Source organism: Chitinophaga pollutisoli, assembly GCF_038396755.1.
Taxonomy (GTDB): Bacteria; Bacteroidota; Bacteroidia; order Chitinophagales; family Chitinophagaceae; genus Chitinophaga; species Chitinophaga pollutisoli.
In genome coordinates this window covers 4347633-4578318 of sequence record NZ_CP149822.1, presented here as the reverse complement: position 1 = coordinate 4578318, position 230686 = coordinate 4347633, and the positions used below count along the sequence as shown (strand labels likewise).

Here is a 230686-nt window from a genome sequence, read left to right as displayed (position 1 = left end):
ATCTGGAACCCCCACACCGGGAAAATCCCCATAAAAACGCCGAACCCCACTGACACTGCCTTCCTCGCGTTGCTCTCCCCCGCCGCCAGCAGCTGCTCGCGCCAGAGATACCGCAATCCGTCTTTCGAAAATATAAACCGCAACAGGTTGCGCGGATGGATATACAGAAACGCGATCGTTACCAGCACAGTATTCAGCACGCTGATCCGCGAAAAATCCCGGAATGGCCGGAAGTGCGACACCCTTTCCTCCGCCGGCGGATAATATACACCCACCGGCTCCCAGCCGATACGGATGCCTTTCCAGCTGCTGCGTACCAGCACTTCGATCTCGAATTCGTATTTGGTGCACATGAACCGCATCCTCTTCATGGCAAACAGCGGGTACAGCCGGTAACCGGATTGCGTATCCGGCCCTTTCAGCCCCGTTTCCACATAAAACCAGAAGTTGGAGAACTTGTTGGCGAAAGTATTTTTGCCGGGCATGTTCTCCTGATGCAGGTTGCGTGCGCCGATCAGAATAGCGGGATCATTGCGGTCGGCTTTGTCCAGGAACGCAATCAGGTCACTGGCATAGTGCTGCCCGTCGGCATCCATCGTGATCGCGAAATCGTAGCCCTGCTCCACCGCAAATGTAAAACCCCTGCGCAGGGCGATGCCTTTGCCGCGGTTGGGCTGGTACGACAATACATTCACCTGCGGAAACCGCTCCAACACGGCCTTCGTATCGTCGGTGGACCCGTCATTTACCACGATCACATGCCGCGTATAGCCCATTACCTGTTCCAACACGGCCCCGAGGGTGCCGGCGTTGTTATAGGTCGGGATCAGCACGCAAACCTTGCGCGCGCCAAACTGCGCATCGTATGTGCCCTGTTGCTCCATAGTTACTTGAAACGACCCTGGAACTTCAGGAACGTGGTGGCTTCATGTTTGATGACGGCATTCGTTTTATAACCTCCTTCCTCTTCCGTAAAACCGATCTCCACGGTCACCTGCGGGCTCACGCGGGGGTCGATCATATTGAGGAACTTCATGTTGGAAGCTTTTTCCACCAACAGCTTTTTACCCACGGCGGCCGACACCAGCTCCTGGATCGTCTGCATCATGCAAACGCCGGGCACTACGGGCTGACCGGGAAAGTGCCCTTCGAAAATCGGGTGCGCGCCGTTCCAGTCGATCGTGTAGTGGATCGAATTTTCAGCCGGTTGCTGTCGGGAAACGATGGTATAGAATTTTCCTGCTAACATTATTTTTCTACGCGTTGTAATGAAATATTGAATTTGACGGCATGATGCCTGATGTCGATACTGTCCGGAACGCCATTGCGGTATGCGCGGAGCGTGGCTTCCACCACGGGTTTGCGGCGTGAGCCGTTTTCCACCCGAACAAGCTCCGTACAAGCCGGATCGGTGATATAGTAAATCTTCCCTTTTGGAAGACGGAACGAAATGTAATGGAGCCCGGCCATGGAAAATGTTTCCGCAGAAGAAGGATCGCGCCGCATAAGCACCATGTCAAAATCCTTGCGAAGCGTTTTCACCACGGCTTTCCTATCCATTTTCGGCAGCATGTAATGTTTGATGAAATCCCCGTCTTTCGTAAACTCGAAATCGAAAAACTTCATCCCCACTTCACTCAAAAACAAAACCCTCATGCTGCCGTTGTCCATCGGCCGGAAATACAGCAGTCCGGATAAATGATGCTGAAGTATGTCCACCTGCGTACTGTACAGCGCCGGCGAATCGATGCGCGGCCTGAAGTTTTGCAGGCAGGCAGCCGCGTCGTATTCCGTGCGTTGCAGACCTTTGTAGGCCGATCCGCAGGAAGCGAGCAACAGCAGCAATACGCTATTTAAGAGCAAACATCTCATCTGGAATGGCAGCGTTGAGTTCCTTTTTCGTGAAAATCATTTCGGTGCGGTCGCCCGAAGCTTCGTGCATCACGATCTTCGTCACGCCCAAATCCTTTTTATCCACCAACAGCTCAATAGACGAGAAGAAATCCTTCATTCCCTTCGCCACCGGCGCCAGCTGTAAAAGGTATTGCTGTGCGTTTTCCTGCACTTTGGCGGAGAAATCTTTGTTGTTCAGCACATTTCCCTGCACGCAATCGGCCGTGATGCGGCTGATCTGTTCGAACAGTTTATTGCCGCCGGTGGAAATATTTTTATCACTCCGGGCATCTTTGATGCGCACGTTCTTGCCGTTGATAATCATGAGGTAGAACGTGGGCGATGCATACTCCATCCGCACCCGGTTTTCTTTCTTGAACCAGAATTTGCCTTTGGAGGTGATTTTATCCGACAGCATGCTGAGGTATTTCTCCTGCACAAAGTCGCTTTTGATCGATTGCGTTTTTTGCGCCGCTGCGGCAAATTCCCTTTTGAACTGATCGAGGTTGGCGACGGGCTTAAACCCGCTCTGGGCGGCAACCTGCAACGCCATACAGCAAACTGCCATCAGCATGATCCATCTACGCATAAGCCGGTATGTTTAATAGTTCATCCAATCTTTTGATGGCGAAACCATCCCTTTTGAGTTGTTTGATGAGCGCGGGCAGTATTTTGACCGTGGCCGCGGCCGTATCGTGAAAGAGGAAGACGTCTCCCGCTTCGATTTTCTTTGTTACACGCTCGAACAGTTTGTCTTCGTCTTTGATGACGGTGTCGAACGAGCGGATGCTCCATCCCACGGCGATGAACCGGCATTTGCGGATCGCGCGGGCAAGCATGGGATTGGTGACGCCGTAAGGCGGGCGGAATAATTTGGGTTGATGGCCAATGGCGGATTGGATGACCGCGTTGGCCTTCACCAGGTCGTCGCGCATGGCGGAAGACGATTGCAGGTCGAACATCGGACTGTGTGAAAAGCTGTGGTTACCCACAATATGCCCTTCCGCCGCAATCCTTTTCATGAGCGCCGGCTCCTGCTCCACGCGGTGACCGATGCAGAAGAACGCGGCTTTCACGTCGAATTGCGCGAGGATGTCGAGTATCTGCGGGGTGAATTCCACGGCCGGACCGTCATCGAACGACAACGACACGGATTTGTCGGAAGATTTGCCTTTGCTGCGGGTGCGCACGAAGTAATTGGACCGTACGTTTACCGAGCCCCAGGCCGCAAAACCCGCGGCGATGCCAACGGGAATCAGCAACTTCCAGAGTGGAGTTGCCGTCCAGCTTCCATGCCAGGCGATCAACACGCCCACGGATACGGCCGCGGCTGCTATGACCCAGATCCTCAGCATTTCTCCAGTAAGATAAATGAGTGATATTTCCCCTGATGGTGATTCCAAATAAGGATGCGCTCTGGTTGGGCCGGCGCTGCGCCTTTCACCATCGCTTCCTGCGGAACGGCCCCCCTATTCAGGCATCCCGCCGCCATCCACACAGCAAACGCCGATGCGGTGGGATATTCCCCGCAGAATTGCTTGAATGCCGCGATGGGCGTATCCTGGAAAAGCGATGATTCCAACGTTTCATAATATTTGTCGTTGTCTTCATCGCCGTTGCGGCCCGTGAGCACAAGGTTCAGTCCGCCCGGCTGCACCCCGCTCCTGGCGAGGAATGCGGCCAGTTGATCCGCCGTTTCCTTTTCCGAAGCGGGCCGGTACAACATTTCCACGGCGGTCAGCTGCGCGAGGGATGTATCTTTTTTCTCAGCCGACAACACGAAAAATGCCGCGCCTTCCCCGGCCGCTACCGCATGCCTGTACAGCCCGAAACGGCGAAGGATGGTGTGGGAATATCCGGTGATCTCGTCGGTGGCGCCGGCGAGTATTTGGCGCGAAGGGTTTTCCGCCAGCAACAACAGGCCGTCCTGCAGGGCGTTCTCAAACGAAAAAGCACCGTGCACGAAAGTATTGTTATATGCATGGCAGCCCAGCAGCAGGGCGATCTGCCCGGCCACGGTATTGTGCGTGCTTTGGATAAACGCCGTGGGCGTGAGCATGTCTTCATGCTGGCTCACGAGTTTCTGCAGGAACACGCCGGTATCGGCGAGGCATCCGTACGCCGTGCCCATGACGATGGCGTCGGGATTCTTGATTCCCGCGGTTTCGAGGCTCATGTGCGACGCGGCTACGCCCATTTTGATGGCACGGCCCATCCGGCGGATCTGTTTGATGTCGATCCACTGTTTGTAATCCGGGTCGGCCACGGGCAGGCGGTCGCCTTCGTATTGCCGGATCTCCCCGGGAAATACGCTGCTGTCTTGTGCAGACACGCATCCTGCTCCTTGTATGAATGCTCTCATATATTAATCCTTTGAAAAGACCAGGCTGGAACAATTGCCACCGAACCCGAAGGAATTCGACATCACGTTCCGCAGGTCGTTGCCCCGTGAAAAAGCCGTCACCGGCGAAAAAGCCAGTTCCTTCATTTGCACGGAGAAGTTGGCGTTGGGATAAATGATCCCTTCGCGAAGCGCCCACGCGGAAAAAACCGCTTCGATACCACCGCTGGCGCCCAGCGTATGCCCCGTGAAGCTCTTGGTGGAGCTGGCGGGCGGTACGCCTTTTTCGAACAGCCGGGTGATGGCGAGTCCTTCCGAACTGTCGTTGTTTTGGGTGCCGGTGCCGTGCAGGTTAATGTACCCTACGTCTTCCGGCTGCAGCCCGCACATTTCCAGCGCGCCTTTCATAGCCAGGAAGTTGCCGGTACCATCGGGCGAAGAGGCCGTCTGGTGATAGGCGTCGTTGGCGTTGGCGAAACCTGCCAGGCGGCACCAGGGCCGGATTTTCTCCGCCACGGCGTCGGACACGAGCACGACGTACCCCGCGCCCTCGCCCAGGTTGAGGCCGGTGCGGGTATCGTCGAAGGGACGGCAGTTTTGCTGGTCGAGGATCATCAGCGTGTTGAAACCGTTGAGCGTAAAGCGCGTCAGCGCATCGGTGCCACCGGCGATCACCACGTCGAGCATGCCCGCGCGGATCATGCGGGCCCCGTACATGAGCGCGTTGGCGCCGGACGAACAGGCCGTGCTGATAGTGGACACATGGTGGCGGATGCCCATAGCGTCGGCCACCAGGTCGGTTACCGCGCCGCATTCGTGGTGTACTACCTGCCGGAGTTTCCCTTTCGAGGGATCGGCGAGGAACGCCTCCATGAATTCTTCCGTCTTATCCATCCCGCCAACCGTATTGGCCGACACGAAGCCTGCCCGGTAATCTGCGATGTTGCCTAGTCCTGAGCGGTTCCAGGCTTCCTGCGCGGCGATGCGGCTCAGCAGGGCCGTACGGCTCCAGTGGGCGGGCATGCCCGCGAGGGCGGCCAGTTCTTCGTTCGGGGCTTTCACTTCCACCACCGGGAAAGTGCCGGCATGCGCGGAATGCAGGTGCTGCATGTACGCCATGCCCGGGCGCATCGCTTCAAACGAAGCCATGCATTCGTCCAGGTTCCGGCCGATGCCGGAAATGACGCCGCCTCCCGCTATCCACACGCTTCCCTTCATCATGCCTGCTTCGCTTTCTCCGCGGTGATATATTCTGCCATGGATCGAACGGAATAGAAAATATTCGGTCCGTCTTCCGGCTTGGCGAGGCGGATTTTATGATGCTGCTGCAGCAACACGATCAGCTCCAGTGCATCGATGCTGTCGAGCCCGAGCCCTTCCTTGAAAAGCGGCTGGTCGTCACCGATGTCTTCAGGTTTCACTTCCTGCAAATTCAACTGTTGAATGATCTGCTCTTTCAGATCCTGCATCAACTTTTCCATATTATCTGTACAATTTTTCCGCTGTTTCCGCGCTGTAAGGCAAAGCCAGGCCGCGCGGGGTTGTTTCCAACAGGTAAAAAGCCGCTTCGTGCCCGGCGTGGTATTGCTCCACCCAACCGCACACCACGGCTTCGACCGCGCCGCTTTCCAGCAGTTGCGCCGCGTAACCCGTTATAAAAGGTATGTCAAATTTCTCCGACACAAAAAAAGCGTTTTCGCCTTTGAACTTGTGCCGGATACTGATCTCCCCGATCACGATGTTGGGGAGGGTGTACACGAACAGGGCCGGACTGGCGATCTCGTGCACGGTGTCGAAATATTTCTCGTCCGTATCCAGGCTGCTGCTCGCATTGGCGAGAATCACGCCGGTATCTTCGGGGGCATATTGATCCATCGGCACATCCTGCAGGAGGATTTCCGTGGCGGCCCATCCCAGCTTCGACAGCAGGTCCATTTTGTGGAACTTGGGATATTGACCGTTGAAGCGGTCGTACAGCCCGCGGAGGAAATCCGGCAGGTCTGTATGCGGCGCTTCGTAAACGGGCTGTCCGTTTTTTTCCGCCGTGTGCCGGCGGATCTTGCAGGTGGCGTTGATATATATACCCTGTTTTTCCATTAATTACTTCCCGCGTTTAACTTTTCTGTCAGTTCGATCTTGCGCGCGAGCCGTTTCAGCTCGGTGGCATGCAACTGCACATAGGGATTGGATTGATCCCACACATATCCTGCCAAAACGGAGCATATCTGCGCTTTAACGAGCGGATCGGGATTGTTGGAGAAGAAGATGGTATCGAGCGTTCCCTCGTACCAGGCCATCACGTAGGAGCGGAAAACGTTCACGCCCTGCATGGTCGGCTCCATGTATTCTTTCTCCCAGTCGATATTTTCCCCCTGCAACTTGCGGATCACCAGTTTGGCCGCGGTTTGCGCGGAAACGGTGGCCAGCGTTACGCCGGAGGAGAATATAGGGTCGAGGAACTCGGTCACGTTGCCGGTGAGCACGAACCCTTCGCCGTAGAATTTATCGGTGGTGGCGCTCCAGGCTTCCAGCTTGCGCGGCTCGAAAACCAGCTCCACGTCTTTGAAGCGCTCTGCGGTATACGGCTCGGAAGCCAGCATGGCGCGGAACATTTCCTCCTGGCTGCCGGTGAATTTGTCGTGGAAGGTGTGGTCGCCCACGAACCCTACTGACGTGACGCCCGTCGAGAATGGGATGATCCAGATCCATACGCCTTTATCGTGCACCACCGCGGTGATGCGGTTGGGTTCGTCGGCCATGGAACGGCGCACATCGTTGGTATGCGCGAATAATGCTTTGCGGGGTTGTAATACGGATTCTTTTTCGAGGTTGAATAGTTTGGGGATCACGCGGCCGTATCCGCTGCCGTCAACGATAAAGCGGGCCTCGATCTGTTTCCTGTTGCCGTGAATGTCTTCTACCGTGGTAGTGGAATCGGAGCCGTTGAAGACGATGTTGGTGACGGTGGTTTCATATTCCACCGGAACACCCATCTGCTCTACCGTGTCTGCCAGGGTTTTGTCGAAATCGGCGCGGGTTACCTGCCAGGTCCATTGCCAGCCGGGGGTAAACTGCTCGGCAAAGGTGAAGTCGCAGATTTTTCCCTGCTTGACGAATTTTGCGCCGGATTTCTGCTGAAAGCCTTTCGCGGAGATGGCATCTACGAATCCAGCCTCGGTCAGTGCGTCCATGCATCGGGGTAACAGACTTTCGCCGATTACGAAGCGGGGGAACTTCAGTTTTTCGACGATTTTCACTGAATAGCCGGCCTTGTTGATTATGGATGCGGCTACCGTACCGGAGGGGCCGGCGCCAATCACTAATACATCCACCTTTTCAGTTTGCATATGGAAGGGTTTTTGTTTTTTATTGCTTCACGCAACGCAGCAGCGTATAACTCAGCCCGACGTTGTTGTTCTCCATCACAACTTCCAGCCCGGCCGCACGGATGCAGTTGTAAAACTCATCCGTATGGTACATTTGGCTGTTGCCGTTGGCGATGGCGGTAAAGTACAGCGAGGTCTGCTGCAGGCAGAACGCTGCGGATTTGAATTGTTGCTTGTCCCAGAATGGTTCCAGGATATACACGCTGCCACCGTCGTTGAGCGCTTCGCGGCAACGGCGGAGAATACTGATGATCTGTTCTTCGGAGAAGCAGTCCAGGAACTGGCTCATCCAAATGACGTCGAAGCCCTGCGCGAACGGCAGGCTTTCGTCGAGGATATTGGTTTCGAAGAAGGAAACGCGTTCCTGCAAACCGGCGGCTTCGATATTCTGGCGCGCCACATTGATCTGCACGGGCAGGTCCATGATAGTTACATGTACTTCGGGGTCGTAACCGGCGCAGGCCATGGACCACTTCCCGGTGTTGCCGCCGATGTCGAGGAGCTTCTTGGGCTTGTGTTCGAACACGATGGGCAATACGCCGGGGAAGGCCAGGTCGGAATAATAGTGATCGAAGTTAAACCAGCTGGTGCGGGCGGGTTCGGGAAGGATGGAAAGCCCCTGGTAGATGGTTTCCCACGGTCCCAGTTCCTGCAACCCTGCCGGGCGGCCTTCTGCAAGGCTGTCCTGCAAATGGTACATCGCCTTGTAGCACACGTCGTGCGAAAAGTCCATATTGATGCGGGTCAGCGGATCGTTCAGGATAAAGAAACCGGTTTTGGTGAGCGTGTAGCGTTTCTCGTTCACCAGCAGCATATCCATGCCCAGGCCCGCTTCCAGCAATACGCGCAGCGAGTACCGGGAGAGGTTCACTTTCGGCAGGAGCTCTTCGATGGTGATCCCCTGCATACCCGCGTCGGATACGGCTTTGAGGACGCCCATATCCCTCAAAGCCTTGGAGGCCTGGAAGGCGATGGGAGCAAAAGCCAGCCAGAGTGCCTGTTCTTTCGCCTGTAATGCGGTTTTCGTTTCCTTCGTAAAAAAGTTCATACGTTGATCTGCGTTTTTTTAATTTTTTACAATGCAACCCTGCTGAACACCATCGCCGCATTGCACCCCCGAAACCGGATGTGGTCTTGAGGAAATGACGGATGTCGCGCTGTTCGGGTTTACTGCTCACCAACAACGGTTGGCTGATTCCGGATGATTCAAAACCGGCCGTGGGCAATACAACGCCGTGTTTCATCGCATATATCCCCGCCACCGTCTCGATCAGCCCCGCCGCACCAAGGGTATGGCCATAGTTGCCTTTGAGACTGTTGACCGGAACATCCTGCAATCCCGCGAGATGGAATGCTTTGGCTTCCATTTCGTCGTTGTACAGCGTGGCGGTGCCGTGTGCCGATACGAAGCCGATGTCTTCCGGCTCCAGTTGGCTCCGGCGCATCGCGGCCGTAAGCGCCGAGGCCAGCTCGGCGCCCGTCCTCGACGGACCGGAAATATGATTCGCATCGTTGCTGGAAGCGCCTTCGCCAAGGAGGACGGCCTCGCCGGCCGGCAACAATGTTGTGTCCTTTGTTAAAACGACCGTAGCCGCGCCTTCCCCCAGCGTCACGCCTTTCCTGGCTGCGTCGAATGGGCGGCAGGGCTCGTCGGAAACGGCCTGGAACGACTGGAAACCGGAAAGTACGAAGCGCGTCAGTTCGTCGGCGCCGCAAACCACGGCATGGTCGTATCGCCCGGCGCGGATGAGGCGCTGTGCGATAAGGATGGCGAGGAGGCCTGAAATACAGGCGTTGCTCACCACAATTGGCTGCGCGGCCGCTCCCACGATCCCGGCTACACGGGCGGCGGTGGCGGGCAGCAGCAGGGAGGCGTCTGTTGTACCGGCCTTTCCTTGCTCCAGCAGGGCGATATTGCCTTTAGTGGTAGACAGGATGAAGGCGGTGCGCGGATCGCCGATGGGCACTTTCGTGCGGGAAAGGGCGTCGCGGATGCTGAGGGCCAACAGCTGCTCGAAACGGGTGTTCGATGCCAGCCCCCCGCTTGTACGGCAGGTTGCAGGAGTTCATCGGGCACGGCGGAAGCGAAGAATCCGCCGGGCTGGCGGCGGATGCCGCTTTCTCCGGTGAGGAGACGCTCAAAGTTGGCCGGTGCCGTGAGCCCCAGGGGCGACACGATGTTTTCCGCAGCTACATAAACCTTCGTCATGACACCCCCCACTGTTTTTTCCATTCCGCGAAAAACGCCGGAACGGTGAGTTGCAGGATGTCGGCTTCCTTGTCGAGGAATACCTGCACGGAGGCGCCCGTGCAAACCACTTCACGCGTGGCGGCGTTGTACAATGTGTACTCGAAACGGATCTTGGCGGCCTCGGTAGGGATGTACCGGGTTTCCACCAGTACGCGGTCGCCATACCGCAACGGCCGTTTGTAATTGCACTCTACATTCACAATGGGCACGGTGTACCCTTCCGCGAAAATGTCGAGATAACGCAACCTGTATTTCGCGCCGAAAGCTTCCCTCCCGTCTTCGAAATACCGGATATAATTGCCGTGCCACACGATGCCCAGCGGATCTGCTTCATTAAACCGGACCAGGACTTCCGCTTCTTCGCTCAATACAGGTTGCATGAATAAGTTGATTCTGTTATTTATAAATTATCCGCCGTAGGTGGATTTCCATTCTTTGTACTTGTCTTTTTCGATATCGTCCAGGATGGATTTCACACCGGACAGGTACATATTTGCATACCCGAAAGCCACGCCGAATTTACCGCCCATTTTGCCTACCATACGCTCGGTGAACAGCACTTTTTTGGCTTTCATGTCTACCAGCGTCACGTATGCGGAGATTTCCTTTTTGGTTTTGTTGATGCCTTCCACGAACCAAACGATTCCGATGCCGGTTTTGCCGTTGAAATCGAAGCCTTTCACGAGTGTGGTGATGTCTTCCGGCTTGAGGTGCTGGTAATCGTCAGAGTTGTCGGACAGGAGCTGGTCGGGATCGATCTTCGCGGTTCTTTTGTTAACCGGGCCGATGTCAGTGCTCACTTCACTGCGGCGGAAAGCTTTGGCCACGTCGAATTTCTTGTATTCGTTCACCACTTTCTGGTTCACTTCCACGAAGTTTTTGTCTACGATCTGGTCTGCTTTGGCGGCGGCGTCGCCGATGATGTGGGTTTTGGTCCAGTCGAGGCCGATCCAGGTCAGTTTCACGTCGGTGTCGAATACGTCTTTGCTGCTTTGTGCGTTTGCGGCGGATGCGCTCAGGGCGATTGCGATCAGGGGCAGAACGAGATTTTTCAGTTTCATGGTGACTCTTGTTTTATTTTTCTTTGGCGATGAAAATTTTCATGTCACATTGTGCCTGGATGCGGCCTTCATGGGAAACGGCCCCTTTCACCACAGTGGCGTTGAACAGCTCGTGGGTGATGATGATTTCCGTTTGAAGGGTGGCACCTGCGGGCGGGAGCTCCAGGATTTCGAGGTTTTGGATGGCGCCGATGAAGCCGAGGGGAACGGGTACGTTGTCTCTTTTGGCGAGGAACCCGACCCTGGCCGCGGCGGTTTGCGCGATGTTTTCCACGAGCCCCGGGGCCATGAGCTTTCCTTCTTCCACAAACACGTTATCCGCCGCTACGTCGAGCTCGGTGCGGATGGTTTTATCGTCTGCTTCCACCAGCCGGCTGATCATAACGATCGGCGGGCGCTGCGGGATAAACTCGGTAATATCGTCTTGATGCATAAGCGTATTGTCAGTCTTTAGACCAGAAATCATAATAATTGAACCATTGCAGCGGGTATTTCCGCACTTTCTCTTCCATCACACCCACAAAATCTTCCATCGACTGATCCAGCCCCCCTGTTTTGCGCCGGGGTATACTTTGGGATCGGTGGCATATAGATGATAATGCGTGGCGGTTTCCTTGAAGGCGAACACAAACGAAACAGGCACCCTGAAAGTGGATGCCAGGAGAAACGGCCCCACGGGAAAGCGCGCCGGCGTTCCCAGGAACATCTTCTCCGAAGTTTTATTGCCGGGCAGGAAACGGTCGGCGTGCATGCATACCAGTTCCTGTTTGGCCAGCGCATCGTTGATGGCGTAAATATGCGAAAGGTCATCCTTCAATACAATGACATGCACATTCCTCCCTCCCGTTACGCCTTCGAGGTAACTTTTAATTCTTTCATGCTCCCCATCGAACATCACAATATTGATTTTCGTGTTGAGCCGGGTAAACAAATGCCCCGCCACTTCCCAGTTGCCCAGGTGCGCGCTGAGCATGATACCGCCCTTCCCGCTATGAACCATCGCGTGAAGCCGTTCTTCTCCATCGAAATCGAAGCTGAAACGATTGGGGATCCCGGCCATCACCACCACTTTGTCGATCAACGTCTGGCCGAAAATATAAATATTCCGGTAAACGGACGTCATGGAACGCCACCGGCTGTAATCCATCTTATAACGAAAAAACCGGTACATCGACCGGGCAGTGCTATAGGAGAACAGGCAATAATAGATAGAAACGAATACCAGCAGGAAATAAGCCGGGCGAACGCCTCCATATCGCAATACACCAATGAAGATCCGGTATCCGAGCTTATTTCCCTTGGACTTACCCTGCCAGGATGGCATTATACCAGTTCTTTTTGTTTAACACGTTCGATAACATAATCATAAAAATCCTGGAACGTAACGATGCCCTGGAAATCCTCCGGTTTCACTTTGAATCCGAAATTGTTCTCAATGGCTACTACGAGGTCGATATAGTCCAAGCTGTCCAGTTCCAGCGTGGCTTTCAGATCGGCCTCGGGGGTAATGCTCTCGGGGGAAACTTCGAATTCTTCCGCCAGAAAAGCATTGGTTTTTTGAATGATCTCCTTGATTTCCATAAACTTAAGTGTTCCAGATATAGGTTAGACAGTTTTCACTTTGCATCCTGTAGGTTCGCAGCAGGGCGCAGGACAAAATTAACAAAAACCCGTCCAACACGGCCCATATGTCTGAATTATTCCCATTTCCGAACGATGAGGGAGCTATTAGTGCCCCCAAAGCCAAAGGAATTAGACAAAAATATATTAAAATTTTTATTAAGTGTATTCGTAACGATGTTCAGTTTCGCTGAATCGTCGTCGGGGTTTTCGAAATTGATATTGGGGGCCATAAAGCCGTTTTGCATCATAATCATGGAGTACACGATTTCGCTCGCCCCGGCCATCCAGCATTCGTGCCCTGTCATCCCCTTGGTGGAGCTGACAGGTGTGTTGCATTCGCCGAACACGGAATAGATGGCTTTGGCCTCGCTGGCGTCGCCGGCGGGGGTGGAAGTGGCGTGGGCGTTGATGTAACCGATGTCTTTCGGTTGGAGGTTCGCGTCCCGCAGGGCCATTTCCAGGCTGCGGGTGGGGCCTTCCACGCTGGGGTTGCTGATATGCGCCCCGTTGCTGGAAAAACCGTATCCCAGCACTTCGCCCAGGATCGTGGCGCCACGGCGCTGTGCCGATTCGAGGCTTTCGAGGATAACGGTGGCCGCGCCGCCGGAAGGCACCAGGCCGTCACGGTCGCGGTCGAAAGGCCGGGAAGCCCGGGCGGGATCGCTTTCGCGCACCGAAAAAGCGGCGATGGCATCGAAGTTGCCCATGGCGTACAGGTTGATCTCCTGGGCGCCGCCGCAGATCACCGCGTCCTGCATGCCCGAACGGATAAACATATACCCCAGCCCGATGGCATGGGAACCGCTGGCACAGGCCGCGCTCACGCTGAAATTCACGCCCTTGATGCGGAAAATGGTGGCCAGGTTCATATTGACCGTGGAGTTCATGGTCTGGAAAACTGACCCCGAGCCCACGAGCATCGTATCTTTCTTTTCGCGTATAATATCAGTGGCTTCCACTACCGGTTTGGCGGAGCTGTCGTTGCCGAACAGGAGCCCTACTTCCCGGGAGTCCAGGTAATCCTGGTCCATTTTAGCCATGGCCAGCGCCTCACGCGTACTCATATAGGCATATTCCGCCTGCTCGGGCATCATCAGCCGCGCGCGCCGGTCCAGCAAACCCTTCAGCTCCGGACGGTCCACCATGCCGGTGAGCCCCGAACGGTAGCCAAACGCCTTGCGCTCGGGATCCAACACGATGCCGGAACGCCCCTGGAAAAGGGAATCCTTCACCGCCTCCAGGTTTTTACCGAGACAGGAATAAATGCCTATGCCTGTGATCACTACTCTGTTCATGCGCTATGTTGAGTTATCATCGCGGAGCCCCGGGGCCCCTGGTTCGTTTTGTTTTACTATGCTGCCTGCTGCCGCGGAATCAGGAATAGAGCCCGCCGTTGATGTTGAGGACCTCCCCCGTGATGTAGGAAGCGCCTTTAGACGACAAAAACGCCACTGCCTCCGCTACTTCCTCGGCCGTACCGAAGCGTTGCATGGGCACCATGGCGGAAAGCTCCTTTTCGGGCAGGCCCTCGGTCATGTCAGTCCGGATGAAACCGGGCGCCACGGCGTTGACGGTTACGTTGCGCTTGGCGACTTCCTGCGCGAGGGCTTTAGTTGCGCCGATGAGGCCGGCCTTGGCGGCGCTGTAGTTCACCTGGCCGGGGGTTCCCTTCAAACCGGAAAGCGACACCATGTTCACGATGCGGCCGTAGCGCTTCATGAGCATACCGGTCAGCACCAGCTTGGTTACATAGAAAAAGCCGTCGAGGCTCGCGTCGAGGACGCTCTTCCATTTCTCGGTCGACATCTGGAACAGCAGCATGTCTTCCCGGATGCCGGCGTTGTTCACCAGCACTTCGATCTGTTTGTCTTTATTGGCGTCTATCCAGGCGCCGAGCACTTCGTTCACTTCGGTTTCGTTGCCGACGTCGAATTTGAGCAAAGTGCCGTCTGTACCCTGCTGGCGTACGGCTTCGAGGGTTTCTTCCGCCGCGGCCGTATTGCCTTTATAATTGATCAGGATATGATATCCCTGCTCCGCCAGCCTGACGCAAACCGCCCTGCCGATGCCGCGGGAACCTCCTGTTATCAATGCGCATTTCATCCGTGTAATTGTTTCTTATGCTGTTGTTTCTTAATAATATTGCTACTGCACGGAAGATTTCTTCCGCTTCCCTACGGTTTGCTCGGCCACTACGGGCTCGTGCCGCATGAGGTAAGCCTTGATGCGCTGCACGTCTGCATAACGGGGCGCGTCGTCGATAAATTTAGGGAAAATAGCCCTGATGTCCTGATAGATCTTGAAAGTGAAGGCGCCCAGGCGGTCCTGGCAATTCAGGTAATCCACTGCCTGGAGGAGCGTCATCACCTGCACCGTCAGCACTTCGAAGGTATTCTCAATCACTTTATACGTCAGCTGCGCCGCGTTGCAGCCCATGCTCACGATATCCTGGTTGTCGTTGTTGTTCGGGATGCTGTGCAGATACATCGGGTAGCTGAGGGTCTGGTTCTCGGCCACGGTAGAGGTAGCGGTGAACTGCACGCCCTGCATGCCGAAGTTGAAGCCCAGCTTGCCGAGGTTCATAAACGGCGGGAACTTGTGGTTCAGCTTGTCGTTCATGAGATAATTGAGCTGGCGCTCGCTGAGCATGGACAGTTTTGTCATGGCGATTTTCAATTTATCCATTTCGAGCGAAATGTAATCGCCGTGGAAATTGCCGCCATGGAACACGTTTTCCTGCTTATGGTCCACCACCGGGTTGTCGCTCACGGAGTTGAGCTCGCCCACAATGATGGTTTCGGCCTGCATGAGGATGTCGTAAATGGGGCCGAGTATCTGCGGAACGCAGCGCAGGGAGTAATATTCCTGTACTTTGTCTTTAAAAATTTCTTCTTCCAGTTCTTTATAGAAGTGATCGGGCCGGTGGCGGATCATTTTGGATCCTTCGAGCATGCCGCGCATCATTTCCGCGACTTTGTTCTGACCGGTATGGCGCTTTACGATGTTGAGCTCGTAGCTGAGGTGATCGTCGAACGCCTCTACCACTTCGTTGATCATGGCACTGAGGGAGCAGCTCCAGAGCAGCAGTTTGCGGGCTTCGATGAGGTTGACCAGCGCGATGCCCGTCATGGCCGAAGTGCCGTTGATGAGGGCGAGCCCTTCGCGGATGTGCACCGTGAGCGGTTTGAGCCCCAGCTGTTCGAAAACTTCCGCTGCCGGGCGGATCTCGTCTTCGTATAAAACATTCCCCTCCCCGATGAGCGCATGCGCCAGGTGGGCCAGCTGCACGAGGTCGCCGCTCGCGCCCACGCCGCCGTGCTCGTAAATGCAGGGGTAAATATTATGGTTGATCAGGTCGCGGAGGAGGTACACCAGGTCGGTATGCACCCCGGAATAGCCCTGCATGAAGCTGCTCAGCCGGGCGATCATCAGGGCTTTGGTGTGGATGGGCGCCAGGCATTTGCCCGCTCCCGAACTGTGGCTGCGGATGAGGTTATATTGCAGTTCGAGCGTGTCTTTCTCCGGTATGCGGTATTGCGCCATAGGGCCAAAACCCGTATTGATCCCGTAAATGAGCTTCTTGGCGGAAAATACCTTCAGGAAACTGAAGTTGTCATTCACATGCTGTACGGCTGTTGCATCGAGTACCAACTCTTCCCCTTCAAACAAAACTCTATGTACTTCTTCCAAAGAAAGCACCTTACTTCCTAGTACAACCATTATATTAAATTAAATTATTTGTTTATGTAAAAAAGCGCTCAAAATTAAGATAAAGATGTTTTTTTCCTAATATCCAGTCTCCAATTTTTCGCGGACGGGCAGGGGCTATCATACTCCTTTGGCATTCAACTAGTTAGATCTTTCAATGTTAGGTGGAGGTCTCCTGTCTCGTTCGGTTCCGGTCTGGCAATACATTCCCGAAATGCCTTTTGAGGTGCATTTCGGGATGTAAATTTATTACTCTTCTTCAATATTCGCAGGCGGAGTCACCAGAATTTTGTCGATCCGGTGTGCGTCCATGTCGATGATTTCGAAGGTAAACTTGCGCCATTCCAGCTTTTCACCGGTTTGGGGGATGTGTTCGAGGTGGTGTAGAATGAATCCGGCGAGGGTGTCGAACTCCTGTTCGAACTCCGCCATCTGGTCTTCCATATCGAATTCGGAGAGAAAATCGTAGAAAGGTATCTGAGCGTCAACGAGATAGCTTCCATCCTCCCGTTTAACCATGTTGTAATCGTCCTGGCCGGTCTCCGGCATATCACCTACGATGGCTTCCAGGATATCGTTCAGGGTGATCATCCCGAGGAAAGTACCGTATTCATCCACGATAAACGCGGCATGGATCTGGGTTTCCTTGAATTTTTCCAGCACCTGGTAGGCGGAATTGTTTTCCGGGATGAAGAGGGGTTTCTTCATGATATCCTTCAGCACGGCCACGTTGCCCGCGGTGTACAGGTCCTTGATCGTGAGGATGCCGCGGATATTGTCGATCTGCCCCTCGCACACGGGGTAAACGGAGTGCGGGGCCTGTTTGATCTTGCGTTTGTAGGATTCCATTTCCTCGTTGACGTCGAGCCAAACGATGTCGGTCCGGTGCGTCATGAGGGAAGTGATATTACGGTCGCCCAGGTGGAACACCCGTTCGATGATTTCCTGCTCGGTTTCCTCGATGGCGCCGGAAGAGGTACCCTCGGAAATGATGGCCTTGATTTCTTCCTCCGTCACGTTGTTGTCCGACGAGCGCTTCAGCCCGAAGAGGCTTACGAGGGCCGCGGTGGAGCGGCTCAGCAGCCAGACGAACGGGAAGGTAACGCGGGAAATGAAGGTCATGGGCTTGGCTACGTTCTTGGCGATCAACTCGGGGTTCGCCAGGCCGATGCGCTTAGGCAGCAATTCGCCCAGCACGAGGGTAAAATACGTAACGCAGATGACGATGATGGCCGTGGCAATCGCGTTGCTGTAGGCGACAAGTGCCGGCCATTGCATTACGAAGCCTTTTACATCTTCCTTCAGTTGTTCGCCGGAATACAAACCGGTCAAAATACCGATCAGCGTAATGCCGATCTGGACGGTGGACAAAAACGTGTCCGGGGAATTGGACAGCTTCAGCGCTGCCTTGGCTTTGTCGTCCCCCTGCTTGGCTGCGCTTTCGAGGCGCGCTTTCCTTGCGGAAACCAGGGCAATCTCCGCCATTGAGAAGATGCCGTTTAGCAATATGAGGACGAGGATAATGACGACTTCCATAATATTAAGCCTAAAAATAATTAATTATTCAAATATCAGGGTAACAAATGCCAGCGCGAGGCCGATGGCGATAGCCAAAATCTTTTTACCGCTGAGTTCGTGGTGTTTGGTACCGCTTTCGTAAAAGATCGTTGTGGAGATATGCAGGAAGGCCCCGATCACCAGCGCCACGATGTAAATCAGCGAATGGGTGACGGTTTCCGACTTCTCTCCCATCCATCCCGCCAGCAGGGCCGAAAAAGGCGTGACAAGCGAGAAAATGATGAGTATGCGCCAGAGTTTCCCGCGGGATTGCCCTGCATGGATCATCACGGTGATGAGCGTGAGGGATTCGGGAATTTTATGGGTCATCACGCCCAGCATGAGTGAAGGCAGGGCCGATTTGTCTTCAAAATGGAACCCCAGCGGGATGCCTTCCATGAAAGCGTGGATGGAAAGCCCCACCAGCAGCGGCGTCACCGCGATAGGATGGTGCCCCTGCGCCTGCGGCAGATGGGTATGCCCGTGCTCCATGCCATGGCTCAGCTGCTGGAGGAACACCTGCAAAAAGAAGCCGAGCACGATATAAATCCCCGCGGAATGCCCCAGCTCGTGGTACACTTCGGGCAGCAGGTGCATGATCGTTACCCCGAACAGGAAAGCGCCTGTAAACGCCAGCAGGTAAATCGGCAGGCCGGGACTGATCCGCTTGAAAATCATGGGGATCATGCCGCCAGCGATGGTGGCGGCCAGGATGAGTATGAGATAAGCTATGTTCATGTTGTACGTTCAGGTAATGGATCCAGCCCGATCCTGCGGTTGAAGAACCCTCCGCCCAGGGTGCCCGCCAGGCAGCCCAGCAGCGCCCCGCCCAGGATGTCTGTCGGGTAGTGAACCCCCACATATACCTGCGCGTAGCAAATCACCGCCGCCCACACGAAAAACAGCCAGGCCCAGCGGCGTAAATAGGAACGGAGTGTTAAAAAACAAAACATGGCCAGCCCGAAATGGTTGGCTGCATGTGAAGAGGTGAAACTCCCGCTTTGGGGGTAATATCCAACCATAATACGCACATACGGCGCGATATTCGGATCATTCGCAGGCCGCAAACGGCCTACGAGGCCCTTCAGGAAACTGCTGCCCTGGTCGCACATGGCGAAAGTCAGGATGAAGAATACGATCCACCAAAAGCCTTTCCAGCCCCAGTTATATAACACCAGCACAAGCAGGAACAGGTACAGGGGGGCCCATAAATAGGGCTCCCGCATCCAGGGCAGCCAGCTGTCCAGGAAAGGGCTCGTCCATTTACTGTTGATGTTGAAAAACAGGACCAGGTCCCAGGTGAGCAAGGTTCCCATCAGGAAGTTGGTTTTTGGGCGACGAGGATCAGCCGCGGAGAATGCGCCTCATCGAAGGTGTTAAAATGATAATCCCCGAAAACATCCGTGATCTCGAGCTTCTGCAGCGCGAACATCTCCCGGAAATCCGCCAGGGTAAACGCCGAAACGCGCTCGGCGAACGTTGTCCTGAACAGCTTCCTCCGGTCGAGGATACGGATCTCCTTCAGGAACTTCCCGCCCGCCACCTCGCGGTGGATATCAAACACCACATCTTCCTTCTCCCGGATCTCCGCCGGCACCAGGTGCGCGGCCACAAACGAGCTGTTCAGGTAATCCAGCACCAGCCTTCCGCCCGGTTTCAGGCTGTTGGCCAGCGTCCGCAGGGCGTTATCGTTCTCATGCCGGGTTTCGAAATACCCGAAACTGGTGAAGAAATTGAATACGATGTCAAAATAATTGATCCGGAACGGCAGCCGCATGTCGTGCTGGAAAAAGCTCAGGTGCCCGTTTTCCAGCTTCCGCGCCGCGGCGATGCTTTCTTCCGACAGGTCGATGCCGGTAACGTTGAATCCTTTGTCCGCCAGGTATTTGGCATGCCGCCCGCGGCCGCAGGCCACGTCCAGCATGAGCGCGCCGGGCGAAGGGCGCAGGTAATCCACCAGCTTGTCTATGAATGCAGATGCTTCCCGCTCATCCCTGTTGCTGTACAGCAGGTGATAATACGGTGAATTGAACCAGTCTTTGAACCATTGTTTCGGCACTTCCATGTCGTGTCGGTCGTATTATTTCGGTTTCTTGTTGTTAAACATCAAATATCGGGAGGATTCGTAAAACCCGCGGGTTAATTTATCCAGTTTTTCCGCGATTTCCGGTTGCTGCTGGCTTATATCCGCCATGGGGTTGCTTTCCAGGTCGTACAACCGCATCTTTCCCGTTTCCATCCCTATTTCACAAAAGTATTTATTCCCCATCAGCCCGTAAAACGTCTCGCCCCGGTTATACACCACGAAAGCGTAACGCTCCCCGGCGAAGGTGGTATCGAGCATATCCACGCCCATCGTGTAATTGGTAAAATCCACCCCGGCCATTTTCGCCACAGTCGGGTACACGTCGAGCAGGCTGGTCATCCGGCTGATTTTCCGCGGCTGCACCATTTTCGGCGCCCAGATGATGCAGGGCACGTGGTCCACGAAGGTGCCCATCTCGTATTCCGGCAGCGGCATATGTTTGAAAGGGTTTAGCCGGGCCGAATGGTCGCCGAAAAACACGAAGATCGTATTGTCGAGGTAACCGGATTTTTCCGCCAGCTCCATCAGGTAGCCCACGTTGTAATCGAGGTAGCGCATGGCGTTGAACTGGTCCACCGACAGCCAGCCGGCCGCCTTGAAAGCCGCGGCGTCCACTTCTTTTCCCGTCAGTTTCCGGAAATCGCCTTTGCCGGCGGTGGTGGTGTAGGGCTCGTGGTTGTCGGCCGTTTGCAGGAATGCCACAAAAGGCTTCCCCGCCTCGTGGGCTTTCCGGAAGATTTCGTCGGATTCGGTGATCAGGTCGAAGTCGGAAACGCCCCAAACATCGGCCTTGGGCGCCTTGAAATACCCTTCTTCGAAGATCTGGATGCCATCCACGTTATTGGTGAAAACCGCCCGGATATTGGCCCAGTTGGTGTTGCCGCCGAGCAGGTAATATTTTTCGTAGCCATCGAACTGGTCCATGATCACCCGCTGGTCCACAATCCCCGGGTGGCGGGAAGCGGTTTTGAACTTGCAGACATCCGGGAGCCCGGTGGTGACGCCGAAGACGGTCCGCGCGGTGCTCATAGCCGGCACGTAGAAATTATCGAAAAACAGGCCTTCGTCTGCCAGTTTTTGCAGGTTGGGCGTGGCTTTGGTGGGGTTATTGAACATGGAAGTCATAGCCGCGCCGCCAGATTCAAGCATCACGATCACCACATTGGGGCGTTTGCCGGGGGAGTCGCCCTTCACGGTCCGGGCGTAATGCAGCGCTACGGAATCAGGATGATCGACCTGGAGGTATTCCGCGATCGGGTTATAATATTTTTTCGTCAGGTTGATGTCGTAGGTATCGTCTTTCACCGAGAAGTTGGACACGAAATACAGCACCGGGTTGAGGGCGAGTGACGTAATGCCGTTATCGCGGGTGAACATGGCCTGGCTCCAGCGCAGGGGGAAATAGGCGACGTTAGCGTAAATCCCCGCGGCGAACAGCAGGATGATGCCTACCACCCAGGCCGCGAAGGCTTTGGGGCGTACGGGCACGCCCTCCTGGTTGGCGTAGTGGCGGAAGATGGAGCGGTACGACCAGATAACGAAAGCCAGCAATAGCAGTATGCCGATGGCGCCTTTGATGACCGGGTAGCTTTCCCAGAGCATCCGGGCGTTGGTGGCGCGCTCGCCCTGGGCGAGGAAGCGGGTGACGGAGGGCTCGATACGGATGCCGAGGTAACTGTAGTGCCCCAGGTCGGTCACGTAAAAGAAAGTAAGGAATACGTACAATATGCCGAGATAGCCGAAATGCAGCCTGCGGAGCCACCCTGGGCCGAAAAGGCGGTCGCGCGAGATAAAAGCCAGCAGGGCGATGGGTGCCATGCAGATCAGGGCCAGCCGCATGTCGAACTTGAGGCCGAGATGCCAGGCCTTGCCGATGGCGCCACTTTCGCGGATGGTGGTGGTGAAGAAGAAAAAGTAAAAGATCAGGCGCCACGCCACGAGGAAACCGAACAGGTACAAGGTCTGGGTAAAAATATACCGGATGTATCTGGGTATCCGCGACCAAAGCTGCATCATCTTAGTTATCTTATTATTTCGCTTAAGTTATATTCCCGTAAAATTTTATACGTAGCGGCAAATATACACTAATTGCCGCAACATCCCGGGAGGCTTTGGGGACCTGACAAATTAGCGGGGCCGATAAACCCGGAATCGATTATCTTTGCCATCCTAAAAAAATCCAATAAAGTGGCACTGATTAAATCAATTTCGGGAATTCGCGGCACCATCGGCGGCAAGCCCGGCGAAGGACTTTCCCCTGTCGACGTGGTAAAGTTCACCGCGGCTTACGGTACATGGCTGCTGAAGCAGAACGCGGAGAACAGGAAAGTGGTGATCGGAAGAGACGGCCGGATTTCCGGGGAAATGGTCAAGCAACTGGTTGTTTCCACCCTTAACGGCCTGGGCATTGACGTAGTGGACCTGGACCTCAGCACCACGCCCACCGTGGAAATTGCCGTTCCCCTCGAACAGGCTGCAGGCGGCATCATCCTGACCGCCAGCCACAACCCCCGCGAATGGAACGCCCTGAAACTCCTCAACGCGAAAGGCGAGTTTATTTCCGGCGCAGACGGCGCGGAACTGCTCGATATCGCCGCCCGGGAAGATTTCACTTTCGCAGACGTGAACAAACTCGGATCGTACCGTAAAGACGATTCCTACCTCCAGAAACACATCGACCTGGTGGTGAATTACCCGCTGGTAGACAAGGCTGCCATCGAAGCAGCCGGTTTCAAAGTGGTGGTAGACGCAGTCAACTCCACCGGCGCTATTTTCGTGCCCGCCCTCCTGAAGGCCCTCGGCGTGAAGGAAGTGACGACGCTGTTCGACGATGTGTCCGGCAAATTCGCCCACAACCCGGAGCCTCTGCCCGAAAATCTCACCGCGCTCAGCAATGAGGTGGATAAAAGCAACGCAGATTTCGGTATCGCCGTTGACCCCGATGTGGACCGTCTCTGCTTTGTTTGCGAAGACGGCAGCATGTTTGGCGAGGAATACACCCTGGTGGCAGTGGCGGATTACGTGCTAAAGCACCGCAAGGGCAATACCGTATCCAACATGAGCTCCACCCAGGCGCTGAAAGATATCACCCTTAAAAACGGCGGTGAATACCATCCTTCGGCGGTTGGCGAGGTGAATGTTGTAAATAAAATGAAAGCCGTGAACGCGGTGATCGGCGGCGAAGGCAACGGCGGCATCATCGTTCCGGACCTGCATTATGGCCGCGACGCCCTCATCGGCATCGGGCTGTTCCTGAGCCACCTGGCGCAAAGCAAGAAAACGATGAAAGCCCTCCGCAATTCGTACCCGGATTATTTCATCAGCAAAAATAAGATCGAGCTGGACAAAGGGATCGACGTGAAGGAGATCTTCGAAAAGATCAAAGGCAAGTACAAAAACCAGCCTTTGAACACGGAAGACGGGCTGAAAATCGAGTTTGACAAAGATTGGGTGCACCTGCGCACGTCCAACACCGAGCCGATTATCCGCATTTACGCCGAAAGCCAGAACGAGACCACGGCCGACAATATCGCCCGTAAGATCATGCAGGATATCAAGGAATTTATATAATTCCTATAGACTAACATATGGATGACGGATGGCTGAAATAACGGCCATCCGTTTTTCTTTGTTGGCAATTCCGTAATTTTGTGGCACTTTTTTAATCAAAAACCACCAAACCCGCACGACCTTGGAAAGAATTTACTTCGACAATGCCGCCACCACGGCACTCGACCCGGCCGTTTTGGACACCATGCTGCCGTATATGACAGAAAAGTTCGGCAATCCGTCCTCTATTTATTCATATGGCCGTGAATCGCGGCTGGGTGTGGAAAATGCCCGCAAATCCGTTGCAAAGATCCTGAATGCCAATCCGGGAGAGATTTTCTTCACTTCCGGCGGAACCGAAAGCACCAATACGGCGATCAACGCGGCGATCCGCGACCTGGGCTGCCGCCACATCATCAGCTCCCCTATCGAGCACCACGCTACTTTGCATACCGTTGAACATGTTTATTGCCGCGACGAAATCCGGCTTTCCTGGGTGAAACTGCTGCCCGACGGGCATGTGGACATGGAAGACCTGCGTCGCCTCCTGGCAGAAAGCAAGGAGCGCACGCTGGTGACCCTCATGCATGCCAATAACGAGATCGGCAACCTGCTCGATATCCACGCGGTGGGCAACCTCTGCAAGGAGTTCGACGCCATCTTCCATTCCGATACCGTGCAGACGGTGGGCCATTATCCCTTCGACCTGCGCAACACCCCGGTTCATTTCATCAATGGCGCCGGGCACAAATTCCATGGCCCCAAAGGCGTGGGCATTCTTTATATCAACGAAAACGTGAAGATCCATCCTTACCTGATGGGTGGTTCGCAGGAGCGGAATATGCGCGCCGGCACCGAGAATCTCTACGGCATCGTAGGGTTTGCCAAAGCGCTGGAAATGGCGACGGAAAACCACGAACAACATAGCACCTACATCAATGACCTCCGGATGTATATGGCGGAGCAGCTGGAGCAGCACATCCCCGGCGTAGGGTTCAACGGCGACCTCAAAGGCCGCAGCCTTTACACCGTGCTGAGCGTTTCCTTCCCAAAAACGGAGAAAAGCGAAATGCTGCTCTTCAACCTCGACATCAACGGCATCTGTGCTTCCGGCGGCAGCGCCTGCACTTCCGGCGCCGACGCTGGCTCCCACGTGATCCGCGCCCTCAGCAGCGACCCTAACCGCATCGCGGTGCGCTTCTCCTTCTCGCATACCAACACGAAAGCAGAAGTAGACACAGTAGTGACGAAGCTGAAAGAGTTGATCTAAATTGTATATCGATAGTAAAAACCGGCAGGAGTTTCCTGCCGGTTTTTTTATGCAGTATAATGCAGTTTTATTCCTTCAATTCCCATGTTGACTCTTTAATTATGTAAAAAATGCAGGGATAAAATCAATGCGGAAATGTATTCACTTTATTCATTTTTTGACGCGGTATATATACCTTATGAATGCCTTGTGATCACGTCGTAGAACTTGTCTCGGTAGCCTTCGCTGATGGGAATGGATTGATTGGCGATCATCACCGTATTGCGTTCCACGGAATTTATTTTGTTCATCGCCACAAGGTAGGAACGATGCACGCGCATGAACTTGTCTTTCGGCAGGCGCGTTTCAAACGACTTGAGGCTTTTCAGCGTGAGGATCGGCTGATTGGCTGTGTAGATCTTGATATAATCCTTCAGCGCCTCGATGTAGAGGATGTCTTCGAGGTTGATTTTTATAATGCGGTATTCGGTTTTGACGAAAATATAATCCGTCTCCGGTTGGCGCGGCGCCGAAATGGAACGGTACTCTTCTGCTTTGGTAACAGCTTTGATGAAACGTTCGAAGGGAATGGGCTTGAGGAGGTAATCCACTACATCGAGGTTGTACCCGTCGAGCGCGTATTCCTCATAGGCGGTGGTAAAGATCACCATCGGCGGTCGTTTCAGCGATTTGATAAACTGGATCCCTGTGATATCGGGCATCTTTATGTCCAGGAAAATCAAATCCACCGGCTCCTGCTGCAAAAAACCCAGCGCCCGGGAGGCATTCGTAAACGTTGTAAGCTCCATCCGGAAAGGGGCCTTGGCGGCAAAATCAGCGATAATTTCCAGCGCCAGCGGCTCGTCATCCAACGCAATGCACTTCATCATGTTTCAAAGCAATTATTAAGTCAGCAATAAATTCGTTTCCTTGCTCTCTGATCGTGATCTCATGTGCATCTTTGTACATCAGCTCTAACCGCTTCAGGGTATTCCCCAATCCCACGCCCCCTTTTCCGACACGCGCCGCTCCAGCAACCGGTTCCGCACCCGCAACCGCAACCGCCCGCCGCCCGATATCTCCACCCCAATGTGGATCCACGACGGCTCTTCATAACTCACGCCATGCTTGAACGCATTCTCCACGAAAGGAATCAGCAGCATCGGCGCGATCCGCAGTCCCGCCGGGTCGCCGGCTATCTCCACTTCCACCGGCACCTGGCTCGACAAGCGAAGCCGTTGCATGTCGATAAAATCCTGCAGGTAGCGGATTTCATTGGCCAGCAACACCTTGTCTTCATTGCTCTGGTAAATCATATAACGTAATATATTCGACAACTTCACCAAAGCATGCTCCGTTTCGGGGCTCTGCCGGTGCGCCAGGGAATATACCGTATTCAAACTATTGAAAAGAAAATGCGGATTGATCTGCGACCGCAGGAAACGTAACTCTGCGTTGAGGTTCGCTACTTTAAGCGCTTCCTTTTGCTGCTCGCTCCTGAACCATTCCGCCGCCACTTTGATGAACCCGCCGATCACCAGCACCAGTAACGCAAATGTGACGGACTTCCGGAAAATATCCGGGAACAGGAACATCCCGAAAATATTCCGCTCCCGCATCCCGCCATGCCGCAACATCGGCGCTGGCATCAACGTATCCGGTAAAACCTGCGCCGCGCTGACTTGCATCCCCATGGTATCCGCATTGATGAAATGGGCATGTCGTACCGGCTGCACGTCTGCGCCCCAGGCCGCTGTTGCGGTGCTCGTCCGCATGGCGAACATCGCTCCGCCGCCCATGCGCCCGGCTATCATGAAGGGCCGCTCTCCACGCATGTGCAGGTATTTCATGAAGACAACCTCCACCTGCGCCTGCTGCAACCCGATCCCCGCCAGCGCCAGCAGCACCACGCCAATGTAGATGCCGATACGCCTGCGCGTGAAGAAGCGCGGAATCAGGACGTAATAATTCAAATAAAACAACCCGGTGATGAACAGCATGTTCACCCCTTCCTTCCAGTAAAACAAGTGATTGTCTACCCGTATGCGATACGCGAAAAAAGGAAAGAGAAACAGCAACACCCAAACTGAAATATGCAAACAAATTACGACGATCCGGTTACTTAGTATTTTCCTCCAACTGACCATAGGTGTGATGCGGCTCAAACTTACGGCACATTCCTCTTAACCAAGTGTTAAAACAGGTTTCCGGGTTCTTAAGCAAGTGTTAAAAATTACCGCGCCAGTTGCAGGCTGTCGATCTCCTGTTCGCTCAGCGAAGGGATAACACCACTTTCCAGTTTCTGCAGAACGAGCGCCCCGGTCCGGTGCGCATCAATTTGTGTACGGAACGGGTGAAAGCCCGGAATGGCCGGAATATGCTCCTGGTAAATCAGCGGCTTGCCGCGGTACGTAATGCGGTAAGCCCAGCCCTGCTGCACGGGCATTGTCGCCAGCCGGTATGGCCGCTCCCTGCACGAGGGCAGGGAGCCAACCGCGGCCAGCGTTAGCAGTAACGATGCGATGGACTGCCTAATCATTTTCGTTGTAGGTCGCATTCGGTTCGAAATGATACACGTCATCGAGCGGAAGGCTGCCCGTGCGGCCTGCCGCCACATGTCCCCTACCTCCCAACACAAACGCCACGGCACTGTAGCGCGCGGCGCCTTCGAAGTCGCGGACCTTCGTCCAGCGGTCAGTTACGCCATCGTACTCCCAGGTGGCTTTGCTGATACCGTTACCGGTGCCGGTTACGACGTACGCTTTGTTGTTCACGGCAAATGCCACCGCCTGGCTGGTTACGATGTTGTATTCATCGTCAAAAGACTCATCGGATACATTGGCGATCTTGTTTTTCTGGGTCCAGTTATCCGCGGCGGCGTCGTACACCCACATGTCGTTTTTCAGTTCGCTGTTGTTGGTACCGGTAACAATGTAAGCGCTCTGTCCCAGCACGAAAGCCACGGCTTCGGTGCGTTTGCTCCCGCCGAAACTCTGGCGGGCGAGCCACTGGTCGGCCGTGGGATCATACATCCATACGTCTTTGGTGCCGCTGCCGTCGTTGCCCGTGGCCACGTACCCTTTCCCGTTGATGGCGAAGCTGACTGCATCGCGGCGGGCCAGACTGATGGAGGGATCGGGGCCTACGAGCGGCGCTTTCTTTTCCCAGTTGCCCGTTTCGGGGCTATAACACCAGAAATCGTTGAGCCTTACTTTTCCGTCGAAGCCCGTTCCCACATATGCTTTCTTATCTATGACGAAGGCGGTGGCGCTGCTGCGCGCGGCGGCTTCGGCGGGCAGGTTGGCGGACTGGCTCCAGCCGTTGGCGGGATTATATTTCCAGAAGTCGCGCAATTGTTTGTCGCCGTCGAATCCCGTGCCGATGTACGCCGTATCGCCGATCACGAACGCCACGGCTTCTGAGCGCGGAGAAGCCGACATTTCGGGCAGCTCTTTCCAGTTGCCGTTGTTCTCGTCTTCCGTGTCGTCGTTTTTAGAACATGCCGACAACACTACCGCCGCCAGCATCCATCCGAATAATTTTCCTTTCTGCATAGAAATTGTTTTTTAACCCGGTCAAAATTATCCGGCGAACTGTTACAGGTACTTTAAAATAGACGGAACAGCCGCGTATCCTGACCAATCCCCCGATTTCATCTGCCAGTCAGCGGCTTTTACCGTTTGGCCCCGGAGCGCCCTTTTCCGGCTCGTTTCCGGCACTGAACGGTGAATTTGGGGAAATGATCGACAAAATAGCCCCGGCCGCATAATCCCTATCCGCAGGTGCGCTGCCGTCTTTTATCATTGCGGCGATATGAAATGGAAACTTCTGGCGATGGCCGCGATTACCGGCTTCGCGGCTTGTGACAAAAGCGGTTTTTTTATGAAGACGTAGCCCCCGGCGGCAACGTCCGTTACTCGCTTATCGATACAGTCGGCATCGACATGCGTACCCTGCAGCTCGATTCCGTTCCCGCGTCGGCCACCGGCTACCTCCTGGCCGGCGGGTACACCGATCCCGAAACGGGCCGGATCGATGTGGCGGCCAACTTCCGCATCACACGGCCGGCATCTTTTCCGGAGCTGACTGAAAACGCGGTGTACGATTCCATCGAGATCATCTTCCAACCAGACAGCTATTCCTACGGCGATACCCTGCCCGGCCAGGAATGGTCCGTATACCAGCTTTCCCGCACGCTGGAGCTGGACGACGACCAAACGATGTTTTATACGCATCATGTCTTCCCGCGCGCATCCACGCCGCTGGCCCGGGAATTCGTTTCGGTGCTTCCGCGCAGCGGCAACAGCATCAGCCTCCGCCTGCGCGACGAATTCGGGCGCGAGCTGATGGAAAAGATCCGTTCGAAATCCGAAGACGTATCCTCCGACCTGCTGTTCCTAGATTATATGAAAGGCCTGCAACTGAGGGCTACCCGCGGATCGGCCATGTTCCGCATTCCGGCGTCGGACAGTACGGTGTTGATGCGGCTGCATTATCATATTTCCACTGCTGAAATCGAGGAATACATGATTGATTTTCCGATGGGCAATCCTGAATTACAATACAACGAAGTGCATGTTGACAGGAGCGGTACCCCGCTGGCCGGATTGGCTCCCGGCCCTGCGGGCCTCCTGAGCAGCGACGCGGGCAACCGCGCCTGGCTGCAATCCGCCACGGGCATGGTGATCCGGCTGGATTTTCCTTCGCTCGCAAACCTGCCCATGCTGTCCAAATACGGCCGTGTGATGGAAGCGCAGCTGATCCTCACACCCGTGAACCCGACATATGCACAATACGCTTTGCCGCCGCGGATTACCCTGTGCCCGGCGGATAAAAACCAGTTGGTGAGCGATACGCTCGCCACGGTGGCAGGCTTCCAGTACGGCGACCTCGTCACCGATTTGCTGTACCCGGAAAAAACGCGCTACACATACGACGTCACCACTTATTGCACTGCCATGGCAACCGGCAACAACGCCAATTACATGGGGCTGCTGGTTTTACCCGCGGCGGGCGAATACTATTCCCAGCTGAACCGCCTGGTGCTGGGAGATGCCAGGCACGAAGGCTACCGGGCGCATCTGAAGATTTATTACCTGTTATACCAATGACGCGCATTTATACCACCGTTTGTTTTTTACTGCTGATCTCCGGCCGCGTGGCGGCGCAGAAAGGCGTCAACTCGCTGTATTCCGCATTCGGCATCGGCGACCTGGAAGAGCGCGACTACAGCCGTAACTTCGGCGTGGGCAGCGCCGGGATCGCCCGGCAGTCGGGGCAGTTCCTGAACGAACAGAACCCTGCATCATACACGGCTTTGCCGATGCAGATGTTCTATTTTGAAGCGGGCATGTCCGGCAAAACCGTGCAATACAACACGGCCAGCAACTCCCAATCCGCCGGCGACATCGCGTTCAGGCGGTTCGCTGTGGGGTTCAAGGCGCATGAGCGCTGGGGGATCAGCATCGGTCTCATGCCTTACAGCCGCGTGGATTACAAAATGCTCAACACTACGCCCATCGAGGGCGTTGCGGAAAATGTGCGCAATGCAATTGAGGGAAGCGGCGGGCTGAACCGGCTTTACATCAGCAACGGTGTGCGGATCACAAAGAACCTCAGCGCCGGAGTTTCCTCTGCCATCATCTTCGGCCCTATCAACACGATCGACAGCCTGGCCAGCGACGCCGTCCATACTTCCCGCGACCTTTACTACCGCAATCTGAACTTCACCGCCGGCTTGCAATACCTGGGCAAAATCGGGGATTGGACCCTCGGCGCCGGCGCCAACTATCGCCTCGCCACTACCCTGCGCGGCAGCGGGGATTTCAGCATCCGGTCGTCCGACGGAACCGTGCTTTACCAGGAAAAAACCACGTCGGCCGAATACAAGATTCCGTCACAGCTGGGCCTCGGGCTCAGCGCAGGCACTGGCAACCTTACCTGGCTGGCGGATTACAAGCAACAGGATTGGAGAAACGCCAATAAAAGCGGCGCATCGTACCAGTATATGAAAGCGGAACGGTATGCCGGCGGGATGGAATTTAATTTCAGGCGGCTGGATTTCTACGGCCGCGAGGCCGAAGGTATGGTTCTCCAGCTGGGCGCGGCGTTCCAGAAGAATTACATCCAGGTGAAAGAACAGCCGCTGGAAGATTTCAGCGTTTCGGCGGGCGTGTCGTTACCCAGCCGCACTGGCCACCTGCGGTATTATCTTGGCGTGGAAGGCGGCCAACGCGGCGTTACCACGAAGGGGCTTGTACAGGAAAATTACTTCAATGTCGTGCTGCATCTTTCCCTACGCGACAATTGGTTCTATAAACGAAGGGAATTGTAAATCGCTCCGGCGGGTAATCAGTTAAACCATTCTTAAACCTTTATACGGCAACCCCAAAAACCGGTTTGCTATTGCCCGCCGGGGATTTTCGCTTTCCCTTCCAGCCAGTCCCCGAACCACTTCCCGGACGATTTCACTGTCCGGTGCTGCGTTTCAAAATCCACATGTACAAGCCCGAAGCGCGCATTGTACCCCTCGGCCCATTCAAAGTTATCGGTGAGCGTCCAGGCGAAATATCCGGTGAGCGGAACGCCGGATTGTTTGGCCAGCAGCGCCGCGCGAAGGTATTCTTCGTACCAGGCGATGCGGCCGGGGTCATGAATAAGGCCGTTGTCGTGCACGTCGTTGAACGCCGCGCCGCCTTCGGTGATCATAATTTCCTTCACACCGGGATAGGCCGCGAATTGTTGCAGGATGCTGAACAGGCCGTTCCCGCTGATTTCCCAACCTAGTGCGGTGGTGGGCACTTTCCGGCTCCGGGCTTTGACTTCGGAAGCGTTGATATAGGGCATGAAGGGATTATAGCGCACAACGAGCGGGAAGTAATTTTGAATGCCGATAAAATCGAAGTCGAACGGAAGGAGATCCCAGTCGCGCCAAAGCGCGTACCGGCGCGCAATGCGTGCCAGGAGCGGGAATTCGCCATCAGGATATCCCATACCCAGGGCGGGCTCTATGAAGAGGCGGTTGAACAGGGCGTCGATACGGGCGGCGGCGGCGCGGTCGTTTTCGTTGTCGGTGAAGGGGATGATTTTGGAGCAGGAGTAAGCTACGCCGATGCGGGCGCGGGGAACTTCCGCGCGGAGGGCCCTCCCTCCCGCCGCCTGGGCCAGCGCTACGTGGTGAACGGCCGGCAAAAAGTACGACAGCCCGAATTTCCCCGGCGCATGCACGCCCAGCATATATCCCAGCGAAGTAAAGCCGAAGGGCTCGTTGAGCACGATCCAGTTTTTCACCTTCCCACCGTATTCCTTTCCGCAGAACGCCGCGTAATTTTCAAATGCATGCACGGTGCCCCGGTGGCACCATCCCCCTTTCTTTTCCAGCGCCAGCGGGAGGTCCCAATGGTACAGCGTAACGTAGGGCTCCATCCCGGCTTTCGCCACGGCGTCGATTACGCGGTGGTAGAAAGCGATGCCCGCGGGATTGGGCGCGCCGGTACCGTTGGGGAAAATGCGGGGCCAGGACAGGGAAAAACGGAATACTCCGAATCCCAGGCTGCGGGCCAGGAGGATATCGTCGAGGTAACGGGTGTAGAAGTCGGTGGCGGTCCGGGCATGGGTGCCGTCTTTGATCTTGCCGCGGCGTTCCGTGAAAGCATCCCAGATGCTGGGGCCTTTGCCGTCGGCGTCATGCGCGCCTTCGTTCTGGAAAGCGGAGATCACGACGCCCCAGCGGAAGTCCGGCCCGAAATCAGCGCGGTAGATAGACATAGGTACAATTTACGGCAAAACGGCCAGCGGAAAGGTTTGGGAAGGAATTTAACAATTTCACAATGCAGATGCCTAATTTTGCAATCATTATGATCCGGAATCAGATATCAGCCATTATCCTCGGCTTCGCCTTGCTGGCCTCCTGCCAGGGCCCCGTTGCCAAACAACCGAAACGGCCCAACGTTCCCCCTGCCATTGAAGCGCTCAATCCCATGGTGCTCATCCCCGGCGGAACGTTCAGTATGGGCGCCGAAGACGAGACCGGCATGCCGGACGAATATCCGGTGCATACCGTTCATCTGGATTCTTTCTACCTCGACTCCCATGAAGTCACCAATGCCGAATTCGCTGCATTCGTGACCGCCACCGGATATGTAACCACGGCCGAGCGCCCGATTTCGAAGGAAGAGCTCATGGCTTCGCTGCCCCCCGGCGCCGAGGAGCCGGACAGTTCCATGCTGATTCCCGGTTCCCTTGTGTTTGTGCCTACCAGCGGACCGGTCGACCTCCGGGATGTGCGCCAGTGGTGGAGCTTTGAGCTGTATGCCGACTGGAAGCGGCCCAAAGGTCCCGAAAGCGATATCAAAGGTCTCGACAACCATCCTGTGGTGCACGTTTCCTGGGAAGATGCGCAGGCTTACGCCAAATGGGCCGGCAAGCGCCTCCCTACCGAAGCGGAATGGGAATACGCCGCGCGCGGTGGCAGAAAAGGGGAACCTTATCCCTGGGGAACCGAAGATCCCCAGGCCGGAAAGCCCAAAGCCAACATCTGGAACGGCCGTTTCCCATATGAAAACACGGAAACCGATGGTTTCTACGCAACTGCTCCGGTCAAGTCTTTCCCGGCAAATGGCTACCAGCTGTTCGATATGTCGGGCAACGTCTGGGAATGGACGGCCGACTGGTACGATGCGCGTTCCTATGCCGCGGAACCCGCGGAAGCACACAATCCTTCGGGCTCCAACACCCCAAACGACCCGGACGATCCCGCCAATCCCAAACGGGTAATCCGCGGAGGCTCCTTCATGTGCAGTGACGAGTATTGCCGCGGCTACCGCGTTACCGCCCGGATGAAAACTACACCTTCTTCCGGCCTTTCAAACCTCGGCTTCCGTTGTGCGCGGAGCATACAGAAATAAAAAAGAGGCTGTCTCAAATGTAATTTGATGGGTTTGAGAAATCGCTTACACGAAAATCTTTCCATCAGGCACCCCGGATAGAAGGGTGAAAATTACATTAGAGTCAGCCTCTTCAAATATCGGGCAGGCTTCCGTTTTACGCGGAGGCCTGCCTTTTTTTATTGTTTCACGATACGGGATGTCATTGTGGAACGATCGTGAGTCAGGTTAATGATGTAGGTGCCTGCCGGTTGATTCGACAGGTTGATCTGCTCTTTCTGGCTGCCGCTCAATCCGTTGATGGATTTATGCCAGATCACCTTCCCATTCATATCGGTCACGCGGATGGCGCCTTTGCCCGGCCTGCTGAGGCTGTAGGCGAAATTCACCTGTCCGTCCGTCGGGTTGGGATAATGTTCTGTTTGGATACTCTGGCCGATCGTCTGGCCGGTTTTTGAATAACCTCTCATGACCATCACGCTGTCGCGCCGTGTCATTTCCGCCATTTTCTGTTCAAATACCTGGGCATATTCCTCGGGCGTATAGAGAGACCTCGCCTGGTTTCTATTTACGGCAGCCCGGTGTTGGCCCAACGCCGTTTCCAGCTCACTGGCCTTTTCGTACATTTTTCTTAAACGCTCCGTAGTATCGGAAACTACGGTTACCGTGTGGTATTGTGCCGGTGTGCTGCGATAACCGGTTACGGTGACCGCCCGCAGAGAATCCGGTTTATGAATGAGCCTTCCTTCGACCGTCCTGGCGCCGCGTTTCCAGGTAGCTTTCCCGGTTTTGGTGGTAATGAGGATCACACCGTTTTTAGCTGCTTCGCCGTAAATGGCGGAAGCACTCTGGTCTTTCAGCACGGTAACGGACTCAATATCATTGGGATTCAGATCCGACAGGATGTTGCCCGACCGGGGCATTACTTCGCCGTCTACTACGATTAACGGCGGGTTATCCGTCACCGGCTTTCCGATGATGATATTGGGCGTGTTGCTTCTTTGCCTTTCGCCCACTACCACGCCGGCTACTGAACCGGAAGTTTTAACAGGATCCTTTTGTGCAATCAGGACATCGTAGACAGGGTTAGCCGTACGGTCCGATCTTCTGAATGTATCGGCCTCACCGAATTGCCCTTTAACGATCCTGAAAGTATCTTTCCGGGGAGCCACCCTTTCCACAACAACCGCCGCTTTTTCGGCGGGAAGGGTATCCCGCTTTTCCGGCCTTTCGGGTACCAGGACGGTTCTCACTTCCAGGATCGCGTCATTTACGACGGCGCCGGCCTTAGTGTAGTTGAGCGTGAGCAGGAGCCCGCAGACGATGCTGCACAAGACGCCGTAACGGTATAGCTGGAGGCCGGAGGTACGGGATTTGTTCATCATAAAAATGCGGTTTTTGATGTGGGATAAATTGAAGCTGTTGGTGATGCCCGCCGCATACTGCGCCGCGTTCACCTGGATGAGGCTGTACTGGTATTCTTTCCGGTTGATGCCGCTGCGGAGAATGGCCCTGTCGGCCAGGAATTCCAGGTTCTCGCGAATCGCGCCCTTCATAAGCCATGCGCCTGGGTTGAACCAGTAGAACACATTATTCACCTCGCCCATCATGATATCGGCGGTATGCCATTCCTTGACATGCACTTGTTCGTGGCGGACGATGGACAATAATTCAGTTTCAGAATGCAGTTCCGGATTGATATAAATCTTGCGGAAGAAGGAAAACGGCGTCAGCGAGCCCTTCATCCTTCGCACCTCCTGACCATACAGGCGGTCCGGCACCGTGCGCAGGTGCAGCACCAGCAACGACACCAGCTGCACCAGCAACCGGATGGCCATCACGGCCACGCCGGCCCAGAACGTCCATTCCACGAGGGTCCACACCGTAAAGGATTGCACCTGCTGCAGGGTGGTCCAGTCCGGAACGTAAGTGACCACCTGCTTGGCGAGCTTTTCATTCCGTGAAAAGAAATCGTTGACATCCACCAGCGGAAACATGGATGAAAAAGCGATCCCTCCCAACAGGAAGAAACGGTTCAAGGTGTAAAACGTCATCCTGCGGAGCCCCAGCCGGTAAGCGAGGTAAAACAGGCAAAGCGCAATATTGGCTTTCAGCAGATAAATGAATAGTGCTGACATAATAGCTGTTTATAGATACTGCAATTACTTTTCTTCAATCATGCGGATGATTTCCTTGAGATCATCCGGGCTGATTTTTTTGTCCTTCGCAAAAAACGTTACGAGGTCTTTATAAGAATTCTCGAAATAATCTTTCACGAAACTGTTCATAAACTTCTTCGCATATTCATCTTCCGCGATGGTCGGCGAATACTCATATACATTCCCGATCTTCTTCGCATCTACGAAACCTTTCTTTTCCAGGTTCTTGATGGTAGATGCCAGTGTCGTATATGGCGGAATCGGTTCCGCATGCGATTCCAGGAAATCCTTGACGAATCCCTTCCCCGCCTTCCAGATAGCCTGCATTGCGGCTTCTTCCTGTTTGGTCAATTTTTCCATACATTTTCCATTTATTGCGACGATATACGCCACGAAAAGCGACGTCGCAGTGTTCTGTTCAACTGTCGTTTGCTGTTGATTGCTCTTTTTATCCTTCGTGATACCCGTTACTTGTAACTATTGATGTTCTAATAAATTCTCCGTCGCTTTTTTCTTTCGTCACTATATTGATGCTCTGCGTTTTTCTTTTGTTATGCGTTACTGTAATTGATCTACCTATATTCTCTGTCGTTTTGCTTTGGCGTCATAGCCGGTAATCCAGCGGCAACATAACGGCCAGCTTTTCCCAGCCCCAGTAATTCTCAAAGATCACGTCCATCGGCGCTTCCAGGTTGCCGTTGCGGTCGACCCGCACTTCCGGCTCCAGGAGCCGCATGATCGACGTCTGCGGACCCGCCCTTTCGTTTGACCGCAGGTATTTCTGGATATACAGCTGCTCCTCTTTTTCCTTGCTGTACACCACGTAAAGCAAATCCGGGTACTGAAGCACATAACCATCTCCCCGCTTGTGCAACACACTGTCTGCCGGCCACTCCTGCCGCGACAGGAAACTCACGTTCCGCGAAAACATCGGGCTTTTAATAATCTGCATCACCGAATCCGGCGGCGCATCCACTACTACACCTTTTTCCTTCTCCACCCGCTTCAGCCTGCGCATCGTATAACCATCTTCCCGCTGCGTTCCCGCAATCAGGCTGCGGAAAAACTGGAGCGACGAACCCCGGTATGCTTCCCTCCGGTTCTGCTCCCACCGCTTACGCTGCACGTTATTGCGCGGCTGCATCGGCAAAAACAATGGATTCCCGTAATACATCGAGTAACCGGACCGCGGGTTATACTCAAAGTGCTGCAACAAAAACCGGATGTTATATCCCAACGCATCATTCCGAATCTCCAGGAAATCTCCCGCTCTCGCCCGTAATATCTCCCGCGCAATATCCGGCTCAAACTCCACAATATCCGGGTTCAACAACTTACACTCCTTCGCAAAAGCCCCCTCGCCAATAAACACCCGCTTGAACATCGCCAGGTAAAACTCCCGGTCCTTATCCGGCCGCACCACCTGCTCCTTTAACATCCCCGGCTTCTCCTTCAATACGAATGACAACGCTTTTCCCTCATCCAATTGCACAGGGTGCACCTGAGACTCATAGCCCAGATAAGACACAATCACCTCATACCAACCCGGCGGTATATCCCGGATTACATACCCGCCCGATTCATCCGATCGCGATCCCATCGTCGTCTGGTTCAAAAAAACACTCGCAAATGGCAACGCCTTCCCATTCCCATCCTTCACCGTCCCCTGCAGGACGATCCCCGTTTGCGCAAAAACATAGCCGGCCAGACAATTTAGTATAGCGAATAAGAGAATTCTCTTCATAATTACGACACTATCGTAAACCTACGAAAGATTCGTAGAATAACCAAATAATTTTGAAAATCGCACCCCGTAAAAAACAAAAAGCGGCCTGGAATTACATCCGGCCGCCCTTCTAAAATATTATCTCCATATCATGCTAAGGTAGCAACTCCTCCAGTTTCCTGCCCAACTCCTCCGCGCGGAGGTTCTTCGCAATAATCCTGCCCTCCGGATCGATCAGCAGGTTCTGCGGGATCGCACGGATCCCATACAACTTCCCCACCTCGTTCTTCCAACCCTTCAGGTCCGAAACATGCGTCCAGGTAAGTTTATCCTGCCGGATCGCCTGCTTCCAACGATCCTGCTTTTCGTCAAACGATACCCCCAGAATGGTAAAACCCTTGTCCTTATACATCTCGAAAGCCTTCACCACATTGGGGTTCTCCGCCCGGCACGGGCCGCACCAGCTCGCCCAGAAGTCCACCAGCACATACTTGCCGCGGAACGATGCCAACGTAATGGGCGCACCGGTCGTATCGTTCTGCGAAAATTCGAGCGCGGGGTTCCCTAACGCCAGCTTCTTCGCCAAATCAATCCGGTATTCAAATTCCTTTGCAGACGGATACCGGCGCACGGTCTTGGACAACGACCGGAACAGCGGCTCCGCCGTTTCCGGGTCCAGCTCATATCCCGCCACCTGATTTAGTACGAACATCCCGATAGGCGATGAAGGATTGTCTTTCAAGTATTTCTGCATGATAGCCGTCCGCGATGCGTCGATCTGCTCCAGGCGCGTTTCCGCCTTGCGCACCTTCGCATCGTTCTTGGCTTCCCGCGCTTTGCGGTATTCGTTGTAAGCGTTTTCCTGGTCTTTTTCCACCGCGCGCAACAACACGTTCAGGTCGTTGAAAGCATCCTGCTCGGGCGTACCGTCGGCGGAAGCCTTCTGGTCCGCCGCGGGAACATGCACTTTGGTGGTGCCTTTCCCGATAAAAAGCAGCGCTACTTCCTTACGCCCGCCCGGATGTTCCTTCGAAACCGGGAGAACGGAAAAAAGCTGTGCCTGCTGCGGCTCGGGAATCCGGCCCTTAAAGGTGAATCTGCCATCATCGGCCACGGCGCTATCGATCACAAACTGACCGGAAATGCGCATCCTGAGGTAGAATTTGGTCGGAGAAGACTGTTCTCCCACTGTGCCTGAAACGGTAAACGGGTAGGTCTTAATCTTTTCGTCGGGCTTATCCTGTGCAAACAACATTGCAGCCGGGCTGAAAAGCATGGCTGCAAGTATCCATTTCTTCATGATATTGACTGTTTAGATCTACCGCAAATTTCTCCAATCCGGGCCCCAAAAGCAAGCCCTAATTGATAAGCGGTCACTTCAGGATCTCCTCGAGCTTCCGTTCCAGGGCCTCCCCGCGCAAATTGGCGGCGATTATGTTGCCCTCGGGGTCAAGGAGGAAGTTCTGCGGAATCCCGCGCACGCCGTACATCGCTGCAGCTTCGTTGCCCCAGCCCTTCAGGTCGGACACCTGCGGCCAGGTCAGCTTATCTTGTTTGATAGCCTGCAGCCAGCGGGATTTATCTTCGTCGAGGCTGACGCCAAAAATAGTGAAGTTCTTGTCTTTGAACCGGTTATAGGCCGCCACCACGTTGGGGTTCTCCATCCGGCAGGGGCCGCACCAGCTGGCCCAGAAATCAATAAGCACGTATTTGCCGCGGAACGAAGACAGGCTGATCATCTTCCCTTGCGGGTCCGCCTGCGAAAAATCAGGCGCCGCCACCGGTTTGCTGTTGCCGGTCGTTTCCTGGGCGATGGTCATGGCCACCGATTTGCCGAACGGCGTGCTTCTTACGCTCTGGTCGAGCCCGTTGAACAGGTTGGCGAACTCATGCTTGGAGAGCCGCTTCTGCATGTCGCCGAAGAGGAGGAACAGGCTCGCCATGGCTTTTGGATGGGCTTTAATGAAGTTTTTCCCTTCGGACTGAAGCTTCGCGTCGAACGCTGCCGCCTTTTGGCGAAAAGCTTCCTGTTTGGCCGTTTCTTCCTGCCCGATCTGCTGGGCTTCGGCGTTCAGCGCCTGTACCTCCTGCTGGAGCGGCCGCATCACCTTATGATAATCCTGCATCCAGCGGGTTTGCTGGCCGGATTTCAGGCTTTTGGCCACGGGAAAATCCTTTGCTTCCAGGTCGATCGTTACTTCCGGCTGGTCGCTTACCATCAGCGAAGGCAGTCCCACGCCTTCCAGGAAAAGGGCGTACATCGCTTCGGGAGCGGGTTTGCCCGGGGGAGCAAATGCAAATTTTCCTCCTGCGGCCAGCACGGTGGAATCGGTATACTTACCGTCTTCACTCAGGAAATACAACTTCCGGCCTTCCGCGCCCGTAAGCGTACCATTCACTTTCAATTGCGCCTGGACCGCCGTTGCGGCCGTCATCGCCAGCAGGAAAAAAATTCGTTTCATTTTTTATGTCTTTCTTTCAAAATCGAAGTTACGTCTTCGAGGGTGAATCCCTTGGCCTGCAACAGGATCAGGTAATGGAACAGCAGATCGGCCGCTTCACCCAGGAACAGGTCCCGGTTGTCGTCTTTCGCTTCTATCACCAGCTCCACCGCTTCTTCCCCTACCTTCTGCGCCACTTTGTTGATACCTTTGGCGAACAGGGAAGCCGTGTAGGACTTTTCCGTGGGATTGTCTTTCCGCTGACGGATCACGCCTTCCAGCCGGTTGAGGAATCCGCCGTCGTCTTCATTCACCTCGTTCCAGCAGGTATCCGCGCCGGTATGGCAAACAGGACCTACAGGATTGGCTTTCAACAGGATCGTATCCTGGTCGCAATCTATCGCCGCGCTCACCAGGTGCAGGAAATTCCCGCTCTCTTCTCCTTTCGTCCACAACCGGTTTTTCGACCGGCTGAAAAAGGTCACTTTCTTGTCGGCCAGCGTTTTATCCAGCGCTTCCCGGTTCATATACCCGAGCATCAGCACCTTCCGGGTGATGGCATCCTGCACGATGGCCGGCACCAGCCCGTCGGGGGATTTCGAAAAATTCACCTCCATGGGTAAATCATATTTAAAGATAACTAAATATTATAATATTAAAACCGGATCTGGATGCCCCGTTGATACAGGTAGTTCTTCAGATCGGGGATTTCCATTTCTTTATAATGGAAGATGCTCGCCGCCAGGGCCGCATCGGCGCCAGCTTTCTCGAACACGTCGGCGAAATGCTCCATCGTTCCCGCACCGCCGGAAGCGATCACGGGCACGTTGAGGTTGCGCGACAGCCGGCCGGTAATATCCAGCGCAAAGCCCTGTTTGGTACCGTCGTTGTTCATGGAAGTGAGCAGGATCTCTCCCGCCCCGCGCTCCACCGCTTCGCGGGCCCAGTCTTCCGTGCGGGTATCGGTTTTGACGCGGCCGCCGTTAAGGTACACGAACCAATCGCCGTCCTCGAAGCGCGTATCAATCGCCAGCACTACGCATTGCGACCCGAATTCTTTCGCCAGGTCGTTCAGCAGCTGCGGATTGCGGTACGCCGCTGTATTAACGGACACTTTATCCGCCCCCGCACCCAGCAATACGCTCACATCGTCGACCGCCGCGATGCCGCCGCCAACCGTAAACGGGATATTGATATGCCGGGCGATGTCGGTCACCAGGGCATGCAACGTCTTACGGCGCTCATTGGTGGCGGTGATGTCGAGGAACACCAATTCATCGGCGCCCTGCGCGGCGTACAGCGCGCCCAGTTCCACGGGGTTGCCGGCGTCGCGGATGTTTTCGAAGTTAACCCCCTTTACGGTGCGCCCGTCTTTAATGTCCAGGCAGGGTATGATTCTTTTTGTGAGCATAGCTACAGCAGTTTCTTCAGTTCAGACATTTGAATACGGCCTTCGTAAATGGCTTTGCCGATGATGACGCCGGCAAGCCCCGCATCGCGGAGCGCTTCCACGTCGGCCATTTCGCTTACACCGCCGCTGGCCGTCAGGCGGATGCCCGGCAGCTCAGCGATGATCTTTTTATATAATTCGGTGCTGGGGCCTTGCAACAGCCCGTCTTTCGCGATATCGGTGCAGAAAATCTCCTTCACACCCTTCTCCATGTTGCCACGGAGAAAATCGAATACGCTGACACCGGTTGTTTCCAGCCATCCGCCTACAGCAATCATTTCATCCTTCACATCCGCGCCGAGAAATATTTTCTCCGCGCCATATTTTTCCACCCAGCTGAAAAACAATTCCGGTTGTTTCACGGCCACGCTCCCAATGGTAGCCAGCTTCGCGCCGGCTTCAAACACCACGCGAATATCGTCGTCCCGCTTGATGCCACCGCCAAAATCCACGATCATGCCCGTTTTTCCGGCTACCGCTTCCAGTACTTTCCAATTCACGACCTGGCCTTTCTTCGCGCCGTCGAGATCTACGAGGTGCAGGCGTTTCACACCGGCATCTTCGAATTCCTTCGCTACTTCCAGCGGGTTTTCGTTGTAGATTTTCTTTTGTTCATAATCGCCCTGCGTCAGTCGCACGCACTTCCCGTCGATGATATCGATAGCGGGAATGATAGTGAATGTATTGACGGATGGAGGATTGAGATTGAGTTCCATTGTATAGAATGCGATATTGTCTTTGTAAAACAGTCCGCTGGTGATATGATATCCCAGCGCTTCATAAAATCCCGTTGCCGTGGCGCGGGCGTTGCACCAGAGCCGGGTCACGCCTTTTTCGCGGCAGACCTTTTCCAAATGCGCCATCATGATCTTCCCGAACCCTTTCCCCTGCTGGTCCGTTGCCGTCGCCAGCTTGCGAAACTGCGCACGGGCGCCGTCGATAAACAGGGATACGACGGTCACCTGCCGGCCGCCGTCGTATAAACCGAAATGCAATGCGTCCGCATCATGCGGCAGCGTCACCTGGTCGAGCGACCATTCGGGATACATCACGTCGCGCCGCAGCTGCAGCGTGTCTTGTGTGGTGATATGCCGGATCGTCACGCTCACAGTTTCAGGAAGCTTTCGATGAGGCTTTGCCCCGCGTCGGCCGATTTCTCCGGGTGAAACTGCACGGCGTAGAAATTATCTTTCTGCAGCGCCGCGCTGTAATTGATCACGTAATTGGCGATGGCGGTGGTTTCCGGTCCCAGCTCCACGAAGTAGCTATGTACGAAATACATGTACGCGTTTTGCGGAACATGCTCGAACACGACGGAATGAAGCCCGGTAATATTGTTCCAGCCGATCTGCGGGATTTTCAGCAAATTCCCCGCCGGCGATTCGAATTTCTTCACTTCCAGGTCGAACACTCCGATGCAGGGCGTATCGTTTTCTTCCGAATGGCGGCAAAGCAGCTGCATCCCCAGGCAGATGCCCAACACGGGCTGCTGCAGGTCTTTCAGCACCTGGTCCAGCTTGCGGTCGCGCAGGTATTTCATGGCGGTGCTGGCCTCGCCCACACCGGGAAAAATCACCTTGTCGGCCGAGCGGAGCTCCTCCGGATCGTCGGTCACCACAGCCTCCGCGCCCAGCCTTTCGAGGGCGAAGAGCACAGACTGCGTATTGCCGGCATTGTATTTCAGGATGGCAGTTTTCATGGCTATTGTTTGATGTTGCGAACAAACGCAGGAACGGTATCCTGCAAGTTAGCACTGTTTTCGATGGCTTTCACAAACGCGCTCCCGATAATCGCGCCGTTGCTGTACCGGCAAGCCTGTTGGAAGGTTGCCTTGTCGCGGATGCCGAAGCCCACCAGTACGGGGTTCTTCAGCTGCATCGCCTGCAACTTCTCGAAATAGGACGCCTGCAGCTGCATATCCTTGTCTTTCCCGGTTGTCGACGACGAAGAAACCGCGTACACGAATCCCCGGCTCAGCGAATCGATCTTGCGGATACGGGCTTCGCTGGTTTCGGGGGTTACGAGGAATATGAGGTGCTGACCGTATTTTTCAAAGAGCGGTTTGTATTCCGTTTCGTATTCTTCCATAGGCAGATCGGGCAAAATCAGCCCGTCAACACCAACTTCCTGGCAGCTGCGGAGGAAATTTTCCACGCCGTACTGGAGCACGGGGTTAATGTATCCCATGAGCACGACGGGAATATGGATCTGGTCCCGGAATCCCCTCAGTTGTTCAAAAAGAACGGCGAGCTTCATCCCGTTTTTGATGGCGCGGGTGCTGCTGTCCTGGATCACGGGCCCGTCGGCCAGCGGGTCGGAGAAGGGCATGCCGATCTCCGCCATGTCGGCCCCGCCGGCTTGCAGCGCCTGCAAAACGGTGAGGGTATCGCCGAGTTGGGGGAACCCGGCGGTGAAATATATGTTGAGCACTTCTTTCGGCTTGGTGCTGAAAAGCTGGTCGATGCGGTTCATATGCCGTTATTTCAGGTGTTTGATATAGGTTTCCAGGTCCTTGTCGCCGCGGCCGCTAAGGCACACCACGGTTACGTCTTCGGGCTTCAGCTGCAGATCTTTCAGCTTGGCCAGCGCGTGCGCCGATTCGAGCGCGGGGATGATGCCTTCGAGCAGGCTGAGCTCGTAAGCGGCCGCCAGGGCTTCATCGTCGGTGGCGTTGAGGAATTTCCCGCGGCCGGAGGCGTATAAGTGCGCATGCAGGGGGCCAACGCCGGGGTAGTCGAGGCCGGCGGAAATGGAATGCGGCTCCACGATCTGGCCGTCGTCGGTTTGCATGAGCAGGGTTTTGCTGGCGTGGATCACACCGGGCTTGCCCAGCTGGGAAGTGGCGGCGGAATACCCGCTGTCGACGCCCTTGCCCGCCGCTTCCACGGCTACGAGCTGCACGCTTTCGTCGTCGGTGAAATGGAAGAAAGCCCCCGCCGCGTTGGAGCCTCCGCCTACGCAGGCGATCACGTAATCCGGTAGTGCTTTCCCGGTTTTGTCCGTCAGCTGCTTTTTGATTTCTTCACTGATCACCGACTGGAAGCGCGCCACCATATCCGGGTACGGGTGCGGCCCTACCACGGAACCGATGATATAATGCGTGTCCACCGGATTGTTGATCCAGTCGCGGATGGCTTCGTTGGTCGCGTCTTTCAGGGTCTGCGAACCGCTGGTGGCGGGCACCACGGTAGCGCCGAGCATTTTCATGCGGGCTACGTTGGGCGCCTGGCGCTGGATATCTACGCTACCCATGTACACGATGCATTCCAGCCCCATCAGCGCGCACACCGTGGCGGTGGCTACGCCGTGCTGGCCGGCGCCGGTCTCGGCGATGATGCGCTTCTTGCCGAGGCGCTTGGCCAGCAAAATCTGACCGATGGTATTATTGACCTTGTGGGCGCCCGTGTGGTTCAGGTCTTCCCGCTTCAGGTAAATCTTCGTATTGTATTTTTCAGAAAGACGGCTGGCGAAATACAACGGCGACGGCCTTCCCACGTAATCGCGGAGCAGGCTCTCGAACTCCTGCTGGAAAGCGGGGTCGCGCATGATGTTCAGATAATTCTCCCGCAGCTCCTCCACGTTGGGATAAAGCATTTCAGGAATATATGCGCCTCCGAAGTCGCCATAGTAGCCCTTTTCGTTGACATGATACCTGGATTGCGATGTATTGATGGCAATATCCATGTTACTGTTATTTTTTGATTTGTTTGATGAATGCCTCCACGAGGCGCATATCCTTCACTCCGGGAGCGGTTTCAAATTTACTGTTCACATCCGCAGCAAACAAGTGCGGCTCCCGCCATCGCAGCAATTCCTCCGCATCTTCCGGCCCGATTCCTCCCGCCAAAAAGTACGGCTGGCCGCCGGCGTACCCTTTGAAAAGGTTCCAGTCGAATTTCCGGCCAGTGCCGCCATGGCCTTTGCCCGCGGTATCGAACAGCAGGTAATCGTATTCGCCGGAAGGGATCTCCAGCGCCGATGCGTTTTCCGGAATGGATACGGCTTTCATCACCTTTACTTTCAATTTCACTGCTTCCACGAATGCCGCCTCAAAATCTCCGTACAACTGCACCATGTCCAACCCGTAATCCGCGATGGTCCTTTGCAGCGTATTCATATCGGGCTGTACGAAAACACCCGTCTTCAGCAGTTTTCCATTCCCCGTTTCCCGCACCGTTCTGCCGGAAAGTTTGTCGCCGGCGAAACGCGGGGATTTGGGATAGAAGATGAACCCCGCGTAATCGGCCCCCAGTTCCGCCAGGGCGCCCAGGTCTTCGGCGCGCGTGATCCCGCAGACTTTTATTTTCATAGCTCCGCGAGTTGACGGGTAAACGAAGCGAACGCCTGCGCGGGGTCTTCCGATTTCATGAAATGCTCCCCGATGAGGAAGCCGCTGAAACCCGCGTTGCGCAGCTGCACGATGGTTTTCGGATCGTCCATCCCGCTTTCGGCTACTTTCGGATAGCTGTCGGGGATCTGCTTCAGCAATTCCATCGAGCGGTAAATATCCACCTGGAACGTTTTCAAATCGCGGTTGTTGATGCCCACGAGATGGGTATGCGGGGTGATTTTATCGAGCTGGCCGGCGGTATGCACTTCCAGCAGCACTTCCAGCCCCAGGTTGTGCGCGAACTGCGCGAGGTGCTTCACTTCATCTTTCGTTAAACACTCCGCAATCAGCAAAATCACATCGGCGCCTATCGCTTTGGCTTCCACGATCTGGTATTCCCCGATCACGAAATCCTTCCGGAGCAACGGAATGTTGTTGGCCGCACGGGCTTGTTGCAAATCGTCCATCGAACCGCCGAAGAACTCGGTGTCGGTCAGCACGCTCAGCCCCGAAGCCCCGTTGCGGGCGTACGCCGTGGTTACGTCGGTTACCGTGGCGGTGGCGTTAATGACGCCTTTGGAAGGCGACTGCCGCTTGAATTCCGCAATAATCCCGTTCCTGCCGGGCATCGTGAGGAAACTTTTCAGCGAGAGCGCTTCCCGGCCGAACATGGGCGTCCGTTCGAGGTCCGGCACGCTTCTGCGCTTTTCCCGCTCCGCCACTTCTCCGTGCTTGTGCGCTACGATCTTGTCGAGGATATTTTTCATTGGATGGAAATCAGTTTTTGGAAAGATTGATACGCCGCACCCGATTCCAGCGAGGCTACCGCCGCCTGGAAGCACTCGTCGTAAGTGGGGTATTTTTCAAGACAATACAATCCCATGGCGGCATTGGCCATCACCACGGAATGCTGCGCCCAGCTGCCTTCGCCTTTCAGGATCTTCACGAACAGCTTCGCCGCCTCTTCAGTGGAATTACCGCCGTAAATATCGCTCGCGGCTACCTTGCGTTTACCGAGCGCTTCCGGCGTCCAGTCCTGTTCGCCTTTGTTGGTGATGATCCGCGTGTCGCCAGTGAGGGAAATCTCATCGTAACCGTCCAGGCTGTGCAGGATGGCGAACTTTTTATCCGTCTGCTGGAACAGGTAATTGTACACCCGCGCCATTTCCAGGGAATACACCCCGATCAGCTGGTGCTGCGCGAAGGCGGGGTTTACGAGCGGACCGAGCATATTGAAGAAAGTCCGTACGCCCAGTTGTCGTCTTACACCCGCCACATTCTTCAATGCCGGGTGGAACAGGGGCGCGTGCAGGAAACAGATCCCGGCTTCAGCTACCTCCTGTTTCAGTTTGGATGCGTCGCTTTTGAATTTGTAACCGAGGTTTTCCATGACGTTGGAAGCACCGCTGATCGACGATACGCCGTAGTTCCCGTGTTTGGCCACCTTGCCGCCCGCGCCCGCCACGATGAAGCAGCTGAGCGTGGAGATATTGAAGGTGTTTTTGCCATCGCCGCCGGTGCCTACGATATCGAGCACGTCGTGTTCCAGCTGAACGGGCACGCACATGTCGAGCAGTGCGTCGCGGAAGCCGAGGAGCTCGTCGATGGTGATGCTGCGCATGAGGAACACCGTCATGAAGGCTGCCAGCTCGCTTTCGTTGTATACGCCTTTGGAGATGCTGGTCAGGATTTCGCGGGCGCCTTCGCGGCTAAAGGTTTTATGTTCGAATAAGTAGTTGAGTATCTTTTTCATCGGGATGATTTTTTAAAACATTGGCAATTCCGTTCCTCAAAGCCCCAGCCAGTTGCGCAGGATCTGCTCGCCCTGCGGCGTCAGCACGCTTTCCGGGTGGAACTGCACGCCGCACACATCGTATTGTTTGTGCTGCAGCGCCATGATATAACCATGCTCGTCGCGGGCGGTCACTTCCAGCTCCGCCGGCAACGTTTTTTCATCCACTACCCACGAATGGTAACGCCCTACTTCCAATTCTTCCGGGAGATGACTGAAGAGGCGCCCGCTGCGGGAAATCACGTTCACCGGCGTAGCCACGCCGTGGTACACTTCGGATAAATTGGTGAGCTTCGCGCCGAAAGCCTCGCCGATGGCCTGCTGACCGAGGCAAACCCCAAAGATGGATTTGGTGGCCGCATACCGGCGTATGAGCGGCAGCAAAAGACCGGCCTCTTCGGGGATACCCGGCCCGGGCGACAGGATAATCCGGTCGAATGCGTCCACTTTCTCCAGTTCGATCTCATCGTTGCGGACAACGGTCACTTTGCCGCCGATGATCTTTTCCACCAGGTGGACCAGGTTATACGTGAATGAGTCGTAGTTATCAAAAACCAGGATGTTCATGATCAGATATTTTGCGCCTTGATGATGGCCTGTTTTAATGCGTTGAGTTTATTGTTCACTTCCTGCAGTTCGGAGCTGGCGACAGATTTGGCCACTACGCCCGCGCCGGCCTGGTAATACAGTGTATTGTTGCGGCTGAGCATGGAGCGGATCATGATGGCGTGGTTGAAGTCGCCGTTGAAGCCCACAAAGCCGACGCAGCCGCCGTAGAATCCACGCGCGGTGGGTTCGTAGTTATCGATCAGTTCCATCGCCTTGTATTTCGGCGCGCCCGACAGGGTGCCCGCCGGGAATGTGGCGGCCAGAATGTCGAAAGGTGACGATTTCTCCGGCAGCTTGCCCGTCACTTCGCTCACGAGGTGGATGACGTGGGAGTAATACTTGATCTGGCGGTAGGTTTCCACTTCCACATCGGCGGCGTGGCGGCTGAGATCGTTGCGGGCGAGGTCTACCAGCATTACGTGCTCGGCGTTTTCCTTGGGGTCTTCGAGCAGCTCGGCAGCCAGTTTGGCGTCCTGCTCGTCGTTGCCCGTGCGGCGGAAAGTGCCGGCGATGGGGTGGATCACCGCTTTGCGGTCTTTGATGATGAGCTGCGCTTCGGGAGAAGAACCCATCAGTTTATAATCGCCGTAATCGAAGTAAAAGAGATAGGGGGAAGGATTGATGGAACGGAGGGCGCGGTAAACGTTGAACTCGTCGCCAGTAAAGCTCCGCTGGAAAGCGCGGGACAGCACAATCTGGAAGACGTCGCCCCGGAAGCAGTGCTGGCGGCCTTTTTCGACCATTTCCATATACTGCTCGTCTGTCTGGTTCGACGATTCATCCCCTTTCGCCGCAAACCCGTATGTGGGCACGTCTTTGTTGCGGATGATGGATTCCACGAAATCGATCTCGGAATCCTGCCCTTCTACCCCGTTTTCGATCAGCGTCATTTCGTCTTTGAAATGGTTGATGGCGATTACGTACTGGTAGAAGCGATACCGCATGAGGGGGATGGTGTTACCTGCGGCGGGGCGTTTTTTGAAAGCGATCTTTTCGAAGAACTGCACGGAGTCGTAGGTGCTGTATCCATAAAGACCTTTGTTAAACGGAAGGCCGTTCGCTTCATCCGAAAACTCGAAGCTTTTCAGGAAAGCATCCATTTCGCGGAGCACCTCGCTGCGGCCGTTGAGCTTTTTCCGCTCTACGGGCTGACCGGGGTATTTGAACTCGAAAACGTCCGTGGAAGTGACCTCAATACCCGCAATGGGCTTGATGCCGATGAAGGAGTAGCTGTTGTCGCCGGCATTGGAGTCTGTACTCTCCAGGAGGATGGAGCCGGGGAACTTGTCGCGGATGCGGAGGTAGATGCTGACCGGCGTGAATACGTCCGCCAACATTTGCCTGGATTGTGTTTTTACCTGAATTTTTTTCATTCGAGTTTATTTAATCGGATGCGGCCAAAAACGAAGAAGGCCCGCTGTGTACAGCGAGCCTTCTTTTCAGTATCTTAAATACAAACATGGCACTGCTACACAGCGGAGATATCCATTGCGTGCCACCAAAGTTTGTATGTGTTGTTCATTTGCATGATGAAGGCAAAGATGAAGTGTTTTCCGGAAAAATGCAAATTTTATTTTGACCATTTTTAAAGGACGCCTTTGGTGCTGGGCAGCTGCATATTATCGGGGTTCCGTTTCACCGCCATCTTGATGGCTTTGGCGAACGCTTTGAAAATCGCTTCGATCTTGTGGTGCTCATTCTCGCCTTCCGCCTTGATATTCAGATTGCTGCGCGAGCCGTCGGTGAAGGATTTGAAGAAGTGGAAAAACATCTCCGTTGGCATCTCCCCGATCTTCTCCCGCTTGAATTGCGCGTCCCAAACGATCCAGTTGCGCCCACCGAAGTCAATGGCGGCCTGCGCCAGGCAGTCGTCCATCGGCAGGCAGAAGCCGTAGCGTTCCATTCCTTTCTTATCGGCCAGGGCCATGGCAAAAGCTTCGCCCAGCGCGATCCCGGTGTCTTCTATGGTGTGGTGCTCGTCGATATGCAGGTCGCCTTTCGCGCGCACCACCATGTCGATGCTGCCGTGCCGGGCGATCTGGTCGAGCATATGGTCGAAGAAGCCCAGGCCGGTGTGGATGTCCGCCTTGCCGGTGCCGTCGAGGTTCAGCTCGATGTGAATGTCGGTTTCCTTGGTGGTACGCGTATGGCTTACCGTGCGGAGGCCGATTTTCAGGAATTCGTAGATCTTCGCCCAATCAGTGGTTTCGAGGGCCACTACATCCTTCAGGTCACTTCCCTCCCCTACTACTTCCGCCGCGCCCAAAGTCGCGTCCTGGTTCAGCCAGATGGCTTTGGCGCCGAGGTTCTGGGCCAGTTTCACGTCGGTAATCCGGTCGCCGATCACAAACGAGTTGGCCAGGTCGTATTCCGCGGTGAAATACTGCTGCAACATCCCGATACCCGGCTTGCGGGAAGGAAGGTTATCGGCGGGGAAGCTCTTGTCGATGTGCTCCCGCACAAACGTGATGCCTTCGCCGGCGAAGGTTTTAATGATGTGGTTGTGCGCGGGATGGAAAGTTGCTTCGGGGAAGCTGTCCGTCCCCATACCGTCCTGGTTCGATACGAGCACCAGTTCGTAATCCAGCTCTGCGGCGATTTTGCCGAGATATTTGAATACCTGGGGATAAAACACCACCTTCTCCAGGCTGTCGATCTGATAGGTAGGCGGCTGTTCCAGAATCATGGTGCCGTCGCGGTCGATGAAAAGTACGCGTTTCATTTATTGGGCGATATTTTGAAGGGCCTGTAATAAGGTGACGTTTTCTTCGGGCGTGCCGATGGTGATGCGGAGGCTCCCGGCGCAAAGCTCCACTTTGGAACGGTCGCGCACGATGATGCCCTGACTGGTGAGGATGTTGTAAATCCCCCGGGCGTCGGTTGTTTTCACCAGCACAAAATTCGCATCGCTGGGGTACACTTTCTCCACGATCGGCAGTTTCACCAATGCTTCCACCAGCTTCTCCCTTTCCGCCACCGTTTCCTTAATCCAGCCATTCACCTGCTCCACATTGTTCAACGCTTCCAGCGCCAGTTCCTGCGACGCCTGGTTGATGTTGTACGGCGGCTTGATCTTGTTGAAGATATTGATGATATCCTCGCTGGCAAACGCCATCCCCATGCGCAACGCGGCCAGGCCCCAGGCCTTCGACAACGTCTGCAGGATCACCAGGTTCGGGTATTCGGTCAGCTCCTGGATGAAGGATTTATGACGGCTGAAATTGATGTAGGCTTCATCCACCACCACAATCCCGTCGAAATTATTCAGCACCATCTCGATCGCTTCCTTGTCGATCGCATTGGCCGTGGGATTGTTCGGGGAACATATAAAGATCAGCTTCGTGTTTTCGTCGATGGCCGATTCGATGGCTTCGAGATCCAGCTGGAAATCTTCGGTGAGGGATGCTTTGCGGATGGTGATGTCGTTGATGTTGGCGGAAACTTCGTACATGCCGTATGTCGGCGGACAAAGAATCACGTTATCAATCCCCGGCCGGCAGAACGCGCGGTAAAGAATATCGATCGCCTCGTCGGACCCGTTGCCGAGGAAAATATTCTGCGGCGGCACGCCCTTGATCTCTGCCAGGCGGTATTTCACCTTCCATTGCAGCGGATCGGGATAGCGATGATAGTTCACGGGAAGTGGGGAACCGAAACTATTCTCGTTGGCGTCGAGGAACACGGAGGCTTCGCCTTTGAATTCGTCGCGGGCGGAGGAATACGGTGTGAGCCGTTTGATATTGTCTCTTAAAAGTGAGTTCAGATCGAACATGATGTATTACTTGAAAGATGAATCGTTTTGAATATACCGGACGCGGATGGAAACGGCCTGTTTATGCGCATCGAGCCCTTCCGCTTCCGCCATGGCCTCGATGGCCGGGGCGATGGCCTGCAATCCCTCGCGGGACAGGCGCTGGAAAGTGATTTTCTTCACAAAGCTGTCGACGCTCACACCGCTGTACGCCGTGGCATAGCCGTTGGTGGGCAGGGTGTGATTGGTGCCGGAGGCATAATCGCCCGCGCTTTCCGGGGAGTAATTGCCCAGGAACACGGAACCGGCGTTTACGACCCTCGTGGCGAGGGCTTCATCGTTTTCGCAGGCCATGATCAGGTGCTCGGGTGCGTAGTCGTTGAGCATATCCATGGCTTCGTCGCGGTCGCGGACGAGCACCAGTTTGCTGTTCTCCAGCGCTTTGGCGGCAAACTCCCTTCGGGGCAATTTCTCCAGCTGCGCCCGCACTTCCGCTTCCACTGCGGTAATTACGGTTTCGGAGGTGGTCACGAGCAGCACCTGGCTGTCGGCCCCGTGCTCGGCTTGCGACAGCAGGTCGGCCGCCACGAAGGCGGGCACGCAGGCCTCGTCTGCAAACACGGCTACTTCCGAAGGCCCGGCGGGCATGTCGATGGCGGTGCCGGCGGCATTAACGAGCTGCTTGGCGCAGGTCACGTATTGGTTGCCCGGACCGAAGATTTTATACACTTTCGGCACGGACTCCGTTCCGTAGGCCATGGCTCCGATGGCCTGCACACCGCCGATAGAAAACACCTGGCTAATGCCGGTGAATCTCGCGGCCCAGAGCACGGCGGGGTGGATGTTACCGTCCTTCCCGGGAGGCGTGCACAGCACGATTTCGCTGCAACCCGCCAGCCTTGCGGGGATGGCGAGCATGAGGATGGTGGAAAACAGGGGCGCGGTGCCGCCGGGTATATATAAACCTACCTTCTCGATGCCTACCGGCTTGCGCCAGCATTGCACGCCTGGCATGGTTTCGATGACGGTTACGTCTTCTACCTGCGCACGGTGGAAGGCTTCGATATTGGCGGCGGCGGTGCGGATGGCGTTTTTGAGGTCGTCGCCCAGAAGCCTGTCTGCGACTTCGAAAGCTTCCGCGGGCACGGGGATGCTGGTGAGGGGTACTTTATCGAACTGGAGGGTATAGCGGCGAAGGGCTTCGTCTCCATACTTTTTCACGTCCGCCAGCACGGCCGAAACGGTTGCTTCCAGCTGGGAGTTGTCCAGCACGGGCCTTTGCAGCAGTGTGTTCCAGGTATTTTTTTCCGGGTATCGGATGATTTGCATGGCGGAGGTTTTAGATGACCATTTTTTCGATGGGAACAACGAGGATACCTTGTGCGCCGGCGGCTTTGAGGCTTTCGATGATATCCCAGAAATCGTTTTCGTTCAGTACGGAGTGAACGGAGCTCCAGCCGGCTTCCGCGAGGGGCAGAACGGTGGGGCTCTTCATGCCCGGGAGCAGCCCGATGATCTCGGGGAGCTTGTCGTTGGGCGCGTTCAGCAGTACATATTTGGTATTCTTGGCCTTCTTCACCGCCTGGATGCGGAACACGAGCTTGCGGAGGAGTTGCTTCTGTTCTTCGGTGAGCTTGCTGTTGGCCACCAGCACGGCTTCGGAGCGGAGCACGTTTTCCACTTCCTTGAGACCGTTCATGAACAGGGTGGAACCGCTGCTCACGAGGTCGCAGATGGCTTCCGCCAAACCGATGCCCGGCGCGATTTCCACGGAGCCGCTGATCTCGTGGATCTCCGCTTCGATATTCACTTTTTTCAGAAAATCTTTCACGATCACCGGGTAGCTGGTGGCGATGCGCTTGCCATGCAGGTCCTGCACGGAATTATAAGCCATGGATTTGGGTACGGCGATGGCCAGGCGGCATTTTCCGAAGCCCAGTTTTTCCACGGTTTCGAGGGGGTACCCTTTTTCCAGCACTACATTCTCACCCACGATCCCCAGGTCGGCCACGCCGTCTTCCACGTACTGCGGAATATCGTCGTCGCGCAGGAAGAACACTTCCAGCGGGAAATTCGTAGCCTCGGTCTTGAGTTTGTTCACGCCGTTGTTGATGTCTATCCCGCATTCCTTCAGCAGTTTGATAGAGTCTTCGTGCAGGCGCCCTGATTTCTGAATGGCAATTCGCAGTTTCATGTTTGATTCCGGTTTGAAACAAAAAAGGCTTACCGCATCCGGTAAGCCTTTCGATGGTGAATATCTGTCAGTACAACTACAGCATTCCCTGCTTACCGGTTTGGCAAGTATGGTGATGATGTGTATGTACGGTAATGTTCATGTGTTTGAAGTCGGTGCAAAGGTAGGAACTAATTTCAGATTTCAAACCATTCCGCCATTTTTTCGAAAAATTCTAAAAACGGCTAGGTCAGGTCTACATTATACAGCGCTACCAGCTGGCGGCGGAACACCGCCTGCGGGGTAAGCCGGAAGAGCATATTCCGCAACGCCCTCAGCACCGGGTGTTGCCATTGCGCCATTTGCCCCATCATGCGGGAACGCCTTACCACCATGCGCGTCCGCTCCAGCCGCCGGTTCGTGAACCGCCGGAAAGCCTCCGCCGGATCGTTGCGGTGGCGGCCAATTTCAGCCGCAAGGATCACCGCATCTTCGATGGCCTGGCAGGCGCCCTGTCCCATGTTGGGCGTGGTGGCATGGGCGGCGTCGCCGATGAGGACGATATTCCCGTGATCATAACGGTGCCCTGCCGGCAGGTCGGTAATGTCTCCCCAGATGAGCGGCTGCCCTTCGCTGGCTTTCAGCAAATCCAGCACCCTGGCGGGGTACGCGGCAAAGATATGTGCCAGTGCCGCCGCATCGGCGTTTTGCATCCCGGGATCGCGCCGGGGCGCGTTCACACAGGCGAACCAGTACGTGCGGTTGCCCGCGAGGGGCACGATCCCGAAGCGGCCCGCCGGGCCCAGGATCTCCTCCACTCCCTGCAGCCCCTTCGGCTGGGCGCCCGGCACCACACAGCGCCAACAGGTATACCCGGCGTAACGGGGCTGCACATCCGGCAGCACCACATGGCGAACGGCGGAATGGATGCCGTCGGCCCCTATCAGATAATCCGTCAGATGCTCGCTGCCGTCGCGGAACCGCAGCCGCAGCCGCCCGCCGTCGTGCACTACCGATTCCAGGGCCTTGCCGGTGAATATGCGGGAGCGGTCGAGGTGATGCAGAAGCGCTTCGTGCAGGTCGCCCCGGTGGATGCAGAAGTTATCCTGCCCTGCGCGTTGGGTGATGGTTGCGGTATCCATGCGGATGAGCAGCGCGTCTTTATCCGTCCTGAACGCCATGCCTTCCAGGAAGCGCCCTTTGGCAAGGATCTCCTTTTCGACGCCCAGCAGCGCCAAAGCCCTAATGGCATTGGCTGCGAGCCCCAGGCCCGCCCCAACGGGATGCAGTTCCGGCGCAGCTTCGAACACCAGCGGGTCGATGCCCTGCCGGCGCAAGGCGATGGCGGCCGTAAGCCCGGCGATGCCGCCGCCAATGATGGTAAAAGTTGCTTCCATGTTGAGCATAAAGATAAGACCGGGAAGGGATAGCCCGCGGCTGATATTCGTCAGGAACCGGGTAAAAAAACAGGGCCGGCGCAGCCGCTTCGTCAGCAGCCGGGCCGGCCCGTTTGGAGTTGCGATCAACAAACAAATAGTCAGGTTTACATGGCGGAGTTATATAACGGTGCAAAGGTGCGCCGAAGCCGGGAAACCCGCAAGCGCCGATTGATCAACGCGCCGCGGGAAATGACGAATGCAAGACATCAGATAACGGGTGCGGAATACGGATGGTTCGTATTAAATTGCCGCCTGTATGACATTCAGAAACTTTTTCCAGAACGGGCTGGTGGTCAACCTGCTGTTCCTCATCGTACTGATGGTGGTGAACACGCTGGTAAATATGCAGAATCCTGGGAATAACATGCAGCTGTTCATTTATCAGAACGTTTCCCTCGCATTCATCTACGTCATGTGCGTGGTGCACAACAAGTATATGCTGCGGTTACTGATCCATAAAAGCCAGTATTGGCAATACATCTGGACCGTCGTGGCCTGGCTGGCCCTGGTCACCGCCGTCACCTACACCCTGCGCGTGTACGTGTTCCAAACGGATATTGAGATATTCTGGCTGGGCGACCTGGTGTTCGCCGCCTCCTGCCTGCTCATCGGGGTGGGCATGTGGTTCCTGTACCGGGGAGCTACATTCCAGACTTCAGAACTGCGCAACTCCTTGCTGCTCAAGGAAAAAGAATTGCAGTACCTGCAAAGCCAGCTCAACCCCCACTTCTTCTTCAACACCCTTAACAACCTCTACGGCGTCAGCCTCCGGTATCCGAATAAAACGCCGGAACTGATCCTGAGCATCAGCGAACTGATGCGCTACCAGCTGGAAAGCTCCCGCAAACAGCTGGTGCCGCTGGAAGACGAGCTCCAGTTCATCCGCAACTACGTTCACCTCGAGCGCGCCCGCGTGCGGCAGCGCTGCCAGGTAACGTTCAAAAAGAAAGGCCATGAAAAGGATCTGCTCATCACCCCGCTCATCCTCATCGCTTTCGTGGAAAACGCCTTTAAATACGCGCCCTCCAGCATGTCGGCCTCGTATATCAAAGTGGAGCTGGAAATCAAAGGGGAAACGCTGCTGCTGAAAATCCGCAACACCGTTCCTTCCAATAAACAATCCGTATCTTCGACCGGCGTTGGGCTGAACAACGTGCGGCAACGGCTGGCCCTGGCCTACGCCAAGCGCCACACCCTGATTTCGTATGAAGAAAACAATATTTATTATACAGAATTGCAACTAACTCTCGACCGCCATGCAAACACTCCGTTGCCTGATCGTAGATGACGAACCCGGAGCGCACTACGTACTGGAAGCGCATATCGAAAAAGTACAGGCCCTGCAGGTGGTGGGCCATTGCTACAATGCCATGGAAACCGCCAATTTCCTCCATCGCGAAAAGGTGGACGTTGTTTTCCTGGACATCAACATGCCCGAACTGAGCGGGCTCGACCTGCTCAAAACCCTCGGCCCCACACGCCCCAAAATCATCCTCACCACCGCCTACAGCGAGTTCGCCCTCGAAAGCTACGAGTATGACGTGGTGGATTACATCCTCAAACCCATCTCCTTCCCCCGCTTCCTGAAGGCTGTCAATAAAATCCTCCAGCAGGAAGCGCCCGTGGAAAAGCCCGCCGTGGAGCCGCTGGTACTCAAAACCGGCAGCACCCAAACCACCGTGGACCCCGCCGAGATCTACTACGTCCAAAGCATGGGCAACTACGTAAAGGTGTATCTCGAAAACAAATGCCTGATCGTAAACGCCACCACAGTCGAAATGGAGAAACTCCTTCCCCCCAGCTGCTTCGTCCGCATCCATAAATCCTACATCATCGCTACCGATAAAGTGGAAGAATGGGGCCCCCGACATGTGGTGATCCTCGACGAAAGCCTGCCTGTGGGCCAGACTTTCAAAATCAATCTCAACAAGCTGAAAGAACGCTGATCCGCACCCTTTCCCCATAAAAAAATCCAGGCACCTTGCGGCGCCTGGATCTTTAGTTATGTCGTAACCGGTTATTTCCCTTTAGGCACAATGATCTCCTGGGCGTTCATCTTTTTCCCGGAATTGACCTGTTGCAGGAACTGGTCGATTTTCGGTACCTCCCGGTTCATGTAACCGCTCACTTCATGCCCGCGGCCCACGTAGGTGTACAACAAGCCGGGCTGCTGCATGCGCTTGCCTTTTTCGTAAATCGATTTGTCGCCGAACATGATCATCCAACCCGGCTGGTCCGCGCGGCAGAAGCGGTGCGCAGCCGTGCCGTATGGCACCAGCTCATCGGTTGTGCCGTGCATGAAGAGCGTCGGCACCCAGGTGTGCTTATCCACCGGGTTGATGTCCACCAGCCCGCCGGCGAATACCAGCGCGCCTTTGAACCTTTGTTTTTTGAAATAATCGTACCGCTGACGGTCCGATGCCGCGAAGGGATTATACAGCAGGTGCAGGATGGCCTCGGCACCAGCACTGCTGCCGGAGAGATATAGTTTGGAAGTATCCACCTGCAGCGCTTTCCCATTTTCGAGCAGGAACCTTGCCGCGTCGGCTACATCTTCCACCGCGGTGGCGATGGCTTTCAGTTTGACGGGCGTAGCCGTTCCGCAGCCGAAATCGCTGCCTTTGAGAAAGAGTCGGTAAGAAATGGAAAACACGTTATATCCCCTCGCCTGCAGCCCTTCCGCAAAAGCACGGTCGCCATCCGGAGAACCACCCGAGAAGCCGCCTCCATGGACGTGCATCACGGTCATCCCGTTAGGCGTTCCCTGCGGCGCGAAATGCAGCATGTATAAGGTGTCCTGGTCTTTCACCGCGTAGTCGATGCGGCTTTGGGCGCTGCCGCCAATGCTGCAAAGCAGCAGCAGACAAAGTAATCTCATCTTTCAAATGTAAGGATTGTGCGCGTTTTCCGCAATCCGTCACAACGCTTTCTTTTCCTGCAGCCATTTTATCCAAGCGGCGTAAGCAATGGGGGTAAGATGGATGCCGTCGCCCGTGTATTCCGCTTTCAGCTGGCCGTTTGCATCGGCAGCCCATTCGTGGAGGTTGAGGAAGGGCAGGTTGAATTCCTTTGCCAGCGCGGCGATCCCGGTATTGAGGGACGCCACCTTCCCTGCTTTGTTTTGCAGGTATGCGGGCAGTTTGCTTTCATGCATCGGCAACACGCTTTCCACGTAGATTTTTGTTTTCGGCAGCGAGGCCGTCAATCTTTCCAGGATACGGCGGTAATTGGCCAGGATGACGTTTTCCGGCAGGCCACGGCCGAGATCGTTAATGCCGATGAGGAGGAATATTTTCGAAGGGCGCATGGCGATGACGCCATCGAGGCGGGCCAGCACGCCAAAGGTATTGTCGCCGCCGATGCCACGGTTGGCGATCTTTTTACCCGGCAGCAGCTCAGGCCACGCCGCGCGCTCCGTGATACTGTTGCCCAGCATTACGATAGCGCCCCGCTGCTCGGGGAAGGTGGCGAAAAGGGCCATGCGGCCGTTGTAATAATCGTTGGCATAGGTACTGTCGATCTGCTGCGCCCGGGCGGTGGTTACGGCCAGGATGGCGGCGGCAAGGAGGAGTCTTTGCATCATGTATCGGTTTGCTTACTGTTGAAAGTTTCCGTTCAGGTCTACTTTATATTGGAAGGGCCGCAGGAAATGATCCGTCAGCACGGCTGCACTGCCGCGATTGAGCACGGTTCCCGGCGCGGGCGTCCCCGGCAGCGCGAGCCCGCTCCAGTTGCCGGACACCTCCGCCATGGTAACGGAAACGCCTGCTTTGCTGAAGATTTCCAGCATAGCCGCCACCGTGAGCGGATCGCCGGTAGCGCCCCAATGCCTGCGCAGCGCCGGGAAAAACGGGCGCAAACCTTCCACCAGCTCGTAGCCCGACACTTCGCGCGCCGGGTAGAACCAGGTTTGGTTCGCCCATTGGTACGGCACCCCGCTGCCGCGGAGCACCCCTGCCGCGCCAATGCGCTGTATGGCGGCGAAGTGCGGACTGCCGGCCGGCACGTCGATGAAGGGCATGATGTAAGCTTTGTGGTCGAGCAGCGCCTGCTGCACGGCGCGCACATCCGTAGCTTCCGGTTCCGTACCGTTGCGAAGCGCCACGGCGGCGAGGGCGCCCGCTGCCTGGCCAATCCCCATCACAACCGGCTGCAGCCGCGTGGCGCCGTTCACGATATTGGTGACGCCGATGCTTTTTTCCGCTACGATCAGCCCGCCCACGCCTTCGGGAATGAGCGCGCCCAGCGGAACATTATAGGAAGGCACCCGCATCTTCACGAAATCGATTTTGGGCGCATCCGGGTTTTTATCATGGTGATGGTCGATGGTATAGTCGCCCACGGCAACGCCCGTACGGTATAACAGTTGCGCCTGGTTATAGGGATCCAGAACATGGTTAGCTGTAAAAAGAGCCTTCCCTTTCACCCGGCGCGATTCGCGGTGGTAAGGGATCATGGGCAGCTTGTCGGCCGTCGGGAATTCGTCGTCGGCGATGCCGAGGTGCTTGTAGCCCAGTTCCGTTTGCAGGTAATACACAAAGCGCAGGGTGTGGAGCTTCGCGGCTTTGAGGGCTTCGGCGCGTTCCGCCGGTGTTTTTTCGATGATATTGAGGTAATAATCGTTGCCGTGTTTGGGCCAGTTGATCATGTATTTATTGTTCGGCAGGCGGCCGTACTGCATCATCATGTTGCAGTTGTTTTTCGGCGAATCGAACGACGCGGGATCAGCGATATCGCAGCACTGGCGGAAGGGCGCGGGATCGTAGCCCGCTGGCCGCGGAATGGTTTTATCGGCGCCCTTGCCGTAATCCTTCAGCACTACCACGTAAGTGAGGTCTTGAACAATATCGTTGGCGGCCGGCGGCGCGAGGGCTTCGCCGGTAACGGCGCGGTCATCCATCCCGATACTGTACTTCGCACCGGCGGCGGCGATTACATCGCCCAGTTCGGTGGCGTCGATGACAAGGCGGGCGGTGATGTTCCGGGATTTTTTCCTTCCCGGACGGTGACGGTCCACCCGCCGCCGTTCCTGCGAATGGCTGTGAAGGCGGTGTTGAACCGGATCTGCAGGTTCGGTTCCGCGGCGGCCATCTGGCGGAGCAGCGTATTACCGGTACTGGGCTCGAAAAGTGTATTGCTGACCCAGCCGGTGGATACTTTACCCGGGCCACCGTAATAATCATAGATTTTCTGCCTGAATTCGCCCCAGAGCCCCGAGGGCATGCGGTGGTTGCCGTCGATAGCGGCTACGCCCGCGCTGGTGAGCATGCCGCCCAGCCACGGCGTTTCTTCGACGATGAGGGTTTTAACGCCCATGCGGGCCGCCTGGATGCCGGCCATGGTGCCGCTGGCGCCGCCGCCTACAATCAGGAGATCGGTTTGCTGTTGTGCCTGCCCGAAAAAAGGAACGAGCAGCAGGAATAGTAACAGGTGGAATTTATGCATCATATCGTGATAAGGCGACTAAATAACAATATTTTTCTCCCAACCACAATACCTTTTTAATTTTTTTATAATGATGCCTTTAAAATCGTGAATATTCTGCTGCTTTACGCGTCGATCCTCCGTTCATCCTTCGTTCATCCTCCGTTCATCCTTCGTTCAAACACCCTCAAACCCGTACCACGAGAGAACACCTTCGAAGGATGAACGAAGGATGTCAGTAGGATGTCAGGAGTTTTGCAAAACGGCTGTTTCGGGAATTTTACCGGCAATACGTTCATCCTCAGATAGTAACGTCCGCGATGATAAGATTTTGCCATTTCCTTAACTGGTTGCTGAAGCAGGAGGGTTTGCGGGAAGCTGCGCGTTCCATTTTATTTTTTTAAAAACGATTGGTTTGTATCTTGACGGCCTATTTACTGAGGTCCACTTAAAACTACCCACAACGATATGGGTCACCCTACTTTTTTCGATGAACTGAACAGGGCGGACCTGGGCGGGGTCGCGTATAAGAATTTGCATTTGAAGAAGAAGATCCTGGCCTGGTTCACCCAACACGACAATTCCACGATTGCGGACCTGTCGCGCGAGCTGAATGCATCCACGCCGAAGGTTACCCACTTGCTAAGTGATCTGCTGCGCGAGGGCCTGGTGAGCGATTACGGCAAGATCGACAGCACCGGCGGCCGCAAGCCAAACATTTACGGTATCGCGCCCGACGCCGGTTTTTTCGTGGGGGTGGAAGTGAAGAAATTCCACGTCAACATCGGCCTGCTCGATTTCAAGCGCAACCTGGTAAAGATCACGGAAAGGATCCCTTACCAGTTGGAGAATACACCCGCTTCGCTCGACATGCTTTGCGAGATCATCGGCCGCTTTCTCGACGCGCTGCCCGTGCCCCGCGAAAAAGTCATGGGTATGGGCGTGAACATCTCCGGCCGCATACAGTATGCCACCGGCTACAGCCACAATTTCTTCAACTTCAGCGAAGCGCCTCTCAGCCAGGTGTTTGAAAGCAGGACCGGCATCCGCACCTTCCTGGAAAATGATTCCCGCGCCATGGCTTTCGGCGAATTCAGCAGCGGCGCTCTCCGCCAGGAAAAGAACGCGCTATTCATCAACCTCGACCACGGCATCGGCCTCGGCATCCTCGTAAACGGACAGCTCTACCACGGCAAATCCGGGTTTGCGGGCGAGTTCGGCCACATGCCTGTTTTCAACAATGAGCGGATGTGCCATTGCGGTAAAAAAGGCTGCCTGGAAACGGAAGCCTCCGGCCAGGCGCTCATCCGGCATTTCATGGAGAAGCTGGGCGAAGGGGTTACCACCATCGTGCAACCCGACCCGCAAACCGGCCAGGTACTGCTCGACGATATCATCGCCGCCGCCGCAAAAGGCGACATTCTTGCCATTGAGCTCATCGGCGCTATCGGCGAAAAACTCGGCAAAGGCATCGCCATGCTCATCAATCTGTTCAATCCCGAGCTGGTGATCCTCGGCGGCAGCATGAGCGCCACAGGCGATATCATCCGCCTGCCCATCAAATCCGCCATCAACAAATATTCCCTCCCGCTCGTCAACAACGATATGCAGCTGGTGCTTTCCACCCTCGGTGAAAAGGCCGGTGTTACCGGGGCCTGCCTGTTGGTACGCAACAAGTTATTATCGCTCGCGTGAATTGTTTTTTCCGCGGGCAATACATAAAACGTTGTACATTTATCGGCCAATTGTAAGATAGAATCCTTAGTGAGAATGCTATGAAATCCGAACAGAACACCATGCCCTATTATGTTCTCGATGTTTTTACCAACGAACGTTTTAAAGGCAATCCCTTACCCGTGGTCGTAACCGGCAAACCGCTGGAGACCTCGCTTTACCAACAGATTTCCCGTGAATTCGGTTATGTCGAAACTTCTTTCATGCATTATTCGAAAGAAGATAAAGCGCTCCGCGTCCGCTCCTTTACGCGCCAGGGCCGCGAGATCAGCGGCGCCGGCCATAACCTGCTCGGGGCCGTATGCCTGGCGGTACTGAAAGACATGAACGTTTTCCGCGTTCAGGAGGGCGGTCCGTCGGTGATCATGAAAGACAAGCGCGTTCAGCTCAACATTGAAACCAACAGCAACGACCTCCCGTTCATCGGCATGTTGCAACAGCCGGCGCGCACCGGCAATACGGTTCCGGCGGAAGACATCGCCGCAGCCCTTCACCTGCTGCCCGAAGATGTGAAGCTGTACGACTGGCAGCCTACGGTTGTTACCACCGAAGTATCGCACCTGATGGTGCCCCTCCGCAATATCGACGCGCTCAACCGTGCCGCCCAGGCCGGCGGCGCCCTACAGAACATCGCCACAGGCTACGGCTTCCAGGGTTGTTATTGCTTTACGATGACCGATAAGGACACGCCCCAGATCGCACAGGCGCGCTTCTTCCACCCCGGTGGCGGAGAAGACGCCGCTACGGGATCGGCAGCGGGCCCGCTGGGCGCGTATCTCTTCCAGAAGGGGTATATCCATAAGGAGAAAGAATATGCCGTGCTGCAGGGCGTGAAGATCCAGCAACCATCCATACTGCGGTTCCGCGTCACCGGCGCGGGGATTTGGGTAAGCGGGGCCTCCACCATCGTAATGGAAGGTATTTTGCACGTCTAGCTTTCTGTGTATCTTGCTGGTACATGAGCATCCCACCTATTAAGGACACGGAACTGTCAACCAAGATCGCACAATTAGAGCTGGTCAGCGAAGACCTCCCGGCTGTCGTCATCATACATAACATCCTCACGCAATCCGTGGAGTATATGTCACCATGGGGCCAACGCCTGTTGCGTACGGATCTCCAGGCGCTGAAAGATATGGGCATCGCTTATTTCCACCGTTTTTTCAACCCGGCGGAAATGGACGATTACGTGCCCCGCATCATGCAGCTGATACAAGGGAACCGCGAGCGGGAGTTCGTGTCGTTTTTCCACCAGGTACGGCCAACCCCGGAGGATCCCTGGCAGTGGTACCTCGGCGCCACGCGCATCTTCTTCCGCAACGCCGAAGGCGTTCCCACGCATTGCATCACCTTCGCGCTGCCGGTGGAGCAGGCGCATTACATCAATGCGAAAGTAAACCGGCTGCTGAAGGAAAACACTTTCCTGCGCGCCAACAAGCACATCTTCGCTGAGCTGACACAGCGCGAGCGCGAAGTACTGACGCTGATGGGCCTCGGCCGCAACTCCGCGGAAATGGCCATTGAGTTGAATATCTCCGAGAAAACGGTGACCACGCATCGCCGCAACATCAAAAACAAGCTGAAAGCGCATTCCAGCTACGACATCACGCAATTCGCGCAGGCATTCGATCTGATTTAAGGAGTACAAGGGAGCGGAGAATGTTTATATTGTGATATGACTGCTTCCTTCATCCAGGTACTGCTGTCGCTGGCGGCAGGTATCGGCCTGATCGTATTGCTGACGGTAAAATTCCGCGTTCATGCGTTTTTCGCGTTATTCCTCGCCTGCTTTGCCGTAGGGCTCGGGGTGGAACTACCTTTCCCGAAAATCATCGCCGTGATGAAAGAAGGCTTCGGGCATATCATGCAGAGCCTGGGTTTCATCATCGTGTTGGGCACCATGCTCGGCGTGATCCTCGAACATACCGGCGCCACGCGCGTGATGGCCGCCGCCATCCTGAAGCTGGTGGGCGAGAAAAGGGCCGCCACGGCCATGGGGATCACGGGGTTCATTGTGGGGCTGCCCATTTTCTGCGACAGCGGTTATATCGTATTGAGCGGGCTGAACCGTTCCGTTGCCGGCAGAAGCGGGAAACCATTGCTGGTAATGTCCGTATCGCTGGCTTCGGGGCTCTACGCCGTGCATTGCCTCATCCCTCCCCACCCCGGCGCTACCGCCGCGGCGGGCACGATCGGGGCGGACATCGGGCGGCTCATCCTGATCGGGACCGCCGTGGCCATCCCGGCGGCGATCGCCGGATGCTGGTGGGCTTCCTGGATGGGAAAACGTGTAACCGGTCCCGTACAGCACGATGCACATGAAGACGAAGCCCTGCCCGTCACACCCGCCTGGAAAGCATTCCTGCCCATCATCGTGCCCATCGCGCTCATCGCGCTGGGCGCGTTCACCAAAATGCAGCATGGCTCCGGTATCCTGCAAATCCTCGGCGATCCCGTGGTGGCGTTATCGGCTGGCGTGTTGCTGGCATTATACACCGGCACGGGATGGAAGAAAGCGGAAGTAAGCCGCCTCATGCTGGAAGCTTCCGAGAAAGCGGGTGGCATCCTCGTCATCATAGGCGCCGGTGGCGCTTTCGGGGCTATACTCGCCACTACCGACCTGGGCACCCATTTATCGGAAGCCTTGCCCCTCGCGCAGCTGGGCCTGTTTTTTCCCTTCCTGCTCGCCGTTCTGCTGAAAACCGCCCAGGGCTCCTCCACCGTAGCCATCATCACCGCCGCCGCGATCGTGGGGCAGCTGATGCCCAGGCTGGGGCTCGACAGCGAGGAAGGCCGCCTGCTCTGCCTGCTGGCCCTCGGCGCGGGCAGCATGGCCATCTCCCATGCCAACGACGCCTATTTCTGGGTGATCAGCAAATTCTCCGGCCTCGAAATGCAACCCATGCTCAAAGTCTATTCCGTGGCAACGCTGCTGATGGGCATTACCGCTTTCCTCGCCGTGCTGGCGCTTTCCGCGGTGATGATGTAACAGGGAAATCCTAACTTTGCACCCAATATGACGAATATCACTACGATCGCATTCGACGCCGACGATACCCTGTGGGTCAACGAGCCCTACTTCCAGGAAACCGAACAGAAATGCTGCGCCCTCCTCGAAGATTACCTCCCCCACCACACCGTTTCCCAGGAACTGTTCCGCACCGAAATGCAGAACCTTCCCCTCTATGGTTACGGCGTGAAAGCCTTCATGCTCTGCATGATCGAAACCATCCTCCGCGTTTCCAACAATACCGCCAACCCGGAAATCCTCCATAAAGCCCTGGAATACGGCAAAGAACTGCTCGCCAAACCCGTGGAACTCCTCGAAGGCGTGGAAGACGTGCTCCAGGCGCTGAAAGGGCATTACCGCCTCGTGGTAGCCACCAAAGGCGACCTCCTAGACCAGGAGCGCAAACTCCTCAAATCGGGCCTTAACCACCATTTCCACCACATCGAAATCATGAGCGATAAAGGCGAAAAGGATTATAACAAACTCCTCCGCCACCTCGACTGCCAGCCCGAAAACTTCCTCATGGTCGGCAACTCCCTTAAATCGGATGTGCTGCCTGTGCTCGCCATCGGCGGCCACGCCATCCACATCCCCTACCACACCACCTGGGCGTACGAAAAAATCGACCACAACGTGGAACACGACAACTTCCGGTCTGTGATTGCCATCCCGGAAATCTTGCCATTGCTGTTAGCTTAAATATTAATACATAAAGAGAACGCCTGTCTGATCAGACAGGCGTTCTCTTTTTCACATAAGCATAATTCACACTTTGCCGAATATTTTTTCGTTGACGATGTTGATTTCATCGCCGGAAATCGTGTGGCCCATATTGGGATAGATTTTGATGTGAATATCTGCATGTAGGTCGGCGTACACCGTTTCCGTTTCGCGCACGCGCTTGACGGGCACGTGCATGTCGGGATCGCTGCTGCCGATGAAAACGGGCGTTTGCGCAAAATCTCCCGTGTAATTCGAGCGGTGCACATGATCGCCGATCAGCCCGCCGGTGAAAGCCGCGATGCCACCGTAGCGCACGGCATGCCGCGCCGCGAATTCCAGCGTGAGGCAGGCGCCCTGCGAGAAGCCGGTGAAGTAGATCCGGTCATGGGTAATCCCCGCATCCACGATTTCCTGCACGGTAGAGGCCAGTACTTCGATAGCGGCGGAGAGCCAGGGTTCATTATCTTCCTGCGGCATGAGGAACGAATGCGGGTACCAGGTGTTCCCCGTAGCCTGAGGCGCCAACAGTGCATAATCGCCCACGGCCAGCATGGGCGCCAGCGTCAGGATATCTTCCGCGGACCCGCCGCGCCCGTGAACCATAATCAGCGCCCGTGAAGCCTGTTTCAGCGGTGTGCCGGAGTAGATGATCTTCTTTGTATGCATACCAGAAAGTTACAAAACAGTTTAACGGAAATTATCAAGCTGAACGGAGACCTTCGGCAGCGATTCCAGCAGTTCGGCACGCATGGGCTCGTACTGCTGCGGCAGTTTCAGTGCTTCACCCAGATGGTCCGCCGCTTCGTCGACGGCGAAGCCCGGGCCTAACGTAGCGATTTCGAAAAGCACGCCGCCCGGCTCGCGGAAATAGATAGAAGTGAAATAGTTGCGATCAAGGATGGGCGTGGGATTGAAGGATTTTTCCATCAGTTTGCCCCGCACTTCGGTTTGCGCCTGGCGGTCGGGCGTGGCGAAGGCGATATGATGCACGGTGCCGCCGCCGCTCAGGCCGCGAAGGCTATCGGGTGAGCAAAGGATATCGATGTAATTGCCGGGTTTGTCGGCGGCGGCGAAGCGGAAGCGGTTATCGTGCTGGCCAATGAGTTTGTGGTCGAGCAGGCTGGTCAGCAGATCGGCCGTTTTCTCATATCCTTCTTCCCAGATTTCTGCGGAAAAGAAGCCCTTGATGGAATGTTCAAGGGGAATATGCCCGTAAGAGAACGGCGGGCGGGGATCATTGTCGTTGAACACCAGTTCGAGGCCCAGGCCGTCGGGGTCTTCGAAGTAAAGGTAATTTTCGGTGCCGAAGCGTTCCTGCGGCGGTTTGGCGTTGACGTTGAAGCGCTGCAGCCGTTGCCGCCAGTAATCCAGCGAAGCATGAGGCACGGAAAAGGCCGTGGTATTGAGCATGCCTTTGCCCCTTCTGCCTTTCATGATGCCTTCAAAGGGGAAGAAAGTGAGTATGGATCCAGGAGAGCCGGCTTCGTCACCATAATAAAAATGGTAAACGTCGGGGGCGTCGAAGTTGACGGTTTTTTTCACGAGGCGGAGGCCGAGGATGCCGCAATAGAAATCGATATTGCGCTGGGAGCCGTCGCACATGGCGGTGATGTGGTGGATGCCGGTGACGAGTTGTTGCATGACTTTGAATTTGGACCTCAAAAGTACGGTTGCCACCGCCGCCCGGGGTGTATGGATCTTGGGAGGTGATGGCTCCCGGGCGGCGTGTTCATGATAAACACGGGAACGGGGGATTTGTTTTGCAAAAAACGGTGATTTGCACTAGTTTTATACCCCGAAATCATGCCCTGTACCTTTTCCCAGAATTATGATTACACTGCTCAGCCTGTACGGTCAAACCAGCAACAACTTCGTACAACACATCCACCTCGATGCCTTTTGCCGCGCCAACGGGAAAAGATTCTTTACGCCCCGCATGCGCCGGTATTACGGCACATATCCGAATCTTGCCAAAGCGGGATACGGCACTGGGAAACTATATATGAAGATGCTGCACAAGCTCTCCTTCAAACCGGTCATCCGGTTCGATGATGAGGCGCAGCAAGCCAGCTATAAACGCCGGCTTCTCGAAAGCGGCAATCATTTCGTGGAGGGCTGGTGGTTCAGAATGCCGGATGAAGTGATCGCCCGATACGCCCCCCTTTACCGGGAACACTTCCGGCCAGGTTTTAACACGCATTGGCTGGATAAAGACTTCCTGCAGCGCCCGAACGGCGAAGCGCTTATCGCAGTGCACGTCCGCCGCGGCGATTTCAAAACCTGGGCAGGCGGAATTTACTACTACAGCGACGAGGTATACATCGATAAAATCCACCAGCTGACGCGGCAACTCGACCGTCCCGCCAAGATCATCCTGTTCACCAACGACCCGGACATCGACCTGCCCCTTTACCGCAAAGCATGCAAGAACGTATTGTTGTCTGGCAATGGCGTGGCGGAGGATCATTACCTCATGTCGCAATGCGATTATATCATCGGGCCATTCAGTACTTTCTCGCTCTGGGCCAGTTTCATAGGGGACACGAAGTTCCAGCATATCCACAGCGAGGAGGAAACGATCGCGCTGGAAAAGTTCCGGGTGTTCGGGGGCAATTGGTAGGTACTTCCGGATTTTCAAGCGGAGCGGGTGATCAACTCCATGCATGAGTTACTATCTTTACCGGATGGAAGCGGTTCACAATATCCGGCGAAACGGTGATGGCGCACTGCTCGCCGGCATGCGTACCATCGACGGAACATCCGAATGGCACCGGGCGCCACTATATGCGGTGGTGCACCTGCGGAGCGGCAGCGCCGTTCTGGAAACAGGCCGGACCACCTTCTCCCTGCAGGCGCCCGTGCTCCTGTTTTTCACACCTTACCAGGAATATGCTTTTCACGGCGCTTTTTCTGGCAGCCACCTCAGCTTCCACGGTGATTTTTACTGCATCGAAAAGCACCGTCACGAAGTAGCCTGCAACGGCGTTTTATTCAACAACATTTATACGCCGCCGTTCGTTCCGTTGGACGAAGAACAGGCCGCGCAGGCCGCCAAATACCTGGAGCTGCTGCAAGCGGCAATGTCCGGCAGGGATGATCTTGGCAGGGAAGATCTCGTTATCGCCCATCTCAAAATTCTCCTTATTATAGCCACCCGCGTAAAAAGCCGCCAGATAGCAGAAACGCTGACGCAGCTCCCCGCGGACGCGGGTCCGCGGCTGGCACAGTTTCATCATTTGCTGGAGGCGTATTTCAAAGAATGGAAAAAACCCGCCGAATATGCCGCAGCCATGCATATCACCCTGAAAGCCTTATCGCGCCTCACCAGTAAATATCTTTCCAAAACGCCTTCGGCGCTTATTGCGGAACGGGTAGTGCAGGAAGCGAAGCGGGCGTTACATTTCTCGCATCTCAGCGTTAAGGAAATTGCCGCTGCGCTTGGTTACGACGATCCGCTGTACCTGAGCCGCCTGTTCAGAAAGCAAACAGGCGTTTCGCCGCGGGAATTCAGGCAGCAGGTGGGCGTCGTTCTTCTTGTCTGATTTGTCCATGTTTTGGCGATTTACGGCTATTTTCCCCCGGCAGGTGTGGCTGTACCTTCGAAACATGAAAATCGTATATTCATTCCTGGCGTTCGCGTCCCGTTTCGACAAAGCCGGTATCCGGCTGTTACGCATCGCCGTTTCCGTCATACTAATCTGGATCGGCGCGCTGAAATTCGTGCCTTACGAAGCGGAAGGCATCACGCCTTTCGTGGCAAACAGTCCATTCATGCGCTTTTTCTACCATCATCCGGAAGAATACCGCCAGCATCGCAATAAAGAAGGCGAAGTTTCGCCGGCCAACATCTCCTGGCACCAGATCAACAATACATATGGTTATTCCTACGGACTGGGACTGCTGCTGATGGGCATAGGCGCATTGCTGCTGCTGAACCGGGCCAATCCGGTTTTAGGTGCCACCGGGGCCGTGCTGACGGCCATTATGGGCATAGGAACCTTATCTTTTTTGTTAACGACGCCGGAAACCTGGGTGCCTGACATCGGCGGTGACCATCATGGTTTCCCCTACCTGGCCGCGCCGGGCAGACTCGTGCTGAAGGATCTGATTATGCTGGCGGCAGCGGTGGTATTATTGACGGATTCCGCGAAAATGGCACTCGCGCGCCGGGAGAAAAAAGGATGAACCCTGCCGGATGTTATTCGTTGGTACATGATGAAATCAGCATTTCCGGGCATATTATTCCGAGACTTCACTACCATGGATCCACATTACAGCGTTTAGCCGTTGGGCTAAACAGTAAAATCCCGTAAGATTACCGGAACTAATACTATTTTTAGGAAATTTATTCCTGAATATCACTATGATCACGCTTAGCCGCCAGTACGGACAAACCAGCAACAACTTTATCCAGCACATACATATCGATGCTTTCTGCCGGGCCAACGGGCTGAAGTTCCGCAATCCCCGGATGAGCAAATACTATAAAACATACCCTAACCTGCGGACCGCAGGATACGGTGATTCCGTGCTGGGCATGAAGATCCGCAAAGCCCTTTCCTTCAAGCCTATCTATCGTTTCGATATAGAACACAACCAGGAAGTGTATGACCGTGACCTGCTGGCAAAGCAACCGATGTACTGCGAAGGATGGTTTTTCCGGTCACCGGATGAAGTGATCAGCCGTTATATTCCTATTTACAAAACGCTTTTCCAGCCCGGATTCGATACCCGGCCGCTCGATGAAAAATACCTGCAGGCGCCAAACGGCGAAGTCCGGATTGCGGTGCACATCCGGCGCGGCGATTATAAAGAATGGCTCGACGGGATGTATTACTTCGAAGATGACGTCTATATCGACAAAATCAGGCAACTGCTGACGCTGCTGGGCAAACCGGCGAAGATCATCATCTTCACCAACGATGCGCAACTGGATCTCGCTGTATACCAGGAAGCATTTGGCGATGTAGTGGTTTCTGGAAATTCAGTAGCGGAAGATCATTATCTCATGTCGCAATGCGATTATATTCTTGGGCCGTTCAGCACGTTTTCGTTGTGGGCCAGCTTTATCGGAGAAACTAAATTCCATCATTTCTTCCGGAAAGATGAAGCGATCAGCCTGGAGCGCTTCCGGGTTTGCCGCGGTAACTGGTGGTAGTACAGCACAGCTATTACGAAAAAGGGGGAAACGATAATTTTCCCCTTTTTTGTTGCCAACGTGGAAACAGTTCGAACTTTTTTTCATTTCAAATCACATACATGCGGCCAATCCCGGAATGCGATAAATACGCCTGTCAAGCTGTTTCAATAAGCCTTCGGTGCGCGGATATCTGTACCTGATTAGCAAGTGGCAACGAAAGAAAGTTACCGGCGCTTATTGCGTGGAATTAAGTAATAAAAAAAGTCGTTGAAGATTGACTATCAACGACTTAACTTCCTGTTGCCCAATAGCCTTGTGTTAATGTATTGATTATCATATATTTATTGGTTTTGTGCAAATAAAAGTGCAAATAGATCACTTGACTGAATTCTAAATGCAAATTTATTTTGTAATTCTATACCAAAGCCAATACCAGTAGGGGGTACGCGAATTTTACTGTCCCATGAATTGCAACAAGATTTCCCACTTTAATATGGTTTGCAATAAGGGTTGACCCCTGTTGATCTGAGTAAGGAGAAAAAAGGGAATAACGGGACTCAGCGAGGGTTTCAGTAGAGCATTTCCGTTAAAAATTAGTTATTGATTCTTCTTTGGGAACCTTCCGGTCCCTTATAAAATCATTGGCTATTTTCAGATAATGATCCAACTCCATATTGGTCAACGCAGCGATCTTCCTGACCGCTGGACGGTGGCACTTCTGATATTTGCGCTTACTACCACATATACATCGACTATTGCTCTTGGGTTCCTTTCGTGATCGTGCTTCATTTAACAGCTTTATGACGATAGATAGGTCTTTTGTTTCAAACTCCTCCATAAAAAATTCAAGATGCCCAAGGTTTCCATGGGAACGTTCATTCAGGAAGAAACCCATTCGTTCCCTGTGGAGTTGGTTGAAAAAATAGGGGATTACTTGGAATCGAACAAACGATGTTAAAGTAATCCCTTTGCGGCATATTAAAGCTTCTTCCGGCGCAGATGCAATACAGCAGTTTCCTTTATTTTCGAAAATATGCCAGTCGATATTAATGGGTATTCTTCCTCCTGTTTCAAAAACCCATGGGAACCAATTGGGATAATCTGGCCCTGGCTCCATACGAATACTGTACTCAGTAATAACGTCTCCCGCTTCATCTTTTAGTAGTAATTGACCATGTACAAAAGGAATTTTCCCCTTTATCATCACGTGCTCCAACTCAGGGTATTGCTGTACTAAAAGTGCAGCCTCTCGATTAAATAAGGATAGATCAGCACTCATTTCCCCCAAGGATTTGAAGTTGCTGCCCCAGTAATAATTGCGGAGTTTACACGAGTCTGCGACTGATTTTGTTGCTTATCCTCTCCCAGCGGGAATCGATCTCCTAAGTGTTTACGCCAAAGCTTGCTGGCTGTAAGCTCGTTATCTTCCTGCAGCGCTTTATCCGCATCTGATATAAAGTCGCTCAGAGCGTCCATAAAATTATTCTTACGTGTTTGGTCATAACTTGCGAAAAGGTCATCGCCAGGCACTGCGGGAACGATGCATTCAAATTTGTTATCTAAAGCCTTCTTAATTTCCTTAAGAATGTCACGCAGAGTAATATCAGCGCGTTCATTAAGCACGATCTTACTTTTTGCATTTGATGCAAGGATGGTCATTGCCAACCCGCTGGGCATCTTATTGCGTTTATGGTCGCACCATCCTTTGAGATTCATAACCTGAGCAATCAGTCTTCCCTCCTTGTCCTTTTTCTTATTGAACCAATCCACCATTTCTTTTGGATCACTGTCTTCAAATTCAGCATCTTTAACAGCAATCCTATATGGTGCCCCATCAATCTTATAATACACTGGATGGTCAATTTCATAGTCACCAGCGAAGATGGAGCGTATACATTTTTTTCTATGTTCTGGATCAGTGTCTGTGTAACCATTAACAGCGTCCCATATCCATCCCTGGAGTGTAGTTCCGGTCACATCTGGTTTGCGGAAAAAGTAGACACCATCATCCAGATCGCATATATCGTCTTTGGTACGAATGCCTGTCTTCATCTTATAAGAGCCCTGAATGAAGAACTTAGGTTCATACTCTGGATGGTTGTCTTTAAACCATTTGCGGATACGTTTACGTAGCGCATTTTTAGAATCCATCATCCGACCATTCTTTTTACTTCCGATTCGGATTTCATCATTGTACTTGCTAAACAAGTGATCACAATTTGCCATTTGTATACTTATTGTTTTATAAACTTTATGATTTTTTGTAAGTTGCTTTTGGACAGCTCACCGCCGATTGCTTCAAGTCGCGCGAGATCCTTTTTGCTGGAAGCATTCAGGTCGATGGTATCGCCGCCCATATCGTGTTGTACACGCAGGTATCCGAACTCTTTCCCTGTTGAAGCGAATATTCTTCGTATGAAAGCAATATATTGTTCGGTTATCTGAGCCTGACTGTCTAAAATCATGTCCAGCAAACGAGGTTTAGGTAGCAACCAGTAAAATAAATCCTTCGGACGCCAGCGTTTCTTAATTATATGTCTGCCGCATCCTGTTCCCAAAGACAGTATTGTTATCTGCTCGATTTCTTGGTTCAATTTATCAGCGGCTTCAAGCAGGCCGATCAGGGCAGGATCGTTAGCGAATATGCCCCCGTCAATCATATTGACGTTTGATCCACTGCCATATTGATTGGAAAAATTAAAGGAGTGAGGGGGAAATAGATAGGTGCTGAAGCGCTGGATAACACTGCTTCATGAGCTGGTATTTTGTAGTCACGCGAATAATCAACGTGATGTTTAGTTTTCAGCACATTGATCTTACCATCATTTCCGTTAAATGTAGGAATGCAAACTTTTGTCTTACAATCGTTTAGTAATGGTATTGAGCCATTATTGGCGCTTGCATAGGTTTTGGCCAGTAGATGATGGAGTTCCTTATTACTATATATAGATGTAAATAAGACACGACTTTTGCGTGGAAGAATCTTCAGATACCATATGGGAAAAATTGCCCGGGCGTGCTCATGGTAGAAGTCGACCAGTTTGGCTGCAGGAACCCCCAACGCTATGGCCACAGCCAGGATGGCTCCCGTTGAGGTCCCACAGATCAAATCAAAATACTCATAGAGCTTAGCACCTGGAACCTCTCGTTGTATTTCCTGTTCCAGATCTGCTAAGACCTTAGCAGGTATTAGCCCCCTTATTCCCCCGCCATCAATAGATAAAATCCTAAATTTCTTGGTTGCACTTTCATTCATTCCATTATATTTTAATATCTCCTCAGTATGAGCGTATTAGTTACCTTATATTATTTGTTATCAACTGATTAAAAATTATTAAATTGCTAAGACCGCCTTTGGGCCAATACTCTAACTATTATATAACCGGGAACCAGCAAAAATTCACCATGGTGTAAAAAAAATATATCCGGTTATTACTATTATGGAACTTGGTAAATATTACAGTCAAAACGATAAGAAGCTTGTCCAGGTCAATGATCAGGAATGGAAGGTGGCGCTCAAGAAATGCAAAAATCATATTGAATGGAAGCTGAAGGCTAAAACCATATCCGGTGCACATTCAGCATCTGTATTAGGTGGAGACCCTGTAGAGCATTACCTTGGCGTGGCTTATGAGAAGCTGTTAGCGGGAGACTGGGAATGGAAGGACGAATATGGTCTTGCTGAACAAATGATCAGGATAATCGATAGCCAGATCAGTAAGCAAGTTGAAAAGGCTGAGACCAGAAAGGCTCACGAAAGCCAAGTGGTATACATGGATATGGAGACAGGCTTCTATGATATTGCGGACGCTCCCCTTACTCCCCGTGAAGAAATAATGATGGACGCACAATTACAGGCGATCGAAAAGGCTATCGATGGTGATGACCAGCTTCTGTTTATTGTGGAAGCCTTAAAGGAAGGAAAGAAAAGAGCAGAAATAGCCGAATTATTAGATATAACCCCTCGGCAACTGGATAAACTCAAGGAGAAAATTAAAAGAAGGATCGTAGATCAAATATTTTAGAGGATTATGGATACCGTAAACACTAAGCAGCTACTGCTCAATCTGTACGGGTTGATGATGGAGATAAATTTACATCAGGAAGATGCTGATGTTCTGGAAGATCTACGTGCATCTCCAGACGATCAGATCGATCGACATTTATTGAAGATTAAACAGCTCAGTGCAAGGCTGCGAGCGAAGGCATATAGATTAAGGTTTGAGAAGGCAATTAAACAAATAAGGATCTTAAAGGAAAGAGGCATTGATGAGATAAAGAAACTCTTATCGCCGGAAGAACAACTGCAGCTTCGGCCACTGTTCAATAAGTTTACTGAATTAACCGTGGAAGATGAAGCCGCAATTTTAGAAGATCAGGAAATATTACAGCTTATTGAAATATTAAAAGACCGGCTTGATGATACACTCGATGATCAGCCCTGAGCACGCTGCAATAAGCCTTCATGCAAATATAGGATGGGCGCGTCCATCTGACTTTTCTGTGGAGGAGATAGCTAACTCACTTGGGCTGATAGTGAAGGAGGTCCCAATGAAGGGTGCGGACGGGCGCATACTAATGAAAGGCAATTCAGGCATAATATCTATTCGTGATAACATCACTCACCCTGGAAGAAAAAATTTTGTTATTGCCCATGAAATTGGACATTTCCAATGCCACAAACATCTATCCCACCTTTACTCTGACACCCATAAAACATTGACAGAATGGTATGCTACAGGTCCACAAGAAAAAGAAGCTAACCGTTTTGCTGCTGAATTGTTGATGCCTGCTTCGCTATTCAAAACTAAAACTATTGGAAACCGATTAAATCTTGGCTTCATACAGGAAATGAGTAATTTCTTCGGAGTATCTATATTGGCCTGCTTTCTTCGTTTTGTGAATCAAGGTAACTATCCGGTGATGGTTGTTTTTATGGAGGATGGAATAATCAGATGGAAGCAGGAATCTGATGACTTTCCTTATAAGTTTCTTGAGTATGGTTCCCCTGTACCTGCTTTCACGGTTGCGGGCGACTATTTTAAATATGGTCGTATTGAGCAGGCACCTGAGAAGGTAAAAGCCATGGATTGGTTTCCTGATTCTTGGAGGCTACGGTATGAACCCAATGCGGAGTTATACGAGCAATCTTATAAAGTATCAGGCAATGGACTTGTCTCTTGTCTATGGAGTTAATTTTGTAGATTGAGGTAGAATCTTCTTAAAAAACGTGTTGTCACTTAAGGAAGTGCAAATTCACTACAACCCGACTTTTCTAAAATCAACATCTTTTATTCCTTCTATTATCTCTGTCAGGCTTATCTCATAATAAGCACTCGTAGTTTCCTCCTTTTCATGTCCTAACATTCGAGACAATACAGGGCGTTGTACACCATACCTTATTTACAACTGTGAATTCGTGAATCGCCCCATTTTGTTGATGACCTTTCTGTTCCAGTCTAACATCTTTGGCCCCGAAATAACCTTCAAATTTCTATTGAAAACCTGATCCTCTTTGAGAAATTCTCTCTTCAACAAGAATGGCACTTTTTTGTCTGTTTCCTTATATGAATTTAAGATTTCGATAGCATGTGGAAATTTCCAAAGTGGGATGATTGAAAAATTATCATTCTTTCGTCGCTTGGTATACAGGTAATATCCAAATTGATGATCTTCTCTTAAATCTTCTTTTCTTAATTTTTTTAGATCACTATAATACAACCCAGAATAAATCAAAAGAAGAAACATATCCCGGTCCCTTTCATACACTACTTCGTTTGACAAAAACTCGTATTTCTTCCAGGCAATAATTTCATGCACCTCTAAGTATTCCTTTTTAGGTTTTATCATTTTGTGTTTAACACCAATAAAAAGTTGCCTTTCATGTTCTCGATTAATTTGACCTTGCAACCTTGCCCAATAGACAACTTTTTTATAGACATTAAAATAACCTCGTATAGTTGATGCGGACAAGCTCAATTTTTCGCGTGCAAATTTTTTGAGCCTCATAAACAACTCCGTAGTTAATTCATGAAAGTCCAGATTTGAATTGAATTTCTGGAGTACAAGCAATGCGGCTTCGTATCTTTTGAGTGTTCCAGCAACAAGGAGTTCCGGCGGATCTTTTATCACTTTTGAAAAGTATACATTGAAATTATCGCCGCTATATTCGCCTCGCAGTTCTCTGAATATGTCGGTAAAAGTGAGTTGTTTGCAATTGGAAAAATATCTTTTCTGCAAATCAATAAGCTTTCTAAGTGTACAATCAATTTTTTCATTGATTTCGTTAGAAAATTCATGATTATTTTTTACCCACCTGCCATATTTCCCAGACCATTGATGCTTCCCAACTTTCTTGGGTACTTTTACTTCAAAATACTTACTGTTCTGGTTAAACGTAATTCGAATATGAATAGAATATTTCCCGTTCTTGTTATTTGCATTTCTGTAGTTAAAAACCACATTAAACGTCGGGAAATTCATAGTAGAATTTGATAAAAATGAGGGCAAAAAACGTAAAACAAAGTGCAAAAAAAAGTGCAAATAGATCAACACTAAATTTACGGTTAGACATCAGAGTTAATAAATGTCTTATAGGTAAGATACTAAGAATAAGCGGGAAACAAAATTTGGCAGAAGAAACGAGTAGGTCAGAAATGAAAAAAACCTTTTTTATTCTTTTGTCTTACTTGTTTGAATTTCAGTAAGTTATTAAGAATAAAAAAAGGTTCGCTTTTTTTAGTTGCCCAACATGGATTCGAACCACGACACTCAGAACCAGAACCTGATGTACTACCCTTATACTATTGGGCAAGGATGTCTGTAAAGACGGCTGCAATATTACGAAACATTTCCGTTCTTTCCAAAACTTATAGCATGTAATGGTCGGAATCGAAGTAGGCGCCGTAAGCTTTGATCCGGGATTGGGATTGACGGCATTCCTCTGGTAATGTTTGTACTTACGTAATACATTACATTTCAAACAGCCGGAAAATCTTCTCAGCCATCCACCCCGACATTCCGCCCTGATGCGTGTTTCCCGAGATGTTTGCGCGGGTACTTTTGCGCGCAAATCATCATCAAATGAAACGATTCCGTTTAATGACCTGCGCCGCGCTGGCTGCGTGCGTGGCATGCTCCAAAAGTGGCGACAAGCCCGCCGGTCCCGACAATTCCAGCGGCGGACCACTCCCCATTCCTACCGTCGTAACCGTCCCCCCGCTCCGGGGCGACACCACGATTTCCATGAACGCCAATACCAATTACGCCATCGCCCTCCGCGGCCTCCCCTCCGTGCGCCCCGTTTTCCCCAAACTGCCGGCCATTCCGCGAAAGGTTCGGGGCTACGTCACCGACGCATCGGGACGGCCTATTGAAGGCGCCGCTTTGGGATTGCTTAAAAAAGTATCCGGATATCAGCAACTGGTGACCACCACCACCAACGACAAAGGCTATTATGAGATCGAATTCGAAGGCGCGGCCGAGTTCCAGCACGCTTATGCGGTGATCGATTACGTCGGGAAGCCTGTACCCATCAGCCTTTTCGCAGCAGACAGCACGGCCAGCGTTTACACCTACGATAAAGGCGGTGTGGAAAACTGGATGGCGCTCAGCTACGGCACTGCCGATCCCGACGATGCGCAACATCGCCCCTGGTATTCCAACAATTACTTCGGCGGTTCCATCTTTCTGAACTGGGATGTATGGGAAGACCGCTGGAGCCCGGAAGGCGCCTTGCCGATGAACGGCGAAATCATCATCAAACTGACGCCCGCCGGCGGGATGCTGTACAACGAAACACGGACATTCACCATCCGGCAGAGAATCGGGGACAAATTCCTCGATTGCAGCATCAACAACCTGCCGATCGGAATCTATAAAATCGAGGCGAAACTGGCGGATGGAAGGGTGTTGAAGTTGAAAAGGCACGGCCCCTATTCTTCCGACACCTACGGCCTGCAATACGACGAAGGAACGAAGGCCTGGTACGTGGCTTTCGTTCCGGGTTATAACGGCGCGAGCAAGCCCAAGCCCAATCGCGGCGAGTGGGACCAGGCGAATGTGCACGTTCAATTGTAAAGCCCGGTATAAAAAGCGACCGGTATCCTGCGTGTGCGGGATACCGGTCGTCATATTTCAACACGGAGCGTGTTAGATTTTCTGTTTGTTTTGTTGCGGGCGGCCGTGCCATTTCCGCTTCTGCTGGTTTTTACGGCCAGCCCCCTGTTGGGAGGATGACTGGCGCAACTGAACGGCGGGCGCTTCGGGAGCGGGCCCTTCCGCAGCAGGGAACGGATGATCGCTGACAACGGGGATCTGCTGCTTGATCAGCTTCACGATGTCTTTCACATACGGCCTTTCTTCGTCTTCGCAGAACGAAAGCGCGATACCGCTGGCGCCGCCGCGACCGGTACGGCCGATACGGTGCACGTAGGTTTCGGGCACGTTAGGGATTTCGAAGTTGATGACATGCGACAGGTTGTCGACATCAATACCGCGGGCGGCGATGTCGGTAGCCACCAGTACCCGGATGCGGCCCGCCTTGAAATCGGTGAGGGCGCGCTGACGCGAGTTTTGGGATTTGTCGCCATGGATGGCGCTGGCGGTTACGTCTGCCTTGTTCAGTTCCTTGGCTACACGATCGGCACCGTGCTTGGTGCGGGTGAAGACGAGAGCGCTCACGATGGAGGGGTCTTTCAGCACATGCACCAGCAACTTGCGTTTGCTGGCCTTATCGGTGTAGTAGAGCTTTTGTTCCACTTTTTCCGCAGTGGAGGAAACGGGCGTTACGGCTACTTTTTCCGGGTTGGAAAGGATGGAATTGGCCAGACCGGCGATTTCGTCGGGCATGGTGGCGGAGAAGAACAGGGTTTGCCTTTTCTGCGGGAGCTTGGTGATCACGCGTTTTACGTCGTGAATGAAGCCCATGTCGAGCATCCGGTCGGCTTCGTCGAGCACGAACTGGCGGATGTAGTGCAGGTTGATGTGGCCCTGTTGCCATAAATCAAGCAGGCGGCCGGGCGTGGCGATGAGGATATCGGTGCCGCGCTTCAGCCCATCGATCTGCGCCTGGGCGGACACGCCGCCGAAGATCACGAGATGACGGATGCCTGTATGAACGCCATAGTCACGGATATTCTCCGCGATCTGGATAGCCAATTCGCGGGTAGGCGTGAGAATGAGCGTTTTGATATGACGGTCGGGCGCCTGGGCGGCCTGTTTTTCCTTGTACAAAAGCTGCAGGATCGGAATAGCGAATGCCGCGGTTTTTCCGGTACCCGTCTGGGCGCACGCCAGCAGGTCACGCTTTTCCAGCACAACGGGGATCGCCTGTTCCTGGATGGGAGTAGGTGTAGTATAGCCTTGTGTTTCCAGTGCGCGTAATATGGGTGTAATGAGGCCTAATTTCTCGAATGACAAATGATATGATTTAATGTAAGATTGATAACATCCTGGATGTCAAATTAAAGAGAAGGAAAGCTCGAATTGTATTTCCAGGAGCATAAAAAAACTTTACAAAGATACGGAAAATCCGGCAATGCAGCTATTTTGCATTAGTTATGTTTGTTATACATCCCGGCGGCGATTATTTCCGCTCCGTCCGAAATGCCTTGGTTTACCCTCAGGGAAAGGGTAGATTCGGCTACTTTAATCCATGTTTTGAATGAAAACCAGCAACCTCTTGTTACTCTTCGCAGCTATTTTCATATTCAGCTGCTCAAAAAAATCCGATCCCCCGAAACCGGACGAACCGCCGCCGCCGGCGCCGGTCGCCAACATCACCAAAGTAGTGAAAGGCTACCTGTTGAAAGCCTGCGACATATCCCTGGTGCCGGGAGGGAATTTTCGCATCAATTACCAATGGAATGCGGATAGTTCATTGAAAAAATATTCGGCCGTCAACCCTGCCACGCAGGCCGAAACGGCCGTCGACTTTCATTACGACAACGGGATGCTGTCGCGCATTTCCACGCAGAACTCTCTTTCAGAAGGCGTTTACGTTTTCAAGGACGGCAAAGTTGACCGCATTACCAGCCGCCACCTCATCAATCCCACCGGCAGAAATTACTACTTTACCTATAATGCCGATGGTACCGTGGCGCGCATTCGGTATTACCTGTATAACGAAGCCGGCGAACAGCTGCAGCAGGAAGTAACCTACGCCTGGGATGCCAGCAAACGCCCCACCGTTATCACCAACACCCAGCCCAACGGCCACGTGCGCATCATCCGCATCGAAGCCTGGAGCGATCCTTTCCTGTTCAGCCCATGGATTTTCTCCGAATCCGAGATGGACCTGGAAAACTACGAGCTGTTCAATGTGCCCCTGCTATTCCACCTCGACCGCATGCCCTCGCGTTTCACCGAGCACACGAAACCCGCCGGCGGAACGGAAACGCTGATCCGGCGGTGGGAGCTGAATTACACCATCCAGCAGGAAAAACTGACTTTCCGCCGTGCGCAGGTGACCTATATCGGCGATCCTCAACTGAACAGGACCGTCGAGCATACCTTTCATTACTGATGCATTCGACATACGGGGGTTGACCAAAAAAAGGTCAGATGAAGGCGCTGAGAATCGTGTAAACGATATTCGGCTTCCATCAGGTACCCGAATAAAAAAGGGCTGACCATTACTTTTTGGTCAGCCCCGTATCAGGTGTTCCCAGTTATTCCGCCAACAGATAAATCGCGATGACGGCCAGGCATAAGCCGGTGATGATAACAATGGAAGGCACCACGCCGTACAGCAGCAGCGACAGGATGATGGTGATCACCGGCGCGAGGGCTGTGGCCGGCGTCACGATGATCGCTTTGCCATACCGCATCGCGTACACGAGCGTCAGCGCGCCGATGGCATTGAGCACCTGAATCACGACGGCGAGGCCCGGGCCTTTCCATCCCCAGTTCACGGGCTTGCTCCAATCGGTCATCCAGATGGCAATGGGGATCAGCATCACGCCGCTTACCATCATGTAAAAGAAAATACTTTCGGCGCTCATCGTGGCGTTGGCTTTCTTCATCACGAATGCCTGAACGCCCCAGAGCAGGAACACGCCGATAGCGAGGACGAGCCATTGCCATCCGCGGGCATGGGTGGCCGATGGCGGCATGTAGGAAAGCAGGAGAATTGCCAGTAGCGCGATCCCGATGCCGATCCAATGGCGGCGGCCGGTGCGCTCGCCGAGGTAGAAAACAGACAACAGCACGGTGATCACGGGGTACAACGAGATGATGGGAAAAACGATGTAGGCGGGGCCGTCGCGCAGTGCCTGGAAAAGGATAAGCTGCCCGCCCGCGCCGGAGAGCCCCACGATGCCGCCGTTAAAGACAGACCGTGCGTCGGTATTGACTCTCCAGCCGGTTACCGATAAGGCTACGATGGCACAGGGGATCATGGTAAGCGCCCAAACGGCGTATCCTAACGTGGCCGGAAAACCGTTTTTCTCCGGAATTTCGATAAAGGCTCCCCATACGCCCCAAAACAACGTTGTGATCAGGGTGTAGAGCTGCCAGGTTTTAATTTTCAACCTGTGGAATTTTAAAGGAATTGAAAGCTAGACGATAATCACCGTGATGCCTGCATTCTCCAGTTTTTTCCGGTCTTCCGCGGGGATTTCGGAATCGGTTACCACAATATCCACTTCACTGACGGGAGAAATGAAAGCAAAGCTCCTGCGGTGGAACTTGCTGGAATCGGCCACCACAACAACTTGCTTGGACATGCCGATCATCACGCGGTTCAGGTGGGCTTCTTCGACGTTGGGCGTGGAAAGCCCGTGGTCGCTGCTGAAGCCATCGACAGCGAGAAATAATTTATCGCAGAAAAAGTTCTTGAAGTTTTCCTCCGCTGCGCCGCCAACGAGGCTCAGGGAGTTTTTACGCAGGAAGCCGCCGGGAATGATTACGTTGGCATTCTGATGGTCGGCCATCTGGTTGGCGACGTTCAGCGCGTTGGTGATCACGGTAAGGTCTTGCACATGCCCCAGGTTCCGGGCGATCTCCATGGTGGTGGTACCGGAATCGAGAATGATGGTATCCCCGTCTTCCACCAATGCCGCAGCCGCTTTCCCAATCCGCTTCTTTTCGTCGAGGTGCTGCTTGTTCTTGTCGGACAAAGCCACATCCATGCCTACACGATCGATTTTGATCGCGCCTCCGCGGGCCCTGATGAGCATGTTCTTCTGCTCGAGCCTGATGAGATCGTTACGGATAGTCACTTCGCTGACCAGCAGTTCGGAAGCCAGCGACGGCACATCCACCTGTCCGTGCTTTTCCAGCTTCTCGAGAATAACGGCCCTGCGGCCTACCGTAGAGTTTTTCTTTAAGTCCACCTTAACAATTTTAGATGCGTTCTGGATTTTTTCACGGTCCCGCCGCTGGCGGAACGCTTTCATTACACCCCGATAATATTACCGTTTTATAATGAAATGAAAAAATATTGTGGAAAAATAAGAAAAAAATAGAAACAAAAACGAAAAATAAGATTAAATAAATTTTGCAAAAGGTTTTACAATTTATACATTTGTTACGAAACGAAACGAAATTAGCATAACAAGAAAAAATAAACCTATGGCCAGCAGCCATGCAGATCAAATAGAAGAACAGCTGATATTCGGAAGGCCGGGTAAAGAATGGCAGGAACTGCGCGGCGGCCTTACAGCCCGGGAAATCCACCAACAACCCCAACTTTGGGAGAACACCTGGCAACTCGTCCAAAGCCGCCGGGATTCGATCCAGCAATTCCTGAACGGCGTCTTCCGCCACCCCGACCTCGAAATCATCCTCACCGGCGCCGGCAGCTCGGCATTCATCGGCGTAATCCTCGAAGGCGCCTTCCAGCAACATACCGGGCGAAAAACCTCCGCCTACGCCACCACCGACCTGCTGACGCATCCCCAACTGCACTTCCGGAAAAATAAACCCGTACTGCTCGTTTCCTTCGCCCGCTCGGGCAACAGCCCCGAAAGCGAAGCAGCCGTCCAGCTCGCTAACCGGTACTGTGACACCGTTTACCACCTCATCATCACCTGCAGCGCCAGCGGACAACTCGTGCAAAGCCAGCATATCCATCCCGGGTACGTCTTTCTCCTGCCCGCCGAATCCAACGATCAGGGACTGGCCATGACCGGCAGCTTCACCTCGATGCTGCTCGCGGGGCTCCTCATCGCCCGCATCCGCGAGCTCGACCGGCTGCAACCGCAACTGGAACGCCTCGTGCGCTACGGCCGCAAAATCCTCGATAATTACTCCCATTCATTACAACATATCGCAGGCATGCCATTCGACCGGACCGTTTTCCTCGGCTCCGGCCCATTGTACGGCGCGGCCATGGAATCGCACCTGAAAGTGCAGGAACTGACCGACGGAAAGACCATCTGCAAATACGACTCCTTCCTCAGCTTCCGCCATGGCCCCAAGGTCGTCATCACCCCTTCCACCCTGCTGGTTTACCTCTGCTCAAACGACCCTTATGTGGCGCAATACGAGCTGGATCTCGTCAAATCCATCCACGTGGGAGAAAGAGGCATGCACCGCATCGCCGTCAGCGAAAACGACAACGACTGCATGCAATTTTCCGATACCCGATTGGTGTTGAATAATGATGCCGAACGGCTGGAGGAAGCATTCCTCGCGATCTGCCATGTATTGCCGGCCCAACTGATCGGCTTTTTCAAATCCCTTTCGCTGGGATTGCACCCGGATTCGCCGTCGCTGAACGGAACGATCACACGGGTGGTGCAGGGGGTAACGATTTACAACTGGCCGGGGCCGCAAACGGATTAACAAAGAATCAACAGCTTGGAAACTTTCCGGTGTAAACGAATTGATACATTTACGCCAAAAACAACAGCAGATGCAAGCAACCTCCCATACATACGACGTAATCGTTGTCGGCGAACTGAATATAGACCTGATTCTTAACCAGCTCAACGAAATGCCCGTTACCGGCCGCGAGATTTTTGCGGGCGACATGGCGCTTACACTCGGCAGTTCGGCGGCCATCCTGGCCAGCAATCTCAGCAGCTTTGGCGCGAAAGTGGCATTCATCGGTAAAATCGGGACCGACATTTTCGGTCAGGTTGTGATCGATCACCTGGAAAAAGCCGGCGTACATGCCGATATGATCATCCGCGACAGCTCGCTTACCACCGGCGCCAGCATTGGCCTGCAACACAACGGCGACCGCGGCATGGTCACCTACCCCGGCGCGATGGCGCATTTTTCGATAGACGATATTCCGCTCCACCGCCTGCAGGAAGCCCGGCACCTTCACTTTTCTTCTTACTTCTTCCAGCCCGGCATGCAGCCGCACCTGGCCAATCTCTTCCGGACGGCCAAAATGATGGGGCTCACCACATCATTCGACATGCAAACCGATCCTGAACACCGTTGGGACATCAACTACGCCGCCATTCTTCCCTATGTCGATATTTTCTTTCCCAACGAAAATGAGTTAATGCAAATCACCCGGAAGGAAAGCCTGGAAGCCGCCATCGAAGAAGTTTCCGCACTGGTACCGGTTTTAGCGTTGAAATTGGGCGCCAGCGGCTCCGTTACGGTTTGCAATGGGGAGACGATCTCCCAGCCCGCGTTCCACGCCGGCAACCTGGTAGACGCCATCGGCGCGGGCGACAGCTTCAATGCCGGATTCCTCTTAAAATTCCTGGAAAACGCACCCATCTCCGAATGCCAGGCGTATGGCAACATCGCCGGAGCGATTTCCACTACCGCAGCGGGCGGCACTTCCGCATTCCACGAACAAAAAAGTCTCGATCAATATGCAAAAGAAACATTCGCCTACCCAGGTGCCGGCATTACATGAACAGCTACAGCACTGTCACTCCAACGGAGGCGCGCTCCTCGCCATTAATTTCTACAATTTCGAAACGCTGAAAGGCATCATCCGTTCCGCTACCGAAGCCGATTCTCCCGTCATTCTCCAACTCACCCGCAGCTCCATCGAATACATCGGCCTCAAACCTGCCGTACAAATGGCAAGAGCCATGCTACAAGACAACGGCATTACCGGCTGGCTGCACCTCGACCACTCCGACTCCTACGACCTCATCCACGCTTGCCTCGACGCCGGTTTTGATTCCGTAATGATCGACGCCAGCGAAAAATCCTTCGAAGAAAACGTCGCCGTCACCCGGCGCGTCGTGGAACTCGCCGAGCGTTACCACGCCCATGTGGAAGCCGAGCTGGGATATGTGGCCAAACTGGGGCAATCCAAAGAAATCACCGGATTCACCGAGCCCTGGCAGGCCGCGCAATTCGTAGAAGCCACAGGCGTCCACGCCCTCGCCATCGCCATCGGATCCGCACATGGTTTTTATACCGCCGAACCGCGGCTGGACATGGAAAGGCTCAGCGCCATTCACGAAAGCACACCTGCCAGCCTCGTACTCCACGGATCTTCCGGCATCCCGCACCCCATGCTCCAGGAAGCCATCCGGCGCGGCATTTCGAAGATCAACCTCGCCACAGAAATCAAGGACACCTTCATGAGAAAACTAAAATCCCTCCTGCGCGACAGCCCCGAAATCGATCTCCGCAAAGTATTTCCCCACGCCATTGATGCGGTGAGCGAGCTCGTAAAAGTCAAATTTGAAACCGTGAGGCCGCGCGCTTCCACCTACTAATAAAAAACCGCGCAGCCAAAGCCACGCGGTCTATCTTACTAAAGGCGATTGCCAAGCGGCATCACTACTGCCGCAACGCTTTATACCTCATCAAAGCCTCCAGGTAATAATAATCCGCATAAATCAGCGGCACATCCACCTCAATCCCTCCGGGCTTATGCCCCACACTATGCGCCAGCAGGAAATTCGCGGGCGGATCGTTGTACGCGGGGCCGGAAAGACTAACCAACATATCTTCCGCGGCCTTGAAATATTTCTCTGATTTCTCCTCGTCCATATAACCACTCAATTCCAGCAGCCCGCTGGCCACGATCGCCGCGGCGGAAGCATCCCGTTCTTCGTTGGGAATGTTCGGCGCCTTCAGGTCCCAGTAGAATATTTTATCGTCCGGCAGGTTGGGGTGGCTCAACAGGAAATCCGCGATATGCATGGCCTGATCCAGGTACTTCCTGTCCTGTGTTTCGCGGAACATCATCGTGTAGCCGTAGAGCGCCCAGGCCTGCCCGCGCGACCATACCGATTCATCTGCCGCGCCCTGATGCGTTTTCTGCGCCAGCACTTCGCCGTCGGGGCCATAGCACACCACATGATACGAACTAAAGTCGGGGCGGAAATGATTTTTCAGTGTAGCGTCCGCATGGCGGATGCTGATGTCGTGGTACCGGGGATCGTTGGTTTCGCGCGAAGCCCAGAAAAGGAAATCGAGATTCATCATATTGTCGATGATCACGGGGTAATCGAATTCCCGGAAAGTATCCCAGGAACGGATGACTCCTCTCGCGGAATCAAAGCGCGACGCGAGCGATGCGGCGCCCTGCAGCATGATGCGCCTGTACGCCGAATCCCCTGTAAGCCGGTAGCCGGCGCCGAATGGATAATAAATCATGAAACCGAGGTCGTGTGTGGTGGTATTGAATTGTTCCTTTTCTACCGCCATCGACCATTTATGCGCGGCGGCCTTCCACTTTTCATCTTTTGTGTAATCATACAACTGCCAGAGGGTGGCGGCGAAGAAACCACTGGTCCACCAGTCGGACGGCATATCGCGGAGCGAACTATCGGCGTTCAGGGAATGCGGGATTTTTCCCGTATCGGGATGGGCCTGCAACATCTTTTCATAACGCTGCAGCGCTACCTGCATCCTGGCATCGACATCGAGCGCGGGGCGCTTGCAGGCTGCAAAAAAGAGTGGCAGCAACAACAGCGTACATTTCATCAGTCTGATCATGTAATTGAATTGCGTATTTAATGATTTGGAAAGGTGATATAAGTTTGAAACAATGCTTCCAGCTGCGGCCCGCTCAGCGATCCATCATGCACGACAAGCCTGTATTTCAGCGTCCAGCCGTCGGGTGGGAGCAACCGGGGGATGCGCCCCGGGAAAACGGAATTCTGCATGCTTTTCTTCTCCCGGAGGATCCATGAAGTGGAAGCGGCCGTACTTTGCGGATGCACCAACAAAGTAACCCCGCTTTTCCTGCCCGTTTCGAACGAACCGGAAAAATCCATCCAGGCCGCCGCTTCAACCGTTTTTTCGCGGGCGGCAATTAGCCGGGAACCGGAGAGAAACGCAATATCCGGCGGCAGCGCGAGGCGCAGGCAGAATCCACCATAACCTTTCTCATCATTGGCGCCGCCGAGCGCAACACTATCCATCTTCGGTATCAACCGGATCGTAAAGTCAATCGCGCGGTAATGCGCGCTGGCCGGATGCACTATAATCGACGTATGCTCACGGATGATTTCCGGCTGGTGCGTGGCTCCCGTCAACAACCAACGTAATTCCGCATCGATGTACGCGTAACCGTGGCGCTTGCCGCTATTCACTTTTACCGGCTTAAACGAAATCCCTTCAGACATCCATCCATCCGCCACCGATTTCCCGCCCTGCATTACCTGGTGCCACGCCCAGTAGATCCCGCGATGATAGGGATGATCCGCAGGACCATCTTCCGTCAGTACCGCGCCATCCAGACTGTACAGCGGATGCACATATCCCGCCCGCTCGAAGGCACCACCGATTCGCAACGGCGCCGCCTGATAACCCATCACCCGTTTCCCCTTTTCCGAAATCAACACACCAGTTTCAGTCCGCTGCACCGACAGCGATGACCTGCAAGCAACAAGCGAAACAATCATTATTATTCCGATGCCTGTTCTCATTTTTTCAGGGATAAGACGATGACCGCATCCTTGTCCATCTTCACGGGCTTTTCAACATCGCCAGCTATAACGCGGTAAGGTTTTTCAGGGGTTTGCTGACCATCTTTCACCGAAAAAGATTCCAGGTAGCAAAAAGCCTGTCCTGCCGCATCCGTTTTCCCTTGCCACACCACCACATCCGCGCCATCTTTCACCACCACTTCCCTGTTTGCCGCCGGGCGCCCGTTCTTGTCGACCGTTTTCATATCCAGTTTCCATTGCACGGAAAACGAATGACCGGCACCGCCCATACGGATGGCAAACGTATCATTAACAATTCTATTCGAACGGATCACCACTTCTTTAGCCACACAATCGCGGCAGCCGTCGAAGCCCATCATAAATGGCTTATAATCCGGCAGCGCGCCCTTCGATTTTACGATGGTGTTGTTGGTGATGAGTGACCGGGATGCTCCGCCATACTTACCCGCGATCCAGATCGGAGGTACGTTGGAGGTGATGTGGTTGTCGTAGAATTTTCCACCGAAACCTTCCATTCCGCCGGTAATGAAGAATGCCGCGGCGAGGGTTTTGCTGCCGGGATCGGTATGTTCGATTACGATTTCGTTCCCGAAAATATCATTATCCCCCGCTGGCGCTGTAAAAAAAGGCCCACGACAGCGGAATATATTCCTTCGGATGCGGGAAATTGACCGCCGTGATATGAATCCTGTTATTGAAAACCCTGTTTCCATAAGCTCCGTTAGGCGCTCCGGGTTTGGCGCGGTAATCTGCGATGCGGATCGCATTGGCGCTGTACTCTTCCTTCCCGTATTCGCAGGTAGGCGGAGAAGTGCGGATTTTGATCGTATTGTTGAAGATGTCGATGTATTTTTTAGTGTAGATCTCAATACCGGAACCTCTTTCCGGCTCGATGTAATTATCGAAGATGCGGGAACTGTCGCCCATGGCCATGATACTGTAGTGATTGGTAACGGCCTGGCGGTTGTAGAATTTGTTGTGATGAATATCGGAATGTTTCCCTTTAAAAACAAGGCAACCCTGTCCGCCGAAGAATTCCGAAAACGACACCTGCGAAGCCTGTTTCCCCCGCAGATCCACGCCATAGAAATTACTGCCGTGGCGATTAATGAGCAACGGATTGGTGACATCGAAACGGCAGCTGGTGATAGTAGCGTTTGTCACATCCACGGCGATGGCATTGATGCCGGACGTGGTGATGGAAACGTTGCTCAAAACCAAGCGCACATCTTCTGCGGAAGATTGAATCCCCCAGGAAATGGCGCCTTCCGAACCGCTTTCGATCCGGCCGTTCCGGATATTCACCACGCCTCTCCCCATTGCCACCGGTATACCCGCCAGGGGCCTTCCGGAGGCGGGATCGGCGGTATAATCGAAGAATGCCGCAAACTGGGATTGGTAGAGATGATCGTAATGCCCCCGCGCCCAGGTTTCCCCGACTATCCCCACGCCGACGTCCTGCGTGGGACGAATATCGATTTCATCCACCAGGCAATCCGTATCGGCCCGCACCCGCACCCTGTATTTCCCCGCCGGCAAACCCTGGAGATGTGCAAACACGAAACCTCCGCCCAGCCTGGGACTGCGCTTTTCCACGGGTGCGCTCACCATCGCGGTATCCCTGTATGTAGTGGTACATGTTACTTCCCGGCCCTGTTCATCTTCCACAAACACGCTTACCTTCATTTCATTGCGCACATCACCTTTCATTTGCGGATCATGAAAATGCCATCCCGTTACCCCGCACATCGCGATATAAGAACGGTTCGCCACCGGCAGATGCACGTAACCCGAGCGGATTTCATCGCCCGCGTTCAGCCGCAGCAATTTTTCGCCGACGAATACATGCACATCCGCCGTATTCTCTATTTTCGCGCCCGGGGCGGCAGCTACATCCCATCCTTTCAATCCTTCCTCAAAACCCCGGTTGGCAATATGCCCATACCCGGCATCCGCATACCGGATGGTGTATCCGTTCAGATCCAGCGTTACATCCTTCCCAAGGAAAATCGCGCTTCTTTCCGCTACCACATCGCGGGTGAGCACATAGGTGCGGCCCGGTTCGGCGTAATTACCCGGCCCTGAAACCGGAATTTCCCCCGGAAGCAGCTCCCGGTGCGGTACCGGCGAATATTGCGCCGCCGAAACGGTTGCTGCGCATACACCAAGACAGCAAACAAAGCTCCGGATCATCAAAAACGTGGCATTCATTCAATTACAATTTATCGTTTTCCGACTAAATAAACCAGGTATGGCGCCATCAGGAGAAAAGGAATTACCCAGATCGCCCAATAAGAAAATTTCTCGAAAGGATTATTCACGTTGTACACATGCTTGTGCTTTCCGAAAATGTCCACCATCAGCTCCGTGGTATACGGCTCTTTGGCTTCGGGATAATACAACGCCGCCATTTGCGCGTAAGGCGCGCGCGCCAGCTCCGGGTCGGCCGTAAGCGCCGCTGTGTCGTGAGGCACCGCCACACCGAAATCAGGGTCCAGGATCAGGGCGGTTTTGTCGTTCAGCTCCGCGCGCACCACCACATGGCGGCCGCCCACGTCCAGCAACTCGGCTTTAATACCGTTCTTCAGCAAGTAACCCTTCAACACGATGGAATGCCCGGAACAAACGCCCACACCTCTTTCCAGGCCCTTCTTATAATCCGTGAACTCATATCTTTCATATTTCTCCGGCTTCACGTACGACGCACCGAATAACAGGTAATTCTCCCAAACGGGCACGCGCATGTTGAATTTATCGATCCCCTCGCGCTTCCAGTAATGCGCGAAACCGTCGTGGATCACACTATTGATGCGCACTGCGTAGTCGTGCTCAGATTCACCCGGCTGCTTTTCCAGCTGCTCCTGAATTTCCGGGTATTTGATCTTCACATCACCGATCCTGTTTTTGATCGTGTGCTCCAGCGTATATAATTCCGGGTTACGCATCGATTTAAACAACCCGAAAATGTTGATGCACAGGAGCAACAGTCCGGCAGCGAATAACACGAGGAATATTTTCTTTTTCATGTCTGATAGTTTTATTGTGGAACGGTTGCTATTTCAAGGGAGAAGCGAGATACTTTTCGATGTCCTGCCAGTGGCGCATCATGATTTTCCTTTTCTGTTTCAATTGCGCCGCCAGATCAGGCCCAAGCAGGAAACGGTCTTCGTACAGCGGTTTATCCGCCACAATCACCTGTTGCGCCCCGCCATTTTCCAGCAGCCGGATCATCGCATTGGTATTATCCAGCTCGTCACGCATAATGTTATTGAAAGTGATGAAATCGGGATGGCCTGTCCAGCTGGAAGCTTTGTCTGGCAGGCGTGCCGGTCCGGCGAGCGCTTCGGCGTTGCGGTCGCGGATCGCCTGTGCGGCTGCGAAGTTGCCGCAGCTGCGGATAATACCCGCGTGGACGCGCAGGGACGTAGCCATGCGCGAAAAGAAATCTCTTTGCGGCGCTTGCGTATCAAGCTGATCAAAAAGCGTTGCTGCGCGTTGGATGCGTAACACGTAGTTCGCCACTACGTTTGGCGGCACGGTGAAACGCCCGCCGTGAATGTCGGTATAATCCATCCGCGCTTCTTCGGTGGAAATATTGAAAACGTAAGGCAGGAAGTACGCTTCTTCTGCGGGCGCCAGCAGCTGCGGCGCCACCACCAGCGGGCGCGTCATCAGGCGGACCGTCACGCCCCAATACAGGGAATGCACGGCGGGGAAAGTGGTGGATTTATAGGTAAACGCTTCCTGCAGGGCAACGCAGGCGTTGGTGAGGGTTTCCGCTGATTGCGGACCGCCCCATTCGCGGCAAAGCTTTTTCAGTTCCGTCATTTCTCCGTCCGCGCCCTGCCAGGAAGCGGTATCGCGAAAGCGGCGGGCAACGAGATTGATGATCATTTCCGACATATCCGCGCGCTCCACCCCGCGATCGTAGGCCGCGCGCAGGGATATGAAGATGGTTTTATTTTCGTTGCGGGGCAGCGATTGCAGCTGGTCCAAAAATGCGACCGGGTTGAGAATCCCTGTTACGGGGTACAGACTGCCGAGCGTGCCGCCTACATTCACGAGAGCGCGCCGGTTATTGCTTTTAAAGTAGCATCCGGGCGGCAGTTCCGCTTCGATGCTGGCGCGTTCCGCTTCCGAGAAATTGGAATTGCTTTCGTCGAGATAGATGGACAACTTCCTGCCGGCGCGCGCCGCGCCTTCCTGGTAGGCTTCCAGCAGTTGGCGCACGCGTTCGCCGGTGCTCATGTGCTTGCATTGCGCGGGGCCGTTGGCGCCGGTGTACAGCCAATCCGACCAGCAAATACCAGCGCCGGCGTCGTTGGTTTTGAAAGAGAAACTGGTGATTTCGGGGGCCTGGCGCAGCATTTCGGTCATCATGCCCGCCAACAGTTCGCGTGTGTCCTTTTGATGTACGCAGGGCGCGAATTCCATTTGGGTACTTCTCCGGGGATGATCGACCCTGGCGCCGAGGAACTCCGGGTAAGCTTCAAAAAAAGCGGCCGGCATGAAGTTGGGCTCATAGCCGAGAAACGATGCTTCCATCCCGGCTTCCCGCAGGATTTTCGCTTTCTCCAGCAGCAGCTGGCGGTTCTTTTTTACGAATTCGGCAGGGATAAACGGGGCCAGACGGGCATCCGGGAAAAATTTAAACGGCGTAGGATTGGCGCTCGCGTATTCATGCCAGGCGCTTCCCTTTTCCGGGATTTCATGAAAACTTTTATCTGCCAGGGTGCTGACATTCACCTGAATTTTACCATAAGGTTTTAAAACTTCGAGTTGGCGCACTAATTTCCTGAATCCGGCAAGGTCTTTCAAGGGAGCGTTAATGACGAACACCCTGCCGGTATCCGCCGTGGTGGCGGCAGTAGTTGATTGCGTTAAAAGAAGGCAGCCCCAGAGCATCGACAACCAGCCAAAGGCCAGCCATCTTTCGGCACAGCAAAATTTCATATCCTGATACGTTTTGAGAAAAGCTAAAGAAAATTGAAAAATAACGTAAAGCAAATAAAACACTTCTTATTCTTATTTCAAAACCTTATCTTCATAAAAATTTCAAAATAAAAATAAGTTTTTGAAAATGATTTATCCCTTTCAGCGCTTTCGCGATATTTCCATACGGGCCTGTCTCGTTATTTTGACTGTTTTTTCCGGCAGCGCCCAGGCACAAACCGACACCAGCCATTACTCCCAGGTTTTCGGCGGCGCCAGACCGTATCGCATCTACCTGCCAGCCAACTACCACACACAACCCGGCAAAAAATTCCCTGTCATATATTACTTCCATGGCAATAAAGGCGATCACAAACTGCCATTTGCCGGCGTTCCCGCACTGGTCAACGACGCATCCGTAATTCTCGTCGCCTGGAACGGGCGCTCCGTTCCGCAAGACGACCGCCCGTACAACATCGGTTATCATTCCAATATCAATTACCCGGTCCAGTTCAAGGACTACTTCCTGGAGCTCGTCGGCCACATCGACTCTAGCTATCGCACCCTATCCGACCGCGCCAACCGCGGATTGATCGGGCACAGTATGGGAGGGTTCATGTCATTCTTCCTGGCCGGAAAATACCCGCAACTGGTCAGTATTTCCGTTAACTCGAAAGGTTCGCCGGAATTTTTCGCGGGATCACCCGCCCGGCACACGCTTTACCAGCAACGGTATATGTTTAAAAACTTCAAAGGCGTGAAACTGCGATTCCAAAACGGATCGATCGGAGAAGAACTGGTACACCTGAATACAGAAATGCACCACGGCGCGCAACAGGAGCCGAAGCTGGATTACAGTTACCAGGCATACGAAGGTCCCCATCAACTGAATTTCGAACAATTCAGGGACGCTTTCCTTTTTGTGGCGGGCGCCATCGGCACACCGGCACCTCCCCCGCAAAGGTGGCACCACGCCGACCTGTACCCCAACTTCGAGGTTTGGGATTACGCCGTCAACAGCAACATGACTACTCCGGGATATATCGAGCTAAATGGTGTCACCAAAGGCGGCTTCACTTCGCAAACCCGCGCCTGGCAACCAGATGGCCCACCCATCCCGGGCACTGCCCTGCAAATCAGCACCGCACCCGTTTACCGGCCTAACGCCACGTACACTTTGGTGCAATACGATAAATCCAAAGATTCCATCTCTACCCGGAATATCACCGCAGACGCGCGGGGCCGCATCCAGGTTAACACGAACGGAACACCCGCCATTTTCGGCATCAACGCCAAAAATTCCGCGCCGGAGATCGTGCTGGCCGATTTCAACGCCGGACGCCAGGATCACTTTCTCCCGCACAAAACACCCGCATCCATCCGCCTGCGCCTCCTGAACCGTGGCGGCAGCGCATCCGGCAAACTAACCGCCACGTTATCCACCACCACTCCCGGCGTCAACATTGCACAACCCTCCATCCAGCTGCCCGCCATCGCATCCGGACAACTCGCCTGGACAGACGCCAGTTTCACCATTTCCGCGAACCAGGAACCTCCGGCCGACGGATCCAGTCCATTCGTAAAATTTCAACTGACGATAAAAGACGAAAAGGGCCGCAGCTGGGAAGACGAGTTTGAAGCACTTCCCTTTTTCGCAGTTCCTTCTTTCAATGAAATCGGGATCGACGACGGCGACAGCGAGATTTACGGAAGCGGCAACGGCAACAACATCGCGGAGCCAGGCGAAAAAATCATGATCTATCAATTCAGCCATCGTACCAAATTATATTTCGAAGATCCCTATATTGTATCCGAAACCTTGCACGACGACCTGCAGCCCGACAAATGGGGTGATGGGTACGCACTTTCTTCCCTGATCCGGATCGCGAAGAATTGTCCGCCGGGCCACGTGATCCGATTCCTTGCCTGTTACGAAGTAAAAGAATGGAAAACGATTAAGCGCAACGTGACCTGGGGCACCTTTTCCATCACGGTCGGTCAATAATGTATATAAAGCATGAAGCACACTTACTTCCGGGCATTGTTACTACTGCTCCTCCTCTCGCCCGGCGCAACTTTCGCTCAAAATAAGCGCGCAAATTTCACTGGGCGCGTGAAGCATTTCGGCAATGGCAGCACGGGCATTTACTGGCCCGGAACCATGATCAGCACGCGTTTTTCAGGCACCTCGGTAGCGGCGGAACTGGAAGATGCGACCGGCAGAAACGTATACCGCATCATCATCGACGGCCAGCCCGTGCGCGACTTCACGCCCGCCTATGGCCGGAAAACGTATGTTATCGCGGAAAACCTCAAACCGGGCAAACATACCGTCTCACTGCACCGGCAAACTGACTGGTACAACGGCATAACAACTTTCCATGGATTCCGATACGAAGACGGAACAAAAACTTACCGCATCAAAACGCCGCGCCGGCGGATCGCGTTTTACGGCAATTCGATAACGGTTGGCGCGGGCATGCGCGAGCGCGACACTTCGTCGAAAGGGCCATCCACCAACAATTACCTGAGCTACAGCGCACGCACCGCCCGGCACTTCGGAGCCGAATATCATTGCAATTCCTCCAGCGGGATCGGGCTGATGATCAGCTGGGGGAACGATATCATGCCGGAGATCTACGACCGCACCAACCCGGCCGATAGCAGCAGTGTTTGGGATTTCAGCAAAGATAAACCAGAGATCGTTGTCGTAAACCTGTTGCAAAACGACGCTTCACTATTCCTGCAACCAAAGCATCCGCAATACATTCGCCAGTTCGGCGACAAAGCCGCGCCCACACCCGAAACGGTGATCGTTACTTATATGGGATTCATCAAAAATTTACGCCGGCACTACCCGAACGCGCGCATTATTTGCGCATTGGGCAGCATGGGCGCCGTGAGCAACGGTTCGCCGTGGCCGGGATATATCCGGGAGGCGGTTAACAGGTTGCAGGATCCTCGAATTCATGCCTTTACTTTCGATTACATCGGCGGAAACGGGCATCCGAACGCGGCGGAGCATGCTGTGATGGCGGAACGCCTGATTGCTTTCATCAATAAGATATCGGATTGGAAAGATTGAAAAATGAAAAAGCATAAAAAAAGCCAGGCGTATAGAAATACACACCCGGCTAATCACAGTCAAAACACGTTTATTTGGGGTAGCTGAAACACTTTGTGATGAAAGGCCACACTCCATCCTTGTAATACTCATGCCCACCGGCGCCTTCATACATTTCCAGTTTTGAAGCAGCTCCGGCGACACCATACACCCGTTGCGCCCGCTGAAATTCAGCGCGGGCGGCTGCTATCGGGAAAATTTCATCTTTCTGGCCGTTAATAATGCATAATGCGCGGGGCGCTATCAATCCGGCCACATCTCCCATTTCACCCAATTCCAGGATGCCGGGGATGTAATTGCAATCGCAATGCGCGATCGTTCCGATGCTGGCTTCGAAAGAACAGAAGTAAGAAGAAGGCGCGGCAACGGCGATCCGACCATCACATGCCGCGGCGAACAACGAAACGGTTCCGCCGCCGGAGTTCCCGGTGATGGCGATCTTTTCCTTATCTACCGGCAAGTGCGCCAGCGCCCAATCGATGATGCGGGACATATCCCACACGCGGTCGCCCACGGGCGTCCGGCCGACGAGGAGATCGTGCATCAGCTGGATGCGGCAGGAAAACGGCAGGCTGTCGCGCTTGTCCTTTTCCGTGCGCGTTTCACCGAAGGCCCTGGTAGTAGGCGCAATAACAATATAACCAAGGTTCACGGCCTGCACGGCCACATCACGGCCGCGGGCCGCCACCATGCGGCGCTCTTCTTCGTCCAGATAAATGCCGGCGTATTGTTCGGGATTTTTGCCGTGGCCATGTGGAGTCAAAACGAGCGGGCGCGTACCGCCGCCTTTCGGCAGCAGGATCACCATGGGCAAGGGAACCGTTGGTTCCGTCCAGATTACCCAACGCTGCCGGATATACGCCCCCATATCCTCCGACGAGCGCATGTGCGCCCGGGGAATGTATCCCGGCAGCTGCGATTCGATTTTATCGAGGCCCAAAGCTGCTTTGAGGCGCGGAAGAAACGCAGAACGCCACCGGGACACATCATTCGCAGTTTGCCCTTTAAACGAAAACGCTTTTTCAGCCTTTGCATATTGCCGGCCGAAATGCAACGCAGAGGAATAAGGAACCTGAGCGCCAGCTGCCGTATCGGCTTGTGCCCGGGCAGCCATGGATGCCAGCAAAACGAAGCCGGCGCTCAGGGAAAATAATTTATGTCTCACTATTCAGGATATTGCTGGCCTTGTTTGGGATGCGCCAGCGGAAGGCCGGCTTTTTTGTCCCACCAAACGCGGCTCATAAGGATATCGCCACCACTGAGACGGGATACGGCCGCCTTGTAATTATCACCGTTCCGGAGGGACTCTGCCAACGGATACGTAAGCCTGCGGGGTATATTGCCGTCGGTGTCTCCTTTCAGCGTGCCGGTCCAGATCCTGGGGTAACCCGTTCTCCGGAATTCCGCCCAGCCCTCGTTTATATTGTAGTAAACGGCCAGCCATTTTTGCACGATGATCTGTTCGAGTTTTTGCTCGTCTGTACCGGCCAGGGTAGCAGCCGGGGAAGCGAGGTACGTGGTGATGTCGCCAGCGGCCACGCCATATTGCGCCATCGCCAGCTGGATTCCCTGGCGATAGAGATCCTGTTCATCTTCGTTCGTAATCCCCGCGAGCGCTGCTTCAGCGCGGAGGAGGAATACTTCAGACGCATTCATGATGACAATATCAATTACCGGTTGAAGAAAGGTAAGCGCCATCCTGGACACGGAGTCCGTCTGATAAGGGCTCGGAACGCCATCCGTCGTTTCGAACTGAAGGGGAACACCGCGGTATCCCGCTTCTGGCGCGTTGGCCGGGCGCGCGAGCAACGGCAGGCGCGGGTCGCTCAGGCGCTTGAGATTGTCGGTCAGCGTGAAGGACACGACCATATTATTCGGGCTCGTCTGTTGTCTCGAATAGAAAGGATTCGCATTATCCGCATTCCCGTCATTGAGCGTAGCCAGTTTCACGTTCTGCGCGTTCGTGGTGATGAATGGCCGGGTCATCACTTCATCGATATGCTGTTTCGCCAGGTCGGGCGCCGCGTAACGTACGCGCATCGCCATGCGGAGGCGCAACGAGTTGGCCAGCCGCTTCCATCCATCCACATTCCCTTTCAACACGATATCCGCATTTCCCAGCGAGAACTGGGCAGGATCGCTCTGCAGCGCTTCATACGCCTCATCCAACTCCTTCAGCATTTCGCGGTAGATCGCTTCCTGGGTATCGTATTTAGGTTGTACGATCACATTTTCTACTGACTTCACCGCATCGAAATATGGCACATCACCGTAAGCGTCGGTCAGTTGCTGGAAGACCATCGCCCGGCAAATCCTACCGATATTCAACATGTTCCTGCGCAAGGGATCTTGCTCGCACAGCCGGATCATTTCGGAGAAATTGATGAGATAGTTACGGTAATGGGTATTGAATGGATTACTCCAATCCCGGTTCTGGAAAACATTCCCGGACGCGGGATTTTTATAATAGCCTGCGTAATCCGCCAGCAGACCGTGCGTCTGGTTCTGGAACACGAAATTCTTAATAGCGCTGGTAAACAACAGCTGCGGCTGTACGATATCCCGGCCGATGAGCGTGGGATTGGTGTTGATTTCCTTGAAATCCTTCGTACAACTTCCCAACGCCACGCATCCGCCAGCCACCATGATCCATTTATATATCAATCGCATAATGCTAATTTTTCAGTGAATTAAAGGGAAACAGAAAGGTTCAGACCAAAATTGCGGGTAATGGGCACACCGGTAGACTCAAAGCCCTGCGCCACGGTAAACGGCCCGAAGCCACCTTCCGGATTGGCGCCCATCTCCTTGATTTGCTTATTCTGCTTCAGATACAACACGTTGCGGCAAACAGCCGTCAGCTTGGCTGATTTCAGAATGAAGCCCTGACGGAAATGCTTACCGACGTTGTAACCCAGCGTTAATTCGCGAAGCGCGATGTAACTGGCGTCCAGCACGAATTCTTCGCTGATATTGCCATAACTCATACTCTGGTAATAAGCCGATCTTCCCAGCACGATATTGCTACGGGTGAATTTACCGTCGGCCCCTTCGATCACGCCATCGGCGATCAGGTTGTCGCCGTTTTCCGTGCCTTTACCCGTACCCACCGACCATTGCTGCTGCTTGGAATAAGAGAAAATCTTTCCACCTTGCCTTACATCGATCAGGAACGACAAGCTTACCCCTTTATAGGAAAGATTGTTGGTGATGCCCGCCAGGTAATCCGGCTGCACGTTACCCAGCACCGAAGTAGTAGCATCCCGCTGGTAAGCGCCGGCAGCGTTGAGCCACTTCTCGCCAGTAGCCGTCCGTTTGTACTTGTAACCCACGATATTGCCGTACGGCAGTCCGGGCCGCGCCTCGATGCTCATTTCACCCGTGCTGTACAGATTCAGCGAATTGATGCCCGGCGCCAGGGAAACCACTTCCGACCTGTTGCGGGAGGCGTTCACGGAAATATTCCAGGTGAAGCCGCGGGACGATATAGGCGTACCCGTTACCATCAACTCCAAACCGCGATTACGGATCTCACCGGCATTGATCAGCTTGCGCGAAAAGCCGGTAGGCGCCGGGATATCCACGCCCAGTATCTGGTTTTTGGCGCGTGCATGATAATACGTAAAGTCGATCCCCAGGCGGTCGCGGAAGAATTTCAGCTCCGTACCCGTTTCAAAGGAAGTCGTCAGTTCGTTTTTGAGGTCCACCAGCGGAATAGTCCCCGGTGTAGAAGCCATACGCTGGCCATTGTAACTGAGCGTGCTCAGGTTATACCCGATCTGCGTCTGGTACGCGCTTGCGTCTTTACCCGCCTGGGCATAAGACAACCGCACTTTACCGAAACTCAGCCACTTGTCATTTTTGATCTGGAAAGCGTCAGTAAAAACGAAACTGGCGCTGGCCGCGGGATAGAAGAAAGAGTAGTTATTGGCCCCGAGGGTCGACGACCAGTCGTTACGACCGGAAATATCCAGGAAAAGGAAATTATTATACCCGATCTGGCCGGTAAAATATCCCGAGTTCATGCGGCGGCGGTTGAGGCGGTCGGCCGGCACCACCAGGCCTGCGTTGATGATATTATAGAGATGATCGATATTCAGGTTATTGCCCTGCAGCGTCATCTCCTGCTGCTTGCGGTCGAGGCGGTTGGCGCCCACGGAGAAAGTTCCGGTGAATTTATCGCTCAGCGCGCCATTGGCCGTGAGCAATACGTCGAAGTTGTCTTCCCGCATGCGGATACGGTCGTTGTTCACCTGTCCGCGGCGAAGGTTCCCAGAGCCGGTGGGCGTATTCACCCCAATGCGCGAATCGCGTACATCGAAGAAGAAGTCGGTGCCGCCGCGTGCCTGCAACGTAAGCCAGGACGCCAGTTTATACCGGGCCAGCAGGTAGCCGTTCACACGGTCGCGGCTATCAGTACTGAGGAACTCGTTCAGCACCCAGTAAGGATTGAACGGGCGGCCGTCGGTCCAGTTATTGGCTTGTCCGTCGGGTGTTTTGTAATCCTTCATCATGTCCATCGACAGGAAAGCGGGGAAACGGTTGAGCGACATACCGATGGTATTGATATCGGTACCGAAGCCCGGCCTGTTTTTCCCGGCCTGGCGGATGTAGTTGACGCGGGTTTCGATATAGAGTTTATCCGTAGCCTGGAATCCGAGGGTGGTGTTTAGGGTCTGGCGATCAAGGGTGGATGTGGGGTAAATGCCCTTGTTGCGCAGATCCGAAAACGACACCCGGTAATTCACTTTTTCGGTGCCGCCGGAAACGGCGAGTGAGTTGGTGTAGGTGCTGCCGGTGGCGTAGAAATTGCGTGACTCGTCGGAGCCTTTCCCGGTATAGGAGAACACGCCGAGGCTGGGCCAGAGTTCGAGCGCGATGGGCTGGCCGTCGAATTTAGCGCCCCACATATCAGGGATGCCTGCGGGGAGCTGGCGCACTTCGCGGCCGTCGATGGTAACGAGGTCCCACGACTCGATGGATTCGCCATAACCCGGACCGTATGAATTCTGGCGCTGCGGTGTCACGAGCGGCTTTTCCCATACGGCGTTGGAATTGAAATCGATTTTGGCGCGTTTGCCGGCTTTTCCTTTTTTGGTGGTGATGAGGATAACGCCGTTGGCGCCGCGGGCGCCGTAAAGCGAGGCACCGTTCGGGCCTTTGAGCACCGTGATGGTTTCAACGTCATCGGGCGAGATGTTGCCGATCCCGTCGCCGTAGTCGCGGGCGGTGCCGCGGGCGTTGTTAAGGTCGGGCGCGCCGACGGTCTGGTTATCGATGGGTACGCCATCGATCACGTACAGCGGTTGGTTGTTGCCCTGGAACGAGCTGGCGCCGCGGATGTTGACATAACTGGAACCACCGGGCCCCGTTGCGGATGCGCTCACGAAAACGCCAGCGACTTTCCCTTTGAGGGAGTTAGCGACGTTCACTTCGCGGGCTTCGGTAAGTTCGCTTCCTTTGACTACCTGTGCGGAGTATCCCAGCGCGGCGCGCTTTCGTTCGATACCAATGGCGGTAACAACTACTTCCTGCAGGGCGCTGTTGGATTCTGCGAGCTGGACGTTAACCAGTGTGCGGTTGCCTATAGGTTCCGCTTTTTTCTCCATGCCGATGTAAGTAAATACGAGTGTCCCGGACAAGGAAGGCAAAATAATCCGGTAAAAGCCTTTTTCATCAGTGATCGCTGATTTGGTTGAATTCAATAACGTGACGGAAACTCCGGGAAGCGGCTCCCCATTTTTTTCCGATGTAACCGTGCCTGTCACGGTAAGCGCTTGCCCAAGCGCGGTGGTTGAAACGGCTGTGAAGGCAAGCATTAAGGCAAGGAATCTCAGTTTAAAGTTTTCTTTCATTGTATGCATGTTTTTAAACCCCTTTCATAAAAGTAAATAAAAAGCTTTCAAAAACAAATCATTTTCGTTTCCTTATCTATAATTATCGAAAATTTGAAAATCAGGACAAAAAACGGCAATCCAACATTACTTTCGACAGCTATTTTCGCAATTTTGGCGGGATTAAAGGTGCAGCAGTAAGCGTAAAAGGTACGTTTACAATGAAAAATAACAACAAAACAATGAAACGAAAACATCACTCATTATAAAATAAGAAAAAGAAAATTTTAACGCTATATTTGCGATAGCAGTTCAATATGTTGACGATAAACGGATTTTAAACTGATCAAGATGACCGCTTCGCACATTTCCCGCAGAAATTTCCTCGCCACCGGCACCGCCGCCATCGCCGGAATGGCCCTCAGCTCCCCGCTCCTCGCCGCCTCAGCCCCACGGATCCGCGTCGGCGTCATCGGCACCGGCAGCCGCGGTGCCGGGCTCATCACCTTACTACAGAAAATCCCGGCTTTCCAGGTGACCGCCTGTTGCGACATCTTGCCGGATAATCTCCGCAAAGCCATCACCATCTCCGGTGGCAAAGCGAAAGCCCACACCGACCACCGCGCACTGCTCAACGACCGCAACCTCGACGCCGTCGTGATCGCCACGCCACTTTTCCTCCACGCTCCCATGGCGATCGACGCCCTGTCGGCCGGCAAACACGTCTACCTCGAAAAATCTTTGTCATATAATATCGCCGAAGCCCTGGCCGTAGAGAAAAAGGTAGCGGAGAGCAACCGCGTACTCCAGGTTGGCTACCAATACCGTTATTATGGACTCTACCGCAAAATCAAGGAAATCATCGGCCAGAACTGGCTTGGCAAAATCACGCACCTCGAAAGCCAGTACAACCGCAATTCCGACTGGCGCAATCCCGTTTCCGATCCCAAACTGGAACGCATCGTCAATTGGCGGATGTATAGCGAGTATTGCGGCGGCCCGCTGTCTGAACTCTGCGCCCACCAAATCGATATGATCCAGTTCCTGCTGGACGCCAATCCCACGCGCGCCGTGGCCATGGGCGGCATCAATTACTGGAAAGACGGCCGGGACACCTACGATCACATCCGGGCCATATACGAATACCCGGGCGGGATTAAATCCAGCGTTTCCTCGGTGCTGTCAAACGCTTACAACAGCTATAACATCAAAATTTTCGGAGAAAAAGCGACGGTAGAGATCCAGCGGGAGAATGCTTACATCTACGCCGAAAATACCCAAAACAGGTTGGGAACGGTGGATGGCGTCACCGGCGCCACTGTCAGCGTAAAAACCCAGGGCGACGCGGAAGAAATCAAATGGCTGCAGCCCGGCGAGCGCCTTCTCGAACCCACCACCTACGCGCTCGAAGACTTCCGGCGCTGCATCCAGGAAGGCAAAACGCCCGATTCCAATGTTTTGACCGCAAAAAACAGCTCGCTGGCGATCCATATGGGGAATATGGCCGCCAAATCAGGGGGCACGGAGTATTGGCCAGCGTAGAGATCAACCATTCTTTAGTAGCAGTCCCCGCTCCTTGCGGATACGAACCAGCACCTTCTCTACAAACGAACGGACATGTACGGGGATCAATAACTTGTCCATTCTATGAAAATACGCAATTACAGCTTTTGCCATCAATCGCACGACGATCATTCGCGCCGATGACGGCGGTCATTATCCGAAGGTACTTGCTGGTTTACTTTTGTACCAGAATTAGCGTTTAGCTTTATTGCGCAGATGAGCAGCCGGTAACGGCCATTTTAACCACTCCGAATAACTTTCCTTCACAGCCGCTTTCCGTATTCATGTAATTATCACCTCCGGCAACAGTCCGGCGCGGGCAACTTTATTTTTGGCCGGAAATTTTCCGGCCTGGCGCCCCTGTCTTGTCCGGCCAAAATCCAACATATGAAAAGCTTGCAGTTTGCCTGCCTCTTCGCCGGCCTGGCTATCCTTTGCGCCTGCTCCAAGGAACCGCTGGAAGAATACCTCCCTCCCGAAAACGCCACCTTGGCGCAGATTCCCGCTTTCAGGGATTCGTTTTTCGTTATGACGCACCGCGTCGACAGCGCCAATATGCTCCGGCTCATCAATGCGTATCGCAGCAAGGGCTGCAATTGCGGCGGAGAATACATGCCGCCGGCGCCACCCCTGACCTGGAATATCCGCCTGGAAAAAGCCTCCTGGCTACATAGCAAGGAAATGAACGACAGCGTGTATATGAGCCATATAGGCCGCAACGGCAGTACGGGCGGCGACCGCCTGCACAAAATGGGATACCACTGGAAAAGTTATGCGGAAAATATCGCGCTGGGTATACTCACTGAAAAAACAGTTGTGGATGGTTGGATGGGCAGTAAAACGCATTGCCTGGCCATGATGAATCCCTTGCTGAAAGAAACCGGTGTCGCGCGGTACAAAAACTTCTGGACGCAGGAAATCGCCTTGTCTTATTAATCACTTCATTTAAACCGCATCAAAGCGCCTCCATTTCCAAAAGTCCATTCCGGCGTACGCAACGTGCTTCCAGGAAGGGCATACCAGGCGCTGGCGGACGAGGGGTTCTTTAAAAGATGAATGTCCTGCGCAGGCATATAGCTCTGGGCCAGCAGGAATCTCTTGTCGCCATGGATATTGACCGCTACATCCATCACGATGACCGCATGGCCGGGGGATCCGCCTTCAATGAAAACATCGCCCGGGCGAATGTCGGATATATTGCGAACCGGCTGCAACTGCTTTTTCAGCGAAATCGTACCGGCGTATGTGAATACAGTTTCCAGGTAACTTTCGAAACACGCGCGCGTATCGCAGGGAGATGTCACTTGTAATTTCAGGAGCTTGTTGCCGCGAAGCTTCCATCGCCATCCTTTCCGCCAGTCTGAGTAATTTATCGGCGTACCGTCGGTGGCGTTGAATACGATCTGCCCGTATTTATTGTTCGCGTAAAGATGTTCCGCATACAGGCGCATCACGGCATCCGCACATTGCTGGAGGTCCTTTTTACCGGTGGTAATATCCAGCACAGCCACCTGCGCCGATTGATTGCGTTTCTTATCCCCGTTGAACAAATACACCGTTGTCGTTTTTTTCAAGGGAACGTTGCGGAGCCAGGCGCCGAAGCTGCCGGAAGCTTGCAGCATTCGTTGAAACCCGGCCGGCAGCGGCCATTCGCCGATGGTTTGCGCGGCAGCGGGAAATACCAACAGGGAACAAATGAGCAACAGGAAGATTTTCATACAACATAGATGCGGATATATCATTTTTCCACAACATTCTTTCCCTGAAATCGCCAATCACCGCGGACGCGATATGTAGAAAAAATGATCAAAGACGCCCGCTGGCAGTGCACTACGCATTCGGTGCTTTTTCCTTTTTGTGAACATCGGCGGAACGCCCGAACTGGTGATTGTTTTTCCGCAGGATGCGGGAGAAAGTTTCCAATACATTACCTCGAAAGTTTTGGAAATCGATGCGGTAAAATCGGATTACGAAAAATGGCGGGATAATATCGATCAATATCCCATCGAATTCGAAAAACCGGAACGCATGAACGGCCGGATCATCTTCGCCGCCGGTGAAGATCATGCCGCAGAACAAATCCTTTCCCCGGCGTCTTTGGCAGCAACCGCGCCGCGCAGAAGACATTGCATGATCTACAGTTACCATGAAGATTTTCTCACACTGGAATATTTCTTCCATCGCCATTTCATCGCATGGCGCGAAACGAATATCATGAAGTGATCATGGAGATGGTATTTGTAGCGGATGCAACGGAAGTATTGTATGCCGTACCGCTTGGTTTCCGCATCAACCTGTACGAAAAAGCCGGTCAGTTCAAATGACGTATTCCACTATGGATGATCTTTTTGACGGGAACGACCAGATCAGTTTCCAGGCGATTATGGAAAAGAATAAAGTGCCGGTTATTTTTTGAAAACCGGGCATTTACTGAAATAAAAAAGCCGCTTCGTAAAGCGGCTTTTTCCTTGTTGCCCGACCTGGATTCGAACCAAGACAAACAGAACCAAAATCTGTCGTACTACCATTATACTATCGGGCACCGTTCGTTGGGATTGCAAAAGTATAATTTTTTTTATTTCTGCAAAAAAATGTTCGCTTTTTTAGAAAAAAAGTACTGTAACTCCCTCCTGCAAAGGCTTTTACACTATAACAACCGCATCACAGCCCCTACGATATGCTCCGGTGCAAGTTCTTCCATACAGGCGTGATCGCCCCGGAAACAGGGTTTGCTCCCGAATACCGAGCAAGGACGGCAATATAAATCCAGCTGCACCGCGTTCTGTTCCCGCTGCCCGAATCCCATGAAACCCGCGTAAGGATGCGTGGCGCCCCATACAGACACCACGGGCACGCCATACAACGACGCCAGGTGCATATTTGCCGAATCCATACTTACCATGAGTTGCAGGCCGCTGATGATCCGCAGCTCCTCTTCCAGCGAATGCTTACCTGCTACCACCTGCAATCCGTTCACACGTTTTGCCAGCGATTCCAGCTTCGCCGTTTCTTCCTTCCCGCCGCCAAACAACAGGATTTCCGCTTCGGTGCGCTCGCGCAACTGGCGGATGACCACTTCCATCTTTTCAATGGGGTACGTTTTCTCTCGGTAGGTGGCAAACGGCGCGATGCCGATCTGTTGTTTCGCCGCGGGTTTGCGCGGCAACGTGCCCGGCGTATCGGCCGCCACGGGGTAGCCCAGCTTCGCGAAAACGGCACGGTAACGGTCGAGGGTGGAGGTAAGCGGCCGGAGGATTTTATGGTCTTTCCGCGTGAGCGCCTTCTTCCCGGACCTTCCTTTGTCGATCACCGCTACTTTAACGGCCGTGAGGCGGAAAAAAGACCGGATGATCTGGCTGCGAAGCACCTGGTGGAGGTCCGCCATGGCGCGGATGCCCGGAAATTGCGCGCGGACGGCCCGGAAGAGGCGGAAAAGGCCGTTGACGCCCTTGTGTTCGCCCTTGAGGTCGGCCGGCACGAATATGAGGCGGGGAATCCCCTGGCAGAGGGCGCCCCAGTTCTTATTGGTGACGAATACGATGGTCAGGTCCGGATACGTATCCAGCACCTGTTTCATAACGGGAATAGTCATGGCCACATCGCCCATGGCGCTGAAGCGCACGGCCAGCAGGGTCGTTTTATTGACCGGATTTTTGCCCATAGAGAACGGGATTGAGCGAGGGATCGTTGTACATTTTCATCTGCTTATACACTTTCATGTATTTGCGGCCTTTGGAAATATCTTCCAGCAGCGCTTCGATGGCGGTGGATAAATCGCGCTGCTGCTCCAGCAACACGTCCAGCTTGCGGGCGCAGGCTTCGCGGTGGGCTTCGGTGGCATCGGGGCGCGTGGCTTCTTCCCGCATGTGGTAGATTTTGAGGCCGAGGATCGACAGCCGGTCGATGGCCCAGGCCGGGCTTTCGGTGTTGATGGCTGCCGAAGCCACGGGGATCACGTCTTTATATTTTTCGAGAAAATAGCTGTCGATATATTCCACCATATCGGTACGTTCCTGGTTCGACCGGTCGATCCAGCGCTTCATTTCCAGCGCTTTCACGGGGTCGATGGCGGGGTCGCGGATCACATCTTCCAGGTGCCACTGAACGGTATCGATCCAGTTTTTGGCATACAGGAGATGTTCTACGGTAGTGTTTTCATAAGGGTTCCGGATCGCCTGGTGGATGTCGTCGGCCACATGGTAATCGCGGATGCTCTGGTCAAAAATTTCGATGCAAAGTGCAGTAAACATGCAGCAAATGTAAATAAAAAAGCACGCTGTGGAAACAGTGTGCCGGGCATAAAATCATGTGAATGTTCGAGAATGCAATTGTGTAGGCTTTCAATGGTTCTCTAAAGAGGGCTTCGATGATTTTCGGAATACACGAAACCTTCCGCTGACCATGTGGTGCCGGCGTGTTGGAGACGCCCGCAACACGGCCGGCAACAATAGTCAGATATTATTGATAGGAAAATCGTAGTGGAGATTTTCCATGCCTTTCTGGTTAATGATCTGTTTGCAGGAAGTGCAGTTTCAGGGTTATCGGGTCTTAAGTGTGTCTTGCTAAATTGGCATTTCCTGGTCTTCTTCCTCTAAATTACGCCACGCGCCTGTATTATTCCCGCAGTGATGAAAATTCTGTGTTATCACATACAATGGCTTGATTCCTGTTCTCTTATACACGCAAAAAGCCGCGCAAACCAATTGGCTGCGCGGCTTTACTTATAGCAAACCGGTTATTTTATCTCTTTCTTCGCGACAAAATACAAAGGTATCCCCAGCAGGATAATCCCCAATCCCGGCACCGCGTATTCCGGCTCGTAAATGAGCAGCAGCACGGCGAGCGACAGCGCCACCAGTACGTACAGCGCGGGCAGCACGGGATAACCAAAGGCTTTGTAGCTCCGGGGGATGTCGGGGCGCGTCCTGCGCAGCACGAAAATCCCGATAATGGTGATTACATAGAAAAGCAGCACGCCGAAGATTACCATGGTGAGCAGATCGCCGTACTTGCCGCTGAGGCAGAGCAGCGAGGCCCAGAGGCACTGGATCCACAGACCCGTACCCGGAACGTCGTAATTGTTGAGCGTGCCCGCCTTACGGAAGAACAGCCCGTCTTTCGCCATAGTATAGTAAATCCGCGCCCCCGAAAGGATAAGCCCGTTATTACACCCGAACGTCGAGATGATGATCATTACAGCGATCGCCATGGCACCCACGCCGGGCCCGAAAATCCGCTCCGCGGCGGCTACCCCTACCCTTTCGTTCTCCGCGAAAGCAATCTCGTTAAAGGGCAGCACGGCCAGGTACATGAGGTTGGCGGCAACATAGATGATGGTCACGATGAAAGTTCCCAGGAACAGGGCGCGCCCGATGTTCTTCTCCGGGCTTTTGATCTCCCCGGCGATAAACGTCACGTTGTTCCAGGCGTCGCTGGAAAACAGGGTGCCTTTCATCGATACGGCGATAGCGCCCAGGAACGCCATGCCGCTGAGGGCCGTTGTCACCAGCTGGCCGTCCACCATTTTGAGGTTGGCCGTTGTCCAGGCGTTTTCCCAGTTGGCGTTCCAAACTTCCGCTTTCGCGCCAATCAGTAGGCCGAAAATGATCAGGCCGAACAGGGAGAAGAGTTTGGTAAAGGTGAAAACGGTCTGGATGATCTTCCCGTTTTTAACTCCTTTGGTATTGATCCAGGTGAGCAGCACGATGGAAAGAATGGCGATGATCTGGGCCATATTGACCGAAAAATTCCAGCTGCCCAGCGGCATGGCAAAGAGGACATTCGTTTCCCCGAGTCCCGGCGCCAGGTACCCGAGGTACTTGGCGAAAGCCATCGCCACGGCGGCGATGGTGCCGGTCTGGATCACGCCGAATTGCGTCCACCCGAAAAGAAATGCGATAAAAGGATTGTAAGCTTCGCGCAGGTAAACGTACTGGCCGCCGGCTTTCGGGAACATCCCGGAAAGCTCGCCGTAACTGAGGGCGGCGATCAGCGTCACCACGCCGGCCAGCACCCACATGGCCATCATCCAGCCCGAAGACCCCATGGAACGGGCCACTTCGGCTGATACAATGAAAATGCCGGAACCGATCATAGAGCCCGCCACGATCATCGTGGCGTCAACAAGACTCAAAGTAGGCTTGAAAGAATGCGTAGGGTTGGACATGTAGAGGTTGATAAAATGGTTGATAAAAGAAAATCCCGGTTGCTACACCGGGATCAAACGTAAAATTCGTTTAATTATTTTTTCGGAGATTCCTGGTTCAGCGCCTTGATCACTTCGTCGGTGATGTCGTACGCTTCATCCTTGTACAGGATATTGGACGCTCCGGCGCGGTATGAGAAGATAAAGGCGTAGCGGTTGCCGTTTACCGTTTTAATCGTTTCTTCCAGTCTTTTCTGCAGATCTTCGGAGAACTGCGCTTCCTGGGTTTGCAGCTGCGCGATGAGGTTCTGACGGTTTGCCTCATGCTGTTGGGCTTTGCGCTGGAGGCTGGCTTCAGCAGCCTGGCCCTGTGCCTGCGTCATGGTAGGCGCCTGTTGCTGCAGCGATTGCAGTTCGTTCTGCAGCGCACGCTCACGGCCGGCGATCTCATTCTGGGCGGCTTCTTTCTTCCGGTCCAGTTCTGCCTTCTTGTCTTTGAAATAATCGTAATGAGCTTCCAGCGAATCAATATCTACATAGGCAAGCTTTTGTACGCCGGCAGCGGCATTTACGGATGAGTCCGCACCGGGTTTGGCGGCGGATTTACCGTTGTTTGGCTGACAGGCTGCAAATACGCCGGCGATCGCCATCAGAAATAAACCATTTTTCACAATAAGTTGACGGGTGTGCATGTTGATCGGTAGATTTTTAGTACGCTTGGATATAATGAGATTGTTGCGGCGGCTAAAATAAGGTTTTTGGGATATAAAAAAACGTTAAAAAGAAAATAGTGGAAAGATAGGTCAGGTAAGGGTTTGCAGGCACATTTCCCCTTAAAAACGAAAAAGGGGGACATCGTCCCCCTTCATTATCATTACTTTTTCATCTTTTCGAGTGCAATTTCCGGCTCGTCGGTGGTCAGGAAATCCGTCCCGGCCTTGAGGTAAGTGTCCATCTGCGCAGGGTCGTTCACCGTCCAGATATTCACCGTTACGCCGCTTTTCTTCGCCTGCTGGAAGATAGTCATGTCTTTATCGATGACCTTCCAGGCGTAATCGAAGCCCCAGATCCCGGCGGCTTTCAGTTCCGCGGGTGATTTGTCGCCATTGAGGTAGGCCACCTTGGCATGGGGGTCGAGGGCCACCAGTTTCCTGCAGATATTATAATCGAAGCTGATATACAGCATCCAGGCCTGTGATTTATGCTTGCGGATGAGGTCGTAGCACGCCTGCGCCAGCTGTTCGCCGCGACCGGTTTTGGAAGGTTTCAGCTCCAGCACCAGGCGGGTGATGTTTTGCTTCATGCCGTCTTCGAGGTACTGCTCGAACGTGGGCACGCGGTCCCCTCTATTCAGTTCGATCGTGGCGAGATCGGCCATATTGGTTTCTTCAACGACCTTGCCCCCGATGTGATGATCATGCGAAAGCACCGGCACGCCGTCTTTAGACAACCAAACGTCGAATTCCGTGCCCTCGCAGCCCAGGCGTACCGCATCGCGCAGCGAAGAAATGGAGTTCTGGCTTGCACCCGTATGCTTCCACGCGCCACGGTGGGCCACGATCTTATTGCGCGCGAAATCATCTTTCACGAAAATAAACGGCTCTTTCTGCCCGTTCAGCTCCAGCGTCACCGCGTATTGCACGGCCGAAGATTCGCCGATGCTTTTCTTCTTCTTCAAACGCACTTCTCCCTTCTTGCCGATCATGAACAGGCCCGAAGTATCTTCCGCCAGTTTCACGCCTTTGGCAGCTTCCAGGCCGGCATACACCTGCCCGATCACCGCGCCGGACTTGCCTTTCGGTATGGTGTAATTGTCCAGGTGAAATGCGGGCGCCTGCCCGTTCACCGCCGCAGCGGCCAGTAATGCCGGAATCATCATTCGATAACGTAGACGCATGGTAATGTGTTTTCTATGCTTGTTTAATATTTCGTCAACTTACGGATTATTATGTTCTGCTTTCAAGTCAGTTACATAAAGTTACAAAATACGGTGGCGAGCGGATAAATCCAAGGGGTTCCCAGGCTTTTTAATAAGAACTTAATACGGTTCCGGAAATAAAAAAAGGCCGCCCCGGGTGGAGCGGCCTTGGAATATGATTCGGTGCGAGACCTATTCTTCTTCGTCGAACTGGAACACTTCTTTCGAGGATGCGAGGATGTCGTATTCTTCTTTCGAACCTACGATCATGTTCTCGAATTCTCTCAGACCGGTACCGGCCGGTATCAGGTGACCCGTGATTACGTTCTCTTTCAGGCCAAGCATATCGTCCGTTTTGCCGTTGATGGCTGCGGAAGACAGTACTTTGGTCGTTTCCTGGAAGGACGCTGCCGAGATCCAGCTGTGCGTACCGAGCGAAGCCTTAGTGATACCGAGGAGGAGCGGGCTGGAAGTAGCCGTTTCCGCGTCGCGGTATTCCACCAGCTTCTTGTCGGAGCGGCGCAGCACGGAGTTTTCTTCACGTACCTGGCGGAGTGTTACGATCTGGCCAGCCTTCATCGTAGCGGATTCACCGGCTTCGGTTACCACTTTCTTGTCGAAGATCTGGTCATTTTCTTCAAAGAACTCGAACTTGTCGGTAGTATCGCCCTCGAGGAAGCGGGTATCTCCCGGATCTTCGATGGTTACCTTGCGCATCATCTGGCGAACAATCACCTCGATGTGTTTGTCGTTGATCTTCACACCCTGCAGGCGGTATACCTCCTGGATCTCGTTTACGAGGTACTCCTGTACGGCAAACGGACCTTTGATGGAGAGGATATCGGCCGGGGTGATGGAACCGTCGGACAGTGCGGTACCTGCTTTCACGAAGTCGCCGTCCTGTACCAGGATGTGGCGGGTCAGCGGAACGAGGTACTTTTTCACGTGGCTTTCGCGGCTTTCGATGATGATCTCGCGGTTACCACGCTTGATGTTACCAAAAGCTACTACACCGTCGATCTCAGATACGATGGCGGGGTTGCTCGGGTTACGGGCTTCGAAAAGCTCAGTTACACGGGGCAGACCACCGGTGATGTCGCGGAGCTTACCGATTACGCGGGGGATCTTCACGATCACCTGACCAGCTCTCACGTTCACGCCTTCTTCGACGATGATGTGGGAACCCACCGGCAAGTTGTACGATTTCACCTCTTTATTGCCATCCACGAGGAGGGACGGGATCTTGTTCTTGTCTTTAGTTTCGATAACCACTTTCTCGCGGTGACCGGTTTGCTCGTCAGCTTCTTCACGGAAGGTGATACCCTCGATGATGCTGTCGAACCGGATCTTACCGGCGATTTCGGAAACGATAACGGCGTTGAAGGGGTCCCATGTGCAGATCACGTCGCCTTTCACCACTTTCTGGCCATCTTTCACGTTCAGGGTAGAACCGTAAGGGATGTTGTTGGTGATGAGCAAGCGGTCGTTTTTCACGTCCATGATCCTCAACTCACCGGTACGGCCGATTACCACCTGTACTTTCTCGCCTTCGTTGTTTTCGAAGGTAGTGGTACGGAGGCCGTCGAACTGTACGGTACCGTCGAATTTCGCTGCCAGGGTGGATTCTACCGATGCGGAACCGGCCACACCACCTACGTGGAACGTACGCAGTGTCAGCTGTGTACCAGGCTCACCGATGGACTGTGCCGCGATGATACCCACAGCGTCGCCACGTTGCGCCGTGTAACCGGTCGCCAGGTTTTTGCCATAGCATCTAACGCACACGCCACGTTTGCTTTCGCAGGTGAGTACGGAACGGATTTCCACCGTTTCGATAGTGCTTTCCTCGATCTTACGCGCGATCTCTTCAGTGATCTGTTCGCCTGCGGCAACGAAGAGCTCCTCGTCGTTCGAAGGATTGAACACATCGTGGAGAGACGTACGGCCGAGGATACGATCATACAGCGGTTCTACTACTTCTTCGTTGTCTTTCAGCGCGGAAGTCGCGATACCACGGAGGGTGCCGCAATCTTCTTCGGTGATTACCACGTCCTGCGCAACGTCAACGAGACGACGGGTCAGGTAACCCGCATCCGCCGTTTTCAGTGCCGTATCCGCAAGACCCTTACGGGCACCGTGCGTGGAGATGAAGTATTCCAATACGTTCAGACCGTCCTTGAAGTTGGAAAGGATGGGGTTCTCGATGATCTCGGAACCAGAGGAACCGGATTTACGCGGTTTCGCCATCAGACCTCTAAGACCGGCCAGCTGTTTAATCTGTTGTTTGGAACCACGGGCGCCGGAGTCAAGCATCATGTACACAGAGTTGAAGCCCTGTTTGTCGGATGCCAGCTCGCGTATCAGCGTTTCGGTCACTTTCGTGTCCACACGGCTCCAGATGTCGATGATCTGGTTGTAACGCTCGTTGTTCGTGATCAGACCCATGTTGTAGTTATCCCACACTTCGTCCACCTCGCCGGCAGCACCGTCGATCATGAGCTGCTTGGCGTCGGGGATGATCAGGTCATTGATATTGAAGGACAGACCACCGCGGAATGCCGTACGGAAACCCAATTGCTTGATGTCGTCCAGGAACTTCGCGGTTTTCGGAATGTCGGTCGCTTTGATGATGTCGCCGATGATTTCACGCAGTGATTTCTTGGTCAGCAGGGCGTTTACAAAACCTGCTTCCTTCGGAACGTATACGTTGAAGATCACACGGCCCACCGTAGTTTCGATCAGTTTGCGCTCCAGGGTACCGTCTTCCTTGCGAACGTCCGCTTTTACACGGATGTTGGCGTGCAGGTCAACACGGCCTTCGTTGTGCGCGATGATCACCTCTTCCGCGGAGTAGAAAGCTTTGCCTTCGCCTTTCACGATTTCGGTTTCGGTGGATTTTTTACCCTTGGAGATGTAGTACAGACCGAGAACCATGTCCTGGGAAGGCAGGGTGATCGGCGTACCGTTCTGCGGGTTGAGGATGTTGTGCGAAGACAGCATCAGCAGCTGTGCTTCCAGGATCGCGGCGTTGCTCAAAGGCACGTGTACCGCCATCTGGTCACCGTCAAAGTCGGCGTTGAACGCGGAACACACGAGCGGGTGCAGCTGGATCGCTTTACCTTCCACCAGTTTGGGCTGGAAAGCCTGGATGGACAAACGGTGGAGGGTCGGAGCACGGTTCAGCATCACCGGGTGACCTTTCAGTACGTTTTCCAGGATGTCCCAAACCACGGCTTCTTTCCGGTCTACCAGCTTCTTGGCCGATTTCACGGTTTTAACGATGCCCCTTTCAATGAGTTTGCGGATAATGAACGGTTTGAACAGCTCCGCAGCCATATCTTTCGGAAGGCCGCACTCATGCAGTTTCAGTTCAGGGCCTACCACGATAACGGAACGACCGGAGTAGTCCACACGTTTACCGAGAAGGTTCTGACGGAAACGGCCTTGCTTGCCTTTCAGTACGTCGGAGAGCGATTTCAGCGCGCGTCCGCCTTCCGCTTTCACGGCATTGGATTTACGGCTGTTATCGAACAGGGAGTCAACGGCTTCCTGCAGCATACGTTTTTCGTTACGCAAGATCACCTCGGGCGCCTTGATCTCGATCAGGCGTTTCAGACGGTTGTTGCGGATGATTACGCGGCGGTAGAGGTCGTTGAGGTCGGAAGACGCGAAGCGGCCACCGTCCAGGGGAACGAGCGGGCGCAATTCCGGCGGAACAACGGGGATGTATTGCATCACCATCCATTCCGGGCGGTTGTCTACACGGCCATTGGCATCGCGGAAGGCTTCCACCACGCTGAGGCGTTTGAGGGCCTCGGCTTTACGCTGCTGGGAAGTTTCCGTGGCAGCCTGGTTGCGGAGCTGGTAGGAAAGGCCGTCCAGGTCGATCCTGGAAAGCATCATTTCTACCGCTTCAGCGCCCATCTTCGCGATGAACTTGTTCGGATCCTCGTCGGGCAGCAGCTGGTTGTCTTTCGGAAGGGTATCCAGGATATCCAGGTACTCTTCTTCCGTCAGCAGGTCTGCATAGTTGAGGCCTTTCTCTTGCTTCACACCAGACTGGATCACCACATAACGTTCGTAATAAACGATGGTTTCCAGTTTCTTGGAGCTCATGCCGAGCAGGTAACCGATTTTATTGGGTAATGATTTGAAATACCAGATATGAACTACGGGCACCACCAGGCGGATGTGCCCCATTCTTTCACGACGCACTTTCTTCTCTGTCACTTCTACCCCACAGCGGTCGCACACAATGCCCTTATAACGGATACGCTTATACTTTCCGCAATAGCACTCGTAATCCTTTACAGGACCGAAGATCCTTTCGCAGAACAAACCATCGCGCTCCGGCTTGTAGGTCCGGTAGTTGATGGTTTCGGGTTTCAGCACTTCGCCATAAGAACGCTCCAGGATGGTGTCCGGTGAAGCGAGACTGATGGTAATGCTGCTAAAATTTGATTTGGGACGATTTTCTTTCTTGATGGCCATTGTATGTTGTTTAAAGAAAACTCAATGTCTTGCGTGAAGCCGGCTAATCAGGTTTCCTTTTCCTTAATCATTCTGAACATTCACGCGGTTACTGCATTCTGCTACGACGGTATCTGAAGGAGGCCCGGACGGTTGAAATTCCGTCCAAGCCTCGCTTGAATACAGTTATCAGTCGAATTTCAGGTCCAGACCCAGGCCTCTCAGCTCGTGGATCAATACGTTGAAGGACTCGGGAACACCCGCTTTCGGGATGTTGTCGCCCTTAACGATCGATTCGTAAGCTTTCGCGCGGCCCACGATATCGTCGGACTTGATGGTGAGCAGTTCCTGCAGGATATTGGATGCACCGTAAGCTTCGAGTGCCCACACCTCCATCTCACCAAAACGCTGGCCACCGAACTGGGCTTTACCACCCAGGGGCTGTTGCGTGATGAGGGAGTAGGGTCCGATTGAACGGGCGTGCATCTTGTCGTCCACCATGTGGCTGAGTTTCAGCATATAGATGATACCTACGGTCGCTTTCTGGTGGAAGCGTTCGCCGGTTTCGCCATCGCTCAGGTAAGTGTGGCCGAAGCTCGGCAGTTTCGCTTCAGAAATGTAACCCGCGATTTCTTCGGTGCTCGCACCGTCGAAGATCGGAGTGGCGAAACGAACGCCCAGTTTCTGACCGGCCCAGCCCAGTACGGTTTCGTAAATCTGCCCGAGGTTCATACGGGAAGGTACGCCCAGGGGGTTCAGTACGATGTCTACCGGTGTACCATCTTCCAGGAACGGCATGTCTTCATCACGCACGATCTTGGCTACGATACCTTTGTTACCGTGGCGGCCCGCCATCTTGTCGCCCACCTTCAGTTTACGTTTGCTGGCCAGGTAAACCTTCGCCAGTTTCAGTACGCCTGCAGGCAGTTCGTCACCGATGGAGATGTTGAATTTCTCACGTTTATAACGGCCCAGCTCCTCGTTGTACTTGATGTTGTAGTTGTGGAGCAGGGTGTTGATCTGGTCGTTGGTGTCCTGATCGGTCGTCCAGCCCAGCGGGTTTACGTTCTGGAAATCCACATTCGCCAGGTTCTTGTTGGAGAACTTGGAGCCTTTGGAAATCAGTACTTCACCGTAGGTGTTGGTGATGCCCGCGGAAGTTTTTTCCTTCAGCAGGGTCAGCAATTTGCCCATCAGTACTTCGAGCAGGTCTTCCTCGTTTTTCTGGTGGATTTTCTCCAGTTTCTCAAGGGCTGCTTTCTCGCGGGTTTTGGAGTTTTTGTCCTTCTTCGCGCGGGAGAACAGTTTTTTATCGATCACAACGCCTTCGGTGGACGGGGGCGCCTTCAGGGATGCGTCTTTCGCATCGGAAGCCTTGTCGCCGAAGATCGCGCGGAGCAGCTTTTCTTCCGGAGAAGGATCGCTTTCGCCGCGGGGAGTGATCTTACCGATAAGGATGTCGCCTTCTTTAATGTGCGCACCTACACGGATGATACCATTCTGATCCAGGTCCTTGGTGGCCTCTTCGCTCACGTTCGGGATATCCGGCGTCAGTTCTTCTTCACCCAGCTTGGTGTCGCGCACTTCCAGCTCGTACTCGTCGATATGGATAGAGGTAAACCAGTCTTCTTTGGCTACGCGCTCCGAGATTACGATAGCATCCTCGAAGTTGTAACCTTTCCAGGGCATGAACGCTACTTTCAGGTTGCGGCCCAGTGCCAGCTCGCCGGCGCGGGTGGCGTAACCTTCCGTCAGGAAGTCCCCTTCCTCCACCTTCTGTCCTTTCTTCACGGCCGGACGAAGGTTGATGCAGGTGCTCTGGTTGGTTTTAACGAATTTGGTCAGCTGGTAAACGATCAGGTCGTCTTCGAAGCTCACCAGTTTCTGCATTTCGTCGCGCTCGTAGCGAACGTGGATCTCGTTGGCGTCAACGAATTCCACAACGCCCTTGCCTTTCGAAGTGATCTGCAGGCGGGAGTCACGCGCTGCCTTGCCTTCCAGGCCGGTACCCACAATGGGAACCTGGGGGGCGATCAGCGGAACGGCCTGCCGTTGCATGTTCGATCCCATGAGCGCACGGTTGGCGTCATCATGCTCGAGGAACGGAATCAGGGAAGCGCTCAGACCCACGATCTGGTTCGGCGCCACGTCCATGAATTCGACTTCTCCCGGGTCGAGGATCGGGAAATCGCCGGTTTCGCGGGATTTCACTTTATCGCCTGTAAACGCGCCCTTCTCGTCGAGCGGGGCGTTTGCCTGTGCAATTTTAACGGAGTCTTCTTCCTCAGCGCTCAGGTACTCGATCTTGTTCATGTCCACTTTACCGTCTTTCACCTTGCGGTACGGTGTTTCGATGAAGCCCATCTCATTCACCATGGCATGAACGCACAGGGTGGAGATCAGACCGATGTTCGGACCTTCAGGCGTTTCGATCGTGCAGAGACGGCCATAGTGGCTATAGTGTACGTCACGCACCTCGAAGCCTGCGCGCTCGCGGGACAGACCGCCGGGCCCGAGTGCGGAGATACGACGCTTGTGCGTAATCTCGGACAGGGGATTGGTCTGGTCCAGGAACTGGGAAAGCTGGCTGGTACCGAAGAAGGAGTTGATCACGGAAGACAGCGTCCTCGCATTGATCAGGTCTACCGGCGTAAATACCTCGTTGTCACGTACGTTCATACGCTCGCGGATGGTACGGGCCATACGCGCCAGGCCTACGCCGAACTGCGCGTACAGTTGCTCGCCCACGGTGCGGACGCGGCGGTTGGACAGGTGATCGATATCGTCGATCTCCGCCTTGCCGTTGGTCAGCTGAACGAGATATTTGATGATCGCGATGATATCCTGTTTGGTCAGCACTTTCATATCGAGTGCTGTGGCGAGGCCCAGTTTACGGTTGATTTTGTAACGGCCTACATCGCCCAGGTCATAGCGTTTGTCGGAGAAGAATAATTTATCGATGATACCCCTTGCTGTTTCATCATCCGGCGCATCTGCACCGCGCAGTTGGCGGTAGATGTGCTGAACGGCTTCCAGCTCGGAGTTGGAGGTGTCTTTGTTGAGGGTATTGTAAATGATGGCAAAGTCGCCGCTTACTTCTTCCTTCTGCACAAATACGGATTTCACGGCCATATCGGTGATCAGTTCGATGTTCGCTTCGTCCAGGATGGAGTCGCGCTCGAGCACGATCTCATTCCTTTCGATGCTCACCACTTCGCCCGTGTCTTCATCCACGAAATCTTCCACCCAGCTGCGTAAAACGCGGGCAGCCAGCTTTTTGCCGGCGTATTTCTCAAGATTCTTGCGGTCTGCTTTTACTTCGTCAGCCATGCCGAACAGCTCGAGGATGTCCTTGTCTGTTTCATAGCCGATAGCCCTTAACAGGGTGGTAACCGGGAACTTCTTCTTACGGTCGATGTAAGCGTACATCACGTTGTTGATGTCTGTCGCAAACTCCATCCAGGCACCTTTGAAGGGGATCACCCTTGCAGAGTAGATCTTGGTACCATTGGGATGCACGGACTGTCCAAAGAACACACCGGGCGAACGGTGAAGCTGGGATACAACTACACGCTCAGCGCCGTTGATAACGAAAGTACCTCTGGGGGTCATGTAGGGAATGTTCCCGAGGAACACATCCTGCACAATGGTTTGGAAATCGACGTGTTCTTCGTCGTTACAGCTGAGGCGAAGCTTCGCTTTCAGCGGAACGGAATACGTCAAACCCCGCTCAATACATTCTTCGATGGTATAACGCGGAGGGTCTACGAAATAGTCCAGGAACTCCAGATTGAAGATATTTCTGGTATCCGTGATCGGGAAGTTTTCCTTGAATACTTTAAAAAGGCCTTCGTTGTTACGCTTGTCTGGTGTGGTTTCTAATTGGAAGAAATCCTTGAAAGATTGGATTTGGATAGCCAACAGATCCGGTGTCTCAGCAACTTGTTTGATCTTTCCAAAATTTACTCTTTCGTTAGTTTGGGCTTTTTTAGAGACATATTCGAAGTTAGCAGTTAATATGACTTGTATTGAATAAGGGAAATTAACGATTCTTTGCCAAAAACATCCAAATTATTGTATTTCAACCATCGCGACCGGTAATTTCCCGTTTGCCGGCCATCCTGGGAAAGATACGTACCCAAAGGGCATAAGGCCAAAAAGTACCGAAGCACTTTTTGACCTTAAAAAGAATGTATATTAAGCAAAGAATTACTGAATTTCAACTTCAGCGCCAGCTTCTGTCAGCTTCGCTTTCAGATCTTCTGCTTCAGCCTTGCTAACGCCTTCTTTCACTGATTTCGGTGCACCGTCAACCAGTTCTTTGGCTTCTTTCAGACCGAGGCCAGTCAGGTCCTTTACAACCTTAACTACGTTCAGTTTGCTTGCACCTGCAGATTTCAGAACTACGTTGAAAGCAGTTTTCTCTTCAGCAGCAGCAGCTCCGCCACCACCGTCAGCAGCTACAACAACTGCAGCAGCAGCAGGTTCGATACCGTATTCGTTCTTCAGAACGTCTGCGAGTTCCTGTACTTCCTTAACAGTAAGACCTACTAATTGTTCAGCTAATGCTTTTACGTCTGCCATTTTATGATATTTTTTGTGTTGTTTTAAAATGTTGAATTAGAATATATTGTGACTTGGAAGCCAATGTTGTAACCGATTACTCGGCTGCGGGAGCAGCTACTTCTGCAGCGGCTTCTCCACCTTCTTCTTTCTTGCCTTTCTCGAGCAGGGCAGCGATTACGCGCTTCGCAGGAGATTGCAGCAGACCGATAACTTCGCCGATAAGCTCGTTCTTGGTCTTGATTTTCACCAGGTTAGCCAGCTGGTCGTCGCCCAGGTAGATTTCCTCCGCTACAAACGCAGCTTTCAGAACAGGCTTTTCCAGTTTCGCATTCGCCTTACGGAAAGTGCTCAGGATAACCGCAGGCTCTTTCGGGCTGTCGGAGAACATCAGGGCCGTTACGCCGTTCAGCGCTTCGTAGATCCCTTGATATTTCTCACCGTCCAGGCTCTCGAGCGCCTTCTTGATCAGGGTGTTCTTCGCCACTTTCATTTCCACGTTCTTGTCGAAACAAACCCTTCTCAGGTGGTTCACCTGCGCTACCGTCAGTGACTCGGTATTGGTGATATAGAAGTTGTTATATTGAGTAAACTTGCCTTTCAGCAGCTCAATCACTTCATTTTTCTGGTCTTTGTTCATTGCAATTTATTTAGCATTGACGACTTACTGCCTTCACAGCCTCACGGCTCCGGCACCAACGGCCGTCAATTAGTTTTGAACAGATTTAGTGTCGATTACGATACCCGGGCTCATGGTCGCTGCCATGCTCAAACCTTTCAGGTAAGTACCTTTCGCCGTAGCCGGTTTCAGCTTGATGATCGCGTTGATCAGCTCCTGGCTGTTCTGCTCGATCTTCTCGGGAGCGAAGGAAATACGGCCGATAGAAGCGTGGATGATACCTGCTTTATCTACCTTGAAAGTGATCTTACCGCCTTTCACCTCGTTTACAGCAGCTGCTACGTCGTTGGTAACAGTACCGGTCTTCGGGTTCGGCATCAGGTTACGGGGGCCCAGGATCTTTCCCAGCTTACCGATCTTCGGCATCGTTGCGGGCGTCGCAATGATCACGTCAACATCAGTCCAGCCACCTTCGATCTGCGCGATGAAATCATCCAGACCTACGAAGTCAGCACCAGCCTCTTTTGCAGCAGCTTCCTTGTCAGGCGTGCAGAGTACCAGTACTTTCTTGGTTTTACCAGTACCGTGGGGCAGTGTTACAGAACCACGGATAGCCTGGTCGGCTTTCTTGGGATCTACGCCCAGACGGATATGCAGATCGACAGAAGAGTCGAACTTCGTGCAGTTGATATCTTTTACGAGTGCGGACGCCTCTTTCAGGCTGTAAGACTTGTTCTTGTCCACCTTCGTGTCAGCTACTTTTCTTTTTTTCGTTGCCATTTTCAGAATGTTTTACGTTTTTCCTGCTTGCACAGGGTGAACAATTTAGTTTTCCCAGGGTGCTTTACCGTCTACGGTGATACCCATGCTGCGCGCAGTACCAGCTACCATTCTCATGGCGCTTTCCAGCGTAAAGCAGTTCAGGTCAGGCATCTTGTCTTTCGCGATAGCCTCCACCTGATCCCAGGATACTTTACCCACCTTGTTACGGTTAGGCTCTTTGGAACCACTCTGAACCTTCGCAGCTTCCAGCAGTTGAACCGGAGCCGGAGGAGTTTTGATAACGAAATCAAAGGATTTGTCCGTGTAAACAGTCAGTAACACCGGTAATACCTTACCCATTTTGTCCTGGGTGCGGGCATTGAACTGTTTGCAGAACTCCATGATGTTCACACCTTTCGAACCCAAAGCAGGGCCAATCGGAGGAGCAGGGTTGGCTTGGCCGCCCTTTACCTGCAATTTCACATACGTTGCAATCTCTTTTGCCATTGTGTTGTTTTTAATTTGGTTAAACGTCCCCCCTCCCGTTCCCGGAAGGCGAAACTCCCAAAACTCAAAAGTCGTTCGTTAAAAGACATTTTAAGGGGGATGCAAAGGTAGGTAATATTTAATTGATTAGCAAAATTTATTTGGACTTCGGCATTTTTTTTGCTATTATACGGGGATAGGAAAATTGTATTATGACTAAGGGGTTGAAAATGAAAAGAATATATCATTCGCGCCGAGCCTTGCAAAGATAAGGATTTTCTCACGCTTTCCCGTCCCATCCACCACCCCTTCCATTATTTTCTCCCCATCCGTCCCGCCTTTTTTATAAATTTATCCCCCATAAGACTTTTCCACATGCTAGTGCTACTTTTCACGCTTTTGTTCCACTCAAACCCAAACCCACCTTCCGGCATGAAAAACACTTTTATGTTCGTCGGCACCTATGCGGCCGCCTCCGCACCAGGGATCCACACCCTCACACCCGGCCCCCAGCCGCCCTACCTATCCCCCGCGCACACGTTCAGCGGCATCGCCAACCCTTCCTTCCTCTACCTCTCCCCCGATAACAAGCGCCTGTACGCCGTCTCCGAAGTGGAAAACGGCTCTGTCCAGGCTTACCATATCGCCGCGAACGGCAGCATCTCCCCCTCCGGCGCCCCGCAACCCGCCGGCAACGGCCCTTGCCACGTTACCGCGGACCCGCAAAACCGGCACCTCGTCGTTTCCAACTACGGCGGCGGCAGCCTCACGATCTTCCCCACAGACCCCGCCGGCATCCCCCGCCCCGCCATCCAACGCCTCCACTTCAGCGGCAACGGTCCCAACAAAAAACGCCAGGAAGCCCCCCACGCCCACTCGGCCATCTTCTCTCCCGACGGCCAATTCCTCCTCGCCGCCGACCTCGGTACCGACCGCATTTATATATATCACTACCAACCCTCCCACGCCCAACGCCCCCTCAGCCCCGCGAAGCAACCTTTCGCCACTACCGCCCCCGGCGGAGGACCCAGGCACATGGCCTTCTCGGCCAATGGCAGGCAACTGTTCGTCGTACTGGAACTTACCGGCCAGATCCAGGTGTACGATTATGAGAACGGCGCCCTCACGCCCCGGCAAACCCTACCCGCCACTCCCCCCGGCTACAATGGGGACAATCCCAGCGGCGCCGACATCCACCTTTCGCCCGACGGTAAATTTCTCTACACCTCCCTGCGTGGCGATGTCCACCAGATCGCCATCTTCCGCGTCACCGGCAACGGCCTCGAGCCCGCCGGCCACCAGGCCCTCCCCGGCAAGGAGCCCCGCAACTTCTGCCTCTCCGCCGATGGCTCCCTGCTGTACTGCGCCCTTCAAAAAAGCGGGCAAATCGCCGTTTTCAGCAGAAACGCCGAAACCGGCCAGCTGACCAACACAGGGAATACAGTAGCCGTTCAAAATGCCGTCTGCCTGCAACTCACCCGCTAATTGCATGTCGCAACAGGCAAAAAGTTGCCGATACAGGTATTTCGTAACTTCAGGGACATTAAACCCCCTTCGTTATGAAACGCATATGTTTGTTTATGCTCCTCGCCTGCAGTACATTTTTATCCGCCACCGCACAGGAAGAAGCCGCCCAAAAAGCGTGGATGGACTACATGACGCCGGGCCCCATGCACAAAATGATGTCCATGTCCACCGGCACCTGGAATACCGATCTCACCTTCTGGATGTCGCCCGACGGGCCTTCTTCCAAATCCACCGGCACCTGCGTGTACCGGATGGTCCTGGGCGACCGCTACCAGGAGTCGGTGCATACGGGCGACATGGGCGGCATGCAGTTCGAGGGCCACGGGATCACGGCCTACGACAATGCCAAGAAAGTGTTCCAATCGATCTGGTACGACAATATGAGTACCGGCATCATGGTACTGGAAGGCAAGCTGGACGAGGCTACCCGCACACTCACCCTCACCGGCGAATCGACAGACCCCATGGGTAAGCCGCTCGGTATCCGGGAAGTTTTCAAATGGGTGGACGACAACACCCAAATGATGGAAATGTACATGATGCAGGACGGTAAAGAGTTTAAGAGCATGGAAATGAAGCTGACGCGGAAGTAGGCCTCTCCGCAACGGCATTCATAACAAATCAAGGCGGTACCCGGGTATCCCGGTAGCCGCCTTTTTCGTGGGGCTGCGAAAAACAGGGCAGTAGCATAGTGCCGGGCTGGCGGCCTGCAAATTGAAATACAATGGTTATAGACTTCCGGGCATAAAAAAAGAGGCTGCCGGGTGGCAACCTCTTCGAATATGGTGAAAAGCAGCTTAGCTGATTTTTTCTACCTGCATAAAGTTCAGCTCTACCGGAGTGGCGCGGCCGAAAATTTTCACGGTTACTTTCAGTTTCTTCTTGTCTTCGAGTACTTCTTCGATGACGCCGTTGAAGTCGTTGAAAGGGCCGTCGATGATCTTGATGGTTTCGCCGACGATGAAGGGTTCGCTCATGGTGAGGCCCTGGTCGGAGATCTCGTCTACTTTACCGAGCATTTTATTGACTTCGGATTTGCGGAGGGCGATGGGCTTTTCTTTGCCGAGGAAGTGGATCACGCCGGAAACGTTACGGATGGCCTGGATCACTTCATCGTTCATTTTACCTTCGATGGCTTCGATCATCACGTAACCGGGGTAGAAGTTTTTCTCGCGCATTACTTTTTTACCAGCCTGCACTTTATAAACTTTTTCCACGGGCAGGAAAACCTGGGTGATGACATTAGCCCAATCGCTGCGGCGAATCTCGATATCCAGGTACTCCTTTACTTTCTTCTCTTTGCCACTTACCACGCGCAGCACGTACCATTTGGTTTCCTGAGCGGGCTGAGTGGGGATTTGGGCTTCATCCATTATTGAAACAGTTTATAGTATTGCGATAAAACCAGGTGGGACGCGGTGTCCATTCCCCATACCATCAGGGTGATGATAACGGTGGCGATCAGTACGATCATCGTGGAGGACTGCAGTTCCTTCCAGGTAGGCCAGGATACTTTATGTACCAGTTCGTGGTAGGATTCTCTGAAGTAGTTGGTGACTTTGTTCATGTGATATTTTCTTGGGATTGAAGTTAAAAAACAATCCTGTTATGAACGATAAAAATTGCCTTCAAGGGAAATTGCGGATTTATTGAATAAGAAATCTGCAATTTAACTTTCCGGCAATTTTATTTTTTTAATCCGCACGGGCACTAGGATTCGAACCCAGATCAAAGGTTTTGGAGACCCGTATGCTACCGTTGCACCATGCCCGTGTATAAGCCATCAGCACCTTTCGCTTTCATCGTCTTTAAAGATAATCTTTCGAAGATTACTTACGCAAGAACTGATGGCTTTTTTTATTTTCTCAGTAGTTGCCTACCGATTATTTCAGGATTTCAGTCACCTGACCTGCACCTACGGTACGGCCACCTTCGCGGATAGCGAATTTCAGACCTTTTTCCATAGCGATCGGCTGGATCAGTTTAACAGTCAGGCCGATGTTATCACCAGGCATAACCATTTCAACACCTGCCGGCAGCTCAACCTCGCCAGTTACGTCCGTAGTACGGAAGTAGAACTGAGGACGGTATTTCTGGAAGAACGGCGTGTGACGGCCACCTTCTTCTTTGCTCAGTACGTATACTTCGCATTTGAAGTCAGTGTGGGGAGTGATAGAACCGGGCTGGCAGATAACCATACCGCGACGGATCTGAGTTTTCTCAATACCGCGGAGGAGCAGACCGGCGTTGTCACCAGCTTCACCTTCGTCCAGCAGTTTTTTGAACATCTCAACGCCGGTGCAGGTAGATTTCATAGATTCTGCTTGCAGACCTACGATCTCAACGTTCTCACCCACTTTGATACGACCGCGCTCGATACGACCGGTAGCAACAGTACCACGACCGGTGATGGAGAACACGTCTTCCACAGACATCAGGAACGGTTGGTCAACCGGACGGGGAGGCAGGGGAATGTAAGTATCTACAGCTTCCATCAGCTCCTCGATTTTAGCGATCCACTGGGGGTCGCCAGCGAGAGCGCCGGTAGCGGAACCTTGGATGATGGGAACATTATCGCCGTCGAAACCATAGGAAGACAGCAGTTCGCGCAGCTCGATCTCAACGAGTTCCAGCAGCTCCGCGTCGTCCACCAGGTCAACTTTGTTCATGAATACAACCATACGGGGAACACCTACCTGGCGAGCCAGCAGTACGTGCTCTTTCGTTTGGGGCATCGGACCGTCGGTAGCAGCTACTACCAGGATAGCACCGTCCATCTGGGCGGCACCGGTGATCATGTTTTTCACATAGTCAGCGTGGCCAGGGCAGTCAACGTGAGCATAGTGACGGTTTGCAGTCTGATACTCTACGTGTGCTGTATTGATGGTGATACCTCTTTCTTTTTCTTCAGGAGCCGCGTCGATCTCATCATATCCTTTCTTCTCAGCCAAGCCCTTGTTTGCCAGAATTGTAGTAATGGCAGCAGTCAAGGTAGTTTTACCGTGGTCAACGTGACCAATGGTACCAATGTTAACGTGGGGTTTATCCCGCTTAAAGGTTTCTTTTGCCATTGTATTTTTTTTAAGATGGTTTGTAAAGTTTATTGCTTTATTAGTTGTTAACTTATTACAAACTGGAGCCCGCCGCAGGAATTGAACCCGCTCCTTTCCGCTTACTGGCGGAACGCTCATCCATTGAGCTTACCGGCTGCGTTAAACTTCGAATTTCGGATACCGGCCACAGAAATTTCCCAGAAGGACTTTCCGGTTTCCCAGCATCCGAAACTTTTTGAGCTGTTGATGAGAATTGAACTCACGACCTCTTCCTTACCAAGGAAGTGCTCTACCCCTGAGCTACAACAGCGTTGATGGTGCCTTTAAAGAGCGGGAGACGAGGTTCGAACCCGCGACCTACAGCTTGGAAGGCTGTCGCTCTACCAACTGAGCTACTCCCGCACATCGCTTTGCCTCTGCTACGTTGCTCCCAGACACACTCCGCAAAGCTTGCTTCTTTTTCTTTTTTGTGGGCAGGACAGGATTCGAACCTGTGAAGTCGAAAGACAGCGGATTTACAGTCCGCCCCATTTGGCCGCTCTGGAACCTGCCCGACTTACTTACTAAAATAACTTTTGAGCCAGCAGAGGGATTCGAACCCCCGACCCACTGATTACAAATCAGTAGCTCTGGCCAACTGAGCTATGCTGGCATTCTTTTGTCAAGAAAAAGTTTAACATTCTTGCTAAAGGGAGTGCAAAATAAGGGTGAAAATTTTATTAAAACAAATATTTTTTTTCACTTTCCCTACATTTCTTTCAACTCACCTTCAATCGGCTAAAATGCCCTACAGCAAAGAACTTTACTACCTTTACCGATCCCTTTTTGAATCGGGATGGCAAAGGTAGTAAAGAGATTATTATTTCCAAAATATTTTTGAGATTTTAATGTAAATTCTTCTCTTTCTTACGCTTAATCTGGTTAACAAGGCTGTCAAACGCAAGATCGAAGGACTCTTCGAAGGATTTGCTCTCATGCTTTACAAAGAAGCTATGACGGGGCACATTCACGCGGATCTCCGCAATCTTATCTTTAACCTGGTGGGCTAACTGATCTAACTTCAGGAAAATTTCTACTTGTACAATCTTGTCATAAAAGGTGGAAAGTTTCTGGATTCTTTTATTCACATGATCAATTAATTTGGCGTCAGCATCAAAACGCACAGTTTGAATTTGAACATTCATAGCACTAAAATTTAACATTTAACAATCTGATTTCAAATTAGTAGTCATTCCTCATAGGCGCATTTTTTATGTAAAGAACTGTATTACTAATATACTGAAACTTCACACTCAAATCAATGATCACACGCTTAAAAATTTTGTTAAAATGACTTCCTTTAGAATCACGATGTAATGTTACCCCTTTTCCAACCCCACAGCCATGACGCCCGTCAACCCCACGCCTGCTTTTAATTAGTGCAGCCATCTATCAATGTAAAATTTGACAACTACCCCCGCGGATGCGCCTGCTCATGCACCCGGCGCAGCTTTTCAATCGTATTGTGGGTATACACCTGCGTCGATGCGAGGCTTGCATGACCCAGCAACTCCTTCACCGCATTGATATCCGCCCCGTTGTTCATCAGGTGTGTAGCAAACGTATGCCGCAACACGTGCGGACTCCGCTTTTTCAACGTCGTAACCTGCGCCAGCGCCTTCCGCACCGTCCGGTACACATCCCAGGCCTGTACCGGCTTGCCGTGCGCCGTCAACAGCAACGCCCCGCCCGCGTACCCCGGGAACTCCGCGTCGCGCCAGGCGATGTATTCCCGCAATTCCTTCAGCACGGCCGTTCCCAGCGGAATGATCCGTTCCTTGTTGCCCTTGCCGAGCACTTTCATCTGTCCGTTCGAAAAATCAATGCTGCCATCCCGCAGTCCCGTCAACTCCGCGCGCCGGATCCCGGCATGGTAAAGCAACCGCAGGATCATGCGCCGGGTGGCGCCTGCGAAATCGTCGCTGAATAGCGGGATGTCGTCACCGGCCTGGTTGGTTTCCACTTTTTCCATGACATGTTCGTCTACAAACACGGGCAGCCGCCCCGGCAGTTTGGGACCGGTAACGCGGGCCATGGGGCTTTGCTTCACCGCTCCTTTCCGGAGGGCGTATTTAAAGAAGGATTTAAGGGCCGACATCTTCCGGCGGATGGTCACCGCCGACGCCGGCGGCTGCGCCCGCTTATGGGCGTCCTCCGCCTTTTTACGGCCTTCCAGCCCGAGGGCCAGCCACGACTGCACATGCGCCGCCTTCACGCTATCCAGCGCGATGCCGCCATATTGCTCCTGTATGTATTGAAAAAATTGGGAAAGATCGAGGGAATAGGATTGCACAGTATGCGGCGAATACCGCTTTTCTAATGAGAGGTAGGCGAGGAAGTCCTGCGCCAAAGGGGGAAGGTGCACTTGATCCAACACAAAAAAATTGATGATTGTAAAGATAGTTTATTCTTTACAATCATCAATTTCGTGTATAAAAAGAATTCGCTTCGAATTATTGATCGAACTTGCCGGTTGCTACCTGCTGTTTGTATACAGCCTTCAGCACCTGGGTGCGGCGGCGGATAGACGGCTTGGTAAAAGACTGACGCTCTCTCAGCTGCAGCAGGATTTTCGCTTTCTCAAATTTCTTCTTGTACTTTTTGAGCGCTTTGTCGATGTTTTCGCAATCTTTGGAATCGATGATTAACATATTTATCCTTTAATCTGTTTTACAGTATTTTATTATGGACGGCAAAGATAAGCAGAACTTTTTTATTTGCAAAATATATTCGCCATTTCTTCCCCCGCTATTTCTCCATTAAATTTGTGCATTATGTTTACCGGCATTATTGAAACGACGGGCATTGTAGCCACCGCAACGCCCGGGGGCGGCAACCTCGAGCTCACCATCAGCACCCCCCTGGCACAGGAACTGAAGATCGACCAGAGCGTATCCCACAACGGCGTTTGCCTCACCGTCACCGTTGTGGAAGCCGACCGCTTCACCACCGTGGCCGTGGCGGAAACCCTGCAGAAAACCAATATCGGCGCACTCCGGCCCGGCGATACCGTCAACCTCGAAAGAGCCATGATATTCAACAGCCGCATCGACGGGCACATCGTACAAGGGCATGTCGACGGCACCGGCACCTGCGTATCCGTGGATCCGCAAGACGGCAGCTGGGTATTCCGTTTCCGCTTCGATCCCGCCTTCGCGCCGCTCATCGTAGAAAAAGGCTCTATCTGCCTCAACGGCGTAAGCCTCACCGTGTTCGACATCTCCGGCGACGCATTTTCCGTGGCCATCATACCATATACTTACGAGCACACCAATATCCGGTACCTGAAACCCGGCGACCCCGTGAACCTGGAATTCGACATCCTGGGCAAATACGTGGCGCGCCAATTGCAAACCCATGCGAAACCATCCCTGACATGAACCATCTCATCACCAACCTGCTGGGCATCCAACACCCCGTGATCATGGCTCCCATGTTCCTCGTCAGCAACGAGGCCATGGTGAGCGCCGCCATCCAAAGCGGCATCGCGGGCACCTTCCCTTCCCTCAATTTCAGGAAGGAAGGCGAGCTGCATGCCCTGCTGGAAAGGCTCAACGCCGTCCGGGATGCCCACCCAGGCGGCATCTACGGCGTCAACCTCATCGTTCAGAAAACGAACCCGCTCTATAAAAAGCACCTGGACGCCTGCGTGGCTGCCAAAGTTCCGTTTTACATCACGTCCCTCGGCAATCCCCGCGAAGTGATCGACGCCGCCCATTCCTACGGCGCCAAAGTATTCTGCGACATCACCAATCTCGAACACGCCGCCAAAGCGAAACAAATGGGGGCCGACGGATTCATCGCCGTTACCGCCGGCGCCGGCGGCCATGCCGGCCCCTACCCCATGCACGTCCTCATCCCCGCACTCCGCAAAGCCTTCCCGGATATGCCGGTGGTTGCCGCGGGCGGCATCGCTTCCGGCGTGCAGATGGCCAGCGCCATGGTGCTCGGGGCCGACGGCGTTTCCATCGGTACCCGCTTCATCGCCAGCCTGGAAGCCAACGTGAGCGACGAATACAAACAAGCCATCGTGGACCATGGCATGGAAGATATCGTACTCACCGAACGCTTGTCCGGTACGCCCTGCAACATCATCAATACTCCCGCCGCCCAGAAGCTCGGCTATAAGCAAAGCAACTGGGAGAAATGGCTGTCGCGCAACCCGCGCACCAAAAAGTATTTTAAGATGATGGTGCAGCTCAAAGGCATGAAAATGCTGGAAAAAGCAACGAAACCCAATTACTATAACCAACTGTGGAGCGCGGGTCAGAGCGTGGAAATGGTGGATGGCATCGAGCCAGTAGCCACCATTATTGCTACACTGACGGAGGAATACCGGCAAAGTATCCAGTCTTTCTGCAAATGATAGCTATCGATAAACAAAAAGCCCGGCTTTCCGTCGCGGCTTTTTTCTTTCTGAACGGTCTTTGTTTCGCCTCCTGGGCATCGCGGATCCCCGCCATCCAGGAACACCTCCGGCTGAGCGAAGCCGCGCTGGGGAGCTTGTTGTTGTGCATCCCCGTGGGCGCGCTGATCTCCCTGCCCATCGCGGGGTGGCTGGTAACACGGTCGGGCAGCCGGCCGGTGATGATCCTGGCGGCGGTTTTATATGCCGTTTTCCTTTTTTGTATCGGCCAGTCGAACAACCCCTGGGTATTGGGATTCGTCCTGTTCCTGTTCGGGTTCGCCGGCAACCTGGGCAATATTTCCGTGAACACACAGGCCGTTAGCGTGGAAGGGCTGTACGGGAAATCGATCATGTCATCATTCCACGCCGTATGGAGCCTCGCGGGGCTCGCCGGCGCGGGGATCGGCACCCTGATGGTCAATCTCCGCACTCCGCCATCCCAGCATTTTATGATGGTAGCGGGCGCTGCGTTGCTGATCGTCGTTTTGTCTTTCCGCAATGCCCTCCCCCACACCAAAACCACCGGCGGGCGCCAGCCCATTTTCGTAAAGCCCGACAAAGCCCTCATCAGCCTGGGCATCATCGCTTTCTGCTGCATGATCTGCGAAGGCACGATGTACGACTGGAGCGGCGTGTACTTCGCGAAAGTGGTGGAAGCCGATACCGGGAAAGTGACCATCGGATATACCGCCTTTACCGCCGCTACGACTTCCGGCAGGTTTATTGGCGACTGGCTCACGAAACGCTTCGGGATACATGGCATGCTGAAAGGCAGCGGCATACTGGCTGCGCTGGGATTGCTGCTGGCGGTGGCGTTGCCGACCGTATGGTTCTCGGCCGCGGGGTTCTTCCTCGTAGGGTTGGGCGTATCTACCGTGATCCCGCTGGTGTACAGCGAAGCGGGGCGGACCAAAACCATGAGCCAGAGCATGGCGCTGGCGGCCGTGAGCACCTTCGGGTTCTTCGGATTCCTGCTGGGGCCGCCGCTGATCGGGTTTATCGCCGAGGCCTCCGGGCTGAGGATATCTTTTATTTTTATCGCGGTGATGGCATCGATGATCACGGTGATGGCGATGCGCAAGCAGGCGGCAAACGGCGGGAAGTAAAACTTATTATCTTTGCGCCATGTCAGAAACACCGAATTTTCAGGAAGGCGCCGTGCTGTTGATCAATAAACCATTGACCTGGACCTCCTTCGACGTTGTCCGCAAGATCCGCAATACCACCAAAGCCAAGATCGGCCATGCCGGTACGCTGGACCCCTTAGCCACAGGGCTCCTCATTTGCTGCACCGGCAAAATGACCAAGAAAATCAACGAATACCAGGCGAAAGAAAAAGAATATACCGGCACCTTCACCCTCGGCGCCGTAACCCCCACCTTCGACCTCGAATCGGAACCCCAGGACCATCAGCCCGTTCCTGAACTGGACCAGGCCTCCCTGCAACAAATAGCAGATACTTTCACCGGCCCCCTGCAGCAATTGCCGCCCATCCACTCCGCTATCAAACAGAACGGCAAACCCATCTACCACCTCGCCCGCAAAGGCGTGGAAGTGAAAGTGGAGCCCCGTTCCATCGTGATCCATGCTTTTGAGATCACGAAAGTGGAACTGCCCATCGTACATTTCCGCGTGGAATGCAGCACCGGCACCTACATCCGTTCGCTCGCCAACGATTTTGGCGCTGCCGTTGGATGCGGCGGCCATCTCAGCAGCCTCTGCCGTACCCGCATCGGCGACTTCCGGCTGGAAGACGCAATGGATGTGGTGCAATTCATCGAGGAATACAAAAAAATGCAGGAAACTCAGAACGGATAGCCGATCGCTACGTTCCAGATGATGTTGTCGCGCCGCCACCGGCCGTCGCCCAGAGTCCATTCGCCGATATACCAGCCTTTGCTGTTTTCGGTCGGGTAAGGCTTTTTGAGCGGTATGCCCCAGTCGAGGCGGATGACGAAATAGCTGAAATCCAGCCGCACGCCTGCGCCGGTGCCAATCGCCATGTCCTGGTACAGATTCTTTAAATGGAAGGCGGCGCCGGGGCGGCTCGTGTCCTCCTTCAGCATCCAGATATTACCAAAATCGAGGAAGGTAGCGCCTTTCAGCATCATTGTGCCGCCAAAGAGCCGGAGAATATTGAACCGGTATTCCACGTTTCCTTCGAAACGCATATCACCCGTTTGGTCCGGGAAAATGGAAGAAACATAAGAAGTATCATAATAAGACCCCGGCCCGAGCGTGCGCAACCGCCATGCGCGGATGCTGTTGGGGCCGCCGGACGTGAATTGCCTTACATATGGCAGCACATCGCTTTGCCCGTAAGGCAAACCAATCCCCAGGTACGCCCGGGTAGCCACGCTGCTCCGGTTGTAATTCCAGTAATGACGGTAGTCGAGATCCAGGCGCACGAAACGGGAGATTTTCGTATTGGCGGCCGATTCCAGGTTGTCGCGCTTACTGGTGACGGCGTTCAGCAAACTATTTACGCCTTCCAGCCACGCACCTGATTCTTCAATGGCGGCGCGGAAATACGTGTTCTGGCGTTTATGGAAAATATCGTCGTTGCTGAACATGAACACAGCAGCTTCGCCCCCAATAAACGCCGGCTCGAAGCTGCGCCGCAGGTAAGGGTTTTCCTGCACCACGTCCCTTTCGAATTCCGGTGTCAGCGATACGCCCACGTAATTCAGGTTAAATGGTTTGACGCTCCAGCGCTTGTAGATGGATTCGTTCCACTCGTACCCCAGCGAAGCGGTGACCGTGCGGATATTGAACTTATCGATGCGGCGGAGACTGTTGTACCCCGCGGAGATCCGCGTTTTAGCCGTTGAACGGTAATTCTGCCGCACCCGGAAAGGCAACATGAACCGCGGCAGCACGTAATCCGCGTTGATGCCGTATTCTTGCGCCTGGAGCGACAGCCCCGCGCGCGCCTGGTTCCGCAACTCGATCCCTCCCTTCAACGTAATGTGCAGCTCGTTGGCCGCCCGGTTGAGGTTGAAGTGGCGATAACCCAACGAAATAGCACTGCCCACGGCATAGTCGTTGGAGGTAGTTACATCAAAGTTGGTACTGATTTCCTGCTTTTTGCGCGGCGTGAGTTGAATGTAGGCATCCAGCTTCTGCACGGTATCCTTCGCGTCTTTATACTGAAGGCTCACGAACTGCCACAGATTGAGATCGTACAGGCGGTTGATGGTATTGCTGTAGTTGGAAGTGGAATACCGTTCATTCGGCCGCAGCTGCACGGCGCGCATGAGCACGCGGGGCCGCACGATGTTCTGATGGTATTTAATGATCAGGTTCCGCGTTTCGGTGGTGTGGAACGAACTGTCTTCCGTGGATTCCTGCAGGTAAAGGTCGGGGTAGATGTAAATTTTGTTGAGATAGAAGCGTTTCGTCTGGTCGCTGTTGGTGTCTTCCGGCTGCTGGATGGAAACTTCCACGTCGAGGGTGGGCTTCTGATCGGTGCGCAACACGTTGGGCATTACCTCGAAAGGGTTGAGCGGGTCCACGAAGAACGATTTGTTGAGGGTATCGACGGTGAAAACAACGAGGTCGCGGTTGAATTTGTAATACCCTGCGTCGCGGATGAGGCGGGTGAGTCGCTCGCGCTCGCTGCTGAGGTCCGATGCCTTGTAGGGCACATCTGTCCTTAACAACGACAATCTCTCCCCCTCTTTCACCACTTTGGCGATGGCAGTGTCGGGGATATCGTAGTTGATTTTACGGATGATGAAATTTTTTCCGGTGTTGACGTCATAGGTCACGGAGGCTTTTTGTCCGCTCACATCGTGCCGCGACTGAACAGTGGCATAAAAATAACCCTGGTTATTGAGGTAGGCCACCATTCTTTCCATGGATTCCTGTGTTTTGACGGAATCGTAGATGACAGGGGCTTCCAGGTTTCTTTCGCTGAGCATGAGGTTCCAGAACCAGTTGCTTTTCTTTTCGTAATTCTTTTGATTATATAGCCAGACTTTGAGCCGCGAGCCCAGGAATTTCTGGTTGGGCTGCTGTAGCATGAGCGAACGGGAGGTGAGGTCGTTTTTCAGGTCGGTCTTTTCCGTGGAGGTGAGCGTTCCTTTGATATCGACGTCGGTATCCACGAGGAGGCTTTGATTTTCCTGCAGGTAGCGGGTGTTGGAGCAGGCGGCAAGAAACAGGCATACCATCAGCCAGAGCAAGTGCTGGCGGGGCAATCCGGAAAAGGATGGGTATGTCGGTTTCTTCACTGTCAGATTGAATTAACGGGTAAGTGCCGGACCCGCCGGGGCGGGATGTGTTGGCTGAATGCCGGAATTCACGTAGGTTTGACCCTATGTTATCAAAGGCGCAAATTAAATATATTACTGGACTACAGCACAAAAAATACCGTCAAAAATTTGGCCAGTTTATCGCCGAGGGTGATAAGATCGTGCAGGAATTACTGGAAACGGGTTCCGGCGTGAAGACAGTTTTCGCTACCCGCGAGTGGCTGCTCGACCACCGGGAGCTGGCTGAGAAGGCCGGTGGTATTGAAGTGCTGGAAGTGGCGCCCGAGGTACTCAAGCAATTGTCATCGCTTTCCACCCCCAACCGGGCATTGGCCCTGGCCGACATCCCGCCCGCCCGCGACTTCGTTCCCGAAGGCGTTTCCCTGGCGCTGGAAACCATCCAGGACCCCGGGAACCTGGGCACCATCATTCGTATAGCCGACTGGTTTGGCATCGGGCAGGTCGTTTGCTCGCCCGACTGCGTGGACGCCTACAATGCCAAAACCATCCAGTCCACCATGGGCAGCTTCCAGCGCGTGACCGTCATCATCCGCGACATTCCGCAGTTCCTGGAAAAGCACGCTTCCCTCCCCTCCTACGCGGCCACCCTTCACGGCCACGACATCACCCTCACCCAAAAAATCACCGCAGGCATCATCCTCATCGGCAACGAATCGCGCGGGCTGAGCGAGGAAACCCTCCGCCGCAGCAGCCATCACATCACCATCCCGCGCCTCGGCCAGGCCGAATCGCTGAATGCCGCCGTGGCAACGGGGATCATTTGCGGGAGGCTCCTTATTTAAACTGGATCGCCCGCACCGGCAATATCCGCCGGATGAGCAAAGAAGGAATGATGAGGACCAGCACGCAAACCACCAGCGTCCCCACGTTGATCAGCGCCACTTTCCACCATTGAATGGCGATGGGCGCCACCGACATGTAATACGCTTCTTCCGGGAGGCGCAGCAGGCCCGTGGATTGCTGGAGAAACGCCAGGCCCAGGCCCAGCGCGTTGCCGATCACGATGCCCGCGATCACGATATATCCCGCCTGGTAAAGGAATATGCCCTGGATGGAGGTGTTCCGCATGCCGAGGGCTTTCAATATGCCTACCATGTTGGTCCGCTCCAGGATCAGGATCAGCATCGCCGTGATCATGTTGATTACGGCCACGATGGTCATGATGATGAGGATGATCGTTTCGTTTTTGTTCTGTAATCCCAGCCAGTCGAAGATATTGGGGTAAATTTCCTGCATGCTGCGCAGGCCCAGTTCGGCATTGATGATTTCGTCGCTGATGGGCCCGGCGGCGGCGTCCATGTCGCTGAAGCGGTGCAGGTGCACTTCGTAACCGCCGATCTCGTCGGGCGCCCAGTCGTTGAGGCGCCGGATGAGGTTGATGTCGCCGATAACGTATGTTTTATCGTATTCTTCGATACCGGTTTTATAAATGCCGCAGACGGTGAGCTTGCGCACGCGCGGCGGGAGGCCGTCGCCCCGCATGAAGTACATGAACATGGCGTCGTTCAGTTTGAGGCCGAGCGCGGCTGCCGTGCTGGCGGAGATCACGACTTCGGAGGCATACCCGCTGTCGGGCGCCGTGGAGGGGCGGCCTTCGATGAGGAACGGGAGGGACTGGCCGGCGGGGGAGCCTTTAAAGATCATCCCTTCGGTTTCGCGGCCTTTCTTGACGATGACGGATTTGGTGGCGAAGGGGCTGACGGTTTTCACCTGCGGAATGGCGGAGAGGCGTTTTTCGAGGGAGGCGTCTTCAGGAAAAGGATCCTGCTCGGTGAGCGGCCCCCCGGCAGCGCGATACTCCGTAATATGGTAATGCCCCCAGAAACTGAATATCTTCTCCGATATCACCTGCTGGAACCCGTTGATCATCGCCGTGGCGATAATCATCACCGCAACGCTGAAAGCGGTCGCCGCCATCGCGATATTGATGATGAACCGGGAAAAGGAAGAAGACCGGTTGAAAGCGATCCTTCCGGCAATAAACATGGAGATGCGCATCCGCGAATTTATACATTTTAGAAATTCATTGTAAATTACAGCTATGAGGATAGTTGCTTTTGTCTGCTGCTCCCTGGCAGCGCTATTGTTTTTCCCCGGCGCCAAAGGTCAGGTCAACGCCATCACGCCCGACCATATCTACCACCAGAACATCGCCACTGTTAAGCTGACGCCCCCGGGAGAAATGCTCGGCCTGCCCATCATCGCACTGAACTCGGGCGACCAGCTGGAGCTTCAATTCGACGATCTTCAAGCCGAAATCAAATCCTACTTCTACACCCTCCAACTCTGCAATGCAGACTGGACACCGGCTTCCGTCAATACCATCGATTACCTCCGTGGTTTCTCCGAAGTTCAGATCCGCGATTACAAGTTCTCGAGCGTGGCGCTGCAGAAATACGTGCATTACAAGGCCCGCATCCCCAGTTCCAACTCAACGCCTACACGGGCCGGCAACTACCTGCTGAAAGTATATCTCGACGGCGATACCAACCGCCTGGCCTTCACCCGCCGGCTCATGGTCATCAATAACAAATCCGGCGTGGCGGGATGGATTTCCCAGCCCACCAATCCCAAGCTGTTCCGTAACTCACAGAAAATCAACGTCTCGGTTAATACCAAAGGCCTCAACATCCAGAATCCCTTCGACCAGCTCAAGATCGTTATCCAGCAGAATTTCCGTTGGGATAACGCCATCACCGGCATCAAACCGATGTTTATCAAGGGGGATGTGATCGAATACAACGCGGAGCAGGATTGCATTTTTCCCGCGTTCAAGGAATGGAGATGGGTGGATCTGCGCAGCTTCCGGCTGCAAACGGAGCGCGTCCGCAATACGCAATACCTCCGTAACGGTACCGTCATCAACGTCATGCCCGACGTTCCCCGCGACAACCAGATCTACCAATATCTCCGCGATATCAACGGTATGTATGATCCCGCCACCATCGAGGATTACAACATCCAGTTCGAAGGCGACTACGCGCGCGTGAATTTCAACTTCCCCATGAAAGAACCCTTCGCCGGGTACGATATGTATATTTTCGGGGAACTGACCCAATATGAACTGAACGACCGCAACAAGATGGTCTGGAACGGCGAGAAAGGCGCATACGAAGGGGCGCTTTTCCTCAAGCAGGGCTATTACAACTATGTCTACGGCCTTGTCGACAAAACCCGGCCCAACTCCCCCATGAGCACCGAATTCACGGAAGGGAACTGGTGGGAGACAGAAAATGCCTACACGGTCCTCGTTTACTATCGGACGCTAGGCGGCCGGCACGATGAACTGGTAGGCATGCTCCGGATGAATTCACTCACCAACAGGCAACGTTAAGGGAGGAAAAAAACGGAAGAAGGCATTCTGATTCCGGAGACAGAAAATGCCTACACGGTCCTCGTTTACTATCGGACGCTCGGCGGCCGGCACGATGAACTGGTAGGCATGCTCCGGATGAATTCACTCACCAACAGGCAACGTTAAGGCGTTTGCGTGATCTGCGGTACCTGCGGATCGGCCTGATATATCGTTTGTCTTAGTTTGACGATATTGGCTGCGCCGCGTTTGATGATGATGCGCGTGCCACGGTCGTAGGTGAAATACCGGTACACCCAGTTGATCATTACCACCAGCTTATTGCGGAAACCCAGCAGGTTCAGCAAGTGCACCACCATCCACGCCACCCAGGCGATGTACCCGCTCAACCGGATGCCCGCGAATTCCGTAACGGCGCGGTTGCGGCCGATCGTGGCCATGGAGCCGAGATCCTTGTATTTAAAGGGTTTAAGCGCTTTACCTTTCAGCACGTTGCAAAAATTCTTACCCAATTGCTTCCCTTGTTGCATGGCAACCTGCGCCACCATAGGATAACCTTTCGGGAAGCGCTCATCGTTGATCATCTGGGCGATGTCGCCAATAGCGTAAATATTATTCGTGTCTTTGATGAGGTTGGTATCATTCACTTGTACACGGCCATTTGGCAGCATGGCTTCTTCGGGCAGACCAGGGATCGACATGCCTTTTACGCCGGCCGACCAGATGAGGGACTGCGTTTGGAGGGTTTCGCCATTGCTCAGGGTGAGCGTGAGGCCGTCATAATCTTTTACGGCTATGTTGGTGAGCACCTTCACGCCGATATGTTCGAGCGCGGCTTTGGATTTGCGGCTTGTTTCCTCAGACATGCCCGCCAGTACGCGGGGCCCCGCTTCGATGAGGTATACTTCCATCAAATGGATCGGCAGCTCGGGATAATCCTTGGGAAGGATGTATTTGCGCAGCTCCGCAAACGCCCCGGCCAGCTCTACGCCCGTAGGACCGGCGCCCACCATCACGAAGCTCAGTTTCGGCTTAACGGTGGCTTCGTCGGTGAACAGCAGCGATTCCTCGAATTGCTTCAGCACATAATTCCTGATCTGCACCGCCTCGATGAGGGACTTCATCCCGATGGCATGTTCTTCGATCATCTTGTTACCGAAGAAGTTGGTATTGGATCCCATGGCGAGCACCAGGTAATCGTAGGGAATATCGCCGATATTGGTTTCGAGCAGGTTGTTGGCCGCATCCACACTTTTCACTTCCGCCATGCGGAAATGGAAATTCTTCTGCTTTTTGAAGATGCCGCGCAGCGGGAAGGCGATGCTGTCTGGCTCCAGCCCTGCCGTGGCCACCTGGTACAGCAATGGCTGGAAAAGATGGTAATTATTCCTGTCGAGCAGTACCACCTGTACTGCGGCTTTTCTGAGTGATTTGGCCAGATTGATCCCGGCAAATCCGCCGCCAACGATCACCACCCTGGGAAGCTTTGAATCCGGTAAGTTCGGTTGTATCATGGTTATTGCGTTTAAGATGGTACAACATCGTGGCCACAAATGCCATACCACCGAATATTTCTCAAAATTACAAAACTTTCAGGATAAAATGAAAGATTTGAAAATAATGAATAAAATACCGGGTTAAGAGATGGGTCCCTGTGGTTGTTCAGCAGAGGAAACAGTGCAGGGGCGGAATTGTTGGGGAAAAAGAAGGGCGCACCCCGAAAGGGATGCGCCGGCTTGATTGTGTTTATGTTATGAAAGATCGGGACTATTTGAGGGCGAGATGCAGCGCAGTGGCCAGCAAAGCGCCGATAATGGGCCCCACAACGGGGATCCAGGCATAACCCCAGTCGCTGTCACGCTTGCCTTTGATCGGCAGAATGGCGTGTGCGATACGGGGGCCGAGATCGCGTGCGGGGTTGATGGCATAACCTGTGGGACCTCCCAGCGAAAGTCCTATCGCAAGTACCAGCAACGCAACCGGCAGCGCATCTACCGCACCCAGGCCAACGTCTCCTTTCGCGATGTAAAACACCCCGAAAATGAGGACGAACGTACCGATGATTTCCGTCACCAGGTTGGGAATGGTGCTTCGGATGGCGGGCGCCGTGCAGAAAATACCCAGTTTGGCATCGGCATCGGGTGTAATGTCGAAATGTTGTTTGTAAGCGGCATATACGCCACATGCGCCGAGGAACGCCCCCAGCATTTGGGCGCCGATGTACATGGGCACCTGGTCCCAGGTGATATTACCGGCAGCCGCCATGGCGATGGTTACGGCGGAATTGAGGTGCGCGCCGCTATAGGCGCCCACGGCAAATACACCTACGAAAACAGCCATGGCCCAGCCAAAGGTGATTACGATCCATCCGCCATTCTGGCCTTTGCTTTTATTGAGCAGGCAATTCGCCACCACCCCGTCGCCGAGGATGATGAGGAGCGCCGTGCCGATGAGCTCTGCGAGGAAAATTGACATAGTCGGGTTTTGTTTTGATCAGTTCTGGAATTATGGAATTATTCTTCTGCCCATACTTTAGCTGCTTTCACGGCACGCGCCCATCCTTTGGTGAGCTCCGCGCGCTCAGCATCCGCCATTTCCGGTTTGAAGCATGCGTCTTCCTGCCATTGCTTGCGGATGGTATCGATGCTATCCCAGAACCCGGTGGCGAGCCCGGCCATGTAAGCGGCCCCCAGTGCGGTGGTCTCCGTAACTTTCGGCCGTACCACATCCGTATTCAGGATATCTGCCTGGAATTGCATCAGCAGGTTGTTGGCCGTTGCCCCGCCGTCGACCCGCAATTCCCGGATCGGCATGCCTGCGTCGGCTTCCATGGCCTTGAGCACGTCCATAGTCTGGTAGGCGATGCTGTCGAGCGCGGCACGGGCGATGTGCGCATCTTTGGTACCGCGCGTCATGCCCACGATGGTACCGCGGGCGTATTGGTTCCAGTGGGGTGCACCCAGCCCGGCAAAGGCAGGCACGAGATACACACCGTCTGTATGTTCTACTTTATTGGCGAGTGCTTCCACGTCGGCGCTGTGGCGGATGATGCCCAGCCCGTCGCGGAGCCACTGTACTACGGCGCCGCCGATGAAAATACTGCCTTCCAGCGCGTAAACCGTCTTCCCGCCTACCTGCCAGCCAATCGTGGTGAGGAGGTTATTGCCGGAAGTAATGGCTTTTTCCCCGGTGTTGAGCATCATGAAACAACCCGTTCCGTAGGTGTTTTTCACCATGCCCGGCTCGATGCACATCTGCCCGAAGAGCGCGGCCTGCTGATCGCCGGCGATACCTGCGATGGGAATATTGAACGGGGTGAGCGTAGCTTCCGTTTCCCCGTACACCTCGCTGGAAGCGCGCACGTCGGGGAGCATGGAAGCCGGGATGTCCATGAGTTTAAGCAGGGATTCGTCCCACTGGAGGGTGTGGATATTGAAAAGCATCGTCCGCGAGGCGTTGCTCACGTCCGTAATATGCAGTCTTCCTTTCGTGAAATTCCAGATGAGCCAGGAATCCACGGTCCCGAAGGCCAGCTCGCCTGCCTCCGCCCGCTGCCGGGCGCCTTCCACGTTGTCGAGGATCCATTTCACCTTGGTGCCGGAGAAATAAGCATCCACGATGAGGCCCGTGCGGGAGCGGATGTCTTCCGCAAGCCCCTTTGCCCGCAGCTCGTCGCAATAAGCTGCCGTACGGCGGTCTTGCCAAACGATCGCGTTATACAGCGGTTTACCGGTCTTCCGGTCCCACACGATGGTGGTTTCCCGCTGGTTGGTGATGCCCATCGCCGCAATCTGGTCGCCGCTGGCGCCGGCTTTCACGATCACTTCGGCTGCCACGCCGGCCTGGGTCGACCAGATCTCGTTGGGATCATGCTCCACCCATCCCGGTTGGGGGTAAATCTGTTTAAATTCCTTCTGCGCAACTGCAACGATGTTTCCCCCGCGGTCGAAAAGGATCGCCCGGGAACTGGTGGTTCCCTGGTCCAGGGCCATGATGAATTTTGCTTCCATGCGAAACTGTTCTGGCTAATTGTTTAAATATGATGAAATGTATTGTCTAACGTGGTACCTAGCTTTACGAGGTAGTAAGATACTAGGAATATTCTAAAAGTAAAAAAAATTTCAGCCGGTAATAAAAAAGGCCGTCCCTGCGGAAACCGGGGCGGCCTTATAATAAGATGGGAGGAAGATTACATTTTCTTCGCGTCTTCCAGGAACTTGGCCAGACCGATGTCGGTGAGGGGGTGTTTCAGGAGGCCGAGGATGGAATCGAGCGGGCAGGTGCACACATCGGCGCCGTTTTCCGCGCATTTCACGATGTGCAGGGCATTGCGGATGGATGCGGCGAGCACTTCGGTCTTAAAGCCCTGGATGCTGTAAATCTGGGCGATCTGGGCGATCAGTTCGATACCATCCCAGCTGCTGTCGTCGATCCGGCCGATGAAGGGCGAAACGTAAGAAGCGCCTGCTTTAGCGGCGAGGATAGCCTGACCGGCGGAGAAAACGAGGGTGCAGTTGGTACGGATGCCGTTGTCGGTGAACCATTTAATGGCTTTCACACCGTCTTTGATCATCGGCACTTTCACCACGATATTCGGATGAATGGCGGCGAGTTTCTTGCCTTCTTCGATGATGCTGGCGTAATCGGTCGACAGCACTTCGGCGCTCACGTCGCCGTCTACCATTTCACAGATGGTTTCGTAATGTTTCAGGATGGCTGCTTCGCCTTTGATACCTTCCTTGGCCATGAGGGAGGGGTTCGTGGTTACACCGTCCAGGATGCCCAGGTCGTTCGCCTCCTGGATCTGCGCCAGGTTAGCTGTATCAATAAAGAATTTCATAAAGAAAGATTTAGTATTTCAGTTTTTGCGATCTGCAAAACAACAAACTAATTTCGGAAAATAAAAGGAGAATAAAATGGTGCGGATGCTTGCCTGAGGGGAAAAAAAGTGGCAAGTTACTTATATCGCACCGCTTCAACCGCCTACCCTTGCTACATTCCTGTCCTGGGGGAGTTCAGCAGGAGCTGGTCGTATAAGACTTGCCGATGCAAAGGTAACAGAAAGCCGCATTACTTGCAAATATTTTCCTTCCCCGCAGCGGATAATTATGCTCAAACATTCTCCCCTGCTACGTTTCATGACGTCATTTTTCTTTCCGCTATTGCCTTTTCTTCTTTTTGGATGATGGTTTGCTTACCTCGTCGGCGTTCCGGATGATGAGGGATTCATCGTCGGGCAACTGCTTCACGGGGATTTCAGACTCCACGCGCATGGCTGCATCGCCGCGGTAAACGGCCGTTACATGAATCTGGCGGGTGAGGCTGTCGGCCAGGGGAATGAGCAGGTCCTGCCCGATAATTGTGCCCTTATCGCTGGCGAAACGGATCCGGGTGGTATCCAGCGGATAGATTTTGCCACTGTTGTACATCCCTTCCACGTTCAGGTAAAAATGAATTCCGCGCTTGAGGCTGTCGGCATAATGCCGGAAACGGATGCCGGTGAGGTAAGGCAGTTGCAGATCGGATTCCCAGGATTTGCCAGGGTATCCGGAGAAAGTCACCTGCAGGCGGAGCTTATAATTATCCGGCCGGGCGGCGTTCCGGGAGAACGTCAGCACACCGTTGCGTACCTCCCCATGCGGTGTTTGTACCTGTACCTGGTTCCAGCGGATATCGCCGCCCAGGAGCCCCGCCGTTTTGCGCTCGGAACTGTCGGCATACTTCACCGTCAGCCCGATGGGCGTTTTGCTGTACAATTCAGCAACGGCGGAAGGGTCGTATTCCGCTTCCACCCTCACGATTTCCTTTTGCTGCGCCAGGGCCGGGAGGGCCGTCGCCAGGCAAATCAACATCCATTTAAACATGCTGTAATGAGACTAAAATCATTCCAAATGTACTGAAACGCGATCAAGCAGGCGGACACTTGAAAAAAATTAATATTTTCACGGAATTTTTAGCGAATGGCATTAAAACAGCACAGCGACGCAAATCTGCGATACCAGCAACAGGTAGATAATTCCCGGAATTATGTACTTCCCTTCATTGCCCAGGAGTTCCCCGACCTGAAAGGCCTCCGCGTCATGGAGATTGGATGCGGCGAAGGCGGCGTTCTGACGCCCTTCCTGGAGCAAGGCAGCCTTTGCGTAGGCGTTGACCTCTGGCCCGAGCGCATCGAACTGGCGAGAGGGTTCCTCGGCGATTACGTCGACCGCGGGCAACTGCAGCTGATCGCCAAAAATATCTACGACGTCGATTTCTTTGGCGAGTTCCGCCATGCTTTCGATGTCATCATCCTCAAAGATGCCATCGAGCATATCCCCGACCAGGACAAACTGATCGCTTACCTGAAGGAGCTGCTGTCGCCACGGGGACAGGTATATTTCGGATTTCCGCCGTGGTACATGCCGCATGGCGGGCATCAGCAAATCTGCCACAGCAAAGTATTGAGCTTCCTGCCCTACATCCATCTGCTGCCGCGCCCGTTGTACCGCGGACTGTTGAAATCCGCCGGCGAAAGCGAAGGCACGATCAAGGAGCTGATGGAACTGGTGGACACCGGGATTTCCATCGAGCGGTTCGAGAAAATCGTGGAGCGCACGGGATATGACATCACCCGCCGGAAGTATTATCTCATCAATCCGATTTACAAATACAAGTTCAACTTGCAGCCGCGTGAGCAGTTCGGCTGGATGAAGAAAATTCCGTTCGTCCGCAACTTCTTCACCACATGCATGTACTATCTTATCAAGCCGAAGGTTTAGAATTTTCATGATATCCGCGCCGGGCCCCACCTTTCTGCAAGGTGGGGCCCGGTTTGTTTCCGGCTATTTATTCTCCAGCCACACTACTTTTTGTTCCGGCGTGTGGGGCTGGGCAAGGATTTCGCCGTACAGTGCGGGCCGGCGGGCGCGGATATAGCGGTGCCCTCCTGCCTGGGTGAGCTTCTCCCGTGTCAGCGTGGCTGTCACGAAGTCGTTGCCCAGGTTCCTGCATTCGGAAAGCACGTCGCCGAAGGGGTCGATGATCATCGAGCATCCATTCTTCAGCTGATCATCGTCCATCCCGATTGGATTGGAGAAAACGCAATACATCGCGTTATCGTAAGCCCGGGCGGGCAGCCATTTCATGAGCCAGGCCCGGCCTTTCAGCCCATCGAATTCCAGGCGGAGGGAAGTGGGGTCGTTCTCACGGTTATGCCACAACGCGGGATCCACGAAACCCGCACCCGGACGGGTGGATGGTGTACACATCGTTACATGCGGCATAAACAGCACCTCCGCCCCCAGGAGCCTCGTGGCCCTGACGTTCTCGATGACATTGTTATCGTAACAGATCAGGATGCCGCACTTCCAGCCATACAGGTCGAACACGCAGTATGCGCTGCCGGGCGTGAGGTGCGGATTGATAAAGGGATGCAGTTTCCGGAACTTCGCCAGCAGCCCGGTTTTATCGACGCAGACGTATGCTTTGTAGAGGCCGCCCTGCTCATCCTTTTCAAAGAGCCCGGCCAGCACGGCGATATCATGTTTCCCGGCGATTTCCTGCAGCCTTCGAATGCTGGGGCCATCGGGTATATATTCCGCCAAATCGGTGAGCTGGGAGCGGTCGAGGTGGCGGGCGAAAGTATACCCCGTGATGGAACACTCATGAAAAGCGATGGCCTGCGCGCCTTCGGCCGCGGCTTTCCCGGCGAGCTGATCGATGATATCCAGGTTGTATTTTTTATCGCCACTGCGGTTTTCGAATTGCGCGGTGGCTATCCTGAGTTTATCCATAGAACGTTTTATTGAGGGTTCGCAGTGAAATTAGTAATTTACAGGGCTATTTTCCCTGGTTTATTCGCGGCGAATTTGATCGATTTTTGCGATGGGGTTTTGAGGATTGGAGGCGCCTCCACCGGAGCGGATTATATGCGCGAAATCGCCCGGGCGAAAGGAAAAATCGTTTACATGAACCTGGAAGAAATTCCCGCGTTCAGGGAGTCGTAGTTTTTTGTCCCCATTAACAGCGGAATCGCTGTAGTAATTAACTTGAACGATGCCCGCATCACCCGCTCGGGTTAATTACTTGAACCAATATGATTCATCGATTTCGCAGCCCAATTTTGGTGGGTTTCCAATTTTCAATACTGAGTATCTAGCCAATTTTGAGATTGTACCAAAAGAGTTGTTCTGATATTTCTTAAAAAAATCTCTTTCATATAAAAATTCTTGACTGGCAAAGAAATTCCAAATTCCATTATTCATCATACCTTTGATTACACGTGCAGTACCAAAAACATGGGAAATCTGTCCTTCTCTCGCACGTTTAAGTACAAGCAAAATACATTTACTAGAATCTCGATTTAAAAAGACTATGTCATCGACGTAATGTTCCATGTATTTATCAGATCCAAAAATCTCGAAATCCTTTCGCCAAATTTGAAAAGTATCCTCAAATGACTTCTTGATTTTGATAATCCCAAGAGAATGTTTCTGATCAATTAACTTCTCATCTATACATTGTTCCTTCATTTCGAATGCGACATCACCTATAAATCGGCAACTAAAAAAAAACAGTGAAATAAAAGTTGAAACTAATTTCTTCATCATTGATATACGTTTACTTGAATTCCCAAATCCTGGAAGTATTGAATTATATTTTGCAGGTAAGTCTCAACATAATGCCCACCCATTCCCTCCACCCAAGGATCTCTCAACTTGTAATTCGTCTCTCCCACCCCCTCAATCTTCTGATTCTTCGACCCTCCGTTAAACAGGTGTATAAAATTCCACCCATCGGTCACCCAGTCGTGGAAGGTGGACCACTGCTGCCCTTTTACTTTTGCGCTGTGCAAAAAATCTCCCGGCTGATGCGGCGCGATATAATAAGCGATCTCCAACCGTGAAGAATACTTCGCATGTTTCGACAACACACTTACCATTCCCGCCGCAAACGCCGCGCCCTGGCTATGCCCCACGATCTTGATCGTTTCATCGCTGGCCAACGGAATCTGTTTGCTATCCAGCTGCCGGATGAGCCTCCGGGCCGCCATGGCGCCGTCTGCATACCGCTCATGCGCCTGGGAAGCATTGTCCGCCGAAGCACTGATGTACCGGGCATTCTTGTCGTTGTGCCCCTGCATGATAACATCGTCTATGTTACCCCAATACTGGAAAGGCTTCCCGAGATATGTTGGTGCTCCTTCCGCAAAAGTCCTTTCTCCCGGATACGGCCTGAAATTCGGATTACGCTGTTGCGTGAACTCCGTGAGGTACGTCCCCCTGTCCACCAAACTCCGATGCGCCGTCCGGATCGTCAGCCGGTGGTCTTGCGCCATCCATTGATGTATCATAAATCCATTCACGAAAATGATCAGGTTACCGTCCGGATCAATTGCATTCACGGGGTCGTTTAATGCATACGCATAAGGGCTCACAGACTCATACTGCTCACTTAATTTATCAGGGGATAACCATCTGCCAAGCTGGGGGTCAAACATCCTTGCGCCGTAATCATACCATTCCAGATCAACAACACCATTTCCTTCGATTTGTTGTAATACCTTACCATTAAAAAGAACATTGTTCCCCGGTTTACGCAATGCCTTCACACTGATCCCCGGCATCACAAGCCCATAAGGATAATAATGCGTTTCTTCCACAACCGGACCATGGCGCATGCTCACCGTCAGATCGTCGAAGTACACGTCCTGCTGCGATTCGTTGCTCAGAAAAACATATAAGTATCCACTGCGTTTCATCACGGAAGGGCCCTCTCCTATCACCTGCAGAACACCCGGCGCTGCACTCACTTGTTTGACATAACTGTGGGCCGTCACCAAATCCAATTGTTCATCAAACAACAGGAAATGCAGGAACGCCCTTGGCCGGCGCGCATCTGGCTTGGCGGTTTCCTTTTGCAATAACCGTTGCCAACCTTCCGCGGTTCCCTTGTTCGAAAATGGCGACTGCCATTCCACCGCCCCGCCGTTCTTCCCGGCAACCGCTATCCCCGCACTGCCAAACGCCCCCAGCACCGCATGCACCATATCCTGCAAAGGTGCAACGGAAGCAGGTGACACACCGACCTGCTGCTGGTAAAAAGCCTTCACAGCAGCCTGCAAGGTATCGCCCGGCATCACCTTTAACACCAACGCCGGCCCTACTCTCCGCTTAGGGTCTTTTCCGTTCAGGCGCGCCGCGGCCGTATTCGCCACCCCTTGCGCTTTAGGGAAACCAGATGGCAATGCCCCCGTACTGCATCCACCTGGCTAAATAAGCGTTGCTCCAGGCTCGCGCGGGACGGCTCCATGGTTGCCTGGTACACCGTTGCGGAAGACTCATCGGTCAATATCATGCGGACGCTCCCCAAATGGTCGCGCACAAAATAATCCCAGGCGAACCCCGATGCCCCCGCTCCCCGGGAACGGGCCGCGCCCTGCCTTCTCCATGCAAAAAAAATTGAAGGGTATCATTCCGGTATACAAACCCCGACAAATAATCGACGCGCACAACGGCCGCCTTCCCTCCACTGTAGCTGATAACGGAATGCGACAGCTTATTGCCCGCCGCATCGTATTGGTATTGCACTTTACCTTTTCCATTTACAATTACTTCTTCCGGGAGATCCAGCACATTCCAACGGATGCTGTCGATACCTTTATTGCGGTCACGGGTCATGTTGCCGTTCAAATCATAAGCATAATCCGACAAAGACGCCCCCGGATCATCCGTAAAATCCCCCGCATCAGGCGCCTTAGTCTTCACGATATCAGCCACCCCCAGCAATTGATTGCCTGTTTTTCCGGCGGAAGGCCCCTCGTATTGATACCGGAGATCGTCCAGCAGCAAGGACAACTGCACGCCTCTCGCTCCCCAATGCCGCAGCCGCCTGATGTTACCGTTGAGATCGTATGCCTGTGCCGGATCGGCACCATTGCCCAGGATCATATCGAAGTTAGGGGGATTCGTACTGCCGGGTTGGCTGTACCTCGCCACCAGCAAACGGTCCAGCGGATCATACGTAAAGCCGTATGCCCGGCGCACCGGTTCGCAACTCCCCTTCCACTGCATGCCCGCGATGTTTCCATTGAACTGCCTCTGGGAAAACCCCTGGTCGTAGTGCAGGGTTTGCCCGAAATAATGCGGTGCCGCCGCAACCGGTTGCACGAAGTCCGCGTTGATTCCCGTGAGCCAGCCCCGCACATTGTACTGGTATTGCAAGCTTTCCAGCACGCTGCCGTTTGCACGTAGAAATGATTTACCGGATAATTCTCCCGAAGGACCATACTCCATTTTCGCTACAGTCCGCTGATGCACAGGATTATCATTTAACCGGAGGGAAACGGATAACGTTCGCCCGGCGTGGTCGTACTGATAATTGGTTTGCACGACCTGCAAAACTTTGCTGCGGGGATGCCCATGCAAATGGCGGCTGACAAGTTCCTTTCCTGAAAAATTATACAAACGTGTAATCGTTTCCGTGACACCATTATGCAACATGCCCGTTTCCTGGCAAAGGCGCATTTTCTGATCATACCGGAATGTGCGCAGCAACCAGCGGTTAGTCCCAAGCACCTTTACCCGCATGCCCGTCACTTTTCCGTTCGCCGATTCACTGGCGGGCTGCGGATCGCCGGATGCACCTCCCGCCACACGGACCTTTTCCATTTCCACCGGCAACAAGAAAGCCGCTCCCGGAAACCGATAGTGATCATAAAATGTTTGCGTAAGCGTATCCAAATTGCCGGGTGGCAGGATGGCATTTTTCCCCAGCCATTCCCGCAACGCGGGGCCAGACAAAGCCGTAGTCAATATACCGGTCAATACCGGCCGGTTGAGCGCATCGTACCCGGTCGCCATCCAACGGCCCGCGGCGCGGAGGTTTCCACCACGTTGCAACACGGGCCTGTCGCGGGCGTCGTATACATATTCCGTTTCCGGAATGCCGGGCAGCCGCGCGATGACCTTTCTGCCGCGGGCGTCGTATTCAAAACGAAAAGCCAGGTCCGCAGCGAGCACTGCTGTTAATTTCCAGCCATTTGCCGCCAGTACTTCCACCAGCTTTGGCGGGATAATATAACGTAACCGGCCCAATGGATCGAAGATGAAGTACGTACATGCGAATCCGTTATGCCCGTTTTCTGAAACTGCCGCCACCGGAGCTTTCCGCATTATGACTCTCCCTTCTTTATCCTTATAGGTAACTAGTTGCCGGTTGTTCTCATCCACCGAAATTTCCTTTTGCAAAGCACCGGTTCCATACATACCTGCAAATACAGGCAGGGCGCCTTCCTGCAAACCGGTTTTCCAGCAGGCGACATCATCCGGCTTCAAGTGCGCGGGAAACAGAAAAGATTGTCCCCGGCCGTTTCCCTGCCAGTTATTTCCCGGCGCGCAAATTTTCCTGACCCGCCCGTCCGGGGACAAATCCTTCGATTTGCTCCCGAAGAACACCTGTTCCTGCGGCTGCATCGTACTCCAGAAACGGTATTGATCCGCAAAAGCATGGTTCCGGAAACGCCCGTTGCCGCCTTCGAAAGTAAAGGGCAGGTATTCCCGTCCTTCCCCACCCCGCGTTTCAGGGATGGAGATACTGACGATGTCTCCGCGCCGCGGGCTCTTTCCTTTCTCCACTGTTTGTACCGCCCTTCCCAACCCATCGAAATATTTCGTCTCCCACAATTCCTTTCCTTGCTGCTGCAAGGCCTGCGCATCGCGCAAAGCGCATGTCGGCTGCCAGGTCCGGATATAATTCAACGGCACCCCGGCCGGATATGCCCCTGGCAACAACGGCGCCTGCAAACGCGGCGGTGGCGCGGCATCCGGGACTTGCCCGGTGGCATCAGCAACGGTTAAAAGTAACAGGGCGCAAATAGCCCGAAGCAGGTTTTTCATACACAAACAATGGCTGGCCAGGTAAACTGACCGCGGGTTAACAATGATTTCAGCGAATGTAAACGGGAAAAAGAAAACCTCCTAAAAAAGCATCTCGCTTTTTCGGAGGTTCGTGATTAAATCAGGTTATTTAAAAATACGTATACCTATCGGTTCCAGATTTCCCAGGAAGCCTCGGCCTGGAGGATCAGCATCTCGTACCCATTTTTTGCCACGGCTTTTTGCGCTGTTCCTTTCCGCATGAAAAGGGTTTCCGGCGGATTATATACCAGATCATAAAACAGGTGCTCCGGTCCGGCAGCTTCGTACGGCAACGGCGGAGCCGCATCTGCATTGGGATACATGCCCAGTGGCGTTGTGTTCACGATCAATGTATGAGATGCCATCATTTCGGGTGTAACGGACGCGTAAGTAAGCGGTCCGCTCCGGCTGATCTCCGAAAATGCGATATTAAAATCTTTCAACACGTATTTAACCGCTAAAGCCGCCCCCCGGTCCCGAGTACCAGCGCTTGCGTATGATGCGCCTTCAGCAAGGGTTTCAGCGATCTTCCAAATCCCAGTACATCCGTATTATGCCCGATCAGGCGCTTACCTTCGCGGCGGATGCAATTCACGGCGCCGATGGCCTTCGCGGCATCCGAAAGCTCATCGAGATACGGGATCACAGCCTGTTTATATGGGATGGTGACGTTCAGCCCTTCCAGCGCGGGATTTTCCTCCCACAATGCCGGGAATGCGGAAATATCGGGAATGGGAAAATTCTCGTAAGTGCAGCCGGGGATCTGTTCACGGGAAAACTTTTCCGTGAAGAATCCTTTCGAGAAGGAATGGCTGAGCGGAAAGCCGATAAGGCCGAATAATCGCACGATGCAGGGGGTTTCGTCAGATAAAAAAGGCCAGGGCGTTACGGTCCTGGCCTTCGGAAAAATAGGATGCTTATTCTTTGTCGAGGAACAGGTGGAAGGTATCTCCTCGAAGCCCGACACGCATGGCTTCCAGGGGAATCACCTCGTTCGGGGCCAGGTTGCCCAGGTTGGCGTTGCAGCCCACAAGCTCCAGGAAGTAGAGCTGCTGGTCTTTCTGCGGCGCTTCCCAGATGATTTTCTCAGCGGGGATCTGGGTCAGGATTTCCTGCACCAGGCCTTCGCGCACCTCGCCGCTGCCGCGGTAAATGCCCACATTGCCGCCTTCGCGCGCTTCCGCGATCACGTAGCTGGAACCGGCTTCCAGTTCGGCGCGCATCAGCTCGATCCATTTGTAGGGAGGAATGATGTGCTCTGCGTCCTTGCTGCCCACTTCGCTCAGTACGAGACCGTGTTTGGTCAGCTTCTCGATATAACCGCATTTCTCTGCATGCGGAATGGTGATCGATCCGTCGGACACTTCCATGTAGCTGATGCCGTAATCTTTGATGACACGAACATACTCGTCGAACTGGTTGCGGATCAGAAATGCCTCGAACAGGGTGCCACCGAAATAGATGGGTATATTGGCGGATTGATACAATTCAATCTTGGTGCGCAGGTTGGGCGTAACGAAAGAGGTTCCGAAGCCAAGTTTCACGATATCCACATGCGGGCCCGCGGCGGACAGGAAATTCTTCACTTCTTCTACGCTCAGGCCTTTGTCCATCACCATGGTCAGGCCATGGCTGCGCGGTTTGCTGGTTCTTTCCGGAATTTGCGAAAGATTAAAATTCATTTTTCACGGTTTATATTCTTCTGAATGGTCATCACCACTTTCATAAGTATCAGGAAATGTGTCTTTTACAATCCCCTATACAGAGCGGTGCCTGCTCTAAACTGGATTGGTCAGTTGGCTTTTAAATCGTAACAAAATAAAAAAACCGCGGCAAAAATAAGAAGTAATACCGATTGCGAGGCAAAAAATGACGAGGATCACCGTTTGCGCCTGTAGCGGCCGATCAGCTCCACGATAATGGGGTGCTGGAGGATGGAAGGATCCAGTTCGAGGAACCTTTTGACCTGGCGCGGGAAATGCTGCAGGGCGGTTTCGAGATGCAGGAGCCCGTCTTTCGTGCGCCCCATAGCGATGAGGATGGCGGCCCGGTAGTAGAGGAAAACGGGCTTGCGGCCCACTTTCGCCTCTGCATTGTCGAGCTGGTGCATGGCTTCGTCGGTATGCCCCGCCAGGTACAGCCCGCGGATGAACTCCTTCCACGCGGAAGTGTTCGAAGGCCGGAGGCGTACGGCGTTGAGGAACTGGACGAGCGCTTCCTTGTCCATCCCCAGCTGCAGGTAACATTGGCCCAGGGTGATATTGTATTCGGCGCTTTGCTTGTTGATGCGGAGGGCGGATTGGAGGGCGCGCACGGCGTTCTCCCAATTTTCCTCCGTCATGTAGCATTTGGCGATTTTGAGATACAGTTTATCGTCGCTTGGACTGAGATGCACGGCCTTGCGGTAGTAGTAACGCGCCTGGGTGTACTTGCGCATTTTTTCGTAGCAGTGGCCGATAGCTTCGTAGATGACGTCTTCCGGTTTGGCGATCTCAAGGTGTTTCTGGAGCACTTCGATGGCGTCGTTGTATTTACGGAGACGGATATATGCGTCGCCCATGTTGCGGTAGGCGTAATCGAATTTTTCATCGATCACGACGGCGTACTGGTAGGCGTCGATAGACTTTTCGTAGAGTTTGAGCCCCTGGTAAGCGGTGCCCAGGTTGAACCAGGCAAGCTGGTTGTAGGGGTGCTCGTTGATGATGTTGGTGTGCAGGCGGATGCTTTCTTCATTACGGCCCGTAAACTCGGTCCAGAAGCAGATTTTATGGAGCGCTTCTTCGTTGTTGGGATCGTATTCGAGGAGCATCTTGAGGCAGTCGAATACTTTTTCGAATTCCTCCCAGTCGTCGTACACGTCGGCCAGTTCGAGGAGGAGATCGGTACGGTCTTCCCCTTCGAAGTGTTGTATCTGTTCTTCCAGCAGGGCGGCGGCTTTCTCGTGTTGGTTCATGGCGAGATAGACGTCGGTCTTGAGGATGTACAGGTTGATATCGTTGGAATCGAGAAGGGCGGCTTTTTCGAGGAGCTGGAGCGCTTCGCGGTACTTTTTGGTTTCGATCAGGAGTGCTGATTTTTTCAGGAGCAGTGCGGAGGAGAAGGGGAACTGCTCGATGGCGATTTCAACAGCCTGCATGGCGTTGTTGAGCTCGTCGTGCTCATCGTAATAGTCAATGATCTGCTCAAAGGAATCTTCGTCCAGAAAGGCGTGGGAGCGCCCTTCCTTAAGATTTTCAAATTGCTGAAGCAAGTCCCTCAAATCTTCAAAATCCTCGTTAAACTCATTAAATGATGGGAAGTCGTGATTCATTAATGTAAATATATGTGATTTTACCATCCCGCCAAAACAGGCCTCCGGCTACCACTCGTGTATTTTTTAACATTTTATTAAGGTTTCTGCTTATCTTGCATTAGGATTACCTTATGATAGATAAATAATTCGTATATTTGCAGTACAATGAAGACGATCAAAATCATAATGCGCACAGTTTCAATGTCTTGCCTTTTGGTGAGCGCGTTGTTCCTTGTTGGCATCCGGGTGAACGCCCATGATCTTGGCGTAGCGGAACCGGAATACTTCGACGACAACAACGACAAAACGAAGAAGACTGAAACCTCGCATCGCTTTGCGATGCCCAAGACGAGCCTTAGCCTCGACGCCAGCTCCCGCGCGAGCGGCTTTCTGAAGCAAACCTTCAACCTGAGCTCTGACAATGCCGTGAATGTGAAGTCTACCATGACCATCAGGAAAGGTAACGTTACCTATATCCTTCCCTTCCCTGTTAAAGTAGCGCCGCAGGCGGCACCACTGCCCGAAATGCAGTACCATCACCTGCAGGTCAAGTTACCTTTCAGAAAGGGATAAGGTTTTTTTGAAAGAGATTTTATGGAAAGGCTGCCACAAGGCGGCCTTTTTCATTTCCCCTCTTCCCCGGCCACCCCTCCTGCCCGCACCCCGCACCGTACCTGACCATTTCTATTCCTGTCCAGGCCTGATACCGCACACCCCTCGCTGTATCCCCCAACGTCCGGGATCACTTTCCTCATACTTCCCGTCAACTCCCCCGGTAATGAAAGGCTTCATCCCGGCTACCACAGGTTTTCCATATATATGTCCTGCCTTTGTCCTGCCTATACCATGGGTTTGCCCTGCCTGTATCCTGCCCTTTAGAGAGGGCAGGATACAGGCAGGATTAAGGCATTGCAAAGACCAGGTAAAGGCATGGTATATTTGCCTTAGCGTAATTTTCACCCGGGAATACACTCCCTGCAAGCGAAGTATTCAACCACGGAAGCTCCTGGCTTATCCGCCCAATATCCGGGAATCTTCCCCGGCTAAGGAAGCTTATTCCTGGCGGAGCACCCATATTTTCATCCGGATAAACGGGCATGCAACCCTGGGAAAGCGCGCCTTCCCCGCATTGCCGCATAAAAAAGCCGCGGATCGCTCCGCGGCTTGTATTTGCCAATAAGTTTTTGTTATCCCCTGATTTTCTTCAGTTCTTCCGCTGTAATCTCCCGGTAACCCTTCGGCACATCGAAAACTGACGCCGGAACGGGACTGAGGTCTACCTGGGTAGCGATTGCCCGCATTTTAGCGCCTGATTTCATGGGGATCTCGTATTCGAGGGGTATCCCCTTCAGATTCTGGAACCGGCGGTTGTAATAGGGATTTTCGGGCACGATATCGGTCGTGTAGAAAACCTCGAATGTGGCGCCGTCGGCCATCGTCCCGATGGATTTGCGGCATTTATAGCCCGCGATCTCCCGGGTTTCGGACTGGTCGTCGAAGCGGATGGAGGCAAACTTCTTCACATCCGCTTCGTACGCTTTCTTATCCGTGCGGATCAGGTACTTGTCGCCGTGGTTATCCATCAGCGTGATCATGTCTTCTTTCTGGGAATTGACGAGGTAGATATAGTTTACCACGTTGAAGTTCATATCCACCCTGCTGAGATCGCCCCGGATATACTGCGTCATGGAGCTTCCTGCGAACATGGCCTCCATCTGGAGCTGTTCGGGCGGCATTTCCACCTTGTATGAAATCCTGGCGTCCGAAATAGTCCGCTGCGCCGAAACCGGCAAGGATGCGGCCAGGATAAGGACCGGCACCAGCAGGCGGAGAGGTGACATTTTTCGCATATAGTCTGATTGTTGATAGGGTAAATGAAAAATCTGTGCCAAACGGCTGTTTCAAGTTACCATTCAGGTTTCTGTTTGTCAAGAAAAGCGGCGATCCCTTTCTGGCAATCGGGATGGCGCCGGGTTTCGGCATTGGTGCGGGCCGCTGCTTCGAGCCCGTCTTCCAGGGATACGTCGAATACGTTGGCTATCAATTGCTTGGTAACCGTCAGCGAGTTTGAAGACGCCTCCGCGCAAAGGCCCTCCGCTACCGCCTGCACGTGCCCTGCCATCTGGCCTGCCGGCACCACAGCTGTAATCATCCCGTATCGTTCCGCCGTGGCGGCATCCACGAGCTTACCCGTCAGCATCAGCTCCCGCGCCCTACCCTCCCCGATCTTGCGGACGAGGAACACGCTCACCAGCGCCGGCACAAACCCGATCCTCACTTCCGTATACCCAAACCGCGCTTCCGGGACGGCATAGCTAAGATCCGCCACCGTGGCTAATCCGCAACCACCCGCCAGGGCGTCTCCCTCTATCCGGGCGATCACCACCTTCTTCAATTCATATATTTCCCGGAACAGCTGCATCAGCTCCCGGGAGTCGGCATAGTTATCTTCAAAATGAAATTCCTGCAACTGCCGGAGATAATCCAGGTCGGCCCCGGCACAAAAGGCTTTCCCGTTGGCGGCCAGCACTACTACTTTCACCGCCTCGTCGGCCTCCGCCTGTGCGAACGCTTCCCGCAATTCGCGCACCACGGCCCCGCTGAGCGCGTTCCGCTTCTCCGGGCGGTTCAGCGTTATAGTGGCGATCCTACCCGCCACCGTATAGGTGATACCAGACATGAACCAAATGTACAAGAATTATTTTTAACGTTTTAAACCCATGTGTAACTATATGAAAAACAAAGCGCCCCAACTGTAGAACAGCCGGGGCGCAATGATTTTTATCGTCAAACCGCTTAGTGCGATACTTCGGTGATCGGATGGCCGACGTTGCCGTTCGGCATCTGGATCCGGAGCATGGCCGCCACGGTGGGCGCAATGTCGGTCATGTGCGTGGTACGGTTGGTTTTACCCGGCTTCACGCCCCAGCCCATCCATACGAGGGGAATGTGCGCGTCGTAAGGGTTCCACTGGCCGTGGGTGGTACCGGTTTTGCCGCCGTCGAAATAACCCGGTTGCAGCAGCACCATGATATCGCCGGAGCGCAGTACGTTGTAACCGTTGGTGACCATGGGTTTCTGCGGCTCGGGGAGCGCGGTGGAGCCCAGTGCGTGGTGATCGATCATATTGGCTACGCCATTGAATTTCAATCCTTCGCGGAGGATATAGGCCTTCGCTTCTTCGAGCTTGCCCGCTGCGCGCAGTCCGTCGTTATCGAGCCAGAACTGGTAGTTATACGAAGCAATAATTGCTTTCTTGAAGCCGAACTCCTTTTCGATACCGGCGTTCAGGGATTTCATCATAGCACCGTCGTCGAACAAACCGGCGTGCATGTGGTTCTCCTGCATGAAGCCGGGAACGTGCGCTACGCCGTGATCAGCGGTGATGAAGAAGAGCCATTGGCCTTTACCTACTTTCTGGTCGAGGTATTTGAAGAAATCGCCCAGGTCTTTATCGAGGCGCAGGTAGGCGTCTTCCGTTTCCACGGAGTTGGGGCCGTGCTGGTGGCCGATATAGTCGGTGGATGAGAGGCTCACGGCGAGGAAGTCGGTCACGGGGCCTTTTCCGAGCTGGTGGCCTTCCATGGCGGCTTTGGCGAACTCAAGGGTGTAAGTGTTGCCGAAGGGTGTGGAGGAGAGGATGCCGAATGCGTTGCCTGCGGAGCCTGCCAGTTCGTGGGGGAAGGAAGTGTTATCCTGGCCTTTGAACCTGCCTTCGTAGGGCTTTTCGTCTGCCGTGCTCTGAATGTACGTATCTACGGGGTAGAGCGTGTTCCAGGGTTTGGAGATGTATTCGCGGGGGAGCTGGCGGCGGTTGAAGGCGTTGGCCCAGGCCGGCAGTTCGTTCATGTAGAAGTTGGAGGTCATCATGTTCCCGGTAACGCCGTCGTACCAGTACGCCGCGGTGGCGGTGTGGCCTGCGGGGAGGATGGCGCCGCGGTCTTTGATGGCGATACCCACCGTTTTGCTGCGGAAGTTGGTAGCCAGGCGCAGTTCGTCGGTGATGGTGGTGGTACGCATGTTTTTGGGGCTCATGGCGCCGGCGGCGGCGCTGCCGCCAACGGCCACGGCATTGGTATCTTCGGTGCAGTACACGGAGCGTTTCACTTCGCGGCCGTACCAGTTATTGCCGATTATGCCATGGATGGCGGGAACGGAGCCGGTGTAGGCGCAGGTGTGGCCGCAGGCGGTGATGGTCGGCGTATAGGGGATCAGCGTGTTTTCGCAGGAGAACCCTTCGCTGATGAGGCGCCGGAAGCCGTCGTTCGTATAGCGGTCGTAATAGCGGTAGAGGAAATCCCATCTCATTTGATCCACTACCATCCCCACCACGAGTTTCGGGCGGGCAACATGATTTTCTGCTTTTTTCCCGTAGTTGGGCGGAAAGCCTTTGGTGGGCGACGTGGCCTTTTGACCAAAAGCAACCGGGGCCGACATCAACAGGAATACGGCTAGCATTTTAATACGGCTCATATAACGCTTATAATTAGTTCCTTTTTACGATGGTCCGTTCTGACGTGGAAAAAATAGGGTGTAAAAGTAACCTAAGTTTACAAAAAATAATATTTTAATACCTTTGTGGTCAAATTTTAATTTCATTTTAATCATCACATGGACATATTCGAGAAACTGCTGAAGCATATGGGTCCGATCGGGGAGCACTCCGAGCGCGCCCATGGATACTTTGCTTTCCCCAAGCTGGAAGGCGAGATCGGCCCCCGTATGAAATTCCGGGGCAAGGACAAGATCGTTTGGAGCCTCAACAACTACCTGGGCCTGGCCAACCACCCGGAGGTGAGGGCAACGGACGCCAAAGCTGCGGCGGATTTCGGTCTGGCCTCCCCTATGGGCGCCCGCATGATGAGCGGTAACACCAATTACCACGAGCAGCTGGAAAAAGAGCTGAGCGAGTACATGGGCAAGGAAGACACGACCCTCCTCAACTACGGCTACCAGGGCATCATGAGCGCCATCGACGCGATCTGCAACCGCCGGGATGTGATCGTATACGACGCGGAGTGCCACGCTTCCATCATCGACGGCCTGCGCCTGCACCAGGGGCACCGCTATGTGTTCAAGCACAATGATATCGAAGACCTCGAAAAACAACTCCGCCGCGCCACGGAATACATCAAAAACAGCGGCGGCGGCATCCTGGTGGTAACGGAAGGCGTGTTCGGCATGGCCGGCGACCAGGGCAAGCTGAAAGAAATCGCAGCGCTGAAAGATAGTTTCGAATTCCGGTTGATGGTAGACGACGCCCACGGCTTCGGTACCATGGGCAAAACCGGCGCCGGCACCGGCGAAGAGCAGGGCGTACAGGACAAAATCGACCTGCTGTTCAACACTTTCGCGAAATCCGGTGCATCCATCGGGGCGTTCATGAGCGGCGACAAAGCCATCATCAACTACCTCCGCTACAACATGCGCTCCCAGATCTTCGCCAAATCCATCCCCCTGCCCCTCGTTATCGGGCACCTGAAGCGCGTACAGCTTATGCGCACGCACCCCGAGATGAAGGCGAAACTCTGGAGCAATGTGAACAAACTGCAACAAGGCCTGCGCGACCGTGGTTTCAACATCGGCAAAACCGATTCCCCCGTTACGCCGATCTACCTGCAGGGCGACATTCCGGAGGCTACGGCCATGTGCCTCGACCTCCGCGAGAACTACAATATTTTCTGCTCTATCGTGGTATACCCCGTTATCCCGAAAGGACAGATCATCTACCGCCTGATCCCCACCGCGGCGCACTCCGACGAAGATATTGAGCTCACGCTCAAAGCCTTCACGGAAACCAAAGCCAAGCTCGACGCGAAGGCTTACGCCGTAGCGGAAATTCCGGTAGTATAAATTTTTATTTAGTCTGAAAGGCGCTCCCGCAAGGAGCGCTTTTTTTATGCCCGGAAGCCAGGCGGGGCTTTGCCCTGCGGCCGAAGGGAGTGACACAACGGCGGCCGGGCTTTGTTCCGGCGATGGTTAACAATTCCTTACCGATTGGGCAAAAAAAGGGGGCTGATGGTTAGTCAGCCCCATGCAAACAAATCGTTCTTTCACTAGGTGTAATACATGATCTTCCAAGAATCGATCGTTCAGTAGGACATGGTAATAAAAAAATCTTTAGGCTGCCAGCAGGGACTGTGAACGCCCTGGCTTAAAAATATAATCAAGTTAGTTTATGCAAAGAGTTGAGAACCTTTCGGTTGCCTTGTGCCGGGCATGGTTTATTGAACATTCACAAGCTTTCCAAAAATAGCATTCCTACCGGTACCTGACTATTACACAAACGTTGTATTTCGTTAAGAAGCTGTTAAAACGAATATTTTGGACAATAAAGTGGTGAAAACCCCGCTCCTGCTGTTTTTCCGGATTGGAGCATTGTTTTTCCCGATCTCGTAAACAGCGGGGGGAGCAACGGCAGTACCTTCGCGCAGCATTTTTCCTTAACTATTTTTGCATGAGAACAGTGATTATTGCCGCCGCCTTGCTTGCCGGCGCCAACGGCGCCCAGGCGCAACAAGGTGTGATCCGCGGCACAGTCCGCAACGAGCAGGGCCAACCCGTTCCTTTCGTCAATGTGAGCATTCCCGCCCTGAAAAAAGGGACCATCGCTTCCGCCAGCGGCACTTTCCTCCTTGCCGCGCCCCAGGGCGAACATACCATCCGCATTTCGGGCGTGGGCCAGAAAAGCCTGGAACAAGGCGCCCGCTTCCGTACAGACACCACCATTACCGATATTACCCTGCAATCCAACAGCGATTTGAATGAAGTCGTGGTTTCCGCCAGCCGCCGCAGGGAAACGCTCGACGAAGTACCTTCGTCTATCACCATCGTGGGGCCCCGCGAGCTGGAGACACAGAAAAGCATTAATAATAACCTGGGTGATATCATGGCCATGGCCGTCCCCGGCCTGGGCTTCAGCACCAACCAAACCAGCAATACCGGCCAAACCCTCCGCGGGCGCAACCTCCTCGTGATGGTCGACGGCATCCCGCAATCCACGCCCCTCCGGGCCGGCGGGCGCGATATCCGCTCCATCGACCCCTCCGCCATCGAGCGCATTGAAGTCATTAAAGGCGCCACGGCGATCTACGGCAACGGAGCCGACGGTGGCCTGATCAACTATATCACCAAGAAAGGCCAGCCCGGCAAGCCCCTCAGCGGCCAAACCACTATCGGCGGCAATACCCAGCTGAAAAGCGCGCAGCATACCGCGGGCTTCAAAGTGGGGCAGCTGCTGTCCGGCTCCAAAGGGAAGTTCGACTTCGTGGTTTCCGGCCAGTACGAGCAAACCGGGGTGTATAAAGACGCCACGGGCCAGGTACTTTCCCCGGAGTACGGTCTGGGTGAAACCCAGCTCTGGAACGGTTTCGGAAAGATCGGGTTCAGCATAGACCCTAAAAACAGGCTGGAGCTGACGTACAACTTCTTCCAGAGCACGCAAAAGAGTGATTACATCCTCAAAAAAGGCATTTACGGCGATTCCGCGTCCATCGGCATTCCCGGTACGCGCCCCGGTTCCCCGGAAGGCACGCCTTTCAACCACAACGCCAGCCTGCACTGGAGCAGCCAGGGCATCGTGGGCGGAACGGACCTCGACGTGAACGTATACATGCAGCGCTTCCGGACGATCTACAGTTTCGTGGATTCCTGGCCGGGCGGCGGGCAATCGCAGATCAACAGCAAGAAGCAAGGCGTGCGGGTGAATTTCAATACGCCCATCCGCGCCGGGAAAAACATAGACATCGAAGCCATGTACGGTCTCGATTTCATGAACGATATCACGAACCAGGACCTGGTAGACGGCCGCACCTGGGCGCCTGAAATGGACATGAAGAACTATGCGCCCTACGCCCAGCTGAAAACGACGCTCTTCCGCCACTGGGTGCTGAAAGCCGGGGCACGGTATGAAAATATCAACATCGGCGTTCCCGATTATACCACCATCATCAGCAAAAACAACACCACCGGCGAATACAATGTGGGCGGCGTGGCCGTGAAAGGCGGCGGCCTCAGCTACAACGCGTTCGTATATAATGCAGGGCTGCGATATAACGAGTGGTCCTTCCTCAAGCCCTTCCTGAGCTATTCGCAGAGCTTCTCCATCGCCGACCTGGGCCGCACGCTCCGTTCCGCGAAAGAGAACACGCTTTCCCTCATCAATTCCAAAGCAGTGATCGCGCATAACTACGAAGCAGGCGCCAGCAGCACCCTAGGCCCGGTGAACCTCGAAGCCAGCTACTACATCAGCACCTCCAAACTGGGATCTTCCTACGTGCTGACCGACGGCCGTTTCGAGATCGCGCGGAACCCGGAGAAAGTGTACGGTTTTGAATTCGCGGCAGACGCAAGGCTGCTGAATAACCTCCAGGCCGGCGCTTCCTACTCTTTCGTGGAAGGCAAAATCGATAAAGACAACAACGGCAAATATAAAGACGCGGCAGACGCCTGGATGGGCGGCGACCGCATCGCGCCGCAGAAGATCACCGCCTACGTGCAATACGAGCCCATCGCGCCGTTGAGCCTCCGCGTGCAGATGCTCCAGGCTTTAAAGCGCGACCGCTTCGAACCCGGCGCCAACGGGAAGTACGTGTACCCGCAAGGACCGGTGAACAGCTTCGCGCTCTTCAGCCTGTTCTCCAGCTTCCGGTTCGACGGCCACAGCAGCATTACGCTCGGGGTGGAGAACCTGTTCAACAAAGATTACTATACCGTATTTTCGCAATGGGATGCCCGTGACGAGAACTATGTGAAAGGCAACGGCGCGCGCCTCAACCTCCAGTACACTTATAAGTTTTAATGGCATTATCGCAACAGATATTCCGGCTGCACCGGATTTCAGGCTTAATAGCAGGGGTTTTTCTCCTGCTATTAAGCTTTACGGGTAGTATGCTCGTTTTCAGCGACGAGATCGATTACGCGCTCAATAAAAAACATTTCCATGTGCAGCCGCAGGGAGAACGGCAATCGCTCACCGCGCTATACCAGGCCGGACTCCAATCGCTGCCGGGCAGGCCTTACCTGGCCTTTTCCCGCATCCCGAAAGCGCCGGAAGACGTACTCGTGATGCGCGCGGAATATGACGCGGAAAACAAGATTTACCTCTACATCAATCCCTACACCGCGGAAGTAGTCCATATCCGCGGGAACAAGGAATACTTCACCGGCGCCTTGCTTTTCCTGCATTTCACCCTCCTGAGCGGGCGCAACGGTTCCATCGTGATCCTCGTTGTAGCTTTCGTGATGCTCATCGCTATCGCCACGGGACGCTACGTGTACCGGAAACATGTGTGGAAAGTGCTGCTTTTCCGCGATAAGATCGAATGGAAAGTGCGGCGCCGCCGATGGCGGAACCTGCATCGCATCGTGGGGGTTTGGTCGATGGTTTTCAACGTGCTGCTGATCATTACCGGCATTCTCATTCAATGGTCGGTGGTGGGGGCTCGCGTGGGTAAGAAAGCGCCTTCCGTCGCTTTGGAACAACCTATCGATTTCGACGCCCTGGCTACAAAGGCCCGTGCCGCCATCCCGGGGTTCGACCTCACCATGATACGGCCGCCGCGTACGGCGGGATTGCCCGTGGTGTTCCTGGGCAATGCCGGCGAACCGAAGCTGTTCGGGGAATTATCTACGACCATTTCCCTTTTGCCGGAAAGCGGGGAAGTCGTGAAGAAGAACATTTTCAGTGAAGCTTCGCTGTCCGCCAAATGGAACGCCGCCGTGAAACCCCTTCACTTCGGGAACTACGGCGGCATTCCGCTAAAAATACTCTACAGTTTGCTCGGGTTGGCACCAGGTGCGCTCGCGGTTTCGGGGGTACTGATCTGGTATCGCCGCAGATGGATGTCTCCCGCGAGAAAAAAGTCAGCGTCCGTCTAAGGCGCGCTCCACGGCCAGGGGATCCTGCATATTCACTCCGGAAGATTTCAATTTATCGCTCATCACGCCGCTCGCTACCACGTAACGGAAGTTATAGAAAGGCATGAGCGTGGTTTCGAGCCCGTCGGGGACCTGCTTCCCGGTGGTATTGGCGGTCCAGTAATAATGGATCGTCAACGTTCCCTGGCGGTATTCATAGGCGAAATTATGCACCACGTCGGAGGGATTGGCCGCCTGGAAGGAGAGCGGCAGCGGCATCCAATTATGCACGCCTTTCGGGATCATATACACCAGCACCAGGCCGTTATCGATAACATCTTTGGTGATTTCGGGGGCTTCCATGGTGATGTATTTGCTGAAATGCAGTTTCACCTGGTTGTTACCGTAATCGAGGGCGTAGTGGCCCGGGTATTTCCAGGTAGACGCCATGGTGGTGAATTTCTTTGCCGTGATATTGGCGTTGCCGTCTGCACCGTCTTTTCCCGCAGGACCTGCAGGGCCTTCTTTTCTACAGGCGCCGAGGGAGACCAGGAGTATTGTCGCCAGCAGTGCAATCTTACTATTTTTCATAACTGTTGAAGGGTTTATGGGGTGATTTTCTGGACGCAAGCTAGGAAGGGGGAACGGCTGTAACGCGGGGGAATTAACGGATGGGGGAATTGGGTTTATGGATCAGTGGGCTGGTTGAAAATTGATTTAATGACGCAATAATAAAGGTGCACTTGTCAGTGCACCTTCCGACTATTGATAATTTAAGGTTTGGAGAATGTTACTTTCTTGAGATACTCTTTCGCATCTTCAAGTTTTTGAGGAAATAGCACCCGGTCTTTTAGTTTGCTGGAAACTAAAGATAGTAGCCCTTTCTCCGGGACCCGAACCATTTTTTCTGTGGCATTGTTGTCTTCTTTAGATTTCATCTGCAATATGTTTATTTTTCTGACAAAAAACGGAATCGTATTCACTTCCCGGTTTATAATGTTCTAATGTGATCGTATTATCTACTCTTTGCAAACCGCCGTAAAAGGTATACATCTTACTTAGTTCGTCAAAATTCTTGTTGACGTATCCTCTATAGGCGTTAACAATAAACAATGATGTCCGTTTTCTTCAAGCAAACCAATTGATCGAACTTAAAAATATTAATCCATTCCACTATAAATCAATAATATACCAGCATTACTCCAGACAAAGTTCCGGTTCAACAAAAAGGGCCGGCCACCGGCCAGCCCTTCGTATACAATGGCTTGATGAATTACAGGTGGCTTTCCAGCGCGGTATCGTATTTCACTTTCCAGTCGGCGGTATTGCCCCAGTTTTCGCCGTCAACGATCATGCTGTTTCCTTTTACGGTGCCGAGCAGTTCGAAGCGAACGGAAGTGGCGGAAGCGTCTACGAGGCCGTGGAGCAGCGACTCGAATTTTTCTTTATCGGCCGGGTTCACGGTCACCACCACGCGGGACTGCGCTTCGCCGAAGAGGAAGGCGTCTTTGCGGAAGTCTTTGTTGGTGTTGATTTCGAATCCGGATTTACCTGCCATGGCGCTTTCCAGGAGGGTGATGAACAGGCCGCCTTCGCTCACGTCGTGGGCGGACTGAACCAGGCCTGCGGCGTTGAGTTTGGTGATGGCTTGCTGGAGGCGGTGCTCTTCTTCCAGTTTGAAGTGCGGGGCGGGGCTGAATTCCACGCCCACGAGCTTATGGAGGTATTCGGAGCTGCTGATATCGTTATAGCTGCGGCCTACGAGGTAGATGAGGTCGCCGTTATTTTTGAAATCGAGGGTGATGCGCTGGTCCATGGTGTCGAGCACACCGAGCATGCCGATGGTGGGCGTGGGGTACACGGGTCCGTCGGGGCTCTGGTTGTAGAAGCTCACGTTACCGCCGGTTACGGGGGTATTGAACTTGCGGCAGGCTTCGCCCATGCCCTGGATGGCGTGTACGAACTGGTAGTATACTTCCGGATCGTAGGGGTTGCCGAAGTTGAGGCAGTTGGTGATGGCTACGGGTTCGCCGCCGGAGCAAACGATGTTACGGGCTGCTTCCGCCACTGCGATCTGGCCGCCGGTGTGGGGGTCAGCATATACGTAGCGGGAGTTACAGTCAGTGGTAACGGCGAGCGCCTTTTTAGAACCTTTCACTACCACGATGGATGCATCGGAAGGTGCGTTGGTGCTGGCGTTGGCGGTGCCTACCATGCTGTCGTACTGCGTGTATACCCAGCGTTTGGAAGCGATGTTGGGGAGTTGGGCGATTTTCTCGGCTACTTTCCGGGCATCGGCCACGTCCGGAATGTTCTGGATATCGAATTGTTTTACTTTCTCGAAGTATTTAGGCTCAACGTAAGCGCGGTGGTACTGGGGCGCTCCGCCGCCGAGCACGAGGCTTTCAGCGGGCACTTCGGCCTCCAGTTCACCGTTCATATAGAAGCGGAGCACGGGGTCTTTGGTGACTTCGCCGATCTGTACGCAGTGGAGGTCCCATTTCTCGAAAATATCGAGTACTTCTTTCTCGCGGCCTTTATGTACCACGATGAGCATGCGTTCCTGGCTTTCGGAAAGGAGCATTTCCCAGCCTTTCATGTTCGATTGGCGGGTGGGCACCTTGTCGAGGTGGATGATCATGCCGTGTTCGCCTTTGGCGGACATTTCGGCGGTGGAGCAGGTGATACCTGCGGCGCCCATGTCCTGCATGCCGACGAGGGCATTGGTTTTCACCACTTCGAGGCAGGCTTCGAGGAGTTTCTTTTCCTGGAAGGGGTCGCCTACCTGTACGGCGGGGAGATCTTTGGCGGATTCTTCGGTGATATCTGCGGAGGCGAAGGAAGCGCCGCCGATGCCGTCTTTACCGGTGGCGGAGCCCACGATGAACACGGGGTTGCCTTCTCCGTAGGAGGTGGCGGATACCATGGTGCCTACTTTCAGTACGCCCACGCTCATCGCGTTTACGAGGGGGTTGGTACCGTAGCAGTCTTCAAAATATACTTCACCGCCTACGGTGGGTACGCCGAAGCAGTTGCCGTAATGGCCGATGCCGTGTACCACGCCTTTGAGCAGGTGCTGGTTCTTTTTATCGTTGATATTGCCGAAGCGCAGGGAGTTGAGGGCCGCGATGGGGCGGGCGCCCATGGTGAAAATATCGCGGTGGATGCCTCCTACCCCGGTGGCAGCGCCCTGGAAGGGTTCGAGGGCGGAGGGGTGGTTATGCGATTCGATTTTAAAAACGCAGGCCCAGCCGTCGCCGATGTCTACCAAACCGGCATTTTCCTCACCAGCTTTCACGAGCAGCCTGCCGCCTTCCCGGGGTAAGCTTTTCAGCCATACGATGGAGTTCTTATAGCTGCAGTGCTCGCTCCACATAACCGAGTACATGCTCAGTTCGGTGAAGTTGGGTGTACGGCCCAGGATGGTTTTTATGCGTTCAAATTCGTCAGCTGTCAGTCCTAACTGTTCGGCGGTTTCAACTGTGGTCGTTTGCATGAATTGAGAAGGTTTATAAAAGAAGATGCAAAACTACATAGTTTTCTATCAATAGACAAGAATGGCCTTGAAACGCCTTTATACAAATTATTAATTTTTTAATATATCAGTTTTAAGGGTTTCGACCTTGGAATATTTGGCCGAATTTCAAAAATAGAAGGTTTTTTCCGGGCAAATGCAATTTTTTGGTAACAATTATAGGTTTTGCTTGCATTTTAAACCAAACTGGCGTTTTTTTGTATAAAATTTTTCACATCATGCAATCGTTACGCTTTCAAGCGCTGGAAAATCTGACCGGCGTTGACTTCAAAGTAAAGCCAGAACTGAACGGCAAGATCACCGACGTTTTCGGCAGCAACGTGTTCACCGGCAAAGCCATGCGGGAACACCTCAGCGACGAGGCTTATAAAAGCCTGATGAACTCCATCAAAGGCGGCAATAAGATCGAGCGCAAAATGGCCGAACAGATCGCTTCCGGCCTGAAATCCTGGGCAATGAAGAAAGGCGTAACCCACTACACGCACTGGTTCCAGCCCCTCACCGGCACTACCGCCGAAAAACATGACTCCTTCTTTACCATTAAAGGCGACGGTTCTTCCATCGAAACTTTCGACGGCGACGCCCTCGTTCAACAGGAGCCTGATGCATCCAGCTTCCCGAACGGCGGCATCCGCGCCACCTTCGAAGCCCGCGGCTACACCGCCTGGGATCCTTCCTCCCCCGCTTTCATCATCGAGCAGGGCACCGGCAGAACCCTCTGCATTCCCACCATCTTCGTTGCCTACACCGGCGAATCCCTGGATTACAAGGCGCCCCTCCTGAAGGCCCTCTCGTCCCTGGACAAAGCCGCCGTTGACGTGTGCAACTACTTCGACAAAAACGTTACCAAAGTTACCGCCACCCTCGGCTGGGAACAGGAATATTTCATGATCGACGAAGGTCTGGCCAACGCCCGCCCCGACCTGCTGCTCACCGGCCGCACCGTAGTTGGCCACGCGCCCGCTAAAGGCCAGCAGCTGGAAGATCACTACTTCGGCGCCATCCCCGAGCGTGTTTACGCTTACATGCGCGATTTCGAAGAAGAATCCTACAAACTGGGTATTCCCCTGAGAACCCGTCACAACGAAGTGGCGCCCGCTCAGTTCGAGTGCGCTCCCATCTACGAAGAAGTGAACATCGCAGTTGACCACAACTCCCTGCTGATGGACGTGATGAGCAAAGTGGCCAAACGCCATAAACTGAAAGTGCTCCTCCACGAAAAACCCTTCGCAGGCATCAACGGTTCCGGCAAACACAACAACTGGTCACTCGCTACCGATACCGGTGTAAACCTGCTGGCTCCCGGCAAAACGCCGAAAACCAACCTGATGTTCCTTACCTTCTTCGTGAACACCATCAAAGCGGTACACGATTACGCTGACCTGATGCGCGCTTCCATTGCTACCCCCAGCAACGACTTCCGTCTGGGTGCCAACGAAGCTCCCCCGCCATCATCTCCGTTTTCACCGGCAAGTACCTCTACGAAGTACTGCAGGAAGTGAAATCCCGCGTGAATAACAAGTTCGACGAACAAGACGAGGCTATCCTGAAACTTGACCTCCACCGTCATATTCCGGAGCTGATGCTCGACAACACCGACCGTAACCGTACTTCTCCGTTTGCGTTCACCGGTAACAAATTCGAGTTCCGCGCCGTAGGTTCTTCCGCAAACTGCGCTTCCGCGATGACCGTAATGAACACTATCATGGCTAAAACCCTGGTGGAATTCAAAAAAGAAGTGGACAGCCTGATCGAAAAAGGCGAGAAGAAAGAAATCGCCATCATGCAAACCCTCCGCAAATACATCGTTGATTCCGAGAAGATCCTCTTCGAAGGCGACGGTTATAGCGAAGACTGGGCGAAAGAAGCGGAAAAACGCGGCCTCCCCAACGTAAAAACCACCCCGAAAGCACTGGATGCCTTCATTTCCCCGAAAGCAACCAAACTGTTCACCGAAATGGGTGTTTACAATGAGAAAGAACTGCACGCCCGTCACGAAATCCTCCTCGAAGATTACGTGAAGAAAGTACAGATCGAAGCCCGCGTGATCGGCGACCTGGCTACCAACCACATCCTGCCCGCAGCTGTGAAGTACCAGAACGACCTCCTGACCAACATCAAAGGACTGAAAGATGCAGGTTTCGGCGACGACGCTTCCAAAGCGCAACGCCAGATCGCAACCAAGATATCTGAACACATCAATGTCATCAGCGAAAACGTGCAGGCCATGATCGAAGCACGCAAAGTAGCCAACAAGCTCGAAGACAGCCGTCAGAAAGCCATCGACTACTGCGAGAAGATCAAAGAACCGTTCTTCGACACCATCCGTTACCACTCCGACAAACTGGAGTTCCTGGTGGATGACAAAATTTGGGGCCTTCCCAAATACAGAGAACTGCTTTTCTTGCGATAAAAACCGTAAGATTGTTTTGGTGTATGATGGCCCCCGGTATTCACCGGGGGTTTATCTTTTTTAGGCCTTTCCGCCCCCCCTGCCTCCCCATTAACAAACTTTTATGACCCCTCCTTTAAACTTCCCTCCCCCATGCCGGTCTATGATGTATAAAAAATGATCGCCATGATGAAACAATTTGTATGGATGGTGCTGCTTTCCGGAACGGTTTCCCTGGCCAACGCCCAGGAAAAACCCGCACCTAACGCAGACCTCAAGCTGTCTGAACAGCAAACGACGAAGGTTCGCGATATCAATAAAACATATATCGACGGACTGAAAGAATTACGGAAAAACGAAGCCCTCAGCAAGGAAGACCGCAAGGCTAAACACGACGCCCTCGCAGCTTCCCGCAAAGACCAGCTCAAATCCGTACTCGATAAAGACCAATACGCCAAATGGGAAGAAAATCAAAAACGCTTCGCAGAACGGAAAAACCGCTACCACGGCAAGCATGGTAAAAAAGGCGAGTTCGCCAAAGGAGGAAAAGACGGCATGCATGAACGCCGCAAAGGCCACCACGTCCGTAGCGAAGCTGCCGTGAAAGCACTGGGCCTTACCGAAAAACAAAGCGCAGACTTAAAAGCCATCAACAAGGAATACATGACCAAAGCGATGGCCCTCAAAGACGCCGATAAAGCCGAACGCCGGGAGAAATTCAAATCCCTCCACACCGAACGCGACGCAAAAGTAAAACTGGCCCTGGGCGATGAGAAATTCTCCCAGTACAACGAATGGCGCCAGAAAGAAAGAATGCAGCACAAACGTGGCGACCGCAAAGACGGCATGCATAAGAAAAAACCCGCTGTACCCGTTAGAGAGAAAAATAAAGATATCTCCGTCAACATGGTTCAAGGACGGAAGATTTTCATCAGACATACAATGAGATAACGTTTTAAGGTTTAATGCAAGGGGCCGTCCGGAAGGATGGCCCTTTTTTTATGCATTCGTACCATCATCCCCATGATTCATCCCATTTCGCAGGCGCGCGTGATGTCGGTTGGTACATTTGCTTATCGATTTACCAATCGAAAAAATATTAAAACGGCGGGGTTGTTTTGCCCGGGCCGGGATGTAAGCTGCGTGGACTTACGCGCGCAGCCCATAACCTTCGTAAAATATCAGAGAGCGGGCTGCTTTTGCGGCCTGCTATTTTAGTTTGAATGGACAAAACGACAAGGGCCCCCGATTCCGGGAGCCCTTTCGTTTATTCCGTTAACCGCGGTTACTGCAGTTTGAAAGTTTCGGTGAACTTGGTGGTAAAGTTGCCTTTCCGGAAGTTCTCGTCCTGCATGAGTTGCTGGTGGAAGGGTATGGTGGTTTTCACACCTTCGATCACGAATTCGGACAGGGCGCGTTCCATGGTGTTGATGGCTTCTTCGCGGGTTTGGGCCACTGCGATCACCTTGGCGACCATGGAATCGTAATACGGTGGGATCACATAACCGGCATAGATGTGGGAATCCACGCGCACGCCGTGGCCTCCGGGTGTGTGGAGGACGGTGATTTTACCCGGTGAAGGGCGGAAATCGTTATGCGGATCTTCCGCGTTGATGCGGCACTCGATGGCGTGCATCTGCGGCGTATAGTTTTTCCCGGAAATGGGAATACCGGCCGCGATTTTGATTTGTTCCTTGATAAGGTCGAAATTGATCACTTCTTCGGTTACACCGTGCTCCACCTGGATACGGGTGTTCATTTCCATGAAGTAGAAATTACGGTGCTTGTCTACCAGGAATTCGATGGTGCCCACGCTTTCGTAATTGATGGCGGAAGCGGCTTTGATGGCGGCTTCACCCATTTTCTCACGGAGTTCGGGGGTCATGAAGGGCGAGGGAGACTCTTCCACCAGTTTCTGGTGACGGCGCTGTATGGAGCAGTCGCGCTCGCTGAGGTGGCAAACTTTGCCGTATTGGTCGCCGGCGATCTGGATTTCGATGTGACGGGGCTCTTCCACGAATTTCTCCATGTAGATGCCGTCGTTGCTGAAAGCGGCGCGGGCTTCGTTTTTAGCCATTTCGTAGGCATTGGCGATCTCCTCGATGTCCCATACTACGCGCATCCCTTTACCACCGCCGCCGGCGGTTGCTTTGAGGATGACGGGCAGGCCCATTTCCTTTGCCAGTTGCTGGGCTTCTTCCACGCTTTCGAGAAGGCCTTCGGAACCGGGGATCACGGGTACGCCGGCTGCGATCATGGTTTCTTTGGCGGTCATCTTGTCGCCCATCCTGCGGATCATGTCCGGGGTGGGGCCGATGAACTTGATGCCGTGCTCGCCGCAGATCTCCGCGAAGCGGGCGTTTTCGGCGAGGAAGCCATAACCGGGGTGGATGGCGTCTGCGTTGGTGATCTCGGCGGCAGCCATCAGGTGAGGGATATTCAGGTAAGAATCGCTGCTCTGCGGCTTTCCGATACACACGGCTTCGTCGGCGAAACGGACATGAAGAGAGTCTTTGTCCGCCGTTGAATAAACTGCCACTGTCCTGATCCCCATTTCCTTACAGGTACGGATGATGCGCAGGGCAATCTCGCCACGGTTGGCGATCAATATCTTTTTGAACATGTTACGCAAATAGTGTTATAAAAAACAGCGAAAGGAAAAAGGTTGCAAGCAACCTTACAACCTTCGACCGTTATGCAATGTTACGGCTCTACAAGGAAAAGCGGCTGGTCGTATTCAACGGGTGAAGCGTCGTCCACCAGTACTTTCACGATTTTGCCGCTTACTTCGCTTTCGATTTCATTGAACAGTTTCATGGCTTCGATGATGCAAACAACTTTGCCCGGAGCCACTTCATCGCCCACGTTCACGAAGGACGGTTTTCCGGGGCCGGCGCTGCGGTAGAAGGTACCGATCATGGGAGATTTGATGGTGATGAGGTTGCTGGCGGCGGCGGGAGCTCCGGCAGCGGGTGCAGCAGGCGCGGGGGCAGCGGGGGCGGCTTGCGCTACGGGCTGGGCAGCTACGGCAACGGGCTGAACCGCGGTTACGGCCGGCACGGTTACGATCTGCTGTACTTCGTTATCTTTCTGCTTTATTGTAATCTTAAACTGGTCTTGTTCAATGCTCAGTTCGCTGATGTTTGATTTGTTGATCATTTTAATCAGCTCCTGAATCTGTTTAAAGTCCATGTAGACAGTTTTTGGTTTAGTGAATTTGCTGGTTCGCGAAATGATGGATATGAGAAAAGTATATGGCTATTCTTTTACGCGCTCAATATATTCGCCGGTTTTGGTGTTGATACGGATGAGCTCGCCTTCGTTCACGAACAGGGGCACCATGATGGTGGCGCCGCCTTCAACGGTAGCGGGCTTCAGGGTGCGGGTGGCGGTGTCGCCCTTCATACCGGGCTCGGAATAGGTTACTTTCAGCACGATCTTGTCGGGCAGCTCCACAGCCATCGGGAGCTCCGTTTCGGTGTTCATGGCAATCGCCACCTCGTCGCCGTCTTTCAGGAACTGGGGCGCGTCGATCATCTCCTTGTTCACCACGATCTGCTCAAAAGATTCTTTATCCATGAAATTGTACCCGCTTTCGTCCTGGTACAGAAACTGGTATGCTTTTTTCTCTACGCGTACCGGGTAAATGGTATCGCCGGAGTTCCAGGTGTGTTCGATGGAACGGCTATTGTCAACCCCCTTCAATTTGGCCCATACCTTGGCAGCTGCACGGGCGGTTTTGTTCTGACCAAACTCTACAACAGAATACAAACTGTTATCCAGTTTGATGATTAATCCTGTTCTGATATCTGCGGTGGTAGCCATAAAAGGTCAAAGATTTAAAGTTAAAAATTTACATTAAGGATTGCAAAAGTAAAAATTTTAGAATATGAACAAACAAATCTTGCCGGATTTCCCACAAAAGCGGTATAGATTTGATGCCAAATGGCCCTGCAGCCGTATTACTTTAACAATTAAACAAATATAAAGATGCGTACATGGTTATTCGTGCTCTTATGCCTCCCGACGTTCCTGAAAGCCCAATCCGGGCATAATCATGGCCAGGCCCAGCAGGCCGGCGCCAAGCTTCCTCCGTTTAAACAGTACACTTTCGTTGCCCCCTTCCAGCTCACCGCCTACACCGGGCAGGTATTCACCAAGAACGACCTTCCCAAAGGCAAACCCACCATGGTATTCCTCTTCAGTGTGGAATGCGATCATTGCGCACACATGACGGAAGATATCCTTAAAAATATCGACAAGTTCAAAAAAGCCAATATCCTGATGGTAACGCCTTTCAAACTCGAACGGATGAAGGCCTGGTACGACCAATATAAAATCGGCAACTACCCGAACATCATCATGGCCGCCGAGCCTACCCGGCAAATCGTGTATTACTACGACCTGCAGAATTTCCCCGGCATTTACCTCTATAATAAGAAAGGCCAGCTGGAAGCGGATTACGAAGGTACGGTTAAACTGGACACCGTGTTAAAGCATTTGTAAAATTTCCCCCAGGGCGCTCCAACCGGGAAATTTTAGCAGTTTGCACCGAAATTACGGTTACGATATCCTATTTTTGTTACCCAAATAATTCTTCACCTTTTTAAAATATTCAGATACGATGAAAGTAACTGTTGTAGGAGCTGGAAACGTGGGCGCAACCTGCGCTAACGTGCTGGCCCACAGAGATTTCCTGCAGGAAGTTGTGCTGCTCGACATTAAGGAAGGCACCGCGGAAGGCAAAGCGCTCGACACCTGGCAGCAAGCCCCGATCGATTACTACAGCACCAAAGTGACCGGCGTTACCAACGATTATGCTAAAACCGCGGGCAGCGACGTAGTGGTGATCACCTCCGGCCTCCCCCGCAAACCCGGTATGAGCCGCGACGACCTGATCTCTACCAATGCCAATATCGTTAAATCTGTTACCGAGAACATCAACAAATATTCTCCCGACGCTATCATCATCGTGGTTTCCAACCCGCTGGACGTTATGACGTACTGCGCGTTCCTCACCGCGAAGAAAGACAGCTCCAAAGTATTCGGCATGGCCGGTATCCTCGATACCGCCCGCTACCGCGCCTTCCTGGCCGACGAGATCGGATGCTCCCCGAAAGACATCCAGGCCATCCTCATGGGCGGCCACGGCGATACCATGGTTCCCCTTCCCCGCTACACCACCGTTGCCGGTATCCCCGTTACGGAACTGGTGGCTGCCGACAAACTGGAAGCCATCATCCAGCGCACTAAAGTAGGCGGTGGCGAAATCGTGAACCTCCTCGGCACCTCCGCCTGGTACGCACCCGGAGCAGCCGCAGCCCAAATGGTAGAAGCGATCGTGAAAAACGAAAAACGCATCTTCCCCGTTTGCGCATGGCTCACCGGTGAATACGGCCTGAAAGACATCTACCTCGGTGTTCCCGTGGTACTCGGCACCAACGGTATCGAGAAAATCATCGAACTCGACCTCAACGAAAGCGAGAAAGAACTCCTCCACACTTCCGCCAAACACGTGAAAGAAGTGATGGACGTGCTCGACAACATGAAAGCTCCCGCCTGATAAAGGCGCCTCATCTTACCGAAAGCACCCGGCCACGGGTGCTTTCCTTTTTCCACCAGCCCCCACCCCAGTTCATATCATTGATTATCGTACATTTGCATCGAACTACATCAACTAAAATCACCATCGGTCCCAAAAACCATATCATGAGCAAGCTACTGTTTGCCATATTGTTATGCTCTTCGTTGGCTTCGATAGCACAAAGCCCGGTCTGGAAAGCAGACCGAGAACACTCGTCCGTATCATTCTCCGTCACACACCTCATGATCTCTAAAGTGGAAGGCAGGTTCCGCGAGTTCGACGGCAGCATCACCGCCGCCAAACCCGACTTCTCCGACGCCTCCATCCGGTTCGAGGTTGACGCCTTCAGCATCACCACAGGCGACGATAAACGCGACAACCACCTGAAATCGAGCGATTTCCTTCATGCGGAACAGTTCCCCAAACTCTCGTTCCAAAGCACCGCCTTCCGCCGCATCACCGAAGGCAGGTACCAGCTGGAAGGAGACCTGACCATCCGCGACGTCACCCGCCGCGTCAAATTCAACGTCACCTACGGCGGCACCGCCACCGAAGGCAACAAACAAAGCGCCACCTTCAAGGCAACCACCTACATCAACCGGTTCGATTATAACCTGCAGTGGGACAAACTGACCGAAGCAGGCGGCATGGTAGTCGATAAAATGGTCAGCATCATGCTCAAACTGGAATTTGTTAAACAGTAAACGGCCGCACCCCGGAGCCCCCATTGCGCTCCATTTGCCGCCAATCCGTTAATATTGCAAGATATCTTTGCTGCATATGTCCAATATTGAAAAATTAATTTCTATCAGGAATTTCACCAGTGAACACCATAAAGGGCTCGTCAGCCTCATTTTCGTAGGCAACTGGATTATTTCCAAACACCAGAATTTTTTCAAGGAATACGATATCACCATGCAGCAGTTCAATATACTGCGCATCTTACGCGGGCAACATCCTAAATCCGCCAGTATTAACACCCTCAAGGAGCGGATGCTCGACAAAATGAGCGACGTGTCCCGCCTCGTCGAAAGGCTTCGCAAAGCCGAACTCGTGGAAAGGAAAAGCTGCGAGGCCGACCGCCGCGCGGTAGATGTGAAAATCTCCACCAAAGGCCTCGACCTCCTGAAAGAAATTGATGAAAAACTGGACAAACTGGAAGAACCCCTCAAACAATCGCTATCTGACAAGGAAATGGTGCAGCTCAATAAGCTGCTGGACAAGATCCTCAGTTCCTACGAATAATCCTGTCCGCTACTCCTCTACATAATCCAGGTCTTTCCCGAACGTTTCCTCCATGGAATACGCAAACACGAACGCCAGCACAATACAGAGCACGCCGGTCACCAGCCCGCTTTGCAGGTAGCTCAGCCCCGCCGTCTGCAGTCCCCCGAATAACAGGGAAATCACCGGCAGCAGGCCCCGCGCGTAATTGGGAACCGTCGTAGCCGCCGTCGCCCGCAGATTCGTGCCGAACTGCTCCGCCGCCACCGTCACGAAAATCGCCCAGAAGCCCACGCTGAAGCCCATGATGCCGCATACGGTGTAAAACATCGTTACGCTCGCGTCGTACATGAGGAAATAGAGGATCATGCTGGCCAGGCAAAGGGTGTAAAAGATATACAGCACCTTCTTCCGGCTGCGGAGCACCTGGCTCAGATACCCGCTCGCCAGGTCTCCGAAAGTGAGGGCGGCGTAACAAATCATGATAGCCTTGCCCGGGTCGATAGGGCCCTTCACCCCCATTTTTTCCGCGAAAGCATTGGAGAACGTCATAAGGATACCCACAACAAACCAGGTGGGCAACCCGATCATGATGCATTTGAGGTAACGGAAAAATCTTTCCTTATTAGTGAAGAATTTAAAGTAATTGCCACGGCTCACGCCGGATGTCTTTATATTATTAAACATCCCCGATTCCACCACGCTGATGCGCAGGATGAGGAGCGCCAGGCCCAGCCCGCCGCCGATGTAATAACAGATCCGCCAGTTGTCGCCGAAGTATTCCGACACGAAATAGGCCGCCACCGCGCCTGAAATCCCCACGCTGGCCACGATCATGGTGCCGATGCCGCGCTTTTCCTTCGGTAACACTTCCGACACGAGGGTGATCCCCGCGCCCAGCTCTCCCGCCAGGCCCAGCCCCGCCACGAAACGCCAGACCATATACCAGAAAATGGCATTTTCTCCCCTACCATCCCGTTGGCGACGTTGGCCACGGAATACAGGAGTATCGATCCGAAAAGAACGGACAACCGTCCCCGCTTATCGCCCAGCACGCCCCAGATGATCCCTCCGATAAGCATGCCCACCATCTGGATATTGATCAGCCACATGCCTACAGAATCGATTTCGGAAGGGGATAACCCGAGAGAAGCGAGGCTCTTGATCCGGATGATACCGAACAGGAGCAGGTCGTAAATGTCGACGAAGTAACCCAGGGATGCCACAATAACGGCGGCATTCAGCAATTTGACGGGCTTGTTGGCGGAATTCATAAAGGGCTTTACGATTTAGGTTGATACGTGGATGTTCCGGAAAAATAGGTGCTCTTATAAAAAGAAAGAGACGCAAATTTATTGCGTCTCTTCAAATATCAAAATTTTTTAAGGCTTTACTTCTTCCTGTTCTTCAGACTTCGGCGTCTCGATCGGATTGCCGAACTCATCAAAGTGGGCGTGGATGCCGGATTTTCCGAAGATCATTTTAAACGCCACTGGGAGCGTTGTGATCACTACGATGATCACGATGATCCATTCCAGGTGCTCTTTCAGTGTAGGGAATGCTTTATCGAGGAAGTGGCCGGCGAGCATGAGCGAAAACACCCAGGTGAAGGAACCCACGATGTTCCAGAACATGAACTTTTTCCGTTCCATCCCTACGATCCCCGCGATGATCGGGGCGAACGTACGAACGATGGGCAGAAAGCGGGCCACGAAAATAGCGCCGCCGCCATATTTGTCATATACTTCTTTTGCCTGCCAGAGATGCTTTTTCTTAAACAGGAAGCTATCTTTTCTTTTGAACAGGATGGGTCCCGTTTTCCGGCCAAACCAATATCCCACGATATTTCCGAGCACGCCCATAATTGCGATGAGGGTCATCATCACCACGAGCGGCATATTGAAAAAGCTTTCGGCCAGCAGTTCCGCATATATACCTGCCACAAAAAGCAGGGAATCACCCGGGAGGAAGAATCCAATAAATAAGCCTGTTTCCGCGAATATAATCGCCAGGATCAGGTAATAACCTCCATTCGCAATAATCCACTCAGGGTTAAGAATGTGCTTGAAAAAATCTATAATCTGGTCCATGCTGATGTTTAAACTATCTGTTTTGAGCGGCTAAAAATAATCTTTTATATGTCAAGAGGAAGTTAATATTTCCTGAAAGGTGCCTTAGGCTTTGGTTTCAGGCGGTAAATTCTTGAAATCGACCTCTCCTTCCCACTTTCCGATGACGGCAGTCGCCAAACAGTTGCCTATCACGTTGACCGAGGTCCGCGCCATGTCCATCAGCTCGTCGATGCCGAGAATCAGGAACACCGGCCATACCGGGAGGTGGAACGAGGCTACCGTGCCCAGGATGATCACCAGCGTGGCGCGGGGAACACCTGCTACCCCCTTGCTCGTGAGCATCAGGGTAAATACCATAAGGATCTGCTGGGGCCAGGTGAGCGGCGTGCCGGCGGCCTGGGCCACGAACACGGAGGCCAGGGCCAGGTACAGGGTGGAACCGTCGAGGTTGAAGCTGTAACCGGTCGGCATCACGAACGCGATGATCTTCCGCGGAACCCCCATCCGCTCCATGGCTTCCATGGCTTTTGGCAGGGCGGATTCCGAACTGGTGGTGGCGAACGCGATGGAAACCGGCTCGGAAATTTCTTTGATGAACCGTTTGATGGGCAGGCCGATGATGAGCGCCACCGGCACAAATACCACCAGTACGAATACCGCCAGCGCGGCGTACAGGGTGATGAGCAGCTTGAAGAGGTTCCCCAGCACGTCGAGGCCGCCGTGGCCTACCGTGTAGGCGATGGCCGCGCCCACGCCCACCGGGGCGAAGTACATCACGATATTGGTGAATTTGAACATGGTTTCGGACAGGCTTCCGCAGAAATCCAGCATGGGCTGGCGCATTTTGTCTTTCACCATGAGCAGCGCGATCCCGAAAATAACGCTGAATACTACGATTGGCAGAATTTCGCCGTGGTAGATGGATTTGGCGATGTTTTCGGGGAAGATATGCAGGATGATGTCCTGCCAGTTCTGCGGCTTGGTGGCCGGCAGCTCTTCGTGGCCCACGGGCGGTTGGGGAACGCCCACGCCCGCCTGGGAAATATTGATGGCCGCAAGGCCGATGAACAAGGCGATGGTGGTAACGATCTCGAAATAAACGAGTGATTTCCAACCCATACGGCCCACCTGTTTGATATCAGAGTGCCCGGCGATGCCCACCACGAGCGTGGCAAAAAGCAGCGGGGCGATGATGGTCTTGATCAGTTGCAGGAAAACTTTGCTGAGCACCTGGAAGTTCACAGCGATGGCGGGCCAGTCATGCCCCAGTTCGCCGCCCACGAGCATGCTCACGAGGATCCAGGTGGTGAGGGATTTCTTGGCGATGGCATACCACACGAAAGCGGCTACGGTAATCCAGCGGGTGATCATCAGCAGGTCGGCAGGAAATACGCCTGTGAAGTTGTAGTCAATTACATGCAAGATGGCCACAAACGTAAATACGATCAATGCGGTGATCCCTGCCTTCCTAATATTCATCATGAAATAGCGGTGATTTTTTTGGTTTAGATCCTACAAAAGTTGCCCAAAAATAAGGTTCTCGGGCGAAATTCCCGCAGATCCCCCCTACCGCTCGTACATAAAATAAAATATGGGTTTTATCCTGAACACGTTATATTTGACGATCTGAAAACAAATCTAACCGCTAGTTTCTAGTATCAACCATCAACTTCTATTCAATTTATGAGTAACCTTTTTGCCAAGAAACCGATGTCGGTCCTGCTCGGTGAAGCAGCAGACTCTGAAAAAGGTCTGAAACGGACACTCGGTTCAGGGGCGCTCGTTGCATTGGGTATCGGAGCCATCATCGGCGCCGGCCTCTTTTCCCTGACAGGCATCGCGGCGGCAGAGAATGCCGGTCCCGCGGTAACCATCTCCTTCGTACTCGCCGCCATCGGTTGCGGTTTCGCCGGCCTCTGCTACGCCGAATTCGCCTCGATGATACCGGTTGCCGGAAGTGCCTACACCTACTCCTACGCTACCATGGGTGAATTCATCGCCTGGATCATCGGTTGGGACCTGGTGCTGGAATACGCCCTCGGCGCCGCTACGGTGGCCGTTAGCTGGTCGAAGTACCTCCTGGAGCTCCTCCATAAATTCGGAATCCATATCCCCCACCAGCTGGCCGCTTCCCCCTGGGAAACCGTTACGCTGAGCGACGGCACCCTCATCTCAGGCGGTTGGTTCAACCTCCCCGCCGTTATCATCGTATGCCTCCTTTCGCTGCTGCTGATGAAAGGCACCCGCGAATCCGCAGGGATGAACAACTTCCTCGTAATCCTGAAGGTGACCGTGGTGATCGTGTTCATCGTACTCGGCTGGAGCCACATCGATCCCGCCAACTACGAACCCTACATCCCCGCCAATACCGGTAAATACGAAAACTTCGGATGGACCGGCATAGCCACCGGGGCCGCCGTGGTGTTCTTCGCGTTTATCGGCTTCGACGCCGTTTCCACCGCCGCCCAGGAAGCCAAGAACCCCCAGAAAGGCATGCCCATCGGCATCCTCGGTTCCCTCCTGATCTGCACCATATTATATGTACTCTTCGCCCACGTCATGACCGGGCTGCTGAATTATAAAGAATTCGCCGGCGATGCCAAACCCGCCGCCACCGCATTCGCGCAAACCGGGTACGACTTCCTGCAAACCGGCCTGATCATCGCGATCCTCGCAGGTTACACCTCCGTGATCCTGGTGATGATGCTGGGCCAGTCCCGCGTGTTCTACTCTATGAGCCGCGACGGCCTGCTGCCCAAATTCTTCAGCGACGTTCATCCCAAATTCCGCACCCCCTGGAAAACCAACCTGTTCTTCATGGCGTTCGTGAGCCTGTTCTCCGGCCTCGTTCCGGTGAGCGACCTCGGCCACATGGTGAGCATCGGTACCCTCTTCGCCTTCTCGCTGGTATGCATCGGCGTCCTGATCATGCGCAAGAAGATGCCGGAAATCCCCCGCGCCTTCAAAACCCCGCTGGTACCGTTCGTTCCCATCATGGGCGTTATCGTATGTACTTACCTCATGTACTCCCTGCCGCCCGAAAGCTGGGGCCGCCTCGCCATCTGGCTCGGCCTTGGCCTGCTGATTTATTTCACTTACAGCCGTCATAACAGCAAACTGGGTAACAACAAACCGTAAAAACATCCCTTTGTATATAAAATCCCGCCGCAATGGCGGGATTTTTATTTCCCCGAATCCCGGATTTGCCCGGAATTTAATATTTTTGCAGCCTCCTTATCTCCCGGTGCGCCGGTACATAAGCAAACTCTTTCTAACACTATGGGACGTATTTTTGAAGTAAGAAAAGCGACCATGTTCGCCCGTTGGGACCGCATGGCCAAACAATTTACCCGCATCGGCAAGGAAATCGCCATGGCGGTGAAACAAGGCGGTCCGGACCCTGACAACAACCCCGCACTCCGCCGCTGCTTCCTCAACGCCAAAGGCGTAAACATGCCGAAAGACCGTGTGGAAGCTGCCATCAAACGCGCGATGGGGAAAGATAAGACTGATTACGAAGAAGTTGTATACGAAGGATATGCACCTCATGGCGTCGCCGTAATGGTGGAAACCGCTACCGACAACACCACCCGTACCGTTGCCAACGTGCGCATGCACTTCAACAAAGAAGGCGGCAGCCTCGGCAACAGCGGTTCCGTAGCCTTTATGTTCAACCGCCTGGGCGAGTTCAAAATCAAAAACAACGGCCAGAACCTCGAAGACCTCGAACTGGAACTGATTGATTTCGGGCTGGAAGAAATCGGGGAAGACAGCGAAGGCAACATTATCGTACGCGCCACTTTCACCGAATTCGGCAATATGGCCAAAGCGCTGGAAGAAAAAGGCATGGAAGTGATCGCCTCCGAGCTGAAACGCATCCCCGCAAATACCGTGGAGCTCAACGAAGAACAAGCCAAGGAAGTATTGCAGCTGATCGACCGCCTCGAACAGGACGAAGACGTGCAGCAAGTATTCCACAACCTGAAATAATCGCTCACTCGTTATATGCGAAGGCCCGCCCGATCCGGCGGGCCTTTCTTATTTTGCTCCTCGCCCCGAGTAGAGATAGATGGCTGACGTTGGGTTGATGTATGAAAAGTGCAACATTCAATGCAGCCGACCGGAATAAAAAAAGCCTGCTGGCCGCAGGCTTTTTAATATCTAACAGATTCGGAACTAACCGCCGATTACATTTTGCGGATTCCCGTCCAGGAAAGCTTTCACATTTTCCACCGTTTTCTCCATCAGCCGCGATCGCGCTTCCCGGGTTGCCCAGGCAATGTGTGGGGTGATGTAGCAATTACGGGCCGATAGCAAGGGATTGCCTGCCGGAGGAGGCTCGGCCGATAATACATCCAATCCCGCTCCGGCAATTACACCGTTATTCAGCGCTTCCGCCAGGTCGGCCTCCCGGATGAGGGGTCCGCGGCTGGTATTGATGAGGAAAGCGGTAGGTTTCATGGTTGCAAGCAGCCTGGCGTTCACGAATTCCTTGTTGGCCTCGTTGAGCGGGCAATGGAGCGACACCGCATCCGCCTCCCGGAAACAGGTGGCCTGATCCGTGAAGGTGACGCCTTCCATTTTGTCGCGCTCCGGGTGCTTGTGGCTCACGATCACGCGCATGCCGAAGGCAATGCCAATACGGGCCACCGACTGACCGATCTGTCCGAAGCCAATGATAGCCAGCGTTTTGCCGGCGAGCTCCTGGAGGGGCATTTTCCAATAGCTGAAGTCGGGACTGGCCGTCCAGTCGCCGTTACGCACCGAAGTTGCATGCAGTCCTACGCCCTGGCAAAGTTCGAGGAGGAGGGCGAAGGTGAGTTGGGCAACGGAAGGGGAGCTGTAGGCAGGCACGTTGGAAACGGTGATGCCTTGTGCGCGGGCGGCGGCCACGTCTACCACGTTGTAACCGGTGGCCATAACGCCGATATATCGGAGGTCCGGCAGTTGTTGTATGACGGAAGCGGGGATGAGGGATTTGTTAGTGAGGAGGATGTTGGCTCCGCGCGCGCGGTCGGCCACGTCGGAGGGGGCCGTCCTCTCGTGGACGGTTACAGTGCCGAGGGCTTCCAATGCGCTCCACGACAGATCTCCGGGCTGCAGGGCATATCCATCCAGTACTACGATCTTCATTTGAGCAGTTTTTTGGGTGAAGGACTAAAAATAGTAAAAGCAATCCGCAAACATGCATGAATTCCTTTGATTTGGGGGGGAAGGAAAGAAGTGCGGAGTGGCATGGACATAAAAAAGGGATCAGTTCGGCTACGGGGGCTGCAGCTTTTCTGATCCCGGTTGCAAAAATCAACACCAAAAGAATATCGTTCATTATGTATGATAGTTGTAACAAGACGGATTGCATGGAAAAACAATGGATGAAATTCGATTGGTGGACGAATCTGATCCGCTGTGTGTATCATCCGTGGCGGCGTAACCGTTCTCCAACGATGCAACATATTCCGGTGACCGCAAATGAGGTGGTTAACAAACAATATCACCCATGTGCTTATTTACAATTGAAAATCTTTGGCATTAAACGCATCGTAGATTTATTTTCTTGTCGCTGAGCAAGGTCCGTCCCTGGGTGGCATCTGCGGATGGCCGCAGCATTCACATCGGAGTTTGCGTAGCATTCGCGGCGGCGTTGCGGTACTCCAACCATGCAGTATATTCCCGGTGACGGCAAATGAGGTGGTTAACAAACAACATCACCCAAGAGCTTATTTACAATTGAAAATTTTTGGCATTAAACGCATCGTAGATTTATTTTCTTGTCGCTGAGCAAGCTCCGTCCCTGCGTGGCATCTGCGGATGGCCGCAGCATTCATATCGGAGTTTGCGTAGCATTCGCGGCGGCGTTGCGGTACTCCAACCATGCAGTATATTCCCGGTGAAGGCAAATGAGGTGGTTAACAAACAACATCACCCAAGAGCTTATTTACAATTGAAAATTTTTGGAATTAACTGCATAGTGGACTTCGGTTCTTGTCGCAGCGCAAGGTCATCCCCTGAATGGATTCCGCGGGTTGCCGCAGCACTTGTATCGGACGTATCGTTCAAACCTCCTGCGCAATTCAATGAGCGGCTGTCTGCAATGTGCCATGCGTTCCGTTTACGCCTCCAGCTATTCTAACTGTGCATCCGTCCGCGACATGCCATAAATTCCATTTACATCTCCAGCTATATTCTAACTGCGCATCATCCGCAACATGCTATGCATTCACTTTACCTCATCTGTGCTATTGCAATAAGCATCCATCCGCGACATGCCGTGCATTCCATTTACACCTTCCAGGCCGTTCTATCTAAGCATCCGTCCGCAATATGCCATGCATTCCATCTACTATCTTCTGCGATATTCCAATGAGCATCCGTCCACGACATGCCACGCATTCCAGGTCCCTTTTTATTTGTAGGGATCCCTGCCATCATCCCAGTAGCCTCTCACTAACAGGCATGCCTATGACCTGGCCGGGGAGTTGTTTTCCAGGTATCGGGCCAGCAATGGAATGAAAAGAAAAAGAAACATGCGCGGTGGGCGGCGGTACTTGTTTTCAGCGCAGCAGTTGCACTTTATGAAAAACATTATTGAGTTTGTCGATCACGAAATTACCGTATATCGACCGGTAAGTTCCATAGCAGACTTTACCGCTGACTTCCATATTGTGCTCTTTGCCCAGCGGGTGCATCCCTTCTACCAGGCCCGTAAACCGCATCCGCTGTAATTGGCCGCCGCAACGGCATTTGATTTCAGAAAGCTTCTTGTGAGAGTATACAATGGTACTGCATCTAATACATCTTGCTTCCATAATTCAGTTACGTTTGTTTGTTACAAATTTTGGTTGTCTAACGCAAGGCTTGTTTGAACGTAAAAAATAGCGGGTCACAAACAGCTCATGTGTTTGTATAGTCTAAAGAGGAGAAAAATGTTGGAGAGGGTTAAAAAAGAAGAAGAAAACCTGTACCTGTTTTTTCCGGGCGGTTAGTCCGGCGATGCGTGGATTATGGTTAAAAATTCTTTTGAAAAACCAGGCCAGGTTCGCAGAGAACAATTTCAAAGGATATGGGTGAACATTCTTTCGGATCTGGCGCTACGGCTCCCCGCCGACCGCTGAATAAAGAAGGCCGCCCCTTAAAGGACGGCCCCCGTTTTCAGCCTATTTGAACCGTCTAAGCAATTTCATTGTTGATCGTGACTGCAATTTATCTCATTCCATTAACCAATGAATAGCAAACGAGAGAATGAACAAACAATGAACATTAACCGACGGAAATGAACAAGTATATAACTGATAATAAAACAGATATGAATTAAAATGAATAGCTTTTCTTGAAGAGCATCCACTGCGCCTGCGCCACCGCAGGGTTGCGGGGATCGCTGTTAACAATCAATAAGTAGCCAGCCAGGCGGCTCAACTGCCAATCTTCCGCCATCTCCCCACCCTGCCAGCAATATATCCTCCGGAAATTCAACGTCACCGGCATCCGCAATGCCGCACAAGCCTGCATCGCACGGTCCAGCGCCACGCGTAGCCCGTCGGCCGTATACCCCAGCATCTCCCGCAATTCACTGGCGTAAAAATCAGGCGCCGCTTCGGCCTCCGCCCGGTGCTGCTGCTCGAGGATCGCCTCCAGGTAATCGATTGTTTGTAACATAGACTTCCATTTTAAACAGTTTTACAATTCCCGCTTCGCCAGCTTCCGGAACAGCTTTTTCTCCTCCTCCGTCAGATGCTGCGGCACCGTGATCCGAATCCGTACATAAAAATCCCCTGGTACGCCGCCCCCTCCTTCCGCCTCAGGCAACCCCTTCCCCTTCAACCGGAACAACCGCCCGCTGTCCGAACCTTCCGGGATCGTCAGTTGCACCGCACTTCCCGGTACCGGCACCTGCACCTTGCCCCCCAACACCGCCGTATACACGTCTACCGGCACCTCGAGGTACACATCCCGCCCCTTCAGCTCAAACCCTGCCCCCGGCACAATGCTCACTTCAATCAACAAATCCCCGGCCTCCCCGCCATTCATGCCCGGATTGCCCTTGCCTTTCAACCGCAACACCTGACCATCGGTCATGCCCTTCTTTATCTTCAGGTTCAGTTTCTGCCCGTTCACATTGATCTGCCGCGTCCCGCCGGCGTACACTTCTTCTATTCCGATATCCATCGATGCATGCAGATCCCCGCCACGCCGGGTGCGCGCCCTGCCCTGCTGCGCCCTGCTGCGGAAACCGCCACCGAACAAATGCTCGAAGAAGTCCGAAAATTGACCGCCGTCGCCAAACATATCCTCCGCACTGTACTGTCCGCCCCCGCTCTGCTGGGAACGCCAGCGGTTCCAGTCAAAGTCGCCCTGCTGCTGACCCGCCTGTTCATAATATTTCCAGTTCTCCCCGAACTCATCGTACTTCTTCCTTTTCTCCGCATCTCCCAGCACTTCGTACGCCTCGTTCAGCTCCTTGAACTTCTCCTCGGCGAGCTTGTCGTCGGGATTTTTGTCCGGATGATACTTGACCGCCAGTTTGCGATACGCCTTCTTTATTTCGTCAGCGCTCGCTTTCTTGTCCACGCCCAGTATCTTGTAATAGTCTTTGTATTCCATATCTCTTATAATAACAATTCTTGCGCCGGCCTTGTTGGGCAGCCAGAATGACAAAAAAAGCGCCCCCTGCAGCATACAGGGGGCGCGTACAATCAAATTAATATTGGCAGGTTCGCTATTCCCTGATCATATCCATGACAACTTTTACGACGTCTTCCGCATTGGGTTTGGAGAAATAGTCGCCGTCGGACCCATAAGCCGGGCGGTGCGCCTGGGCAGAGAGGGTGCGGGGCGCCACGTCGAGCCAGCGGTAGCCGCCCTGTTGTTCCATCACTTGCTGGAACATGTAAGCGGAGCCGCCGCCGGGAACGTCTTCGTCCACGAACAGGATGCGGTTGGTTTTTTTCAGTGATTCCAGAATGGAATGGCCGGTATCGAAAGGCAGGAGCGTTTGCACGTCGATCAGCTCGCAGGAAACACCCAGTCCGGCGAGGGTTTGCAAGGCCTCCTCGATCACGCGCAGGGTGCTGCCATAGGAAACAATGGTAATGTCGGTGCCTTCGTGGAGGATCTCCGGAACGCCCATAGGCACGGTAAATTCCCCGATATTTACCGGCATTTTCTCTTTCAGGCGATAGCCGTTCAGTGATTCGATCACAATGGCGGGCTCATGGGCGCTGAGGAGGGTGTTGTACATCCCGGCGGCTTGCACCATGTTGCGGGGCACGCATACGTAGAAACCGCGCAGGGAGTTGATAATCATGCCCATCGGACTGCCCGAATGCCAGATGCCTTCCAGCCGGTGGCCGCGGGTGCGGACGATGATCGGGCAGAACTGCGTGCCGCGGGTGCGGTATTGCAGGGAAGCCACATCGTCGCTGAGGGGCTGCAGGCCGTACAGCAGGTAATCCAGGTATTGGATTTCCGCGATGGGGCGAAGGCCGCGCAGCGCCATACCGATGCCCTGGCCCATAATGGTGAGCTCACGGATGCCGGTATCGGCGATCCGGGTTTTGCCGTGGATGGCCTGGAGGCCGGCAAAGCCCTGGTTCACGTCGCCGATCTTGCCCACATCTTCCCCGAAGGCGAATACCAGGGGGTTGTTGTGGAACAGCTGATCGAAGTATTTATTGAGCACTTCATAGCCGTTGATCACGGGAGCGTCGTCGGTATATTGTGCGGGCACTTCCGGTACGTTGAGCGCCGAATTGGCGCCGGTGGCGTAGAGGAGCGTGTTGTAGTTTTCTTTTTCGGTAATGAGCTGGTTGTCGTAGAACAGTTGCAGTTCGTTGATGGCGGGCGAGAAATCGCGCGGGTGGCGGAAGAGGATGTGTGCGGCGGATTTAAGGACATCCCTGCGCAAGGGCTCGCGGTTGGCGGTCAGCTCCTGGATGGTTTGTTGTACAAACTCCACATCGGCACGGCCTTCTTCGATGATCTGGCGGCAGATACCCGCCAGTTCCTGCACCTGGTTGCGGATGGGCGCGATATACTTCTCCCATGCGCGTTTACGGCCTTCATGGGCCAGCACTTTGGCTTCGGCTTCGATTTCCTGGAGGGAGCCTTCGTCGGCCAGGACGTTATCGACGAGCCAGTGACGCATTTTGGTATTGCAGTCGAATTCCTTCTCCCATGCCAGCCGGTCCTTGCTTTTATAGCGTTCGTGGGAGCCGGAGGTGGAGTGGCCCTGGGGCTGGGTGATCTCTTCCACGTGGAAGAGCACGGGCACGTGGGTTTCGCGGGCTTTGCGGATACCTTCTTCAAAGGCTTCGCACAATCCGGCGTAGTCCCATCCCTTTACATTATAAATCTCCAGCCCGTTGGTTTCCTCTCCCTTGCGGAAGCCTTCCAGTGCGGCGCTGATGGAGCCTTTGGTGGTTTGGAGCTTGCGGGGAACGGAAATGCCATAGCCATCGTCCCACACGAAAATACATAACGGTACCTGGAGTACGCCGGCGGCATTTACCGTTTCCCAGAAATGGCCTTCGCTGGTGGAGGCGTCGCCGATGGTGGCGAAGCAAACCTCGTTACCCTGGTGCGAGAGATGCGTGAGCCCTTCCAGCTCCGGAACTTCGCGGAACAGTTTGGATGCGAAGGCGAGCCCTAACGCGCGCGGCATCTGCCCGGCGGTGGGCGCCATATCGGCGGCGGTGTTCTTTTGCGCGGTAAGCGGCAGCCAGTTACCGTCTGCATCAATATTGGGTGTAGCGAAATGAGAATTCATCTGGCGGCCGGCGGAAAACGGATCGTTCTCCAGGTCCGGATCGGCGTAGAGCTGGGAGAAAAACTGCTCTACATTGGCGACTCCGGTAGCAAATGCCCAGGTCTGATCGCGGTAATAACCCGAACGGAAATCGCCCGGTTTGAAATACTTGGACATCGCAATCTGGGCCACTTCCTTGCCATCGCCAAATATCCCGAATTTGGCCTTGCCGGTCAGCACCTCGCGGCGCCCCAGCAGGCTCACTTCCCTGCTGATACAGGCCAGCCTGTAATCATTCAAAACTTCCCTGCGGAACTCTTCAAACGACAACTGGCTTTGCATATTCATAGCTAATTCGTTGTTTTCGATCATGCCATCCTTGTTAAAGCACAAATGTAGGGGAAATTGATGAATGGGTAAATGACTCGGCACATCACGCTAAAATTAAATTTTTAAGAAATTTTTAATATCTTGATATGCACGGTTCAGTTTTTGGCCGTAAATTTGAACTGGAAACTGGTAGAAACGTAAATGTTTAACCAAATCGTTTAAAAACCAATGTTATCATGAAAAAATTCGTTGTATCCCTATTTGCAACTTTACTGGTTACCACATCACTGTGGGCGCAGGCACAGAACGGAGGCGGAACGGCTAATGCAGTGGACGCCAAACTGAAATTCAAGAAAGAAACGGTGGATTTCGGCAAAACCAAGCTGAACAAACCCGTTACCGTTACTTTCGAATTCACCAATATCTCCAAAGAACCCGTGCTGATCGAAGCCGCCAAGCCCAGCTGCGGCTGCACCACCCCGAAGTGGACAGTAGAGCCCATCCTTCCCGGAAAGGCAGGTACCATCACGGCTACCTACAACGCCAATGCGGCGGGCAAGCCGATGAAAACCATCTACCTGAAGCTAAAGGGAGTTGACCAGGAGAAGGAACTGTTCCTCACCGGAACCGTCGAGAACTAAGAGAAACACTTGCAAATAGATGCCTCCCGATCCAAACGGGAGGCATTTTTGTTTTATATCATTTATAACATGGCGAGTTGCCTTACCTTTGCCTCGCAAAAAACCAACACCAAATGCCGAACATCAGTCAGCGCGGCCAGATCATGCCGCCCTCTCCTATCCGCAAACTGGTTCCCTTCGCAGAAGCAGCCAAAAAGAAAGGAGTTACGGTTTACCATCTTAACATCGGCCAGCCCGATATCGAAACGCCGCAGCCCGTGCTCGACGCCGTGCGCCATTCCGACTTCAAAATCCTCGAATACAGCCACAGCGCCGGCAACGAATCCTACCGCCGCAAACTCACCACGTATTACGACCGGTTCGGCATCCAGCTCGACCACAACCAGATCATCGTTACCACCGGCGGCTCCGAAGCCATTATTTTCGGTTTCATGGCCTGCCTCGATCCGGGCGATGAAGTGATCATCCCCGAACCGTTCTACGCCAACTACAATGGCTTCGCCGTAGAAGCGGAAGTGAAAGTAGTGCCCGTCACCTCCGGCATCGAGTCCGGCTTCGCTTTGCCCCCCATTGCTGATTTCGAAAAGAAAATCACGCCCAAAACCAAAGCCATCCTCATTTGCAACCCCAATAACCCCACTGGTTACCTTTATAGCCCGGAGGAACTGAACGTGTTGCGGGATATCTGCAAAAAATATAACCTCTACCTGTTTTCCGACGAAGCATACCGCGAATTCGCGTACGACGGCAATACCCTTTCGGCGTTGCAGCTCGAAGGACTGGAAGACAACGTCGTGGTGTTCGACACCATTTCCAAGCGTTACAGCGCCTGCGGCGGCCGAATCGGCGCCCTGGTGACCCGCAACAAAACACTGCTCGACTCGGTGATGAAATTCGCGCAGGCGCGCCTGAGCCCTCCGAGTTTCGCGCAAATCGCAGCAGAAGCCGCTGTGGATCTGCCCCTGGATTATTTTGACGGCATCAAGGCGGAGTACAAAAGCCGCCGCGACCTGTTGGTAAAGCGCCTGAATGAAATCCCGGGGGTATTTTGCCCCAATCCGGGCGGTGCTTTCTACGCCATGGCGAAACTGCCGATTGACGATGCCGACCGGTTCTGCCAGTGGTTGCTGGAAGATTTCAGCTATGAGCAGCAGACTGTCATGCTGTCTCCAGGTACAGGCTTCTATGCCACGGCTGGTTTAGGCAAGCAGGAAGTACGCCTGGCGTATGTTTTGAACCTGTCCTCCATCGATAAGGCGATGACTGCCCTGACGAAGGCGCTGGAGGTTTACCCGGGCCGCAGCTAAACTGTCAGCATATACTGCCAGTTTGAGTTAAAAAAACATCAAATCTGAAAAACTGACAAAAATCATGTTTTCAGAAATCACCGCCTGGAATGCCTGCCAGAAGCCTTATTTCATATTATAATTAATTCTATATAGCTTTTCAAGAGCACATGGTTTAAAATTTATGGTTTTTTAGTTTTGAAATTTAATTTTTATGCCTATTTTTACTGTGTAATCGGGACGCAAAGGTAGAAGAGAATTAAATAACAAAATTCAATATACATGTTAGACAAATTTCTAAACCTGCTTTGCAAAAAATTAACTTGTATAATTTTGACAAATGGGAAAATGGCCCGACCTTTGCATTATCAACATTATGTAAAAAATCGGCGAAGAACTAAAACGTTTTAGCTAAACAACATATTTTTGTATCAGTTTTTCATAACGTGGAATTTATAAAGGCAAACGGCTCTGATCACAGAGCCGTATTTTTTTCCCTATAGTTTCCACCAGATCCAACCGATTGCATTTTGAAATCCTCTATTTCAAGAAAACTTACCGCCTTTTTAAAACATACACTACCCGAATTTTTCCTATTATTGTCATGTAATGAAAAGACAAGGTAGGTATCGTGCCTAACCGCATGGTACCTTTCGCTAGTTTTCATAACGTGGAATTTTAAAATGCAACGGTCCTGACTCCTCAGGACCGTCTGTTTTCCGGCCTGCCCTGCTTTCCCGCCACTTATACCCATAAAAAAAGGCCCCCATGCGGAGGCCTCTTCCTATCTTTCTACATACACCAAATTATTTGGTGTGGTTGCGGATCATCGTAAAGAAATCGTCGAACAGGTAGCGTGAATCGTGCGGACCAGGCGTGCTTTCCGGATGATACTGCACCGAAAACGCCGGTTTGTTCTTGATACGGATGCCTTCCACAGAATTGTCGTTCAGATTGATGTGCGTTACTTCCACGTTCTCGGAAGCCGCTACCGCCTTCGCGTCGATCGCGAAACCGTGGTTCTGCGTCGTAATCTCGCTCTTGCCGGTCAGCAGGTTCTTTACCGGGTGGTTCAGGCCGCGGTGACCGTGGTGCATTTTATACGTCGGGATACCGTTAGCCATAGCCAGCAGCTGGTGCCCGAGACAGATGCCGAAGAGCGGGCGCTCGGCGGCCAATACTTTTTTAATGGTTTCCACGGCGTACGTCAGCGGTGCGGGGTCGCCAGGACCATTGGAAATGAAATAAGCATGCGGTTTGAACTCCTCACACTCTTCAAAAGTGGTTTTGGTAGGATGCACTTTCAGGTAAGCACCTTTTTCGGAGAGGCATTTCAGCATGTTGCGCTTCACCCCGTTGTCGAGCACCGCGATGCGGATTTCGGCGTTGGGGTCGCCTACGAAATAAGGCTCCTTTGTGGAAACCGCCTCGCAAAGGGCGAGACCTTCCATGGAAGGTACTTCCTTCAAACGTTTGGCCAGTTCCTGCTCGTCGAGGATCTCGGAGGAGATAATGCAGTTCATGGCGCCCTTGTTGCGGATGTGGGCCACCAGCGCGCGGGTGTCTACCTCATGGATGGCTACCAGGTTATTCTCTTCCAGGAACTGGGCGAGCGACTGGTCCGCCATTTTGCGGGAATAGTTGGAAGCGATGTTTTTGCAGATCAGCCCGCTGATTTTCACAGCGCTGGATTCCACGTCTTCCTTCTTGGTGCCGTAGTTCCCTACGTAGCAGTTGTTCATGATCAGCACCTGTCCTTTGTAGGAAGGGTCGGTGAACACCTCCTGGTAGCCGGTCATCCCGGTATTGAAACAAAGCTCCCCGGATGCGGTACCCACTTTACCGAACGCTTTTCCGTGGAAAACGGTGCCATCTTCGAGCAACAGCATGGCAGGCTGTGTAGATCTGATAGTCTGCGGCATTTCTTCTTACCCTTTCTTTTTATGCCCCGTTAGGGACGATTAAAACTTTGCAAAGTTAGGGCATGATTTTGAATTTCGCGCAGGTTTTTCAGATCAATTCAAATGAACGGAGGTCATGATTTTGTCAGCCGCCTGTTTTCCGGCAACATCGTCGGCCGCGTGGGTCACCAACAGCTGTACCTGGCTGCCACCGCGGACGAATATCAGGCTATGGAAAGCGATCGGAGCGGTTTCCCGCAATACGTAAGAACCTTGCTGGATCAGGGCGGGTTGCCCGTCGATCTGTAATTCCCGGGAAGTGTAGCTGAAGCGCGACACGCCGGCGCGGGTTTCCATCCTGCGGGCGGTATGCTGCGCGGCGGTTTCGAGCAGGATACTGGATTGGGAGAGGTAAACGGATTCCTCCATGCGGATGACGATCCCCTCGGTCCTCCCACCTGCCTGGAAGGCCTTCATCCGTATGTTGAGTCGCTCCTCCGCGGATTCGGGCTTGAGGGACAGGGGGCTTTGCATCCGGATGAGATGCCCCCGGAACGTACGCCATTGGGCTTCCTCCAGGAGGCTGGCCGATACCCGGGGCTCGTGGAAAACGGCCATCAGGTAGGGGCCGTATAGGAAACTAAGTCCCGTACAGATGATAAATACGGCAATTGCGGCCGCCAGGGTAAGCTTCTTTCGCCCTGTGAACCCGGTTTTCCGCGCTTTACGGCGCTCCAGTGCGGCGTAGTCCGCCTCGGAAATACCGAATTCCTGCCCGAATGCGTCGGGCGAACCGTCGGGATGTTGGGCGAGCCAGTCTTTATAAATAACTCGAAACTTTTTGCCGCAGGCGTCGCAGAAGGTGAGATATTCGGATTTTAGTGCGCTGTATTCACTGCAATGTTGGCATTTCATGTAATGCATAGGAAAGGGGCGTTAGGTGCCGGCGCCTCTAAATTACGTTTTTTCTATATATAATCAAGGGTCTGGGGGAATAAAAAAGGGATAAGGTGCAGACCTTATCCCTTGGGTATAGCTTTATCGAAAAACTACTCGGCAGCAGGAGCTTCAGCAGCGGGTGCTTCCGCTTCGCCTTCCGCTTTTTTCTTACCGCCGGCACGACGGGTTTTCTTGGCGGGGGCTTTATCTGCAGCGGCAGTTTTGCCGTAGATTTCGTTGAAGTCAACCAGTTCGATCAGCGCAGTTTCGGCGTTGTCACCGATACGTTTGCCGAGCTTGATAATACGGGTGTAACCACCGGGACGGCTGGCGATTTTCTCGCTAACGGTACCGAACAGTTCCTGGATAGCTTCTTTGTCCTGCAGGTAGGAGAACACAATACGACGGTTGTGGGTGTCGTCGGTTTTACCACGGGTCAGCAGGGGCTCAACGTAAACGCGGAGCGCTTTGGCTTTGGCCAGGGTGGTGGTGATACGTTTGTGAGCAATGAGTTCGCAAGCCAGGTTGCTCATGAGGCTTTTGCGGTGAGCGGCTGTGCGGCTCAGTTTGTTCAATTTCTTTCCGTGACGCATGACTTTTTGTTGTTTGGATTCCCTCGCACCGTGTCAGGAATTGCAAGGTACTTGTTATAAAATGCAAATCACGCCATCCATAGCGGCGGCGTGATTTAGGCAGTGAATACTATTCTTCGTCGAGCTTCAATTTGGACAGGTCCATACCGAAGTGCAGGCCTCTTTCGCCCAGCACCTGTTCGATCTCGCTGAGGGATTTCTGACCGAAGTTGCGGAATTTCATCAGTTCTTCCTGCTCGTACTGTACCAGTTCGCTCAGGGAGTTGATTTTCGCCGCTTTCAGGCAGTTGAATGCGCGTACGCTGAGATCCAGATCTTCCAGGGGAGTTTTCAGGATCTTGCGCAGCTGCAGGGTTTGTTCGTCTACCACGTCTTCTTTCTCAGCGTCTTTCGTATCGAAGCTGATGTTTTCATCGGTGATGATCATCAGATGCTGAATCAGAATGCGGGAAGCTTGTTTTACCGCTTCTTCCGGGTGGATAGTACCGTCTGTCACCACTTCCATGATCAGTTTCTCGTAGTCGGTCTTTTGTTCCACACGGGTATTCTCGATGCTGTATTTCACGTTTTTGATCGGCGTGAATACGGAATCGATCGCGATATAACCAAACACCGCATCTTTGGGTCTGTTTTCCTCAGCCGGAACATAACCGCGGCCTTTGCCGATGGTCAGTTCGATATCCAGCTTGGCGGAAGGATCCAGGGTGCAGATCAGCAGTTCGGGGTTCATGATCTGGAAAGAGTTGGTCGCTTTCTCGATCATGTCTGCCCGGAACTCGGTTTTGCCTTTGATGGAAATCTGGATTTTCTCGCTGCTAACTTCATTCTCAACGATTTTCTTGAAACGAACCTGTTTCAGGTTGAGGATGATTTCAGTAACGTCTTCCGTGATACCTTTCAAAGTGGCAAACTCGTGATCAGCGCCTTCGATCTTGATACCCACAATGGCATAGCCCTCCAAAGACGACAACAGCACACGGCGGAGCGCGTTACCAATTGTCACACCATAACCCGGTTCTAACGGACGGAATTCGAATTGAGCTTCAAAGTCTGTTGACTTCTGCAAAACGATCTTGTCAGGCTTTTGGAAATTAAGAATTGCCATTGATATGCTTGATTTATGTTTTTAAGGTATGTTATACGCCTATAGCCACCCCGGAAGTCCGGGATGGCTATATCGTTATTACTTGCTGTACAATTCCACGATCAGTTGTTCCTTGATGTTCTCAGGAACGGATTCCCTTTCAGGATAAGCGATGAAAGTACCTCTCAGTTCTTTCTCGTTGAAGTCTACCCAGTTGAACTTGGGGTTTTTGCCGCGAACCTGGCTGGTAACAGCGGTGTTACCTGCGGATTTAGCTTCCAGGCCTACAACGTCGCCGGGCTTCAGCTGGTAGGAAGGAACGTTTACCACTACGCCGTTAACGGTAACGTGTTTGTGGGAAACGAGCTGGCGGGCAGCCGGACGGGAAGGCGCGATGCCCATGCGGAATACGGTGTTGTCCAGACGTGCTTCCAGCAGTTTGATCAATACTTCACCAGTAACGCCTTTACGACGGTTCGCCTCTTCGAAGAGGTTACGGAACTGTTTTTCCAGTACGCCGTAAGTGTACTTCGCTTTTTGCTTCTCTCTCAGCTGTTGAGCGTACTCACCCAGTTGTTTACGCTTGCGCTGTGCGCCGTGCTGACCGGGAGGGTTGCTGTTCTTGCCTAAATACTTGCCATTTCCTAAAATGGGCTCTCCAAAAATCCTGGAGATCTTGGTCTTTGGTCCTGTGTACCTTGCCATGTTCTGTTGTGCAGATTTTTAGTTACGGTGCACGCTCATTTAAAAATCTTAAAATCCGATCGTGCACCCACTGGTGAATAAATAAATATAATAAAATATGAATTACGAATACGAATTAACCGGTACAAAAGTTCAATTGTACCGGATAATTCGTATCGGAATATCTGATGACTATACCCTTCTCTTTTTCGGAGGACGGCAACCGTTGTGCGGCAGCGGCGTAACGTCTTTGATGAGGGTTACCTCGATACCGGAATTCGCGATGGCGCGGATAGCGCTTTCACGGCCGGCGCCGGGACCTTTCACAAAGACGTCAGCTCTTTTCAGGCCGGCGTCGATAGCAGTTTTGGCGGCATCGGAAGCAGCCAGCTGGGCAGCGTACGGAGTGTTCTTTTTAGAACCCTTGAAGCCCATCTTACCAGCAGAAGACCAGGAGATAACCTGACCCGCCTTGTTGGTGATGCTCACGATGATGTTGTTGAAACTTGCAGAGATGTGTACATCGCCGAAGTTATCCACTTTTACTACCCTCTTTTTAGCGGCAGCTTTAGTATTCGTTGCTTTTGCCATAATTCGTTATAATTCCAACTATGAAACTCCAAATCCGTTTGTCTATAAAAACCCTTTATGCCGCCGCCTCCCGGATTTGGACGGAGGACCAGCAGACCAGGGATTCTATCACTATTTCTTCGTCGCCTTCTTTTTACCAGCAACCGTCTTACGCTTACCTTTACGGGTACGGCTGTTAGTACGGGTGCGCTGGCCTCTAACCGGCAGACCTTTACGGTGACGCAGCCCGCGGTAGCAGGCGATATCCAGCAGACGCTTGATGTTCATCTGAACTTCAGAACGCAGTTGACCCTCAACTTTCAGCTCCGCATTGATAATGTTACGAATCGCACCCTGCTCATCGTCATTCCAATCCTTTACTTTCTTGTTCAGATCAATTTCCGCCTTGTTCAGGATATATACTGCGGTGGAGTGACCGATTCCGAAGATGTAGGTCAGTCCAATTTCACCCCTTTTGTTTTTAGGAAGATCAATACCGGCTATACGTGCCATATTAATTGTTTAGTTTATTATTCTTTATAATGAGTAACAGATGCGATTATCCCTGACGTTGCTTAAAACGGGGATTCTTTTTGTTGATCACCAGCAATTTACCCTTGCGGCGAACGATCTTGCAGTCTGCACTTCTTTTCTTGATGGAAGCTCTTACTTTCATGAGTCAATAGTTATAAATCTACTAGTGTATTTTACTTATTTATACCTGAAAATTATACGACCCCTGCTCAAATCATAAGGGCTCATTTCAACCCCAACCTTATCGCCCGGCAGGATGCGAATATAGTGCATCCGCATTTTTCCAGAAATGGTCGCCAAAATCTCATGCCCGTTTTCCAGCTTTACCCGGAACATTGCATTTGATAAGGCTTCGAGAATAATACCATCCTGTTTAATCAGTGCCTGTTTCGCCATAAAAATTTTTAGGAATGCAAAGATACCATAAAAAGTTCTGAATCAGAAAAATTTAGGGCAAATTATATTTATTAATATCCGGTTTGTGGATAAAGTCCCCTCCCCTGTTGTGCATAAGTCGATAACTGCTTGCGAAACAGATGTATATGTATTGGGAATAATTATCTTAACCTTTTGTCTTATTGCGCTACCGCTCCCGCCAAAACAGGATTTTGCTGCTCTGCCGCTTCAATTTCCACAAATGTAGACAGCACATCCGCCTTCCCCTTCTGCACAGAAACCGTGTGTTCGTAGTGAACAGACACCTTCCGGTCACGCGTCACCACCGTCCACCCGTCCTCCAGGTATTCCACATCCCGGGTGCCCAGGTTGACCATCGGCTCGATCGCGATCACAAGGCCTTCTTTCAGCACCGCTCCGCTGCCCCTGCGGCCGTAATTCGGCACCTGTGGGTCCTCATGCAGGTTGCGGCCCAAACCATGCCCAACAAGCTCCCTGACAACGCCATAACCGCGTTCTTTCTCCAGATAGTCCTGGATGGCATAAGCGATGTCACCCACGCGGTTGCCCACCACCGCTTTCTCGATCCCCTTGTTCAGGGCAGTCTTGGTAGCGGCCATCAGCTTCCGCACATGTGACGGCACTTCGCCGATCGCGAACGTATAGGCGCTGTCACCATGGAATTCGTTTTTATACACACCTACGTCTACCGACACGAGATCGCCCTCGCGGATGATATAGCTGTTGGGAATGCCATGCACTACCGCTTCGTTCACGGAAATGCAGCAGGTATTGGGAAAACCCTTATAATTTTTGAAGGAAGGCACCGCGCCGTGGTCGCGGATGAATTGTTCCGCGATAGCATCGATGTCCAGCGTGCTCATGCCGGGCTTCAGCTGACGGGCCACTTCCGCGAGGGTAGCGCTCACCAGCTGGGCGCTTTCGCGCATCAGCTCTATTTCTTCACTTGTTTTATAATGAACCATAACATGCAAAATTAACAAAAAATGACGAGACAGCCGTGCCGTAAACTAAACAGCCATCCTGCCCATTGGTTCAGGATGGCTGCTAATATGTTTTGCCTTGCGGTTACGCGTTGGCGGGAGATGTTCTGCCTTTGATGCGGCCGGAGCTCATGAGGCCGTCGTAATGACGCATGAGCAGCTGGCTTTCGATCTGCTGCAGGGTATCCAGGATTACGCCCACCATGATCAGCAGGGAAGTACCGCCGAAGAAGGTAGCGAACTGGCTGTTGATGCCGAGTGCGGCAGCGATGCCGGGCAATACGCCCACCAGTGCCAGGAACATCGAACCGGGGAGGGTGATCCGGTCCATCACGGCGCCGATGTAATCAGCGGTGGATTTACCGGGTTTCACACCGGGGATGAACCCGTTATTGCGTTTCATTTCGTCCGCCATTTGCGTGGGGTTGAAGATGAGCGCGGTGTAGAAGAACGTAAATACGATCACCAGCACGGCATAGATCACATTGTACCAGGGGTTGGTGTGATCGCTGAAGATGCGGATGAAGCCGGAAGCGCTCTCGCTCTGGGTAGCAAAACCGATCGCCGTGGCCGGGATAAACATGATGGCCTGGGCGAAGATGATGGGCATAACGCCTGCAGCATTCACCTTGAGGGGAATGAACTGGCGAACGCCGCCGTATTGTTTGTTACCGACGATTCGTTTGGCGTAATTCACGGGGATTTTGCGCGTGCCCTGTACCAGCAGGATGAGCCCGATGGTGATCACGATGAACATGGCAATTTCCACGAGGAATACGAGCAGGCCGCCGCCCGCACCTGTGATTTTCAGGGAGAATTCCTGCAGGAGGGATTCCGGGAGGCGGGCAAGGATGCCCACCATGATGATGATGGAAGTACCGTTACCGATGCCCTTATCCGTGATTTTTTCACCCAGCCACATAACGAACAGCGTTCCGGCGGTCAGCACCACGGTGGTGGAAAGCCAGAACATGACGTCGCCGTATCCGGGAACAAGCGCTCCACCGGATTGCGTCCTCAGGTATGCAACGTATGCGCTGGCCTGGAAAGCCGTCACGATTACGGTGAGCAGGCGGGTGTATTGGTTGATCTTCTTCCGGCCGCTGTCTCCTTCTTTCTGGAGTTTCTGGAAATAGGGAACGGCGATCGTAAGGAGCTGAATGGCGATAGACGCAGAGATATAGGGCATGATGCCGAGGGCGAAGATGGATGCGCGGGAGAATGAACCACCGGCAAACATGTTAAACAGCCCAAGGATACCTTGCTGGGAAGTCTCGGAGAATTTGGCCAGCTCGTTGGGATCGAGACCGGGAAGGGTGATATAGGAACCAACACGGTATACCAGTACCAGGAGCAGCGTTGTGAGGATGCGCTTGCGCAGGTCCTCGATACTCCAGATGTTCTTTATGGTTTCGATAAATTTCTTCACAGGAAGATAAGAGTTTAATAACGCGTGCAAAAATTCGAAAAGACGCACTACTCCGTAGGCGCCTTCTCTATCGTAATTTCTTAAACCAGTTCCACAGAACCACCAGCTGCTTCGATGGCTGCTTTGGCTTTCTCGCTGATTGCGTTCACTTTCAGCGTTACTTTGCTCTTCAGCTCACCATGGCCCAGGACTTTCACCTGGTCGGTTTTGCTGATGAGGCCGTTCATGTAGAGGTTCTCGAGGCTGAATTCCTGAATACCGTATTTCTCGATGATCGTGTCCAGCTGGCCGAGGTTGAATACTTTATACTCAACGCGGCTGATCGGGTGGAAACCGCGTTTCGGCAAACGGCGCTGGATAGGCATCTGGCCACCTTCGTGACCGCGTTTGCTGGAATAACCGGTATTGGATTGCGCACCTTTGTTACCTTTCGTAGAAGTGCCACCTTTACCGGAAGCTTCGCCGCGACCGAGGCGTTTTTCTTTATGTACTGCGCCTTTTGCAGGACGGAGTTGATGTAAGCTCATTTGTGTAATTGTTTTACTTGCGCGGAAATCAACCGCTCGCTTTTACAATGATAATTCAAAAAAACAGAAAGCCAAATGTAAAAATGAAAATTTTACATTATGCATTCACTTCTTCCACTTTCACCAGGTGGTGCACGGCGCGAACCATGCCCAGGATCTGGGGGGTGGCTTCAACCTCAACGGTATTGTTCATTTTTTTCAGTCCGAGTGCCTTCAGGGTCAGTTTCTGACGTTCAGGACGATCGATACCGCTTTTTACCTGGGTGATCTTAATCTTTGCCATTTTACTTTGATATATTTCCTTTGAAGAATTCCGGCATCCGCAAGGCAAACCCTCCGGAACCGGGGTTATATCCGCCCGGGATTATTATCCGTTGAAAACTTTCTTCATGGACACGTTGCGGGTTCTGGCAACCTGGATGGGTTCGCGCAGCATGCCGAGCGCCTTGAAGGTGGCTTTCACCACGTTGTGGGGGTTAGCGGAGCCGAGGGACTTCGCCAGCACGTCGGTGATACCCGCGCTTTCCAGAACGGCGCGCATGGAACCTCCGGCGATTACACCCGTACCATGGGCAGCAGGCTTAACCAGCACTTTGGCAGCGCCTTCCTTAGCCAGCTGATCGTGGGGGATCGTACCGTGGTGAATGGGAACTTTGATCAGGTTCTTCTTTGCATCGTCGATACCTTTAGTGATCGCTTCCTGCACTTCCTTGGCTTTACCAAGACCGTGACCTACCACGCCATTTTCGTTACCCACAACCACCAGCGCGGAAAAGCTGAAAGTACGACCACCTTTGGTAGTCTTTGTAACCCTGTTGATAGCTACAACCTTCTCTTTCAGTTCCAGATCGCCGGCTTTTACTTTATTGAATGAATTCTTTGCCATTTTTATTTAATAAGAATTACGATATCAGTTTGATTAGAATTGCAGACCGCCTTCGCGCGCGCCATCGGCAGTTGCCTTTACGCGGCCATGGTAGAGATAACCGGAACGGTCGAACACGCAGCTGGTAACACCCAGTGCAGTCGCCTTAGCCGCCAGGGCTGCGCCCACTTGCTTGGCTTTCTCGGTCTTGTTGCCAGTCACACCTGCCAGCGCTTTATCGCGGGAAGATGCAGATGCCAGGGTTGTACCGGTGGTATCGTCGATCAGCTGGAGATAAATCTCCGAGTTGCTGCGAAATACGGACAGTCTGGGCTTCTGTGCAGTTCCGCTGATCTTCTTACGGATACGGAAGCGGATATTCTGTCTTCTGTTTGCTTTTGTAATCATTACTTTAAGTATTTGATCTCCCGATGCTGCCGGGACTTTATTTGTAAAGCAAACACCGGAACACAGTTCCAATGTTTACTTCAAAGTTTTGAAATGTTCCTGCTCCCACCCTTCAGTGGCTTACGCCGCGATGCGAAGGAGCCGGGGATTATTTACCGGCGGATTTACCAGCTTTCTTACGTACAACTTCGTCGCTGTAACGTACACCTTTACCTTTGTACGGCTCGGGTTTGCGGAGGCTGCGGATCTTGGCGGCAACCTGGCCCAGGAGCTGGTTGTCGATACCTTCCAGCTGGATCAGCGGGTTCTTACCTTTTTCAGTTACGGTGTTCACCTTCAGTTCCTTCGGAATCTCGAAGATGATATTGTGGGAGTAGCCCAGCGCCAGGTCGATCAGCTGACCGTTGTGCGCAGCCTTGTAACCCACACCTACCAGTTCCAGTTGTTTCTTGAAACCTTCGGTTACGCCGGTCACCATGTTGGCGATAAGCGCGCGGTACAGACCGTGCAGCGCACGGTGGCGGATCTGGTCAGTCGGGCGGGTGATCAGGATCTCTCCGTCTTTCACTTCCACTTTAATATCGCGGTCGATCGCTTTTTTCAGTTCGCCTTTGGGACCTTTTACAGTCACCTCGTTGGTAGCGCTAACAGTTACTGTTACACCGCTAACCAGTTTAATCGGACTTCTGCCTATACGTGACATGATTCGTCAGTTTATGTTGTTGTGAGGCGGCATCCCGGGTTCAGCCCGTATAGAAGGCTTAATAAACGAAAATGCCGTTGATCCCGCCCTGGTAAAGGACGGGATCAGAATATGATTAATATACGTAGCAAACTACTTCGCCACCTACGTTTTGTGCTTTTGCTTCCTTGTCGGTCATTACACCTTTGGAAGTGGAGATGATCGCCACGCCGAGACCGTTCTTGATACGTTTGAAGTCTTCAGGTTTGGAATACTGGCGCAGACCGGGACGGGAAATCCGCTGCAGGTCCTGGATAGCAGGAACTTTGGTCTGGGGATCGTATTTCAGGGCGATCTTGATGAGGCCCTGCTTGTTGTCTTCCTCGAACTTGTACTTCAGGATATAACCTTTGTCGTACAGGATCTCGGTAATGCGTTTCTTCAGTTTGGAAGCCGGAATTTCCACGATCCTGTGGTTTGCCATCTGGGCATTGCGGATGCGTGTCAGAAAATCTGCTATTGGATCAGTAACCATTGTTAGTTAAAGTTGAAAATGTGTACAATGCGATATCCAATCGATATAGATAGGAATCAAAAAACTACTTCGGGAGCTGGCCCGGTGATAATTACCAGGAAGCTTTTCTTACGCCAGGGATTTTACCTGCCAGTGCCATGTCGCGGAACATGTTACGGCAAATGCCGAATTGACGCATGTAGCCTTTGGGGCGACCGGTCAGCTGGCAACGGTTGTGCAGGCGAACGGGAGAAGCGTTTTTGGGCAGTTTGTCGAGCGCTGCGTAGTCGCCTTCAGCTTTCAGCTGTGCGCGTTTCTCAGCGAACTTAGCCACCATGGCTTCTCTCTTTCTTTGTCTGGCTTTTACGGATTCTTTTGCCATGTGATATTATTGTTGATCTTTTTTGATGTTCTTGAACGGCATACCCAGCTCCTTCAGGAGCTCGTAAGCTTCTTCATTGGTTTGGGCTGTGGTTACGAAAGTGATATCCATACCGGTGATTTTGGTCACCTTGTCGATGTCGATCTCCGGGAAGATGATCTGCTCGGTCACACCCAGGGTATAGTTACCGCGGCCGTCGAACGCTTTCTCGTTGATACCCTTGAAGTCGCGTACGCGGGGCAGGGAAACGGCGATCAGGCGGTCGAGGAATTCGTACATGGTTACACCACGCAGGGTCACACGCGCACCGATGGGCATGTGCTTACGCAGCTTAAAGTTAGAGATGTCCTTTTTGGACAGGGTAGCGATGGCCTTCTGACCTGCGATGCGGGTCATTTCGTCTACTGCGATGTCTACCAGTTTCTTGTCGCCAACAGCACCGTTGATCCCCTGGTTCAGGCAGATCTTGGTCAGGCGGGGAACCTGCATCACGCTCTTATAGTTAAACTTCTTTTGCAGGGCGGACACCACCTCGTTGCGGTATTTGGTCTGCAGTCTGGGTTTATATGATGTTGTTGCCATTATTTGATTACCTCCCCTGATTTTTTAGCGATACGAACTACTTTACCATTTTCCCGCTGACGGCTAACGCGGGTAGCTTTACCAGCCTTAGCGTCCCACAACATTACGTTGGAAAGGGAGATGGGAGCCTCCTGCTTAACGATACCACCTTTGGTATTCTGGGCAGTCGGTTTCGTGTGCTTGGTGATGATGTTCACGCCCTCTACCAGCACTTTCGGGTTGGTTGCGTCAACGATGACTTCCAACACCTTGCGCGCTTTGGTACGGTCCTTGTCCTCACCGGAGATAACCACAACCAGGTCGCCTTTCTTAATGTTGAACTTAGGCTTAAATCTAGTTTTCATCTGTTTGTTTGTTTATACGCCAAGCAAAACTTGGGTCTCGCTTGATTAAAATATATGTCGTTTTATGAAACGGGTCGCAAAGATATGCAAAGATTTCGGATACTGAATTCAGTTATTCACATAAAGACTGTCACAATATATAACCGCCTTATGCCTAATTACTTGAATCCTGTATCCGAAATCCTATGTCGACTCCTTACAGCACCTCAGGCGCCAGGGAGATGATCTTCATGTATCCTTTATCGCGAAGCTCACGGGCAACCGGACCGAAAATACGGGTACCGCGGGGCTCGTCAGAGTTGTTCAGCAATACTACGGCGTTGTCATCGAAGCGGATGTAAGAACCGTCGCGGCGACGGAGCTTCTTCTTCGTTCTAACAATAACAGCTTTGGTTACGGTACCTTTCTTCATACCGCCACCGGGGATCGCGTCCTTTACAGTCACCACAATCTTGTCGCCCACACCTGCGTAGTCCTGGCCGGAGTTGCCGAGTACACGGATGCAGAGCACTTCTTTCGCGCCACTGTTATCTGCTACGTTCAGCCTTGATTCTTGTTGTATCATCGTAATGCGTTTGTAATTGTTTTAGCAGCGGCTGCAGGGCCTTACGGTTGCCGGCAGCTTGAAACAAATAAATAATTATTTTACTTTCTCGATCACTTCCACCATGCGCCAGCATTTGTTTTTGGACATCGGGCGGGTTTCCATGATGCGAACAGTGTCACCAATGCTGCACTCGTTTTTATCGTCGTGCGCCATGAACTTGGTGGTTTTCTTTACGAACTTACCATAGATCGGGTGCTTTACCTTACGTTCTACGTTAACGGTAATGGTTTTATCCATTTTGTTGCTGGATACTACCCCAATCCTGGTTTTTCTTAATTTTCTTTCGGTCGTCATTTGTTGAAAGTTTTATACTTCCTACCGCCTTCCGGCGGAAATGGTGAATGCTAATAGTTTAGAATCCCAGTTGTCTTCTGCGCAGTTCAGTCTGAATGCGGGCCAGCTCTCTTCTCATGAAGCGGATCTGCATGGGATTTTCGATCGGCGTTACCGCGTGGCTGAACGTGATCTTTTTCAGGCGCAGGGCTTCTTCAGACAGTTTGTCTTTCAAATCCTGATCGCTCAGGCCTTTAAGATCCAGTTTTGCTTTAGGCATCGTTATTTATTTTGTTTCTGGTTATCAGGTTTGTTTACGCTCGGTTCAATATCGTTTACGCTACGTAGTCGCGGCGGATCACGAATTTCACCTTGATCGGAAGCTTCTGTGCGGCCAGTTCCATCGCTTCTTTGGCTACCTGCAAGGGCACACCGTCAGCTTCGAAAAGGATACGACCGGGCTTTACTACTGCTGCCCAATGGTCGGGAGCACCTTTACCTTTACCCATCCTCACTTCCAGCGGTTTCGCCGTGATCGGCTTGTCGGGGAAAATGCGGATCCACACGTTACCTTCACGTTTCATGTGCCTGGTCAAGGCTACACGGGCAGCTTCGATCTGACGATCAGTGATCCACTTAGGTTCCAATGCTTTAAGGCCGAATGAACCGAAAGAAAGCAGCGCACCGCGTTTCGCGTTCCCTTTGATGCGGCCTTTTTGCATCTTCCTGTGTTTCGTTCTCTTGGGCTGTAACATCGTTTATGTTGTTAAAAAGTTGTTGTTAATGAATTTTCGTCAGGCCCAACTTATTTGCGCGGGCCACGGTCACCACCTCTTCTCTCGCCGCCACGGCCACCACGGTCGCCACGGTCACCACCACGGCCGCCGCGATCACCACCACGGTGCTCACCGCCCGGACGTCCGCCTTCAGCTTTGTCGGAGATGGCATTCGGGTTCAGGTCACGCTTGCCGAGTACTTCACCTTTACAAATCCATACTTTGATACCGATTTTACCGTAAACGGTCAGGGCGAAGAGGGAAGCGTAGTCGATGTCCATGCGGTAGGTATGCAGGGGAACGCGACCTTGTTTCATTTCTTCGGAACGTGCGATTTCAGCACCACCGAGGCGGCCGCCTACTTTCACCTTGATACCTTCTGCACCCATGCGCAGCGCGGTAGCAATCGCCATTTTGATGGCACGTTTATAGTTGATACGGCTTTCGATTTGTTTGGCGATCGTTTCAGCTACGATAGTGGCATCGATCTCAGGGCGACGGATCTCCAGGATGTTGATCTGTACGTCTTCCTTACCGGTCAGCTTTTTCAGCTCTTCCTTGATGCGATCCACTTCGTTACCGCCTTTACCTATGATGATACCAGGTTTGGAGGTATGAATGGTAATGATAAGCTTACCCAGGGTACGCTCGATCACCACGCGGGAGATACCGCCCTTGTTGATACGTGCGTTGAGGTAAGTTCTGATCTTGTTATCTTCGATCAGTTTGCCAGCATAGTCTTTCTTGCTGCCATACCAATTAGAGTCCCATCCTCTGATGATACCTAACCTGTTACCAATAGGATTTGTTTTCTGACCCATGTTCTGGTTTTATTTGTCTATGAGTTTAAATATATTTTTCCTACAGTTTGCTTAACCTTGTTGAACCGGACGGCTATCAACAGCCAGTGTTACGTGGTTGCTGCGTTTGCGGATACGGTACCCTCTTCCCTGGGGAGCAGGGCGCATTCTTTTCAGCATGCGGCCGCCGTCAACGAAGATCGTTTTTACGTACAGGTTAGCATCTTCTACCCGTGCTCCTTCATTCTTCACTTTCCAGTTAGCCACAGCGGAGAGCAACAGTTTCTCCAGCGGAGTGCTCGGGTGTTTGGGATGGAATTTCAAAATATTCAAAGCTTTCTCTACATCCAGGCCGCGGATCAGGTCTGCAAGCAAACGCATTTTGCGGGTGGAGGTAGGATTATTGTTCAGCTTAGCTACTGCTTCCATTGTTATTTGTTTCTGAGTGATATTAAGTTTCTTGTTTCAGCGTCCGGTCATTGACTGTTTCCTTCGTCCTTTCAGCATCTCCTTTAGCCGGAACCGAAAACGGGAAACCTTAAAACCGATGACTACATTTTCTTGTTGGCGTGCCCTTTGAAGTTACGGGTAGGAGCGAACTCACCGAGCTTGTGACCTACCATGAACTCTGTTACGTAAACAGGGATGAACTTGTTGCCATTGTGAACGGCAAAAGTGTGACCCACGAAGTCAGGCGTAATCGTAGAACGGCGGCTCCAGGTTTTGATCACCGTGCGTTTGGTGCCTTCGTTCTGTTTCAGAACCTTGTTTTCTAATTTAATGTCTACGTAAGGACCTTTTTTAATGGAACGACCCATGTTGTATGTTTATTTACCATCCCCGTCCCGGTTTTACCCGGAACGGGAACGCGTTAGACGTTATTAAAGTTTTTTACCGTTTTTGCGGCTGATGATCAGCTTGTCGGAGCTCTTGTGAGACTTCCTCGTTTTCAGACCCTTGGCGTATTTACCAGTTCTGGAACGGGGATGGCCACCGGAGGACTTACCTTCACCACCACCCATCGGGTGATCCACGGGGTTCATCGCTACACCACGGTTGCGGGGTTTGATACCTCTCCAGCGGTTGGCACCAGCCTTACCGATGGATTGCAGACCGTGATCGGAGTTGGAAACGGTACCCACGGTTGCCATGCAGGTATTCAGTACCTTGCGCAGTTCGCCGGAGGGCATTTTCAATACGGCATATTTTTCTTCCTTGTTGCTCAGCTGCGCGTATGCACCGGCGGAACGCGCAATGGCTCCACCTTTACCAGGCTGCAGTTCAATGTTGTGAACCACGGTACCCAGGGGCATATTTTTCAGCGGCAATGCGTTCCCTACTTCAGGAGCTACGTCGGCACCGCTGTTCACGGTCGCGCCTACCTGCAGGCCCTGGGGAGCGATGATGTAACGTTTCTCACCATCTGCATAGCTCAGCAGGGCGATGAAAGCGGTACGGTTCGGATCGTATTCGATCGTTTTTACTGTTGCGGGAATACCGGTTTTATCGCGCTTGAAGTCAACGATACGGTATTGTTTCTTGTGCCCGCCGCCGATGTAACGCATGGATCTGCGGCCTTGTGCGTTTCTACCGCCGGTTCTCTTTGCCGGAGCCAGGAGGCTCTTTTCAGGCGTGTCGGAGGTCAGCTCTGCATAAGCATTACCAATTTTCCAACGGGTACCGGCTGTAATCGGTTTGTATTTTTTCAGTGCCATTTCTACTTAATTCTAAGATTTAATAGACTATTGTTTAATTGATCTGTATATACATCCAGGTTAACGGCTTACGCCGCTAACGGCACTGGTATATTATATGTTAGCATACAGATCGATGGATTCTCCTTCTGCCAGCGTCACCACTGCTTTCTTGAAAGAAGGCTTGCGGCCGGAGATAAAACCGGCTTTGGTAAAACGGGTCTTGTTTTTCCCGGGCATTACCATGGTGTTCACTTCTGCTACCGACACACCGTAGAAATCCTCTACTGCTTTCTTGATCTCCAGTTTGTTGGCTTTCTTGTCAACAATGAAGTAGAAGCGGTTGAACTTCTCAGTCGCCTTGTTTACCTTCTCCGTGATCACCGGTTTGATTAAAACATCAGACAGTTTCATCTGTTAGTTATTTTATAGTTCGCCGGACTGAAACCGGCCTTGTTGATTGAATTGATTAAGCTTCTACCACAGTCTCGTCTTCAGCGAAGATTTTGGCTGCGCTCTCCGTCAACACCAGGAAGTTGGAGTTCATGATTTCGTAAGTGTTCACGTCGCTCAGCACGGTGGAATCCACGGTGGGGATGTTGCGCAGTGACAGGTATACGTTATCGTTGTACTCGGGCAGCACCACCAGGGTTTTCTTGCCTTCAACATTGATGTTCAGGTTGGAGAGGATGCTCTTGAACTGTTTGGTTTTGGGAGCGTCCAGCTTCAGGTCTTCCACGATGATGATGGAGTTCTCTTTCGCTTTTACGGACAGGGCGGAGATTTTCGCCAGATCCTTCACCTTGCGGTTCAGTTTGATGTCGTAGCTGTGCGGTTTGGGACCGAAGATGGTACCACCACCTTTATACAGCGGGTTACGGATGTTACCTTTACGGGAACCGCCGGTGCCTTTCTGCTTGTGCAGCTTGCGGGAAGCACCTTTTACTTCGGCACGGGTCTTAACCTTGTGGGTACCCTGACGCTGTGCGGCGAGGTATTGTTTCACGGCGAGGTAAATCACGTGATTGTTCGGCTCAACGCCAAAGATCTCCTCGGGAAGCTCAATGGTACGACCGGTTTTCTTACCTTCTATATTTAAAATATCGATCTGCATGTTACTTCTGGATTAAAACGATTGAACCATTGTGGCCGGGAACGGAACCACTTACCAGGATATAATTTTTCTCAGCGAAAATCTTAACGATCTTCAGCCCTTTCACTTTCACGCGTTCAGCACCCATCTGGCCCGCCATGCGCATACCTTTGAATACGCGGGAAGGATAAGAGGAACCACCCACGGAACCCGGAGCGCGCTGACGGTCGTGCTGACCGTGCGTTTTTTCACCCACACCAGAGAAACCATGGCGTCTTACAACACCCTGGAAACCTTTACCTTTGGAAGTACCCACAACGTCGATAACCTCACCTTCAGCGAAAATATCGCAGGTGAGTGTCTCTCCGAGGGCTTTAGCCACGGCAGCATCCGGATTGCGGAACTCAGTAACGTAACGTTTAGGGGAGGTTTGTGCTTTCGCGAAGTGGTTTTGTTCAGCTTTTGTAGTGTTTTTGGCTTTCTTTTCGCCAAATGCAACCTGAACAGCGTTGTACCCGTCAGTGTCTTGGGATTTCACCTGGGTAACCACGCAGGGACCGGCCTCGATGATGGTAACGGCGGTCTGTTTGCCGTTGGCCTCGAAGATGCTGGTCATGCCAATCTTTTTACCAATAATACCTTTCATTTGTTATATAATTTAGCCCAGCGCCTGAGGGATCTCTAGCTATCCTCAGGATGAGCGGTTTAAATGCTATTGGGCGGCTACCCGGAAGGCGTAGCCTGTATTTAATGATGTCGTCATAAAATACCTCAGGCGGGCCATATTGCCCACCTTTGCTGAGGTCCCTTCTCTCCTACGCCTTGATCTCCACTTCAACACCAGAAGGCAGATCCAGCTTGCTCAGCGCATCTACGGTTCTGGAAGAAGACGTGTAAATATCCAACAGGCGCTTGTGGGTGCACAGCTGGAATTGCTCACGCGCTTTCTTGTTCACGTGCGGAGAACGCAGCACCGTAAAGATTTTCTTCTCGGTCGGTAAAGGAATAGGACCTGTTACCACGGCGCCCGTGTTGCGAACGGTTTTAACGATCTTCTCGGCAGATTTGTCTACCAGGTTGTGATCGTAGGACTTCAGCTTGATTCTAATTCTCTGAGACATATGCAATGAACTTCTTCTATTATTACCCCTCAATTTGGGAGGGCAAAGGTAACTAAGTTTTTTATCCCCACAAATAAATTTTGAGGATATTTTCCCCCACTCATTGACTTTTTCACCGCCATTCCCTAGTTTTAGTGGCCGGCACCCTTCTGCCCAGGCCTCTTTTCATCCAACTAACGCTCTTATACCCAATCCATTACACCCGTCAATTCCACTTTCATATGCACCTCCGCCTCCTCATACTATTTTTTTCCCTCTCCCAAACAATTTTTGCCCAATCCTACCCGGAAGACTCCGCCGCCGCCCGCCAGGCCGAATTCGACGCCTTCCAGGCCGATGAGCTCCCCCAGTTCCCCGGCGGCCCCGAAAACATGGCGATTTGGATCAACGCCAACCTCAAAATCCCCTACATCCCCCTCCGCAACGATACCACCGTCACCGTCCACGTCGATTTCCTCGTGGAAGCCGACGGCCGCATCACCCACTTCACCATCCGCCAGCCCGGCTTCCGCAGCCTCGATAAAGCCGTTATCGACCTGTTCGTCATCATGCCCCTCTGGCGCCCTGCCTACCTGGCCGACCGCCCCATCCCCCTCCGCCTCCATCTCCCCCTCAACCTCCACCTCGGCAACACCCTCCGCAAACCCTACGACGTCCCCACCCCCGAAGTCAGCAACATGCCCACCTTCAACGGCGGCGGCAAAGCCCTCGCCTACCACATCCGCAAAAACCTCCGCTACCCCAAAGAAGCCCGCGCCGCAGGCATCTCCGGCATCATCACCGTCGAATTCACCGTGCTTTCCAACGGCGCCGTCGCCAACCCCTTCACCACCGGCGACGCCATTGGCTACGGCCTGGAAGAAGAAGCCATCCGCATCGTGGAAAAAATGCCCCGCTGGATCCCCGCCATCCTCGACGGCAAACCCGCCACCGCCAAACACAAAATCCTCATCCGCTTCGAACTCCCCCAGCCCGCCAACGAAAAAGGGGCCGGCAACAGCGTAAACTGATACCAGCCCCTGCTAAAGGATTGCATTATTTATTGACATTCAGCGTATTATACTATTTCGCCATCTTCGTTTCCCGGATCGTCTGCCGCGCTTTGGCGCTGGGCAAATAAATCTGGAAACCAAGGTTCAGCCCAACATTATGCGCTGTCACCGAACTGCCGAAACCCACCGTCAGGTTATATTTCAACAATGCCTCCAATGCAATGTTGGGAGTAACGAAATAAGCCAGCCCCGGACCAAATCCCAGCCCCAACCCGTTCGTGTTCGTGCTCGCCACATTGCTCGCCTTGGTGTTTACTCCATTGAAACCCGCATTGGCTTCCAGAAACCAACGGGTCTTATTCAACAGCTCAATCCGTTTGTCTTTAATATAATACCGGCCAAAAGCCCCGATCCCGTAATTGAAACGGGTAGAACCGTTGCCCGTCAACAGCCCCAGGTTTACCTCCGGACCGATCGCAATATCGTCTTTAATGAACCAACCCGCCTTTGGCGTGAGGTTCAGACTGAATGTACTCCCCCGTCCTGGAAAGTACCGCCGATATTAGCCAGGTTGGCGCCAACGAGTATGTTTCCTTTCTGGGTTTGTGCCTGAACTTGGGATGTGAACAGCATGCCCGTGAGCATTAGAGCCAGGTAACCGACTTTCTTCATAATATGAGGTTTTGATGAAATTGCTTGCTTGCCAAAAAATTACAGGTGGGGACAGATAGGATATGCCTGATTATGAATACAATAAACATAATCTTAACATCCCGTTTGTGAAAAGGTTGAAATACGTGGCGATTTTTTTTGACTGGCAGACAATTTGCAGCCGTTTCCACAGTTCTTCCTAAAACCAGGTCCATGAAAACAACATTCCCCGCCCTGTTGCTCCTCCTGCTGATCACCGCCACCGGCGGCTGCGGCAAAAAGAATACCCCCACGCCCGGCAACCCCGATCTACCCGAAGATCCCGACTGGCCGACAGATAAAGTCCGGGAAGTGGTGAATGCCGGCATCAACCGCCCCTGGGAAATCCTCTGGGGCCCCGACAATTTCATCTGGATGACGGAACGCGGCGGCCGCATCAGCCGCGTGAACCCCAAAACAGGAGAAGTGCTCCCGCTGCTGACGCTCCCGGATATCGTCTCCAACGGTGAAGGCGGCCTCCTCGGCATGGCGCTCCACCCCGACTTCAACAATTCCCCCTTCGTATTCGTGGTCTACAATTACGGCACGCCTTACCGCGAAAAAGTGGTCCGCTATGAATACCGCAACAACGCCCTGTCCGCTGCCCGCGTTATTATTGACAATATCCCCGCCGCGGGCATCCATAACGGATCGCGCCTGCAGTTCGGGCCCGACGGGTTGCTCTACATTACCACCGGAGACGCCGCGGATGCAGATGCAGCGCAGGATCCCGCGTCTTTAAGCGGGAAAATCCTCCGGCTCCGGCCCGATGGCGCCATTCCCGCCGATAACCCCGTGGCAGGCAGCCCGCTCTGGAGCCTGGGGCACCGCAACCCGCAGGGACTGGTTTTCGTGGGCAACACGCTCTATGCTTCCGAGCACGGCGCCAATACGGAAGACGAAGTCAATATCATCGAGAAACACCGGAATTACGGCTGGCCGAACGTCCAGGGGCCCTGCAACGGCGGGGAACAGACTTTCTGCGACGCGAACAACGTCAAACCGCCGATATGGTCTACCGGAGACGGCACCTTCGCGCTCTGCGGACTGGATTTCTATAACCACGACCGGATCCCGGGCTGGAAGAACTCCCTACTGCTGGTGAGCCTCAAAAACGCAACGCTTTACCAGCTGAAACTTTCGTCCAACGGGCAAAGCGTTGCTTCCACAGCGAGCTGGTTCACCAACCGCTACGGCCGGCTCAGGGATGTTTGCGTATCGCCCTACGGCCGCGTATACATCTGTACAGACGCGAGCCCCGGCCGCATCATCGAGATCAATAATCCTAATTAGCCATCAGGGCGTTTGCCCCGCGTGCAATTCTCCTTCATGCATTTCCCTCCAGGCGCAGCTATGCAGCACCAGGGCCAGGTTCGTGCGGTCCATCGACAGGCAGATCCAGCCGGTGTAGTCCGTTTGATCTTTCTTGAACTGGATGCCGATGAATTTCCGGCTGGCGCTTAACCAGGCGCCGGTCCACACGGTATCGCCCGGCGTGGCGGCGGGGATGAAGGCTTCCACGAGGTAGGATTCCATGCCTTTCCAGTCGCGGGGATGCGCCGGGATGGTGGGGATGGCTTCCGCGGGCTGGAGGCATACGGTTGAATCCGATTTCACCAGCAACTTTGCATTATTGATGCCTGCGGCGAAGAATTTGCCGCGCATGCCTTCGGCGCCGCCGGTAACACCCAGGGCGAAGTAGACTTCGTGGGTCTTGTCACCGTCGACGTCGAGATGGAACGACTGCAGGTTTTTCACCTGCACATCATTGAGGGACCGGTGCTGGAAGGTTGAGGGGATGACGGGATCGCAGCACTTCTTTTTACAGGCAAAAAGGATCGTGATGGCCGTGAGGGTTACGGCCACGAGGGGTTTGTGGAGCATAAGCGATGGTTTTGAGGGGTTTGAAAATAAGCGGCACTGGCACAAATACGTGCTTGCATATAAAACGATCCTTGCATATAAAAGTTACATATACCTGCAACGCGGGCCGGCGCTTCCATCCACCGGCAACACAGCAGTCCTGTTAATCCAACCATACAGACTGAGCAATGCAAACTTGTATGCGTACTATTGGCCAGGCGTTGCTATCTCCAAACCCCCATCGGGTTGCCCGCTGCGGGTTATTTATAGTTGCATCCCTATTAAACCTTTGCTGGCAGTAGGTTACAGTAGGGTTGAGATACCTATCAGATACCCTTGAGATACGGTTAAGCCACGGTTGAGCCTCCCCTATAAAGGGGTAGCTCATAGGTAGCTCAGGGGTAGCTCAAAGATGGCTTACAGATGGCTGAACCAAGCCGTAACGCCGGTACAGGCGTGCGTTTAACGGTAAGTGTGGTTATACATGCCGGAAGGAAAGGCTGGCGCAGGAAGGTGGGGGGTTAGGATGGGAGCATGAAAAAAGCCCCCGGAATACCGGAGGGCCCTTTTTCTTATTTCTATCTATCAACTTGTGGCTGATCAGGCGTTCACTTTGCCCTTTACCTTGGCTACCACCTCTTCGGCGATGTTGTTCGGTGCGGGGTTGTAGTGAGAGAACTCCATGATGGAAGTTGCACGGCCGGAAGACAGGGAGCGGAGTTGGGTTACATAACCGAACATTTCGCTCAGGGGCACTTTCGCCTTGATTACCTGTGCTCCGTTGCGGGATTCCATACCTTCCAGCATACCACGACGACGGTTGAGGTCACCTGTTACGTCGCCCATGTACTGGTCGGGGGTGGTTACTTCCACTTTCATGATGGGTTCCAGCAGCACCGGTTTCGCTTTACGGCCGGCTTCACGGAAGGCGGATTTGGCGCAAAGTTCGAAGGACATTGCGTCGGAGTCCACCGCGTGGAAAGAACCGTCGAACAGGCGAATCTTCAGGGAAGTCAGGGGGAAGTTAGCGAGAACGCCATTGTTCATGGATTGCTCGAAACCTTTCTGAATTGCCGGAATGAATTCTTTGGGGATGGAACCACCGAAGATATCATTCACGAACTGGAAGGATTTGCCGTCGTTTTCTTTCAGCCATTCTGCGTCCGCAGGGCCGATTTCCACCTGGATGTCGGCGAATTTACCACGACCACCGGTTTGTTTCTTGAACACTTCGCGGTGTTCAATTTTCTGGGTGAACGCTTCTTTGTAAGCCACCTGGGGAGCGCCCTGGTTAACTTCTACCTTGAATTCGCGACGCATACGGTCAACGATGATTTCGAGGTGAAGCTCGCCCATACCGCTCAATACGGTTTGGCCGGTTTCTTCGTCGGTTTTCGCTTTCAGGGTAGGATCTTCTTCCACCAGTTTAGCGATAGCCATACCCATTTTATCAACGTCGGCCTGCGTTTTAGGCTCGATGGCGATGTGGATTACGGGCTCGGGGAAAGACATCGATTCGAGAACGATCGGATGGTTTTCCGCGCAGAGGGTGTCACCGGTTTTGATATCTTTAAAACCTACAGCAGCACCGATATCGCCGGCTTCGATGAAGTCGATCGGGTTCTGCTTGTTGGCGTGCATCTGCATGATACGGCTGATACGCTCGTTTTTGCCGGTGCGGGTGTTGAGCACATAAGAACCTGCGTCCAGATGGCCCGAGTAAACCCGGAAGAACGCCAGGCGGCCTACGAAGGGATCGGTAGCGATCTTGAACGCCAGGGCAGCGAAGGGTTCTTTAGCCGAAGGGGCGCGGGTGATTTCCTCGCCATTGTCGGGGTTGGTACCGGTTACAGCTTCAACGTCCATGGGAGAGGGCAGGTAACGGCAAACGCCGTCCAGCATTTTCTGCACACCTTTGTTTTTGAAGGAAGAACCGCACATCATGGGGATGATAGCCATGTCGATGGTGGCTTTGCGGATCGCTTCGTGGATTTCAGTTTCGGAGATGGAGTTGGGATCTTCGAAGAACTTCTCCATGAGGGTATCGTCGTATTCAGCAACTGCTTCTACGAGTTTAGCTCTCCATTCTTCCGCTTCCTCCTTCATATCAGCGGGGATGTCGATTTCCTGGTAGGTGGCACCTTTACCGGCTTCGTCCCAGATGATACCTTTCATGGTGATCAGGTCCACCACGCCTTTGAAGTGATCTTCAGCGCCGATGGGCAGGGTCAGGGGAACGGGGTTTGCACCCAGCATCTCCTTCACTTGTTTCACCACGTTCAGGAAGTCTGCACCGGAACGGTCCATTTTGTTAACGAAACCGATACGGGGAACGCGGTACTTGTTAGCCTGGCGCCAAACCGTTTCGGATTGGGGCTCCACACCGGATACGGCGCAGAACAGGGCTACCAGACCGTCGAGTACGCGCAGGGAGCGCTCTACTTCCACAGTGAAGTCCACGTGGCCCGGTGTATCAATAATGTTGAATTTATACTGTTTGGTATCCGGCAAGTTCTGACCCTGGTTGGTAGGGAAATTCCAGAAACAAGTGGTAGCAGCAGATGTAATGGTAATACCTCTCTCCTGCTCCTGGGCCATCCAGTCCATGGTAGCGGCTCCTTCGTGAACCTCACCGATTTTGTGCGTCTTGCCTGTGTAGTACAGGATACGCTCTGTGGTAGTGGTCTTACCGGCATCGATGTGCGCCGCAATACCAAAGTTTCTTTGAAATCTTAAGTCTGCCATAAAAGTAAAATGACTATAAGTAATGCAATTTGGGGGGCAAAGGTAATCAATTTCTATCAATAAATAAAGCAGTCTGATTTTGTCAAATTGTTAAAAACTACCCTTTTTCCAATCTCACCGCTTATCCGTCCAAAACCGCCAGAAATGAAACAGATTCCGCTAACCCGTTCACCGGGCGGATTTTTTTCTAGTTTTACACCCTGTGAGAGCTGAAGAGGCCCATTGTCCACTGTACATGAACCGTTTATACAGTAACCATTACCGGGCGCCAAAAAATGTCCCGGGGAATAGCAGCATAGCATCAACCAGACCGCACTGAAGGGAACCCGTCATTACCAGATCGCTTTGCGCTTCATTTCCGGCATGCCCGGCAATCATTACCCCGTTTTCCAGAACCATCACATAACCATTGTTTTATGAAGCATTTTTCTACTAAACACCTCCTATTGGCCATGTTCCTGGCCATCTCGTGGCTGCCTGCCCGGTCGCAACTCGTGCTGGTCAGGCACGTAACTTCCACTTCCGGCGGATCAGGCATCGTTGGCGGTATCCATTTCGACTATACCATCGGAGAAGCCGCCATCTCCCCCTGTCCGCAGGGCCCATCCTCCTTACACAGGGATTCCAGCAGCCAGAGATCCTGCCGCCGCTTATACCCGGCGGCATGCCCGTGCTCGACTTCTCCCTGTTTCCAAACCCGGCACTGACCACCTTCAAGATCCAGTTCAGCCTCCTCACCAACGCCAATGTCTCCTTCCTGCTCATGAACACCGCAGGACAGGTCATTTACCAGGATGTAAGGGATTATGCGCCTGGAAAGGTCGTCATTCCCACGTCCGTCGACAAGCTCGCGGCGGGGATTTACACGGTTATCCTGAAGGTCAACCAGTTCACCTTCACCGAAAAACTTATTGTTCAATAGCCTAATACGGTATACCATGAAGCATTTGAATACCATCCTCCTTCTGGCGGGATTGCTGGCGGTACGCCCGTTGATGGCACAGAAGTCAGCTAAGCAGCCGCTCAACGTAGGCGCCCCCTTCCTGATGGTCAACCCCGACGCCAGGAGCAGCGCCACTGGCGGGGCCGTCACCGGGCTGGAGCCCGATGCAAACGCCATCTACGCCAATGCCGCAAAGCTCCCCTTCGCGGGAGAATGGGGCGCAAGCGTGTCCTACTCACCCTGGATGTGGGACCTCCTCGATAAAAAGACCCACATGGCCTATATCTCTGGTTTCAAAACATGGGGCGGACAGCAGAGTCTGGGCGCAGCCGTCCGTTATTTCAATTACGGTGACGTCACCTTCAGGGATGATAACGGAACCGTTCTCCAGCAGTACAAACCCAGGGAATACTCCGTGGACCTCGCCTATGGCAGAAAGCTCGGTAACCTTTTCGCCCTCGCCGTAACGGGCAGGTATATCCGCAGCGAGCTTGGCAACGGCACCTACAACGGGCAGCTGCAAAAGCCGGCCTCCGCAGTGGCAGGGGATATCAGCCTCTACTCCCAGGGATATGCAGACCATATCGACGGCAACAACCGGTATGCATGGGGCATCAGCTTCACCAATATCGGTACCAAGCTGTCCTATACCGACGCCAGCGACACCAAAACCTTCCTGCCCATGAACATCCGCATCGGCGGTGGCTACACCTTCGTGAGAACGGAAGACCATAAGTTCACCATCGCTGCGGACGTCAACAAACTCCTCGTCCCCACCCCGCCCACCTACAAACTCGACCAAGATGGCATGCCTACCAACGAGATCGAGAAAGGCAAGGATCCCGACCGCAGTGTCGTCGAATCCATCTTCACTTCGTTCGGCGATGCGCCGGGGGGATTCAGGGAGGAGATCAGCGAGTTTTCTTTCGCAGGCGGCATCGAGTACGCTTACCAGAGCAACTTCTTTGTGCGGACGGGATACTTCTATGAAGATCCCGCCAAAGGAAACCGCCAGCAGTTCTCCACCGGATTCGGTGTGCGCGTGCAGGGCTTCCAGCTCGACTTCGCCTACCTCATCCCCACCGGCGGCAGCATCCGGCAGCGGAAGAGCATGAACTTCACGCTCATGTATACACCCTTCAGGGATAACAGATAATAAAACCCATTTCTATTCATTGATAAAGCACTCGTCATGAACAAGTTATTCATACTGATCATTTTCCTGCTGGGCGCATCAGCCACCACCCGGGCCCAGGACGCCAGAAAAGCGGGCGAAGGACAGAGCATTCGCCATCGCATCTTCAGCGACTATGACCAGGCAATCGGCAGGGTAAGGGCTGGCCAGGTTTCGGCTCCCAAACCCATTGAAGCCACCCTGTCGTCGCCACAGGCGTTGAAACAGCATATCTTCCCCGGTTCCAACGGAGGCGGGGGATTCCCCGCAATACAGCTGGCGCGCGTAAGGCGAACATAACCGCGCCGCCTGCCGCCACCAAGCTTCCCAGTGCCGCATCCGGCGCGCAGGCTGCACAACAAGACAAAACATCATCCGCCAAATCTGCAGCCAAACCCTTCGATGTAGGCGCGCAAGGCACCGAACCGCCGCTTACGGCGCCGGTACCTGCCAAAGCCAAGCCTATCCAACCTAAAAACTGAGCACCATGAAAAAAACACTATATCTCCTCTTCTTTATACTGTCGGCCACCCTTGCCGGCTACGCGCAAAACGGCTTGTCGGGTATCAACTACCAGGCGGTAGCCCGCAATTCCAATGGCTCCGTGCTGGCTAACCAGGCTGTGAGCGTCCGTTTCTCCATCCGGGGCGGCGGGCCGAACGGCGCCGTACAGTACCAGGAAACACATAATACAGCTACCAACGCCATTGGGTTATTCACTTTGCAGCTGGGGCGCGGAACACCCGTTACGGGCACTTTCGCCGGTGTGCCCTGGGGCAACGCCAACCAGTTCCTGCAAGTGGAAGTGAATACGGGCGGCGGTTTTCAGGCACTGGGCACCACACAGCTGATGTCTGTACCGTTTGCGCAGTTCGCCGCTAACGGGAATCCCGGACCCGCCGGGCCGCAGGGCCCTGCCGGTCCAGCCGGGCCTGTGGGTGCGATCGGACCTGTGGGGCCTGCGGGTGCAACAGGGCCTGCCGGACCAGCGGGACCAGCCGGCGTTGCCGGACCTGTGGGGCCAGTAGGGCCCGCGGGTGCAGACGGTGCAACAGGGCCAGTTGGGCCTGCCGGACCTGCCGGCGTTGCCGGACCTGTAGGACCTGTAGGGCCTGCGGGTGCTGTAGGGCCTGCCGGACCAGCGGGACCAGCGGGACCAGTTGGGCCTGCCGGACCTGCCGGTGCGGATGGCGCTACGGGGCCTGTGGGGCCCATTGGACCTGCCGGGCCGATTGGTCCGATCGGGCCTGCCGGGCCTGCGGGACCTGCCGGAGATATCAATGGGGTGGCAGCCGGCGGATCGCTGAGCGGTACTTATCCTAATCCAACGATCGCCAATAATGCAGTGAATACGGCACAGGTAGCGGATGGTTCCATTACGTTACCCAAGTTGGCGCCGGGTGTGATCCCCGCCAGTTTGCCTCCGAACGGCGCTGCGGGCGGTGATCTGAGCGGCACCTATCCAAACCCCGCCGTGGCGAGGTTGCAAACGATCCCGGTGTCAGTGACGGCTCCGGCGGCGGGACAGGTTTTGAAATTCTCCGGTACAGAATGGGCGCCGTCTGCCGATAACGCCGGTGGCGGGGGGCTTACGCTTCCCTATGCAACGGTGGAAAACGATCCGGCCACGCTGTTTTCCATTACCAATAACGGCGACGGCACATCGATAGAAGGTGTGAACAACACGACCACCAGTAATATCACGAGCATCCGAGGGATTGTTTCCTCTGCATCTCCCGGAGGTTTTTCCGCAGGGGTGCGTGGTATTAATAATGGTACCGGCGGTTTAGGCGTAGGAGTATACGGATCGCAAAACGGATCCGGCTGGGGCGTTTACGGCAACACACCCAATGGATTGGGCGTGTATGGGAACGCATCCGCCAATGGATATGGCGTTTATGCCAACAGCAATACCGGAACAGGCCTGCAGGCTACGAGCAACAACGGTATACCAGCTTCTATCAGTATTTTCAACAACGCCAATAATAATAACGCTTTGGTGGTTAACTCCGTAGGGAATGGCACAGTTGTAAACGTGACGACGACCGGGAACGGCGCGGGCGTTAGAGCTTCGACCGTGGCGGGGTTTGGTGTACATGGCATTACCAGCGCGCAAACGAGCGCCGGTGTGGTGGGTGATAACAACGGTGGCGGCGAAGCCGTGGTGGGTCGTACCACCAGCGACATCGCCGGAGCGGTGGTGGGCCGTAATGATGGCGGCGGATATGGTGTGCGGGGATTCATCGCTACCAATACCTCAGGAACTGCTGTAGGCGTGCTCGGGCAGGTGGGTCTGAACAACAGTACCGGCCGCGCGGGCAGATTCGAAAACTTCAACCAGACCAATACCACCGGCAACACGCTGGAAGTGCACACCAACGGTAACGGCAATATCCCGGATAATACGCAGGGTAACGCCGCGTCCTTCCTGGTTGATAATAACAACAGCGTAGCCGCTGCAGTGAGAGGCGAAGTAAAAACGATCTTCGGCAACTTCGGAGCTGCGGGCATCTTCGGGATTTCTTCCGGAACGGGCGGCTTCGCCGGTTTGTTTCATTCCAGCAATGTCTCCGGCAACGGCCCCGCCGTGGTAGCCATCCAGGATGGTAACGGTAACGCCATAACGGCGAATGCCAGCAAAGACGGCAACGCCATCGAAGCGAATATCGACGGGGCTGGCAATGCTCTGTACGCATGGGTTCCCACCTTTGCAACTGGCCGCGCGGGACGATTCAACATTTTCAATGAAAACAATACCAGTGACGCTATCACCGTAACAACAGTCGGGAATGGTATCGCCGGTAATTTCATGGTAGACCGTGTGACGGGTACGAAAGCCGCGGTACGTGGAGAAGTAAACTCGCAGTTCGCCAACTTCGGGACGGCTGGTATTTACGGGATATCTTCCGGGACCGGTGGCTATGCAGGATTGTTCCATGCCAGCAACCCGGCCGGTAATGGCCCTGCCCTGATCGCCATCGCCGATGGTAACGGTAACGGGATAACGGCAAACGCCTCCAACACCGGTGACGGCGTGGAAGCAACTGCCGATGGTACGGGTTCCGCAATCTATGCATGGATTCCCAACTTCGGTGGCGGCCGCGCAGCCAGGTTCGTGAATTACAATACTGCCAATACAAATCCGGTATTGACGGTGGAACAACATAGCAATGGGTCTATTGCTGTTTTCAGATCAGGTAATCCCGGTTCGGTAAACGTGGCCCGCATCAATTCCGCCGGTCGCGGATTCTTTAATGGCGGCACGCAAAATAGTGGTGCGGACATTGCGGAAGCATTCGATGTGGAAGGAACGATCCATGAATATGAGCCCGGAGATGTATTAGTGATCTCCACCAGCAGCGACCGCAAAATGGAAAAGTCCGCCGAAGCTTACTCCTCGCTGGTTGCGGGGGTGTATGCCACCAAACCCGGCGTATTGCTGACGGAACGCGAAGGTGTGGACGATATCAACGACCTCGTGCCAATGGGTGTTGTGGGCGTTATCCCCACCAAAGTTTGCGATGAAGGCGGACCCGTCCGCCGGGGCGACCTGCTCGTTACTTCCAGCAGGAAGGGTTATGCCATGAAAGCCGATCCGAAAAAAGTGCAACATGGCCAGATCCTCGGAAAAGCTTTACAGGAACTACCTTCCGGTGCAGCAGTGATTAAGGTGCTGGTGAATGTGAAATAAGGTTGGACTTCAAACGATAACCGCATTGACATACATTCTTTGACGAGAGCAAGGGTATATGTATGGTTTTGTGTATGGCTGCCTCTTCCGGGGCGGCCTTTTTCCATTTTTTTATGATTGATCCAATTTTTCTCATGCTTAATTACTTACTTTGCAATCGATCTGAGAATAGTACATCTACCTGTGATGCATTACCCCAGGATCTCCCACCTCCATATTTAACCATCATTATTGAAAAGGACCCGACCGCAGCAAAGCTGCTCCTATTCAATTCCTGCCTATCGAAAACGGTTCTACCGGAAACCGGTATACGTTTATATCAACAACCAAAGAAAAACGCGTAACAGCGTTCCATGTCCTGTCGTCCGCTAACCTATTTGAAAGTAACTGTCGGGGTACCCCGTACGTCGTAAGCCATTTCAACCGAACCAAGCAGAAACATATTCCGTATACCAGCCCTGTCGTCTTTTCCGAGAATCGAGACTGCAGCGTGATGCGGCGCATTTACTGATTTTTCACCCCTTTGAGAATTGATCTATGAAGACAATTTCTACCCAACACCTTTTATTGGCCATGTTCCTGGCCATCTCGTGGCTGCCTGCCCGGTCGCAACTCGTGCTGGTCAGGCACGTGACTTCCACTTCCGGCGGATCAGGCATCGTTGGCGGTATCCATTTCGACTATACCATCGGAGAAGCCGCCATCTCCCCTCTGTCCGCAGGGCCCATCCTCCTTACACAGGGATTCCAGCAGCCAGAGATCCTGCCGCCGCTTATACCCGGCGGCATGCCCGTGCTCGACTTCTCCCTGTTTCCAAACCCGGCACTGACCACCTTCAAGATCCAGTTCAGCCTCCTCACCAACGCCAATGTCTCCTTCCTGCTCATGAACACCGCAGGACAGGTCATTTACCAGGATGTAAGGGATTATGCGCCTGGAAAGGTCGTCATTCCCACGTCCGTCGACAAGCTCGCGGCGGGGATTTACACGGTTATCCTGAAGGTCAACCAGTTCACCTTCACCGAAAAACTTATTGTTCAATAGCCTAATACGGTATACCATGAAGCATTTGAATACCATCCTCCTTCTGGCGGGATTGCTGGCGGTACGCCCGTTGATGGCACAGAAGTCAGCTAAGCAGCCGCTCAACGTAGGCGCCCCCTTCCTGATGGTCAACCCCGACGCCAGGAGCAGCGCCACCGGCGGGGCCGTCACCGGGCTGGAGCCCGATGCAAACGCCATCTACGCCAATGCCGCAAAGCTCCCCTTCGCGGGAGAATGGGGCGCAAGCGTGTCCTACTCCCCCTGGATGTGGGACCTCCTCGATAAAAAGACCCACATGGCCTATATCTCTGGTTTCAAAACATGGGGCGGACAGCAGAGTCTGGGCGCAGCCGTCCGTTATTTCAATTACGGTGACGTCACCTTCAGGGATGATAACGGAACCGTTCTCCAGCAGTACAAACCCAGGGAATACTCCGTGGACCTCGCCTATGGCAGAAAGCTCGGTAACCTTTTCGCCCTCGCCGTAACGGGCAGGTATATCCGCAGCGAGCTTGGCAACGGCACCTACAACGGGCAGCTGCAAAAGCCGGCCTCCGCAGTGGCAGGGGATATCAGCCTCTACTCCCAGGGATATGCCGACCATATCGACGGCAACAACCGGTATGCATGGGGCATCAGCTTTACCAATATCGGTACCAAGCTGTCCTATACCGACGCCAGCGACACCAAAACCTTCCTGCCCATGAACATCCGCATCGGCGGTGGCTACACCTTCGTGAGAACGGAAGACCATAAGTTCACCATCGCTGCGGACGTCAACAAACTCCTCGTCCCCACCCCGCCCACCTACAAACTCGACCAAGATGGCATGCCTACCAACGAGATCGAGAAAGGCAAGGATCCCGACCGCAGTGTCGTCGAATCCATCTTCACTTCGTTCGGCGATGCGCCGGGGGATTCAGGGAGGAGATCAGCGAGTTTTCTTTCGCAGGCGGCATCGAGTACGCTTACCAGAGCAACTTCTTTGTGCGGACGGGATACTTCTATGAAGATCCCGCCAAAGGAAACCGCCAGCAGTTCTCCACCGGATTCGGTGTAAGGGTGCAGGGCTTCCAGCTCGACTTCGCCTACCTCATCCCCACCGGCGGCAGCATCCGGCAGCGGAAGAGCATGAACTTCACACTCATGTATACACCCTTCAGGGATAACAGATAATAAAACCTTTCCTATCACCGAATAAAGCCAGAATACATGTTCAAGTTTTTCCTGACCATCCAAATCCTGCTGCTGACGGCATTCACCGCAGTCAACGCGCAGCAAACGCATCAACCGAAAGTCGAAGGGAAAGGCAGCCTGAAAGACTTTGTCTTCGCGCCCAAAGCTGGCGCTGCCGCTACTTCCGCCAGATCCTCGCTGAAAGTAAGCACCAAGCCCAAAGAAGCCACCCTTGCATCGCCGCAGGCTGTGAAGCAACACATCTTCCCCGGTTCCAACGGCGGCGGCGTACCCCGGAGTATTGCAGGTGCGAGAAAGGCCACGGCAAAGGCAGCTCCTGCCGGGCAACTCCCGAGCAGCGCTTCCGATGCGGATGCCGCACAAAAAGACAAAGCCGGCGAATCTGCCAAGGCAGCCGCTAAAACCATTGATCCGGCAGCCCAGGGCAAAGAACCTTCGCTGCATTTCGAGAAGCCCAAAGCTACAACCCCTAAAAACTGAGTACAATGAAGAAATCGCTATACATTTTATGTTTCTGCCTGACAATCGCGCTGGGAAGCTATGCCCAAAACGGCTTGTCGGGTATCAATTACCAGGCGGTAGCCCGCAACACCAACGGCTCCGTGCTGGCCAACCAGGCCGTGAGCGTCCGTTTCTCCATCCGGGGCGGCGGGCCGAACGGTGCTGTGCAGTACCAGGAAACGCATAATACAGCTACCAACGCTATTGGCCTGTTCACTTTACAGATCGGGCGCGGCACGCCGGTGACCGGCACCTTCGCGGGTGTGCCCTGGGGCAACGCCAACCAGTTCCTGCAAGTGGAAGTGAATACGGGCGGCGGTTTTCAGACGCTGGGCACCAACCAGCTGATGTCTGTACCGTTCGCGCAATTCGCCGCCAACGGGAATCCCGGCCCCGCCGGTCCTGCGGGCCCTGCTGGTCCGGCCGGACCTGTAGGCGCTATCGGACCGGTTGGTCCTGCGGGCGCAACGGGCCCTGCGGGTCCGGCGGGTCCGGTGGGTGCAGCGGGGCCTGTGGGGCCTGTGGGACCTGCCGGAGCTGATGGCGCTACCGGGCCTGTTGGGCCGGCGGGTGCAGCGGGTCCTGTGGGCCCGGTTGGACCTGCGGGTGCTGATGGCGCGACTGGTCCCGTGGGGCCTGTTGGTCCTGCCGGGCCCGTAGGTGCTGCGGGTCCCCAGGGGCCTGTGGGGCCCGCCGGCGCGGTGGGTCCTGTTGGACCTGCCGGAGTTGCGGGGCCTGTTGGGCCGATTGGGCCGGTGGGGCCTCAGGGTGCTACAGGGGCGGATGGTCCTGCGGGGCCTGTTGGTCCTGCCGGGCCCGTAGGTGCTGCGGGTCCCCAGGGGCCTGTGGGGCCCGCCGGCGCGGTGGGTCCTGTTGGACCTGCCGGAGTTGCGGGGCCTGTTGGGCCGATTGGGCCGGTGGGGCCTCAGGGTGCTACAGGGGCGGATGGTCCTGCGGGGCCGATTGGACCGGTGGGGCCTCAGGGTGCTACTGGGGCGGATGGTCCTGCGGGGCCCGTTGGGCCGATTGGGCCGGTGGGGCCTCAGGGTGCTACTGGGGCGGATGGTCCTGCGGGGCCTGTTGGGCCGATTGGGCCGGTGGGGCCTCAGGGTGCTACAGGGGCAGATGGTCCTGCGGGGCCTGCCGGAGTTGCGGGGCCACAGGGGCCAGTAGGACCCGCGGGGCCGGTTGGCGCAATGGGACCTGCCGGACCGATTGGACCGATTGGGCCTGCGGGGCCGGTTGGACCTGCTGGGCCTCAGGGAGACATCAATGGAGTAGCAGCCGGCGGATCGCTGAGCGGCACTTATCCCAACCCCGCGATTGCGAACGACGCAGTGAATACTTTACAGGTTGCGGATGGGGCGATCACCCTTCCTAAACTGGCGCCGGGTCTGATCCCTACAAGCCTGCCGCCGAACGGCGCCGCAGGCGGCGACCTGGGTGGCGCTTATCCTAATCCCAACGTAGCCCGGATTCAGACGATACCAGTTGCGGTAACTGCTCCCCTGGCGGGCCAGGTATTGAAATATTCCGGAACGGAATGGGCGCCTGCGGCTGACAATGGCGGCGGCGGCGCGCTTGCGCTTCCCTATTCCGCTTCGGAGAACAATCCGGCCACGCTGTTTTCCATTACCAATAACGGGGATGGTACTTCATTGGAAGGCATCAATAATACGACGACCAGCAGCATAGCTGCGGTTCGCGGCGTTGTTAACAGCACCGCTCCGGGCGGATTTTCTGCCGGGGTGCGCGGTATCAACAATGGTACCGGCGGCCTGGGTGTTGGCGTTTGGGGATCTCAGAATGGTTCCGGATGGGGTGTGTACGGTACTA

General features: G+C 53.5%; 220 protein-coding genes, 7 tRNA genes, 1 other RNA gene and 3 pseudogenes (2 of these 231 only partly in view). 64 read left to right on the top strand and 167 right to left on the bottom strand.

Annotated elements, in window-relative coordinates; genetic code table 11:
* The 25 genes and pseudogenes from WJU16_RS19480 to WJU16_RS19355 form a co-directional block, all read right to left on the bottom strand.
* Positions 1–884, bottom strand: the 5' portion of a protein-coding gene (locus tag WJU16_RS19480; protein ID WP_341835084.1) for a DUF2062 domain-containing protein. The gene continues 316 nt to the left of window position 1, outside the view; 884 of the gene's 1200 nt are visible here — the first part of the coding sequence; its start codon is at positions 882–884; its stop codon lies off the left edge, out of view.
* A 2-nt stretch (positions 885–886) separates the two neighbouring features.
* Positions 887–1249: a 3-hydroxyacyl-ACP dehydratase gene (locus WJU16_RS19475; protein WP_341835083.1), complete on the bottom strand. Its 363-nt coding sequence runs from the start codon at positions 1247–1249 to the stop codon at positions 887–889.
* Positions 1249–1872 (bottom strand): hypothetical protein, encoded by a 624-nt coding sequence (locus tag WJU16_RS19470; protein WP_341835082.1) that lies wholly within the window; start codon positions 1870–1872, stop codon positions 1249–1251. Before WJU16_RS19470 ends, WJU16_RS19475 begins: the two co-directional genes overlap by 1 nt.
* Complete coding sequence (locus tag WJU16_RS19465; RefSeq protein ID WP_341835081.1) at positions 1850–2482, bottom strand: outer membrane lipoprotein carrier protein LolA; 633 nt, start codon at positions 2480–2482, stop codon at positions 1850–1852. Before WJU16_RS19465 ends, WJU16_RS19470 begins: the two co-directional genes overlap by 23 nt.
* Entirely contained in the window at positions 2475–3248 is a 774-nt protein-coding gene (locus WJU16_RS19460) for a polysaccharide deacetylase family protein (RefSeq protein WP_341835080.1), read from the bottom strand. The genes WJU16_RS19465 and WJU16_RS19460 overlap by 8 nt, the downstream gene beginning before the upstream one ends.
* On the bottom strand, positions 3242–4255 hold the full coding sequence (locus tag WJU16_RS19455; RefSeq protein WP_341835079.1) for a beta-ketoacyl synthase chain length factor: 1014 nt from the start codon (positions 4253–4255) through the stop codon (positions 3242–3244). Before WJU16_RS19455 ends, WJU16_RS19460 begins: the two co-directional genes overlap by 7 nt.
* Before the next feature lie 3 nt (positions 4256–4258).
* Positions 4259–5455, bottom strand: coding sequence for a beta-ketoacyl-[acyl-carrier-protein] synthase family protein (locus WJU16_RS19450; protein WP_341835078.1), 1197 nt, complete (start codon positions 5453–5455; stop codon positions 4259–4261).
* Positions 5452–5715 carry a phosphopantetheine-binding protein gene (locus WJU16_RS19445; RefSeq protein WP_341835077.1) on the bottom strand — a complete coding sequence of 88 codons (264 nt, stop codon included), beginning with the start codon at positions 5713–5715 and terminating at the stop codon, positions 5452–5454. The genes WJU16_RS19450 and WJU16_RS19445 overlap by 4 nt, the downstream gene beginning before the upstream one ends.
* Before the next feature lies 1 nt (position 5716).
* Positions 5717–6331: a hypothetical protein gene (locus WJU16_RS19440; RefSeq protein ID WP_341835076.1), complete on the bottom strand. Its 615-nt coding sequence runs from the start codon at positions 6329–6331 to the stop codon at positions 5717–5719.
* Positions 6331–7581, bottom strand: a complete 1251-nt coding sequence (locus tag WJU16_RS19435; RefSeq protein ID WP_341835075.1) for an NAD(P)/FAD-dependent oxidoreductase — start codon at positions 7579–7581, stop codon at positions 6331–6333. Before WJU16_RS19435 ends, WJU16_RS19440 begins: the two co-directional genes overlap by 1 nt.
* 19 nt (positions 7582–7600) lie before the next feature.
* Complete coding sequence (locus WJU16_RS19430) at positions 7601–8668, bottom strand: class I SAM-dependent methyltransferase (RefSeq protein ID WP_341835074.1); 1068 nt, start codon at positions 8666–8668, stop codon at positions 7601–7603.
* A gap of 220 nt (positions 8669–8888) precedes the next feature.
* Positions 8889–9422, bottom strand: a pseudogene (locus WJU16_RS26145) (beta-ketoacyl synthase N-terminal-like domain-containing protein); the annotation flags it as partial.
* 403 nt (positions 9423–9825) lie between these two features.
* Positions 9826–10251 carry an acyl-CoA thioesterase gene (locus tag WJU16_RS19415; protein ID WP_341835071.1) on the bottom strand — a complete coding sequence of 142 codons (426 nt, stop codon included), beginning with the start codon at positions 10249–10251 and terminating at the stop codon, positions 9826–9828.
* A gap of 27 nt (positions 10252–10278) precedes the next feature.
* On the bottom strand, positions 10279–10932 hold the full coding sequence (locus tag WJU16_RS19410; RefSeq protein ID WP_341835070.1) for a hypothetical protein: 654 nt from the start codon (positions 10930–10932) through the stop codon (positions 10279–10281).
* A 13-nt stretch (positions 10933–10945) separates the two neighbouring features.
* Positions 10946–11365, bottom strand: a complete 420-nt coding sequence (locus WJU16_RS19405; protein WP_341835069.1) for a 3-hydroxyacyl-ACP dehydratase — start codon at positions 11363–11365, stop codon at positions 10946–10948.
* Positions 11366–11443: 78 nt separating this feature from the next.
* Positions 11444–12256 (bottom strand): lipid A biosynthesis acyltransferase, encoded by an 813-nt coding sequence (locus WJU16_RS19400; RefSeq protein ID WP_341835068.1) that lies wholly within the window; start codon positions 12254–12256, stop codon positions 11444–11446.
* The gene (locus WJU16_RS19395) at positions 12256–12513 is read right to left on the bottom strand and encodes an acyl carrier protein (RefSeq protein ID WP_341835067.1); all 258 of its coding nucleotides are present in this window, start codon (positions 12511–12513) and stop codon (positions 12256–12258) included. Before WJU16_RS19395 ends, WJU16_RS19400 begins: the two co-directional genes overlap by 1 nt.
* A gap of 116 nt (positions 12514–12629) precedes the next feature.
* Positions 12630–13850, bottom strand: a complete 1221-nt coding sequence (locus WJU16_RS19390) for a beta-ketoacyl-[acyl-carrier-protein] synthase family protein (protein ID WP_341835066.1) — start codon at positions 13848–13850, stop codon at positions 12630–12632.
* Positions 13851–13929: 79 nt separating this feature from the next.
* On the bottom strand, positions 13930–14658 hold the full coding sequence (fabG, locus tag WJU16_RS19385) for a 3-oxoacyl-ACP reductase FabG (protein ID WP_341835065.1): 729 nt from the start codon (positions 14656–14658) through the stop codon (positions 13930–13932).
* Between the two features lie 42 nt (positions 14659–14700).
* Positions 14701–16254 carry an aromatic amino acid ammonia-lyase gene (locus WJU16_RS19380; protein WP_341838678.1) on the bottom strand — a complete coding sequence of 518 codons (1554 nt, stop codon included), beginning with the start codon at positions 16252–16254 and terminating at the stop codon, positions 14701–14703.
* 258 nt (positions 16255–16512) lie between these two features.
* Positions 16513–17799, bottom strand: coding sequence for a hemolysin family protein (locus WJU16_RS19375; RefSeq protein WP_341835064.1), 1287 nt, complete (start codon positions 17797–17799; stop codon positions 16513–16515).
* Positions 17800–17823: 24 nt separating this feature from the next.
* Positions 17824–18558, bottom strand: coding sequence for a ZIP family metal transporter (locus WJU16_RS19370; protein WP_341835063.1), 735 nt, complete (start codon positions 18556–18558; stop codon positions 17824–17826).
* Positions 18555–19136, bottom strand: a complete 582-nt coding sequence (locus WJU16_RS19365) for a phosphatase PAP2 family protein (protein ID WP_341835062.1) — start codon at positions 19134–19136, stop codon at positions 18555–18557. The genes WJU16_RS19370 and WJU16_RS19365 overlap by 4 nt, the downstream gene beginning before the upstream one ends.
* A complete protein-coding gene (locus WJU16_RS19360) occupies positions 19136–19885 on the bottom strand; it encodes a methyltransferase domain-containing protein (protein WP_341835061.1) in 750 nt (249 codons plus the stop codon). Before WJU16_RS19360 ends, WJU16_RS19365 begins: the two co-directional genes overlap by 1 nt.
* Positions 19886–19900: 15 nt before the next feature.
* Complete coding sequence (locus WJU16_RS19355; RefSeq protein ID WP_341835060.1) at positions 19901–21922, bottom strand: LTA synthase family protein; 2022 nt, start codon at positions 21920–21922, stop codon at positions 19901–19903.
* A gap of 171 nt (positions 21923–22093) precedes the next feature.
* On the opposite strand from WJU16_RS19355, the gene glmM reads away from it, so the two are divergent.
* Both glmM and WJU16_RS19345 read left to right on the top strand, forming a co-directional pair.
* Entirely contained in the window at positions 22094–23476 is a 1383-nt protein-coding gene (glmM, locus tag WJU16_RS19350; protein WP_298715671.1) for a phosphoglucosamine mutase, read from the top strand.
* A 121-nt stretch (positions 23477–23597) separates the two neighbouring features.
* Positions 23598–24725: a cysteine desulfurase family protein gene (locus WJU16_RS19345; RefSeq protein ID WP_341835059.1), complete on the top strand. Its 1128-nt coding sequence runs from the start codon at positions 23598–23600 to the stop codon at positions 24723–24725.
* Positions 24726–24901: 176 nt separating this feature from the next.
* On the opposite strand, the gene WJU16_RS19340 is transcribed toward WJU16_RS19345, so the two are convergent.
* The 4 genes from WJU16_RS19340 to WJU16_RS19325 form a co-directional block, all read right to left on the bottom strand.
* Positions 24902–25594: a LytTR family DNA-binding domain-containing protein gene (locus WJU16_RS19340; protein WP_341835058.1), complete on the bottom strand. Its 693-nt coding sequence runs from the start codon at positions 25592–25594 to the stop codon at positions 24902–24904.
* Positions 25595–25687: 93 nt separating this feature from the next.
* Positions 25688–26785 (bottom strand): histidine kinase, encoded by a 1098-nt coding sequence (locus tag WJU16_RS19335; RefSeq protein ID WP_341835057.1) that lies wholly within the window; start codon positions 26783–26785, stop codon positions 25688–25690.
* Positions 26786–26937: 152 nt separating this feature from the next.
* Positions 26938–27243, bottom strand: a complete 306-nt coding sequence (locus WJU16_RS19330; RefSeq protein WP_341835056.1) for a DUF4907 domain-containing protein — start codon at positions 27241–27243, stop codon at positions 26938–26940.
* Positions 27236–28258, bottom strand: coding sequence for a kelch repeat-containing protein (locus WJU16_RS19325; RefSeq protein WP_341835055.1), 1023 nt, complete (start codon positions 28256–28258; stop codon positions 27236–27238). The genes WJU16_RS19330 and WJU16_RS19325 overlap by 8 nt, the downstream gene beginning before the upstream one ends.
* 345 nt (positions 28259–28603) lie before the next feature.
* Here WJU16_RS19325 and WJU16_RS19320 point away from each other — a divergent pair.
* Both WJU16_RS19320 and WJU16_RS19315 read left to right on the top strand, forming a co-directional pair.
* Positions 28604–29815, top strand: a pseudogene (locus tag WJU16_RS19320) (DUF4270 family protein); the annotation flags it as partial.
* Positions 29812–31038: a hypothetical protein gene (locus tag WJU16_RS19315; protein ID WP_341835054.1), complete on the top strand. Its 1227-nt coding sequence runs from the start codon at positions 29812–29814 to the stop codon at positions 31036–31038. The pseudogene WJU16_RS19320 and the gene WJU16_RS19315, both read left to right, overlap by 4 nt.
* Before the next feature lie 68 nt (positions 31039–31106).
* On the opposite strand, the gene WJU16_RS19310 is transcribed toward WJU16_RS19315, so the two are convergent.
* A complete protein-coding gene (locus WJU16_RS19310; protein WP_341835053.1) occupies positions 31107–32471 on the bottom strand; it encodes a GH1 family beta-glucosidase in 1365 nt (454 codons plus the stop codon).
* Between the two features lie 89 nt (positions 32472–32560).
* Between WJU16_RS19310 and WJU16_RS19305 the strand changes: the two genes are divergently transcribed.
* The gene (locus tag WJU16_RS19305; protein WP_341835052.1) at positions 32561–33610 is read left to right on the top strand and encodes a formylglycine-generating enzyme family protein; all 1050 of its coding nucleotides are present in this window, start codon (positions 32561–32563) and stop codon (positions 33608–33610) included.
* Between the two features lie 158 nt (positions 33611–33768).
* On the opposite strand, the gene WJU16_RS19300 is transcribed toward WJU16_RS19305, so the two are convergent.
* The 21 genes from WJU16_RS19300 to WJU16_RS19200 form a co-directional block, all read right to left on the bottom strand.
* Complete coding sequence (locus tag WJU16_RS19300) at positions 33769–35727, bottom strand: T9SS type A sorting domain-containing protein (RefSeq protein ID WP_341835051.1); 1959 nt, start codon at positions 35725–35727, stop codon at positions 33769–33771.
* Between the two features lie 24 nt (positions 35728–35751).
* Positions 35752–36108: a BlaI/MecI/CopY family transcriptional regulator gene (locus WJU16_RS19295; RefSeq protein WP_298711008.1), complete on the bottom strand. Its 357-nt coding sequence runs from the start codon at positions 36106–36108 to the stop codon at positions 35752–35754.
* A 244-nt stretch (positions 36109–36352) separates the two neighbouring features.
* Positions 36353–37492, bottom strand: a complete 1140-nt coding sequence (locus WJU16_RS19290) for a carboxypeptidase-like regulatory domain-containing protein (RefSeq protein ID WP_341835050.1) — start codon at positions 37490–37492, stop codon at positions 36353–36355.
* Positions 37493–37628: 136 nt separating this feature from the next.
* Entirely contained in the window at positions 37629–38774 is a 1146-nt protein-coding gene (locus WJU16_RS19285) for a TlpA disulfide reductase family protein (protein WP_341835049.1), read from the bottom strand.
* A gap of 73 nt (positions 38775–38847) precedes the next feature.
* Positions 38848–39936 carry a TlpA disulfide reductase family protein gene (locus tag WJU16_RS19280; protein WP_341835048.1) on the bottom strand — a complete coding sequence of 363 codons (1089 nt, stop codon included), beginning with the start codon at positions 39934–39936 and terminating at the stop codon, positions 38848–38850.
* The gene (gene hisIE, locus WJU16_RS19275; RefSeq protein WP_341835047.1) at positions 39933–40532 is read right to left on the bottom strand and encodes a bifunctional phosphoribosyl-AMP cyclohydrolase/phosphoribosyl-ATP diphosphatase HisIE; all 600 of its coding nucleotides are present in this window, start codon (positions 40530–40532) and stop codon (positions 39933–39935) included. The genes WJU16_RS19280 and hisIE overlap by 4 nt, the downstream gene beginning before the upstream one ends.
* A 38-nt stretch (positions 40533–40570) precedes the next feature.
* Positions 40571–41326, bottom strand: a complete 756-nt coding sequence (gene hisF / locus WJU16_RS19270; protein WP_341835046.1) for an imidazole glycerol phosphate synthase subunit HisF — start codon at positions 41324–41326, stop codon at positions 40571–40573.
* A 2-nt stretch (positions 41327–41328) separates the two neighbouring features.
* Positions 41329–42474, bottom strand: a complete 1146-nt coding sequence (hisA, locus tag WJU16_RS19265) for a 1-(5-phosphoribosyl)-5-[(5-phosphoribosylamino)methylideneamino]imidazole-4-carboxamide isomerase (RefSeq protein ID WP_341835045.1) — start codon at positions 42472–42474, stop codon at positions 41329–41331.
* Positions 42471–43064, bottom strand: coding sequence for an imidazole glycerol phosphate synthase subunit HisH (hisH, locus tag WJU16_RS19260; protein ID WP_341835044.1), 594 nt, complete (start codon positions 43062–43064; stop codon positions 42471–42473). The genes hisA and hisH overlap by 4 nt, the downstream gene beginning before the upstream one ends.
* Before the next feature lie 2 nt (positions 43065–43066).
* Positions 43067–43837, bottom strand: coding sequence for a tryptophan synthase subunit alpha (gene trpA / locus WJU16_RS19255; protein WP_341835043.1), 771 nt, complete (start codon positions 43835–43837; stop codon positions 43067–43069).
* Between the two features lie 6 nt (positions 43838–43843).
* Entirely contained in the window at positions 43844–45049 is a 1206-nt protein-coding gene (trpB, locus tag WJU16_RS19250; RefSeq protein ID WP_341835042.1) for a tryptophan synthase subunit beta, read from the bottom strand.
* A gap of 7 nt (positions 45050–45056) precedes the next feature.
* Positions 45057–45674, bottom strand: coding sequence for a phosphoribosylanthranilate isomerase (locus WJU16_RS19245; protein ID WP_341835041.1), 618 nt, complete (start codon positions 45672–45674; stop codon positions 45057–45059).
* Entirely contained in the window at positions 45671–46462 is a 792-nt protein-coding gene (gene trpC, locus WJU16_RS19240; protein ID WP_341835040.1) for an indole-3-glycerol phosphate synthase TrpC, read from the bottom strand. The genes WJU16_RS19245 and trpC overlap by 4 nt, the downstream gene beginning before the upstream one ends.
* Positions 46459–47448, bottom strand: a complete 990-nt coding sequence (trpD, locus tag WJU16_RS19235; RefSeq protein WP_341835039.1) for an anthranilate phosphoribosyltransferase — start codon at positions 47446–47448, stop codon at positions 46459–46461. Before trpD ends, trpC begins: the two co-directional genes overlap by 4 nt.
* A 36-nt stretch (positions 47449–47484) precedes the next feature.
* A complete protein-coding gene (locus WJU16_RS19230; RefSeq protein ID WP_341835038.1) occupies positions 47485–48054 on the bottom strand; it encodes an aminodeoxychorismate/anthranilate synthase component II in 570 nt (189 codons plus the stop codon).
* Between the two features lie 2 nt (positions 48055–48056).
* The gene (locus tag WJU16_RS19225) at positions 48057–49469 is read right to left on the bottom strand and encodes an anthranilate synthase component I family protein (RefSeq protein WP_341835037.1); all 1413 of its coding nucleotides are present in this window, start codon (positions 49467–49469) and stop codon (positions 48057–48059) included.
* 212 nt (positions 49470–49681) lie between these two features.
* A complete protein-coding gene (hisB, locus tag WJU16_RS19220; protein WP_341835036.1) occupies positions 49682–50818 on the bottom strand; it encodes a bifunctional histidinol-phosphatase/imidazoleglycerol-phosphate dehydratase HisB in 1137 nt (378 codons plus the stop codon).
* The gene (gene hisC, locus WJU16_RS19215; protein WP_298711996.1) at positions 50819–51868 is read right to left on the bottom strand and encodes a histidinol-phosphate transaminase; all 1050 of its coding nucleotides are present in this window, start codon (positions 51866–51868) and stop codon (positions 50819–50821) included. It abuts the gene before it with no gap.
* Positions 51869–51874: 6 nt separating this feature from the next.
* The gene (gene hisD / locus WJU16_RS19210) at positions 51875–53176 is read right to left on the bottom strand and encodes a histidinol dehydrogenase (RefSeq protein WP_341835035.1); all 1302 of its coding nucleotides are present in this window, start codon (positions 53174–53176) and stop codon (positions 51875–51877) included.
* Positions 53177–53186: 10 nt separating this feature from the next.
* Positions 53187–54041 (bottom strand): ATP phosphoribosyltransferase, encoded by an 855-nt coding sequence (hisG, locus tag WJU16_RS19205; protein ID WP_341835034.1) that lies wholly within the window; start codon positions 54039–54041, stop codon positions 53187–53189.
* 224 nt (positions 54042–54265) lie between these two features.
* Positions 54266–55549: an FAD-dependent monooxygenase gene (locus WJU16_RS19200; protein ID WP_341835033.1), complete on the bottom strand. Its 1284-nt coding sequence runs from the start codon at positions 55547–55549 to the stop codon at positions 54266–54268.
* Positions 55550–55715: 166 nt separating this feature from the next.
* Here WJU16_RS19200 and WJU16_RS19195 point away from each other — a divergent pair, with 166 nt between their 5' ends.
* Together WJU16_RS19195 and WJU16_RS19190 are read left to right on the top strand one after the other, a co-directional pair.
* Complete coding sequence (locus WJU16_RS19195; protein WP_341835032.1) at positions 55716–56747, top strand: histidine kinase; 1032 nt, start codon at positions 55716–55718, stop codon at positions 56745–56747.
* Positions 56716–57405 (top strand): LytTR family DNA-binding domain-containing protein, encoded by a 690-nt coding sequence (locus tag WJU16_RS19190; RefSeq protein ID WP_341835031.1) that lies wholly within the window; start codon positions 56716–56718, stop codon positions 57403–57405. The genes WJU16_RS19195 and WJU16_RS19190 overlap by 32 nt, the downstream gene beginning before the upstream one ends.
* Positions 57406–57476: 71 nt before the next feature.
* Here WJU16_RS19190 and WJU16_RS19185 read toward each other — a convergent pair whose 3' ends face one another.
* The 3 genes and pseudogenes from WJU16_RS19185 to WJU16_RS19175 all read right to left on the bottom strand — a co-directional run bounded on the left by WJU16_RS19185 (position 57477) and on the right by WJU16_RS19175 (position 60775).
* The gene (locus WJU16_RS19185) at positions 57477–58337 is read right to left on the bottom strand and encodes an alpha/beta hydrolase (protein WP_341835030.1); all 861 of its coding nucleotides are present in this window, start codon (positions 58335–58337) and stop codon (positions 57477–57479) included.
* A 39-nt stretch (positions 58338–58376) separates the two neighbouring features.
* Complete coding sequence (locus WJU16_RS19180; protein WP_341835029.1) at positions 58377–59042, bottom strand: GDSL-type esterase/lipase family protein; 666 nt, start codon at positions 59040–59042, stop codon at positions 58377–58379.
* A gap of 12 nt (positions 59043–59054) precedes the next feature.
* Positions 59055–60775 (bottom strand): annotated as a pseudogene (locus WJU16_RS19175) (FAD-dependent oxidoreductase).
* Between the two features lie 576 nt (positions 60776–61351).
* Here WJU16_RS19175 and WJU16_RS19170 point away from each other — a divergent pair.
* From WJU16_RS19170 to WJU16_RS19150, 5 genes are all read left to right on the top strand, one after another.
* The gene (locus WJU16_RS19170) at positions 61352–62578 is read left to right on the top strand and encodes an ROK family transcriptional regulator (RefSeq protein ID WP_341835028.1); all 1227 of its coding nucleotides are present in this window, start codon (positions 61352–61354) and stop codon (positions 62576–62578) included.
* A gap of 80 nt (positions 62579–62658) precedes the next feature.
* Positions 62659–63552: a PhzF family phenazine biosynthesis protein gene (locus WJU16_RS19165; RefSeq protein ID WP_341835027.1), complete on the top strand. Its 894-nt coding sequence runs from the start codon at positions 62659–62661 to the stop codon at positions 63550–63552.
* 23 nt (positions 63553–63575) lie between these two features.
* Positions 63576–64256: a helix-turn-helix transcriptional regulator gene (locus tag WJU16_RS19160; RefSeq protein WP_341835026.1), complete on the top strand. Its 681-nt coding sequence runs from the start codon at positions 63576–63578 to the stop codon at positions 64254–64256.
* A 36-nt stretch (positions 64257–64292) separates the two neighbouring features.
* The gene (locus WJU16_RS19155) at positions 64293–65606 is read left to right on the top strand and encodes a GntP family permease (protein ID WP_341835025.1); all 1314 of its coding nucleotides are present in this window, start codon (positions 64293–64295) and stop codon (positions 65604–65606) included.
* A gap of 27 nt (positions 65607–65633) precedes the next feature.
* Positions 65634–66326 carry an HAD family hydrolase gene (locus WJU16_RS19150; RefSeq protein WP_341835024.1) on the top strand — a complete coding sequence of 231 codons (693 nt, stop codon included), beginning with the start codon at positions 65634–65636 and terminating at the stop codon, positions 66324–66326.
* Between the two features lie 66 nt (positions 66327–66392).
* Here WJU16_RS19150 and WJU16_RS19145 read toward each other — a convergent pair whose 3' ends face one another.
* Entirely contained in the window at positions 66393–67016 is a 624-nt protein-coding gene (locus WJU16_RS19145; protein ID WP_341835023.1) for a dienelactone hydrolase family protein, read from the bottom strand.
* A gap of 21 nt (positions 67017–67037) precedes the next feature.
* Positions 67038–67991, bottom strand: coding sequence for a ring-cleaving dioxygenase (locus WJU16_RS19140; protein WP_341835022.1), 954 nt, complete (start codon positions 67989–67991; stop codon positions 67038–67040).
* A gap of 187 nt (positions 67992–68178) precedes the next feature.
* Between WJU16_RS19140 and WJU16_RS19135 the strand changes: the two genes are divergently transcribed.
* From WJU16_RS19135 to WJU16_RS19120, 4 genes are all read left to right on the top strand, one after another.
* Complete coding sequence (locus tag WJU16_RS19135) at positions 68179–68970, top strand: alpha-1,2-fucosyltransferase (RefSeq protein ID WP_341835021.1); 792 nt, start codon at positions 68179–68181, stop codon at positions 68968–68970.
* A gap of 43 nt (positions 68971–69013) precedes the next feature.
* Positions 69014–69892 (top strand): AraC family transcriptional regulator, encoded by an 879-nt coding sequence (locus WJU16_RS19130; protein WP_341835020.1) that lies wholly within the window; start codon positions 69014–69016, stop codon positions 69890–69892.
* 64 nt (positions 69893–69956) lie between these two features.
* Positions 69957–70535 carry a DUF417 family protein gene (locus tag WJU16_RS19125; protein WP_341835019.1) on the top strand — a complete coding sequence of 193 codons (579 nt, stop codon included), beginning with the start codon at positions 69957–69959 and terminating at the stop codon, positions 70533–70535.
* Between the two features lie 178 nt (positions 70536–70713).
* Entirely contained in the window at positions 70714–71508 is a 795-nt protein-coding gene (locus tag WJU16_RS19120; RefSeq protein WP_341835018.1) for an alpha-1,2-fucosyltransferase, read from the top strand.
* Positions 71509–72076: 568 nt separating this feature from the next.
* Here the strand turns inward: WJU16_RS19120 and WJU16_RS19115 are convergent.
* The 4 genes from WJU16_RS19115 to WJU16_RS19100 are packed head-to-tail and all read right to left on the bottom strand — an operon-like array spanning position 72077 to position 74746.
* Positions 72077–72769: an SEC-C domain-containing protein gene (locus WJU16_RS19115; RefSeq protein ID WP_341835017.1), complete on the bottom strand. Its 693-nt coding sequence runs from the start codon at positions 72767–72769 to the stop codon at positions 72077–72079.
* A complete protein-coding gene (locus WJU16_RS19110) occupies positions 72766–73716 on the bottom strand; it encodes a cyclic GMP-AMP synthase DncV-like nucleotidyltransferase (RefSeq protein ID WP_341835016.1) in 951 nt (316 codons plus the stop codon). The genes WJU16_RS19115 and WJU16_RS19110 overlap by 4 nt, the downstream gene beginning before the upstream one ends.
* An 8-nt stretch (positions 73717–73724) precedes the next feature.
* Positions 73725–74150 carry a hypothetical protein gene (locus WJU16_RS19105; RefSeq protein ID WP_341835015.1) on the bottom strand — a complete coding sequence of 142 codons (426 nt, stop codon included), beginning with the start codon at positions 74148–74150 and terminating at the stop codon, positions 73725–73727.
* Positions 74147–74746, bottom strand: coding sequence for a patatin-like phospholipase family protein (locus WJU16_RS19100; protein ID WP_341835014.1), 600 nt, complete (start codon positions 74744–74746; stop codon positions 74147–74149). The genes WJU16_RS19105 and WJU16_RS19100 overlap by 4 nt, the downstream gene beginning before the upstream one ends.
* Positions 74747–74930: 184 nt before the next feature.
* Between WJU16_RS19100 and WJU16_RS19095 the strand changes: the two genes are divergently transcribed.
* Genes WJU16_RS19095 through WJU16_RS19085 form a run of 3 tightly spaced genes read left to right on the top strand, consistent with a single transcriptional unit; the run spans position 74931 to position 76686 of the window.
* Positions 74931–75515 (top strand): sigma-70 family RNA polymerase sigma factor, encoded by a 585-nt coding sequence (locus tag WJU16_RS19095; RefSeq protein WP_130543525.1) that lies wholly within the window; start codon positions 74931–74933, stop codon positions 75513–75515.
* A 6-nt stretch (positions 75516–75521) separates the two neighbouring features.
* Positions 75522–75935 carry a hypothetical protein gene (locus tag WJU16_RS19090; RefSeq protein WP_341835013.1) on the top strand — a complete coding sequence of 138 codons (414 nt, stop codon included), beginning with the start codon at positions 75522–75524 and terminating at the stop codon, positions 75933–75935.
* Positions 75910–76686, top strand: a complete 777-nt coding sequence (locus tag WJU16_RS19085; RefSeq protein WP_341835012.1) for an ImmA/IrrE family metallo-endopeptidase — start codon at positions 75910–75912, stop codon at positions 76684–76686. The genes WJU16_RS19090 and WJU16_RS19085 overlap by 26 nt, the downstream gene beginning before the upstream one ends.
* A 207-nt stretch (positions 76687–76893) precedes the next feature.
* On the opposite strand, the gene WJU16_RS19080 is transcribed toward WJU16_RS19085, so the two are convergent.
* On the bottom strand, positions 76894–77973 hold the full coding sequence (locus WJU16_RS19080) for a phage integrase SAM-like domain-containing protein (protein ID WP_341835011.1): 1080 nt from the start codon (positions 77971–77973) through the stop codon (positions 76894–76896).
* Between the two features lie 259 nt (positions 77974–78232).
* Positions 78233–78303, bottom strand: a tRNA-Gln gene (locus WJU16_RS19075).
* Positions 78304–78573: 270 nt separating this feature from the next.
* On the opposite strand from WJU16_RS19075, the gene WJU16_RS19070 reads away from it, so the two are divergent.
* A complete protein-coding gene (locus tag WJU16_RS19070) occupies positions 78574–79569 on the top strand; it encodes a carboxypeptidase-like regulatory domain-containing protein (protein ID WP_341835010.1) in 996 nt (331 codons plus the stop codon).
* Between the two features lie 72 nt (positions 79570–79641).
* Here the strand turns inward: WJU16_RS19070 and WJU16_RS19065 are convergent, their stop codons facing one another.
* A complete protein-coding gene (locus WJU16_RS19065) occupies positions 79642–80910 on the bottom strand; it encodes a DEAD/DEAH box helicase (RefSeq protein ID WP_341835009.1) in 1269 nt (422 codons plus the stop codon).
* 244 nt (positions 80911–81154) lie between these two features.
* Between WJU16_RS19065 and WJU16_RS19060 the strand changes: the two genes are divergently transcribed.
* Entirely contained in the window at positions 81155–82015 is an 861-nt protein-coding gene (locus WJU16_RS19060) for a hypothetical protein (protein WP_341835008.1), read from the top strand.
* Between the two features lie 145 nt (positions 82016–82160).
* On the opposite strand, the gene WJU16_RS19055 is transcribed toward WJU16_RS19060, so the two are convergent.
* The gene (locus WJU16_RS19055; protein ID WP_341835007.1) at positions 82161–83021 is read right to left on the bottom strand and encodes a DMT family transporter; all 861 of its coding nucleotides are present in this window, start codon (positions 83019–83021) and stop codon (positions 82161–82163) included.
* A gap of 27 nt (positions 83022–83048) precedes the next feature.
* The gene (gene agaR, locus WJU16_RS19050; RefSeq protein WP_298715278.1) at positions 83049–83825 is read right to left on the bottom strand and encodes a transcriptional repressor AgaR; all 777 of its coding nucleotides are present in this window, start codon (positions 83823–83825) and stop codon (positions 83049–83051) included.
* A gap of 238 nt (positions 83826–84063) precedes the next feature.
* On the opposite strand from agaR, the gene WJU16_RS19045 reads away from it, so the two are divergent.
* The 3 genes from WJU16_RS19045 to WJU16_RS19035 all read left to right on the top strand — a co-directional run bounded on the left by WJU16_RS19045 (position 84064) and on the right by WJU16_RS19035 (position 87137).
* Entirely contained in the window at positions 84064–85278 is a 1215-nt protein-coding gene (locus WJU16_RS19045) for an SIS domain-containing protein (RefSeq protein WP_341835006.1), read from the top strand.
* A gap of 70 nt (positions 85279–85348) precedes the next feature.
* The gene (locus tag WJU16_RS19040; RefSeq protein ID WP_341835005.1) at positions 85349–86317 is read left to right on the top strand and encodes a carbohydrate kinase family protein; all 969 of its coding nucleotides are present in this window, start codon (positions 85349–85351) and stop codon (positions 86315–86317) included.
* Positions 86274–87137: a class II fructose-bisphosphate aldolase gene (locus WJU16_RS19035; RefSeq protein ID WP_341835004.1), complete on the top strand. Its 864-nt coding sequence runs from the start codon at positions 86274–86276 to the stop codon at positions 87135–87137. The genes WJU16_RS19040 and WJU16_RS19035 overlap by 44 nt, the downstream gene beginning before the upstream one ends.
* A gap of 64 nt (positions 87138–87201) precedes the next feature.
* Here the strand turns inward: WJU16_RS19035 and WJU16_RS19030 are convergent, their stop codons facing one another.
* The 6 genes from WJU16_RS19030 to WJU16_RS19005 form a co-directional block, all read right to left on the bottom strand.
* Entirely contained in the window at positions 87202–88365 is a 1164-nt protein-coding gene (locus tag WJU16_RS19030; protein WP_341835003.1) for a glycoside hydrolase family 88 protein, read from the bottom strand.
* Between the two features lie 17 nt (positions 88366–88382).
* The gene (locus WJU16_RS19025) at positions 88383–89276 is read right to left on the bottom strand and encodes a DUF6807 family protein (protein ID WP_341838677.1); all 894 of its coding nucleotides are present in this window, start codon (positions 89274–89276) and stop codon (positions 88383–88385) included.
* A 20-nt stretch (positions 89277–89296) separates the two neighbouring features.
* Positions 89297–89836, bottom strand: a complete 540-nt coding sequence (locus WJU16_RS19020; protein WP_341835002.1) for a hypothetical protein — start codon at positions 89834–89836, stop codon at positions 89297–89299.
* A gap of 85 nt (positions 89837–89921) precedes the next feature.
* Positions 89922–91532 (bottom strand): right-handed parallel beta-helix repeat-containing protein, encoded by a 1611-nt coding sequence (locus tag WJU16_RS19015; RefSeq protein WP_341835001.1) that lies wholly within the window; start codon positions 91530–91532, stop codon positions 89922–89924.
* 11 nt (positions 91533–91543) lie between these two features.
* Positions 91544–92347: a hypothetical protein gene (locus tag WJU16_RS19010; RefSeq protein WP_341835000.1), complete on the bottom strand. Its 804-nt coding sequence runs from the start codon at positions 92345–92347 to the stop codon at positions 91544–91546.
* A gap of 28 nt (positions 92348–92375) precedes the next feature.
* Positions 92376–94274: a hypothetical protein gene (locus tag WJU16_RS19005; protein ID WP_341834999.1), complete on the bottom strand. Its 1899-nt coding sequence runs from the start codon at positions 94272–94274 to the stop codon at positions 92376–92378.
* A gap of 127 nt (positions 94275–94401) precedes the next feature.
* Between WJU16_RS19005 and WJU16_RS19000 the strand changes: the two genes are divergently transcribed.
* Together WJU16_RS19000 and WJU16_RS18995 are read left to right on the top strand one after the other, a co-directional pair.
* Positions 94402–96258, top strand: coding sequence for an alpha/beta fold hydrolase (locus tag WJU16_RS19000; RefSeq protein ID WP_341834998.1), 1857 nt, complete (start codon positions 94402–94404; stop codon positions 96256–96258).
* Positions 96259–96270: 12 nt separating this feature from the next.
* Positions 96271–97338, top strand: a complete 1068-nt coding sequence (locus WJU16_RS18995; RefSeq protein WP_341834997.1) for a hypothetical protein — start codon at positions 96271–96273, stop codon at positions 97336–97338.
* A gap of 70 nt (positions 97339–97408) precedes the next feature.
* Here the strand turns inward: WJU16_RS18995 and WJU16_RS18990 are convergent, their stop codons facing one another.
* The 3 genes from WJU16_RS18990 to WJU16_RS18980 are packed head-to-tail and all read right to left on the bottom strand — an operon-like array spanning position 97409 to position 103196.
* Complete coding sequence (locus WJU16_RS18990; RefSeq protein ID WP_341834996.1) at positions 97409–98542, bottom strand: CocE/NonD family hydrolase; 1134 nt, start codon at positions 98540–98542, stop codon at positions 97409–97411.
* Positions 98542–100047 (bottom strand): SusD/RagB family nutrient-binding outer membrane lipoprotein, encoded by a 1506-nt coding sequence (locus tag WJU16_RS18985; RefSeq protein WP_341834995.1) that lies wholly within the window; start codon positions 100045–100047, stop codon positions 98542–98544. The genes WJU16_RS18990 and WJU16_RS18985 overlap by 1 nt, the downstream gene beginning before the upstream one ends.
* 20 nt (positions 100048–100067) lie before the next feature.
* Positions 100068–103196, bottom strand: coding sequence for a SusC/RagA family TonB-linked outer membrane protein (locus WJU16_RS18980; RefSeq protein ID WP_341838676.1), 3129 nt, complete (start codon positions 103194–103196; stop codon positions 100068–100070).
* Between the two features lie 366 nt (positions 103197–103562).
* On the opposite strand from WJU16_RS18980, the gene WJU16_RS18975 reads away from it, so the two are divergent.
* Entirely contained in the window at positions 103563–104753 is a 1191-nt protein-coding gene (locus tag WJU16_RS18975; protein WP_341834994.1) for a Gfo/Idh/MocA family oxidoreductase, read from the top strand.
* A gap of 408 nt (positions 104754–105161) precedes the next feature.
* Positions 105162–105710: a CAP domain-containing protein gene (locus tag WJU16_RS18970; protein WP_341834993.1), complete on the top strand. Its 549-nt coding sequence runs from the start codon at positions 105162–105164 to the stop codon at positions 105708–105710.
* A gap of 5 nt (positions 105711–105715) precedes the next feature.
* On the opposite strand, the gene WJU16_RS18965 is transcribed toward WJU16_RS18970, so the two are convergent.
* Positions 105716–106492, bottom strand: a complete 777-nt coding sequence (locus WJU16_RS18965) for a DUF4846 domain-containing protein (RefSeq protein ID WP_341834992.1) — start codon at positions 106490–106492, stop codon at positions 105716–105718.
* Between the two features lie 139 nt (positions 106493–106631).
* Between WJU16_RS18965 and WJU16_RS18960 the strand changes: the two genes are divergently transcribed.
* A complete protein-coding gene (locus WJU16_RS18960) occupies positions 106632–106997 on the top strand; it encodes a hypothetical protein (protein WP_341834991.1) in 366 nt (121 codons plus the stop codon).
* Positions 106998–107245: 248 nt separating this feature from the next.
* On the opposite strand, the gene WJU16_RS18955 is transcribed toward WJU16_RS18960, so the two are convergent.
* From WJU16_RS18955 to rplK, 12 genes are all read right to left on the bottom strand, one after another.
* A tRNA-Gln gene (locus WJU16_RS18955) sits at positions 107246–107316 on the bottom strand.
* 105 nt (positions 107317–107421) lie between these two features.
* Positions 107422–108435: a glycosyltransferase family 9 protein gene (locus tag WJU16_RS18950; protein ID WP_341834990.1), complete on the bottom strand. Its 1014-nt coding sequence runs from the start codon at positions 108433–108435 to the stop codon at positions 107422–107424.
* Entirely contained in the window at positions 108413–109024 is a 612-nt protein-coding gene (locus WJU16_RS18945; protein ID WP_341834989.1) for a DUF4254 domain-containing protein, read from the bottom strand. Before WJU16_RS18945 ends, WJU16_RS18950 begins: the two co-directional genes overlap by 23 nt.
* A gap of 485 nt (positions 109025–109509) precedes the next feature.
* Positions 109510–110940: an amino acid permease gene (locus WJU16_RS18940; RefSeq protein ID WP_341834988.1), complete on the bottom strand. Its 1431-nt coding sequence runs from the start codon at positions 110938–110940 to the stop codon at positions 109510–109512.
* Positions 110941–111014: 74 nt separating this feature from the next.
* On the bottom strand, positions 111015–111611 hold the full coding sequence (locus tag WJU16_RS18935) for an OmpH family outer membrane protein (RefSeq protein WP_341834987.1): 597 nt from the start codon (positions 111609–111611) through the stop codon (positions 111015–111017).
* 182 nt (positions 111612–111793) lie between these two features.
* Entirely contained in the window at positions 111794–112816 is a 1023-nt protein-coding gene (locus WJU16_RS18930) for a glycerophosphodiester phosphodiesterase family protein (RefSeq protein ID WP_341834986.1), read from the bottom strand.
* A 213-nt stretch (positions 112817–113029) separates the two neighbouring features.
* Positions 113030–117328 carry a DNA-directed RNA polymerase subunit beta' gene (gene rpoC, locus WJU16_RS18925; protein ID WP_341834985.1) on the bottom strand — a complete coding sequence of 1433 codons (4299 nt, stop codon included), beginning with the start codon at positions 117326–117328 and terminating at the stop codon, positions 113030–113032.
* 168 nt (positions 117329–117496) lie between these two features.
* Positions 117497–121327: a DNA-directed RNA polymerase subunit beta gene (gene rpoB / locus WJU16_RS18920; RefSeq protein WP_341838675.1), complete on the bottom strand. Its 3831-nt coding sequence runs from the start codon at positions 121325–121327 to the stop codon at positions 117497–117499.
* A 189-nt stretch (positions 121328–121516) separates the two neighbouring features.
* A complete protein-coding gene (rplL, locus tag WJU16_RS18915) occupies positions 121517–121891 on the bottom strand; it encodes a 50S ribosomal protein L7/L12 (RefSeq protein WP_298717360.1) in 375 nt (124 codons plus the stop codon).
* 76 nt (positions 121892–121967) lie between these two features.
* A complete protein-coding gene (rplJ, locus tag WJU16_RS18910) occupies positions 121968–122510 on the bottom strand; it encodes a 50S ribosomal protein L10 (RefSeq protein ID WP_341834984.1) in 543 nt (180 codons plus the stop codon).
* A 69-nt stretch (positions 122511–122579) separates the two neighbouring features.
* Entirely contained in the window at positions 122580–123269 is a 690-nt protein-coding gene (gene rplA / locus WJU16_RS18905) for a 50S ribosomal protein L1 (RefSeq protein WP_341834983.1), read from the bottom strand.
* A 45-nt stretch (positions 123270–123314) separates the two neighbouring features.
* The gene (rplK, locus tag WJU16_RS18900) at positions 123315–123758 is read right to left on the bottom strand and encodes a 50S ribosomal protein L11 (RefSeq protein WP_126246850.1); all 444 of its coding nucleotides are present in this window, start codon (positions 123756–123758) and stop codon (positions 123315–123317) included.
* Positions 123759–124169: 411 nt separating this feature from the next.
* On the opposite strand from rplK, the gene WJU16_RS18895 reads away from it, so the two are divergent.
* Complete coding sequence (locus tag WJU16_RS18895; protein WP_341834982.1) at positions 124170–125222, top strand: lactonase family protein; 1053 nt, start codon at positions 124170–124172, stop codon at positions 125220–125222.
* Positions 125223–125296: 74 nt separating this feature from the next.
* Positions 125297–125857 (top strand): DUF1579 domain-containing protein, encoded by a 561-nt coding sequence (locus WJU16_RS18890; protein WP_341834981.1) that lies wholly within the window; start codon positions 125297–125299, stop codon positions 125855–125857.
* A gap of 204 nt (positions 125858–126061) precedes the next feature.
* On the opposite strand, the gene nusG is transcribed toward WJU16_RS18890, so the two are convergent.
* The 11 genes from nusG to rpsU form a co-directional block, all read right to left on the bottom strand.
* Entirely contained in the window at positions 126062–126637 is a 576-nt protein-coding gene (gene nusG, locus WJU16_RS18885) for a transcription termination/antitermination protein NusG (protein ID WP_298717376.1), read from the bottom strand.
* The gene (gene secE / locus WJU16_RS18880) at positions 126637–126831 is read right to left on the bottom strand and encodes a preprotein translocase subunit SecE (protein ID WP_126246846.1); all 195 of its coding nucleotides are present in this window, start codon (positions 126829–126831) and stop codon (positions 126637–126639) included. Before secE ends, nusG begins: the two co-directional genes overlap by 1 nt.
* Positions 126832–126966: 135 nt before the next feature.
* Positions 126967–127037, bottom strand: a tRNA-Trp gene (locus WJU16_RS18875).
* A gap of 110 nt (positions 127038–127147) precedes the next feature.
* Positions 127148–128335, bottom strand: coding sequence for an elongation factor Tu (tuf, locus tag WJU16_RS18870; RefSeq protein ID WP_341834980.1), 1188 nt, complete (start codon positions 128333–128335; stop codon positions 127148–127150).
* Positions 128336–128555: 220 nt separating this feature from the next.
* Positions 128556–128627: transfer RNA gene (locus WJU16_RS18865), tRNA-Thr, on the bottom strand.
* Between the two features lie 19 nt (positions 128628–128646).
* A tRNA-Gly gene (locus tag WJU16_RS18860) sits at positions 128647–128719 on the bottom strand.
* Between the two features lie 68 nt (positions 128720–128787).
* A tRNA-Tyr gene (locus WJU16_RS18855) sits at positions 128788–128870 on the bottom strand.
* A gap of 25 nt (positions 128871–128895) precedes the next feature.
* Positions 128896–128969, bottom strand: a tRNA-Thr gene (locus WJU16_RS18850).
* Between the two features lie 232 nt (positions 128970–129201).
* Entirely contained in the window at positions 129202–129501 is a 300-nt protein-coding gene (locus tag WJU16_RS18845) for an HPF/RaiA family ribosome-associated protein (protein WP_298717436.1), read from the bottom strand.
* Positions 129502–129767: 266 nt separating this feature from the next.
* Positions 129768–130733, bottom strand: a complete 966-nt coding sequence (locus tag WJU16_RS18840; protein WP_341834979.1) for a tyrosine-type recombinase/integrase — start codon at positions 130731–130733, stop codon at positions 129768–129770.
* A gap of 76 nt (positions 130734–130809) precedes the next feature.
* Positions 130810–131007 carry a 30S ribosomal protein S21 gene (gene rpsU / locus WJU16_RS18835; RefSeq protein ID WP_126246843.1) on the bottom strand — a complete coding sequence of 66 codons (198 nt, stop codon included), beginning with the start codon at positions 131005–131007 and terminating at the stop codon, positions 130810–130812.
* A gap of 123 nt (positions 131008–131130) precedes the next feature.
* Between rpsU and WJU16_RS18830 the strand changes: the two genes are divergently transcribed.
* The 4 genes from WJU16_RS18830 to truB are packed head-to-tail and all read left to right on the top strand — an operon-like array spanning position 131131 to position 134582.
* Positions 131131–131736, top strand: a complete 606-nt coding sequence (locus WJU16_RS18830) for a riboflavin synthase (protein WP_341834978.1) — start codon at positions 131131–131133, stop codon at positions 131734–131736.
* Complete coding sequence (locus tag WJU16_RS18825) at positions 131733–132722, top strand: nitronate monooxygenase family protein (protein ID WP_341834977.1); 990 nt, start codon at positions 131733–131735, stop codon at positions 132720–132722. Before WJU16_RS18830 ends, WJU16_RS18825 begins: the two co-directional genes overlap by 4 nt.
* Positions 132719–133870 (top strand): MFS transporter, encoded by a 1152-nt coding sequence (locus tag WJU16_RS18820; RefSeq protein ID WP_341834976.1) that lies wholly within the window; start codon positions 132719–132721, stop codon positions 133868–133870. Before WJU16_RS18825 ends, WJU16_RS18820 begins: the two co-directional genes overlap by 4 nt.
* 19 nt (positions 133871–133889) lie before the next feature.
* A complete protein-coding gene (truB, locus tag WJU16_RS18815) occupies positions 133890–134582 on the top strand; it encodes a tRNA pseudouridine(55) synthase TruB (protein WP_341834975.1) in 693 nt (230 codons plus the stop codon).
* Here the strand turns inward: truB and WJU16_RS18810 are convergent.
* Complete coding sequence (locus WJU16_RS18810; RefSeq protein WP_341834974.1) at positions 134570–136999, bottom strand: BamA/TamA family outer membrane protein; 2430 nt, start codon at positions 136997–136999, stop codon at positions 134570–134572. The genes truB and WJU16_RS18810 overlap by 13 nt on opposite strands.
* Positions 137000–137085: 86 nt before the next feature.
* On the opposite strand from WJU16_RS18810, the gene WJU16_RS18805 reads away from it, so the two are divergent.
* Positions 137086–137823, top strand: coding sequence for an RNA methyltransferase (locus WJU16_RS18805; protein ID WP_341834973.1), 738 nt, complete (start codon positions 137086–137088; stop codon positions 137821–137823).
* Here WJU16_RS18805 and WJU16_RS18800 read toward each other — a convergent pair.
* Positions 137816–139039 (bottom strand): FtsX-like permease family protein, encoded by a 1224-nt coding sequence (locus tag WJU16_RS18800; RefSeq protein ID WP_341834972.1) that lies wholly within the window; start codon positions 139037–139039, stop codon positions 137816–137818. The two genes, WJU16_RS18805 and WJU16_RS18800, sit on opposite strands and share 8 nt — an antisense overlap.
* A gap of 43 nt (positions 139040–139082) precedes the next feature.
* Here WJU16_RS18800 and WJU16_RS18795 point away from each other — a divergent pair, with 43 nt between their 5' ends.
* Positions 139083–140375 carry a DUF5103 domain-containing protein gene (locus WJU16_RS18795; protein WP_341834971.1) on the top strand — a complete coding sequence of 431 codons (1293 nt, stop codon included), beginning with the start codon at positions 139083–139085 and terminating at the stop codon, positions 140373–140375.
* Positions 140376–140518: 143 nt separating this feature from the next.
* Here WJU16_RS18795 and WJU16_RS18790 read toward each other — a convergent pair whose 3' ends face one another.
* The 6 genes from WJU16_RS18790 to WJU16_RS18765 all read right to left on the bottom strand — a co-directional run bounded on the left by WJU16_RS18790 (position 140519) and on the right by WJU16_RS18765 (position 146218).
* Entirely contained in the window at positions 140519–141868 is a 1350-nt protein-coding gene (locus WJU16_RS18790) for an NAD(P)/FAD-dependent oxidoreductase (protein ID WP_341834970.1), read from the bottom strand.
* 253 nt (positions 141869–142121) lie between these two features.
* A complete protein-coding gene (locus WJU16_RS18785; protein ID WP_341834969.1) occupies positions 142122–142829 on the bottom strand; it encodes an MIP/aquaporin family protein in 708 nt (235 codons plus the stop codon).
* Between the two features lie 38 nt (positions 142830–142867).
* Positions 142868–144364, bottom strand: a complete 1497-nt coding sequence (gene glpK, locus WJU16_RS18780) for a glycerol kinase GlpK (RefSeq protein ID WP_341834968.1) — start codon at positions 144362–144364, stop codon at positions 142868–142870.
* Positions 144365–144543: 179 nt separating this feature from the next.
* Entirely contained in the window at positions 144544–145194 is a 651-nt protein-coding gene (fsa, locus tag WJU16_RS18775; RefSeq protein WP_341834967.1) for a fructose-6-phosphate aldolase, read from the bottom strand.
* A gap of 106 nt (positions 145195–145300) precedes the next feature.
* An RNA gene (ffs, locus tag WJU16_RS18770) (signal recognition particle sRNA small type) lies at positions 145301–145400 on the bottom strand.
* Positions 145401–145513: 113 nt separating this feature from the next.
* Entirely contained in the window at positions 145514–146218 is a 705-nt protein-coding gene (locus WJU16_RS18765; protein WP_341834966.1) for a hypothetical protein, read from the bottom strand.
* A gap of 96 nt (positions 146219–146314) precedes the next feature.
* Here WJU16_RS18765 and WJU16_RS18760 point away from each other — a divergent pair, with 96 nt between their 5' ends.
* On the top strand, positions 146315–147115 hold the full coding sequence (locus WJU16_RS18760) for a class I SAM-dependent methyltransferase (protein ID WP_341834965.1): 801 nt from the start codon (positions 146315–146317) through the stop codon (positions 147113–147115).
* A gap of 63 nt (positions 147116–147178) precedes the next feature.
* Here the strand turns inward: WJU16_RS18760 and WJU16_RS18755 are convergent, their stop codons facing one another.
* The 8 genes from WJU16_RS18755 to WJU16_RS18720 form a co-directional block, all read right to left on the bottom strand.
* Entirely contained in the window at positions 147179–148129 is a 951-nt protein-coding gene (locus WJU16_RS18755; protein WP_341834964.1) for a nitrilase family protein, read from the bottom strand.
* Between the two features lie 288 nt (positions 148130–148417).
* A complete protein-coding gene (locus WJU16_RS18750; RefSeq protein WP_341834963.1) occupies positions 148418–148945 on the bottom strand; it encodes a hypothetical protein in 528 nt (175 codons plus the stop codon).
* Positions 148942–150552 (bottom strand): RHS repeat-associated core domain-containing protein, encoded by a 1611-nt coding sequence (locus tag WJU16_RS18745; protein ID WP_341834962.1) that lies wholly within the window; start codon positions 150550–150552, stop codon positions 148942–148944. Before WJU16_RS18745 ends, WJU16_RS18750 begins: the two co-directional genes overlap by 4 nt.
* 136 nt (positions 150553–150688) lie before the next feature.
* On the bottom strand, positions 150689–153232 hold the full coding sequence (locus tag WJU16_RS18740) for a DUF6443 domain-containing protein (protein ID WP_341834961.1): 2544 nt from the start codon (positions 153230–153232) through the stop codon (positions 150689–150691).
* Between the two features lie 146 nt (positions 153233–153378).
* Positions 153379–153699, bottom strand: a complete 321-nt coding sequence (locus WJU16_RS18735; protein WP_341834960.1) for a hypothetical protein — start codon at positions 153697–153699, stop codon at positions 153379–153381.
* 11 nt (positions 153700–153710) lie between these two features.
* A complete protein-coding gene (locus tag WJU16_RS18730; protein WP_341834959.1) occupies positions 153711–154100 on the bottom strand; it encodes a hypothetical protein in 390 nt (129 codons plus the stop codon).
* A gap of 70 nt (positions 154101–154170) precedes the next feature.
* Positions 154171–154935: a phosphosulfolactate synthase gene (locus WJU16_RS18725; protein ID WP_298716302.1), complete on the bottom strand. Its 765-nt coding sequence runs from the start codon at positions 154933–154935 to the stop codon at positions 154171–154173.
* Positions 154936–155132: 197 nt separating this feature from the next.
* Positions 155133–156563, bottom strand: a complete 1431-nt coding sequence (locus tag WJU16_RS18720) for a tetratricopeptide repeat protein (protein ID WP_341834958.1) — start codon at positions 156561–156563, stop codon at positions 155133–155135.
* Positions 156564–156746: 183 nt separating this feature from the next.
* Between WJU16_RS18720 and WJU16_RS18715 the strand changes: the two genes are divergently transcribed.
* Positions 156747–157118: a hypothetical protein gene (locus WJU16_RS18715; protein WP_341834957.1), complete on the top strand. Its 372-nt coding sequence runs from the start codon at positions 156747–156749 to the stop codon at positions 157116–157118.
* Positions 157119–157732: 614 nt separating this feature from the next.
* Here the strand turns inward: WJU16_RS18715 and WJU16_RS18710 are convergent.
* The 3 genes from WJU16_RS18710 to pafA all read right to left on the bottom strand — a co-directional run bounded on the left by WJU16_RS18710 (position 157733) and on the right by pafA (position 161018).
* The gene (locus tag WJU16_RS18710; RefSeq protein WP_341834956.1) at positions 157733–158395 is read right to left on the bottom strand and encodes a hypothetical protein; all 663 of its coding nucleotides are present in this window, start codon (positions 158393–158395) and stop codon (positions 157733–157735) included.
* A gap of 56 nt (positions 158396–158451) precedes the next feature.
* On the bottom strand, positions 158452–159225 hold the full coding sequence (locus tag WJU16_RS18705) for an enoyl-CoA hydratase-related protein (RefSeq protein ID WP_341834955.1): 774 nt from the start codon (positions 159223–159225) through the stop codon (positions 158452–158454).
* A 116-nt stretch (positions 159226–159341) separates the two neighbouring features.
* Positions 159342–161018 carry an alkaline phosphatase PafA gene (pafA, locus tag WJU16_RS18700; protein WP_341834954.1) on the bottom strand — a complete coding sequence of 559 codons (1677 nt, stop codon included), beginning with the start codon at positions 161016–161018 and terminating at the stop codon, positions 159342–159344.
* 138 nt (positions 161019–161156) lie between these two features.
* On the opposite strand from pafA, the gene WJU16_RS18695 reads away from it, so the two are divergent.
* The 3 genes from WJU16_RS18695 (at position 161157) to WJU16_RS18685 (ending at position 166424) form a co-directional block, all read left to right on the top strand.
* Entirely contained in the window at positions 161157–162398 is a 1242-nt protein-coding gene (locus WJU16_RS18695) for a pyridoxal phosphate-dependent aminotransferase family protein (RefSeq protein ID WP_341834953.1), read from the top strand.
* 604 nt (positions 162399–163002) lie between these two features.
* Positions 163003–165345 carry a TonB-dependent receptor gene (locus tag WJU16_RS18690; protein WP_341834952.1) on the top strand — a complete coding sequence of 781 codons (2343 nt, stop codon included), beginning with the start codon at positions 163003–163005 and terminating at the stop codon, positions 165343–165345.
* Positions 165345–166424, top strand: coding sequence for a PepSY-associated TM helix domain-containing protein (locus WJU16_RS18685; RefSeq protein WP_341834951.1), 1080 nt, complete (start codon positions 165345–165347; stop codon positions 166422–166424). The genes WJU16_RS18690 and WJU16_RS18685 overlap by 1 nt, the downstream gene beginning before the upstream one ends.
* Here the strand turns inward: WJU16_RS18685 and WJU16_RS18680 are convergent.
* From WJU16_RS18680 to purL, 3 genes are all read right to left on the bottom strand, one after another.
* Positions 166410–166994: a hypothetical protein gene (locus WJU16_RS18680; protein WP_341834950.1), complete on the bottom strand. Its 585-nt coding sequence runs from the start codon at positions 166992–166994 to the stop codon at positions 166410–166412. The genes WJU16_RS18685 and WJU16_RS18680 overlap by 15 nt on opposite strands.
* A gap of 182 nt (positions 166995–167176) precedes the next feature.
* A complete protein-coding gene (locus WJU16_RS18675; RefSeq protein WP_341834949.1) occupies positions 167177–167341 on the bottom strand; it encodes a hypothetical protein in 165 nt (54 codons plus the stop codon).
* Between the two features lie 335 nt (positions 167342–167676).
* Positions 167677–169899: a phosphoribosylformylglycinamidine synthase subunit PurL gene (gene purL, locus WJU16_RS18670; RefSeq protein WP_341834948.1), complete on the bottom strand. Its 2223-nt coding sequence runs from the start codon at positions 169897–169899 to the stop codon at positions 167677–167679.
* A gap of 257 nt (positions 169900–170156) precedes the next feature.
* Here purL and WJU16_RS18665 point away from each other — a divergent pair, with 257 nt between their 5' ends.
* The 3 genes from WJU16_RS18665 to WJU16_RS18655 all read left to right on the top strand — a co-directional run bounded on the left by WJU16_RS18665 (position 170157) and on the right by WJU16_RS18655 (position 173281).
* The gene (locus tag WJU16_RS18665) at positions 170157–171440 is read left to right on the top strand and encodes a glutamine synthetase III (protein WP_341834947.1); all 1284 of its coding nucleotides are present in this window, start codon (positions 170157–170159) and stop codon (positions 171438–171440) included.
* Positions 171441–171448: 8 nt separating this feature from the next.
* Positions 171449–172351, top strand: coding sequence for a hypothetical protein (locus WJU16_RS18660; RefSeq protein WP_341834946.1), 903 nt, complete (start codon positions 171449–171451; stop codon positions 172349–172351).
* Positions 172352–172516: 165 nt separating this feature from the next.
* Complete coding sequence (locus WJU16_RS18655) at positions 172517–173281, top strand: hypothetical protein (RefSeq protein ID WP_341834945.1); 765 nt, start codon at positions 172517–172519, stop codon at positions 173279–173281.
* 334 nt (positions 173282–173615) lie between these two features.
* Here WJU16_RS18655 and accC read toward each other — a convergent pair whose 3' ends face one another.
* From accC to efp, 3 genes are all read right to left on the bottom strand, one after another.
* Positions 173616–174953: an acetyl-CoA carboxylase biotin carboxylase subunit gene (gene accC / locus WJU16_RS18650; protein WP_341834944.1), complete on the bottom strand. Its 1338-nt coding sequence runs from the start codon at positions 174951–174953 to the stop codon at positions 173616–173618.
* A gap of 80 nt (positions 174954–175033) precedes the next feature.
* Positions 175034–175522 (bottom strand): acetyl-CoA carboxylase biotin carboxyl carrier protein, encoded by a 489-nt coding sequence (gene accB, locus WJU16_RS18645; RefSeq protein WP_341834943.1) that lies wholly within the window; start codon positions 175520–175522, stop codon positions 175034–175036.
* A gap of 66 nt (positions 175523–175588) precedes the next feature.
* Positions 175589–176155, bottom strand: coding sequence for an elongation factor P (efp, locus tag WJU16_RS18640; protein WP_341834942.1), 567 nt, complete (start codon positions 176153–176155; stop codon positions 175589–175591).
* A gap of 165 nt (positions 176156–176320) precedes the next feature.
* Between efp and WJU16_RS18635 the strand changes: the two genes are divergently transcribed.
* The 4 genes from WJU16_RS18635 (at position 176321) to WJU16_RS18620 (ending at position 179159) form a co-directional block, all read left to right on the top strand.
* Entirely contained in the window at positions 176321–176836 is a 516-nt protein-coding gene (locus WJU16_RS18635) for a redoxin domain-containing protein (RefSeq protein ID WP_341834941.1), read from the top strand.
* 118 nt (positions 176837–176954) lie between these two features.
* Positions 176955–177893 (top strand): malate dehydrogenase, encoded by a 939-nt coding sequence (gene mdh / locus WJU16_RS18630; RefSeq protein WP_341834940.1) that lies wholly within the window; start codon positions 176955–176957, stop codon positions 177891–177893.
* A gap of 146 nt (positions 177894–178039) precedes the next feature.
* The gene (locus WJU16_RS18625) at positions 178040–178618 is read left to right on the top strand and encodes a YceI family protein (protein WP_341834939.1); all 579 of its coding nucleotides are present in this window, start codon (positions 178040–178042) and stop codon (positions 178616–178618) included.
* A 76-nt stretch (positions 178619–178694) separates the two neighbouring features.
* Entirely contained in the window at positions 178695–179159 is a 465-nt protein-coding gene (locus WJU16_RS18620) for a MarR family transcriptional regulator (RefSeq protein ID WP_341834938.1), read from the top strand.
* A 9-nt stretch (positions 179160–179168) separates the two neighbouring features.
* Here the strand turns inward: WJU16_RS18620 and WJU16_RS18615 are convergent, their stop codons facing one another.
* The 4 genes from WJU16_RS18615 to WJU16_RS18600 all read right to left on the bottom strand — a co-directional run bounded on the left by WJU16_RS18615 (position 179169) and on the right by WJU16_RS18600 (position 182692).
* Positions 179169–180080, bottom strand: a complete 912-nt coding sequence (locus tag WJU16_RS18615) for an MFS transporter (RefSeq protein WP_341834937.1) — start codon at positions 180078–180080, stop codon at positions 179169–179171.
* On the bottom strand, positions 179972–180412 hold the full coding sequence (locus WJU16_RS18610) for a hypothetical protein (protein WP_341834936.1): 441 nt from the start codon (positions 180410–180412) through the stop codon (positions 179972–179974). The genes WJU16_RS18615 and WJU16_RS18610 overlap by 109 nt, the downstream gene beginning before the upstream one ends.
* A gap of 108 nt (positions 180413–180520) precedes the next feature.
* A complete protein-coding gene (locus WJU16_RS18605; RefSeq protein WP_341834935.1) occupies positions 180521–181228 on the bottom strand; it encodes a VTT domain-containing protein in 708 nt (235 codons plus the stop codon).
* An 84-nt stretch (positions 181229–181312) separates the two neighbouring features.
* Entirely contained in the window at positions 181313–182692 is a 1380-nt protein-coding gene (locus WJU16_RS18600) for a cation:dicarboxylate symporter family transporter (RefSeq protein ID WP_341834934.1), read from the bottom strand.
* 201 nt (positions 182693–182893) lie between these two features.
* On the opposite strand from WJU16_RS18600, the gene WJU16_RS18595 reads away from it, so the two are divergent.
* Entirely contained in the window at positions 182894–184348 is a 1455-nt protein-coding gene (locus tag WJU16_RS18595; protein WP_341834933.1) for an amino acid permease, read from the top strand.
* A 141-nt stretch (positions 184349–184489) separates the two neighbouring features.
* Complete coding sequence (locus WJU16_RS18590; RefSeq protein WP_341834932.1) at positions 184490–185200, top strand: YebC/PmpR family DNA-binding transcriptional regulator; 711 nt, start codon at positions 184490–184492, stop codon at positions 185198–185200.
* 186 nt (positions 185201–185386) lie between these two features.
* On the opposite strand, the gene WJU16_RS18585 is transcribed toward WJU16_RS18590, so the two are convergent.
* Positions 185387–186343, bottom strand: coding sequence for a D-2-hydroxyacid dehydrogenase (locus WJU16_RS18585; RefSeq protein WP_341834931.1), 957 nt, complete (start codon positions 186341–186343; stop codon positions 185387–185389).
* A gap of 56 nt (positions 186344–186399) precedes the next feature.
* On the opposite strand from WJU16_RS18585, the gene WJU16_RS18580 reads away from it, so the two are divergent.
* Positions 186400–186774 carry a hypothetical protein gene (locus WJU16_RS18580; protein WP_341834930.1) on the top strand — a complete coding sequence of 125 codons (375 nt, stop codon included), beginning with the start codon at positions 186400–186402 and terminating at the stop codon, positions 186772–186774.
* A 987-nt stretch (positions 186775–187761) separates the two neighbouring features.
* Here WJU16_RS18580 and WJU16_RS18575 read toward each other — a convergent pair.
* The 4 genes from WJU16_RS18575 to WJU16_RS18560 form a co-directional block, all read right to left on the bottom strand.
* On the bottom strand, positions 187762–187923 hold the full coding sequence (locus tag WJU16_RS18575) for a hypothetical protein (RefSeq protein WP_341834929.1): 162 nt from the start codon (positions 187921–187923) through the stop codon (positions 187762–187764).
* A gap of 595 nt (positions 187924–188518) precedes the next feature.
* Positions 188519–188863: a hypothetical protein gene (locus tag WJU16_RS18570; protein WP_341834928.1), complete on the bottom strand. Its 345-nt coding sequence runs from the start codon at positions 188861–188863 to the stop codon at positions 188519–188521.
* A 21-nt stretch (positions 188864–188884) separates the two neighbouring features.
* Entirely contained in the window at positions 188885–189808 is a 924-nt protein-coding gene (locus tag WJU16_RS18565) for a J domain-containing protein (protein ID WP_341834927.1), read from the bottom strand.
* A 115-nt stretch (positions 189809–189923) separates the two neighbouring features.
* Complete coding sequence (locus tag WJU16_RS18560; protein ID WP_341834926.1) at positions 189924–192299, bottom strand: thiamine pyrophosphate-dependent enzyme; 2376 nt, start codon at positions 192297–192299, stop codon at positions 189924–189926.
* 218 nt (positions 192300–192517) lie between these two features.
* Here WJU16_RS18560 and WJU16_RS18555 point away from each other — a divergent pair, with 218 nt between their 5' ends.
* Complete coding sequence (locus WJU16_RS18555) at positions 192518–192922, top strand: DUF1573 domain-containing protein (protein WP_341834925.1); 405 nt, start codon at positions 192518–192520, stop codon at positions 192920–192922.
* Positions 192923–193035: 113 nt separating this feature from the next.
* A complete protein-coding gene (locus WJU16_RS18550) occupies positions 193036–194229 on the top strand; it encodes a pyridoxal phosphate-dependent aminotransferase (RefSeq protein ID WP_341834924.1) in 1194 nt (397 codons plus the stop codon).
* A 785-nt stretch (positions 194230–195014) separates the two neighbouring features.
* On the opposite strand, the gene carA is transcribed toward WJU16_RS18550, so the two are convergent.
* The 32 genes from carA to rpsJ all read right to left on the bottom strand — a co-directional run bounded on the left by carA (position 195015) and on the right by rpsJ (position 214010).
* The gene (gene carA, locus WJU16_RS18545) at positions 195015–196097 is read right to left on the bottom strand and encodes a glutamine-hydrolyzing carbamoyl-phosphate synthase small subunit (RefSeq protein WP_341834923.1); all 1083 of its coding nucleotides are present in this window, start codon (positions 196095–196097) and stop codon (positions 195015–195017) included.
* Positions 196098–196223: 126 nt separating this feature from the next.
* The gene (locus WJU16_RS18540; RefSeq protein WP_341834922.1) at positions 196224–197033 is read right to left on the bottom strand and encodes a hypothetical protein; all 810 of its coding nucleotides are present in this window, start codon (positions 197031–197033) and stop codon (positions 196224–196226) included.
* A gap of 125 nt (positions 197034–197158) precedes the next feature.
* Positions 197159–197641, bottom strand: a complete 483-nt coding sequence (gene rplQ / locus WJU16_RS18535) for a 50S ribosomal protein L17 (protein ID WP_298716404.1) — start codon at positions 197639–197641, stop codon at positions 197159–197161.
* A 109-nt stretch (positions 197642–197750) separates the two neighbouring features.
* Positions 197751–198746 carry a DNA-directed RNA polymerase subunit alpha gene (locus WJU16_RS18530; protein WP_298716405.1) on the bottom strand — a complete coding sequence of 332 codons (996 nt, stop codon included), beginning with the start codon at positions 198744–198746 and terminating at the stop codon, positions 197751–197753.
* Positions 198747–198824: 78 nt separating this feature from the next.
* Complete coding sequence (gene rpsD, locus WJU16_RS18525) at positions 198825–199430, bottom strand: 30S ribosomal protein S4 (RefSeq protein ID WP_298716407.1); 606 nt, start codon at positions 199428–199430, stop codon at positions 198825–198827.
* Between the two features lie 171 nt (positions 199431–199601).
* Positions 199602–200000 (bottom strand): 30S ribosomal protein S11, encoded by a 399-nt coding sequence (gene rpsK / locus WJU16_RS18520; RefSeq protein ID WP_341834921.1) that lies wholly within the window; start codon positions 199998–200000, stop codon positions 199602–199604.
* A 111-nt stretch (positions 200001–200111) separates the two neighbouring features.
* Positions 200112–200492, bottom strand: a complete 381-nt coding sequence (rpsM, locus tag WJU16_RS18515; RefSeq protein WP_341834920.1) for a 30S ribosomal protein S13 — start codon at positions 200490–200492, stop codon at positions 200112–200114.
* Positions 200493–200538: 46 nt separating this feature from the next.
* Positions 200539–200655 (bottom strand): 50S ribosomal protein L36, encoded by a 117-nt coding sequence (gene rpmJ, locus WJU16_RS18510; RefSeq protein ID WP_072360626.1) that lies wholly within the window; start codon positions 200653–200655, stop codon positions 200539–200541.
* A gap of 35 nt (positions 200656–200690) precedes the next feature.
* Positions 200691–200909 carry a translation initiation factor IF-1 gene (gene infA / locus WJU16_RS18505; protein ID WP_012789309.1) on the bottom strand — a complete coding sequence of 73 codons (219 nt, stop codon included), beginning with the start codon at positions 200907–200909 and terminating at the stop codon, positions 200691–200693.
* A 179-nt stretch (positions 200910–201088) separates the two neighbouring features.
* Positions 201089–201895, bottom strand: coding sequence for a type I methionyl aminopeptidase (map, locus tag WJU16_RS18500; protein WP_341834919.1), 807 nt, complete (start codon positions 201893–201895; stop codon positions 201089–201091).
* A gap of 103 nt (positions 201896–201998) precedes the next feature.
* Complete coding sequence (secY, locus tag WJU16_RS18495) at positions 201999–203342, bottom strand: preprotein translocase subunit SecY (protein ID WP_298716416.1); 1344 nt, start codon at positions 203340–203342, stop codon at positions 201999–202001.
* An 80-nt stretch (positions 203343–203422) separates the two neighbouring features.
* Entirely contained in the window at positions 203423–203869 is a 447-nt protein-coding gene (gene rplO / locus WJU16_RS18490; protein ID WP_341834918.1) for a 50S ribosomal protein L15, read from the bottom strand.
* Between the two features lie 97 nt (positions 203870–203966).
* Positions 203967–204152 (bottom strand): 50S ribosomal protein L30, encoded by a 186-nt coding sequence (gene rpmD / locus WJU16_RS18485; RefSeq protein WP_298716420.1) that lies wholly within the window; start codon positions 204150–204152, stop codon positions 203967–203969.
* Positions 204153–204236: 84 nt separating this feature from the next.
* Positions 204237–204755 (bottom strand): 30S ribosomal protein S5, encoded by a 519-nt coding sequence (gene rpsE / locus WJU16_RS18480; RefSeq protein WP_298716422.1) that lies wholly within the window; start codon positions 204753–204755, stop codon positions 204237–204239.
* Positions 204756–204788: 33 nt separating this feature from the next.
* Complete coding sequence (gene rplR / locus WJU16_RS18475) at positions 204789–205142, bottom strand: 50S ribosomal protein L18 (protein WP_341834917.1); 354 nt, start codon at positions 205140–205142, stop codon at positions 204789–204791.
* Positions 205143–205290: 148 nt separating this feature from the next.
* Entirely contained in the window at positions 205291–205845 is a 555-nt protein-coding gene (gene rplF / locus WJU16_RS18470) for a 50S ribosomal protein L6 (RefSeq protein WP_341834916.1), read from the bottom strand.
* A gap of 115 nt (positions 205846–205960) precedes the next feature.
* Entirely contained in the window at positions 205961–206359 is a 399-nt protein-coding gene (gene rpsH / locus WJU16_RS18465) for a 30S ribosomal protein S8 (RefSeq protein ID WP_298716429.1), read from the bottom strand.
* 91 nt (positions 206360–206450) lie between these two features.
* Positions 206451–206720 (bottom strand): 30S ribosomal protein S14, encoded by a 270-nt coding sequence (gene rpsN / locus WJU16_RS18460; RefSeq protein WP_126246779.1) that lies wholly within the window; start codon positions 206718–206720, stop codon positions 206451–206453.
* Positions 206721–206726: 6 nt separating this feature from the next.
* Positions 206727–207302 carry a 50S ribosomal protein L5 gene (rplE, locus tag WJU16_RS18455; protein WP_341834915.1) on the bottom strand — a complete coding sequence of 192 codons (576 nt, stop codon included), beginning with the start codon at positions 207300–207302 and terminating at the stop codon, positions 206727–206729.
* On the bottom strand, positions 207302–207646 hold the full coding sequence (rplX, locus tag WJU16_RS18450; RefSeq protein ID WP_109698269.1) for a 50S ribosomal protein L24: 345 nt from the start codon (positions 207644–207646) through the stop codon (positions 207302–207304). The genes rplE and rplX overlap by 1 nt, the downstream gene beginning before the upstream one ends.
* A 196-nt stretch (positions 207647–207842) precedes the next feature.
* On the bottom strand, positions 207843–208211 hold the full coding sequence (gene rplN, locus WJU16_RS18445; RefSeq protein WP_109698268.1) for a 50S ribosomal protein L14: 369 nt from the start codon (positions 208209–208211) through the stop codon (positions 207843–207845).
* Positions 208212–208286: 75 nt separating this feature from the next.
* Positions 208287–208547 carry a 30S ribosomal protein S17 gene (gene rpsQ, locus WJU16_RS18440; protein ID WP_109698267.1) on the bottom strand — a complete coding sequence of 87 codons (261 nt, stop codon included), beginning with the start codon at positions 208545–208547 and terminating at the stop codon, positions 208287–208289.
* 58 nt (positions 208548–208605) lie between these two features.
* Positions 208606–208806, bottom strand: a complete 201-nt coding sequence (rpmC, locus tag WJU16_RS18435) for a 50S ribosomal protein L29 (protein WP_126246776.1) — start codon at positions 208804–208806, stop codon at positions 208606–208608.
* A 55-nt stretch (positions 208807–208861) separates the two neighbouring features.
* Positions 208862–209281 carry a 50S ribosomal protein L16 gene (gene rplP / locus WJU16_RS18430; protein WP_126246775.1) on the bottom strand — a complete coding sequence of 140 codons (420 nt, stop codon included), beginning with the start codon at positions 209279–209281 and terminating at the stop codon, positions 208862–208864.
* 50 nt (positions 209282–209331) lie between these two features.
* A complete protein-coding gene (gene rpsC, locus WJU16_RS18425) occupies positions 209332–210123 on the bottom strand; it encodes a 30S ribosomal protein S3 (RefSeq protein WP_333863302.1) in 792 nt (263 codons plus the stop codon).
* A 51-nt stretch (positions 210124–210174) separates the two neighbouring features.
* Positions 210175–210531 carry a 50S ribosomal protein L22 gene (rplV, locus tag WJU16_RS18420; RefSeq protein ID WP_126246773.1) on the bottom strand — a complete coding sequence of 119 codons (357 nt, stop codon included), beginning with the start codon at positions 210529–210531 and terminating at the stop codon, positions 210175–210177.
* Positions 210532–210653: 122 nt separating this feature from the next.
* Positions 210654–210920 carry a 30S ribosomal protein S19 gene (gene rpsS / locus WJU16_RS18415; RefSeq protein ID WP_126246772.1) on the bottom strand — a complete coding sequence of 89 codons (267 nt, stop codon included), beginning with the start codon at positions 210918–210920 and terminating at the stop codon, positions 210654–210656.
* Between the two features lie 63 nt (positions 210921–210983).
* Entirely contained in the window at positions 210984–211817 is an 834-nt protein-coding gene (gene rplB, locus WJU16_RS18410) for a 50S ribosomal protein L2 (RefSeq protein ID WP_341834914.1), read from the bottom strand.
* Between the two features lie 93 nt (positions 211818–211910).
* Positions 211911–212210, bottom strand: a complete 300-nt coding sequence (rplW, locus tag WJU16_RS18405) for a 50S ribosomal protein L23 (protein ID WP_333863295.1) — start codon at positions 212208–212210, stop codon at positions 211911–211913.
* Positions 212211–212265: 55 nt separating this feature from the next.
* Positions 212266–212910: a 50S ribosomal protein L4 gene (gene rplD, locus WJU16_RS18400; protein WP_341834913.1), complete on the bottom strand. Its 645-nt coding sequence runs from the start codon at positions 212908–212910 to the stop codon at positions 212266–212268.
* 1 nt (position 212911) lies between these two features.
* Entirely contained in the window at positions 212912–213535 is a 624-nt protein-coding gene (gene rplC, locus WJU16_RS18395; RefSeq protein ID WP_341834912.1) for a 50S ribosomal protein L3, read from the bottom strand.
* Positions 213536–213704: 169 nt separating this feature from the next.
* Positions 213705–214010, bottom strand: a complete 306-nt coding sequence (gene rpsJ / locus WJU16_RS18390; protein ID WP_012789286.1) for a 30S ribosomal protein S10 — start codon at positions 214008–214010, stop codon at positions 213705–213707.
* Positions 214011–214231: 221 nt separating this feature from the next.
* On the opposite strand from rpsJ, the gene WJU16_RS18385 reads away from it, so the two are divergent.
* Complete coding sequence (locus tag WJU16_RS18385) at positions 214232–215020, top strand: energy transducer TonB (RefSeq protein WP_341834911.1); 789 nt, start codon at positions 214232–214234, stop codon at positions 215018–215020.
* A gap of 52 nt (positions 215021–215072) precedes the next feature.
* Here WJU16_RS18385 and WJU16_RS18380 read toward each other — a convergent pair whose 3' ends face one another.
* Complete coding sequence (locus WJU16_RS18380) at positions 215073–215450, bottom strand: hypothetical protein (RefSeq protein WP_341834910.1); 378 nt, start codon at positions 215448–215450, stop codon at positions 215073–215075.
* A gap of 416 nt (positions 215451–215866) precedes the next feature.
* On the opposite strand from WJU16_RS18380, the gene WJU16_RS18375 reads away from it, so the two are divergent.
* Positions 215867–216985, top strand: a complete 1119-nt coding sequence (locus WJU16_RS18375) for a PQQ-dependent sugar dehydrogenase (protein ID WP_341834909.1) — start codon at positions 215867–215869, stop codon at positions 216983–216985.
* A gap of 3 nt (positions 216986–216988) precedes the next feature.
* Here WJU16_RS18375 and WJU16_RS18370 read toward each other — a convergent pair whose 3' ends face one another.
* On the bottom strand, positions 216989–217576 hold the full coding sequence (locus tag WJU16_RS18370) for a hypothetical protein (RefSeq protein WP_341834908.1): 588 nt from the start codon (positions 217574–217576) through the stop codon (positions 216989–216991).
* Positions 217577–218155: 579 nt separating this feature from the next.
* The gene (fusA, locus tag WJU16_RS18365; RefSeq protein WP_341834907.1) at positions 218156–220300 is read right to left on the bottom strand and encodes an elongation factor G; all 2145 of its coding nucleotides are present in this window, start codon (positions 220298–220300) and stop codon (positions 218156–218158) included.
* Positions 220301–220964: 664 nt separating this feature from the next.
* On the opposite strand from fusA, the gene WJU16_RS18360 reads away from it, so the two are divergent.
* The 8 genes from WJU16_RS18360 to WJU16_RS18325 all read left to right on the top strand — a co-directional run.
* Positions 220965–221222: a T9SS type A sorting domain-containing protein gene (locus tag WJU16_RS18360; RefSeq protein ID WP_341834906.1), complete on the top strand. Its 258-nt coding sequence runs from the start codon at positions 220965–220967 to the stop codon at positions 221220–221222.
* Positions 221223–221238: 16 nt separating this feature from the next.
* The gene (gene porV / locus WJU16_RS18355) at positions 221239–222399 is read left to right on the top strand and encodes a type IX secretion system outer membrane channel protein PorV (protein WP_341834905.1); all 1161 of its coding nucleotides are present in this window, start codon (positions 221239–221241) and stop codon (positions 222397–222399) included.
* A gap of 36 nt (positions 222400–222435) precedes the next feature.
* Complete coding sequence (locus WJU16_RS18350) at positions 222436–222717, top strand: hypothetical protein (RefSeq protein ID WP_341834904.1); 282 nt, start codon at positions 222436–222438, stop codon at positions 222715–222717.
* 187 nt (positions 222718–222904) lie between these two features.
* Positions 222905–226108 carry a hypothetical protein gene (locus WJU16_RS18345; protein ID WP_341834903.1) on the top strand — a complete coding sequence of 1068 codons (3204 nt, stop codon included), beginning with the start codon at positions 222905–222907 and terminating at the stop codon, positions 226106–226108.
* Positions 226109–226645: 537 nt separating this feature from the next.
* A complete protein-coding gene (locus WJU16_RS18340) occupies positions 226646–227152 on the top strand; it encodes a T9SS type A sorting domain-containing protein (protein ID WP_341834902.1) in 507 nt (168 codons plus the stop codon).
* Between the two features lie 16 nt (positions 227153–227168).
* Positions 227169–228212 carry a type IX secretion system outer membrane channel protein PorV gene (gene porV / locus WJU16_RS18335; RefSeq protein WP_341834901.1) on the top strand — a complete coding sequence of 348 codons (1044 nt, stop codon included), beginning with the start codon at positions 227169–227171 and terminating at the stop codon, positions 228210–228212.
* 152 nt (positions 228213–228364) lie between these two features.
* On the top strand, positions 228365–228829 hold the full coding sequence (locus tag WJU16_RS18330) for a hypothetical protein (protein ID WP_341834900.1): 465 nt from the start codon (positions 228365–228367) through the stop codon (positions 228827–228829).
* A gap of 5 nt (positions 228830–228834) precedes the next feature.
* A protein-coding gene (locus WJU16_RS18325) for a hypothetical protein (RefSeq protein ID WP_341834899.1) crosses the window boundary here: on the top strand, positions 228835–230686 show its beginning. 1871 nt of this gene lie beyond the right edge of the window; 1852 of the gene's 3723 nt are visible here — the first part of the coding sequence; the start codon lies at positions 228835–228837; the stop codon falls past the right edge of the window.

Bases quoted from the DNA above. Each gene is read 5' to 3' on its own strand.
- WJU16_RS19410 (WP_341835070.1), bottom strand. From the start codon at position 10,932: ATGAAACTGAAAAATCTCGTTCTGCCCCTGATCGCAATCGCCCTGAGC.
- WJU16_RS18605 (WP_341834935.1), bottom strand. From the start codon at position 181,228: ATGGACCAGATTATAGATTTTTTCAAGCACATTCTTAACCCTGAGTGG.
- WJU16_RS19465 (WP_341835081.1), bottom strand. From the start codon at position 2,482: ATGCGTAGATGGATCATGCTGATGGCAGTTTGCTGTATGGCGTTGCAG.
- hisD (WP_341835035.1), bottom strand. From the start codon at position 53,176: ATGCAAATCATCCGATACCCGGAAAAAAATACCTGGAACACACTGCTG.
- WJU16_RS18530 (WP_298716405.1), bottom strand. From the start codon at position 198,746: ATGGCAATTCTTAATTTCCAAAAGCCTGACAAGATCGTTTTGCAGAAG.
- rplE (WP_341834915.1), bottom strand. From the start codon at position 207,302: ATGGCAACAACATCATATAAACCCAGACTGCAGACCAAATACCGCAAC.
- WJU16_RS19135 (WP_341835021.1), top strand. From the start codon at position 68,179: ATGATTACACTGCTCAGCCTGTACGGTCAAACCAGCAACAACTTCGTA.
- rplD (WP_341834913.1), bottom strand. From the start codon at position 212,910: ATGCAGATCGATATTTTAAATATAGAAGGTAAGAAAACCGGTCGTACC.
- WJU16_RS19285 (WP_341835049.1), bottom strand. From the start codon at position 38,774: ATGAAGAAATGGATACTTGCAGCCATGCTTTTCAGCCCGGCTGCAATG.
- WJU16_RS19405 (WP_341835069.1), bottom strand. From the start codon at position 11,365: ATGCATCAAGACGATATTACCGAGTTTATCCCGCAGCGCCCGCCGATC.
- WJU16_RS19430 (WP_341835074.1), bottom strand. From the start codon at position 8,668: ATGAACTTTTTTACGAAGGAAACGAAAACCGCATTACAGGCGAAAGAA.
- WJU16_RS19300 (WP_341835051.1), bottom strand. From the start codon at position 35,727: ATGTCAGCACTATTCATTTATCTGCTGAAAGCCAATATTGCGCTTTGC.
- rpsQ (WP_109698267.1), bottom strand. From the start codon at position 208,547: ATGACGACCGAAAGAAAATTAAGAAAAACCAGGATTGGGGTAGTATCC.
- WJU16_RS19415 (WP_341835071.1), bottom strand. From the start codon at position 10,251: ATGCAACCTGTATTGAGCGAAGAAGCGGAAGTCCTGGTCCGGTTTAAT.
- WJU16_RS19185 (WP_341835030.1), bottom strand. From the start codon at position 58,337: ATGAGATTACTTTGTCTGCTGCTGCTTTGCAGCATTGGCGGCAGCGCC.
- rpsD (WP_298716407.1), bottom strand. From the start codon at position 199,430: ATGGCAAGGTACACAGGACCAAAGACCAAGATCTCCAGGATTTTTGGA.
- WJU16_RS19140 (WP_341835022.1), bottom strand. From the start codon at position 67,991: ATGCAACAACTCGTCACCGGCATCCACCACATCACCGCCATGTGCGAC.
- WJU16_RS19005 (WP_341834999.1), bottom strand. From the start codon at position 94,274: ATGAAATTTTGCTGTGCCGAAAGATGGCTGGCCTTTGGCTGGTTGTCG.
- rplO (WP_341834918.1), bottom strand. From the start codon at position 203,869: ATGAGCTTACATCAACTCCGTCCTGCAAAAGGCGCAGTACATAAAGAA.
- WJU16_RS19090 (WP_341835013.1), top strand. From the start codon at position 75,522: ATGGATACCGTAAACACTAAGCAGCTACTGCTCAATCTGTACGGGTTG.
- WJU16_RS19355 (WP_341835060.1), bottom strand. From the start codon at position 21,922: ATGATGCAGCTTTGGTCGCGGATACCCAGATACATCCGGTATATTTTT.
- WJU16_RS19305 (WP_341835052.1), top strand. From the start codon at position 32,561: ATGATCCGGAATCAGATATCAGCCATTATCCTCGGCTTCGCCTTGCTG.
- WJU16_RS18345 (WP_341834903.1), top strand. From the start codon at position 222,905: ATGAAAAAAACACTATATCTCCTCTTCTTTATACTGTCGGCCACCCTT.
- WJU16_RS18595 (WP_341834933.1), top strand. From the start codon at position 182,894: ATGAGTAACCTTTTTGCCAAGAAACCGATGTCGGTCCTGCTCGGTGAA.
- trpC (WP_341835040.1), bottom strand. From the start codon at position 46,462: ATGAAAAATATCCTCGACAAGATCGTAGCGCACAAGCACGGAGAAGTG.
- trpD (WP_341835039.1), bottom strand. From the start codon at position 47,448: ATGAAAAAGATACTCAACTACTTATTCGAACATAAAACCTTTAGCCGC.
- WJU16_RS19225 (WP_341835037.1), bottom strand. From the start codon at position 49,469: ATGAAAAAAATTCAGGTAAAAACACAATCCAGGCAAATGTTGGCGGAC.
- hisH (WP_341835044.1), bottom strand. From the start codon at position 43,064: ATGAAAACTGCCATCCTGAAATACAATGCCGGCAATACGCAGTCTGTG.
- WJU16_RS19045 (WP_341835006.1), top strand. From the start codon at position 84,064: ATGGCCAGCAGCCATGCAGATCAAATAGAAGAACAGCTGATATTCGGA.
- WJU16_RS19195 (WP_341835032.1), top strand. From the start codon at position 55,716: ATGACATTCAGAAACTTTTTCCAGAACGGGCTGGTGGTCAACCTGCTG.
- WJU16_RS18590 (WP_341834932.1), top strand. From the start codon at position 184,490: ATGGGACGTATTTTTGAAGTAAGAAAAGCGACCATGTTCGCCCGTTGG.
- WJU16_RS19085 (WP_341835012.1), top strand. From the start codon at position 75,910: ATGATACACTCGATGATCAGCCCTGAGCACGCTGCAATAAGCCTTCAT.
- WJU16_RS18985 (WP_341834995.1), bottom strand. From the start codon at position 100,047: ATGCGATTGATATATAAATGGATCATGGTGGCTGGCGGATGCGTGGCG.
- WJU16_RS18710 (WP_341834956.1), bottom strand. From the start codon at position 158,395: ATGCGAAAAATGTCACCTCTCCGCCTGCTGGTGCCGGTCCTTATCCTG.
- nusG (WP_298717376.1), bottom strand. From the start codon at position 126,637: ATGGATGAAGCCCAAATCCCCACTCAGCCCGCTCAGGAAACCAAATGG.
- WJU16_RS18820 (WP_341834976.1), top strand. From the start codon at position 132,719: ATGATAGCTATCGATAAACAAAAAGCCCGGCTTTCCGTCGCGGCTTTT.
- WJU16_RS18800 (WP_341834972.1), bottom strand. From the start codon at position 139,039: ATGCGCATCTCCATGTTTATTGCCGGAAGGATCGCTTTCAACCGGTCT.
- WJU16_RS19035 (WP_341835004.1), top strand. From the start codon at position 86,274: ATGCAAAAGAAACATTCGCCTACCCAGGTGCCGGCATTACATGAACAG.
- rplA (WP_341834983.1), bottom strand. From the start codon at position 123,269: ATGGCAACGAAAAAAAGAAAAGTAGCTGACACGAAGGTGGACAAGAAC.
- WJU16_RS18975 (WP_341834994.1), top strand. From the start codon at position 103,563: ATGACCGCTTCGCACATTTCCCGCAGAAATTTCCTCGCCACCGGCACC.
- WJU16_RS19095 (WP_130543525.1), top strand. From the start codon at position 74,931: ATGGAACTTGGTAAATATTACAGTCAAAACGATAAGAAGCTTGTCCAG.
- WJU16_RS19295 (WP_298711008.1), bottom strand. From the start codon at position 36,108: ATGGAAAAATTGACCAAACAGGAAGAAGCCGCAATGCAGGCTATCTGG.
- trpA (WP_341835043.1), bottom strand. From the start codon at position 43,837: ATGAACCGCATCGACCAGCTTTTCAGCACCAAGCCGAAAGAAGTGCTC.
- WJU16_RS18720 (WP_341834958.1), bottom strand. From the start codon at position 156,563: ATGAATCACGACTTCCCATCATTTAATGAGTTTAACGAGGATTTTGAA.
- WJU16_RS18540 (WP_341834922.1), bottom strand. From the start codon at position 197,033: ATGCATTACATGAAATGCCAACATTGCAGTGAATACAGCGCACTAAAA.
- WJU16_RS19180 (WP_341835029.1), bottom strand. From the start codon at position 59,042: ATGATGCAAAGACTCCTCCTTGCCGCCGCCATCCTGGCCGTAACCACC.
- WJU16_RS19330 (WP_341835056.1), bottom strand. From the start codon at position 27,243: ATGATTAGGCAGTCCATCGCATCGTTACTGCTAACGCTGGCCGCGGTT.
- WJU16_RS19475 (WP_341835083.1), bottom strand. From the start codon at position 1,249: ATGTTAGCAGGAAAATTCTATACCATCGTTTCCCGACAGCAACCGGCT.
- WJU16_RS19010 (WP_341835000.1), bottom strand. From the start codon at position 92,347: ATGAAAAAGAAAATATTCCTCGTGTTATTCGCTGCCGGACTGTTGCTC.
- WJU16_RS19365 (WP_341835062.1), bottom strand. From the start codon at position 19,136: ATGGGAACCTTGCTCACCTGGGACCTGGTCCTGTTTTTCAACATCAAC.
- WJU16_RS19280 (WP_341835048.1), bottom strand. From the start codon at position 39,936: ATGAAACGAATTTTTTTCCTGCTGGCGATGACGGCCGCAACGGCGGTC.
- WJU16_RS18625 (WP_341834939.1), top strand. From the start codon at position 178,040: ATGAGCAAGCTACTGTTTGCCATATTGTTATGCTCTTCGTTGGCTTCG.
- WJU16_RS18995 (WP_341834997.1), top strand. From the start codon at position 96,271: ATGAAGCACACTTACTTCCGGGCATTGTTACTACTGCTCCTCCTCTCG.
- WJU16_RS18950 (WP_341834990.1), bottom strand. From the start codon at position 108,435: ATGGGCAAAAATCCGGTCAATAAAACGACCCTGCTGGCCGTGCGCTTC.
- WJU16_RS18785 (WP_341834969.1), bottom strand. From the start codon at position 142,829: ATGTCAATTTTCCTCGCAGAGCTCATCGGCACGGCGCTCCTCATCATC.
- WJU16_RS19160 (WP_341835026.1), top strand. From the start codon at position 63,576: ATGAGCATCCCACCTATTAAGGACACGGAACTGTCAACCAAGATCGCA.
- WJU16_RS18705 (WP_341834955.1), bottom strand. From the start codon at position 159,225: ATGTCTGGTATCACCTATACGGTGGCGGGTAGGATCGCCACTATAACG.
- glpK (WP_341834968.1), bottom strand. From the start codon at position 144,364: ATGGAAGCAAAATTCATCATGGCCCTGGACCAGGGAACCACCAGTTCC.
- WJU16_RS18740 (WP_341834961.1), bottom strand. From the start codon at position 153,232: ATGAAAAACCTGCTTCGGGCTATTTGCGCCCTGTTACTTTTAACCGTT.
- WJU16_RS18845 (WP_298717436.1), bottom strand. From the start codon at position 129,501: ATGAATGTTCAAATTCAAACTGTGCGTTTTGATGCTGACGCCAAATTA.
- rpmJ (WP_072360626.1), bottom strand. From the start codon at position 200,655: ATGAAAGTAAGAGCTTCCATCAAGAAAAGAAGTGCAGACTGCAAGATC.
- WJU16_RS19190 (WP_341835031.1), top strand. From the start codon at position 56,716: ATGCAAACACTCCGTTGCCTGATCGTAGATGACGAACCCGGAGCGCAC.
- WJU16_RS19060 (WP_341835008.1), top strand. From the start codon at position 81,155: ATGAAAACCAGCAACCTCTTGTTACTCTTCGCAGCTATTTTCATATTC.
- rpoC (WP_341834985.1), bottom strand. From the start codon at position 117,328: ATGGCCATCAAGAAAGAAAATCGTCCCAAATCAAATTTTAGCAGCATT.
- WJU16_RS19025 (WP_341838677.1), bottom strand. From the start codon at position 89,276: ATGATTGTTTCGCTTGTTGCTTGCAGGTCATCGCTGTCGGTGCAGCGG.
- rplV (WP_126246773.1), bottom strand. From the start codon at position 210,531: ATGGAAGCAGTAGCTAAGCTGAACAATAATCCTACCTCCACCCGCAAA.
- WJU16_RS18675 (WP_341834949.1), bottom strand. From the start codon at position 167,341: ATGAAATCTAAAGAAGACAACAATGCCACAGAAAAAATGGTTCGGGTC.
- rpsE (WP_298716422.1), bottom strand. From the start codon at position 204,755: ATGGCAAAGAATTCATTCAATAAAGTAAAAGCCGGCGATCTGGAACTG.
- WJU16_RS18805 (WP_341834973.1), top strand. From the start codon at position 137,086: ATGTTATCAAAGGCGCAAATTAAATATATTACTGGACTACAGCACAAA.
- WJU16_RS18575 (WP_341834929.1), bottom strand. From the start codon at position 187,923: ATGCGGTTTACGGGCCTGGTAGAAGGGATGCACCCGCTGGGCAAAGAG.
- WJU16_RS18560 (WP_341834926.1), bottom strand. From the start codon at position 192,299: ATGAATATGCAAAGCCAGTTGTCGTTTGAAGAGTTCCGCAGGGAAGTT.
- WJU16_RS18340 (WP_341834902.1), top strand. From the start codon at position 226,646: ATGAAGACAATTTCTACCCAACACCTTTTATTGGCCATGTTCCTGGCC.
- WJU16_RS19445 (WP_341835077.1), bottom strand. From the start codon at position 5,715: ATGGAAAAGTTGATGCAGGATCTGAAAGAGCAGATCATTCAACAGTTG.
- rpsU (WP_126246843.1), bottom strand. From the start codon at position 131,007: ATGTTAATCATCGATTCCAAAGATTGCGAAAACATCGACAAAGCGCTC.
- WJU16_RS19360 (WP_341835061.1), bottom strand. From the start codon at position 19,885: ATGGAAGTGCCGAAACAATGGTTCAAAGACTGGTTCAATTCACCGTAT.
- WJU16_RS19170 (WP_341835028.1), top strand. From the start codon at position 61,352: ATGGGTCACCCTACTTTTTTCGATGAACTGAACAGGGCGGACCTGGGC.
- rpmC (WP_126246776.1), bottom strand. From the start codon at position 208,806: ATGCCTAAAGCAAAACTGGATCTTAAAGGCCTGAGCGATCAGGATTTG.
- WJU16_RS18580 (WP_341834930.1), top strand. From the start codon at position 186,400: ATGAATTCCTTTGATTTGGGGGGGAAGGAAAGAAGTGCGGAGTGGCAT.
- WJU16_RS19015 (WP_341835001.1), bottom strand. From the start codon at position 91,532: ATGAATGCCACGTTTTTGATGATCCGGAGCTTTGTTTGCTGTCTTGGT.
- rplR (WP_341834917.1), bottom strand. From the start codon at position 205,142: ATGATTACAAAAGCAAACAGAAGACAGAATATCCGCTTCCGTATCCGT.
- WJU16_RS18330 (WP_341834900.1), top strand. From the start codon at position 228,365: ATGTTCAAGTTTTTCCTGACCATCCAAATCCTGCTGCTGACGGCATTC.
- WJU16_RS18665 (WP_341834947.1), top strand. From the start codon at position 170,157: ATGCAATCGTTACGCTTTCAAGCGCTGGAAAATCTGACCGGCGTTGAC.
- WJU16_RS19440 (WP_341835076.1), bottom strand. From the start codon at position 6,331: ATGGAAAAACAGGGTATATATATCAACGCCACCTGCAAGATCCGCCGG.
- WJU16_RS18715 (WP_341834957.1), top strand. From the start codon at position 156,747: ATGTCTTGCCTTTTGGTGAGCGCGTTGTTCCTTGTTGGCATCCGGGTG.
- rplK (WP_126246850.1), bottom strand. From the start codon at position 123,758: ATGGCAAAAGAGATTGCAACGTATGTGAAATTGCAGGTAAAGGGCGGC.
- WJU16_RS19145 (WP_341835023.1), bottom strand. From the start codon at position 67,016: ATGCATACAAAGAAGATCATCTACTCCGGCACACCGCTGAAACAGGCT.
- secE (WP_126246846.1), bottom strand. From the start codon at position 126,831: ATGAACAAAGTCACCAACTACTTCAGAGAATCCTACCACGAACTGGTA.
- WJU16_RS18360 (WP_341834906.1), top strand. From the start codon at position 220,965: ATGCCCGTGCTCGACTTCTCCCTGTTTCCAAACCCGGCACTGACCACC.
- WJU16_RS18725 (WP_298716302.1), bottom strand. From the start codon at position 154,935: ATGAATTTTAATCTTTCGCAAATTCCGGAAAGAACCAGCAAACCGCGC.
- WJU16_RS18350 (WP_341834904.1), top strand. From the start codon at position 222,436: ATGAACAAGTTATTCATACTGATCATTTTCCTGCTGGGCGCATCAGCC.
- WJU16_RS18895 (WP_341834982.1), top strand. From the start codon at position 124,170: ATGAAAAACACTTTTATGTTCGTCGGCACCTATGCGGCCGCCTCCGCA.
- efp (WP_341834942.1), bottom strand. From the start codon at position 176,155: ATGGCTACCACCGCAGATATCAGAACAGGATTAATCATCAAACTGGAT.
- WJU16_RS19290 (WP_341835050.1), bottom strand. From the start codon at position 37,492: ATGAAGAGAATTCTCTTATTCGCTATACTAAATTGTCTGGCCGGCTAT.
- WJU16_RS18795 (WP_341834971.1), top strand. From the start codon at position 139,083: ATGAGGATAGTTGCTTTTGTCTGCTGCTCCCTGGCAGCGCTATTGTTT.
- rplB (WP_341834914.1), bottom strand. From the start codon at position 211,817: ATGGCACTGAAAAAATACAAACCGATTACAGCCGGTACCCGTTGGAAA.
- rplC (WP_341834912.1), bottom strand. From the start codon at position 213,535: ATGAAAGGTATTATTGGTAAAAAGATTGGCATGACCAGCATCTTCGAG.
- WJU16_RS19370 (WP_341835063.1), bottom strand. From the start codon at position 18,558: ATGAACATAGCTTATCTCATACTCATCCTGGCCGCCACCATCGCTGGC.
- WJU16_RS19375 (WP_341835064.1), bottom strand. From the start codon at position 17,799: ATGGAAGTCGTCATTATCCTCGTCCTCATATTGCTAAACGGCATCTTC.
- WJU16_RS18830 (WP_341834978.1), top strand. From the start codon at position 131,131: ATGTTTACCGGCATTATTGAAACGACGGGCATTGTAGCCACCGCAACG.
- fsa (WP_341834967.1), bottom strand. From the start codon at position 145,194: ATGAAATTCTTTATTGATACAGCTAACCTGGCGCAGATCCAGGAGGCG.
- fabG (WP_341835065.1), bottom strand. From the start codon at position 14,658: ATGAAATGCGCATTGATAACAGGAGGTTCCCGCGGCATCGGCAGGGCG.
- WJU16_RS18890 (WP_341834981.1), top strand. From the start codon at position 125,297: ATGAAACGCATATGTTTGTTTATGCTCCTCGCCTGCAGTACATTTTTA.
- WJU16_RS18940 (WP_341834988.1), bottom strand. From the start codon at position 110,940: ATGTCCAACCCTACGCATTCTTTCAAGCCTACTTTGAGTCTTGTTGAC.
- WJU16_RS18385 (WP_341834911.1), top strand. From the start codon at position 214,232: ATGCACCTCCGCCTCCTCATACTATTTTTTTCCCTCTCCCAAACAATT.
- WJU16_RS19340 (WP_341835058.1), bottom strand. From the start codon at position 25,594: ATGATGAAGTGCATTGCGTTGGATGACGAGCCGCTGGCGCTGGAAATT.
- rpsJ (WP_012789286.1), bottom strand. From the start codon at position 214,010: ATGTCTCAGAGAATTAGAATCAAGCTGAAGTCCTACGATCACAACCTG.
- rplP (WP_126246775.1), bottom strand. From the start codon at position 209,281: ATGTTACAGCCCAAGAGAACGAAACACAGGAAGATGCAAAAAGGCCGC.
- WJU16_RS19460 (WP_341835080.1), bottom strand. From the start codon at position 3,248: ATGCTGAGGATCTGGGTCATAGCAGCCGCGGCCGTATCCGTGGGCGTG.
- WJU16_RS18750 (WP_341834963.1), bottom strand. From the start codon at position 148,945: ATGATGAAGAAATTAGTTTCAACTTTTATTTCACTGTTTTTTTTTAGT.
- WJU16_RS19070 (WP_341835010.1), top strand. From the start codon at position 78,574: ATGAAACGATTCCGTTTAATGACCTGCGCCGCGCTGGCTGCGTGCGTG.
- hisB (WP_341835036.1), bottom strand. From the start codon at position 50,818: ATGAAACGCGTACTTTTCATCGACCGCGACGGCACCATGATTCTGGAA.
- porV (WP_341834901.1), top strand. From the start codon at position 227,169: ATGAAGCATTTGAATACCATCCTCCTTCTGGCGGGATTGCTGGCGGTA.
- WJU16_RS18935 (WP_341834987.1), bottom strand. From the start codon at position 111,611: ATGCACACCCGTCAACTTATTGTGAAAAATGGTTTATTTCTGATGGCG.
- WJU16_RS19395 (WP_341835067.1), bottom strand. From the start codon at position 12,513: ATGGAAATCAAGGAGATCATTCAAAAAACCAATGCTTTTCTGGCGGAA.
- rplJ (WP_341834984.1), bottom strand. From the start codon at position 122,510: ATGAACAAAGACCAGAAAAATGAAGTGATTGAGCTGCTGAAAGGCAAG.
- map (WP_341834919.1), bottom strand. From the start codon at position 201,895: ATGGTTCATTATAAAACAAGTGAAGAAATAGAGCTGATGCGCGAAAGC.
- tuf (WP_341834980.1), bottom strand. From the start codon at position 128,335: ATGGCAAAAGAAACCTTTAAGCGGGATAAACCCCACGTTAACATTGGT.
- WJU16_RS19310 (WP_341835053.1), bottom strand. From the start codon at position 32,471: ATGTCTATCTACCGCGCTGATTTCGGGCCGGACTTCCGCTGGGGCGTC.
- WJU16_RS18695 (WP_341834953.1), top strand. From the start codon at position 161,157: ATGGACATATTCGAGAAACTGCTGAAGCATATGGGTCCGATCGGGGAG.
- WJU16_RS19120 (WP_341835018.1), top strand. From the start codon at position 70,714: ATGATCACGCTTAGCCGCCAGTACGGACAAACCAGCAACAACTTTATC.
- WJU16_RS18980 (WP_341838676.1), bottom strand. From the start codon at position 103,196: ATGCTTGCCTTCACAGCCGTTTCAACCACCGCGCTTGGGCAAGCGCTT.
- WJU16_RS19230 (WP_341835038.1), bottom strand. From the start codon at position 48,054: ATGAACATCCTGGTTTTTGATAACTACGACTCATTCACGTATAACCTG.
- WJU16_RS18825 (WP_341834977.1), top strand. From the start codon at position 131,733: ATGAACCATCTCATCACCAACCTGCTGGGCATCCAACACCCCGTGATC.
- WJU16_RS19245 (WP_341835041.1), bottom strand. From the start codon at position 45,674: ATGAAAATAAAAGTCTGCGGGATCACGCGCGCCGAAGACCTGGGCGCC.
- WJU16_RS18765 (WP_341834966.1), bottom strand. From the start codon at position 146,218: ATGTTTAAATGGATGTTGATTTGCCTGGCGACGGCCCTCCCGGCCCTG.
- WJU16_RS18550 (WP_341834924.1), top strand. From the start codon at position 193,036: ATGCCGAACATCAGTCAGCGCGGCCAGATCATGCCGCCCTCTCCTATC.
- WJU16_RS19400 (WP_341835068.1), bottom strand. From the start codon at position 12,256: ATGCCATCCTGGCAGGGTAAGTCCAAGGGAAATAAGCTCGGATACCGG.
- WJU16_RS19315 (WP_341835054.1), top strand. From the start codon at position 29,812: ATGACGCGCATTTATACCACCGTTTGTTTTTTACTGCTGATCTCCGGC.
- rplN (WP_109698268.1), bottom strand. From the start codon at position 208,211: ATGATACAACAAGAATCAAGGCTGAACGTAGCAGATAACAGTGGCGCG.
- rpsC (WP_333863302.1), bottom strand. From the start codon at position 210,123: ATGGGTCAGAAAACAAATCCTATTGGTAACAGGTTAGGTATCATCAGA.
- WJU16_RS18970 (WP_341834993.1), top strand. From the start codon at position 105,162: ATGAAAAGCTTGCAGTTTGCCTGCCTCTTCGCCGGCCTGGCTATCCTT.
- WJU16_RS19455 (WP_341835079.1), bottom strand. From the start codon at position 4,255: ATGAGAGCATTCATACAAGGAGCAGGATGCGTGTCTGCACAAGACAGC.
- rpmD (WP_298716420.1), bottom strand. From the start codon at position 204,152: ATGGCAAAGATTAAGATCACCCAGGTAAAAAGCGGTATCGATCGTCCT.
- WJU16_RS18965 (WP_341834992.1), bottom strand. From the start codon at position 106,492: ATGAAAATCTTCCTGTTGCTCATTTGTTCCCTGTTGGTATTTCCCGCT.
- WJU16_RS18565 (WP_341834927.1), bottom strand. From the start codon at position 189,808: ATGGAATACAAAGACTATTACAAGATACTGGGCGTGGACAAGAAAGCG.
- mdh (WP_341834940.1), top strand. From the start codon at position 176,955: ATGAAAGTAACTGTTGTAGGAGCTGGAAACGTGGGCGCAACCTGCGCT.
- accB (WP_341834943.1), bottom strand. From the start codon at position 175,522: ATGGACTTTAAACAGATTCAGGAGCTGATTAAAATGATCAACAAATCA.
- hisG (WP_341835034.1), bottom strand. From the start codon at position 54,041: ATGAAACTGCGAATTGCCATTCAGAAATCAGGGCGCCTGCACGAAGAC.
- WJU16_RS18655 (WP_341834945.1), top strand. From the start codon at position 172,517: ATGATGAAACAATTTGTATGGATGGTGCTGCTTTCCGGAACGGTTTCC.
- rplQ (WP_298716404.1), bottom strand. From the start codon at position 197,641: ATGCGTCACGGAAAGAAATTGAACAAACTGAGCCGCACAGCCGCTCAC.
- hisC (WP_298711996.1), bottom strand. From the start codon at position 51,868: ATGTTCGATCTGAACTCACTTTTAAGAGACAATATCAAACGGCTCACA.
- carA (WP_341834923.1), bottom strand. From the start codon at position 196,097: ATGCTGTTGCTCGAAGATGGCACCGTTTTCCACGGAAAAGCGTTCGGT.
- WJU16_RS19155 (WP_341835025.1), top strand. From the start codon at position 64,293: ATGACTGCTTCCTTCATCCAGGTACTGCTGTCGCTGGCGGCAGGTATC.
- fusA (WP_341834907.1), bottom strand. From the start codon at position 220,300: ATGGCAGACTTAAGATTTCAAAGAAACTTTGGTATTGCGGCGCACATC.
- WJU16_RS19435 (WP_341835075.1), bottom strand. From the start codon at position 7,581: ATGCAAACTGAAAAGGTGGATGTATTAGTGATTGGCGCCGGCCCCTCC.
- rplW (WP_333863295.1), bottom strand. From the start codon at position 212,210: ATGAAACTGTCTGATGTTTTAATCAAACCGGTGATCACGGAGAAGGTA.
- WJU16_RS19390 (WP_341835066.1), bottom strand. From the start codon at position 13,850: ATGAACAGAGTAGTGATCACAGGCATAGGCATTTATTCCTGTCTCGGT.
- WJU16_RS19325 (WP_341835055.1), bottom strand. From the start codon at position 28,258: ATGCAGAAAGGAAAATTATTCGGATGGATGCTGGCGGCGGTAGTGTTG.
- hisF (WP_341835046.1), bottom strand. From the start codon at position 41,326: ATGCTCACAAAAAGAATCATACCCTGCCTGGACATTAAAGACGGGCGC.
- hisIE (WP_341835047.1), bottom strand. From the start codon at position 40,532: ATGGAGGTGAATTTTTCGAAATCCCCCGACGGGCTGGTGCCGGCCATC.
- WJU16_RS19080 (WP_341835011.1), bottom strand. From the start codon at position 77,973: ATGAATTTCCCGACGTTTAATGTGGTTTTTAACTACAGAAATGCAAAT.
- WJU16_RS19150 (WP_341835024.1), top strand. From the start codon at position 65,634: ATGACGAATATCACTACGATCGCATTCGACGCCGACGATACCCTGTGG.
- rpsM (WP_341834920.1), bottom strand. From the start codon at position 200,492: ATGGCACGTATAGCCGGTATTGATCTTCCTAAAAACAAAAGGGGTGAA.
- WJU16_RS18600 (WP_341834934.1), bottom strand. From the start codon at position 182,692: ATGATGAATATTAGGAAGGCAGGGATCACCGCATTGATCGTATTTACG.
- WJU16_RS18635 (WP_341834941.1), top strand. From the start codon at position 176,321: ATGCGTACATGGTTATTCGTGCTCTTATGCCTCCCGACGTTCCTGAAA.
- WJU16_RS18930 (WP_341834986.1), bottom strand. From the start codon at position 112,816: ATGCGTCTACGTTATCGAATGATGATTCCGGCATTACTGGCCGCTGCG.
- WJU16_RS18370 (WP_341834908.1), bottom strand. From the start codon at position 217,576: ATGCTCCACAAACCCCTCGTGGCCGTAACCCTCACGGCCATCACGATC.
- WJU16_RS18615 (WP_341834937.1), bottom strand. From the start codon at position 180,080: ATGGTCTGGCGTTTCGTGGCGGGGCTGGGCCTGGCGGGAGAGCTGGGC.
- WJU16_RS19100 (WP_341835014.1), bottom strand. From the start codon at position 74,746: ATGAATGAAAGTGCAACCAAGAAATTTAGGATTTTATCTATTGATGGC.
- WJU16_RS19000 (WP_341834998.1), top strand. From the start codon at position 94,402: ATGATTTATCCCTTTCAGCGCTTTCGCGATATTTCCATACGGGCCTGT.
- WJU16_RS18760 (WP_341834965.1), top strand. From the start codon at position 146,315: ATGGCATTAAAACAGCACAGCGACGCAAATCTGCGATACCAGCAACAG.
- pafA (WP_341834954.1), bottom strand. From the start codon at position 161,018: ATGAGCCGTATTAAAATGCTAGCCGTATTCCTGTTGATGTCGGCCCCG.
- truB (WP_341834975.1), top strand. From the start codon at position 133,890: ATGTCAGAAACACCGAATTTTCAGGAAGGCGCCGTGCTGTTGATCAAT.
- rplF (WP_341834916.1), bottom strand. From the start codon at position 205,845: ATGTCACGTATAGGCAGAAGTCCGATTAAACTGGTTAGCGGTGTAACA.
- WJU16_RS19110 (WP_341835016.1), bottom strand. From the start codon at position 73,716: ATGGCAAATTGTGATCACTTGTTTAGCAAGTACAATGATGAAATCCGA.
- accC (WP_341834944.1), bottom strand. From the start codon at position 174,953: ATGTTCAAAAAGATATTGATCGCCAACCGTGGCGAGATTGCCCTGCGC.
- WJU16_RS19470 (WP_341835082.1), bottom strand. From the start codon at position 1,872: ATGAGATGTTTGCTCTTAAATAGCGTATTGCTGCTGTTGCTCGCTTCC.
- WJU16_RS18555 (WP_341834925.1), top strand. From the start codon at position 192,518: ATGAAAAAATTCGTTGTATCCCTATTTGCAACTTTACTGGTTACCACA.
- rpsH (WP_298716429.1), bottom strand. From the start codon at position 206,359: ATGGTTACTGATCCAATAGCAGATTTTCTGACACGCATCCGCAATGCC.
- rpsK (WP_341834921.1), bottom strand. From the start codon at position 200,000: ATGGCAAAAGCAACGAATACTAAAGCTGCCGCTAAAAAGAGGGTAGTA.
- WJU16_RS18690 (WP_341834952.1), top strand. From the start codon at position 163,003: ATGAGAACAGTGATTATTGCCGCCGCCTTGCTTGCCGGCGCCAACGGC.
- WJU16_RS19125 (WP_341835019.1), top strand. From the start codon at position 69,957: ATGAAAATCGTATATTCATTCCTGGCGTTCGCGTCCCGTTTCGACAAA.
- WJU16_RS18375 (WP_341834909.1), top strand. From the start codon at position 215,867: ATGAAAACAACATTCCCCGCCCTGTTGCTCCTCCTGCTGATCACCGCC.
- porV (WP_341834905.1), top strand. From the start codon at position 221,239: ATGAAGCATTTGAATACCATCCTCCTTCTGGCGGGATTGCTGGCGGTA.
- WJU16_RS18680 (WP_341834950.1), bottom strand. From the start codon at position 166,994: ATGAAAAATAGTAAGATTGCACTGCTGGCGACAATACTCCTGGTCTCC.
- WJU16_RS18620 (WP_341834938.1), top strand. From the start codon at position 178,695: ATGTCCAATATTGAAAAATTAATTTCTATCAGGAATTTCACCAGTGAA.
- WJU16_RS18755 (WP_341834964.1), bottom strand. From the start codon at position 148,129: ATGGATAAACTCAGGATAGCCACCGCGCAATTCGAAAACCGCAGTGGC.
- WJU16_RS19115 (WP_341835017.1), bottom strand. From the start codon at position 72,769: ATGAGTGCTGATCTATCCTTATTTAATCGAGAGGCTGCACTTTTAGTA.
- rpsS (WP_126246772.1), bottom strand. From the start codon at position 210,920: ATGGGTCGTTCCATTAAAAAAGGTCCTTACGTAGACATTAAATTAGAA.
- WJU16_RS18585 (WP_341834931.1), bottom strand. From the start codon at position 186,343: ATGAAGATCGTAGTACTGGATGGATATGCCCTGCAGCCCGGAGATCTG.
- WJU16_RS18570 (WP_341834928.1), bottom strand. From the start codon at position 188,863: ATGTTACAAACAATCGATTACCTGGAGGCGATCCTCGAGCAGCAGCAC.
- trpB (WP_341835042.1), bottom strand. From the start codon at position 45,049: ATGGATATTGCCATCAATACATCGCAATCCAGGTATCATGTCAACGAA.
- purL (WP_341834948.1), bottom strand. From the start codon at position 169,899: ATGCAAACGACCACAGTTGAAACCGCCGAACAGTTAGGACTGACAGCT.
- rplL (WP_298717360.1), bottom strand. From the start codon at position 121,891: ATGGCAGACGTAAAAGCATTAGCTGAACAATTAGTAGGTCTTACTGTT.
- WJU16_RS18790 (WP_341834970.1), bottom strand. From the start codon at position 141,868: ATGATACAACCGAACTTACCGGATTCAAAGCTTCCCAGGGTGGTGATC.
- WJU16_RS19030 (WP_341835003.1), bottom strand. From the start codon at position 88,365: ATGATCAGACTGATGAAATGTACGCTGTTGTTGCTGCCACTCTTTTTT.
- WJU16_RS18610 (WP_341834936.1), bottom strand. From the start codon at position 180,412: ATGAATTCCGCCAACAAGCCCGTCAAATTGCTGAATGCCGCCGTTATT.
- WJU16_RS19165 (WP_341835027.1), top strand. From the start codon at position 62,659: ATGAAATCCGAACAGAACACCATGCCCTATTATGTTCTCGATGTTTTT.
- infA (WP_012789309.1), bottom strand. From the start codon at position 200,909: ATGGCGAAACAGGCACTGATTAAACAGGATGGTATTATTCTCGAAGCC.
- WJU16_RS19020 (WP_341835002.1), bottom strand. From the start codon at position 89,836: ATGGAAGGTTTCGGTGGAAAATTCTACGACAACCACATCACCTCCAAC.
- rplX (WP_109698269.1), bottom strand. From the start codon at position 207,646: ATGAAAACTAGATTTAAGCCTAAGTTCAACATTAAGAAAGGCGACCTG.
- WJU16_RS19130 (WP_341835020.1), top strand. From the start codon at position 69,014: ATGAGTTACTATCTTTACCGGATGGAAGCGGTTCACAATATCCGGCGA.
- WJU16_RS18945 (WP_341834989.1), bottom strand. From the start codon at position 109,024: ATGTTTACTGCACTTTGCATCGAAATTTTTGACCAGAGCATCCGCGAT.
- WJU16_RS19450 (WP_341835078.1), bottom strand. From the start codon at position 5,455: ATGATGAAGGGAAGCGTGTGGATAGCGGGAGGCGGCGTCATTTCCGGC.
- WJU16_RS18685 (WP_341834951.1), top strand. From the start codon at position 165,345: ATGGCATTATCGCAACAGATATTCCGGCTGCACCGGATTTCAGGCTTA.
- rpsN (WP_126246779.1), bottom strand. From the start codon at position 206,720: ATGGCAAAAGAATCCGTAAAAGCCAGACAAAGAAAGAGAGAAGCCATG.
- WJU16_RS19105 (WP_341835015.1), bottom strand. From the start codon at position 74,150: ATGATTGACGGGGGCATATTCGCTAACGATCCTGCCCTGATCGGCCTG.
- WJU16_RS19040 (WP_341835005.1), top strand. From the start codon at position 85,349: ATGCAAGCAACCTCCCATACATACGACGTAATCGTTGTCGGCGAACTG.